The sequence below is a fragment of the Colwellia sp. MB3u-41 genome (assembly GCF_014076845.1).
Classification (GTDB): Bacteria; Pseudomonadota; Gammaproteobacteria; order Enterobacterales; family Alteromonadaceae; genus Colwellia_A.
Genome location: NZ_JACGUT010000084.1, coordinates 288,357 through 519,042 on the forward strand (window position 1 = coordinate 288,357; position 230,686 = coordinate 519,042).

Sequence of the window (230,686 nt, forward strand, 5' to 3'; positions counted from 1 at the left end):
TTGACCATCATCGCTCGGGAGATATCCCGCAATCAAAAAAATTAACTGCGCTGATCAATACTGATGCCAATACCTGCACCAGCTTATTAATGAACGACTACCTCAAAGGTCAATTTGCTAATTGGGCAATTACCGCGGCCTATGGTGACAACATGAATGAGTCTGCGACGAAACTAGCCGCGCAGCAAGGTTTGTCAGTACAGCAACAAAAACAACTCAAAGCGCTCGGTATTTACATTAATTATAATGGCTACGGGCGTACCGTTGACGATTTACATATTGCACCCGCTGATCTATTCAATGCTTGTCTGGCATTTGAAGACCCTTTAGCGCTAATTAATGCGCCTGATTCTATTTTTACTCAATTAGCGGCTGCCTATAAAGCTGATATGGCGCAAGCACAATCAGCTGAAATATTAGCCGACAACGATGTTTGTAAAGTTGTACTGCTAGCCGATGAGGCTTGGTCACGCCGGGTGAGTGGTGTTTTTGGCAATGAACTAGCGAACTTATCACCTAATAAAGCTCATGCTGTACTTACCTTGAATGAAACGGATACCTTAAATATGCAAGCCACTTATACGGTAAGTTTACGTGCACCTTTGCACAATAAACAAGGTGCTGACAGTGTTTGTGTACAATTTCCTACGGGGGGAGGACGAGCTGGCGCCGCAGGGATTAACCAATTACCTAAAGAAATACTTGGTAAGTTTATCGCGACAGTGTCAGAATATTACGCATAGTATTGTTATGACAAATATTGTCATTCCCATCACGCTGAACTTATTTGAGCATGATGTTATCAAGATCTAGCATCTATTTATAAAAGGACTAAAAATGAGTTTATTGATCACTGGCGGTACAGGGTATATTGGCAGTCATACTGTTGTTGAGTTACTTAAATTAGATAAAGATATTGTCATCGTTGATAACTTATCAAATTCATCTACCTTAGTCCTTGATCGCGTTAAAGCGATTACGGGGAAAACAGTAACCTTCATTAAAGCAGATATTTGCGATGAAGCTGCGCTTGATGCTGTTTTTAAAGCGCATAACATTGAAGCCGTTGTACATTTTGCCGGTTTAAAGGCGGTTGGCGAGTCCAACGAAATACCACTGAGTTATTATCAGAATAATGTTTCAGGCTCTGTAACGTTATTTCAAGTAATGGCAAAACATGGCGTAAAAAACTTGGTTTTCAGCTCATCAGCAACCGTTTACGGTGAAAACAACCCTTCACCGTTAGATGAAACCATGCCCACATCTGCGACCAACCCTTATGGCCAAACTAAGTTAATGGTCGAACATATTCTTTTCGATCTCGCTAAAAGTGATAGCGAATGGTCAATTGCTTGTTTACGTTACTTTAATCCGATTGGCGCACATGAATCAGGGACTATTGGTGAAAACCCTAACGGTATTCCTAACAACTTATTACCCTATGTAGCACAAGTGGCAGTAGGGCGTTTACCTCAACTACAAGTGTTTGGTGATGATTACGACACGCCAGACGGCACGGGTGTTCGCGATTATATTCATGTGGTAGATTTAGCGATTGGTCATGTTAAAGCGTTAGAGAGTTTAACGAAAATACAAGGTTGTAAAGCGATTAATATCGGTACGGGGAATGGGACTTCGGTATTAGAAATAGTGAATACGTTTAAAGAAATTAGTGGCCAAGATATTGCGTATAAAGTTGTACCGCGCCGCGCGGGTGATATTGGCACTGTTTACGCTGATGCCTCAATAGCAAATAATTTATTAGGTTGGCAAGCAACACGTAATTTACATACGATGATCACTGATACTTGGCGCTGGCAGTCACAAAATCCGAATGGATTTGAGTAAGTTAACTTATTCAGTAAACCGCAGTTTTAAGCATTGCACATCAAACTAAATATCACTAAAGTAGCGGCCTTAATTGCCGCTATTTTTTTTGTTGGAATTGGTCTTCATTACACTTATGCACGCTGTACATAAACTTCATCATTATCGTATGAGTCTGAGCACGACGACATATAAATCTCGTGGACAACGTGTTATTCGTTGTGACTTATGTCGCCTAGCAAAACCTCATTGTATCTGTCCGTACTCGCCAAAATCCACCAGTAATGCAGGTTTCTTATTATTGATGTACGACACAGAAGTATTGAAACCGAGTAATACAGGTAAGTTGATTGCTGATGTTGTGCCAGATACTTTTGCATTTCTTTGGTCACGTACGAAAGAAAATAAAGAAATGCTAGCCATATTAAATGACGAAAAATGGCAACCTTATGTGGTTTTTCCTCAACAATATGCACAACCAGAGCGTGAAGTATTTTGTAATGAAATGGCCGTTCCTTCAGGAAAACGTCCGTTATTTATCATGTTAGACGGTTGCTGGCGTGAAGCAAAAAAGATGTTTCGGAAAAGCCCTTATTTGAATAAGTTTCCTATCGCGGCTTTTGATCCTCACTTAATTGACGAAGCGGCTAATACTTCTCGTTATCAGATAAGAGTTGCAGAAGAGAATTATCAGTTTGCCACCGCAGAGGTTGCGGCAAGAATGTTAGCAATGGCAGAAGAACCAGTAAACGCAAAACTATTAGATCAATGGTTTGATATGTTCAGTTTTCAGTATCAAAAAAGTGTTTGCCAGAAAAATAGAGGTAACCCCAAAGCCTTAGAAGACTATTTAGACTTTACTGAGCAAAAGGGGATTAAATTAAAAGCAACACCGTAGGGTAATACAACTAATATCATTAATTCGTTTCGGTATTCACTGTTTCGGTATATAATGCGTCCGCGAATTTAATTAGGGTGATTTATGAGAATATGTGGTGTTGAATTAAAAGGTAATGATGCAATTATTTGTATTATGTCACGTGAAAACGGTTTGTATGATATTCCGCAAACGCGTGTGCAAAAACTATCTTTAGTAGATGCAGGTGATTCCGAAGCAGTGCAACACTTTCAATTTACCTTTGCTAAATTGATGGAAGACTATCACGTTGATAAAGTAGTTATCCGTGGTCGTGCTTTAAAAGGTAAATTTTCAGGTGGACCGATCGGCTTTAAATTAGAAGCGTGTATTCAACTTATAAAAGAACTACAAGTAGAAATTATTGCGGGTAGTTTTGTTAAAAAAACCCTGGTAAGAAGTCAAATAGATATTGATTTTCGTGATACCGGCTTGAAGCAATACCAAGAGCCCGCCTTTGATACTGTTTTTGCTTTTTTTGAAAGTGACCCTTACATGAAATAAGCGTTACTTTTAGCTTAAGATAATAAAAACCCCAGTAAGTTTGCACTTACTGGGGTTTTTACGTTTACGGCGAACAATATGATGTGGTGCTAAGAGCCTAATAAATATGCTTCAAATGTGCTAACAAATAAAATGAAGAGAAACGTTATCAGTCACTTTTGTTAATAACCGTTAATAACGCCGCAATAAGTTCATGGGTGCTAGATTTAATATCGGCAGAATTTTTTTTCTTAATATGGGACTCTAAGCTCATTGCGACTCGTGTTATGTTGTTATAACCAAACATTTGTGCGGCTCCAGCTAGTTTATGTGCTTGTTTAGCAAGTGCATCATTATCATTCGTTTGGTTCAACAATATGAAGTTTTTATGTTCTGCAATTAAACCCACTTCAAATTTAGCAACCAAATCAGATATATAAATACTGCTATGAGTTAGCGAGCTATTGTCTTCGTGGCTGGTATTGACAGGCGGTTCAAAATACTTGGCTATAGTATTGATAAAGTTTTGTCGCTCAAAAGGCTTAGCTTGAAATCCATTAAATCCTAGCGCTAAGTATTGTTCTAGCTCTTTGGCTAAGGTATTTGCTGTTAATGCTATAATCGGTACCTCACAAGATCTAGCTCTTAGAATTTTTATCGCTTGTATACCATCCATTTTTGGCATCTGAATATCAAGTAAGATTAAATCAGGTTTATTTTTAAAGTAAGACTCTATTACTTCGTAGCCATTTGTCGCTGTATAAACCTCAAAACCTAGTCCGGTCAGTAGTCTACTCATTAAATGCCTATTATCATCATGGTCTTCGGCCAATAAAATAGCGCCACTGAAGGTCTTCTTTGTTACTTCGAATTCTTTTACAATCTCAGTTGAACTGGTGGGAGTGAACGGTAATATCAACGTAAAAATACTGCCCTGACCTATCTCACTTTCAACATCGATTATTCCCCCCATGAAGTCTGCTAATTTTTCAGATAAATTTAACCCTAAACCTGAGCCACCAAAGCGCCGACTAATGCTGGTATCTGCTTGCGTAAAGGCGTCAAACACTTTTCTTAATTGTTCATTACTGATACCTATACCTGTATCACGTATTTTGAAGGTTAATTCGTTGATATGATTATAATGCTGCGCGTATATTTCAATAGCAATATCCCCTTTTTCAGTAAACTTAATGGCATTTGAACAAAGGTTAATAAGGATTTGCTTTAAACGAAAACCATCAATATTGATCATAAAAGGGGAGGGTAAAGTATGGTATATAGTAAAATTTAAACCCTTAGATTTAGCTTGTTCTGAGAAAATATTTTTAATGTCGACAAGTATTTGTATGAGATCTAAGGCCGTTATTTCTAATTCAAATTTATTTGCCTCTATTTTGCTTAAATCTAGGGTGTCATTCAATAAGCTCAATAAATGCAAGCTATTATTATAAATGACTTTTATGCCATCAGCACTGTTATCAATATCACCATGTAATATCGCTTCAGTTTGGCCAATAATAGAGGTTAAAGGTGTTCTTATCTCGTGGCTCATATTCGCTAAGAATTGAGATTTAACTTCATTCGCTTTAATAACCTTTTTCGATTCTTGTTTGATTGAAGCCGTTTGTGTGGAAACTTGGTGCTCTAATTGCCGAATAAGGTCACGTTCAAAAATAGCTTTTTTGTGATGAGCCCTAACAAAAAAGACTAATATGATCAAAGATGAGATGAAATATAAGATATATGCCCACCAAGAGTTCCAGAACGGTGGTAGGACGGTTATTTTAAGTGAAACACCTTCTTCATTCCAAATACCATCAGGGTTGCTTGCTTTTACTCTTAGTAAGTATTCACCATCAGATAGATTGGTGTACGTTGCTCGGCGATTTTTATAATCAGTCATTATCCAATGGTCATCAAAACCTTCAAGCTTGTATGCATATTGATTTTTTTTGGGGGCTGAAAAATGTAAAGCACTAAACTCAAACGCTACTAAATTTTCTTTGTGGGTTAAAGTGATTGCTGATGTTGCATGGATCCCTTTCTCCAAAAAAAATGTACCATCTTCAGGTTTCGCCTTATTCTTATTGTGTTCTTTATTGACATCGATAGCGACTGATTGATTCAACAATAGCATTTCGGTGAAAACGACCACAGGTTTATTGTTATCCTGAATTAGCTTATCAGGAAAAAATCGATTAAAACCATTAATGCCGCCAAAAAACAATTCGCCACTGTCACTCTTATAAGAAGCGCGAGCATTAAATTCATTACTTTGTAAGCCATCGCCAACATCATAATTTTTAAACGTTTTAGACTTGGGGTTAAAGTGAGATAAGCCTTGATTAGTACTTATCCATAAATAACCTTGCTCATCAATCTCTATTGCATAAATGGTGCTATCAGGTAATCCGTCCTCTTCAGTAAAACGTACAAACTTCCCCGACTTCATATCCATAAGGTTGAGGCCATTCATGGTGCCTACCCAAAGGTTACCCTCATCATCTAAAGCTATTGAGCTAATATAATTATGACTTAAACTGCTTGGTTGAGTCATATCATGACGATAATGAGTAAATACTTCAGTCTTAGGATTGAAATAATTAAGGCCTTCAGCAGTAGCCACCCAAAGATTTTTTTGGCTATCTTCAGTTATTGCTAAAACATGGTTATGGCTCAAACTGTTTAAATTAACTTCACTATGCTGATAGGTCCTGAATTTTGCAGTTTTAGGGAGAAAATAATCTAGGCCATTAGCTGTTCCTACCCAAAGATTATTTTGGCTGTCTTCCGTTATTGCTTTGATACCTCTGCTACCTAAACTGTCTGAATTATCCAAATTATGCCGATACGTACTGAATACTTCAGTGTTGAGGGTGAATTTATTTAATGCACTTCGAGTGCTAAACCAAATATTGCCTTGGTGATCTTTAGTTATCGCGTTAACCCAGTTATTACTTACATTGTCTGGACTAGTTTCATTGATACTATAATGCTCAAACTGCTGAGTTTTTTTATTAAAGCGATTAATGCCTTCTGAATCAACCCCCACCCAAAGATTACCTTGCTGGTCTTCAACGATAGCAGCAACCCAATTATTACTTAAGCTTGCGGGGGTAAGGATATCTCGACGGTAATGACCAAACTGTTCTATTTTTGGATTGAAGCGGCTAAGACCCGCTTTATTAGTGCCTGACCATATATTACCTTCTCTGTCCTCTAAAATAGCCATAACATTGCCAGAGCCTAAGCTATTTATATTGGCCTCTTCATGACGGTAATAGGTGAAAACTTCAGTTTCAAGGTTCATTCTATTTAATGCTATACTTGTCCCAATCCAAAGGTTGCCATTTTTATCAGCCGCTAACGTTAAAACTACGCCATCGCTTAAACTATTAGCATTATTAGCCTTATGGCGGTAATGAGTAAATCGCTCAGTTTGCAGATTAAATCGATTTAAGCCGTTTTCAGTAATCATCCAAAGATCATTTTGCCTATCGGTAATTATTGACCAAACTGTTCCTTGAGTTATGCTATTGGGGTCGTTAGCGTTGTGAAAGTAATGAGTAAATTGCTCAGTTTTTGTATTAAAGCGACTAAGACCAGCATGAGTGCCAACCCAAATTTCGCCATTATTATCCTCTAATATTGCCCAGACATTATTATGGCTTAAACTCTTTGGATTATTTATATTATATCTATAATGAGTAAACTGCTCTGTTTTTGGATCAAAACGATTAAGTCCGCCCCGAGTACCAATCCAGATATTACCTGAGCGGTCTTGCGTTATTGCATTGACAACATCATGGCTTAAGCTCTTTGGATTGTTAGCATTGTGACGAAAGCGATTAAACTGTTCCGTTCTCGGATTAAAGTGATTAAGTCCAAGTTCTGTACCTATCCAGAGGTTAGCACTTCTATCTTCAAATATAGTGCGAATTACATTGCCTGTTAGTGAGTTCTGATTTTTACCACTATGTTTAAATACTTTAAACGTATAGCCGTCAAAACGTGCTAACCCGTTGGAAGTCCCTGCCCATATGAAGCCTTGTCTGTCTTGTAGTATTTGATTTACATCACTTTGTGGCAGTCCATCTTCAATAGATAGACGCTCAAACCGAGTCGATTGCACCGCAGCGAATGAAACGCAGGAAGGGAAAAGTATCAGCAAAAATAAAAACAGCGAGGGCTTTATTTTACGGTTATTGAAAATAATACTCATTTTTACAACACCTTTCAATATGAGTAATACAGCAGATTTTAACTTCATAATTGGGGGGTAACTTTAGTGAGCTATATGGCGTTGAAAGAATATTATTATTACATTATTAGGTTATAAACAATATAAATAAACTTTTATTAAAAATTTAAAACTGGACGTTATCCCACAAAAGAAAATAGTAGTGAGTATGATATCAGCATGTAAATATAAGCACATAGCGTTTTTTAGCGACTATAAAACGCTATGTCAGTTAATCTCTTTTTTAGTTGTAAATCGTCATGCTGGTACTCATATAAATGTAGTATCAGCATGACGGAGTCTTAAATAACGGATATTAATAATACTGCTGTTAACGTTATTTAGTTGTCGTTAAACCACGACGGTCAAGCAAAGGTTGAACTTTAGGGTCTTGACCTCTAAAACGACGGTACATTATTGCTGGGTCTTCACTACCACCGGGCTCTAAGATATGCTTACGGTATAAATCTGCAGTTTTCTCATCGAATATGCCATTTTCTTTAAACGCTAACCAAGTATCTGCATCATAGATATTCGACCAAATGTAGCCGTAATAACCTGATGAATAACCGCCAGAGAATATATGAGAAAAGTAACCGGTTCTATAACGAGGTGATATCTCTTTGATTAAGCCAATTTCTGATAAGACCTTTTTCTCGAATACCGCTGCATCTTGTAATTCAGCCGTTTCTAAAGAATGCCAGCTCATATCAAGCAAAGCGGCACCAAGGTATTCTGTGGTACCAAAACCTTGATTAAACTTTCCTGAAGCTTGAATTTTCTCAACCAGCTCCATTGGGATCACTTCGCCTGTTTTGTAGTGTTTAGCAAAGTTTGCTAATACTTCTGGCTCTGTCATCCAATTTTCCATCACTTGTGATGGGTACTCAACATAGTCACGCGGTAAAGCAGTACCTGTTTGAGAGCGATAATAACCATTAGACAATAACCCTTGAATAGCATGGCCAAATTCATGGAATAAGGTTGAGGCTTGGTCAAAGGTTAATAATGTCGGTGTATCACCAACAGGACGAGGGTAGTTCAATACATTGTAAATAATAGGAGTAACTTCTTCACCATACATACGGTGTTGCTTACGGAAACTGCTCATCCAAGCACCACCACGTTTACTTTCGCGCACGTAATGATCAGTCATATAAATACCAACATAGCTGCCGTCTTTATCAAAGACTTCAAAGGTACGTACATCTTCATGGTATTTAGGTAAGTCGTTACGTTCTTTAAACGTTACGCCCCACAGTTTTTCAGCAGTGAAGAAAATACCTTGTAAAGTCCCTTCAAGTGAAAAATAAGGCTTAGTTTCAGCGGCGTCGATGTCGTAACGAGCTTTGCGAATTTTTTCGGAGTAAAACCACCAATCCCATGCTTCTACTTCGATTTTTGCGCCTTGTTGATTCGCCAGTTTTTGTATATCGGCTGACTCTTCTTTTGCTCTTGCTAAAGCGGCTGGCCAAACCTGATTTAATAAACCAAAAACGTTTTCTGGTGTTTTGGCTGTTGCATTTTCAAGAACAAAATGAGCATGCGTTTTATAACCGAGTAACTGCGCTTTTTTGTAACGTAAGCTTGCTGTTTCTGCAGCAATTTTTTTGTTATCAAACGCGTCGTCATTATTGCCGCGCATGGTGTAACCTTTATATAAAGTTTCACGTAATTTGCGGTTAGTTGCATAGGTTAAGAACGGGTTTTTGCTGGGACGATGTGTAGTAAACACCCATTTACCATCATAGCCTCGCTCTGTTGCGGTAACAGCAGCAGCCGCAATAATATCGCTGGGCAAACCGTCTAAGTCAGCTTTGTTATCAATAACCATTTCAAAGCTGTTAGTTTCGTGTAATAAATTTTCACCAAACTTTAAGCTTAATTCACTTAATTGTGTATTAAGCTGGCGTAACTTTACTTTATCAGCATCTGACAAGTTAGCACCACCACGGACAAAACCTTTGTAGGTCTTTTCAAGTAAGGTTAATTCGTTTACTTTTAAGTTCAGCTGATCTTTTTTGTCATAAACCACTTTTACACGTGCAAATAATTTAGCATTAAGATTAATATCGTCGTTTAACGCTGATAATTGTGGTGATACAGCTTTGGCAATACTACGCATTTCTTCGTCAGACATTGATCCCGTTAAGCCATAAAACACATTGCTTACTCGGTTGAGAAAGTCACCTGACTTTTCCATGGCTTCAATAGTATTTGTGAATGTTGCTTCACTTGTCGCATTCGCAATGACAGCAATTTCTTTTTTATTATCGATGATGCTTTGTTCGAAAGCAGGTAAGTAATCACTTTTTTGAATTTGATCAAAAGGAGGAATGCCGTGTGGTGTCGTAAACTCACTAAACAATAGATTTACATGTTCAGCTTGCTGAGTTGTTTGTTTACTTTTTTGAGCTTTACTGGTGTTGCTGTCGTTTGATTGACAACCCGCTAATGCAATAGCAATGGCAAGAGGGGCTAATAAGCGCTTCTTCATAAATGACCTTTTATTAAATGTTGGTAAATAAAATGACTTTGTTAATCCATCATCAACAAAGTTAATAGACTGATTCTATGTTGCACTTCGCCAAGCTACAAGACGCAGCACATTTAAAAACGGTGAGTAACTGATTAATAAAGCTGAATTGTTAAGTTGTCAGCTTTTACCTTGATTATTTTTGTAAAATACAGAATAAGATAAATAAGTAGGCTTTAGTGGAAATAAAAATCCCGTGCGAGCACAGGATTACATAAGTGCAATATATAGCTGAGTTTAATCAGGAATATAATCAAGTACTAAGCTATTTTCAGTCGAATTGTAGTGAATTATTCGCTGGTAGTTTGGCGATATATAACTGTCAACAGAACCGGCAGTATATCCGACAGTAAATAAAGCTTGTTGGTTTTCATCATATTTACTGAGAATAAAAAAGCCACTACTATCGAAACGATAGAAATAACTATTATTAGCCGAGTCAATGGCTACGTTAACCGTTCGAATACTCGCTCGCAAAACGCCTTGGTCAGTAAAACTTGTACCATCAAAAGTTGTCCACTCTGAAGTGGTACTCGCTGTATAAAGATCTGTACCACGACTACTGGTGACTATATTTGATAAAACGCCACTATAAGCGCTGTTAATATTTTCATTACTGGCGATTTGTTGAACACTTTCAGCAGTAAAGGCATTGTACGCTAAAGTATATTGTAGCAATGCTGAAGTGTTAGCGTTATAAGCAATAACATGATTACTTGCTGGTATGTCATAGATAATGGGTGAATTGAAAGTATTTTCTCTATCCCAAAACTGCACCGCTAAGGCTAAGTTTGCATATTCTAACGCTTGGCTGATAACAATGGCTTTACCGGCGACCATCGCGATAGTTTTAGGCCTAAATTGTAGATCTATGCTAGCTGCTGGCAGTAAGTTAATACTGAAATCGTTAAGGTTTATTTGATAATGATTAATACGCTTTTGTGGCTGTCCATTTTCATCGTTGTAATTTTCACTATTTGAAGCTAACAACAGTGTGCCATTTGGGTGAATAACCAAGTCGGTTAAGTCAACACCGCCAAGCGGTGAATTAATCGTTGTTATTGCAGCGCCAGTAATAATATTAAACACTTTTACCACATCACCTTGGCCGATATAAATATTAGGACGAAGCGGGTCTAATACGACAGCTGAGGTATTAGGTGTAATATCAGTGATAACAATTTCACTGATGCTTGTTGTGTCAAAATCGCCTTTTTCAAAGCTGACTTTTATTGTACCCTTGAGGCTTTCAGAACTATTGACGGGTGCTAAGGTGATTTCGCCATAGTACAAACCATTAGTCGTTATTTTACTTGGATTAGCGTCGATCGCTAGGGTATTATTAACGGTATCAGCCGTTAACGTTAACCAATTAACATTACTTTGTGCTTGCCAAGCTACCGTACTGGATTTATTGGTGACAATATCTACCGTATGACTGAGCGTTGACTTGTCCGCTTGTGAAGTAAAAGTTAATGCTGAAGCGTTACTGAATAACCTTATTTCATCAACCGCTAACTCAACCACTACTTGTACATTGATACCCGTCTCTGGGTCGGTAATAGTAATGATACCGGTAAATAACCCCCAACCGGTGATCTCCTTTGAGTCAATGGAAATGACAAGCGTTTTGCTCTCTTCCGTTGTTGTTTGGGTAAAGGATAACCATGAAACATCTGTCGTTGCTTGCCATGAATCACTCACGCCTGAAATAGTCAATTCCTGGCTAGCAACGCTGGCATTGCCTAAGGTAGTATTAAAGGACAACTGAGATGCAGACACATCAAACTGCGCTAAAGTTACCATTTCTATTTGAGTACTATTTACCGCGTTCACTAACAAGCGTTTATTATCAGATGAAATATCAATGCTGGTGGGCTGTTGTCCCTGAGTTTCAATGGTAGCAGTCAGTGCTGATGCTTGGTTGTAAACATTCACAACGAAGCCGCTAGCGGGAACAAAACGAAGATAATGGGCAAAATTGTTATTCGACTTTTCAACAAATAACGTCGTTGCACCGTCTGCTTGGTTGAGTAATCCCATATCGGTAAAAGCGGTGCCATCAAAGCTAATGTGTTCACTTGTTGGGCTAATAAGATAAAGCGCCGTTTCGTTATTATTAACGACAAAGCTTGAAATACTATCGGCTTCAGCTAACCGTTCTGGTTTATATTCATGGGTTGAGGTAGTAATGATTTTATCTTGACTAAAGTCATTAATTTTTGCGTTATAGCGCTTTAAGGTTGCTGTTTGAAAGTCTAGTGCATATAAAGCTTCTGTTTCACTGGCTTGGTCAATGGTTGCCGTGAAAGAGATATTCTCACGATCCCAAAATAAGCGTTGCAACTCTTCATCTGCATATTCAAGTGTTTGCGTGACAATAAAGTATCGGCCAGAAAATTGTACGTAACGGCTAGGTTCAAACTCTATGGTTGGTGATGCAATTTCAGTAAAACTATAATCGCTTAAATTGATATTATAACGATGAACAACTTCAGTGGTGGTTTCGTCTTCATTGATAACAACTTCAAGCGCTTTTGCGAGTAATTTACTACCGTCAGGATGAACAATAAATTGCTCAAGTAGGGTGTTATCAGGAGCGATAGCGATGGTTGCAATTAATTCACCACTATATTGTTGATAAACAAGTAAGTTGTTTTCTGAGCCAACATAAAAGTAGGGCATGTTAGGTGCTGCTATCACGGTATCGATATTTGCGGCTATGTCCGTGATAACTTTAGTTTCTGTTTGCTCAGCACTTTGAAATAATGATACCGGTAGAACATGCCCAATAACAACTTCATTTTCAATGGCATTGAGGGTTATTTCAGTTTGACTTATTGCCGCTACCGGCATGGCATTAACATCAACAGCAACCTTGAGAAAGTCATTGTCGAGTTTTGTTAAGGTTAACCAGGTTGAGGCGGAACTTGCTTGCCAATTTATTTCAGCGCTGCTGTTGGTACTGACTTTGATGGTTTGCTCAAGCACTGAAATATTCGCGGTTGACGTAAAAGCCAAGCTGGCTTGGTTGGCATACAAATACTGATTATCTAAACCAACTTCAACAGGGATTAGCTTAGTATCACCCGTTGTTGTTTCGGTGAGTATAATATTTCCGCTTGCTAACTGCGCGGCAGTAAAACTGCTAATATTCGGGGTAACGGTGACCGTTGCATCACCTGAGCCCAAAGATATGTCAAACGTTATCCAGTCAATATCACTGCTTAACTGCCAGTTATTACTCTCACTGGTGATAGCGATTGTTTGGCTAGGAATGCTGACATCACCAAAGGTGCCACGAAAACTGACCAGCTCAGTATCTATATTTGCTTGCCAAATAAGTAATGAAACGTTGATGTCATGATGCACTAAGGTTGCGCCATTATCAGAGAGTTCGCCAGTTGAAAAACGCAGCTTTGTGACGTATTCACCTAAATTAATTTGGTCTGCTTGGGTTAAATCAATATGAACAGTGGCAGAATTGCTGGTTAGGTTTTCAGTTCTAAAGGCTAGCCAGCCCACAGGTTGGGAGTCAGGGGCATAACCCACTAATAAACCGTCGCCAGCAAAAGTAACATTAACGGTTATTGAATCGTCAAACTCAGTAATTATCTCATTGCTAAAGCTAATCGTTGAAACATCAGCGTTAATGGCGTAATTTTTTGATTTATCATTAGAACCACCACAGGCAGAAAGCAATAATGTCATACAAAAAATGGTAAAAGTTTGACTGAGGTTCTTAAAATATACCTTCATACAGATCCCTGTTGATTTGCTGATTATCTATAAACGTAACGCTTACTTTATAACAACTTATTCTGCGTGATTATTCACTCAAAGTAAAAACTTAATTATTCATGCGAAAAGCAAATAGTGAACACTATGATTATGCGTTAATTTAGCGTTAAAATAAGAGAAAAAATGTCTTTAAAGGTAATTATTCATTGAATAAAGCAATTTTACATTGTTCGGTAGATATTCTCTCCCGTCGCGAGCATTCTGATCAAGAGTTAATGGAAAAACTCAAATTACGTGAACACAGTGAAGATGAAATTACGCCAGTTCTTGAATACTGAATTGAAAAAAACTATTTGAGTGGGCAACACTTTGCCTAATGCTTGTTTGGTAATCGTCTCAATAAAGGTTATGGTTGGCTTTATATCAGTAATGAATTGGCACAAAAAGGTGTTTGTGACAGTATTATAGTTGAACTGAACAAAAAGCCACAAATTGGTTGGTATCTTCAAGCCGAGCTTGCGTATAATAAACGTATTGGCAAAGTATGATTAAAGACCAAAAAGACCAAAAAGACCCAAAAGACCAAAAAGACAAAATAAAACGCATTCGATTTATGCAGTATCGAGGTTTCTCTCCTGATGAAATCATACCGCTGATTAAAGATACTCGTAACGATTAAACGAATAAAATTCAAGAATTAACTTTTCAGAGAGTGAACGTTCCCATGATTAAAACTAGTGCCCAATTACGTCAAACATTTTTAGACTTTTATGCGTCGAAGCAACATCAAATTGTTCCAAGTAGTTCATTAGTTCCAGGTAATGACGCGACGTTATTATTTACCAATGCGGGCATGGTTCCTTTTAAGGATGTTTTTCTGGGGGGGGAGAGCCGAAGTTATACCCGTGCGACTTCTTCGCAACGTTGTGTTCGTGCCGGTGGTAAACATAATGACCTAGAGAATGTTGGCTATACGGCCCGTCACCATACTTTCTTTGAAATGCTAGGAAACTTTAGTTTTGGTGACTATTTCAAAGAAGATGCTATACGTTTTGCATGGGAATTTTTGACCACTAAATTAGCGTTACCTAAAGAAAAATTATTAGTAACTGTTTATGACAGCGATGAAGAAGCTTTTGCTTTTTGGCGTGATGAAATTGGTATTCCGGTAGAAAAAATTATTCGTATTGGCGATAAGTCGCCAGATAAAAAATACGAGTCTGATAACTTTTGGTCAATGGGTGATACTGGGCCATGTGGCCCTTGCTCTGAAATATTTTATGATCACGGTGAAAATATTTTTGGTGGACCTCCTGGCTCACCCGATGAAGATGGCGACCGCTTCATTGAAATATGGAACTTAGTTTTTATGCAGTACAATCGCCATGCTGACGGTACCATGGAAAACTTACCAAAACCTTCTGTTGATACAGGCATGGGCTTAGAGCGCATTTCAGCGATAATGCAAGGCGTGCATAGCAATTATGAAATTGATATTTTTCAAGGATTAATTAAAGATACGGCTGAGTTACTGCAATGTAATGATTTAGAACATAAATCTTTGCGTGTTATTGCGGACCATATTCGTTCATGTAGCTTTCTAATCGCCGATGGTGTTATGCCTTCAAACGAAGGTCGCGGGTATGTATTACGTCGCATTATTCGACGTGCTGTCCGTCATGGTCATAAATTAGAAGCGAAATCACACTTTTTTCATAAACTAGTCGCCTCACTAGGCAAGCAAATGGGTGAAGCCTACCCTGAGCTGATTAGTCAACAAGCGGTTATTGAAAAAATATTACGTATTGAAGAAGAGCAATTTGGCCGTACCCTTGATCGCGGTATGCTCTTACTTGAAGATATTTTAGCTCGTCTTAAAGGCGATACTATTTCAGGCGAGGATACCTTTAAGCTTTATGACACCTATGGTTTTCCTGCTGACTTAACTGCAGATATTGCTCGCGAGCGTCAATTGAAAGTCGATCACAATGGCTTTGATATAGCCATGGGCCTGCAGCGTGAACGTGCTCAGCAAGCGAGTCAGTTCGGTTCTAATTATAATGATCAGCTTAAATCTGATCACAACACAGAGTTTAAAGGTTATACCCGTAATGAATTTTCTTCAACAATTGTCGAGTTATTCAATAGTGAAACGTCGGTTGTTGAATTAAAAGCAGGCGAGCAGGGCATTGTTATTTTAGACAAAACGCCTTTTTATGCAGAGTCGGGTGGTCAGGCAGGCGACCAAGGTGTTCTTCATATTGATGATGGGATTTTTGAAGTACATGATACGACTAAAATGGGTAATGCCTTTGCTCATAAAGGTATTGCACGTGCTGATTTAGGCGTAAATCGTCGTGTAAAAGCTGAAATAAATATTGAACGACGTGCCGCTATTGTTAAAAATCACACCGCTACCCATATTCTTCATGCGGCATTACGTAGCGTCTTGGGTGAACATGTTACGCAAAAAGGTTCGTTATGTGATGCTGAAAAGTTACGTTTTGATTTTTCTCATTTTGAGGGGGTAACACCAACAGAGCTACAAACTGTCGAACGTTTAGTCAATCAACAAATACGTAATAATTTAGCACGTGAAACTGAATTAATGCAGATAGATGACGCTAAAGAAAAAGGCGCGATGGCATTGTTTGGTGAAAAATATGATGATGAAGTACGTGTTGTTACTTTAGGCGGCTTCTCAACAGAACTTTGTGGCGGTGTTCATGTTGAGCGTACTGGCGATATAGGGTTTGTTAAAATAGTTTCTGAGTCAGGAATAGCTGCTGGCGTGCGCAGAATCGAAGCAGTTTCTGGTGAGTGTGCACTTGCTTTCACTGAGCAGCAAGGATCAAATATAGCTTTGATTGCTTCTATGGTGAAATCTGATATTGCTAATATGCCTGGGAAAGTTGAACAATTAATAAGTCGTGGTAAGCAACTCGAAAAAGAAATTCAAATCCTAAAACAGCAAGTGGCGGCTCAAGCCGGTTCTGATTTAATCAGTGAGGCTGTAGATGTTAATGGTGTAAAAGTACTTATTGCAGATTTAGCGGGCGTAGAGTCTAAAGCGCTTCGTGGCATGATGGATGAACTCAAAAATAAAATGGGTTCAGGTATTATTCTCTTAGGCACAGCATCAGAGGGGAAAGTGGGTTTAATCGCGGGTGTTACCAAAGATCTAACCGGACAAGTAAAAGCGGGTGATTTAGTTAACACAGCAGCTCAACACGTTGGGGGTAAAGGTGGCGGACGTCCAGATATGGCTCAAGCAGGGGGGACTCAGCCTGAGAATCTAACATTAGCACTAGACGCTGCGAAAGCATGGTTAACTGATAAACTATCGTAATATGATACTCAGCTAATATTTCATTAAGGAGCTCTTTAGCTCCTTTTTTGATGGGAAATCTTTTAAATAGCGAAGTAGGTTACAAAAATGTTAATGTAACCTTAGCTAACGTTACCTATAATATTAATAATAACAAATAGTTATAAAAATATTATAAAAATCTATTTATTGCTTGAATAAGCTTGCTAGAATGCCAATATTGGTTATAAGTACAAAGTTAATAACTCGTTATCACTTGTGGTAATAAAATCTTTGTAAATAGCAGTAAAACTGAGTATTAGTGAACTTAAGTAACTATTTTCTACAAAGTTTTTAATTTTTATTATGTACTTTTACCAAAATTAAACTAAATTTATTACTAGCTTATAATTTTTTAGTGGACTGGCTTTTAAACATAAAGGATATTTAGGATGTTAATTTTAACTCGTAGGGTTGGTGAAACGTTAATGATCGGTGATGAAGTTACCGTTACTGTTTTAGGCGTAAAAGGTAATCAGGTTCGCATTGGTGTAAATGCACCAAAAGAAATATCTGTTCACCGTGAAGAAATTTACATGCGCATACAAGCAGAGAAAACAGGAAGTGATAATAGCGAAGGGGAAACAGAAGCAGAAGCAGGTAACAAATTTTAGCTTTGTTAATTACTGTCGTTAAAAAAAGTCGGCAAAAGCCGACTTTTTTAATGGCTAAAAATTAATTTATTTTTACTTAATTTATTGAACAATACCATTTTAAGCATGAATAATAGCCTTGTTGGTTGAATTCCCAGCAAACAGTTCTAAAACTATAGAAAAATTGAAAAAAATGTTTGACTTATTTTCTCGATCCATTAGTATTCGCACCCACTGGAGATGTGACCGAGAGGTTGAAGACACTCACCCGTTAAGGGAGTATCTGGTTAATAGCCTGATAGAGCGTTTTATATAGTATGCATGTTAAATACATACCATAACTCTGTAGTAAGGAAGTAAAAATGGAGAGCTGTCCGAGTGGCCGAAGGAGCTCCCCTGCTAAGGGAGTAACGGCTTTAAATCCGTTCGAGAGTTCGAATCTCTCGCTCTCCGCCATTACTTTTATCATGGGTAACTTTGATAAGAATAGTAAACGCAAAGAAATTTGCTATCTTTAGACTAAGATATAAAAAATAGTTCATGTGAGGGCGCGTAGCTCAGCTGGATAGAGTACCTGGCTACGAACCAGGCGGTCGCAGGTTCGACTCCTGCCGCGCCCACCATTCTTCTTTATTGAATTGTGGAATAAGCAAATATCAAGGCTTATAAAATTAATGGATATTATCTTTGAACAAGATATTAAAAAAGGTTTACTGTGGGCGCGTAGCTCAGCTGGATAGAGTACCTGGCTACGAACCAGGCGGTCGCAGGTTCGACTCCTGCCGCGCCCACCACCTTTGCTGTAAAGCTGAAAAAACCAATCTTCGGATTGGTTTTTTTTCTCCTGTAAAATAGCACCATCAATAATTAAAATATAATCCTTTGTGATAGTGTTTAAATTGTTAAGCATATACCAAGCTTATAAAAATAATGGGTATTATCTTTTAACCAGATATTAAATAACGTTTACTGTGGGCGCGTAGCTCAGCTGGATAGAGTACCTGGCTACGAACCAGGCGGTCGCAGGTTCGACTCCTGCCGCGCCCACCACCTTTGCTGTAAAGCAGGAATAAACCAATCTTCGGATTGGTTTTTTTTCGGCTAAAATAAAGTAAAGGCTTTATAGGATTAAAATGATGCTTGATAGACCGAGCAGACAAAAATGGCTACGAAGCTAACCTCTTCCGGTCGCAGGTTCGACTCCTGCCGCGCCCACCACCTTTGCTGTAAAGCAGGATTGATACCAGGGCCACCAAGTTATTGCTCATTTGTGCTGGTTAAAATCAACCATTACTGCGTTACTCTCAATCCCAATAGCCAGCTATTGCTCAATCGGGTGCCTTGTCCTGATTAATTTCCCCTACGCACAAGCTGAACACAAACTTAATGGAAATGGTATGAACCAATCTTCGGATTGGTTTTTTTTCGGCTAAAATAAAGTGAAGGCTTTATAGGATTAAAATGATGCTTGATAGACCGAGCAGACAAAAATGGCTACGAAGCTAACCTCTTCCGGTCGCAAGTTGGACTCCTGCCGCGCCCACCACCTTTGCTGTAAAGCGCTTCCAAGTATTTCAGCTTACCTAAACCACAACAAATAATATGTTGAGGATTAATCAATACGCAAATGATTACGTAATAACATGTGGGTAAAAGAAGTTTTTAAATAAAAACCTCGAGGGAGAGTTTGAAACGGTTGACCGTGTTTATTAAAGGCTTGTGTTTTAGCTTGGCTATTGGCCGCTTTAGGGCGAAGTTGTAGCACTTGTCCGTGTTTTCCTGAAATATTTTCAACTTCCCCTAGAACAATCATATCAGTAAGTTCTTGCCAATCTAATGCAAGTAATTGTTCTTCTTCAGGAGACGGAGACCAAATAAAGGGAGTGCCAACTATGCGTTCACCTATTGGAATATGTCGCTCAGAAATAACTGGCACCCATAGCACCCGGGCCATTTTGTTACGAATATGACTAGTTTGCCAACTCGCACCTACTAAGCCTGTTAATGGTGCAACGCAAACAAAGGTGGTTTCTAAAGGCTTACCTTGTGTATTAATGGGCAATGACTTTAATTCAATACCTAAATGTGGAAAATCTGGTTCGGGCTTTGACCCTGCGCTAGCGCCAAGAACTTGCTCAAGTAAAAGGCCTATCCAACCTTTTTCGCGTGTTAAATTCTTAGGGACGATTACGCCTGCTTGCTCAGCTATTTCGGCTAAATTAACCCCCGCTAGTGCCTGTGCTCTTTTGCGTAATTCATTTTCATTAGTGGGAATATTAATGTTAATAACTAAAGCTCTTTAGTAGTGATCTTTCTTTGGTCAGTATAAAGATTCGAAACTTTTCGCGCTATAGTTAAATAAAATAAAAAATTAATTAATTGCCCGCAAGCCCATATTATGGAAGAATCAAACTATATTTTATGAAGTTATTGGGAATTCCTTTGATAGATGCCGAAGGCTATCGAGCTAATGTCGGCATAGTCATAATCAATGATAGAGGACAAGTGTTTTGGGCTAGGCGTTATGGTCAACACTCTTGGCAATATCCACAAGGGGGGGTTGATGAGGGAGAAACAGCAGAAGAAACCATGTACCGGGAATTACACGAAGAAGTGGGATTAAAACCGGAACATGTCAGTATTGTTGCTTCGACAAAACACTGGTTGAGATATAAATTACCAAAACGTTTAATTAGGCATGAAAGTAAACCTGTTTGTATTGGGCAAAAACAGAAATGGTTTTTACTTAAGCTAACTTCAGAAGAGTCTGCGGTTGACTTGCTTCACTCTGATCATCCAGAGTTTGATGATTGGCGTTGGGTAAGTTACTGGTACCCAGTGCGTCAGGTGGTGTCTTTTAAACGTGAAGTTTACCGTAAAGTGATGAAGGAATTTGCGCAGGCGTCTATGCCTTCTTATCGTCATCATAACCGTAAACGACGTAGTTGATTATTATTATGTAGCCGTTTTTACGATTAAAACAACAGATGTATAATATACCTATTACACTTTAAGATATAAGCTGTATCTTAAAGTGTAATAGGTTATAAATAGCTTGCTTGCAAGCTATTTTTATTTAAGGAGCAGTATGTTAACAACCCTACGTAGAATCGTTCTTGAATTTAGCCAAAATGCTGAACTCGACAGTGCTTTGCATCGTATGGTTGTACAAATAAAAGAAACGATGAATACTGATTGTTGCTCCATTTATCTTGCGGATCATCATAAACAACATTTTTTATTGGTGGCTTCTGACGGATTAGCAGAACGTTCATTAGGTCAAACAACGATTGGCTTCACCGAAGGGTTAGTCGGCTTAGTTGGTCAACGAGAAGAACCCCTCAATATTGCGAACGCGCAACATCATCCACAATTTGTTCATGCCCCAGAAGTTGAAGAAGATGAACTCAATGCTTTTTTAGGTACCCCCATTATTCATCGCCGTAAAGTATTGGGCATACTCTCTATTCAACAAAAAGAGGCTAGGTATTTTACCGAAAATGAAGAAGCCTTTTTAGTGACTTTATCAGCCCAATTAGCAACGTCATTAGCCAATGCCGAAGCTAATTTTTTAATCACCGAGCAAGATACCAATAGTCATTGGACTAAAGCATTGCAAGGTGTTGCTGGATCTTCAGGGGTCATGATAGGCGAAATGTTTGTTGTTTATCCTGTGGTAAGTTTAGCCACCGTATATTTGCAGCGAACTAAAACCCCTGTTCTAGAATTACAACTCTTTGAAGAAGCGGTTACGAAAACACGCATAGACTTCGATCTCATGACAAGTAAACTGCAAGGCATTATTGCTGACAGTTCTCTTGATATTTTCGATATGTACAAGCAACTATTAGACAATGCTAATATCGGGAAAGAGGTGTCTGATAAAATAAAACTAGGCTGGACTGCTGAAAGTGCTTTAAAGCAGATAATTGATGGTTATGTAATTCAATTTGAAGCATTAGATGATAGTTACTTTCGTGAAAGAGCCAGTGATATCCGTGATTTGGGTAATCGTTTACTACTAAATTTAAAAAATTTAAATATCAATGAAAAAGCGCCTCCTAACGAGTTTATACTCGTTGCTGAAGAAGTTACCGCTGCTATGCTCGCGCAGTATCAACACCAAGGTTTGAAAGGTGTTGTTTCGCTATTAGGCTCTAATAATTCCCATGCGGCTATTTTAGCAAGAGCTTTAGGTGTGCCCGCTGTAATGGGGATCGATAAAATTTCACTGAGTCGTTTACATCAAAAAAACTGCATTGTTGATGGTTACAGTGGTGAGCTTTTTGTTCAGCCTAACGAGGCGTTACAACGTGAATATCAGCACTTAATTAAACAAGAGACACGACTTGCTGATAAGGTTAAAAAAGTAGAGAAATTACCTGCTATTACAAAAGATGGTCATGCTATTGAACTGCAATTAAATGCAGGACTTTCTTCAGGGTTTGAACATTCAAAAAACTCAGGGGCAGCGGGGATCGGTTTATATCGTACTGAAATTCCTTTTATGAATCGTAGTTGTTTTCCTTCAGAGAGTGAGCAAACTCAACTTTATCGTCAAGTATTAAGCGCCTTCCCCAATCAGCCTGTTACTATGCGTACGCTTGATGTGGGTGGCGACAAGTCTTTGCCATACTTTCCTATAAATGAAGACAATCCATTTCTTGGTTGGCGTGGCATACGTATCACACTCGACCATCCTGAGATTTTCCTGTTACAAGTACGTGCGATGTTGCGCGCTAATGTTGGGCAAGAAAACTTAGAAATAATGTTACCGATGATTTCAAGTGTTGTAGAGGTAGATGAAGCTTCTCGTTTAATCAATCAAGCTTATTATGAACTGTCTGCTGAACTTAACTTTACCAGTGAAAAAAAGCTTACTCGTCCCAAAATTGGTATAATGATTGAAGTGCCGGGTATTATTTATCAACTGCCTGAATTAGCGGACAAGGTTGATTTTTTTTCGGTAGGTAGTAATGATTTAACCCAGTATTTATTAGCGGTTGATCGTAACAATGCACGTGTTTCAGGTTTATATAATTCATATCATCCCGCGGTTTTAAGAGCACTTAACCATATAGCTGAGCAATCAACTCGCTCATTAGTGCCATTGAGCTTATGTGGTGAGTTAGCGAGTGAACCAGCAGGTGCTTTATTATTATTAGCAATGGGGTATGACAAACTCAGTATGAACGCGCATAATATTGCAAAAATAAAATGGGTGATCCGTCATGTTGACTTTCATCAAGTTAAATTGATGTTGGCGCATGTGCTTACCCTATCAACGTCTAAAAAAGTACACAGCTATTTAAATGAACAACTTGAGCTATTTGGTTTAGGCGGCTTCGTACGTGCAGGCAGGTAGTTTTCTTTGTTACTTTAATTTAAGAAGCAGTTAATAATGTTATTGAGTATTTTTCTAACTTGCGTATTACTCGGCTCGGTTGTCGGCTTTTGTGCTGGCCTTTTAGGTATTGGTGGTGGGCTCATTATTGTCCCTGCTTTGGTTTATTTATTACCACAGTTAGGGATTGAGCCAAACTTAGTGATGCCGATGGCACTTGCCACCTCGTTAGCCACTATTGTTATTACTTCACTCTCTGCTGCTTTGGCACATCATCGTAATAGTAATATCCCTTGGCCCCTGGCAAAACTATTAATGCTAGCGATTGCATTAGGCTCATTATTGGGCGCTTTTATTGCTGATATACTTTCAGTGGAAGCCTTAAAAAATACGTTTGCTATTGCGGTGTTTCTTCTCTCATCATATATGTTTATTGCGATTAGTCGTGCCAAGAAACATAAATTGATTAATAATAGTGATGATGAAAAACTACCTAAAAATATCATCATTAAGCTTATTGGCTTTTTCACCGGTATCTTAGCAAGCCTTATGGGTATTGCGGGTGGCGCTATTTTGGTGCCCGTACTAAGTTACTTTAAAGTGCCTTTACGTCAATCTATTGGGGTGGCAACAGTCAGTGGTATGGTTGTCGCTATATTTGGTGTTAGTGGTTATGTTATTGCCGGTTTTGGAGAAGAACATTTACCCGAATACAGCTTAGGCTATGTATATCTACCAGCTTTGCTCGGTATTATCATAACGTCTTCTTTTTTTGCTCCTATAGGGGTTAAAGCGGCAAGCAAGTTACCCGTGAGTACTATCAAAAAAGCATTTGCGATATTTTTAATGTTAGTTGCGTTAAAAATGATACTAAGCTAATAACATTTTGTATAAAATACCGTTTGTTTAAGACTACGCATTTTTAGAGAAGGAAATAGAGTGAAAGCATATTTAGATTTAATGCGACATGTTCGTGATAACGGTGTTGAAAAATCAGACCGCACAGGTACGGGCACCAAAAGTATTTTTGGTTATCAAATGCGTTTTGATTTAGCTAAAGGTTTTCCGCTGGTTACCACTAAAAAATGCCACTTAAAATCAATTATTCATGAGTTATTATGGTTTATCAAGGGTGAATCTAATATTGCGTATTTGAGTGAAAACGGTGTGAAAATTTGGGATGCTTGGGCTACCGAAGAGGGGGAGCTGGGTCCAGTGTACGGGGTGCAATGGCGTAATTGGCCATCTGCAACCGGTGAAACGATTGACCAGCTTGCACAACTTATACACGACTTAAAAACTAACCCTGATTCTAGACGTCATATTATCACGGCTTGGAATCCGGCATTGTTACCTGATACATCTATTAGTCCATCAGAAAATGCGGCACAGGGCAAACAAGCCTTACCACCGTGTCATACACTTTTTCAATTTTATGTTTTAAATGGCAAACTTTCGTGTCAGCTTTATCAACGTAGTGCTGATATCTTTTTAGGGGTGCCATTTAATATTGCTAGCTATGCTTTATTTACGATGATGATCGCACAAGTTTGTGATTTAGAATTAGGTGATTTTGTACATACTTTTGGCGATGCACACTTATACTCAAATCATATGGAACAAGTTGACGAACAACTTTCGCGCACACCATTAGCTTTGCCAACCATGAAAATAAACCCTGACATAGACAGTATTTTTGATTTTACCTTTGAAGACTTTGAATTAGTTGATTATAAATCTCACGCTCATATAAAAGCGCCTATTTCTGTTTAGTACCCTCTATCTTAAATAAAAAAGGAGCTGGTTAGCTCCTTTTTTAGCTGAAAATACAGTTAACCATGCATACGCATAAATTTAGCTAAGAGCGTCGCTTCATTTTCAATATGCTTTAGATTTTTTTTGATACAATTAATAGGGCAAACGCTAATACAAGTAGGCTTGTCATAATGCCCGGTGCATTCGGTACATTTACTGGTATCAATTTCGTAAATATCTTCACCTAATGCGATCGCCTCGTTAGGGCATTCTGGATACACATATCACAGTCGATACATGTGCTTTGGATAATAAGTGCCATAAAGTGTCACTAGGTTAGTTGATTTTTTGCAAAGGGATGGCGTGTTGTACTTCCTTGGTCAAGGTAGCGCATAATAACTCCAAAGGTTAGATCATGCTCTGTTTCTAAAAGGATTGATACTTTATGGCCAGATCCTTTTGTATCAAGAATGGCTTATCCCTTAACGTTCTCCATGTGAGACAAGGTAAAAGATTTATTACCTGTAGGTGTTATTAGTTCTAAGTGGTCACCCACTAAAAACTTATTCTTTACGTCAATTTCAACTAAACCTGTTGGTTCGTTGTGAGCTAATACTTCGCCAACAAATTGTTGGGTGCCACCCTTTGAATAGCCTTGGTCATAATTTTGTGTGTCACCGTGGCGATGACGCTTTAAAAAACCTTCGGTATAACCACGGTGAGCAAGATGCTCTAAATCAATATTTAAGTTTTTATTAAAAGGTTTATTGTTTAAAGTATCGTTAATGGCTGGGCGATAAATTCGTGTAGTTCGAGCCCCGTAATAAAGTGACTTTGTTCTGCCTTCTGTTTTCAATGAATGTCCCCCTATTTTAACGAAACGCTCAACATGTTCAACAGCGCGTAAATCCTTTGAATTCATGATGTAAGTGCCGTACTCATCTTCAAACGCATACATATATTCACCGGGTCGGCCTTATTCTTGAAGTAAAACAAGTTCATCGACTGGTTTTTGCTCTTGAATGATGATGTCTTTTGGGCTAGGTGTAAATATTTGTGGTTTTACTAATATCTCTGGATTAATTGCAATTATATTGCGTGTTTCGTTTTCTTTTACTTGATGGCTATCGTACTTCCACCGACATGAATTCGTGCATGTTCCTTGGTTTGGGTCACGCTTATAGATATAGCCAGATAATAAGCAACGGCCAGAATATGCCACGCATAACGTACAAAAACTTCTTAATCCATTTTAGGGCAGTGAAAGTGTAACTCTTCAATTTCATCAATCGATAATTGACGTGACAAAATAACGCGTTCAACGCCTTATTGGTGCCAAAATTTCACTGTTGCCCAATTTACAGTATTTGCTTGAACACAGAGATGAATTGCCATATCGGGGAATACTTCTCGTATCGTCATGATGAGTACAGGATCAGACATGATTATCAGATCAGGTTTCATTGCTATAACGGGGGCAATATCTTTAATAAAGGTTTTCAATTTGCTATTGTGCGGGGCAATATTATTAACTAAATAAAACGTCTTATCTAACGCATGAGCTTCATTGATACCAATCTTCAAATTTTCTAGATTGAATTCATTATTAGATCCCCGTAAAAATAACGAGGTTGGCCTGCATAGACCGCATCAGCCTCGTAAGCAAAGGCATAACGCATATTTTTTAAGCTTCCAGCAGGAGAGAGTAATTGAGGTGCTAAGATAATTTATGAGGCAGGTTATTTTAAATTCTGCAAATTATAAGAATTTCGTTTACCTTAGGCAATCAGCTTATTAAGCTGTTCTTTGATGAAAATCATAATAAGTCATTAAATACATAAATTACAAATACAGGCGGTAAATCTGTAAAGGTACCGTATTGAAAAATTTACTAATATTTGACTTAAAATAATAATATAAGCATAAAAGTGTGCTATTTTTTATGTATTAGAAGTTATAAATCATAATAATAATTAAGGCGAGACTATGGGAGCTGAAAATGCCCTTTATACAATTTTAGTAGAAAAGATTAAACAAGATGCACTTGTACTGCCAACGTTACCAGAAATAGCACTCAAGGTACGTGAGGCTGCAGATAATCCAGATATTAATTTAAACCAAATGAGTGATATTATCGGTCATGACCCAGCATTGTCTATGGGTATGTTGAAAGTTGCTAATAGCGTTATTTTAGGCCGTTCTGTAAAAGTAGAAACAGTTAATCAAGCGGTTACTCGTATTGGGCTTCGCCAAATAAAAAGCATTGCTACAGCAATGGCATTAGAACAAGTATTTGTTTCTAAAAATAAGATTGTTTCAATGTATTTGAAACAATCATGGGAAAAAACTATCGATGTTGCCTCTGTCGCAATTAGCTTAATGACTTTTTATATACAAGGCCATAAACATACGTCATTAACATTAGATACATTAACCCTCGCCGCGCTCGTGCATAACATTGGTGTTTTACCGATTTTAACTGAAGCTGAAAAGCACCCAGATGTTTTCGCTAACCCTACATTCTTAAAGCAAGCTATCGCCAAGTTATCTGGAGATATAGGTGGGGAAGTGACTAAAGCTTGGGGATTCTCAAACGATTTTATCACTTTAGTGACGAGTTGGGGGGATTTAACGGTATTGCCAGCAGAAGCTCATTACTTAGATTTTATTCGCGTCGGTGCTATTTATCACGGTATTTTCAAAAATGAATCTACCTGTGAAGTGCTTTTAAAGAGTTATGTGAATAAAGGCATTTTATCTGACGTGAACTTTATGGAGAGCGAAGAATTTCAAAAAATGGTGACTGATGTAAAAGCTATGTTTAGTTAATAACAAAAAGCCCTGAATTTCAGGGCTTTTTTATGTTCAGGATGAACGGTATAGCGTGGTGCCATGGATGGCAATGAACGTATATGTTCAGGATGGCCTCTCTCAGACATCCTGTCTTTCTAGGCATTAGTCCATCCATGCACGTCAACGGTCAGTTTTTTTGTTCCAGACAATAACTAAGTAGCTTCATCCATGGAGGCAATAGCGTGGTGCCATGGATGGTAATGAACAATTCGTTTACTTAGCTTCTATTAACCCTTTGTTAATATTAACTAAGTCTTGCTCGCTAATGGTTCCAGCCGCACGTTTTAACGATAAAATTGATTGTACATAGTTATAACGCGTTGAAGACAAATTACGTTTTGCGTTGTATAAATTACGCGTGCTATCTAATACATCAACAATAGTACGAGTACCCACTTCAAAGCCAGCATCTGTCGCTTTTAATGCACTCTCAGAACTAACAAGCGCTTGCTCTAGGGCTTTAATTGCTGAAACAGCAGCAATCACTGTGTTATAAGCATTTCGTGTATTACGAACAACATTGCGGTGTGTTTGTTCTAAATCTTGGCTTGCGGCAACATAGTTACTTTGTGCTTGACGAACAGCACTTGTGATAGCACCACCTGAATAAATAGGCACGTTTAAAGTTATACCGATAGACTGACTATCTAGTGCAGGATTGTTAAAGGTAATATTGTTTACTTCATTGTCTTGATCCGAAGTTGTATAGCTACCGGTTAGGCTTAACGTTGGGTAATGACCTGATCTTGCAATATTGATATTTTCTTTTGCTACGTCAACCGCTATTTTTTGACTAATAAGATCTAAGTTCTTAGCTTCAGCTGTTTGTTGCCATTCGTTAGCGCTATCAGGTATAGGACGAGAAGTGCTAAAGCGTTCAGTATTTAATATATTTAAATCACGAGGATAAACATTAGTAATAACACGTAAGGCTTCTTCAGCAGTAAATACGCTATTTTCAGCACGAATTTCAGAAGTAACAGCATTATCGTACTGTGATTGTGCCTCATGAACATCCGTCACCGCTTTTAGGCCAACAGAATAACGTTGTTTTGTTTGCTCTAACTGACGCTCGATTGCGGCTTTTTCAGCTTTTGCAAAATCTAAATCATCTTTTGCACTGAGCACATCAAAGTAAGCTGTTGTTACCCGAACAATTAATTCTTGTTTTGCCGATTGGTAAGTTACATCACTACGATGGGCTGCTTTTTTCGCATTATCTAATCTTAACCAAGTGCTATGATTATATAGTTGCATGTTTAAGTTAAGGCCATAGCGTAGGCTATCACTTTTATTAGTCAGTGTTTGATCAGACGATTTCCCATCATCTGATGTAGGTATAAACTCACCCTCACTTTCTGTGTAGCTAGCAGCAGCACTAAGTTGTGGCAATAAAACAGATCTCGCTTGATCAATATCTTCTTTTGATGCATTAAATAAAGCTTGAAGTTTTAATACTGTAGGATCACTGGCTTGCGCTTGTTTGTATACGCTCAATAAATCTTCAGCGTTAACTAACGTAGAGTTAGTTGCACAAACCAAACCGATGATAAGTGCCGAAATTGTTTTTTTCATGAGTGAGCTATTCCTTTGAGTGTGCCACGTACGCTATATTATTATGTTACTATCGTATCCTTATTTTCTATTTAGCTAAATAAAATAAGTGTTTAGCAAAGCATTCTAGTGTAACAAAATGTTTTTTGCTAGTGCTACTTCAACTGTAATATTTTCTCTACTTAAAAATCTTTATTATGGATAAAAAAACAAGTTTATGTATAAAAAAAACACTCAATCTTTACGGTTTTCATCTGAAGATGTCACCATTTATCAACAAAAAACCTGTTATCAAGGTGTTTTTAAAATGGATGAATATCAACTTAGTCATCGCTTATTTGATGGTGGGGAAAGTAAGGTATTAACGCGAGAAGTCTTTGAACGCGGTCATGCGGTAGTTGTAATACCTTATGATGCCGCCAATGACCGTATTGTCTTAATCGAACAATTTCGTGTCGGTGCTATTGGTCAGGGTGAAACCCCCTGGTTATTAGAATTTGTTGCGGGTATGTTTGGCCAAGATGAAGCTCCTATTGACGTTGCTATTCGCGAAGCAAAAGAAGAAGCTGACTTAACGTTGAATAAAAATCAGTTAGATAAAGTACTGGAGTATTTTTCAAGCCCTGGTGGTATGAGTGAAGTCATTCACCTCTATGTCGCTAATGTTAATAGCGAAAATGTTTATGGTGTGCATGGTTTAGAAACTGAAAATGAAGATATTTTGTTACATGTCATGCCAAGAGAGCAGGCAATATCGCTTTTAGAAAACGGGAAAATCACCAATGCAGCAACAATAATTGGGTTACAATGGCTACAGAATAACTTTCATCAGCTGCAGCAAAAATGGTCTTCGTAAATGATAAAGCAAAGTAAGAAATATCAACCTAGATTATCAACCTTGATGAATCTTTGTGAAATAAACTATATGTTCTTAGTGCGTTTACTGGCAAGTAATAACGATGGAGAGGTTGTTGGTGATAAACGGGACTTTTTTATTTCTGATTTTTTATCTTACAACATAACGATACTTGAAATTACGCGTTACACCAGTCTTATTAGTATCTGTCAAGAACTGCCTCATGCAAAGCAAGATAAAAAGGTGAAGGGTAACGATAATCAAACGATATTTGATCGTATCTTACGCCCTAAAATGACAATTCGCTTATATCATGATGCCAGAATGGCAGAAGTGATTAGCAATCAAGATATTAAGCAAGTTAAACCCCGATACGATTATCCTAATAGTAAAATGCATTTACCCGATGAAAAAGAGCAGATTAACCAATTTCTAAAAGAATGGCTGCAACTTTGTTTAAAGTTAGGTCAAGTTAACTTATCACTTTTTGAGTAATCCTTTTGTCACCTTTTTATAAAATAGCCCAAATAAGTGATTGTCATCTTTTTTCCCAAACTGATGGTCTGCATTATGGTGCAAATGTTTATCAAAACTTAGTCTGTGTTTTACACGAGATTAAAAATCACCATGCAGTAAAAGCGATCGTATTCACTGGTGATATTACGCAAGACCACAGTGAGAAATCTTACCAACGTTTTGTGCAAGCGGTACTTGAAAGTGGTATAACGGTGCCCTTTTATTACCTAGCGGGCAACCATGATGAGCATGAATTACTTGATAAGTATTTATCAGTCCCGCCCTTTATCAATGAAAAAGTTATCAATGAACAATACTGGCAAATTGTTTTACTTAATAGTAAAAGTGATACGCCAAAAGGGTTAGTGACTACCCGAGATTTGTTCGCACTAGAATCAACTGTCGATATACAAAAACATCAATTACTGATGATGCACCACCATCCTATTGATGTGGGGTATTTTATTGACCAACATGGTTTAGAAAATAAAGAGCATTTTTGGCAAACGATTAATAAATTTTCGAGCATAAAAGCTATTGCTTGTGGTCATGTTCACCAAGCATTAACGTTACATGCAGAGCCGTTATCTTCCCTTTCGTTATTTACGTGTCCTGCAACATCTATTCAATTTGACACAACTAAGAGTAGTGGAACTTCTAATGGGCAAGGGGCTGGGTACCGTGTTTTTTCTTTATTTTCTGATGGAAGAATAAAGGCAGATCACTATTTTTTATCAAAGGAATAAAATGTCTAAGCACATTAATATTTTATATTTACATGGTTTTAATTCATCGCCACAGTCGATGAAAGCACAATTAACGAAAAATTACTTTGGTGAACATTTCCCTAATATCTCCTTTTTTAGCCCTCAACTCGCGTCGTCACCAGCTGCAGTTATTGAACAGTTAACGACATTAATTGATTCAAAAAGTAATAAAGAAAACATTTGGTATTTTATTGGTTCATCACTAGGAGGGTATTTTTCCACGTATCTCTCCGAAAAATATCAAAGTAAAGCCGCATTAATTAACCCTGCTGTTAAGCCTTTTGAGTTGTTAGCTGATTATTTAGGCGAGCAGACTAATCCTTATACTCATGAGGTGTTTTTAATCGAAAAACACTTTATAAAGTCACTAAAAAATATTGACCAAGTAATTATTTCTAAAAATAATTACTTGGTCATGGTACAAACAGGCGATGAAGTGTTAGATTATCAAGAAGCTGTAGATAAATATTGTGACTGCCAAATAATTGTTCAACAAGGTGGTGATCACAGCTTTATTCATTACTCAAAAGTATTACCCCAAATTGCGATGTTTTTTAATTTATACCAAACGGATTGATAAAATAGACCGATAGGTATTAAAACATTTTTTCATCATAAAAATTATTAGAATAGTTAAATGAGCGAACAATATAATTCAGACTCCATTGAAGTTCTCAGTGGTTTAGACCCAGTAAGACACCGTCCGGGCATGTACACAGATACAGCCCGTCCAAATCATTTAGGCCAAGAAGTTATTGATAACTCGGTCGATGAGGCATTAGCTGGGCATGCACAAAATATCACGGTAGTCCTCGATAAAGATCAATCGCTAGAGATTATCGATGATGGTCGAGGCATGCCAACAGATATACATCCGGAAGAAGGGGTTTCAGGTGTCGAACTTATTTTCTGTAAACTTCATGCCGGTGGTAAATTTTCCAATAAAAACTATCAATTTTCTGGTGGTTTACATGGTGTTGGCATCTCTGTCGTGAATGCCCTTTCGACTCGGGTTGACGTTTCAGTTCGCCGTGATGCTAAAGTCTATGAAATGGCTTTTGAGCACGGAGAAAAAGTTGAAGAATTGCGTGAAACCGGTACAGTAGGTCGAAGAAATACTGGCTCAAGAGTTAAGTTTTGGCCTGATCCTAAGTATTTTGACTCACCCAATTTCTCTGCTCGTCGTTTAATTCATTTATTAAAAGCTAAAGCTGTTTTATGCCCAGGCTTAACAATTAAGTTCCATGATAAAAATGAAGACAAAAAATATCAATGGTATTACGAAGACGGTCTAGTCGACTATCTTAAAGACTCTCTTAAAACCTGTATTTGTTTACCTGAAGAACCTTTTGTTGGCACTTTTACTTCTTCACATGAGGCCGCTGATTGGGCGGTAACGTGGCTATCTGAAGGTGGGGAAGGGGTTGGTGAAAGTTATGTTAATTTAATTCCAACGATTCAAGGGGGGACGCACGTAAATGGCTTACGACAAGGTTTATTAGAATCTATGCGAGAGTTTTGCGAATTTAGAAACCTGATCCCACGTGGCGTTAAATTAACCCCGGACGATATATGGGATAAATGTTCGTATATATTGTCGGTAAAAATGCAAGAACCTCAATTCGCGGGTCAAACTAAAGAGCGTTTATCTTCTCGACAATGCGCCGCTTTTGTTACAGGGGTAGTTAAAGACTCTTTTAGTTTATGGCTAAATGAACACACTGAAATAGCAGAAAACCTTGCTGAATTTTGTATCTCAAATGCTCAACGTCGCTTACGAGCGAGTAAAAAAATAATTCGTAAAAAAATTACTCAAGGACCTGCCTTACCTGGAAAATTAACGGATTGTGGTAGTCAAGATATTACCCGAACTGAATTGTTTTTAGTGGAAGGGGACTCTGCTGGAGGTAGTGCTAAACAAGCGAGAGATCGTGAGTTTCAGGCGATCATGCCGCTTAGAGGTAAAATTTTAAACACGTGGGAAGTCGACTCGGGACAAATACTGGCCTCACAAGAGGTACATGATATTTCTGTGGCATTGGGCATTGACCCTGACAGTGATGATTTGTCAGAATTACGCTACGGAAAAATTTGTATCCTTGCCGATGCCGACTCTGATGGATTACACATTGCTACCTTATTGTGTGCCCTGTTTATGCAGCATTTTTTGCCGCTGGTACAAAAAGGACATGTTTATGTGGCGATGCCACCACTTTATCGTATCGATGTAGGTAAAGAAGTTTTTTATGCGTTAGATGAAGCTGAAAAAGACGGTGTTTTAGACCGAATAGAAGCGGAAAAAAAACGGGGTAAAGTGAATGTGCAACGTTTTAAAGGATTGGGTGAGATGAACCCTTTGCAACTTCGTGAAACGACCATGGACCCTAATACCAGACGGTTAGTACAATTAACCGTTGATGAGCATTCTGAAACCATGGAGCTTATGGATATGTTACTTTCAAAAAAACGTAGCCCAGATAGAAAAACATGGTTACAAAGTAAAGGCGATATGATTGAAATTTAACTGTTCGTTTTGAAAAATAAAAGCATGAGTTAACTCATGCTTTTTTTTGCCTCACTTTTCCTCCTTCGATATTTATTTTTATTGTGTATTTGCAAATATTCTTTATATAAAATAACATATGTTTTTTCGTATGTGTTTTTTAAACATATATAATGCCTGTTAATTTATATTTTATAGACGTTTCTAAATAAACGTTCTGATAAATACTTTGCCAATTTATGAATAATTCTACAGCTGTTCAATTCTTTAAAAACTTAGCAGACGATACACGGCTAAAAATAATTTTACTTATACAGATGGAAAGAGAGCTTTGTGTCTGTGAACTAACGGTAGCTTTGGGTCTATCTCAACCCAAAATATCCCGTCATATTGCTCAACTTAAATTACATAAACTGCTGTCTGAACGAAAAGTAGGGCGCTGGGTTTTTTATCGTCTCGTTGATGTTATTCCGCAATGGCAAAAAGAAGTGATCGAATTATCAAATGTTAATAATCAAGAATACATAGCGCAATGTGTCGTTAACCTTATGGGTATGGGCAATCGGCCTACCAGGCAGGAAAAATGTTGCGAATAATAGTAATAAACATTAATAAACATTAATAAATAGGAATAAGTCATGACAATCAAAGTAGGTATTAATGGTTTTGGTCGAATAGGGCGTTTAGTTTTACGTGCAGCATGGCAGTGGCCTGAAGTAGAGTTTATTCAGATTAATGATCCCGCTGGCGATGCTAAAACATTAGCGCATTTACTCAATTTTGATTCGATTCATGGTCGCTGGACGCTCGATGCACAGGTCAAAGATAATCAAATAATTGTTTGTGATGATGTTGGCGAGCATAAAATCAATATGAGCCAAAATTCGACCATCGGTGAAACTGACTGGTCGCAGTGTGACGTTGTTGTTGAAGCCTCTGGGGTAATTAAAACCACTAAACTATTAACCGCTTATTTAGAACAAGGCGTTAAGCGTGTCATGGTAACAGCGCCGGTAAAAGAAGCGGGTATTTTAAATATTGTTATGGGTGTTAACCATCACCTTTATGATAAAGAACTGCATAAAATAGTTACCGCAGCTTCTTGTACAACTAATTGCTTAGCGCCGGTGGTTAAAGTGTTGCAAGACAGTGTCGGTATAAAACACGGCAGTATGACAACGATTCATGATATTACAAATACGCAAACTATCCTTGATGCGCCTCATAAAGATTTACGCAGAGCGAGAGCTTGTGGGCAAAGTTTAATCCCAACAACTACTGGGTCAGCAACAGCCATTACGCATATTTTTCCTGAGCTTAAAGGGAAGTTAAATGGCCATGCGGTGCGAGTTCCATTAGCTAATGCCTCGATTACTGATTGTGTCTTTGAGCTCAACCGTGCTGTAACGGTTGATGAAATTAATCAATTCATGGCCACTGCCGCGCATGGCGAATTAAAAGGTATTCTTGGCTATGAAGAGCGGCCACTGGTTTCTGTTGATTACAAAACTGATCCACGTTCATGTATTGTTGACGCGCTATCAACTATGGTCGTTAACGACACACAACTTAAAATGTATTTATGGTACGACAATGAATGGGGCTATGCGAATCGAGCTGCAGAGCTAATGCTTCTCGTTGGGCTTTCTGATATTAATCAGTAGTCATATAGAGTTCACCATTATTGGCTTTTTTAGTCGGCTAAAAATTATAATAGCTTGCTGCTATTTTTGAACGATTTGTATGATGAGTCATACAAAAAGCAGGCGTGCTGGTTGCAGAGCACAATACTGATACTTTTATGTTAAAAAAATTAACCGCACTGCCAAGTGCGGTAAAACAATATTTATTGATTACCGCTAACTATTGGTTTTTCACCTTAACTGATGGCGCTTTACGTATGCTGGTGTTATTGCATTTTCACCATTTAGGTTATGCCCCACTTGCCATCGCGATGTTATTTTTATTCTATGAAATCTTTGGGGTGGTAACTAACCTCGTCGGTGGATGGTTAGGCGCACGTATTGGCTTAAATAAAACCATGAATATTGGGTTGTTTACCCAAGTAATTGCCTTATTAATGCTTACGGTGCCTGAACAGTATTTAACCGTGGTCTGGGTAATGCTGGCGCAGGCATTGTCAGGTATTGCTAAAGATCTTAATAAAATGAGTGCTAAAAGCAGTATTAAAACGCTGGTTTCTTCAAGTAATGAGAATGAATATCAAAATGGACTCTTCCGCTGGGTTGCCTATCTTACCGGTTCAAAAAATGCCTTAAAGGGCATTGGTTTTTTTCTTGGGGCATTGTTGTTAAGCACGGTCGGTTTCTCTGGAGCGATGTTGATTATGGCAAGCGTTTTAGCGATAGTTTTTGTCTTAAGTCTTATTGTGTTGCAAGGTGATTTAGGCAAAGCTAAAGACAAAGTTAAATTTAAGCAGATATTTTCGAATCATGCTTCGCTGAATTATTTAGCCGGAGCGCGCTTATTTTTATTTGCTGCCCGAGATGTTTGGTTTGTTGTAGCACTGCCAATATATTTGGTAAGCCATTTAGGTTGGCAACACACCGATGTGGGTATATTTATGGCGCTATGGGTTATTGCTTACGGTATTGTTCAAGGGTTAACACCTAAGGTCTTTATTAAAAATAACCAACATCATATTAATGGCTATTTACTCTTCTGCTGGGGAGGAATTTTATCAGGTGTTACTTTATTATTAGCACTGTTGATGTTCTATGCTCCAACGCTCAATATTAACGCTGAAATTATTATCATCGTTGGCTTATTTGTTTTTGGTGTGGTTTTTGCCGTGAATTCAGCGCTACATAGTTATGTAATAATTGCTATGGCAAAAGAAGACGGTGTTTCAATGGATGTTGGGTTTTATTATATGGCTAATGCGCTTGGCCGGTTATTAGGTACCGTAATGTCAGGTGTTATCTACCAATTTACAGACCTAATAACGTGTTTAATCATTTCTGCATTATTTGCAGTACTTTCAGCGCTACTTATTAAAAGAATTTCTCTTACACATTCATAGCGCTAATAACATTAGTAACGCACCGCTAAATCATTTAACTGTATATTACCCAGTAATTGCTCATCAGTGGTCACAGCTTGCGCACTTTGCTGAGATACTTGCGTTACTTTAACGTTATAAGGGCTAACATTAAAACCGGCATAGGTTTTCCCTGCATCGGTAATAATATTATTTAAGTGTAATAAAGAAAATTCATCACCAATTTTTACGCCATGTCGTTTACCTAAATTAATTGTTAATGAATTACCTGAAACTTGTACTATCTTGCCACGAGTAGGCTGGCACATCATATTTTCGTCTATGTCGATGATCATATCAGATAATACTTTTTCGATAGACATACCATACTGGCTTTGCCAAAAAACTTCACTGTGAACATCAACTTGTTGACGTTTGCCGAATTCCCATGGGGCGGAGCTGCGGTATTTTTTATTGAAAACAGATTCGCCATTACTACCGTTGTAAATATATAGGCTGACACTAAACTGTCGGTTAAAAAAATCTTCTTGCCAAAATTGCCAGCCGTTAGTGGTTGCTTGTTCAAAGCTAATATCATTAATTTCAGAATACATCACATATTGAGTGTCACTAATATTCGCTAACGACATGGTTAAGTTTTTTATGGCTTCAATTTGCAAGCTATTGTTTAAGCGTGAAAATTGCGCTTTTTCTTTTAACAATAATTTTGTATCTAGGTAAATGCCTTGATTATTAATTTTATACGCAAGTTTTTCCATCAACTTACTATCAATAGGATAAATTTTGCCAATGCTTGCCTGTTCTCTATGCATTAAGTTACTGCGTGTGATTAATAATGATTTACGGTAATCTGAAGAAAAACACTGCTTGCTCTGTGGAAATATATCAGCGCGAATGGTCACAGTGACTAAATTTCCTTCATAGGTTTCATCGACAAGTTCAAAGGAGTTAACCGTACCACTTGCGCGAATATTAATTTCATTTTGTGTCAATAATCCGTTAACCGTTTTTTGAACACTTGAAACAGAAGCACCAGCAACCAACAGCGCTTTTTTTAACGCATTCTCCATGGCTAATGTTTTTGCTCGTTCACTGTTTCCCTGCATTATTACTGACTTGCCTTGTGCTTCATACCATTGAGCAATAGCTGAATTAGTCATGAAAAATAAAAGAAGAGCTAATATAAATAAGCGCATAAGATGTCCGTCAGTAAAAATGGGTTTATTATTAATAGGTGAATATGCAGTTTCTATGCCCACTTATTTTATACAGTAATAGTTACATACATTGGCGCGATTTGTGCTTTATATTTGCCATATACTCTTTAATGTCGATTATCGATATTACTATTAGACTTATTATTCGCTTAATGGCGATTAAGGGGAGCTCAATGAAAAAGTGGCTTATTCCATTATTTATTCCAACGTTGATGTCATGTTCATCAATGAATATGATGAATGAAGAGGATGACTTTTATAAATCAAAGCAAGAAGTACGAGGTGAAATTGACAGCTTTAATTTACCTCGACATGCAATAGCTGATGTTGTTAAAGGTCTTACTTATCAGATGCTTGAAAGTAGCTCTTTTGTTAATCCTAAAACACCTATTGCGGTTGCTTCTTTTGTTGAGTTAGCAGATCTTGAGTCAACCAATTGGCTAGGTAACCAAATATCAGAAAACTTTGTTCATGAATTACAACGTCATGGTTTAGTGGTTATTGATTTTAAAACCACAGGACATATTCGTGTAACTCCCCAAGGTGATTATGTGTTTAGTCGTGACTGGAAAGAATTACCCGAACGCCAGATTATTGACTACGTAGTGACGGGTACCATGATGGAACAAGAAAATGGTGTGATGATTAACGCCCGTATGATTGGTATGCAATCACGTGTCGTTGTTGCAACCGCGCAATCATTTATTCCAAGTTGGGTCATCGGCGAACAAATTAATCAAGATGAAAGTGTGCGCATAAAAGACGGATTAATCATTCGAAACAGCGTTATGTTGGCTGAAGATGAACGGTCAATTGAAATTGTTAATTAATTAATTTGTTTAAATAAATTTAGGGCTAACGTTTGGTATTTATGATGAAAAAAATAATTCTTAATTTATTGTTTTTTATGGGGGTCGGTTTTTTACTCGCGAGCTGTTCTAGTGTGTATGATAAACATGTACAGTGGCAAAGTGTGAAGCCTGAAACCTTCCCTGTCTTACGGGCTATTGGACAAGCACCGATCAGTTTGCAAAATTCAGAACATGAGACACAGCGGATGCTGATGGCTATTAATGCGTCAAAACTTGCCGCTTATGCGGAACTTGCTGAACAAGTCTACGGACAAAAAATAAATGGTGAAATGACCATGTCACAATTATTACTAGGAAAGCACGAGGTGTCGGCATCAGTTTATGGCATTATTCGCGCAGCTAAAGTGATAAAAAGCTACCCGGTAGGCGACAGTTACACCACAGAGCTAAGTTTAGATTTTGAAGATGTTTACAATATATATGTCGCTTCTGCACCCAAGCGTGAAATTAAAGACGTGACTTATTATTAAGAGGCAAAGCACAGCCTAAAAAGCATAGTGTAAATTCATATAATAATAGGCGCCGTTGAAACCGAAAGGAGCAGAGCGGCGCGAATATTTAAAAACCCCCGTACTTTCAACAATTATATCGCCCTGTTCATTTTCAATTGTGCCACCTCGAGAGTTTCCTATGCTATTTACATCAGGCATGACATTGAATAAATTATGACTGCCTAAAGTAACAGAAAGCTTTTTTGACACTTGATAATTAATCGAAACGTCAGTCAAAAGTTCTTCACTATACGTTTGTTTACCTCCATCTGTTATCGTGTATTTACCATAATGGTTGAGTAATAAATTTACTGTCCAATATGGGTTTTTATAACGAGTGTTTAAGCTTACTTTACTGCGAGGTTGCCATTCTTCAATAATAGAAATATCTTGCTCTGAAAAAATCTTTTCAACCGCAATTGTGTGTAACGTACTGTGGCTAGGTGTAAATAATTTTGTTACCTCTGTATTTGTAAAGTTTGCAGCCAGAGTGAAATTAATATTCCCTGCTAAAGCTTGAGTCTGCCAAGAGGCGACAATATCAGTACCTTGAGTTTTTGTACCCGCCCCATTCAAGAAGAATTGCCCTTTGGTGACACCTTCTTCGATAAAAGCTTGATCAAGTAAATGAGATATTCCCATGCCTAATTTACTGCTAATAACGATACGGTCGTCAATATTTATTTGATAAAAATCAACACTTAAATCAATATTATCAGTAGGGCTGTAAATCAAACCTATACTGAGGTTGTCAGACTCTTCTTCTTTAAGTGTAGGGACACCAAGGCGAGTTGTTAAGGTGCTATCATTTCTAAATGTTTCCACTTCCTCACTTAACAGTGAACCACTTTCGTCAACAATAAACTGTGTGCTAATGTTATTAAAGTACATTTGTTGCATCGAAGGTGCACGAAAACCAGTGCTATAAGCACCACGTAAAATAATGTTGTCGTTTACCTGCCAATGAGCCGCAATTTTAGAGTTACTACTGTTACCAAAGACATCATAATCATCATAGCGGACAGCCGCGCTAAGTTGTAAAAAATCATTGATTTGCGTAACAGATTCAGCAAAAAGTGAAACAACATTCCGGCTTTCATTAACGCCAAGTTCAGGTGAAACACCGGGAAAGCCTTGAATCCCCCCCGCCGCATCATGCTCAAACAACGGCTGATGGTTTTTTGTATCATAATCCTCAAAACTGTATGCTTCTCCGGGTATTATTTCGTATTTGTCTTGGCGAAACTCAGCGCCTAATACCAGAGAATAATTTTCATAATCTTTTTTAAATAATAAATTAACGGTCTCTAGTGATAATGACAAACCGTAGGCAAAGGCAGAACAAGGAAGTTGTGTACGAAGCTCATCTGTTGTTAAATCACTGGTATATAATAGATAGTTAGCATAAGAGGCATTCAGTGAATCACTCGTGGTGTAGTCTATTTGATTTTTCCCATAGGTATATGAAATATCAATAGTAGCGTCATTATCAAAAGAAACTTTATAGCCGAGGCTATATGAAATATCTTCTATATCTGAATTTATTTTAGGTAAATAACCTTGTGGGATAGCAGCACTGCTATCGCCTAAGATTGGGTTTTCGTGAGTATTTGCATTATGACGAAAAAAAGCAGCCGATTCATTTTCTCGGTGTGAATAGGTTAAGAAACCATAAAGTTGTCCTTTATTTAGCTCTAACTCACTATTTGCCGCAAAAGAAAGTTGCTGGTAAGAGGGATCACCTATTCGAAATGTTTCCCTGCTAGCGGATAATTCCCGAGGATCACTGGTTTGCCAATGACCATTTTCTACTTGAACACACTGGTCAAACTGGCAGGCACCATGTAATCCAGACCGATTAGTACTTTGGTGCTCAACTAAACTTAAGGTAGCATTGACAAAACCATCATGACTCAACGCTAAACCCTGCGTATAGGATAATGTAAAGTCTTCACCATCGCCTTGCTTATATGCACCAACAGATGTTTCTAAGGTTGATTGGTCGCTACTATCATTGAGTACAATGTTAATCACCCCCGCTATTGCATCAGAGCCATATTGAGCAGCGGCACCGTCTCGTAAAATTTCAATTCGTTTGATCGCTCTTACTGCAATAGCATTCATATCTGTTCCAGCAGTGCCTCGACCAACAGAGCTGTTTATATGAATTAAGCTCGCTTGATGACGACGTTTACCATTTAATAAAATAAGTGTTTGGTCCGGTCCTAATCCCCGTAAAGTTGCTGGCTGTAATACATCACTACCGTCACTTATGGCTGACCGAGAAAAGTTGAAAGAAGGCACAAGCGCTTGCAACATTTGGCCAAGGTTTGTGTGGCCACTATTGCGTAAAGTATCACCAGAAATAATATCAACAGGAACAGGCAAGTCTTTTACTGTTCTACCATTGATATGGCTACCCACAATCGCTATTCTTTCAATAGACTTTATCTTCTTTTTAGCTTTAATTATTGGCTTAGTATCTTTATAACCCTCAACCTTAACCTTTTGCTTAATAGACCATTGGCCTTTAGCATTTATTTGAGCGATAAGGTGAGTGTTTTTTAACAGCTTTCTTAAAGCTAAAGAAACTGAGTAATATCCATCTATCGCTTTACTGTTTAAAGCATTAGTTAAATCATAGGAAAATAAAATGCTCTGATCAGCTTGCTGAGCAAGTTTAATTAATGCTTGGTCAACAGGTTGCGCGTCAACACTAAAGTAAATAATTTTTGACGTAATCGTTGATATGTCAGCTCGACTCACTAAGCTAAAAGTCAATGAGGAGGTAATGAAGATTAATAAAGAGAAAGTGTTGAATTTTTTTGCTAAAGGATAGCTCATTCGCTTTTTTTTCTTTCTTTAAATGAAGAGGGTAGTAATATCTGAACAAGTGCTCTGATTGTTATCATGGAATACAAAAAGATCACCTGTTATTTATAATGTTTGTTCATCGCACTAATCTATAGCGTACTTGAGGTTGTTGGCCCTAAGGTTGCTGAATGAATCGCTTTAGTGATCAATACGTTGTTATTATTAGTCTTTGTATATGTTAAATCGAAGTTATAACTAATGGAATCTAACAAGGTCTCAACATCACCAGCCTTAAAGTAACCCGCAACTTTTATTTTGGCAAGCTCTTGATCTTGAATCGTAAACCTTATGTCTGTGTAGCGGCTAATTTCATCAAGGGCCGTTGCGAGTGTTTCACCATCAAAAATAAGCATGCCTTTTTGCCAGGCAAGCTCATGGGAGAGTGCTAGCGGCGAAATTTTATTTTTTGGTAATTGAATTTTGTTGGCTATAACTGTTTTTTCACCCGCAATGACAATGTTGTTTCTCTCAGGAAATTGAACCGTATTTGCTATCTGTTGCGTTAATTCAATGAGTGGCTCATTAGAATCAGCGATTAATACTCGCCCTTCAGTAACAATTAATTCTAGATGATTATTATCATTTTTCTGTACGTTAAAAATGGTGCCTAAAGCGGTAAATGATTGTTGACCAGAAGTGACACTAAATGGACGGGATTGATCTTTTGCTACGTCAAATAAAGCCTCGCCTTTTACCAAGTTTAATTGGCGATGATTATCACTGAAACTTAGGGTGAGTAAACTGTTGGTATTGAGGTGAACAAGTGAACCATCGGGTAAGCTAAAACTGGCTTGCTCACCTGTTTTAGTAGAAAACTGTTGGTAAACAATTGCGGATGAAGTTTGTTGAAAAAATGAGAATAAACTTTTATTTAAAAATATTTCACTGGTCAGCATACTAAAAAAAATAACGCTGGCAGCTAATGATAAGTGTTTAAATAGTTTTTGAGTATTGTTTGAATGTTTTTTTTCTAACGGGAATAAGCCATTGAACTCAGCAAATAATTTAGAGGTCTTTATTGAAGGCGAATATTTGTGCAATGCTAAATGATGCTTGTTATCTTGGTTTACCCAAGCAACAAAGGCTTGTCGCTCCTGCTGCGATAAACCTTGTTCAACGCGCCATAACCAATATTTTGCTTGCACTTCTATTTCACTATTACATTGTATTTTAGTCATCATAAATATCTTGTGTTAATTCAATTTACGCAAACATCGATATATTTATTCGACCATGCCGGCATCCTTGCTTAATAGCAAACGACTGTATTTATATCATTCAGGTCTTACTGTAGATATGTTAATAAGTCGAAATAATAAATAGGGGTACATACTCAATACCTCATCTACCTATTTTTATACTCTACCTTTATTTCTTTTTATTTGCACGTTTCGCTTGTTTTTTCGCCTTAGCTTTTTTCTGTGACTTACTTATTTTTATTTTTGGCTTTTTCAATGCGAGTTTAGACTCTTTATATTGTGGCTTTAAGCCTTCAATATTTCTGCGTGTTAATCGCTCGTCCATGTAACGTTCAATTTTAGCTATTACAGGCATGTCGTGCGCTTCTACTAAAGATATCGCGGTGCCTTTATTACCTGCTCTGCCGGTTCTGCCAATACGATGTAAATAAATGTCAGCTTTACGGGGCATGTCAAAATTAATAACATGGGTAATGTCGTCAATATCTAAACCACGCGCAGCAACATCGGTAGCAACGAGTACTTTCACCATACCAGAACGCAGGCGATTAATGGCATGATTACGCTTGTCTTGTGGCATTTTACCCTCAAGCCATGCACAAGGAATTTCTTCTGCGTATAGTTTTCCTGATAAATGCTGAACGGTTTCACGTTTATTGGCAAAAACTACCGTCCGTTCGAAGCCTTCTTGTTTTAACAAGTTAATTAACAATTTAAATTTATGTTCTTTGTCATCAGCTAAGTGAAGCCATTGATGAATTTTAGCTTTTTCTTTCCGTGAAGGGTGAGACTCTAAGAATACGGGCTCGTTAAGTACTTCTTTCGAAAAACGTAAAACACCAGCACCTTCGAGTGTTGCTGAAAAAAGCATTGTTTGTTTACGCCAGCGAGCTTCGCCCACAATACGGTTAATTGCATCAGAGAATCCCATATCAAGCATACGGTCTGCTTCATCAAGCACAAGAATTTCAATGTCACGTGCTTCAAATTGTTCTGATTCAAGATATTCGAGTAAACGACCGGGTGTTGCGACTAAAATATCGGTATTTTTTGTTAGTACGTCTTTGTGGCTATCGTAACTAACACCACCGGTAATTAAGCCTGTTTTAATGTCTGTTAATTCAGTTAATTGCGTACATTGTTCGCTGGTTTGAATAGCAAGCTCGCGCGTTGGAGATAAAATAAGTACACGAGGAAAACCTGGGCTTTTACGCGGGTAATCTAATAAATGTTGAGCGATAGGTAATATAAAAGCAGCTGTTTTACCTGTGCCGGTTGGCGCCGAAGCTAAAACATCTTTACCGGTCATGGCGACAGGTAAGACCAACTCTTGAATAGAGGTTGGTTTTTTATAACCGGCATTTTGAATGCCGCCTAGTAGTGCTGAATCTAGGTCAAATTGCTCAAACATAAAGTATAATTTCGGTCAGGGTAATATTGCGGTGAATTATAAAGTGAAAAAGGGTATTTAGCTAAAGCTATTTGAGATAGTCACCTTTTATTTTGATTTTTTATTCACTTTCAATAATTTCAGCGATTTCACCTTGAATTTGCTGACACCATAGCGATATGCGCTCATCACTTTGTTCGTATTGATTATCTTCATCTAATGATAAACCCACAAATTGGCTCTTATCCTCGGTGAGCGCTTTTGATGCTTCAAATTCATAGCCTTGGTTTGGCCAATAACCTATCACAAAACCGTCTTGGGCGATTACTTGCTCATGTAACATGCCCAATGCGTCTTGAAACCATTCGGTATAGCCTATTTGGTCGCCCATGCCGAAGAGTGCGATAATTTTCCCAGATAAATCTAATGTTGCAATGTCGTCCCAGTGGCCTTCCCAGTCTTCTTGGATTTGACCGTAATCCCAAGTCGAAATACCCATAATGACGATGTCAAAATCAGTGGTTTTATCTAGGGGAGTTTCTTTAATATTAAACAATTCGACTTGAAGTTGTGGTTTAATGGTCGAGTGTTCAATAAAATATTGTTGAATTTTTTCCGCTGCCATTTCGGTATAACAAGTGGTAGAACCGTAAAACAAACCAACTTTCATGAGGGAACCTTAAGAATATATTTGAGCTTAAAAATGTGAACGGGCTGACTTTAAAGCCGCTATTTTATAAGAGTTTACCAGATAGATCATATCAAACCAGTAAAAAAAATATACCCATAACAATCAGTGCGGAGATTTTTACAAATTAATGGTAACGAATAAAATACCTATTTACATTTATTAATACGGGGATATGGTCAGGTTTATTGCATTTACAGGCAATTCACTGTAATTTTAGTGCTAATAAAACGGTCATGTTATATAGCTAAATCGATCTGGTGTAATCTATTAGGTTGATTATTATTCTTTGGTTATAAGTTCTACTTTTAGGAAGTCATTAATGTTTAAGAAAATTTCCCTTGCCCTTACGGCAGTTTGTGTTGCTAGTTTAGTCTTTGCTGGAGAACAGCCAACAGTTGCTGTAAATAACGCATCAACTAATACCGCTACCATCAATAACACCACTCATTTTGATGCGGCTAAATTAAAAGCAAAGCTCACGTTAATGTTAGGTTTAGAAATTGATGTAATTAAACCTTCAGCGATGCCAGGCTTAGTTGAGCTGGTTACTAACCAAGGTTTGTTCTATGCAAGTGCGGACGGTAAATTTTTTATTCAAGGTAAACTTTATGGTTTAGGCGGTAAAGTTGTTAATTATTCAGAAGAAAGTTTAGCGCAAGTTAGACTCGACGGCATGGATAAATTTGCTGACTCAATGATCGTTTATCCTGCAAAAAATGAAAAGCATGTTGTTACTGTATTTACTGACATTACTTGCGGTTACTGTCGTAAAATGCACGAACAGATGGATGAATATAATGACAAAGGGATCACTGTACGTTATTTGGCTTATCCGCGTTCAGGCGTGAAAGACCGTACGGGGCAATACTCACAAGGCTTTAAAGATCTCCGCTCGATTTGGTGTCATGAAGACCCAGCCGACGCATTAACGAAAGCTAAAATGGGATCGAATGTTGCCCAGCGCATATGTGACAAGCCTATAGAAGATGAGTTTAACTTTGGCCGCCAAGTGGGGGTCAGCGGTACACCTGCTGTTATTCTAGAAAATGGGATGATGTTACCGGGCTATCAAGAGCCTGATGCACTTATTGGCATACTTGAACAGATGAAAGTCGCAGGATAACTTACCTACCACCATGAATCATTCTCACTTAGATGGCAGGCCTTGGCCTGCCATTTTTCTCTTACTTTCATTGAAATTAATTATTAGACTCCCTTCTTATGCAAAAGCAAATTGTTCGTCGCCCTTATCTTAATGATAATCACCTGCCAAATCATCTCCATCCACTTATAAAGCAAATATATGCGAGTCGAGGTATCAAAAATGAGCGTGAACTTGAACTGAAGGTTAGCCAGCTCTGTGCTATAGAAAGTTTAAAAGGGATAAACCAAGGCTGTCAGGTTTTACATCAAGCATTAATTGAAAATAAAAATATTGCTATTATCGGTGATTTTGATGCTGATGGAGCCACAAGTACGGCGTTAATGATGGAGGCATTACGTTTGTTTGGCAGCGATAATTATCAGTTTTTAGTGCCAAATCGATTTTTATATGGCTATGGATTAACCCCTGAAATTGTTGAAATTGCGGCTAAGCAGGGTGCTGAGCTATTAATTACGGTTGATAATGGCATTAGTTGTGTTGCAGGGGTTGCCAAAGCAAAGTCATTAGATTTAAGTGTTATTGTCACCGATCATCACCTACCAGGTATGACGCTACCAGATGCCGACGCTATTATTAATCCAAATCAAGTGGGTTGTAATTTCCCCAGTAAAGCGCTGGCGGGTGTGGGTGTCGCTTTTTATTTTATGATGGCAATGCGCAAATATTTACGAGAGAAGAATTGGTTTGTTGATAAAAAAATAGCTGAGCCTAATATTGCCCAATTACTCGATTTAGTGGCTCTTGGGACAGTGGCTGATGTTGTTTCCCTTGATAATAATAATCGTATTCTTGTCGAGCAAGGTTTAAAAAGAATACGTGCAGGTGTTACGCGACCCGGTATTCAAGCATTATTAGAGATAGCAGGGAAAGATCAAAAAAGAATAGTAGCCAGTGATTTTGGTTTTGCTTTGGGCCCTAGAATAAATGCGGCAGGGCGTTTAGACGATATGTCTTACGGAATTAATTGTTTGCTCGCAAAAGATCTTACTTCGGCGAGAGTGATGGCGGCAGATCTTGACGACTTAAATAAGTCGCGTAGAGAAATAGAGCAAGGTATGCAGCAAGAAGCAGAACAAGTATTAAAAAGCTTAAACTTTTCAGACGACAACTTACCACATGCTATTTCATTGTTCCAAAGGGATTGGCATCAAGGGGTTATTGGTATTGTTGCGGGGCGTTTAAAAGAAAAATTTCATCGCCCAAGTATCGTATTTGCTGGAACAAGTGACGACTTATCTCCAGATAAATCAGGAAAAGTCAGCGAAATTAAAGGCTCAGCACGTTCTATACCTGGATTGCATATTCGCGATTTACTCGAGCATCTTGATACGCAACACCCTAATATCATTATAAAGTTTGGTGGCCATGCGATGGCGGCTGGTTTATCAATAGCCGAAGATAACTTTGAAAAATTTCAGCAGTTGTTTAATCAATATGCTGAACTCTGGTTAAGCAGTGATGACCTCAAGGGCACACTATCTTCTGATGGTGAATTACCCGTAAATCAAATGACGTTATCTTTTGCCCAATTACTACGTGACTCAGGTCCTTGGGGACAAAATTTTATCGAACCGTTATTTGACGATAAATTTACCCTCGTACAGCAACGTATTGTTGGTCACAAGCATTTAAAACTCGTTGTTGAAAAAGAGGGGCAAGTTTTTGATGCGATTGCTTTTAATGTCGATTTAACCCGCTGGCCTGATCACAAAACTCAACAAGTACACCTTGCTTATCGTCTCGATATTAATGAATTTCGCGGTAAACAAAGTGTGCAATTTATAGTTGAGTACCTTGCATAAAAAGTGGGCAATTCTTCACTTTTTTTCGCCCAGTTTAGTCAGTTAAATCGTTTATTTAGCAATTAAATTACGCTACAATGCGCCACTATTTTATTTTATTCTTTAGGGCGTTCATTTTAGCGCCAAATTTGCGACGTAAAATTATAAACTATGATTGAAGCTAACCCGGTAATAAACAAAATTAAAGATATCCGCGAGCGTACAGATATGCTTCGGGGGTACCTTTGACTATGACCAAAGATCCGAACGTTTAGTTGAAGTTGTTCGAGAGCTCGAATCGCCCGAAGTTTGGAATGACCCCGAACGTGCACAAGCGCTCGGTAAAGAAAGGTCATCACTTGAAGCGATTGTTGAAACCATTGACGAAATGGACAGAGGCTGTGAAGATATTGAAGGCTTAGTTGAACTTGCTGTTGAAGAAGAAGATGAAGAAACCTTTAATGACGCAGAAGAAGAAATAAAGGCGTTAGAGAAAAGCCTAGAAAAACTAGAGTTTCGCCGCATGTTTTCTGGTGAACACGACGAAAACAGTTGTTATCTAGATATTCAGTCAGGCTCAGGTGGCACCGAAGCACAAGACTGGGCTGAAATGCTGATGCGTATGTATCTACGTTGGGGCGAAGCGCACGGTTATAAGACTGAAGCGATTGAAATTACTGACGGTGATGTGGCTGGTATTAAAGGCTGTACAATTAAATATACCGGCGAATATGCTTATGGTTGGCTACGCACGGAAACAGGTGTTCATCGTCTTGTGAGAAAGTCACCGTTTGACTCAAGCGGACGTCGTCATACTTCATTTGCTTCGGCCTTTATTTACCCTGAAATAGACGACAATATTCAAATAGATATTAATCCTGCAGATTTACGCATTGATACCTTTCGCGCTTCGGGTGCAGGTGGTCAGCATGTAAACAAAACGGATTCAGCTATCCGTATCACGCATGTTCCTACTGGGGCCGTTGTCGCTTGTCAGGCTGACCGTTCTCAGCATAAAAACAGAGCTACGGCAATGAAATTGCTAAAAGCCAAGCTTTTTGAAATGGAAATGCAAAAGAAAAATGAAGGTAAGCAAGAATTAGAAGACGGAAAATCAGACATCGGTTGGGGCAGTCAGATACGCTCATACGTTTTAGACGACAGCCGCATTAAAGATTTACGCACCGGCGTTGAAAACCGTAATACACAAGCGGTTTTAGATGGTGATTTAGACAAATTTTTAGAAGCTAGCCTTAAATCTGGTTTATAAAATAATATGTAGGTCGAACCACGTGAAACCTGGTTCGATAATCAAAACTTAAAAAGTTAACGAGAAACAACATGACCGACCAAGCACAAGTAAATCAGCAAGAAGAGAATAAATTAATCGCCGAACGTCGCGGTAAATTAGCGAAGATTCGTGAAAACTGTCCGGCTAATGGTCATCCAAACAAGTTTGACCGAAAACACTACGCTGCTGATTTACAAGCTGAGCATGGCGAAAAAGATAAAGAAACACTTGAAGCTGAAACAGCAACGTACAGTATTGCTGGTCGTGTTATGGCTAAACGTGGTCCATTTCTTGTTCTTCAAGATATGTCTGGTCGCATTCAAGCGTATGCACATAAAACGGTGCAAAAAGACATTAAAGAGCGTTGGGGTACTTTAGATATAGGCGATATTATTGGCGTTACGGGTACTATGCATATGTCTGGTAAAGGCGATTTATATGTCAATATGGATGAGTATCATTTATTGACTAAGTCTTTACGCCCGTTGCCAGAAAAGTTCCACGGTTTATCTGATGTTGAAACCAAGTATCGTCAACGTTATGTTGATTTGATCATCAATGAAGAAACACGTAATACGTTCAAAATACGTTCTAAAATCGTTGAAGGTATTCGTCAGTTTTTAACAGTGCGTGGCTTTATGGAAGTAGAAACGCCAATGCTTCAAACCATTCCTGGTGGCGCAACAGCTAAACCCTTTGAAACTTTTCATAATGCTTTAGATATAGACATGTATATGCGTATTGCACCTGAGCTTTACTTGAAGCGTTTAGTGGTTGGCGGTTTTGAAAAAGTATTCGAAATTAACCGTAACTTCCGTAATGAAGGTTTATCGTCACGTCATAATCCAGAATTCACCATGATTGAATTCTACCAAGCTTATGCTGACTATAAAGACTTAATGAACATTACCGAAGACATGTTACGTACGCTTGCTGAAAATGTAATGGGTAGCTCTGTTATTCGTAATACTGTTAAAAATAGTGATGGTGAAGTAACAGAAGAGAAATTCTATGACTTTGGCAAATCGTTTACACGTTTATCGATGGTTGATGCCATTTTATTATACGGTAACGATTTGGATGAAAATGTTTTACGTAACCCAGAAGAAAATTTTGACGCACTTAAAGCAATGGCTAAACAAGTGGGCGTTAAAGAAACTGAAGCTTCTAAAGTTTGGGGTGCGGGTAAATATGTTTGTGAAATATTTGAAGAAGTTGCCGAGCATATGCTTGATCAACCAACCTTTATTACCGAATACCCTTGGGAAGTTTCACCATTAGCACGTCGTAATGATGACAACCCATTTATTACTGACCGTTTTGAATTCTTTGTTGGTGGCCGTGAATTAGCCAATGGTTTTTCTGAGCTTAACGATGCAGAAGACCAAGCGGCACGTTTCAAAAACCAAGTGGCAGGTAAAGACGCTGGTGATGATGAAGCGATGCATTATGATGAAGACTATATACAAGCACTTGAGTATGGTTTGCCGCCAACAGCGGGTGAAGGTATTGGCATTGATCGTTTAGTGATGTTATTTACTGATTCACCAACGATTAAAGACGTTATTTTATTCCCACATATGCGTCCTTTAGCTGAGTAGCGTCTTTAACTACTCCTTTAAAAGAGGTAATTGAATATTAAAAAGCCGGATAAGTTATGACTTATCCGGCTTTTTTATGTCCAGGATGACCGGTATGTCGTGGTGGCATGGATGCCAGTGAACGTATGTGTTCAGAATTAAAGGTATGTGAGTGAACTTTTATATATCGGTTAATCCCCAAATAAAAGCAATGACACCCGTAAATCCAATCAGAAATATATAAGCACTGCCAATGAAAGCATATTTAATAAAAGTAAATAAATACCCTTGCTTATAGACACGTTTTTGCATGATGAATAAATATATAGGAATCCAAATGAGTAATGCTTTAATGGCAACTTCAATAGTCCCCGTAAGCGATGGTAAAGCTGTTTCACAATAGTCGTAAAAAATATCGAGTAATTCTACGAGTAATATAGTGATAAATATAAAACTATGACTATGCAGCGCCACAGTTAAATGTTCCATATATAAACGTTTTGAAAAAAGGAACATTATTTTGAGTAATAACGCAAAAATTGGAAGGAGTATAAACATTAATTGAGGTAATTTACCTATGGCCTCTTGAACTAATGGGGTCGGATCTGAATGAAAGGTTTTATCTGCTTTCTTGACCAAAGATTTTACAAAAACATTAAGCTTTTCATTACTCTGTTTACTTAAAAAGTCGAAAGATAATGTACCATCAGCATTATTTCCAAAAGTAACCGGTTTATCGACGTTAGTGATTTCCTCTCCATTTTTAACCTTGGTAATGTTTAACGTAAGTAACTCGTAGCGTTTTTTTAGTTCTTTTGATAGCGCTTGATCATTGTTTAATTGCTTTAACTCTATTTTTACTAACTTACTGGTAATATCTGCTAACGTTTTGTTTTTATCAATACTATAGTCTTTATTCATGTCATCTAAAAAATTTTGGAATTTTGATGTTTCACTGCTTATTTCTAATAATTCGTTCGTATTAAGAGGAGATTTTTTTATCGCTGAAAGCCTACTAGCTTCAAGTAAAGTAAGGTGTTTTTTGATTTCAGTTATTGTTGTTTGATTGTTATTAACAGTTAAGATTTTGTTGTTTTCTAAAGAAACTAAGAAATTCAATGTTATAAAGAAAACAATACTGATGAACAAATATAGCCTAAGTGGTGGCACAAAATGTACGCGCTTTCCGGCGATATATTCGTTGGTTAAAAAACCAGGACGAGAAAGTAATGGCAGTATAGTACGAGTAGCTCGTGAATCGAAACTAAAAATATCATCAAGTAAATGTAATATAACCACCCAAAAATACTTTAATGTCGACTCGGCTTGTTGACCACACTGTGCACAGAAAGGACCACGGAGTGGTTGATGGCAATTTTCACATTGATGACCATCTGATACTTTAAAGGATTCAGGCTTGTCAGGTAAGGTTGCATTGAGGGTAACATCACTGTTTTTTTCAACTAACTCGTTATTTCGCATAAAAGTATTTGCAGGTTGCTAGAAACAATATAACAAAATCATATCATTATGCTTATAAAAAGTGTGAATGAAAAATTATAAATTTTTACAAAAAATTTAAGTTAACTTAGTGCTGTCTGCGTAACTATCTGTTAAGTTTAATTAGATTTTAAAATAAATCTAAGAAAATATACTCTGTTTATAATTGCGCTAGTTAATAAGATTTAAGCAAAGTGTATAAATAGAAAAGCCAAATACAGGAGAATTATAATGGCGTTTGAAGTGAAATTTGAATTAACAGAATCAGACTTAGAGCACTTCCGTGATGTAATGCGTAAAGCACAATCAGGAGCTGAAAAACTTAGTGAAGCACTTATTTTAAGTAACGCTAAGAAAATTAGCCAAGATATAAAAGGAAGTGTTCCTGAATTTGTAAGCGAACGTATTAAAAAGCTTGAAACTTTAGTGGCGATGATAGAAGACTCTGAATGGAAAATTCCAGCAGAAGAGCGCACTGATGTGCTAAGTGCTTTGGCTTACTTTAGTGATCCAGAAGATTTAGTGCCTGATCATATTCCTGTATTAGGCTTTTTAGACGATGCAATTATGATTGAATTAGTTGCTGAAGAACTAAAAGACGATATTGAAGCCTTTGAAGAATTTTGCGCTTATCGCAGTCGAGAAGAAGGGCGCAGTGGCGATGCAAAAATTACACGTGAAGAGTGGTTAGATTCAAAGCGTCGAGAGCTTCACAGTCGTATGAGAAATCGCCGTTCTACACGTCGAAGTGGTCGCTCATCATTTAGATCTGTTTTTTAATTTAAAAGTCAAAAAATGTTAATTTAAAAGCTTACTCATTTTATTGAGTAAGCTTTTTTATGTTCAGGATGAACGGTATGTCATGATCATACGGATGTGAAAGAATGACGGTGTTCAGGATGAACGGTATGTCATGATCATACGGATGTGAAAGAATGACGGTGTTCAGGATGAACGGTATGTCATGATCACATGGATGTGAAAGAATGACGGTATTCAGGATGGCCTCTCTCAGACATCCTGTCTTTCAAAGCAATAGTGTATCCGTGCAGTTCAACGGTGATTTTTTTTTCTAACTAAACCTAAATACCTGCAGTCACGTAGGCAAGTTCAGGTTAACGAAATGAGTAGCAGGGAACGATGTCAATATTAAGATAATGGGTTGGGCTCAGATCAGGGTAACTAAAGTGGTCATCCGTGAGTTACGTATATCATCATCACAAGGAATCCGATTAGCACCATATTTAAGGCAATGATATAAGCAAAACCTTTTACACCTTCTTTTACACTAAAGCCCTTAGCATCTAAATATCGCCACCAAAAAAGGCACATAATAATGGGAAGGAGGAAGAACAGTTTGATCATAAGAGTCCGAATTTTAAAAATAAGCTTATCAACATCATAGGTAAAAAACGTTTGAATTGCTATTGGCTTGTAACATTTCCTTTTGATTCACGATCATTCTTTTCAATTAGCGCTGTTAATGGTTTTCTAATGCTATATAAGAAAATTAAACTTGGAATGACCATAAAAGCAGTTAAAACAAAAAACAGTGCCCAATTACCATCTAACCAGTCGACAATAATCCCTGAATATGATCCAAGCATAACGCGTCCAAAAGTACCTAATGAGACCATTAATGCGTATTGGCTGGCAGTAAACGTTTTATTACAAAGTACAGACAGCAGCGCAACAAATGCTACTGAGCCCCAAGCAGAAGTAAACCCGTCAACAAAAACAGTAAAAGCGAACAGTAACTTGTCAGGACCAACAACGGCCATTACAGCAAATAATAAATTACTAGATGCCATAGCAATACCGCCAATAAACAAGCCTTTCAATATACCGTAGCGAATAGTAAAAACACTGCCAATTAATGAAAATACGATGGTAGTTGCCCAATTGATCATTTTTGAGTAATAAGCAATATCACTATTTGAAAAACCTACTTCACGGTAGAAAACAATCGACATTCTGCCTAAATAAGCTTCACCTAGTTTGAATAAGAAAATAAATAATAAAATAGAAATCGCTAAATGCTTACCGTTTCGATCAAAAAACTCTTGAATAGGTGCAACAAGTGTTGCTAATAACCAAGCGGTTAATTTATGACTAAAACGTATTACTGATATATTATTACTGTTTTGATCATGACGAATCGATAGATTCAATCGACTTAATTGCTGACTAAAAATAAACAATAAGCTGATAATAAATAAAGTAATAAGAATAAGTTGATAATCGGTGGAAATAAAACTTACAGGCCAAGCGGGGTATCCAATGTTAGCGTAAATAATACTAACAAAAATTAGCGGAAGTATTAATAAAATGGCTAAAGGACGATGTCCTTGATTTGGCATTGCCAATAAATAATTATTCTGAATTGCATTGAGTATTTGCTCTCGGTCATTATTGGGTTCCTCTACTACGAATGCAGTGATCATTAATACTGCCATCATAGTGGCTAATACAAAATAAACTTCTGGCCATTGCCAGTTAGGTTGATCGACTAAAATAAAAGGAACGCTACCTAAGCCTGCAAAACCAGTCCACCAACCCGCAGTTGCCATTGCTGAACCGGCGGTCATATAATTACTATCATCATTGCTGAGTATATCAATACGGTAAGCATCGATAGCAATGTCTTGGCTTGAGCCTGCAAAGGCAATTAATAAACCAAATAATGCGACAATGCTAAGTTGATCAACGACATTCACTTGACTTAATTGAAAGGTAGCAATAACTATGACAAGTTGTGTCAGTAAAATCCAACTGCGACGTTGTCCAACTTTTACTGTCAGAAAAGGTATCTTCAATCGATCGACCAATGGGGACCATAAAAAATTAATACTATAGGTAACAAAGATAAGCCCAAATAAACCAATACTTGACCGACTGAGTCCTTCATCTTTTAACCAGCCACTCATTGCTGATCCAGTCATCACCCATGGAAAACCACTGGCTATACCAAAGAAAAAAACACTGAGTAAACGACGGTTTTTAAAGTAAGAAAGTGTATCCGAAAAAGAGTGAGTAGCAGACATTTATTGATGGTTATTTTAAGTTTTAAGAGCGCTTAGCCTAACAGAACGCAAGAAGATAGCGCAAGAAATTAGAACGTTTTGTTCATTATTTTTTAATTTGCTCAAGGCAGAGGCCGCCAACCAATACAGTCGATTGGATAACTGCCCGTACCGCTGAAGAAATCTAAACAGGTGGTTATCTCACTTTTGAAATATAAGTCGTGGTTAAGCGACTGAGCACCGTGCAAACTCATTTCATGAACTAAGTGCCAAAAAACGCGTTCTTTTGCACTTCCCGGTGTTTCATCATTTACTTTAAGTAATGTCCACTCTTCCATGGTATCAATAATGAATGTGTCTAGTTCAGTGTAATGTAGTGACTGATTAATAACTGCGTTAATATAATAAGCTATTTGCAGTGTTTTTTCGTTGATAAACGGCTCTATTATCATGACACCCTCAGTTTGCTCTTCTGTTTAAATAAACGGAAGTAAGAAAGTAGCTAGCGCTTTATTGAAATTTTATGAGTTGTTGAATGGCCAATTTATTACCTTATATATCGTAGATTAAAAAGAATTTGTCAAAGGTGTAGACAAATTAATTCTATTTAACAGTAATAATAGTCAAAAACGTTTGTTATTACCATTTGATAAAGAAATATATTGCCTTTACACTCTTTTGAAATTGAACGGTCAAAACTATTCTGCGGGCAGCAAGGTTGCTTTGTTCAAGGTTATTAGCTCTATTGGAACATCATCCCAGCCCATAGCATCGCTGTACTCTGTTTTGGCTAAGTTCATTGCATTTACAACTTCTTGGCCCTCGACAATGGTGCCAAATACCGTATATCCCCAACGACGGCCAGGATCTAGGCTTTTATTATCTGCCATATTAAAGAAAAATTGACGATTAGCCGTGTGTGGGCGATTTTCTTTTGCCATGGCAATTGTGCCTATTTCATTTTTTAAACCATTGCCTGATTCATTAGCAATATCGCCATCAACTTTTTTTAAATTGAAATTCTCATCGTAACCTCCGCCTTGTACGATAAAATTGACGACAATACGATGAAATATCGTGTTGTTATACTCACCTTTAACGACATACGTTAAAAAATTATCAACGGTTAACGGAGCGCGAATACGATCGAGTTCAACAATAATTATTCCTTTTGACGTTTCTAATTTTACTTTTGGAAATAAGTTATTGGGATCAATAGCAATATTCGTTGCTGATAAAGTTGTCGATAAAAATATGAATAAGAAAAGTAAATGTTTCATCATTGTTGCTTCTTTAAGAGTTGTTAATCATTATTTTATAAAGCGTTGAATTTCACTGTTAGTAATAACTTGTGATAAAAGTTGAGTAAGCTGCTGGCTAAAGTCTCGCTCTAATACTGCAATATCAGCTTTAAATGGGCCTTCGCTTGTACCACGTACTTTAAAAGTGTTACTCAAGGTTTGTGTACCATTATTGACGGTTACGCGGATCACTAATTCATTGTTAACTTTATATTTTATCAGTTCTTGTTGCACGCTTATTACGCCATTATCAATAATGATTTCAATTATATTACCCGCTTGGGCATTAATTTCTAGGCCTTGCTTTTTAAATTCAGCAGTTAACGTTTGCTCAATAATTTGGTTTAACGGTTGTTGGCTTGAATAAACTTCGGCAGCTTCATCTTTTCTTAAAATTTGTACAACGTGTTGAGCTGTGCGCATATCAGTAACCGTTAAACTTGCCTGCTTATTCTGATAATTACTTTGGTTTGATGCGTTATTGGTGATGCTTAAATCAGGTGCAATAACCACGTGAGTAGGTTTGTTGGCACAAGCGGTGAGTAAAACTAATAATGTGCTTACTGCTAGCGTTTTTACGTTATTGTGAACGAATATATTTTTCATGATTTGCTTAATCCTATTATTTTCTGGCTGAAAGAGTAACAAACTTATCGTTGCTGGCAATCAGTTTTTCATTACCAAAAAGTCGTTTTAGCTTAATATGGTAACCTAATTGTCGGTTACCTATAATACGTAATTCACCACCATTCTTTAATGCTCGATGACTATCACGGAACATTTGCCAGGCAATATGATCCGTTGTCGCGTTTTGCTGATGAAAAGGCGGATTACACAAAATTAAGTCAACACTGTTAGGTTCTACGTCAGCTAAACAGTCATTAATGACGAACTGACATTGCGCTAACTGTTCAGGTAAATTTTGACTGATATTAGTCATGGCCGAAGCGACAGCCATATAGGATTCATCAACAAAAGTGATTAAAGCTTCGGGTTGTTGTGCTAATACAGTTAAGCCTATAACGCCATTCCCACAGCCTAAATCAATAACCTTTGTACCTGCATTTACTTCAGGAAGATTTTTCATAAAGTGGCGAGCACCAATATCAAGCTTTTCACGGGCATACACGCCAGAGTGATTACTGATAGAAAATGGTGTGTTTTCTAAGGGCCAAAGGGTAGGAAAAGGCGAAGCAAATATTTGTGTATTATCAAGCTGAGAAAAGACTAAACGTGCTTTTTTTACTGCTAACGATGTTTTTGTTGTGCCTAAATACTTTTCAAATAATTTTAATGTTGAACTGTGAATATCTTTAGCTTTATCTGCAGCAACAAAAATAAGTTTATGATTATATTTAGTTTTAATAGCTAAAAGTTGATCAATCATGAGTGATTTACTTTTAGGTATTTTGTATAACACAACTGTTATATTCTCTGGGAGGTTATCTAAGCTACTTAATTGGCTAATATTTTCAAGCGATAAACCATTTTGTTCAATATTATATTGTAAGCCTTGATTACTGATCCAAGAGTCGGAAACGGTTGTCACGTTTGCCTGAGTAAAGTTAGCGGTAATCGCACCAAAACTATCATTGAAGATTAATAAGTTGTGATGACTGTCAGCCAAATTTTGCTCATGAACATAATTGATCAAATATTCGTCGGCTGCATCCCAAGCAACTAAAGCTCGGTTAACTTGGCCAACAGGGTAGCGGTCTAAAAAAAGGTTCTTGTCGTAAACGCCATCCGCGTTGACAATAAAAGGGCTGATCATAATGAAGAGGTTCGATTTTCACCTAGAAGAATGTCAGCTATTGTGACAAAATATAGGTAATTGAGCCAGTGATAGTTGCAATGAGTTGTTAAAAATCATTTTATAAATAAGATGAAAAATCTTTTACCAACAAAGCCAACTATTTATTCTCTATTTAGGCAAGTTAAACTTATATAGCCATCCAGACTGATGGTATATTCACAGTAATAAACTAAAATCATTCTACTATAGAAAAATATGTCAGGGATATAATAATGACCATTGAAGCTTTAATTGAACAAAAACTTCTGTCCGCATTTTCTCCAATACATCTCGATGTTATTAACGAAAGCCATCAGCATAATGTTGCGCCAGGCAGTGAGTCTCATTTTAAGGTGATTATTGTTACGGATGACTTTATTGGCGAGCGTTTAATAAAACGCCACCGTGCTATTAATTCGCTACTTTCAATAGAGCTTGCTGAAAAAATACATGCTTTAGCACTTCATACTTATACTAAAGATGAGTGGGATAAGTATTATGCAGACAATACTCCGCTCTCACCCAAATGTTTAGGAGGTGGGGGGAAGTCGGCATAATATATTGAATTAACTCACTGTAAAAACACTAATTAGCATCATTAGCGTTTTTACATGTTATCTTCCCTTACACCATCACTCTATTCACTTCTCGTTAATCAGCGGTTATTTATTCTTCTTTACTCAAAAGGTAAATAACAATTAAAATTGGTTTGAACATTTTAGTTAAAATCATCATGTGGAATGACCTGAACTTCCACTCGAAGTGATGATAACGTTAAATATTAGATTGTTGGCGTATTAACTGAGCAAATAGGAAATAACGGTGTCTGCGTTAACATCAGGCGTTTGTCTAGCGCGTTTTTAGAGAACAATGCAGTACAATGGCTAACATTAAAAGCATAATATCAAAATGAGAGATGCTTTTATTGTTGATTCATAGGTCAAAGAGCTACTGGTCATACCTCATATTTCTTATTAGCAGAGTAAACTATGCGGCAATTTTTGAATTTATGTCGTAATAAATATTGAATAATGACTAAATCGCCAAGTCGTTTGGTGATAATAATAGTATTAATTAAAAGGTCTTCTTATGGTTATCAAACCTAAAATTCGTGGTTTTATATGTACAAATGCACATCCAGCTGGTTGTGAAGCTCATGTTCACGAGCAAATATCTTATGTGAAATCTCATCAACAAGCAGATGCTAAACCTAAAAATGTTTTAGTTATCGGTGCTTCTACGGGTTATGGTTTAGCTTCTCGTATAACCGCTGCATTTGGTAATAATGCTAAAACTTTAGGTGTTTTCTTCGAGAAACCACCTACTGAAAAGAAAACTGCCAGTGCTGGTTGGTACAATACGTCAGCCTTTCAAAGTGCAGCTGATGTCGCTGGCCTTTGGTCTAAGAATATTAATGGTGATGCGTTTTCACATGAAATTAAAGCGAAGGCTATTGAAACGATCAAAGCTGAATTAGGTGAAATTGATCTAATCGTTTATTCACTTGCTTCACCTCGTCGTACTGATCCAGATACCGGTGAAGTTTATTCATCGACGCTTAAACCTATTGGTCAAAGTGTAACCACTAAAAACCTAAATACCTCAAAGCGTGTTATCGATAAAATTTCTGTTGAAGCAGCAAATGAAGCCGAGATACAAGGTACCATTGATGTAATGGGAGGCGCTGACTGGGAACTATGGATTAAGGCATTGAATGAGGCTGGCGTTCTTTCAGAAGGTTTTAAATCAGTAGCTTATACCTATATTGGTAAAGAATTAACGTGGCCAATTTACGGAAAAGCGACCATAGGTAAAGCGAAAGAAGATTTAGACCGTGCTGCATCGGCAATTAATAAAGCTACCGCTAACCTTAAGGGCGAAGCCCATGTTACTTCATTAAATGCGGTCGTTACGCAGGCGAGTTCAGCAATACCCATTATGCCGCTTTATATTTCAGCAATGTTTAAAGTGATGAAGGCAGATGGTACTTATGAGGGGTGTATCGAACAAATTCAGAACCTATTTGTTGAGAACATCTACAGTGAAACACCTCGCTTAGATGATGAAAATCGTTACCGTCAAAATCATAAAGAGCTTGAAGACAGTGTTCAAAAACGCGTGACAGACATTTGGAATAACGTTGATTCTGATAGTATTGATGAGTTAACTGACTATGTTGGCTATCATCAAGAGTTTTTAAAGTTATTTGGCTTTAGTGTTGCAGGTGTTGACTACGAAGCTGATGTCAATACAATGGCAGAAATTAAGCATCTATTATAACGATTAGTTTTCATTATTTACGATTAGCGTCAATAATAAAAAACCGACATAAAATGTCGGTTTTTTTAGGTCTGACAAAAATTTTGGCTGATAAATGAACGAAATCAATAATATTCAACTAATTTGTAATTTAAGTAACTGAGATCGTAGATAGCCTTAGAGTTTTTGTGTTAAAATCGCGCCAGAAATTTTAACTTAGAGCCAGTGGGTCTTTTTTATTTTCAACCAATTGTTGTTGTTGTTAAAAAAGAAGTACTTACTGAAATACACTAAAATCAATAATTTCCTTACCTATCAGACTTCAGTCACGAGTGATCGTAAAAGAGTTTAATGACGTAAGTAACTTTATGGTTTTGATACTCCCATCAAAAGTAGTGCATGTGTTTATGATTACAATAAAGAAAGGTCTGGATGTTCCTGTCGTTGGTTCTCCCCAGCAGGTAATCCATGATGGCAACGCCATCAAAACCGTTGCAACATTAGGTGAAGAGTTTGTGGGTATGCGACCAACCATGTTTGTAAAAGTGGATGATCGTGTTAAAAAAGGTCAGGTTCTTTTTGAAGATAAAAAGAACCCTGGCGTTAAATTCACAGCTCATGTTGCCGGTGTTGTTAAAGAAATCAACCGTGGTGAAAAACGTGTTTTGCAATCAGTCGTTATTGAAATTGACGGCGATGAGCAAGAAACTTTTACTTCATACACGGATAATGAACTTAGCTCAATAAAACGTGAAGACGTTGTTGCTAACCTTGTTAATTCAGGTTTGTGGACAGCATTACGTACACGTCCATTTAGTAAAGTTCCTGCTATTGATTCAACGCCCACCGCCATTTTTGTTAGTGCTATGGATACTAATCCGCTAGCTGCTAACCCTGAAATGATTATTAATGAACAAAGTGAAGCCTTTAAGAATGGTTTAACTGTACTTTCTCGTTTAACGAATGGTGAAGTGTTTGTTAGTAAAGCCCCTGGTGCAAATATCCCTGTAGAAGCTAATGTACAAGTTAACGAATTCGCAGGGAAACATCCTGCGGGTTTAGTGGGTACACACATGCACTTCTTAAAGCCAGTAAGTGCTGATAAGTCTTCATGGAGCTTAGGCTATCAAGATGTTATCGCCTTTGGTCAACTTTTTCTTTCTGGAGAGTTAAATAATACGCGTATTATTTCACTTGCTGGTCCTGCAGCTAAGAACCCTCGTTTAGTGCGCACTATTTTAGGTGCTAACACCGACGATTTAATTGCGGGTGAAATTACTGATGGTGAATTACGTGTGGTTTCTGGTTCTTTACTCTCAGGAGCAAAAGCAAAAGGTGTTCACGCTTATTTAGGTCGCTACCATGTGCAAATTTCGTTGATTTTAGAAGGTCGCGAAAAAGAGTTTATTGGTTATATGTACCCAGGTCCTAATAAGTTTTCGGTAACACGTGCATATATGTCTCATTTCTTCCCGAAGAAATTATTCAATATGACCACAACAACTAACGGTAGTCCTCGTGCCATGGTGCCAATTGGTAACTTTGAACGTATTATGCCATTAGATATTCTCCCAACAATGTTATTGCGTGATTTATGTGCCGGCGATACCGACAGCGCGCAGCAACTTGGTGCTTTAGAGCTTGATGAAGAAGATTTAGCCTTATGTACATTTGTTTGCCCAGGCAAAACAGATTATGGCGTTATTCTTCGTGAATGCCTAACCACAATAGAGAAGGAAGGTTAGACATGGGCTTGAAAAAGTATATTGAAGATATTGAACCGCAATTTGAAAAAGGCGGTAAACTAGAAACGTGGTACGCTTTATACGAAGCTGTAGCCACTGGTTTATTTACTCCAGGTCAAGTGAACAAAGGTGCTACCCATGTTCGTGACAGTATTGACTTAAAACGTATTATGATCACGGTATGGTTAGCTGTTTTCCCTGCTATGTTTTTTGGTATGTACAACATTGGTTTTCAAGCAGCTGATGCTTTAGCTGCTGGTTATGCTTTACCAGACACTTGGCAAGTAGGCTTATTCGAGTTCCTAGGGGGGAGCTTATCTGCTGACTCGAGTGTCTTCGGTAAGATGCTTTATGGAGCAGTGTTCTTCTTACCTATTTATGCAACTACCTTTATTGTTGGTGGCTTTTGGGAAGTTCTATTTGCTTCAGTGCGCAAGCATGAAGTTAACGAAGGTTTCTTTGTTAGTTCAATTTTGTTTGCCTTGATTTTGCCTGCAACAATTCCATTATGGCAAGTTGCTATCGGTATTACTTTCGGTATTGTTATTGCTAAAGAAATCTTTGGTGGTACAGGTAAAAATTTCTTGAATCCTGCGCTAGCGGGTCGTGCATTTCTGTTTTTTGCTTATCCAGGCGAATTATCAGGTGATGCTGTTTGGGTTGCTGTTGATGGTTACTCAGGTGCGACACCATTAAGTGCTGCAGCAGCAGCAATTCCAGGTTCAGTTGATTTTGCAATCAATACTAACTGGTGGAATGCATTCTTGGGCTTTATTCCAGGTTCTATGGGTGAAGTATCAACCGCTGCTATTTTCCTAGGTGGTGCATACATTCTCTATAAAGGTATTGCTTCGTGGCGTATTGTCTTAAGTGTTTTCGCCGGTATGGTGTTTACCTCCTTACTGTTTAACAGTATTGGAAGCGACACTAACGCAATGTTTGCTATGCCATGGTACTGGCACTTAGTCACCGGTGGTTTTGCTTTTGGTATGATGTTTATGGCTACTGACCCTGTCACTATGTCTTTTACTAATACGGGTAAATACTGGTTTGGTGCACTGGTTGGCGTAATGGTTGTGCTGATACGTGTAGTTAATCCGGCATACCCTGAAGGAATTATGTTAGCTATTTTATTCGCTAATTTATTCGCCCCTCTTTTCGACTATTTTGTTGTTCAAGGGAATATCAAACGGAGGCTCGCTCGTAATGTCTAGTAATAAAGAAACTCCAATTAAAACAATCGGCTTCGTGTTTTTAGTTTGTCTGGTTTGTGCTGCACTAGTCTCTGTTGCTGCGATTAGTTTAAAACCATTACAACAAGCTAATAAACTGCTTGATAAGCAAACTAAAATTCTTGAAGCTTCTGGCTTATTAACATTAGCTTTGAAAACAGAAAATATTAAAGCTTCAGGTAGTGAACCTAAAAGTATCGTTGCAACATTTGAAAAATATGTTGAGGCTAAGATGATTGACCTAGATTCAGGGAAAATTATTGAAGGTAATACTGATATATTTGACGAACGTGCAGACGCTCGTAATGCTGCTAAAAGCTCAAAACTTACCAATGATACCGCGGGTATTAATCGCCGTGCTAATAATGCTGTTGTCTACTTAGTTAATAATGAGCAAGGCCAGCTAAATACGTTGGTTTTACCTATTGTTGGTTCAGGGCTGTGGGACTTAATGTACGGTTATATTGGTTTAGCGCCAGATTTAAATACCGTTCGTAGTCTTATTTATTCTGACTTAAAGGAAACTCCTGGTTTAGGGGCTGAAGTGCTTAACCCTAAATGGAAAGCTTTATGGCCGGGTAAGAAAATTTACAATGATAGCGGTGAAGTGGCTATTAACGTGATTAAAGGTGGTGCTAAAGCCGGAGATGTTCATGGCGTTGACGCATTGTCAGGTGCCACATTAACCAGTAATGGCGTACAAAATACCTTACATTTTTGGTTAGGTGAGCAAGGTTATGGACCTTTTATTACTAAATACCGCAGTGTTGCTAGCGAAGGAGAGATGAACTAATGTCTTCAGATACTAAAAAAGTACTATTTGGACCTATTGTAGATAACAACCCTATCGCTTTACAGGTACTAGGTGTTTGTTCTGCTCTAGCGGTAACCAGTTCAATGGCAAACGCTTTGGTTATGACCATAGCGGTAATGCTAGTTACTGGCTTTTCTAACTTTTTTATCTCACTTGTGCGTAATCATATTCCATCAAGTGTGCGTATTATTGTGCAAATGGCGATTATAGCGTCATTAGTCATTGTGGTTGACCAAGTGTTAAAAGCCTTCTCTTATCAGTTGTCGAAAGAGTTGTCAGTTTTCATTGGTTTGATCATTACTAACTGTATTGTAATGGGCCGTGCAGAAGCCTTTGCTATGAAAGAAAAGCCGGGCGTTAGCTTTTTAGATGGTATTGGTAACGGTTTAGGCTACGGCGCAGTTTTAATGGTTGTTGCTTTTTTCCGTGAATTATTTGGTTTTGGTGAGATCTTTGGTATTGAAGTATTTAAATTAGTTCAAAACGATGGTTGGTACCAAGGTAATGGCTTATTAGTCTTACCATTTAGTTCATTCTTCATTATTGGTTTAATCATCTGGGCTGTACGCCAGTGGAAACCAGAACAAGTAGAGAAGGATTAGCCCCATGGAACATTATTTAAGTATTTTTATTAAAACCATATTCATTGAGAATATGGCGTTAAGCTTTTTCTTGGGTATGTGTACTTTCTTAGCGGTGTCTAAGAAAGTAAGTACAGCCATTGGTCTGGGTGTTGCGGTTGTGGTGGTATTAGGTTTAGCTGTTCCAGCTAACCAAATTATTTATCAAGCTATTTTAGCACCCGGTGCTTTAGACAGCATGATGGGTATTACTGCTCAGAAAGATTCAATTGATTTAAGCTTTTTATCATTTATTACCTTTATCGGTGTTATTGCTGCTTTAGTACAAATTTTGGAAATGATTTTAGATAAATATTTTCCTGCTTTGTATCAAGCCTTAGGTATATTTTTACCTTTAATCACTGTTAACTGTGCAATTTTTGGTGCGGTATCTTTCATGGTAGCGAAAAACTTAACCTTGGGTGAAAGTGTTGTTTACGGCATTGGCTCTGGTGTAGGTTGGATGTTAGCTATTGTGTTGTTGGCTGCTATACGTGAAAAGATGAAATATTCTGACGTACCAGACGGTTTGAAAGGTTTAGGTATCACGTTTATCTCCGCTGGATTGATGGCTTTTGGCTTTCTTTCTTTTGGTGGTATTTCACTTTAAAAAATATCGGCCTAAGTCACTTATTACCAAAAGTAATTTGAACTTAGGCCCTAGATAATTTAAGGAAAAGTCGATGGAAATCATTCTCGGCATATCGATGTTTACCGCGATAGTGCTAGCATTAGTTTTAGTGATTTTGTTTGCTAAATCTAAGTTAGTCTCTTCAGGTGACGTAACAATTAGTATAAATGGTGACCCAAATAAATCAGTAGTAACCGCTGCTGGTGGCAAGCTTCTTGGCGCTTTAGCAGACCAAGGGATTTTTATTCCTTCTGCTTGTGGTGGTGGTGGTACTTGTGGTCAATGTCGTGTTGACGTGCATTCAGGTGGTGGTGACATTTTACCAACTGAAACGGGTCATATCACTAAGCGTGAAGCTAAAACAGGTTGTCGTTTAGCCTGTCAGGTTGCTGTTAAGCAAGACATGGTTATTGAAGTAGAAGATGAAATCTTCGGTGTTCAACAATGGGAATGTGAAGTTATCTCTAATGATAACCAAGCAACTTTCATTAAAGAACTTAAACTTCAAATACCCAATGGGGAATCTGTTCCGTTTAAAGCCGGTGGTTATATTCAGATAGAAGCTCCAGCTCATCACGTTAAATATAGTGATTTTGATATTGATCAACAGTACAAAGGCGATTGGAATCACTTCGGTTTCTTTGATGTTGAATCAAAAGTTGACGAACCAACGTTACGTGCCTACTCAATGGCTAATTATCCTGAAGAAGAAGGCATTATTATGCTTAACGTGCGTATTGCTACGCCGCCTCCAGGACGTTTACATTTACCAGCAGGTAAAATGTCATCATATATCTTTAGCCTTAAGCCTGGCGATAAAGTCACTATTTCTGGTCCATTTGGCGAGTTCTTTGCTAAAGAATCAGATAATGAAATGGTCTTTATTGGTGGTGGTGCTGGTATGGCGCCAATGCGTTCACACATCTTTGATCAACTTAAACGTTTACAATCTAAGCGTAAAATGTCGTTCTGGTATGGTGCCCGCTCTAAGCGTGAAATGTTTTATGAAGATGATTACAACGGCTTAGCCGCTGAGAATGACAACTTCAAATGGCATGTCGCGTTATCAGATCCACAAGCCGAAGATAACTGGGAAGGCATGACAGGTTTTATTCATAATGTACTTTATGAAAACTACTTAAAAGATCATGAAGCACCAGAAGATTGTGAGTACTACATGTGTGGTCCTCCAATGATGAATGCTGCTGTTATTCATATGCTTAAAGACTTAGGCGTAGAAGACGAGAACATCATGTTAGATGACTTCGGCGGCTAATATTTGGTAACTTTTATCTCTTTGCTATTTCACTTAATAGCGGCATCGAAGGTGCTCATTGACTAACGTCAACTCCGCGCCATCTTTTTGCTCTAAAGTGAACGAGCTTTGAGCTAAAAATCACATCAAAATAGTGCATGTAAAAGACGGCTTTGGTCGTCTTTTATTATTTATATAAGACGTTTTTGGTAAACGATTTACATAAATAATAAATTTATGGGTATTGAAATGATTAAATCGAAAGTAGTAATTCTGATGTTTACGCTGATTTTTTTAGCCGGATGTTTTCCAAGCAGTGACTTGAGTAAGCAAGAAGTACTGCTGCAAGGTCGTACAATGGGCACCACTTATAATATTAAAATCGTGATTAAAAACAACGCGGTTGATACTCAACAATTACATACTGGCATTGATGCCTTATTGGTGCAATTAAACCAAGAAATGTCTACTTATATTGATGACTCTGAATTATCACTATTTAATAAATCGACATCACTGGCGCCGATTGAAATATCAATAGGTTTAACACGAGTTATCAAAGAAGCAATTCGTTTAGGGCAATTAAGTGAAGGCAAGTTAGATGTTACGGTAGGCCCATTAGTCAATTTGTGGGGGTTTGGTCCAGAGTATCGTCCCGATATCATTCCAAGTGATGAAGCTTTGCTTGCAGCACGTCAGAGAATAGGACTTGCAGAGTTGACGTTAATAGGTAATAAACTAGCTAAAAAAGTACCAAATTTATATGTTGATCTATCAACTATAGCTAAAGGTTATGGTGTTGATTTAGTCGCTGAATATTTAGAAGAAGAGGGTGTACATAACTATCTTATTGAAATTGGTGGCGAAATGCGAATTAAAGGCTTTAAGCATACCGGCGAGCTTTGGCATATTGCTATTGAAAAACCTATACAAGACCCGACAGGAGAACACCGATCTGTTCATCAAGTCATCATACCCAAAAATAATGCTGTAGCTACCTCAGGTGATTACCGTAATTATTATGAAGCCAGTGGACAGCGTTTTTCACATATTATTGACCCCAGCACAGGTAAACCTATCAATCATAAGTTAGTTTCAGTAACGGTTATTCATCCGTCTTCGATGACGGCTGACGGCTTGTCAACAGCCATGATGGTTATGGGTGAGGCAAAGGCGATAGCTTTTGCTGAGGAAAATGATATTGCCGCTTATTTTATTGCCAAAACCGATCATGGCTTTGTTGAGCAAAGCACGGTAAAATTCATGCAATATTTGAAGTAATGAGTAATCACGAATTACTGTTTATATATTTTATATTTTCAAGAAAATAGTAGGTTAATTTTATGATGATTTTTATGATCACTTTAGGTTTTTTTCTTGTCATTGTTATTGCAATGTCAGTGGGCTATATCTTTCAGCAGAAGTCTTTAGCAGGCAGTTGTGGAGGTTTAGCGTCGGTGGGAATTGATAAATCGTGTAATTGTGACAACCCTTGTGATAAACGTAAAGAAAGAGAACGTGTTGCTGCAGCGAAAGAGAATATGATTGATATAAAAAATATATAACGGATCAATATCTTAATTTCAGTTTCAGTAAAGAAATAAGTATTTGCCTCCATGCAGATACTTTCTACAATACCTTAAATACTTCTAAGCGTTTATCGTTTATATAACGTCCTTGTCCACTGCGTATTAGTCGACTGAACCTAATATGCTAACGACACTTAATATTATGTCCGCACCCGTCTTTAAAATTTGAGACAAGTGCAAAACGGCTTTATTACCATATAAGATTCTAAAGCGACAGCCAGCAATACCTTGTACCTTATCCAAGTAAGCCATAACAATAGTGTCAATAGTTTGAACTTTCAGTTTATTAATGTCTAATGCACATGTGAGTCACGAAAAACTAATTTTTGTGGTACTTAGACTTTAAAGCTAAAAATAGTATTGTATGCCTTATAGTGAGTACAGTTTTACTAACTAAGCCAAATACTCAGTTTGATCGTAATGCGAAACATTGTATGATTTTTTTGCCATTATCTTGATTACTGTGCATAATTATTGCATTAATTATTATTAGTATATGTTGTTAAGATGGCGAGTAACCAAATAACATATTATTTTCAATGATATTTATGATTGTCATTGTTGATGTATTCTATCGTGAATTAATTTATAGTAAATTCATTCTACGAAAATGAAAGTTTATTGCTTCCATTTTACTGCTTATAATAAGTGCTATAACAAAGAACTCAAAGTGTAAATGACTACAGATTTTTCGAAGTATCAAAAAATAGTTGAACAGTTTCGCGGTAATGTGTTGATAAATGATTTTGAAAAAAATTTTTCCGCGATGACTCAGCATATCCCTAAAACAGAGCGATTTTTGTTAAAAATGGAGCTTAAGCGTTTAGCTGTGCCATGTACGCGGCTAATTGACTTACGTGGGCATGTTGATGGCGAGTGTCGTTCATTTGAACATGAGGACAGGCTCCACTTCCTTGATGATATTGCAATTAAAGTTTATCAAGAAAATATCACTTTTTATAAAGGGTATACTTTTGGTGTTTATGAAGCGGTGATGAATACCGAAAATAACTTTCGTGTTATCTATCAAAAAGAAAAAAGTAACACTAGTAAACCTTTAAAAACTGAAGCAGCGAAGGTATTCGATAAAGCTCAGTACCCTGCGAATTTGTTTACTTTTGGCCCTTATTATAATCGCAGTGACGAGCGGATGAACTTCGCTATTACCTTAGATATAGTGCTAGAAAATGATAAAAAAGAATATGAATGTACAAGTTCAGATATTAGTGTAGAAGGGATTAAATTTCGCTTTAACTTTCCAAATAATATCACGGTGGGTCAGCCTATAAAAATTCGCTTTAGAGGTTTGGAAGATGAGTTTCAATTTGGTCACGAAAATAATTTTCACTTTGAAGTAAAGAACATTCAACAACTTGATAAAATGCAATTGATAGGTTGTAGAAGAGTTTCTTTAAAAGAGAAAGCACTGGATGGTTTTCAACATTTTTTACAGGGGTTTATTCAGGGGAATAAACGCCGTTATAAAATTAATTTAGATAACACGATAAATGCGATCCAATCGCGTAGCTTTGAGCAGTTTTCTTTACCTAAATTGAATGAATTACCTATATTTATAGAAGATAAAGACGGCAATTTTTTACCGCGCTATGCACTCACTTGTCATAATAATCAATCAACTTTCCAATATTGGCAAGACGAGAACCGCCACTCTACATTGTACTGCTTAATTAGCCCAGAACGTATATTACGGATGAAGAATTCGCATGCACTAGGTAAATCGTTATTGGTCTATAGCTTTATTCATAAAAGCCAGGGAAAGTTTTTCTTTTATACTGCTGACGAACAACAATTAAATGATGATAGAGACTTCAAAAAACAGTTTTTAGGTTTTGCTGCGTCAAAAGCAAGCTTTGCAATTACACAGTTAACGATTATAGATGTTGATATAGATAAAGCGCATTCACCCCTAACGTTATCAAATACATTATCTAAAAATAACGAATACCTAAACTTACCTATGCCAAACGATGCATTAGAAACGCTTAATAAGCTACCAAACATCGTTGTAGCTGTTGATGTGACCAATAAGGTTGCCATAGAGCAGTATCAGCAACTTTCATTTGAAAAAATTGATACAATTCGTTTAAAGAACTTTGGTCATAAACGCCTAATATTACCGTTGTTGATGGACGAAGTTGGCATTAACTATAAAAATCAGCGACAAGAACCAAGGTTTAAATATTCGACACCGGTTGAACTTGATATTGAAGGCGTTCGCTGTGACGGTAAATCCCATGATTTCTCTATTTTAGGTCTGAAACTAGAGCTTGATAAACCTTCGTTGTTAAATAAAGGAGATGTGGTTTACTTAACCTTCCCTGGGCTACAAAAAATCACCTCGGCTTTTGATTTAAAAGTGCTTCCTTATGAAGTTATGCGTATTAATAAAAAGAAAAACATTCTTAATCTACGTGTTTATGTTCAAAAGCATCAACATATGGGTAGAGCGTTTTTTAAAGCATTAATCTCCAAAAATCGTGATAAATTAACCCCTGATGAATATGCATTGATGATACCGGGTCTTGCTAAAGCATTACGAAACATCTATAGCCGGAGTTTAACTATTCCCTCATTAATGGTGCAAACCAGTGGGAGTCGATATAAATTAGAAGCTATTGTTTGTGGCACGATAAAAGATAAATTACTCCCTGTGATGCAGCAGCTAAGCGATAGAAGGTCAATCTACAATCTATACCCAATATTAAACAATTTAAAAGCTACCACGGCTATGACGTCATCGTTGAAAAGAATGCAATCTGATGATCAACCTGTATCTGAGATTTTATATATTGCGATTAATCTTGATAATAAAATCATTGATCAAGCAGTAACCACTAAAACATCCATCGAGTTAGAATCGCCGATGTTGCAGCGGATGTTTATTTCTAGAGCGCTTAATCGTGGTTTGTTCTTTTGTGTTCAGATTAAGCTATCAAGAACTGATGAACCTGATATGGATCATTTAAACCCCGAATTAAGCTATATCAGTTCTTATGCTATTCACCGTGGCAAACAGATAGAGCAAGATATTTGGAGTGTAGCAGGCATCATCCAATTACATGATATCACCCAAGAAACTTTAGTGAGACATGAGCTGTTATCTTAAATGTTAAAATCGCTTTACGCTAACCAATGCAAAAGGCAGTCAAGACCATCAGTATTAATGGCACTGTCTGCTTTTGCTAATACCAGCGGTTTAGCATGAAATGCAACACCCAAATGTGCCGCAGCCATCATTACTAAATCGTTTGCTCCATCACCCATGGCGACAGTTTGCTCTTTGGGTAAGTGGTATTGCTTTTGCAAAGCCAATAGGCAGTCAGCCTTGGCTTGTGCATCAACAACATCACCTAAAACTTTACCGGTCAACTTACCATCAATGATTTCTAAGGTATTCGCGTGGGCAGCATCAAGCGCTAGCAAGTCTTTTATATGGTTCGAAAAATAAGTAAAACCTCCTGAGGCAATGGCAATTTTCCAACCATGACTTTTTAATACCGTTACAAGCGTTTCTAATCCATTCATCAGCGGGATGTGCTTTGCTACCTCAGCTAAAATACTTTCTGGGGAATCTTTTAATGTTGCTACTCGTTGATGCAAACTTTGCGCAAAATCAAGCTCGCCTAACATGGCAAGTTCAGTGACTGCTGCTACTTGTTCGCCTACGCCAGCGAGAATTGCGATTTCATCAATACATTCAATTTCTATGGTGGTGGAGTCCATATCCATAACTAAAATACCTGGCTCTGATAATTTTGGCGCGTTTTCAATAAGTGCCGCTTCTATTTTATGTTCTAGTATAAAGTTGACTAAGTTTTCCCGCGCAGTTGTTAAGTGTTGGCACGTGACTATAAAGCGATAACTCGTCAGATTATTTCGTGTATTAATCGCATTTAGCGCACAAACGGATAGCTGGCATTGCATGAGTAATTGGCTAAGCACACCAAGATTAATATCACTAAAAATGATCAGTTCAAGTTTTTGTAGCGTTTGGTTACTTCTCTCACAGATCTCTTTACTGCCTGCTATTGCGGTATAACGTTCGTCAATTTGCCAACAATTATCTTCAAAAGCGGCAAAGCAAGGTAAGTACTTATCTTGTTTACCAAAAGAAATGAACTCAGCTAAGCTAAGTCGTTGAATATGCTCAAGAGGAAAATGTTGGATAGCAATTGACACAGTATAGCCTTTTTAGGTAAATTATTGTTTTAGCGATTATTTTCATTGAATAATGCTATAGTATAAAAATGAACGTAAAGATAAAATTAATACATTTGCAGTGCTTATGACACATACAGAACAGCCTTTATACCCTAAATTATCATCTATTTATAATAAAATAATGCAATTAGCTATAGCGATTGTGTTTATTGTTGTGCTGATGAATTTATGGATATATAGCCAAGCCAAAAATAAGCAAAGTATTGATCAACATTTTTATGATGTAGGTCAGCAGTATTTACAACAAGCTTCAGCGGGCTTATCAGTATTAACTTCAGAAGTTAAAACAAAGGAAAGTCGGCAATTATTACAAAATTATGTAGATGAACTTCAAAAATCTGAGGCTGTAAACGAAATTCACCTTTATGACTTATCGGGACAATTAATTATTAGTAGCCAAAATGCTAAAAGTATCAAAGCACTTTTTGGCTTATCTGAAAACAAACTAAATAAGAGTAAAATTTCAGTGCCTTTTGTGAGTGAAATTCGTAAAGATACATTAGTTGGTTATGTACGCGTAACTTTAGACAAAACCTATTTAACGACTAAATTATTAAAAAATAATGATCAACAGTTTACTTTATTACGGTTAATGATGATTATTGCTGGCGTGGTCGGTTTTTTACTTACTCGTGGGCTCAACCGCTTTAGTCGCCAAGGTTTTAGGTTAGATGATGCCGACAAAAGACTTAATTAATACGGTTTTTATCGTTAAGCTGAAACAGTGATGAAATATTATTCTCAATTTCATCGGCTATTTCCTCTGAGCTTTCTTGTCGTAGTTCGACCAATTTATTGAAAACGTTAACGATACGCAATGGCGAATTATTTTCCCCTTGAAAACCATTGAGTGGCATTGAGGGCGCATCGGTTTCTAGTACTAAACTACTCAAGGGTAAGCGCTTAATAGCCGCAATCGTCTTCTCTGCTCTGGGGTAGGTGATTGTGCCACCGATACCTAATTTAAATCCTAAATCTATATATTGGCAAGCTTGCTGGTAACTCCCCGAAAACGCATGAATAATACCGCCATGTGCAATTTTTACCTGCTTTAACAGCGTTATTATTTCGTTATGTGTTCTGCGGTGGTGAACAATAATTGGCAGTTGATGCCGTTGTGCAAGATAAAGCTGAAATTCAAAAAATAGATTTTGCTGATTAAAGTTATCTTGTTGTTTTGCTATTACACCATCAAGGCCAGCCTCGCCAATTGCAATAATACGTGTTTTATTTTCTAAAACTTTTTGCGCTAATTTATCAAGATGCTGTTGTTGTAAGCCACCTAAAAACCAGGGGTGAATACCTAAACAAGAAAAAACTTTGCAGCTATTAAGTCGTTGTTCTTGAATATTATTGGTTAAAGCTAAAACACTTTCCCAGTTGTCTGGTGCTACGCTAGGAACGATAATTTGATGGATGTTTTTTTTAGCACATAGCGCCAGTAATGAAACCGTTGAGGAAGCCCCCTTTGCGGTAAAGGCTTTAAAATCTAAGTGGCAGTGGCTATCTGTAAATCTCATAAGATAAACCGACCTATTATCTTAGCTTTGCAGCTCTTTTTTCTAATGCTTCAAGTACGTTTTCTAATTTGAAGTGCTCAATAAATTTTGGCTCTGGTTGCTGCTCTCTTAGTAAAATATCAGCTAAATAAACAGCTTGTGCGATACCAAATGATTTCTTTAATAACTTTTCTGGGCAGTGATGCATAACCACAGCCTCAATTAAATGATAAGAAAAGCTCCACATATGCAGCAGGTATCCGCCAACATGATTATGATCAGTACCAAATACTTTTTGTTCTAAGGTATTGTTATTTGCATTTTTAACACGGTATTGAAAATATGTTTTTGTTAACTTTGGATCCATTTCAAATAATACAATTTTACCAATGTCATGTAATAACCCAGCAAGTAAAGCGTCTCGTTTAAGTTCAACTTTTACCATCGAAGCGGCTAAACGTGCAGTCGATAAGCAGTGTAATTGTTCTTTAATTAATGAAAATTCAGGAATGTCAGGTTCATACGAAAAAAGCTCTGCGGTCATAACAATACAACACAGTGTTTCAAGTCCCATACGGGTTATGGCTTCAGTGATATCGTTAATTGGTTTACCTTGGTTCATAAATGAACTGTTGGAAAACTGTAACACTTTAGCGGATAATGCTGGGTCTTGAGAAATTATCTCAGATACTTTTTCAGAGTCGGTATTCTTCTCTTCTAAAATGGCATTGAGCTGTAGATATACTTTCGGTGGACTTGGTAATGTTTTAACTCTGGCAACAGCTTTAATAATGTGATCTTTAGTGATCGCTTTATTTTTGTCGCCAACTGCCGTAATCGTCTGATGAATATCCACGATATTAAGTGGCAGAGCAAAAGTGTAATGGCAATAATTTCCCGCTTGAGCGCTAAGATGAGCCTCTGCTTCTTTGTCATTAGTAATCGCTACTCGGATCATCGTCGGGTATTTTAGAGATATTGCTTTAAGTAGTTCTAAGCCACTTATTTTTCCTAGATTTAAGACACTGATAATAGCGTCAAATTTATGCTGTTTTAATGCTTTTAAGGCATGTTTAGCATTATCTACATAAGCTGTTTGGCAAGGGCCGTCATAAAATGCTTGTTTTAGTGCCAAGAGTGTTTGGTCTGTATTATCAACGATCAGCACTTTCATTTATTCATACTTCCTATTCTAATATTTACTCTGTACTCAACGTATTACTGCTATTTTGCAGAACCCCTGAATATTCAAGGGGAACTGTCTTCTTCAGTTTTAGCGAAAGTTACATGCGTTCCATGACTTCAATGCCAAGAATATCTAAACCTTGTTTTAACGTTTTCGAAATATTTAAACAAAGAGCTAATCGAGATTTTTTCACTGCTTCGTCAATACCTTCTTTAAGAATAGGGCATGCTTCGTAAAAGCTCATGTATAAACTCGCTAACTCATATAAATAATTACACAATAAGTTAGGGGTAGATTCGCTGATAACCGAGTCTATTACTTCTTCGAGTTGGAGTAATTTTAAAGCTAACGCTTTTTCTTGTGGTTCGATAATGGAGATATCAGCGTTAAAGTTTGTTTGTTCAATTTGTGCTTTATTAAAGATGCTTTGAATACGCGAGTAAGCATATTGTAAATAAGGTGCGGTAGCGCCTTCAAAACTTAGCATCGTTTTCCAGTTAAAAATATAGTCACTGGTTCTATTTTTAGATAAATCAGCAAACTTGACTGCTCCAATACCTACTTTTGTTGCAATTTCATTGAGTTGTTGATCAGAGTAATCAGGATTTTTTTCTTTGATGACTTCTTTTGCCCGAATAACGGCTTCGTCAAGTAATTCTGCTAATTTGATTGTACCACCGGTACGGGTTTTAAATGGCTTACCATCGTCACCCATCATCATGCCAAATGGGCAATGATCATAGCCGACATGTGCCGGTAATAGTCCTGATTTTCGCGCAACAATTTCAACTTGTTTAAAGTGTAAACTTTGACGAGCATCAGTAAAAATAATAATACGGTCAGCTTTTAGTTCCTTGGTACGGTAGCGACAAGCAGATAAATCGGTTGTCGCATATAAATAACCACCACCCGTTTTTTGAATAATAAATACCGGTGCATCACCGTCTTTATTTGCCATTTCATTAATGAAAACAACTTTGGCACCTTCACTAACTTCAGCAATACCTTTGGTCATTAACTCTTCAACAACCGTGGGTAAATCATTGTTATAAGCACTTTCACCCATGATATCGTCACGGGTTAATGTTACGTTAAGTTTCTGATAAATATCTTCACTGTGGACAATAGAAATATCAATGAATAACTTCCACAATACTAAACAATCTTTGTCGCCGCCTTGAAGCTTTACAACATAGTCACGCGCACGGTCAGCAAAGCCTTCTTCGTTATCAAAACGAATTTTTGCTTCACGGTAAAAGTTTTCTAAATCAGAAAGGGCAGTTTCAGCAACTTCGTTGGCATTAAGTTTGTCGCTTAAATGTGCTAATAACATACCAAACTGTGTGCCCCAGTCGCCCATGTGGTTTTGACGAATGACTTTGTCACCACGAAACTCTAAAGCACGCACAACTGCATCACCAATAATGGTTGAGCGTAAGTGACCGACATGCATTTCTTTGGCGAGGTTTGGGGCCGAATAGTCAACAACAACAGTTTTTGCTTGATCTTCTGGGCTTGTACCTCGTTGGGTTACGCCCAATTTTTCATCATTTACCATTTTGGCAAGTTGAGCGGCTAGCCAATGTTTGTCTAAATGAATATTAATAAAACCAGGACCTGCTAATTCAATATTGTCAGCAATACCTTCAAGATCTAAGTGTTCAACAACTTTAGTTGCTAACTCACGAGGGTTTGTTTTTAGCTTCTTCGCTGCACCCATAACACCATTGGCTTGATAGTCACCAAAGTTAGGGCGACTTGAGAGGCTAACCGCTGGGTTAGTGCCTTCAGGCAAACCCGCAAGCACCATAGCTGCAGATACTTTTTCACTTAATAGTTGTTTAATATTCATAAAATAAACTCTTTCTCATGGTTATTTGACTCAATATTGGCATCAATGATACTCACATGCGGTGCATGTTCCGTGTCATTTCTTTAATCTTGAGCCAACTAACTGCGAGAAAGGCGTTATTTCGCAGTTAGTCATATTATTTATAATTAATCTCATTTGATTAAGTAGAATGCTTTTTAACAAGGCGTTTATTCTTTTTTAATTGGGAGTTTAGTTTACTAAATGACCAAAAAAAAAGAATAAATAACGTAGTTAAAATGCTATATACGACATCAAATTTAGTGTTCTCGGGTTTGGTGGAACTGGATGTCTGGATGACGCTCTTGCGCCAAATTCAAATTCACCATAGTAGGGGCAATATACGTTAAGTTGTTACCACCATCTAGCGCTAAATTGTCATAGGCTTTTTTACTGAATTGCTCTAAGGTTCGTTCATTATCACACGTACACCAACGGGCTGTTGCCACACTTATAGGTTCGTAGATAGCGTCAACTTTATATTCAGTTTTTAAACGCTGTACCACCACTTCAAATTGCAATACACCTACCGCACCAACAATCATCTCGTTTGAGTTAAATGGTCTAAAGACTTGCACTGCACCTTCTTCTGAAAGTTGGATCAAGCCCTTTTGTAATTGCTTGGCTTTTAACGGATCGCGTAAACGAATACGGCGGAACATTTCAGGGGCAAAATTTGGAATACCACTAAACTTCATCATCTCACCTGACGTAAACGTATCGCCAATTTGAATACTGCCGTGATTATGTAAACCAATAATATCACCGGCGTAGGCTTCTTCTACATGTGCACGGTCACCCGCCATAAAGGTTACAGCATCAGCAATTTTTACATCTTTGTTAATGCGTACTTGGCGCATTCTCATGCCTTTTTCATATTTACCTGAGCAAATACGCATAAAGGCAATACGGTCACGATGTTTTGGATCCATATTCGCTTGAATTTTAAAAACAAAGCCGGTGAACTTTTCTTCTTGAGCGGTAACTTCTCTAACGTCTGTTAAACGCGGTAAAGGTTTTGGTGCCCACTTAGTTAAACCGTTTAGCATATGGTCAACACCAAAGTTACCCAAGGCAGTTCCAAAAAATACTGGTGTGAGTTCACCCTTTAAAAATTCTTCTAAGTTAAACTCATGTGAGGCACCAGAAACGAGCTCTAACTCTTCACGTAAATCGTCAGCATAGGTACCAATGACTTTGTCTAATTCTGGGTTGTCAAGCCCTTTAATAATTCTCTCTTCTTGGATCATATGACCAAGGCCCGACTGATATAAAAATATCTCGTCAGTTAAAATATTATAAACACCTTTAAATTCTTTACCCATACCAATGGGCCAAGTAATAGGCGCACATTTTATTTTAAGAACCTCTTCTACTTCATCCATCACTTCCATTGGATCTCGTACATCGCGATCCATTTTATTCATAAAAGTAATAATAGGTGTATCACGTAAGCGCGTAACTTCCATTAATTTAACCGTACGTGCTTCAACACCTTTAGCAACATCGATAACCATTAAACACGAATCGACCGCGGTGAGTGTTCGGTAGGTATCTTCGGAAAAGTCTTCATGACCCGGCGTGTCGAGTAAATTGACCAAGCAACCGTTATAAGGAAATTGCATGACAGAGGTTGTAATAGATATACCACGCTCTTTCTCCATTTCCATCCAATCAGATTTTGCATGCTGACCTGATTTCTTACCTTTAACAGTCCCGGCTCTTTGCAAAGCTTGACCAAAAAGTAATACTTTTTCAGTGATGGTGGTTTTACCCGCATCAGGATGGGAGATGATTGCGAAAGTACGTCTTAGATTAACTTCATTAGCCTGTAGCGTTGTCATGTTTTAAAAGTTCTCTTTGGTGTACATGCTAATGCACATAAACAATTTTCTTAAAGTCCTTGGGATCTTCTAATAATCCCATAATTGGCGCGCATTGTACCATAAATATGAAAAGCCGCATCAGGGGACTGTCTTTAAATAATGATTTTTATTAATAATATTTATAGTCATTTTAACTTTGAAATTTTTTTATCAGCCATAAACCATTTTTTCGTAAATAAAGGAGATTTGCGTATGCAGAAGGATAAATGAGTAGGTAAATAGACGTGTTATTTAAATACTTGATCAAAATCAAAATCAATATCCAATATGGGTAATGTTGTAAATTGAGTGTGTTCGCTGCATTAACAAAGCGACTATATAAAATTTCAAGGTGATAGTGTGGACTTAGCAAGAAGAAATTTTTTTAAAGCAAAAAAACTAACCACAACACCAGCAGTTCGGCTGCCATGGGTGATTAACGAAGTCACTTTTATTGATGGTTGCACACAATGCGGTGACTGCATAACATCTTGTCCTGAAAACATTATTAAAAAAGGTGATGGCGGTTTCCCTGAAGTTAATTTTCTATTGGGTGAATGTACCTTTTGTCAGCAGTGTGTCGAGAGTTGTCAGCAAAATATTTTTATTGAATCTGGCCTTATTGCTTCAAGTACTGCTTGGGATTTAGATATATCAATTAAGAGCGATTGTTTGGCCGCTAATGGAGTCTTTTGTCAAAGTTGCCAAGATAGCTGCGAAACTGAAGCTATCTCTTTTAAGTATATCAATTCATCTGTACCACAACCCCATATTACGCTAAACGACTGCACAAGTTGTGGCGCCTGTGTGGCTATTTGCCCGCAATCATCCATTCAATTAAAACCCAAAAATTCAGCAGAAGAACAATCTGCAAATACCAATAGGAGAGTTATATGAGTGCTCTTGAACAAATGATTTGGAATATTTTAGGTTATTCATCGATGCCCGTTATTTTTTTAGCCGGTTTTGCCGGTACCGCACTAGTGGCTGTCGCACTTTTAAAAATGTTAGGTGTTAAATCTGTAGGGGAAAAGTAGTGATAAATCTATTAGAAGAACCCATCAATATTGCAGGTGTGCTTTTTGTTGCTCAGCTAAGTAACACTGAAAAAGTGGCTAAAGAATTAGGAAAGTTCCCTGGGGCTGAAGTGCATGAAATTGCCGATAATGGCTCTATGGTAGTAACCATAGAAGAGAACGATTTAAACAGAGATGAAAAAGGCAAAGGCCTTATTAACACCATAACAGATATGAGTAATTTACCGGGCGTGGTCTCATCATCATTGATTTTTCATCATAATGATTATGGATTACCACAACATCAGGGGATAAAGGTATGACATTAACAAGACGCGATTTTATAAAAGCAAATGCAATTGCAGCAACCGCTGTAGCGGCTGGAATTGCTGTACCTACTTCAGCTTCAAACCTGATCACTAAATTGTCAGATACAACCATAAAATGGGATAAAGCCCCTTGTCGTTTTTGTGGCACAGGTTGTAGTGTGCTTGTCGGTACACAAGAAGGAAAAGTTGTTGCTACTCAAGGCGACCCTCAGGCACAAGTGAACAAAGGCTTGAATTGTATCAAAGGCTACTTTTTATCTAAAATCATGTACGGTAAAGACAGATTAACTCAGCCTTTACTGCGGATGGAAGACGGTGTTTATGCTAAAGACGGTGAGTTCACGCCGGTAAGTTGGGATACTGCCTTTGATGTCATGGCTGAAAAGTTTAAAGCGGCTTTAAAGAAAAAAGGACCAACTTCTGTCGGTATGTTTGGCTCGGGTCAATGGACCGTTTGGGAAGGTTATGCCGCTTCAAAATTAATGAAAGCAGGCTTTCTAACTAACAATCTTGATCCTAATGCGCGTCATTGTATGGCATCTGCTGTTGGTGGTTTTATGCGTACCTTTGGTATCGACGAACCTATGGGCTGTTACGATGATTTAGAAGCTGCGGATGCGTTTGTACTTTGGGGCTCTAACATGGCAGAAATGCACCCTATTCTATGGTCGCGTTTAGCTGACCGCCGTTTAAGTCACCCTCATGTAAAAGTTAACGTATTATCAACCTATAAGCATCGTAGTTTTGAACTTGCTGATAACGGTATGATTTTCACACCGCAAACAGATTTAGCGATATTAAATTTTATTGCAAATTACATTATTCAAAATAATGGCGTAAATGAAGACTTCATGAAGAAGCATGTGAATATTCGTGAAGGCGTTACGGATATTGGTTATGGTTTACGTCCTTCTCATCCATTACAAAAAGCGGCTAAAAATCCTGATAGTGGTGCTTCAACACCGATGAGTTTTGACGACTTTGCTAAGTTTGTAAGCACTTATACGATTGAGTACACCTCTAAGCTTTCAGGCGTATCAGAAGCTAAGTTATTAACGCTAGCCAAGCTTTATGCTGATCCTAAAGTGAAAGTGACTTCATTCTGGACCATGGGCTTTAACCAACATACGCGTGGTGTTTGGGCAAATAATTTAATGTACAACGTACATTTGTTAACTGGCAAGATATCAGAGCCGGGTAATAGCCCGTTTTCATTAACGGGTCAACCGTCAGCGTGTGGTACAGCACGCGAAGTAGGTACTTTTTCACATAGATTACCCGCTGATTTAGTGGTGAAAAATCCTAAACATAGAGCAATAGCTGAAAAAATTTGGAAATTACCCGAAGGTACCATTCCACCTAAACCAGGCTTTCATGCGGTTTTGCAAAATCGTAAGCTTAAAGACGGCGAATTAAATGCTTATTGGGTGATGTGTAATAACAATATGCAAGCAGGGCCCAACATTAATGAAGAAGGGATCCCAGGTTACCGTAACCCTGAAAACTTCATCGTTGTTTCAGACCCATATCCAACGGTAACAGCCCAAGCCGCTGATTTAATTTTACCTACGGCTATGTGGGTAGAAAAAGAAGGCGCTTATGGTAATGCAGAGCGTCGTACGCAATTTTGGCATCAACAGGTGAATGCACCAGGTGAAGCACGCTCAGATTTATGGCAAATCGTTGAATTTTCTAAACGCTTTAACATTGAAGAAGTATGGCCTGAAGAACTACTTGCTAAGAACCCAGAATACCGTGGTAAAACAATGTACGACGTGCTTTACGCTAACGGTAACGTAGACAAGTTCCCGATGAGTGAATCTAAAGGGGATACTAACTTTGAAGGGGATTACTTTGGTTTTTATATTCAAAAAGGTTTGTTTGAAGAATATGCGACCTTTGGCCGAGGACATGGTCATGATTTAGCCCCCTTTGATCGTTATCACGAAGAGCGTGGTCTTCGCTGGCCAGTCGTTGATGGTAAAGAAACCAAGTGGCGCTTTCGTGAAGGGCATGACCCTTATGTTGAAAAAGGCAGTGGAGTTCAGTTTTATGGTCACAAAGACAAAAAAGCGATTATCTTTGCTTTACCCTATGAATCCGCTGCAGAATCACCCGATGAAGATTACGACTTATGGCTAAGTACCGGTCGTGTACTTGAGCATTGGCATTCTGGCTCTATGACCGCGCGAGTTCCTGAACTTCATAAGGCCTTCCCTGATGCGGTGTTATTTATTCATCCAGATGATGCTAAATCACGAGGCTTACGCCGTGGTGATGAAGTGCTCATTGAATCTCGCCGTGGTGAAGTAAAATCAAGGGTTGAAACCAGAGGGCGTAATAGACCACCCAAAGGTTTGGTGTTTATGCCTTGGTTTGATGCAAAACAATTGGTTAATAAGTTAACCCTAGATGCTACCGATCCTTTGTCTAAACAAACTGACTTCAAAAAATGTGCGGTAAAAGTGAAAAAAGTCACTGTTTAGAACGGATTAAATTTATGTAACCTATTGGGTCGAGGTAAAAAATGAAAATATTACCATTAATAATGATAACTGCTAGTTTAGCTATGTCGATGAATGTACAAGCTTATCAAGAAGTAACATCGGGTGGCTTAGAAACTATCCGCGGTATGGCTAAAGTGAATGAAACAAAAAGTGCTGAAGCGCTTAAGCGGGTAATTAAAGATAAAAATCCGATTAAGCGTAACTATGTCCACCAACCACCTGTTGTACCACATCAAATTCGAGGGTATCAGGTTAATAAAGACAGCAATAAATGTTTAACTTGTCATAGCTGGAAATATGCCAGAGAAACAGGGGCAACCAAAATTAGCTTAACGCATTATGAAGCCCGTGACGGTAAAACATTGTCAGATGTTTCACCGCGCCGCTATTTTTGTTCTCAATGTCATGTCACTCAGGCTGATGCACCTGAGTTGATTGACAATACGTTTAAACCCGTTGAATTGTTAGGTAGTAACTAATGACTTTTCTTTGGGTAGCTAAAGGGGATTAAGATGACAAAAGAATCAAAAATTAAAAGCTTACTCAGGTATTTAAAATCACCCAGTAGTGCAGCTCTGTGGTTTATTTTAGCGATTGGTTTTGCGGGGGGAGTTATTTTCTGGGGGGGCTTTAACACCGCCCTAGAGGTTACCAACACGGAGGCGTTTTGTATTAGCTGTCATGAAATGGAAGATAATGTCTATGAAGAGTACAAAGAAACCATTCATTATGCTAATCGTTCCGGCGTTCGAGCCACCTGTCCTGATTGTCATGTGCCAAAAAAATGGACACATAAGATCGTTCGAAAAATAGCGGCAAGTAAAGAAGTTTGGGGCATGCTGACCGGTTTAATTGATACCAGAGAGAAGTTTCAGGATCACCGCCGTGAATTGGCTGAACGTGAATGGAAACGTATGAAAGAGAATGATTCACTGGAATGTCGTAACTGCCACAACTTTGAGTACATGGATTTTTCAGAGCAAGGCAATCGCAGTGTTAAAATGCATTCAAGTGCCTTAGCCTCAGGTGAAAAAACCTGTATAGACTGTCATAAGGGCATTGCCCATGAATTACCAGACATGAAAGGTGTAGCTAACTGGTAATTAAATATCAGCAGGTATTTGTAAAGCTTAATATTGCTATAGAAAAACTAAAGCCTCTTTAATTTTATGATTAAAGAGGCTTTATCTTGTTGATGCTATTATTATTATTTTGGATTACACATGATGCTTGATGCGAAATTACTATATTCATGTGTAACTTAAGCAAGGTTAGAAAACTTTTTTCATTACAATGGCATCTTCATAGCCAAAGCCTGATGCACTTGGGTAATACCCTGTTCTTCGACCTGTTTCGGTAAAACCACTATTGATATACATCATTTGTGCGCTGATATTTTTTGCACGAACTTCTAACCAAATAAGCGTGTTGTTGAGTCGTTTTGACTGGTCAAAGAAGTGTTCAAGTAATACTTTGCCATAACCCTTGCCTTGCAGTGTTGGTGATACACATATATCCATTAAGGTAGCTTCACCCGCAACATGTTCACCAATGTAAAACCCCACTAACTCATTATTTACCTTTAAATAATAACCAAAATAACGTGCGCCAATACAGCTGTTAAAAGTTTTTTCACTCCATGGGTGAGAATGACACGCGTTTTCTATCGGCATTAATGAATCTACATCGTTGGGAGAAATTTTATGGTAGCTAAAAGTCATATTATTGAGTTTTCTTGTAGTTTTTGCCAAAGTGCTTTTTTTAATAGCGGAGAATTTTTTAAAATGTTAATAGAGGGGGTGACCAAGTGATACTTTGTAAGCGAAATATTAGTTTGCTCGCTGAATTGCCACGTTAATAAACCCATCGATAAGGTCTTGTTATCGCAGCTTACTTCGCCCAAAGACAAGCCTAAACAGTTTAGAATATCAGTAAACATTGTAGTCTCAACCAATGCAGAAAGTTCGATGCTTATATAGTCAAGGGTATCAGTACTGTTCTTTTTTTCACTGTTTTTTAACTGCCAAAGTTCGATGCCCATAGCTTGTAAATGCGAAAACTGTCTTTTAGTCATGGTCATAAATAGGGCGATAAAACCTAGTGTAAGTCAGGTCGACATAATGACAGAATTTTTAGTTAATACCAAATAAATAGCAATAGATTATGCTTCTAGTTACCTTATTTTTGCGCCATGACCAGCTGTTCTATTTCGATTAAAGAGATGGCTTTACTGAAATAGTGGCCTTAATATTCCTGGCAATTTAATTGTTGAAGAAACTCTAAATGTTTGATAACTCTTCGCCTTTAGCGACAACACTTAACTTTAGATTATTAGCTACGTTGATAATAGAGCGAACAATACTTTGATCGACAGTAGATTCATGCATCCCCATGATAAATGATCTATCTATTTTCAGAATATCGATAGGAAATTGTTTTAAATAATTTAAAGAGGAGAAACCTGTACCAAAATCATCTAAAGAAAGCTTGAAGCCAAGTATTTTAAGCTGTTTCATTGTGGAAATGGCTCAGTCTATTCTTTCAAGCAACATGCCTTCAGTGCTTTTAATTTTTATTCGCGACGGTATTACATTCTATTGCTTTAACTTACCGGTTAACAAGGAAATAAAACGCTGTGGATCAGAAACATTTTGGCAGAAACATTGATTGAAATAGGTCCAGAATTTATTGCTTTTTTTGCCATAAGGCACTTGCATGAAACCTTTATCAATCGCAATTTTATCTATTTGGTCTATCAAACCCAGCTTTTAAAAAATGGAATGAAGCTGTCGGGGTAAATAATATTCCCATCGGGTTTAACCCATTTTATCAAGGCTTCGGTACCTGAAATTATGCCCGTCTTAGTATCGAAAAAAGGTTGATAATAAAACTCAAACACCTTTTTTTATAGTGGTTATCAGCCTTTGTTCTTGGGCTAACTGCTCGGCGACTTCACTATTCATACGTTGTTCGAAAAACTGATACTCATTCTTTTTTTGTGCTTTAATATCAAAAATTGCTGGCGCGGCTTTTCGTAATAGCTCTTGAGGGGCATCTGCACCTTCAGGGTATCGTGTTTACCAATACTTGCCGTAACCATTAGTTGTTGTTTATCAGGGGTATATGCAGCTTCAAAACAAGAGAGTATTTTACGTGCTACTGCTATTGCTCCATATTTAGGATCTGAAAGCTCTACTAAAATACAAAATTCAGCACCATTGATGCGCGCTATCACATCTTTTGGATATAATGTCTTGCTTAAACGTTTAGCTATTTCACAAATCACTTCATCTTCGGCATTACGACCATAAGTGTCGTTAATTCTTTTAAAGCTATTTACATCAAGTAGTAAGATGGTTGGCGATCTTTGAGAACGTTGGGAGTTCAATGATGACTGGATAATTAATTCATGTAGTAAGGTTCTGTTTGGTAGTTTGGTTAGATCATCGTGTGTAGCAAGTTTACTTAATTGTTGTTGTATTTTTACTTTTTCAGTAATGTCTCTAAAACGCCTAGGTAATGAATAATTTCATTATTATCATTTTTAATGGCCTCAACCTCAACCTCAACCTCTAACTCTATATAATACACTTCACCGGTAGATTTTTGATCAGAAAGTTCTCCTAACTAACTAACTGCCGTTTATCATCGCTAGAGTACGTGATTTTTCAGGTAAATTAGCTGGTTGAACATACGTTTCTGCAAAAACAACTTTTTGGCCGATTACTTCAGACTTTTGTTTGTGTATATGAGTGACGTAGCATTATTGACCACTGCAATTTCAAAGTCTTTATTGGATATCCATACTGCATTAGCGGTATTTTTAAACGCAATAGATAACAATATTAGTTGCTTTTTATTGGCTCTAATTGTCTTGTTATGGCGTGTTAAACGCATTTTTTCCTTACGGATGTGGTGGTTTACCGTCAGTAGTAAAATTACTAAAGCGAATATACTAATCACAATAGTCACCAAGCCTTGATTTTTAACGGCCATAAGTTCTACTGTTTTTAACTGATTTTCCGCTTGTAATAAGTTTATTCTTCTTTGTCTTACTTCTGCTTTATATTGATTTTGTAGCACATCAACAGACTTTTGCCGTGCATCATCATTAAGTTTATTTATTAATAAGGTCTGTTTCTCGTAGAAGTCGAAGGCTTGCTGCCACTTTTGCTGCGCTTGATAGGCTTTGCTGATACGTTTGTAGGTTTCTGCTTCAAGTTGTTGAAGCTTTGTCTCTTGATAATAAAATAATGCGCGATTAAAAATAGTTAACGCTTGTGGGGTTTTTCCTTGCAGTAAATAAATATCACCCATAAGACTTTCAGCGCTTATCTGTGACTTTTTATTTTCAGTCGCGGTGCTTGAGTGTAAAGCTTGTTTTAACTGTTGTTCTGCTATTGTGAGTTCATTAACCATAATATAGGTTTCAGCTAAACCAATAATGGCGCCTAAAGTCTCTTTTGGACATTTTTTGTTGTCAGAGTTAAAGTACTGTTGGTCATTTTTAAATTCAACCAACTGACTTTCTTAAGTAAGATATTGAGTGCGAGTATAGATTGTTCTGAATTGATGTTATTTAGGGTTACTTTATATCGCTCTAACCATTGTTAAGCTTTTATTTTATCTATTTTTAATATTGAACTGTAATGTCATTGGTTAATGATCAATGCTTGAAATATATCGTTATCAAGTATCACTGCTTTTTGGAGTAATTGAGCATAACACGGGGCTTTTTCTTGAGGTGATATCGAACTATTATTGCGGATTGATTGATCATGCAGATATAAAACTTCTTCGCTATTACCTTCTGCTGCTATAGAGACAAATATTATAAAATATAAAGTGAAAAATAATAGCGAAGACCCTTTTATTTGAGGTACATTATTAACAATTTTAAAACTTTTCCAGTCAGATAATATGAGAAATAATGAATATACTATAGGTTATATATTGATGACTTCACTCAAAGATAAAAATATTATGAAGGTATGTACAAAATAATTTTTAATTACTTTGTCATAGAATATATTTATTTTGGTTTTAATTGTAATAGCGAGGAAAAGCTATGATAAGAATTGGCAGGGGTGGAGAGATTCGAACTCCCAACCGTCGGTTTTGGAGACCGCTGTTCTACCAATTGGAACTACACCCCTGCAACGGATTCGAATTATACCCAAGCAATTGCAAAGGTAAAGCGCTAACGTAAAAATAAATGAAATAAATGCTCTTTTGCTTAAAATATCAACATTGCGTTGGTTTTAAGGGCAGTTTATTCACTTTAGGTGTTAACTCCCCCTTATTGATAAATTTATGTTTAATTAGTTATTACAAAATCGAAGCGCTTCTGGGTAAGGGAATACATCCTCAAATTTCCCTGCCGCCACATTTTTTTGGCACTGTTGCCAAAAGCTAGCTTGTAATAAATCAGCATGATGAAGTAAAAATGCATTGCGATACTTAGTGTTTGCTAATGCGAAAGTCGCAATTTCTTCAGGAAACATATCGCCAGGGGCCACAGAATACCAAGGTTCTGCTGCATAAATTTGTTCCTCCGTGATTGCTTCTGGCTTGACCCGAAAATTGACTTCGTCCATATAGGTAATTTCATCATAATCATAGAATATAACTCGTCCGTGGCGTGTTACACCGAAGTTTTTTAATAACATGTCTCCAGGGAAAATATCAGCAGCAATTAACTGTTTTATGGCACTACCGTAACCGTACATCGCCTCTTCAATTTCACTATCGCTCGCTTTCGCTAAAAATAAATTAAGTGGGGTCATGCGGCGTTCAATATATAAATGTTTGATGATCACTAATTCGTCTTCAAAACGAATTATAGATTGAGCAACACTGAGCAGTTCATTTAACAGTGCTTCACTGAAGCGGTCTTTTGGAAAAGCAACTTCAGAATATTCCATGGTATCGGCCATTCGTCCGACTCTGTCATGTAATTTTACTAACCTATATTTTCCCTTTACATCTTGTTTTGTCATGTTCTTGCTGGGAGCAAATTTATCTTTTATGATTTTGAAAACATATGGATAAGAAGGGAGGGTAAATACTGACATCACCATTCCTTTAATGCCTGCCGCTAATTCAAACTTATCGTTACTGGCCTCAAGGTGATTGAGAAAATCACGATAAAATTGGGTTTTACCTTGTTTATGAAAGCCAATGGCTGAATACAAGTCAGCTAAGGTTTTATGAGGAATTAATCGTTTGAGAAACTGTACTAATGCAAAAGGGTGCTGACAGTCGACAAAAAAGTAAGCGCGTGCAAAACCAAATACCACCGCCATTTTGGCACCTTCAGTTAATAACGCGTCAATATATAGGCCAGCTTGGTCGCCAGTTTTTTCATTATTAATAATAGGGACAATAAAAGGTGTTTCTCCAGCAGGAGATATAACTCGCCCAATTATATAAGCGCCTTTATTTCGATAGAATATAAAGTCGAGAATATCGAATTTTAATTCGCTGAGTTTATATCGTGTTTTGTGCGCGTGTTTACGAAAAGATTTTATCAGACTCTTGATATCTCTATCTAAATCAACAAACGGCAAGTTGAAGTTTGCGTTAGTCATAATGGTGACAATGGTCTGCTCAAGGCCTAATTCACTGGGAGAATAACGGGTGTAAATCACTGGACTTGAAATGTTTTCTATTTGCTCAACCGTACTTTTGACAAAAATAAAAGCATTATGGTAATACTTACGCTCGAACAAATGACAAAAAATGGAATTATAAAAACTTTCCGCAAGCTCTGGCTGATGGTGTTCTTTTAATAACGCCATGTAGCTTACCTTTACGTTTTGCCATAAAAGTTCATCGAGCTCAGAGATAAAAAAATCTTTTTTTATCGTCTCTAACGTTTCTTCAACACGTTTATCATAAAAGTCGGTTCGACTTCTTGCCGCGTCTTGCACTGCTTGCCACTGGCAAAGTTCAAAGCGTTTTTTTGCTGATTGGGTAATTTCACTAAAAAGATAAATATGACGTTCAAAACCGTTAAGAATAGTTTTGGCGATAGCAAAAGCAATGTTTTTCATGATGATTATTCAACTTAAAATATTCTGATAATTTCAGCATACGATAAATTGCTAAAAAGGGGAGATAAAGTTTCCAATATGATGATTATAAACAAGGTAAATATAGAGCTATTTTATATTTACCATCTATTCATCCTTTATTCCCACCGTATCAGCGTTATTACTTGCTATTGTTGGCGCTGAGCACTAAAATTACGCGTTTTTTATTCTCTTAAAATAGTAGTTTGAATTGGTATTAACATGCGCGTAGCTGACTTTTCTTTTGATTTACCCGAAGAACTTATTGCCCGATATCCGAAAGCGGATCGTACTTCAAGTCGTTTAATGTCTGTTGATGGCAATAATGGCGATATTATGGATCTCGGATTTACCGATATTATTGAACAACTTAATGCTGGTGACTTACTTATTTTCAATAATACCCGCGTTATACCCGCGCGTATGTTTGGACAAAAAGAAAGTGGTGGGAAACTTGAGGTCTTGGTTGAAAGGATCCTCGACGATAAACGTTTTCTTGCACATGTTCGCGCGAGTAAACCACTTAAAGTGGGTAATAAATTAAGGTTAGAAGATAAAGTTTCGGCGACGATGTTGGGTCGACAAGGTGCTTTATTTGAGCTTGAAATACACGGTGAACAATCTGTTTTATCGGTCCTTGAAGCAATAGGGCATATGCCTTTACCGCCTTACATTGATCGCCCTGATGAAGACAGCGACCGCGAAAGATATCAAACTGTTTATAATGAAAAACCAGGAGCAGTTGCTGCCCCTACCGCAGGTTTGCACTTCGACGAAAACTTATTAGAAAAAATAAAAGCGAAGGGTGTTGATCTCGCTTTTATCACTTTACATGTTGGTGCGGGTACTTTTCAGCCAGTAAAAGTTGATGAAATAGCCGACCACATTATGCATGCTGAATATGTTGAGGTTTCTGATGAAGTGGTTCAACAAATAGCGAAAACCAAAGCGAAAGGCGGGCGAGTTATTGCTGTGGGTACTACCTCGGTTCGTTCAATAGAAAGCGCTGCCAAAGCGGCCAAAGAAAACGGTTCAGCCCTTGCTGCTTTTTATGGTGATACTGATATTTTTATTACCCCAGGTTATGAATTTCAAATTATTGATGCATTAATCACTAATTTTCACTTGTCGGAGTCAACATTGTTGATGCTAGTGAGTGCTTTCTCTGGTTATGAACATATGATGGCCGCGTATCAGCATGGTGTTACAGAAAAGTATCGATTTTTCAGTTATGGCGATGCGATGTTCTTAACAAAGAAAACTGAAAAGTAAAAATAGAAATATAAAAATATAAAGCGTATAAGGCGCTTTAATAAGATAAACGTTTAATTATTTACCATAAATAACCGCTAGCCTGTTTCGCTAGAAGGTTTGGAGACAGTCTTAAATGACCGATAAAATAGTAGAAGAAGTGAATAAACCAGTAAAAAGCAAAATGAAATATGAGCTAATCAATACTGACGGTAAAGCGCGTCGTGGGCGTTTAACGTTTGACCGTGGTACGGTTGAAACCCCCGCTTTTATGCCTGTTGGAACATACGGTACGGTTAAAGGTATGAAAATGGAAGATGTTGAAGCAACGGGTGCTGAAATTATTCTAGGTAATACTTTTCACCTAATGCTTCGTCCAGGTACTGAAATTGTTGAACAGTTTGGTGGCTTGCATAATTTCATTAATTGGCAAAAACCTATTCTTACAGACTCTGGTGGTTTTCAGGTGTTCAGTTTAGGTAAAATGCGTAAAATCACCGAAGAAGGGGTAAAGTTTAGCTCACCCATTAACGGTGACAAAATTATGCTTACGCCTGAACGTTCAATGGAGGTACAGCGCAGTTTAGATGCTGATGTTGTTATGATTTTTGATGAATGTACGCCATATCCTGCATCACATGAAGAATCACAAAGCTCAATGGAATTATCATTACGGTGGGCACAGCGTTCTAAAAATGCCCATGGCGATAATCAATCAGCTTTGTTTGGTATTGTTCAAGGCGGCATGTATGAAGACTTACGAGAAGTTTCAGTTAAAGGCTTAAAAGCGATTGAGTTTGATGGTTATGCGATTGGTGGTTTGTCAGTTGGCGAGCCTAAAGAAGATATGATCCGCATTCTTGATCACACGACGCCCTTGATCCCTGAAAATAAACCCCGATATCTTATGGGGGTTGGAAAACCAGAAGACTTGGTTGAAGGTGTTCGTCGCGGCATTGATATGTTTGATTGTGTTATGCCAACACGTAATGCTCGAAATGGTCACCTATTCGTGACTAACGGCGTTATTAAAATTCGTAATGCCAGCCATAAAACAGATACAGGGCCACTAGACAGTGAATGTGACTGTTATACCTGTAAAAACTATTCACGTGCTTATTTACATCATTTAGATAAGTGTAATGAAATTCTAGGCTCACAATTAAATACTTTACATAACTTGCATTTTTATCAGCGTGTTATGAAAGGATTGCGTGCAGCTATAGAGCAAGGTAAGTTAGATGCCTTCGTGAGCGAGTTTTATGCGCTACGCGGGTTACCCGTTCCAGAACTAAAATAGCTATTTATAGAATTAAAAGAATCATCCATTTATTAACAATAAAAATCAGAGGAAATTATGAGTTTATTTATCAGTGAAGCACACGCAGCATCAGGTTCAGTCGCAGGTGCTGATGGCACATCAATGTTGATCATGTTAGCCGTTTTTGGCTTGGTTTTTTACTTTATGATCTATCGCCCACAAGCTAAACGTGTAAAAGAGCATAAAGGCTTAATGTCAGCATTATCAAAAGGTGATGAAGTCTTAACGCAAGGTGGCATTGTTGGTAAAATCGTCAAAGTTTCAGATGAAAAAGATTTTATCGTAGTAAGTGTTGCAGAAGGAACTGAAGTTGTTCTACAAAAAGCAGCAATAAACGCGGTATTACCTAAAGGCACAATGAAGTCATTGTAATTGTAAGTTGTCGTAGGTTAGTTATTTGCTTGACGCATAGCTAAACATGTTTGGCATGACGGTTGACCTACAACGACTTAAAAGAATGTTAATAAAAAGGATGAACTTGTGTTAAACAAATACCCCTTATGGAAAACACTGATGGTGCTATTTATAGTGGCCTTTGGTGCTTTATATGCTTTACCTAATTTATACCCTGAAGACCCTGCTGTGCAGGTTTCAGGTTTGCGTGGCGTTGAAGCCAATGCTGCAACGCTTGAGAGCGTAAAGAATGGATTGACTGCAGATAACATTTCATTCTCAAGTATTGTGCTTGAAAGTGGTCAATTACTTGTCCGTTTTAGTGATACAGAGCAACAACTTCGTGCCCGTGATTTACTTGAAGAAAGTCTAGGTGATAAGTTTTCGGTGGCCTTAAACCTTACACCGGCAACCCCTGCATGGTTAGCAAGTGTTGGCGGTACACCGATGAAGTTAGGTTTAGATTTAAGTGGTGGTGTTAGTTTCCTAATGGAAGTGAACATGAGCGAAGCCATAGTTAAAGCGCAAGAAGCGTTAGTTGACGACTTTCGTACCGATTTACGTGGTGAAAAAATTCGCTACCGTAGTGTTAAAAAAGCGAATGATTCAATTAATGTTCAGTTTCGTAATGTTGAAGATTTAACTGCCGCTCATGACTTTTTGAAAAAACGCTACCGTGATTTTTTAATGACAGAAAATACTGATAATTTAACGTTATCAGCAAAAATGACGGATCAAAAGCTTAAAGAAGTTCGCGAATATGCCCTACAACAAAATATTACTATTATTCGTAATCGTGTTAATGAATTGGGTGTCTCTGAGCCGCTTGTGCAACGCCAAGGCCAAAAACACATCATCATTGAATTACCCGGCGTTCAAGATACAGCTAAAGCAAAAGAAATTTTAAACGCGACTGCTACTATTGAATTCAGACTGGTTGATACCGATGGCGACTTAAGTGCTGCACTCAACGGAAGAATACCGGCGAGTTCAAAGTTATTGTATGAACGTGACGGCACCCCTGTTTTATTGAAAAAACGCGTGATGCTAACCGGTGATCATATTGTTGATGCGGGCTCGAGTTTTGACGAATACAGTCGTCCACAAGTTAATATTTCACTTGATTCTGCCGGTGGCGGAAAAATGTCAAACGGTACTAAAAGTAACATTGGCAAACCAATGGCGACCGTATTTATTGAATATAAGCCGACTGACCGTAAAGATGCTGAAGGTAATACTATTTTTGAAAAAATAGAAGAAGTTATCTCTGTAGCAACCATTCAAGCGCGTTTAGGTAAAACCTTCCGTATTACTGGGGCGGGCAGCCAAAGCGAAGCACATAATTTAGCGTTATTATTACGTGCTGGAGCGTTAGTTGCGCCTATTCAAATTGTAGAAGAGCGAACCGTTGGCCCAACATTAGGTGCTGAAAATGTTCAACTCGGCTTTCAAGCTATTTTAATGGGTTTTGGTTTAGTCTTTATTTTTATGATTATTTATTACCGTGCTTTTGGTGTGGTCGCAAATTTAGCGTTGGGCGCTAACTTAGTCTTAATTATTGGTGTGATGTCTTTAATTCCAGGGGCAACGTTAACGTTACCGGGTATGGCAGGTATTGTATTAACGGTTGGTATGGCCGTCGATGCTAACGTACTTATTTTTGAGCGTATCCGAGAAGAAATGCGTGATGGTAAATCGGTTCAACAATCTATTCATCAAGGGTATGATGCGGCATTTTCAACTATTATTGATGCCAATATCACTACGCTGATTGCGGCGCTTATTTTGTATGCTATTGGTACAGGTCCGATTAAAGGCTTCGCGATAACCTTATCTATCGGTATTCTTACCTCAATGTTTACTGCGGTTGTTGGTACACGAACCATAGTTAATATTGTTTGGGGCGGAAAACGTCTCGACAAACTTTCAATATAGGGCGCAGATATTTATGCAAATTTTACAAGTAAAAGAAACTATCGCCTTTATGAGCTACCGCAAGGGAGCATTGATATTTAGTATTTTATTGATGCTTGCTTCAGTATTTTCATTAGCGACCAATAAATTAAACTTCGGCCTAGATTTTACGGGTGGTACGTTAATTGAGGTGGGTTTTGAGAAAGCCGCTGATTTAAATAAAATTCGTGCAGTCATGGACAATAGTGGCTATCCCGATGCTGTTGTGCAGTTATATGGCAGTAGTCGTGATGTGGTTATTCGTTTAGCTGAGCGTGAAGGTTTAAACGTTGAGATGCTTGGCAATGAAGTACTCAGTGCTTTACAAAAAGGCACAGGGCAAAAAATGGAAATGCGCCGTATAGAATTTGTTGGCGGCAGTGTTGGCGATGAATTAGCAGAGCAAGGCGGTTTAGCGATGCTAACCGCACTGATCTGTATTCTTGTTTACGTAGCATTTCGCTTTGAATGGCGTTTTGCTTTAGGCTCGGTGTTTGCGTTGTTTCATGATGTATTGTTAACGCTTGGTTTGTTTTCGGTGTTAAAACTTGAGTTTGACCTGACAGTACTCGCGGCAATTCTCGCGGTTATCGGTTATTCACTCAATGATACCATCGTAGTTTCTGACCGTATTCGAGAAAATTTTCGGAAGTTACGTGAAGGTGGTCCGGCAGATGTTATCAATATTTCATTAACGCAAACGTTAAGTCGTACGTTTATCACGTCAATAACGACGTTATTAGTACTCGCTGCGCTATTCTTTAGAGGTGGTGAGCTTATTCATGGTTTCGCAACCGCGTTATTATTTGGTGTGTTTGTCGGTACTTACTCGTCTATCTATGTAGCAAGTTCTGTTGCGCTTGCTTTTGGTATTTCTAAAGAAGATTTGATACCAGAAGTTATTGACAAAGAAGGTGCAGATCAAGAAGAGATGACACCTTAACTCAGATTAAGACTATGAGTGTTTAACCAAAAGCCGAGTATGATACTCGGCTTTTTATTGCCTAATGAAAGCTGATGGGAACAGCCAAAGGATAAAACGATGAATGGATACTTAGGCGTAATAGCTTATCCACTCTATATTGATACTCACGTTAAGTTATAAGATGAACCGTTAATGGTATCTTAGCTCTCTTACCTTGCCCCAAAATACTCGATAAGAAAACGCGGTATAACTAAATATTACCGGGACCACAATGATAGTGCCCCACAAAACAAAGTTTAAAGATTCAGGTGCTGAGGCTGTTTCCCAGATAGTCAGCTTATTTGGCACAATATAAGGGAAAAAGCTAAAAGCTAAACCAAAGAAACATAAAGTAAATATTACAACCGCAGCTACAAACGGGCGCCAACAACCTTTATCATTGACCTTAGGTAACTGCTTCAATTGAATAAAGCTAAAAATAAACAGCGCAAAGCAAATAAAAGGTAAAGGTAATATTATGAATGCATTAGGTAAAGAAAACCACTTGTCATAGACATTAGGATTTATTAATGGGTTAACGAGCGATACCGAAATAACACCGATAAAACAAACCAAAGCTGTTTTTTGAGCCCAAGCAACGGCTTGTATTTGTAACTCGCCTTCAGTTTTCATAATTAACCAACACGCCCCTATATAACTATAAGCGGCAGCAACACCAAAGGCACTTAATAAGCTAAAGCTGTAAGCGGCTAAAGTGCTTTCAAAGCCCATAACATACATGCCTAACATATAGCCTTGGCTTAGAGAGGCAACCAGTGAGCCTCCTTTAAAGACTCTGTTCCAAGTAGGTTTATGGCTAAAGGCGGCTTTAGCACGAAAATCAAAAGCCACACCGCGCAAGACTAAGCTAATTAACAAAATTGCGGTTGGTAAGTATAATTCTTTAAATATATAACTGTGTGCTGCTGGAAATGCGATAAGCAATAAGCCAATTGCGAGTACCAGCCAAGTTTCGTTCGCATCCCAGAATGGGCCAATTGACGCTATCATTGTATCGGCGTTGTCTGTTTGATCAAGAGGGAGCAATATGCCAACCCCCAAATCAAAGCCATCTAATACCGCATAAAGTAAAATTGAAAAGCCCATCAATGAGACAAAAATGATTGCTAATGTATATTCTTCAAACATAATCTAGCCCTCAACCGTGTTTTTTGAAGTATTAATTACCGGCTTAACCTGTTCATCAATACTGATTTCTTCTATTTCAATGGCACGTCCAGCCATAGTGAAAATGGTGTGTAAATAAGCAACCATAATCACAACGTATAAAACCAAATAAAGCGTTAGCGTAATGCCTACGTTTTCTGGTGCTATATCAGTCGCAGCATCTTTCACCGTTAAAATTCCTGTTACTAACCAAGGTTGGCGGCCAATTTCAGTGACATACCAACCCGCTAATGTCGCTATCCAGCCAGAAAAACTCATCACAACAAGGGTTTTTAACAACCAAGGAGATAATTGATTTTTGCGCCATAATATAAAGCGGCTAAGCCAAGCGATAGCAAGCATCAGCATACCTAAGCCCACCATAATTCTAAAAGCAAAAAACACAGGCGCAACGGGGGGGTGATTACCTTCAAATTCGTTTAAGCCTTTTATTTCGCCATCTAAATCGTGCGTTAATATAAAGCTTGCCATCTTAGGGATTGCGATTTCAAAATGATTGGTCTTCTGCTCTTCATCAGGTAGGGCAAATAATAATAAAGGCGCTCCTTTTTCGGTATGCCAAATGCCTTCCATTGCTGCAATTTTTTGTGGTTGATGTTCTAACGTATTTAAACCATGCATATCGCCTAGAAATATTTGGGTAGGCGCAAGTATAGCCGCTACGGTTAATGCTATTTTGAGAGTTAATTTAGGCGCTTTTTTATCGTCACCTTTTAGTAAGCGATAAGCACTAATGCCTGCTACCAAGAAGGCGGCGGTTAAACCTGATGCAACAAGCATGTGAGATAATTTGTAAGGGAACGATGGGTTAAAAATAATAGCGAACCAATCAACTGGATAGGCTACACCATCTCGCATTTCATGGCCTTGAGGGGTTTGCATCCAAGAATTGAGCGCTAAAATCCAAAAGGACGACAAACTGGTGCCAAAAGCAACAATTAACGTTGATAGCGTATGTATTCGAGCGGACACTCGATTCATACCAAATAACATAATCCCCAGAAAGCCAGCTTCTAAAAAGAATGCGGTTAGCACTTCATAGCCTAATAATGGACCAGCAATATTACCGACAGTTTCCATAAACTTTGGCCAGTTGGTCCCAAATTGAAACGACATGGTAATACCGGTAACTACCCCTATTGCAAAGGTGAGGGCAAAAATTTTAACCCAAAAACGGTATGCGCGCATCCACACGGGATCACCTGTTTGATCAAAACGTAATTTGAAGTAAAACAAAAACCAGCTAAGAGCGATGGTTATTGTGGGGAAGAGAATATGAAAACTAATATTAGCGGCAAACTGTATGCGTGAGAGCATTAAGGTTTCTAACATGATTTACTCCATAAATCCGTTTGAACACTGTTATGTGTTAATAGGATTAACGTATTAACGTGATAATTTTTACCACTTTGGATGCTTTTAAATGGTTAAAAATAGTAAAGTGTTTTTTAGCTTTTTTTCATAAACTTATCCTTCATATCTATAACTTTGCTTACACCAGCCCCAAGCTTCATCAGGGTGTTGAGTTTATCAGGGCTCATACTTTGTAGCTCTGAAGCCCAATGAGTCATAGTTTCCAGCAGATCATGCATTTCATGCATTCTTTCTTGTGCATATTGCTCTTGAGAGTTGGCGGGTTCGTCTAATAAATTATCGCGTAGCAATGATAGTGTTGGGTCAACTTCACGTTTGCGACGCTCTTCAAATATGCGTATTGCCATTTCCCAGATAGACCCAGCAGGCGAGTAATATTCTTTGCGGTCTTTAGGTTTATGCTGAACTTGTACTAACCGCCAAGACTGTAATTCTTTAATACCCATGCTGACATTGCCACGAGAGATATTGAGTGCTTCAGATATTTGTAGCGCGGTAAGTGGTTCGTCATGAATGGTTAGTAGGCCATACATTTGACCAACAGTACGGTTAAAGCCCCAGCGACTGCCCATTTCACCACAGTGCATAACAAACGATTCAATTTTAGTTGTCATTATCATAATTGTGTTTTCTGAACTTTCAGTAATTTCTGAAAGTTTAAACTGTTCTTGATTTAGATCAAGCTTTATTTATGTCTTTGGGTGCTTTATATGGTTCTATTTATGAGGAATGCACCTTAAAATAAGGTGGGGATAAAGGCGTTATGAAAGTTGATTTTCTTAGTGAGTGCTTTAATTCTTTTAACGTTAAGATCAACGCATTTAAACCCTTATTATATCAATGACACCTCATTAAAATTAACACGTTACTATTCGCTTTGGCGAAGGGAGTACTTAAAGATTAACCGGTAATTAATATCTCGCATGCATAACATTATTACGATAAAGATGAAATTTTATAATACTAATTGAAGAATCATGGGGTTTATATGAGTTTTTATGATTACAGAAAAGCTTTACATGATAGTATTTTTTAGGGGCAAAGCTCTTAAACCAAACGTTTGTTACTCTCTTGCAAATGTTTTTTACGCCGCGTAACTTACGCGGCTGTGTTTGCCTAACAGATAATCCTAAAGTCCTTTTTATCATAAATTGTTATGTTAGAAGCGAGTACGGTGTGAGATAATTAATGCCTGCTCATCACTTAATTGATATAAATAATTATGAATACAACAATTTTAAGCACCTTTTTAGCCGACGTTAAAACCGCACAATCGTTTTGGGCACTGCAAGAAAAGTCAGGAGAAGATTGGGTGGTACTTGACTCAATTAACTTTGAAAACACTGACGTTATGCCATTATGGTCAAGCGAAGCACTTGCTCAAACACATTGTATTGATGAGTGGCAAGCATATGTACCGACTAAAATAACGTTAAGCGACTGGTTAGAGTTTTGGCTTGAAGACCTTGGTGAAGACGGCGTTATTGTGGGTATTAATTGGCTAGAAGAATCAAATCAAGCTGAGGATAATGAGTACGTTGAATTAGACCTAGCTGAATTTAGCCAAGCACTTGCTGAAATTGAAGCCTTGTAAAATTCATAAAAAGCGCATGTTGATTTTATGTTTATAAAACTCAATGTGCTGTTGTTATTCTGCTGACAATTCTAAATAGTCTAATAAACTCATGCGGCCATTTTTGGTTGACTCTATTTTTCGCTCATGTTTTAAATCCTTCCATGCGGTAACTTTTCCACCACTATTGAGCTTTTCAAAAATCCCTGTATTACTCCCTTGCGCTATTGATAAAAAACTGATCAATTGTTGGTAACTCGCTGGCTGGCTAACATCTATTGTGAGTAAGTCTTGCGTGCGCTCAGAGAAATATTGCAGCACTTCATGGTTGTGTTGCAAGTAACAACGGGCTAAAAACATGTCATTGTTGATATTTTCTAATGTAAAAGGTGAAAATGTACTTACGTAGCAACGTTTAATAATAGTATTAAAACCACCGTCAGCACGCGTCACATTAATATACATACGTTGTAGCAACTGTTTAATTGAGGGTAACCACTGGTCAGATTTTCGCGCTAAGTAAATAAATTTACTGTTAGGATAAAATTTATCTAAACGTTTAAAGTCAGCAAAGATGGGGGTGTCGGCAATGACTTGTGCTTGATCAAACGTTTTTTGTGTATAAGCGGTATGCGCAACGGTATAGCCTAGCTCAAGCATTGCTGCACAAATACTGGTGGTGCCAGAACGAGGTAAGCCGATAATAAATATTTTAGTATTATTCATTAAGGCCTACATCCAAGACTTTTGACTGCTTTCTACTTGGTAAAGCACATCGTCGAGTAATTGATAAGCAAGCTTTTGCTTGATAAAAGGAATGTCCTGAGCGCCTGCAGCGAGTACGATTCTTATTGAACTGAGCTGGTGACGCTCTTGGAACCAACTTTGTTTACATTGAACTTGTTGAGTTTTAAAAATAGGAAAACAGGTATAGTCGACACCAAAATAGCCTTTACGAATATAAATTAAATCATCATCTTTAGCATAGCCCCATCGTAGCCAGCGCATAAAAACTAATACACTCATAAATAAATAACTGGGCGTTAACACCATTAAAAAATTAGCTTTATCAAGGGTGATAAAAAGAACGGAAAGTAGAATAAACATGGGTGAAAGAATATAACCAATATTGCGCAGTAAAAAGCGTTTGCTAATACGGTGGTAATCGATACTCATCATCTTATTATTAGGGTAAACATCGTTTATTAAGGTCAAACACTCATTTGGGTTGATTGACGGCACAATAATACGACTATTTTGCGCACTCGCTTGATATTGATTTAATGCACTATTGCTTTGCTCAAATTTAAGGTTAATACGTTTTAGTATCACATCAAGCCAATCTTGTTGGCGAACCACCATTTGTAAACGTGATAAACGCATGATCACTTCATATTTGGTTAATAGCCCACTGCGACGAATATAACGGTCATCTACCTTACTTAAGGTGAAGTTGTAAAAGGTAATAATAGAACCTGCAATAGAGAATAGCGTAAAAGGTAATAAAATAATAAAAGTTAAGGTCAGTGCGTATAAACCAATTTGCCACATCGGCTTATCTGAAAAGGTAAGGAATTTTTCGAGGTCAATACCTAAACCGTTAAAAAACTCAACAATATATCGTCCAAAGTCATCAAGAAATGGTGCTAAACCGCCCATAAAAATCCAAATTCGGTTGTTGGTTATGCCATGAATAACAAGATCAGTGATACCACGAGTATTTAAAATCACTTCATTGTTTTTATTATTTGAAGTTGAATCTTTTACTGTATTGGTACTTTCACCCGCGATAGTCGAATGGGCAACTTGGTGTTGAGCTAAAATTTCTTTTTTAAGTTGTTCTGCAAAATCTATTTTTAAGGCGACGACCTTTGCTTCTTGTTTCGCAGAGCCTGCTGTATCAAGTTGTAAGCAAGTAAAGCCAAAAGGTCGATAATATATAGGTTGCTCAAGTTTTACGTTTTGAATTTTAGCAAAAGGCAAGTTAACGTATTTCTTTGAAATTACCCCCGAACGTATTTCAATATGATCTTGATATAACCGGTATTGAAAGAAATAAAAACTTAAAAAGGTAGAGGTAATGATAACCGCGAGCACGCCTAAACCTATAGGCAGCCATAGATGGGGATGCGCGATAAAATTATCATAGCCAATATATAATGCGGGTAAGAACACAAGGATATTACTTAAAAATCCAGCAACAAATTTAGCTAAAAAATAAATAATAGCGATAGGTGATATACGTTGCCAATCTTTAGTGTTTTTTATCGTTTTATTCGGTTGCGTTGTCGCATCTGAGTTGTTATTTAGGGTTTCTGTTGATTTATCCATGATGATTAACATCTTTGTGGTCAAGAATAAATTGGCGAATGCTCTCCGCTTTCTCTAGTGGTAACCCCGGAATTTCAAATGTGTGCATTGCGCCACCTGCACTGAAAACCTGTAGTGTAGCTAAACCTATTTTACGGTCAATAGGGCCACGTTTTAATTCTACATGTTGAATACGTAACATTGGTTGGCTAACCGTTTTACGAAAAACAACACCGCTTTTATAGCTAAGATCTTGTTCACGAAGTGCATAAAACTTTTGTTTGTCAGCAACAATAGTGTAGAAAGTACTGATAAAACCCACTAGGGCTGTAGCCCCAATAAAAAAACTAACAACGTTGTTTGCCGTCGTCGATAGCGGAATAAAACGTTGTAGTAGAGCTATAAATAATACTGAAATAATAAAAAGTGTAGAAAATAAACTGATATAACGATTACTTTTCGCATAAAGGGGGGATAAATGTTCAAAGCTCAGCTTAGTTAAGTGTGGTAAATCTTCACTTGGTAATACGGAGTTTGAGAAATTGGCGGTTCCCTGCATAGTATTTATTCCTGTCATTTAAAGTGATTACGATTTTTATCAGGGGAATGTTAAGCCCAAGGTAAAATATCATCAATAGTGGTGAAGCACTGAGCGTGAAGTTTACTGCCCATTTATTATTTTGGTGATAAATAACCTAAATTTATTAAGTGTTTTTCATCAAAAGTGTTAACAACATCACCAATAATCACCAGCGTTGGTGGTTTTATGTTATGCAACTCAACCAGATGATTTAACCCTGCTAAAGTGCCTCGGTAAACATGTTGTTCAGGATTTGTGCCTTTATAGATAAGGGCTGCTGGCGTCGAAGCTATACGACCGGCTTTAATGAGTTGCTCACTAATTATCGGTAAACTTTTAATGCCCATGTAAAAAACGACAGTTTGTTTATTATCAGTGAGGGTGTGCCAAGGTAGTGATAATTCCCCGTTGTTTTGTACATTGCCGGTAATGAAAGTACAACTTTGAGCAACTTGTCGATGAGTTAAAGGTATGCCAACATAACTTGTACATGCAGAAGCCGCTGTCATTCCAGGCACAATATGACAGGCAATATCATGTTTTAATGCAAATTGTGCCTCTTCGCCACCCCGACCAAAAACAAATGGATCGCCACCTTTTAAACGTAATACTTTTTTATTTTGCTTCGCATGATCAACTAATAACTGATTAATATCATCTTGAGGTACTCGATGCTCAGCTTGTTTTTTCCCCACATAAATACGCTCACAATTTTCAGGTAATAACGCTAAAATTTCTGCGCTTACTAGGCGGTCATAAATAACAACTTCCGCTTGTTTGATAAAGCGAAAAGCTTGTAAGGTCAGTAATTCAGGATCACCCGGACCTGCGCCAACTAAGGCAACCTCACCACAAGAGAAAGGTTGTTTTTTTATCGGTGCATCGGGTATCGTTAAGGTCATTAATTATTTTCCATCGCAAGAGACATTTAAATTTTTCAAAATACCGTCGTGTAAATTATACACAAAGCCATGAACAGTTACGTCTTGGTTTTTTTTCCAAGCATTGACTAATGTCGTGGTATGGCAAACGTTTGCCACTTGTTCAACCACATTGAGATCGCAGAGTAAATTGACCTTTTTTTGGTGATCTTCAACGGCATCGAGACGGTCTTTGTGAAAACGATAGACATCTTTAATATGCCCTAGCCAATTATCTATTAATCCATGACGCTTATTATCAATTGAAGCTATAATTCCACCGCAGCCGTAGTGACCACACACTATTATGTGTTTAACTTTAAGATTTTCTACAGCAAATTGTATAACAGAAAGGCAATTTAAATCGGTATGAATAACTTGGTTAGCAATATTACGATGAACAAAAACTTCACCTGGAGACATACCGAGTAATTCATTGGCTGGTACTCTTGAATCAGAACATCCTATCCATAAATATTCTGGCTTTTGTTGTTCTGACAAACGTTTAAAAAAATGTGGGTCTTCTTTTTTTATGTTGTCAGCCCATTGCTGATTATTATCGAACAAATGTTGAATAGAAGTCACGGAATACCTTGATAAATAATCGATAGATTGATTTTATGAGAATACCGAGTGAAGTGAAAGAAAAATGTCAGATCAATTATTTATGACGTATATCTCTTTCGTTAATAACGTAGGTGTAATCGTCACAATTGAAATTCAATGTAAGCAGGCTAATGACAACGGTAGCTGTTCGACACAGTCGAGTAAAAACAGAAAAAAGTGCTTAAGGTAAAGAATAAAATAGTTAAAAATCTGGTTTTATTCTTCTGACTCAGTAAAATTAAATGCAACCGTAAACTAAAAAAGGCGGCGATTTAGATGGAGTCAATAAAAGTTCAATAGTCAGGCTTTTGATGATGTGGTTTTTATGTATAAAGTTTTAGAAGTCGATATCCCATAAAAATTGCGATGATAGACATATATTGATTTCCTATTTATATTTTATCTGAGTGATGAACCATTAATTCGTTTAAGGATAGCTAAAATAAAATGGTTTTTTTGATCAATAATTAAAATTAACAAATATTGTTAGCTAAAACAGCAAATAATAGGTAATTTATAACGTAATAAAGCCAAGTAGCTTAAATTTAGGCTGTTTTTTAAACTAACACGATGGATACTCTATGTTTACTCGCTTAAGCGTGAAATTACTTATACCAACTGCGGCTGTTGGATTATTAGCCCTGCTATTTGTACTGCTATTTACTGATGAGCTAAGCCAGTCAACAGTTATCGGTATACTCTCTTTTTTAGTGATTGCCCAATTAATATCAGGGTATATATTTATTGAAAAGCAGCTGTCATCTCGATTAACAAGACTACAACACTATCTTACACTTGTCGTTAGTACCAAACAGGCACCTCCTGGGCCGCTAATTGACAAAGGTAATGATGAACTGGCCACTGTGACGAATGAACTCAGTTCATTTATTGGTAACTTGTCAGACGTGCTTGCGGAGTTACGTACGGAATCTGAATCATTAAAAGAAGGTTCCTTTTTACTGGCCACACAAATGACCGACTCCGTTAAAGCCGTTGACGATTCTGCTCGTCAAATAGCGTTAATGGCACACTCTATTGATGAGGTCGCTTCAACCTCTAGCATACTTTCAGACAGCGCTTCACAGGTGAGCGAAACAACAAATCAAGTCATTGCTATTTTATCGCAAGGCATGACCTCCTCAAATACCAGCCAGCAAACAATTGAGGCTTTTTCTGAAGAAGTTACTGAAATGGCTACCGATTTAGCTTTATTACAAACTGAATGTTCTAATATTGGTTCTGTACTTGACGTTATTCGTGGTATCGCAGATCAAACAAACTTATTGGCCTTAAATGCTGCGATTGAAGCGGCAAGAGCCGGTGAACAAGGTCGAGGCTTTGCGGTTGTTGCAGATGAAGTAAGAGCGCTCGCTCATCGAACACAAGAAGCAACCGTTGAAATCCATTCTATGGTGGAAGGTTTACAAGAAAAATCAACGAATGCAGTGACGGCAATCTCTCGTGGTCAAATTTTGACACAAGACAGCTTAACGCATTCTGCTGAAGTTGTTGAAGCGCTAGAACAAATAGGGCGTGTGTTTAATGAAGTTAATGCGCTAACGTCCCAAATTGCGAGTGGCACTGAACAGCAGCAGCAATCTACAGCGTCGGTTAATACGAATATGGCTGAAGTTGCTTCATTGAGCCAAGATATAACGAATGGCTTAAGTTCTGTTGCGCAACATGCTGAGCAACAGCAAAAAGTATCTATAGATGTTGCGACAAGCTTAAATAGAATTTGTGTTTAGTGAACGCTAACAGGTAGCATTGAACATTTAAAAAAGCCCATATTACATGGGCTTTTTTATGTTTAGTCTGTTCTTCGATATCCTGTTTTATAAAACGTTCTTGCTTGCTATATGTCATTTTTTGCAGGAATATTAGGCTTTATAAGTAATGATTTTCTCTTACCAATCAATGCCTTTTTGCGCTTTTATATTGTTATCAAAAGCATGTTTTATTGATTGTACTTCACTGACTGTATCTGCGAGTTCGAGTAATGAACGATGCGCACCACGACCGGTGGCTATCACATGTTGCATCGGGGGACGATTCGCTATGGCATCAAGCACTTCATCAAGATCAAGGTATTTAAATGACAGCATGTAGGTTAGTTCGTCAAGTAACACAACATCAACACTTTCATCAGCTAATAGTTTCTTAGCTTCTTCCCACACAATTTTCGCTGCGGTAATGTCAGCGGTTTTATCTTGTGTATTCCAAGTGAAACCGGTTGCCATAACATGAAAAGGAACGCCAAGTTTCTCAAGAACATTTCTTTCTCCACAAGCCCAAGTGCCTTTTATAAATTGGATTGCGGCAGCATTCAAACCATGTCCAACTGCACGAGTTAGTGTGCCAAACCCTGATGTTGATTTACCTTTACCATTGCCTGTGATAACAATTAATATACCGCGTTCATCTGTTGCCGCATCAACTCTAGCATCAACTTTGTCTTTCACTTTTTGCATGCGCGCTTGATGTTTTTCGCTTTTTTGTGTTTCGTCAACCATGAGTATTCCTGTTGTGATTATAGTGATTTTAAAGAGGAAAAAAGGCAAGGCTAGCGTTAAGGATAGTCCTTAACGAGTAGCAAGTTACCGCGTGTTCCCGCACGATTTTATTGATCTTAAAAGTTCTGCTATTAAAGTCATTAGGTATGCTGACTCATTGAATCCTTATAAAAAAGTAGACAATTTACAGTTGCGGGTACAGTTAAGGTTTACACCTTATTCCCTAAATACTTTACGTGTAGCTAGTTTACGATATTTATATTTATTTACAATATGTAGAGGTGTTAAAGGCTGTTGATTTACTATTTATGCGGTTAACTTTGTGCCGCTATATTTTATTTTTAGTCAGTGTAAAGTCATAAAAAATGCCAACAATATTTGTTGGCATCTTAGTCTTCGTTTATTGTTCTTTAGCTCAATATTTTGCTTACCAAATTTTTACACGTTTTTCAGGAGCAATATACATAGCGTCACCTTCTTTAATGTTAAACGCTTTGTAGAATTCAGGCATGTTAGATAAAGAGCCTAATGCGCGGAATTCGCCCGGCGAATGAGGGTCTGTCGCTACCTGGTTACGTAACGATTTTTCTACCTTCTTTCCACGCCATACTTGAGCAAAACCCATGAAGAAACGTTGGTCTCCAGTAAGTCCATCAATTACAGGAGCTTCTTTACCATTTAATGAGGCAATGTAAGCTTTATAAGCGATAGTTACACCAGATAAATCACCGATGTTCTCGCCTAAGGTTAAAGAACCGTTTACATTTAAGTCTTCAAATACAGAGTAGCCATTGTATTGTGTTACTAAGTCGTCAGTGCGAACTTTAAATGCAGCTAAATCTGCTTCAGTCCACCAGTTACGTAAGTTACCGTCGCCGTCGTATTTACTCCCTTGATCGTCAAATCCGTGGCCCATTTCATGACCAATAACAGCGCCAATACCGCCATAGTTAACAGCGTCGTCAGCCGCTAAATTGAAAAATGGTGGTTGTAAAATAGCTGCCGGAAATACAATTTCATTTTTAGTTGGATTGTAATAAGCATTTACCGTTTGAGGTGTCATTCCCCATTCTTGCTTGTCTATTGGTCCACCCAATTTAGCCACTTCCTTTTGATGAGAAACGTCACCTGAACGCATGCTATTTCCTACTAAATCATCACCTTTAATAACAAGGGCAGAGTAATCTATCCATTTATTAGGGTAACCAATTTTAGGGTCAAAACTTGCTAATTTTACGTGAGCAGATTTTTTCGTTTCATCAGACATCCACTCTAATTCATCAATACTTGCGCCGTAAGCCCCACGTAGGTTTTCAACAAGTTGTGTCATACGCGTTTTAGCTTCTGGTTTAAAGTGACGGCCTACATAAACTTTACCAATAACTTCACCTAAGTTACTGTTCACAACCGCAACACCACGTTTCCACATTGGACGTTGTTCTTTTTGACCACGTAATTGTTTTGAATAAAAATCAAAATTTTCATTATCTAAATCAGCGGTTAAAGAACCTGCAAAATTACTTAATGTGTGGAAGGTTAGATAGGTTTGCCAATCAGCTAACGAAGTTGCAGCGAATGTTTCGCCAAAACCTTTAACAAATGAAGGTTGGTTAATTATTATATCTTTTTGTGCTGTTACGCCCTGAGCTGCAAGATAAGCGTTCCAGTTAAATGCATCAGTCACTGTGTTTAAGTCAGTAACGTCAAATTTATTGTAACGCTTATCGCTGTCACGAGTCTCAATTTTTGTCCAATGAAACTCCGCTAATTTAGTTTCAATTGCCATAATAGTTTGAGCGGCAGCTTTACCATTTTTCAAACCCGCTAAATTGAACATGTTTTCAATGTGAGCTACATAACCTTCACGTAATGCGGCAAAGCGCTCTGTTTCATCAAAGTAATAATCTTTGTCTGGTAAACCTAGACCGCTTTGCCAGATATGTGTGGCATAGCGAGTTGAATCTTTTGCGTCAACGCTGATATAAAAGGCTAATGGGCTGCCTACGCCATTTTTTTGATTTTCACCAAAAAATGTAGCTAATTCATCTTTATCTTTTAAGCTATTGATGCTGTCAAATAAAGGTTGTACAGGAGTGATACCAGCAGCGTTACGTGCATCGGTGTTCATGTACGAACGGAATAAGTCAGCAACTTTTTGTTCATCGCTACCCATTTTTAAGTTTTCTGTCGCGGCTAATTCTTCGATGATTACTTTTACATTGTCATCGGCTTCATCACGTAAGTCATAAAAAGCACCAATAGATGTTTTGTCGCCAGGAATTTCATTACTGTTCAACCATGCGCCGTTAACATAACGGTAGAAGTTGTCTTGTGGACGAACAGATAAATCCATGTTCGCTTTGTCGATACCTGAAGCCAACGCTGTTTTTTGCATGGCTGGCATTTCTTGTTTCGTTGTATCAGTGCTTTCTGTATTGTTGTTGCAAGCGGCAAGCAACAATAACGAAGAACATAACGCACTTGTTATTATTGTTTTCATTGAAGTCTCATCTTTAAGTTAAAAATATTTGTTATAAAATATTTGTTATAAAATATTGAACGCATTGATATTAAAGGGTTACAGCGTTATTTACTAGATTCAGACATGAATTTTTACATAATGCTTGAGCAACCCCGTATTTTATTTTGTACATTACATGGATAGATAACGCTGAGCTTATTGTAATTCCCTGAAAATTATATAATTATTACTACTTGAATTTTTTTTTACGTTTACTTACGGGATTTTTCCTGCCAAATAAAACATCGGCTGTGATATGCTTAACCCCTTATATAAGTGAGTATTTCCTTCTTAAATGCCATTTAAATTAAGGTGACAGAACTAATGAGCCTAAACTATCAACGACAACCAGTTAGATTGAGTTATAGCCGACTATTACGGTAAAAACGGAAAAACCAAAAAACCATAGGGTATTAGGCCCTTTGAAAATGAGCACGTAACAAGTGCAATTGGTATAACACAAAAGATGAAGTTTATTTAATGTTTCAGCCCGTCAGTTTTTTCATTGGGCTTCGCTATAGTCGAAGTCGCAAAAGTTCAGGATTTATTTCCTTTATCACTTTTTTTTCAATTGTAGGCATTGTACTTGGAGTTGCCTCCTTGATTACGGTTGTTTCCGTAATGGATGGCTTAGAAGGGGAACAAAAACGTAGGATACTCGGGTTGGTCCCTCATATTGTGCTGGCAGACGAATCAGAGCAGAACAAACAAGTTTCCTTACCACAATGGCAAACACTTCGGGAGCAGCTATTACTGCACCCTAACGTTACACACGTTACGCCTTTTCTGGAAAGTGAAGCATTAATACAAGCTAATTCTGGCGCGTTACGTGGCGTTCTCATTCAAGGGGTAATGCCTGAATTTGAACAACATAATATTGTTAATACCTCGATGCTATCAGGAAGTTTAAACCATTTGTCAGAACAGCCGTTCTCAGTGGTTATTGGGCGAGCTTTAGCAAGACAACTTGATGTAGACCTGGGTGGTTTCGTTCGATTAACACTCCCTAATAAAACGGTCTTTACCCCTATGGGAAGAATTCCAGTACAGCGGACATTTACTGTTGCTGGTGTTTTTAGTGTAGGCTCGCAAGTTGATGAAACCCTTGTCTATATTCACAGTAAAGATGGCGCGAAACTGCATCGACAAAAAGGTGATGGCGTTGAAAAACTTCGTTTATATCTTGATGATGCTTTTGCCGCTGAGCAAGTTGTAAGTACTTTAAAAACTCAATATCCGCAATATGCTTTTACTACTTGGAGCGATAGCCAAGGTGCATTGTTCTCTGCTGTTCGCATGGAAAAAAATATGATGTGGCTAATGTTGAGTTTAATTATTGCGGTTGCTGCGTTTAACATTGTTTCTGCCCTAGTCATGGTTGTTATTGAAAAAAGAGGGGAAATTAGTATTTTACAAACACTCGGACTTGACCGAATAGGGGTGGTTAAAATATTCATTACCCAAGGTTTAATTAATGGTTTTTGGGGTGTCACTATTGGCACTGTGGTCGGTTCAATACTGACCTTAAATTTAAACAGTATTTTTAACCTACTAGGGTTGAGTTTACTTGGGGCAGGGCAGTCTTTACCTGTCGAGTTATCAATCAATAATGTAATTAGTATTATTTTATCAGCAATAGCGATGAGTTTTGTTGCTACTTTATATCCCGCTTATCAAGCGTCTTTAACACAGCCCGCCGAGGTTTTACGAAATGAGTAAAGGTTTACTTTGTCAGCAATTATCTAAATCATACTTTCAAGGTAGCATTGAAACTAAAGTATTAGATGGACTTGATTTGTCAGTGGAAGCCGGCGAGCTTGTCGCTATAGTGGGGAGTTCTGGTTGTGGCAAAAGTACTTTTTTGCATATCGCGGGAGCATTAGACTCTCCGTCTTCTGGGCAAGTGATCATCAGTGGTGTTGACATTCACACATTATCTGAAAAAAAACGGGCTAAATTTCGTAATAAACATATAGGTTTTATTTATCAGTTTCATCATTTAATGATGGAGTTTTCTGCAGAAGAAAACGTAGCTATGCCATTACTTATTCGCGGAGACTCTCCTAAAGAGGCCTTAGCGTCAGCTCGAGAAATGTTAACACAGGTAGGTTTGAGTCATCGTTTTGAGCATCGACCTTCAGCGCTTTCGGGGGGTGAACGCCAACGTGTTGCCATTGCTCGTGCTTTAGTAACTAAACCCTCATTAATATTAGCTGATGAGCCCACAGGTAACTTAGATTTTGATACGGCTGAGCAGATTTATCAGTTATTGCGAGATCTAAATAAAACGGTGAATACCAGTTTTGTTATTGTGACCCATGACTTAATACTTGCCGCTAGAATGGATCGTCAATTGCGTTTAGCGCACGGGCGTTTAGCGCCCCTTGAACGTTAAGGCTTTTCGATGACAAAATCATTAAGTATATTCTTAGGTTTACGTTATGTTCGTAGCCGAAACGGTAACGGCTTTTCTTCTTTTATATCAGCGTCTTCTACTATTGGTATAGCGCTTGGTGTCATGGTGCTGATTATTGTGTTGTCAGCAATGAATGGATTTGAACGTGCATTAGCGCAACATCTATTGTCTGTTATTCCTCACGGTGAGCTAATTGCCATTAATACGCCGATTGATAATTGGCAAAAACATGTCGCTAAAGTTCAGCAACATCCGCAAGTGGTATCAGCAGCGCCAGTTATTAAATTAACAGGGATGATGCAACATGGCAGTGAACTCAAAGCGGTTGAAGTACGCGGTGTTGACGTTAAGTTAGAGCAGCAAGTCTCTACTATTGCTGATTATATGGTTGCAGGAAGTTGGCAAGCGATTGCCGAGAGTGAAAACACTGAGAACCCAGTAGTAGGGGTTGTTGTTGGCTCAGGTGTTGCAAAAAAATTACAGCTTGAATTAGGCGATTCTCTGCAACTTTTATTGTCTAATGTTATTGCCCAAAAAAATGACAATCAAGCAAGTGCTAAATTTCCTATACCGGTAAAACACCAAGTAAAGGTGGTTGGTATTTTTAAATTTGGCGGTACGATTGTAGACAACTCAGTTTATCTTTCACTAGCTCATGCTGAAAAAATGGTCAATCTAGAAAAGGGGCAAGTTCAGGGAATACGAATAAAAGTCGCTAATGTTTTCCAAGCGCCAGAGGTGATTCGTGATGTTGCCTATCGTTTTGATAATTATGTCGCTATTCACGACTGGACAAGAACACAAGGACATATTTTCAATGATATACAACTGGTGCGTTTGGTGATGTTTATTGTCTTGGTCTTAGTGATAGCAGTCGCAAGCTTTAATATTGTATCGACACTTATCATGGCAGTGAATGAGAAAAAAGGTGATATTGCTATTCTAAAAACTATGGGCGCAGAGACCCCAGTTATAATGGCGACCTTTATGTTTCAAGGCCTCGTAAATGGGGTTGTTGGCTGTTTAGTTGGCGCGATGCTAGGTATTGTTATATCGCTAAATTTAACTGAGATTGTGGTTGCAATTGAAACACTTTTTAACGTAAAAGTATTATCAGGTGATATCTATTTTATTGATTTTTTACCTACCCACTTAAGACAAGCTGATGTAATTACCACTGTAGTTACTGCTTTACTGATGAGTTTGCTGGCGACTATTTACCCTGCTTGGCAAGCGACTAAGGTTGAGCCAGCACAGGTGTTAGGACAAATGTAGTCAGGTTTTTACACTTTTTAGCTATGCTTTTTCATGTTCAGGATGAACGTATTATTTTCTTTTTATTATTATTTTAATGATCTTTTTTTGCGTTTATTCCATTGTTTTATTACTGAATATCGCCATAAGCCATGGATAGAAAAGTAACCCAAAATTGAAAAAAACACCGCTAGTACGCCACAACCGAGTAAAAATGCTGGCCCTATAGTCGACAAACTGTCTAGTAGCCATTGCCAGTTAGCTTCAAATACAAATTCCTTTTCTGGGCGGTCTAACAGCCAAATCCCTACCATGTAACAACCATAAAAAATGGCTGGAATCGTTAATGGATTAGTGATCCAAACGAGTGCAACAGAAAGAGGTAAATTTGAATGTACTATAATAGCGAAACCCGCAGCTAAAACCATTTGAAAAGGTACCGGGATAAAAGCAAAGAACAAACCTACGGCAAAGGCTTTTGCGACTGAATTGCGGTTTAAATGCCATAAGTTGGGGTTATGCAATAAGACACCGAAAATTTGTAAGTGTTTATTATTTTTTATGGTGTTGTGATCCGGCATATAACGCTTGAAGATTTTTTTAGGCATATACTTTTCTTATATCATCTCGGCTTTATTTATCTATTAGACAGATACGGAAACTAATCACTATGGAACGGTGGCTATTAACATTTTTTATAGGTGCTATTTTGTCACTATTCTTACCGATAGTACCAGATATTTCTCAAATTTATATTTGTTTTTGTTTTGCTGTCATTTTTTGTCTCATCAAAAGGTTACGTATTTATAGTGGTCTTTTTTTGGGCTGTGCATGGGTACTTAGTGCCGGTTTCGCCTATCAAAATATATGGCAGGTTAATGATATTGATCCCACCGCTTTTTTTGGTAAAACAATTACAGTAAAAGGTGTTATTGCCAACATACCAAAAACGTTAAGTCAGAATACAAAAAATGAAAAAATCAAAAAGAACGTCTCACGCTTTAATTTTATTGTTGAAGAAGTTAATCAACAAAAACTTAAAAAAAATATAAAAATTCGTCTTCGCTGGGATCATAAGTCACTTGAACTCAGTAGTTTAACGAAAACAAAAGCGATTAAACAAGGTCAGCAATGGCAGCTTAACGTGCGTATTAAACCTGCCCATGGTTTTGCAAACGTTGGTGGTTTTAGTTATCAAACATGGCTGAGACAAAAGGAACTGCATGCTACGGGATATGTGAAAAACACATTAACAAATAAATTAATTCAAGCACAGCCGAGTTACCGGCAACAACTTTACTTACAACTTAATGAATTAATAAATTCGCTGGCATTCAAAAGTGAGATGGATCATTTTATTTTTGCACTGACTTTTGGCGAGCGTGGAAAAATAACTCCTGAGCAATGGCAAGTTCTCCAAGCAACGGGAACACAGCATTTAATGGCTATTTCTGGATTACACTTAGGCTTAATTGCCAGTGGGGCTTATGCCTTAATGGTGATGTGCTTTCGGTACCTTCCCTTTCATTTACTGTTAACTCAAAAAGCTACTTTTTGGCTGGTACAAAAAAATAGTCATCTCGTCGTTTTTGCCTTTAGTAGCCTAATTGCATTATTTTATGCTTATCTTGCTGGTTTTTCTTTGCCAACACTTCGTGCATTAGTCATGATGCAAATCTTTATCGGTGCTAAGTTATTGGCGGTTAAACTAACAATAACACGTTGGTTATTACTGAGTATCGTTTGTATTATTTTGTTGTCACCGTTTAGTTTATTTAGCGTTAGTTTTTGGTTAAGTGTTTATGCCGTAACCTTGATACTGTTGATCATTTGGCGATGTCGAAAATTGATATCGTCATCGGGGCACAGTAAGTTAGCTAAAACAAAAGCTTGGCTCTCTTCATTATTTATTGTGCAGCTCGGGTTAACTTTATTTATGTTACCTGTCGCTGCTTTACTTAATTATCAATTACCGCTTTCAGCACTACTTGCCAATATTGTTGCAGTACCTTGGATGAGCTTTACCGCGATCCCTCTATGCCTATTGTCTGTCGTTGCTATGCCTTTTAGTGAAACGCTGGCATTGTTTTTTCTTGCACTTTCACTCTCATCTTTAGACTTTATTTGGCAATGGCTGAGTTATTTATCGAGTCAACCATGGCTACTTATTGAGGTTAGCCATCAAACATTAGTTATAATTTTAGCGCTGAGTGGTTTAACCTTTGTGAGTTATTTCTTAGCGTTACCCAAAAAAACATTAGGTACATCTATTTTACTTATTTCTTCATTTAGCTTTGTCTATTTTATGTATCATCAAGAAAGTCATGATTGGCAAGTCAGTGTGCTAGATGTAGGGCAGGGACTATCGATTGTTATCGAACGAAATGGGCACGCTATTTTATATGATACGGGGGCAAGTTATCCGAGTGGGTTTAATTTGGCAGAAAGTGTTGTTTTTCCTTATTTACAGTATCGAGGTATCACGACTATCGATTATTTACTCTTAAGTCATGCCGATAATGACCATGCCGGCGGTTTAGCTTTTATCGATAAACAAATGGCTATAAATAAAATAAGTGTGAATGAAATAAAATATAATCAGCCGTTAGAAGACCTTGGTAAATATAACTTCCCTGAAATACAAAGTTGTAAGCAAGGCGATGACTTTGCTTGGCAAGGTTTAACTTTTTCTGTGTTGTGGCCTGCTGTTATTCAAGACAAAGAAAATGACAATTCTTGTGTGATCAACATTTCTGATGGTAAATATAATGTGCTACTAACGGGGGATATTTCTCGTAAAGTGGAAAGGTTATTGGTCACCAACAACGAGCTGGGTATAAAATTAAAGGCAGATGTTATTGTGGCGCCACACCATGGTTCAAAAACGTCATCAAGTACTCGCTTTATTAAAGGCGTTTCACCCGACGCTGTTATATTTAGCGCCGGATTTATGAACCGTTGGAAGATGCCGAATAAAACGGTGCTTAGACGTTATCAGCAATTGAAGGTTAATCAATATTCAACGGCTGAGCAGGGCATGATCCAAATACAAGTTACAGAGCAAAGCCTTAAAATTGTAAGCTATCGTGAAGATATTAATCCTTATTGGTTTGCTAATTAAGGTTTACTATAATATTAGTTGGTTAGCGCGTAAAATAGCGTTAAAATAGTAGCAATTTTAATACCTTGTCATTAATCGCTAAGCCATAGAGAGATTGAATGTTAGAAAGTAAAAATACAGTAGTAGCAGCCACCACTTGGCAAAACTTTAAACGTTTAATGGGCTATGCTAAGCCTTATAAAGCAGGGTTTGTCATCGCTATTCTAGGTATGCTTGGTTATGCTGGTATCGACACTTTATTTTTCTCACAGTTAAAGCCATTAATTGATGAGGGTTTAGCAGATACTAATCCAAATTTTATGAAGTGGGCACCACTTTTTGTTATTGTTTGTTTTATTATCCGTGGTATCTGCCATTTTTTTGGTAATTATTGCTTAGCTTGGGTGGGTAATAACGTTGTTACCGATTTAAGACAAAATTTATTCGAACACATTATGGCGCTTCCGGTGACCTTTCATGATAAAGAATCTACGGGCACCTTAATTTCTAAACTGACCTTCGATACTGAGCAGGTTTTACAAGCGACCAGTAAAGCGTTACTTACCTTAGTGCAGCAAGGCGCAATGGTTATTGGTTTTCTGGCGGTTATGTTTTACTACAGCTGGCAGTTATCAGCAATATTCCTCCTTATTACGCCTATTATTGCTGTTATTGTTACTGTGGTTTCTAAACGTTTTCGCCAAGTTAGCAAGAAAATTCAAAGTGCGATGGGTGAGGTTACTTCTGCCGCAGAGCAAACCTTTAATGCCCATAAAGTGGTGTTAACCTTTGATGGCCAACAGCGTGAATCAGAGCGTTTCGGTAAAATTAATAAAAATAATCGCCAACAACGTATGAAAATGGTGGCAACTAAATCATTTAGTGTTCCGCTAATTCAAATTATTGCCTCTTTTGCCTTAGCCTTTGTTTTGTATGTCGCTAATTTAGATTTTATGAAAGACACCCTTACTCCCGGTGTTTTTATCACAGTACTTACCCTTATGACTATGCTATTGAGACCGCTTAAATTATTGACGACTGTAAACAGTGATTTTCAAAACGGTATGGCAGCATGTGTGAGTATATTTGCGGTACTAGACCAAGAAAAAGAAAAAGATACCGGACAACATACTCTCGATAAAGCTAAGGGAACACTGGCGTTTGAGCAGGTTGACTTCTCTTATCATAATGATGAAATATTAGCGCTGACTCAACTAAGCTTTACCGCGAATGCTGGCGAAACAGTCGCACTGGTTGGACGTTCTGGTAGCGGTAAATCAACGGCAAGTGCGATTTTGCTGCGCTTCTATGATGCAACAGCGGGTAAAGTATTAATTGATGGGAAAGATATTACCTCATACAAACTGAAAGACTTGCGCGCTCAGTTTGCTTATGTTTCTCAGCAAGTGGTGTTATTCAATGACTCTATCGCTAATAATATTGCTTATGGAAAACCGAGTGCCAGTAGAGAAGAAATTCTTGCCGCTGCTAAAAATGCCCATGTTATTGAATTTGCAGAAAATATGGTTAATGGAATTGATACTAATATCGGCGATAATGGCGCTTTGCTTTCTGGCGGACAACGTCAACGTGTTGCCATTGCTCGAGCATTGTTGTGTGATGCACCCTTTTTAATTCTTGATGAAGCAACCAGTGCATTAGATACCGAGTCTGAACGTCATATTCAAGATGCGCTACAAGTATTGCAAAAAAATCGCACCTGTATTGTTATTGCTCATCGTTTATCTACCATTGAAAATGCGGATAAAATCATTGTAATGGAACAAGGTAAAATTCTTGAACAGGGTGATCATCAAACTTTATTAGCAAAAGACGGTGCATATGCCAAATTACACAACTTTCAATTTAGCGAATAAAGTGAGTATTGAGATTTCATTATGCGCTTAATTGAAAAAGTATGGTTTTTTCAACATCCTGCCAAATGGTTGCTCGTTCCGATACTGTTGCCGTTAACGGTTATCTTTTGGTTGTTATCTGCTGTACGACGCAAATGTTATCTATTGGATTTTTTTAAATCATTCGCTATTGATATACCCGTGGTGGTGGTAGGTAATATTGGTATTGGTGGCAATGGTAAAACGCCGGTGGTTTTATACTTAATTGAACAATGCTTGGCACAAGGAATAAAAGTCGGTGTGATCAGCAGAGGTTATGGCGGAAAAGCTCCGCATTACCCATACCTGCTAAGTGAAAGTAGTACAGCTGCTGAAGCAGGTGACGAGCCATTACTGATTTATCAACGCCATGGAATTCCGGTTGTTGTGGGCGGCGATCGTGTTTTGAATGCTCAGTTATTAGTAAAGCATGGATGTGAAGTTATTATTGCTGATGATGGCTTGCAACATTATCGTTTAAAGCGAGATTTCGAACTTATTGTTATTGATAGTAAACGAGAGTTTGGTAATAGTTTCTTGTTACCTTCAGGGCCTTTACGTGAAGGTTTATGGCGATTAAAAACGGTGGATGCACTTATTTTTAATGGCGCAACACCCCGAGAAGAGAATAGTATCTATCCCAAAAATACACCGCAGATAATAATGACATTAATGGCTAAAACGGTGGTAAATGTTAAAACTAAGCAACGGCTACTATTAACGGAATTTCAGCAGACTTTTACTGAAAGAGACAATCAATGTATCAATGCAATAGCCGGTATTGGTGACCCTGCACGTTTTTTTAAAACCTTAGTCGATGTTGGTTTTAGCATCGATAAATCGGTAGGTTTCGTCGACCATCAACACTATAATAAGATGCAATTTACCCGCTTTTCTGACGACATACCACTGTTGATGACGGAAAAAGATGCCGTAAAATGTACTGATTTTGCTCAAGACAACTGGTGGTATTTACCGGTTGATGCACAAATTGAAAAAAAACAAATAACGCCATTTTTAGATGGGCTATTTGACCAAGTAAAAGCTAATAAACTTAGCCGTATTAAAGCTAGACTAAAGCTAAATTAAAGCATAAATAAACTTATAAATAAGAGAATGACCATGGCATTTGATGTGAAATTGATGGAAATATTGGCTTGTCCGGTATGTAAAGGCAAACTTGATTATAATAAAACACAGCAAGAATTAATCTGTAAATTTGACCGCTTAGCTTACGCTATTGAAAAAGGCATTCCAGTATTGTTAGAAAGCGAAGCACGCCGTATTAGTGAAAATGACTAATTAAATCTATTAGGAGAATTAAATGTCTTTTGTTGTTGTGATTCCTGCTCGGTTTGAGTCGTCTCGTTTACCGGGGAAAGTATTAGCGGACATTAATGGTAAACCTATGATCCAATGGGTTGTAGAGAAGGCTTTGCAAAGTGGTGCCAGCCAAGTGATTGTTGCTACGGATAATGAACAGGTTGAAGAAACGGTATTAGCATTTGGTGGTGAAGTTTGTAAGACTCGCGCTGATCATCAATCTGGCACCGAACGTTTAGCTGAAGTGATGAATATTTATAATTTTGATGATGATCAGGTTATTGTTAATGTTCAAGGAGATGAGCCTTTTATTCCAGCAGAAAATATTGCTCAAGTTGCTCGAAACTTAGCGGTTCAACAAAGAACAAATCAACAACAAGCTAGAATGGCAACACTCGCTGTTCATATTCATGATGTTGAGGAAGCGTTCAACCCAAACGCCGTTAAAGTATTAACGGATAAGCACGGATATGCGATGTATTTTAGCCGTTCGACGATCCCTTATGACAGAACTCGTTTTCTTGATGAAGAAAGTGTCGCGACTATTGGTGACTTTTACTTACGCCATATTGGTATTTATGCCTATCGCGCTGGGTTTATCAAAGACTACGTTCAGTGGCCAGCGAGCCAATTAGAACAAATTGAATCTTTAGAACAACTGAGAGTACTATGGCAAGGCGAAAAAATTCATGTTGCCGTTGCTGAAACACGTTTAGCGGTTGAAGGTGTTGATACCCCAGAAGACCTTGAAAAAGCGAGAGCTTACGCTTTAACGCTATAATTGAATTCATTCAGCTTCAATAGCATTAATAAGTGATGAAAGTTCGTAGTGTTAATCTACCTTTTAAAGGGTCTGAAGATAAATGCTCGGGATTAATCATACTTGAGTGTAATAATTTGCTTGGGTAGATAATCAGTCGATTAAACTTCACGTCAACATTGGCAATTTTCTCATATTCATTATTGCCATTGTTAGCGTATTTATCACCGTAGTGACTGCTTTTAAGTTTTGGCTCTGCAAACGACCAGTAATGCTCTTTTCGATGCCGAGTGATTGTTTCATAACCGGTTTCTTTGTGTCTATAAAAAGCCGTTCCTTCAAAGGGGGGTTCGCATAGATAATGTAAAACAGCTAATTGACCGGTACTTATGGAGTCATAATGAGGGATTCTTTGATCTTGGTTTAATTCAGAAGGATCAAAGGTAACCATCGCATATGTTGATTCAAGTCTTGTTGGGTATGCTACGGGTAATTTATAAACTTCTTTAATGATAGGCTTTAGTACTTTATAAAGAGTGTCGGTGTAACTCGCTTCTGAAGGGCATGTTACGCCAGGATAAAAGTTATTGTCCCGTTTATTACAAGCTAAATTACCTTGCGTAATAACATAGTCAATTAAATCGTTTGGTGAGCGACTAAAGCCATCAATAATAATGATTTTGGTTTCTTCATTACCTATTTTGCGAACTTCAACTTCAACTTCAACTTCTATATTATTATTAATATAAAGTTTATTTTTATTACAATTCATACTCTTCCCAAACTTTAAAGTGATGATATGCAAGGAGTCATTGCCCTCTAATAAGTAATCACTTATATTATTATTTCACTGATTATTGATTTTATGATATCGCGCATTTATAAAAATTATGGGCTACCCATCATATACAATAAATAATACACTATCTGATAATATTTAAAATAATAAAGAGAACTAGATGAATAATGATTACCACCCTATAAGTTTTAAACGACATGGGGAATTTAGCATTGATAGTAAAGTGACTTTTGAGCATGTTAACGATGTGAATAACTTAGAAGTTGTGATGCACGAATTCGCGAAGGCTGCCAATGAATTCCCGATAGTATTTATTAAAAATGGTGATTCGGGTCAGTTTCAATCTGTTATTTTGACGGGTATTGATTTAGGTGAAAACTTTTTTGTTGATGATAATAAATGGCGAGCTATTTTTACGCCTAAAAGTGCGAGTTTATATCCTTTTAAGTTAAGCTTAACCAAAGAAGAAAATAATGAAAAGCAGTATGGCTTTTTTATTGATGAGTCTTGCCCCCGTTTAAATGCAGGCGCAGGCGAGCGCTTTTTTGATGCTCAAGGTAAAGAGTCTAAATACCTAGAAAGTTATAGATTAACAATGAGTGATTATTTTAAGCAAAATTTGATGACCAAAGAGTTTATTCATTATTTAGTTGATAATGAATTACTTACAGAAGGTAAGATATCGCTAAATATCCCTAATAGAAAAATTCTACTTGATGGGATTTATACGGTTAACCAAGCAACACTTGATAAATTAAGTGATGAACAGTTTTTAGAGTTGAGAAAGAAAGGTTACTTATCCGTGATTTATGCGCATATGAACTCAATGCATCAAATTGATAAATTAGCAAAATTAAAAGTACATAGTACAACTTAATAATAACGTGTTCGATAAAAAAGGCCTTATGTTTTCACATAAGGCCTTTTTATATTTAGGATGAACATTATGTCACGGTCATACGTGGCCGTTTTTTGACATCCATGTCATCACGGCCTTAGCACTTCCATGTAAATCGATATAAAGGCGTGACGACTGCTCTTAAAAATATTATTTTAATAGTTTAAGGGCTTTAACACAGCGGCCAATTTGTTGATGGCTTGCTTTTACTGTTTTCAATACCTGTGGCTTCATACCACTATAGTCTTTAATCAGTTGTGCTAATTCTGCTTCACTTGCTGGCGTACATTCTGTTGGCAGCATGCTACCAGCAAAAGACTCAAGTAAACCTAGGTCACTGCCTTCATTTAAATTAGGAATATGAGCGAGGATCTTAGCTTTGTAAGGCGCTTCTAAAGCTTGTTGCTCACCTGGAAATAAACCCCACATAATGTAACGAAGCGTTGAAAGTTTTAGTTTGTCAGGGTTGTTAATAACCACGTTAAACCATTTCTCTTTACCTTTAGCTTCTGGTTGAATAACCTCTGCATAAATGGCACTTTTAACACCTGAGTCAGTAATATCTTTTGTTGCTTCAGCCGTTAATAATGCTTGGTAATTACCATGTTGGTAACGATTCATTTTAGCGATTAATGTCCAGCGCTTGTCTTGATCGATTGTTACACCTTCAAAGCTCTTCTCACCGTTTAACATGTTTTGTAAATGTGCTAAATGTTTTGTTGTTTTAGCGACACTAACATAACGACCATACCAAAGTTTTTGGAAGTCTGAACCTGCTTCAGCGTTTTCTAATAAACGTAAGTATAAGTTTTCAACGTCCATATAAAGTGCTGAATAATCTTTTTGTTCTAAACGTGTTGCTACCGTTAAGTAACCAAGGGCTGACGTTAATGTGCTAGCGATTTTACGCGATACGTTATAATCAGTTTCACCTTCAATGTTTTCCATTGCAAAATTGACAAGCTGGTCAGCAGCTAGATTTGCATCATTGACACTGTCAGACAAACTCTGCCATAACATTAAACGCATAGTGGCATTATCAATCTCGTTGATATGTTTTTGCGCTGAAGCGAGTGACTTTTCATCAAGATCTACTTTTACGTAACCCCAATCTGCTTCGTTTGGATAAACTAAATCAGGACATGTTTGACCAATCACTTCTTTAATTTCAGTGGTTGCCCCTTTATACATAATAGGTGTCGCTGATGTTAAGTTCATTGCATTACCATCGGCATTTACATTGTATAAACCGATTTGAACACGTTGTTCGCGTAACGTTGGGTAGCCTTCAGGTGCGGTTTGATTTATAGCAAAATCGCTAATTTTACCATCACTACACTGATAGCTAACTTTAATGGTGTTTAAGCCTGCGTTAAATAACCAGTCTTGAGTCCATTGGGTCATATCTTTACCGGCTGCTTTGCCTAATTCACCGATAAAATCTTCAAGATCAGTATTTTGGTAAGAGAACTTTTTCAAGTAGTTACTTACACCAACGCGGAAGTTTTCTTCACCTAAATAATAAGGTAATTGTTTTAAAACTGAAGCACCTTTACCGTAGGTAATACCATCAAAGTTTGATAATGCATCACCTGTGGAAGCTACAGGTAGTTCTATCGCATGCGTGTTTACAGAGTCATCTGTGCGGTAAGCCCACTGCTTAGTGCCAGAGTAAAATACATCCCAGTTGTTTTCAAAGTCACTGGCTTCAGCAATTGCCAAGTTAGCCATGTATGTAGCAAAGCTTTCGTTTAACCATAAGCCATTCCACCAGCGCATTGTGACTAAGTCACCAAACCACATGTGCGCCATTTCGTGTGCAATAACATTTGCTAAGCTCATACGAGCACTCGTCGACTTTTCACCACGAGCGATATAGCCTTCATTGAATGTAACCGCAGCAACGTTTTCCATCGCACCTGCATTAAAATCAGGTGCTACAATTTGGTCATATTTACCAAACGGATATTTAACTTCAAAATATTCATTAAAGAAAGCAAAACTTTGTTTGGTAGGAATAAACCATTCGTCAGTCTTTACGTATTCGGCTAAGCTTTGGCGAGCAAATAAACGTAACTTCATTCCTTCAAAATCATCTTCCCAAACCGCGTAATTACCGGCATGAAGAGAGAAAACATAAGAGGAGAATTTTGCAGAAGCAGGGAAAGACCATACCTTAGTATCGCCATTCTCACTGATGCTGGTTTCGCGAGTCGCGCTAATAATTTGCCAATGGGCAGGTGCAGTTACTTCAATTTCATAACTGGCTTTCAAATCGGGTTGGTCAAAATGAGGAAATAAGCGGTTTGCATCATACGGTTCAAAATCAGTGTATAGGTAAACTTCGCCGTTTTTAGGGTCTACGAAACGGTGAAAACCAGAACCATCTGTTGAATAAGGACGTTCGTAATCAATAGTGATACTTTGTTTACCTGCGGTTAATTCGGTAGCAGGAATCGTAATAAACCATTTTTCATAGCTAAACTTAACGTCTTTACCGTTTACTTTTAATGATTTAATGTCGCCTTCATCAAAATCTATTGTTAAATCGTTTTTATTATCTTTAGCTAAGTCAAATATTAGCTCGGTAGAGCCAGTAAAACTTTCACTTTTATTATCAATAGTTACACTTAATTTATAGCTAACATTGCTCACTTGCTTCGCGCGCATTTCTGCATAAACGGCTTCAAGCGATTCACTTTTAGTACGGATTAAGCTTGTTTGTTTTTGAGGCATTTCAACTACGGTTGAGTTACTTGGCGTATCAGCTTTTTCACAGCCCATAAGCGCAACGCTTGAGCCAATAATAGCCACAGACAATGCTTTAGCTATTTGAGATTTTTTTAATGTCATTTACCCAGATCCTACTTTATTATTTTTAAGGTTTCCTAATGGAAACGTTTTTAAATGAAAATATCAATGATGTTATATCATATAACCTTAATGAATTATTTTTAGTCATCGCGTAAATAGGGTGGTTAAACGATTTTTAGATTGATTTTAACAATTTGTATTTTGATACTAATATATTTTTTATTTTTTCTTTCATAAAATCATAGCTATAGAGATTTTAAATGACATTACTTTATTAAGGTTTTGTTTTATTGTAAATAATTTGTTACATTTTTTTGTTGTTTTAAATGAGTGATTAGCCATGTTAAACAACTTTACTTAGCTTTAATAACGTTAACGCTATAAAGGTCATTAAAATGCCGACGTTCACCTTGTTTTCTATCTGTTCAAACGAATAAAACTTGTCAGGCGGTGTTCTTTCTCTTTATTATGATCAGGAGCCATTAATTAAAAGAAATAATAATGAATATAAAAAGAACGCTAACAAGTATCGCCATCATTAGTACTATTGCCCTTTCTGGTAATACCTATGCTGAAACAGATAAAGAAGACAAAGATAAGAAAAAATCACTATCGAGCTGGTTAAACCTTTCTGAAACAGAGTTAGTTGCCGTTGAAAAATATGCTACGGATTACAAGGAATTTATCTATAAAACACCAACAGAATTAACCTTTGTTACTGAAACGATTAAGCGTGCAGAAAAACAAGGTTTTAAGCGTTTGTCTGAAAAAAGTAACTTGAAACCCGGCGCCCGTTTTTATGATGTGAATCGTGACCGTACCATTTCATTAATTGTGATGGGTAAAAAGGATCTTGAGCAAGGCACTCGTATTGTTGGCGCGCATATTGATTCACCAAGACTTGAGCTTAAAGGTCGCCCGCTTTATGAAAAGCAAAAATTTGCGATGTTACAAACTTATATTCATGGCGGCATTAAAACCTACCAGTGGGTTAATATTCCTTTAGCCCTTGTTGGGCGCGTTGATAAAAAAGACGGCACGGTTATTAATATCTCTGTTGGATTTGATGAAAACGATCCTATTTTCATGGTTCCTGATTTAGCCCCACACGTTGATCACCCAAACAGAAGTCGTAAAAGTCGTGACGTGATCAAAAAAGAAGAGCTAGACGTGATCATCGCAGCTAAGCCTGATTTAGATAAATCTGTAAAGGAATTAATCGTTGATTTCTTAAAAACAGAATATGATATTTCTGTTGAAGACTTAGTTTCGGCGGAATTAGCATTAGTGCCAGCAACTAAACCTCGCGATGTTGGCTTTGATCGCAGTATGATCGCCGCATATGGACAAGATGATAAAGCGAGCTCTATTGCCGCTGTTAATGCCATATTTGAACAGACGATTCCAGAATTTACCTCAATTGCTTTTTTAGTTGATAACGAAGAAGTGGGTAATATTAATAATACCGGGGCAAGTTCATCGTACCTTGTTGATATGATGAGTAGCTTGTTATACAACCAAAAGGGTGCTGAGTATAATGACTATCAATTGCGTAAGGTTTTACGTAATACCAAAGTGATTTCAGCCGATGTAAACCCTGGTGTAAACCCTAACTGGGCAGGTGTTTGGGAATTAGGTAATGCGCCACGTTTAGGTAATGGTATTAACTTAAAGCTTTACGGTGGTGGTTTTAATGCGAACTCTGAATACATGGCCTGGACACGTAATTACTTAGATAACAATAAAATCAAATGGCAAACCTCTACTTATAAAGGTAAAGCTTCAGGAGGGACTATTGGTAGTGATTTATCAAATGACAATATGGAAGTTATTGACTTTGGTGTTCCAATATTATCAATTCATTCACCTTATGCCGTAGGTTCAAAAGTTGATTTGTATTCATTGTACAAAGCAATGTCAGCTTTTTATCAGGAAAAATAAATTAAGTTAAGTTAATATTTAATTTATTCCATTAAAACTAAAAAAGTACAAGTATCTATTTAGCTTGTACTTTTTAGTGTGATACTAGAATATTGAATGAAAGTCACCATTAGGAAATAAAATACCAGGCAGACCTCTTATCGTTATTACCTCCCCAATAATTTTATTGCCAAAATATAATTGACCTGTGTAATCTTTTTTCTGTTGTAAAAGTGATAACCAGCGGCCATCAAGTCCTTTAATGATCAGTTTTCTCGTGTCATTATTTTGCGCTAACGTTAACGCTAGAACTTTACCCTGCATTCTTAATGCTAAATTTACATTATCTAATCGTTCAAAATCTGTCGATAATCCTGATATTGATAACCTAAAATCAGCACTTCCAGAGGAAGGAATATCTAATAAAACATCATAGATAAAGTCATTTTCATTTTGGGTTAAAGATTGCGAGTTTTTTACCGCTATGATGGAAATATTCGTTGTTTGGTTTTTGGTTGTTAATAGTCCCGAAAATGAAAACTGTTTCAAAATAGAAGCTAACACTTCACTTTCATTTTTAACCCTTTCACCTGTCATATTGATACGACCAGTGATTTCACCATTCGCTGTCAAAATTGAAAGATTTGTTATTAAATTCAATGTTGCAGTTTTAGCTTTCTCATCATTAAAAACGTCTGTTACACCATCAAATTTAAGTAACAAGTTATCAGTATTAAGCGTCAAGGATGTATATTTACTTCTTACATTGCCTAATATGCTTGCTTCAAATAAGTCTCCGCGGGCTGCACTTATTCGCCATTGAGGAATCCTTAATTCCAGATTGATTTCTGTTTCTTTATATATCCCTGATATTATCCAAGTATACGGTGACCCTCGGTAGTTTATGTCTAAACCTTGGTATTGATAAAACCCCGCAGCCGTGTCATTTGTTGGAGAATATAGCTGTAGTATTTCAGTTAATATTTCACTGAATATTGCTAAAGTATGTGTTGAGTCATCAGTTAAAATACTCGATAATTCAGTGATTTTATCACTCGCCTCATTATTATATTTAAGTTCTTGTATATTAATAAAGGCTAATACGTTTCTGAACTGTTCAAGTAGTATTTTGTCATTTACATCAGGCGAGTGACTAGGTGTGAAGTGCTTGCTTGAGTTTGCAAGTAATCTGTTCAGTGAGAACTTCTCTTTGACTAAATCATCGTTAATAAGTGCATCATCATTACTTTTTTGTTGCTCAGATAAATAGTCATCTAGGTTAGTGAAATAATCAGTCGCTATATCTGATATCTCATTATTTTGCACAAATAAGGTAAGGGACTCTTTTATAAGTCGAATACTTTGCGGACTTTTTATCGATTTAAATAAGGCATAATAGCTGCCATCTGCTAAAAATTTATAACGCCTTGTGTTCTCTTTATCGACATAGGTTTGATGATAATTAGGGGTAATAGATAAACTTTTTAAATGGCTGTTCACTTCAGTTGATGATTCAATTTGAGATAATAATGAAAAATAAACTTTATTAGCACCAGGGCTTAAAAATACTTTAGTTGAAAAAAAAATGTCAACGGTAAAAGCTTCATTATAATCAATTTTGCCGTTGGCATTAATGTCTTGGTGTTCATCATTATATGAGTCACCACAGCCTATTGTAACAGGGCAAAGAATGCTTTTAGAGGTTGGAGTATATTCAATAGTAATGATTTGATTGCTTTCTATCGTAATCTTCTCATTATTTAAAGATAACGTATTAGCTGACGTGATGGTTTCACCACTTTGTGAACGTATTATTATTTCCCCAACAGGGGCAAACCAACTCGGCAAGTAAAATGTTATCTGGCTTTTTGCTAGAGATATTTCGGACTGTTTTTCCTCAGCTTTAGGTTCAGAATTTCCACCACACCCGTTGAGTAAAGTGAGCATTAAAAATAGGTTAATGAGATCATTTTTTTTCACATTGTCCTCCTTAAAATAAAATAGATAGGTAAGTATTAAAATGAAGGTAATATGCTTTTTCGAAATCTAACGAGTCAGTTTGGAAATTAATGCCGATAGATTTTGACCCAATACCTATTTTCCATGCCTCACTTTTATTTTCATATCCAGCCATAAGTGCCCAGTTATCACTGAAGTGCCAACGACCTAAAAGAGAAGTGAATTGGTCATTCTTTATTGAACGAAAAGCTAACTGCGTGGAAAAGAGTGATGATATTCTATAATCAAGGGTGCCATAATATCTTGCTGGCATTGTTAAGGAATGATCTTTAGTTTGATTGTTTCCTGATGTCTTTAAGCTAATTGCTGGCTCAGAATAAACGTTACCTTCATTATCTTCTTGAAAAGGAATATCTTGAATACTCCCCAAAGCATAACCGGCATCAGCGTAATTACTTTTATAATATAAATCTTTGATAGCTAAGCCCAGTATTAATTGCTCTGATATTTGCCAATCAAACGCAATATCTAAACTGAATCCTAGACCTTTAGGTCTATCTTGCGGTGAAAAAGATTTAAATAATCTATCTTTTGAAAAAGCATAATCAATATTAAAATTTCCTTGTGGTTTATCAGCTAAAACTTGTCCGTTAATATTACCGTCTTGAAAGTGTTTACTGCTAAATATTGATAGTTTAGGTGTTAATGTTATTTCGGGGGTGTTGAAGTCAATTTTGTACGAAAAAAACACACCATGGCTTGTTGCATTCTTTGCTTTTAGATTATAGGTATAAAATCGATTTTCAAATGCTAAATCATTTTTTTCAATATGAGTATAAAGTGCTGTGTCGGGATCGAACTCCATTACATAATCATAGCGACTTTGCAGTCCAAAAGAAAAAGCAGAATAGGTTACACCTACCTCAAACTGATTATAAGTAAAGGCACTATTGCCCTTAGTTAAAGGTTGATTAAACTCATCTATAAAAGAGTTAATGGGCTGAGACTCCGCATAAACTTCAGCGTTAAATGTAGAAAATAGGGTAAGAGAAGAGGTACTTGCAAAAGTATTAAAATGCAGAAAAATACATAAGTATAAAGTAAGCTTTATTTTCAATTTACATCCTTGAATAATTAAAGGTTAAAAATTGCGGGAGCATAATATCTCCCGCAAACAGAGCTAATTAATCACCAATAGTAAAAGTTAAATCAAAATATTCAACTTCATCATCATCAATATACGTCACAACAACGCCATTTGACATCTCAACAAAGTCACCATATTTATAGTCGTATAACCAAATAGTACCCATAAGGTATGCGCCATTATCAGCACTACCCATCATTTTGTAACCATCATCACCAATCATTAGTTTTACATTTAAGGTTTCATTATCATCCATTTCATCAAGGTTGAATGTTAAGTTGAAAGCAACGTCTGCCGACATTCCAGCCATAATAACTTCTGTTTTAAAAGTGTTAGGCTGCTCATTAGTTGATAAATCATGGTTACTTAAGATTAATGTTCCCGTGAAGTTGGCATCATTGTCTATGATTGCTAGTGTACTTGATGACATAGTTTTAACCGGGTCTTTAGTATCTAGGTCACTTAATGAGGTAAACACACCACTGAACGTTAATGCTGAACACGAACCTTGAGAATTACCAGTGGCACAACCATTTAGGTCACCAGCGGAGAATTCAAAAGTAGCACCATTATCGCCACTCTCCATTAGGGTCGCTGCCCATGCAAGCAGTAATGTTGTATCACTGTCATCATTACTTAACTCGGCAACACCTTGAAATGAACCTTTAGTTTCATGGCTCGCTTCTATTGTCATGTTTGTTTTATTAAAACTATAAATCCAACCAATATGAAGCAGTGACGCTTTATCGATAACATTACCTGTTTCTTGATTCGCCTCTTCAAGTACATCAAACATGATTTCGCCGATATCAGTTAACGCATCACGACCCAAAATGGTAACTACATTAATATCAGCAAAAGATTGAGTTGTCTTTTTCACCATCGGTAACTTACTTAAAATTATTTGCTTAGCTTTTGCATCAGCCACCATATGAGAAAATAGATTCACATCTTTATTTGCTGATATTATTAGCGCCTTTGATTGACTTATTAATGCCGCTGCTGAATCCATTAAAGTTGCGGCTGCAGTTTTATCCGTATCATTTTCAGCGATATCTGCGTATTTTTGAGCATCATTCAGCGCTACTTCTGAATACTCTAGGAAAGTATTTGCCATTGAAATAAAGTCTAATTTATCTGTTAGTGCTTGTTGAGCGGCCATAAGAAAAGCGGTAGCAGCGGCAATACTTTGAGGACTATTCATAGCCATTGCAGCTTCATAGCTATTTAATGACGTTGTTTGTGCCGTTGTTGCTAGGCCTTGTTTAGTGAGTGCCATGTCATTTGATGATTCTGCTCTAGCTTTCGCGGCTGGCACTACTGCATCAAATTCAACAAGTTTTGCTTGTGCGTTAGCTAATAAAGCTTGAACATCGATATGTAATCCTGTGTCGCCATTTATTTGTATTGTTTCTGTGTGTGCTAGCTTGGCTATTTCTTCAGCAGTATCAAGTAAACTTTGATATTCCGAACTTGAAGCAACTAAAAATTTAGCGGTATCTGCCCAAGCATTCGCTTCAATGTCATAACGATTAGCTTTGTTACCTAACACGTTCACATCATTGCTGTTAAAAATCATAAAATAAGCCGCGATTGCTGATTCATAATAGATAATTGCCGTATCGGCATCTGTAACTTTTGTCTCTAATGCTTCAGCTGTAGTAATAGCTGCTGCTGTAGTATCGATATTGCTGGCGATACTCATTATTTTAGTATTGAGCATTGCAAGCTCGGTGGTAACTTTAGCTGCTATATCAGCATATAATTCATCTCCTATAGTACATGCATCGCCAATGCAGCCTATTTCTTCTACTAAAGCGACGACTTCTATCGCACTATTAATAAGATCTTGCTGTGATATAGCTCCACGTTTAACAGCATTTTCCATCGCTTTAGTGATTGAGTTTCTAATGCCAGCATTAACACCTAACGCGTCTAATGCCGCAGTGTCACCCGTAACAATAGCAACATAAATAGCAGCTATTTTCTTCACTCTTTGTTGTATTGCATTAAATAGAGCGGATGGTTTCGAATTGTTGTTAACTGAAGATACTTTAGAAATAATTGATTGTATTGGAGCAGCAGAAGGTGAAACCTCAGCAACAGCATTTAAACTACCATCTGATACTGATGTTGCCAATTCTGTAATCATTTCTGATAGGGTACCATTGTCACCTGCCGCGGCGACTGTTTGTAAACTTGCCGACAATTGGGCTAGTGCAAGGTTACCAGCATTTAAGCTGACATTTTCGCCAATATCACTAAGGTCGAAGCCAACACCTTTAGATATATCCGAAAGTAAGTTTGCGTTTTTAATGACACCATTTGGCCCAAGCAATTGCATAATAGTATGGACTGAAGCGTCTGATATAGCTTGCTGGCTAATCGGCACCATAGGATCGGCACTTAAATTATCTTGTAATATTGTGGCCACAACTTCAGTAAATACCGTGACATTTGAGGAATAATGCCTAGATTGCTCGGGATTAGTTGACTCAGGAATGTATTTTATTGTCGTTAAGGTTAAATCTTCTTTATACCACTCTCCAAATTCGATAGCTAAGTCACCATTATTAGGTATAACAGTTGATGCAATATTTTCATAAACGCCACAATCAGTATAAGAGTCGCATCTTAGCCAACTAGCATCTACTGATGAACTACTGGTAATATTTATGATCACAGCACCAGAAAAGGTACTTTCAAGATAAATACTCATTTTTCCATTTTTATCAGTTGTTGGCTCTAATGGGTTTTCAGCTAATACTTTAGACGCGAGCATTTCATCTAATGTTTCATCTGAAGTTCCTGCTGGAGCTGATACTGTATAGCTTTCTGCTTCAACTGAGTTCGCTATCCGAAAGCTAATGGGTGATTTTTCACCTGTGGTAGTGTCAATCTGGTGAATAGATATACTTGCATTAGCCATCGTACCTTTAACAGCCACCCCCGTTAAAGCAACATTAAATGTTGCGGTTGCTGTTTTATCAATAGGAGGTATGGGAGAGGGTGGGTTAACTGTGGTCTCTTTAGTGTCAGAACAGCCAGTAGCCATTAGTGTTAGTGTGACAAACGATGATATGAGTAAGTTATTTTTCATTATATATCCCTTTAAAATTAATGATTTTTATAAATACTTCATAAGCATAGAACAAATACATGCTCTTGGATAAAAATTATGACTTTATTTTTTACGCTTTAAAATCAGCGTTAACTTTGTATACGCTGAAAAGGGTCTACCGAGATGAACTGTCAAAAATTAATTTTTTACTCTCTCAATTAAATAGATGTATATATTAAAAATCCCTGATAATTACTCCCACTATTTGAATTAAATTAAGCTCAGCTTTAATGCGTTAAATTAGATGTTACTAGGGATACTTATTTCACTTATTATATTCGTTATGCTTTCAGTACATGTATAAATTACCCTATAATTGGGTTAATGAACCGTAATCACAGATAAATTAATTTCTATGCTGAAAAAGTTATTAAAAACAAATGAAACATCAACTCCATTTTTTCTTATTAAATATAAAAAAACATTCTTATTACTCTCAATATTTACTTGTTTGGCCGCATGTGGCGGCGGAGCTAGTAACAAAGATACTACACCAGAGGTTCCAAAATTTTACCCTTTCTCATTAACCTCAACACTGACTAATAAATGCGGTGAAAAGCTTCCCTTTGTTGATGTCGAGTTATTTATTCAAAACCGGGATTGGAGTGTTGTAGATAAGTTACAACCTGATGAAAATGGAGTTTTTAGTTTTTCATCAGCAAGTGAATTCATAAATTATACGCTTGTTGCTAAAAATCAGCAGGCAGGAGAGGTTGAAGGTTTAGATTTTGTTAGCTTTCATCAAGTAAAGGCAACCACACCGGCTATTTATCAAGCTCAGCATGCTGTAATAATTGATAATTCAAATTGTGAATGTGTTACTCGAAATGTTGAAATATCTCATACCCCTATTTCTGATATTACTAAGATAACCAGCTCTGCAACATTTACTACCACTGAAGTTGTGGATTCCCAACGTACTAATTTTATGAATGTTGAAGCTTGTCGGATAATGGGGGGGACTTGGCCATTACATTCTTTTTCTCTTGTTGGTACCGGTAATAATAACAATGTACAAGGTGCGGCTGGCTTTATAGATGACTTTAATCAAATGGCCTTTAATGATGATGGTGAACTCATCTGGCAACTATCAGCTTTTGATGCAGTTGAGCGAATTGGCTTAAATAAAAATCACCAGCCTTTTACTACACGTCAATTATTTTCAGGGCAGCAACACTTTGCGATTAGTGTTCTAGAAGAAGATAATATCGCCGATTTATTTAATAGTCATCTTTATGTGTCAGAAACCGTCTACCAATCGAATGCAGAAGTAATTTTTTCTGAAACAGATTCTGCTTTTGGGAAAATAAAAATATCTAGCCAGCATCAACTTATCTCTTCTACATATACTACGAGTTTTTCAGTTGCTGCCTCTGATAGAAAACCAGATATTGATGATAGATATTTTTCAGAAATCAAATCAGATTGGAGCTATGATTATAGTAATGTTGCTAATTACCCAATGGCTATTATTGCTATAAGCTATCAAGCTTACCATCCTGAAAAAAACACACCTATGCCAGCTAAATGGACAAGTTATGGTGAAATTACCGGACAATTACCCGTTGTTACTGCTTTATCTGGTTATGAGGGCATTATTAACAATAACACGATTGTATTAGTTACAAAAACAGACTTGGTTCAAAGTGAATATACTGATAAATATGTGAATTACTTGTCATATTATCAAAATAAAAAAAATAGTTCTTTTGCTCATAATGTAAAAAATTATCATATATCGATAAAGAAATAATTTTATTGTATAACAACAAAACGGCGCTATACAGCGCCGTTTTAATGGAAATAAATATTTAAGTAATCATGAATCTAATGCTTGTTTAGCTCTTACCGGATTAGCATACATGGTTAATAACCAATATTGTTGCTCTTGGGTTAATTCGAACATACGGCTATTAAGTTGATTCATGACACTTTGCTTAATTTCTGCTTGCTGATTGAGTTTTGCATAGGCAGTTAAGTTACTGTCATATAGTTTATAGTTACTGATAATTTCTTGATCAATCGCTTTTGCTATGGCTTTACTATCGGCAAGGTCGCCCTTGATAGCATGGCAAAATTCGACATGTACACGGCCTTTTTTACCCACTAATCCTTGCGTAATACTATTTAAGTCTTCATTTTCTTTCTTTTGATAACTACCCGTTGCTTCTCGCTCGGCGAGCTCAATCGCTTTGTCACGATCACAGGGATCAAATTCATATGAAATAGAAACAGGAACAATATTAATTTCAGCTAAATAATTGGTAATTGGAGTTTGTTTGTCTTTGTTAAGTAATAGCATTGAAATTAATGCTGAATTGGTTTTATCAATACCGTCTTTCGCGCGACCTTCACGTTGTGCTATCCAAATATTTTGCTGGCGCTCATGAACGGTATGATGAATATACGCAGACAATTGCTTTGAAGCTGTCAGCATTGCTCGCTTTGTTTCTTCACTGCGTTTAACAATGAAGCTTTTATTAATACGCATTAAATCAGCAACCCATGGCTGATGAAGTAAGTTGTCACCCACCGCAGCCTCAACAGTATTGATGCCACTGTTGTACAATGCCCAATTAATTAATGCGACATCAAGCACTATGTCTCTATGATTACTAATAAAAAGCATAGGCTTGCTTGTATCAATCTTCTCCAAACCATTAAAGGTAAAGCCGTCAGTACTTTTGTTTACTAAGTGATGTAAATATTTAGCCACCTCTGTTTGAATTTGTTCAATATTATTAAACTTACTGGAACGCAACTTTAGCGTCCATTTTACTATTGAACGACAAATTATTGGCAGAGTTTTGTACAATCGAGGCATTTTGAAACTAGCAATAGAAGAAAGTAGCCCTTGATCATTAATCAGTTTTTGGATCACAGCTGCAACCTCATCATCTCGATAAGGGCGAATATCATCAAACATGTAGCATCTCTTTGCTGTTTAACAGCGATTCGTTAACTCAAAAATCAATCAATATTATAACCGTTTTTTGACTTAAAATGCTTGTATTGTTTATGCTTTACTCTTTTAAACAAAATAATTTCATTAACTTAGGGGAATTAAATAAAAATAAAACAAAAAAATGAGCTAAATCAGAAAATAATCAATAAATTTTGCTACAGTTAGTTATATGAGCTCTTTATGGAATTAATGCTAATTATTTTCATGTTAAGGGCTTGTGTTTTTCGACTTTACCCACAAGTCTTAAATAGAGTTATTAATAAAAGGAATACCTATGAAAATAAATCTTTCAGGTCACCATGTAGATATTACTGATGGTGTAAAAGAACATATCGATGAAAAATTCTTAAAAATTTCTAACCATTTTCCTACGCTGATCTCATTAGACATTATTATTTCAAAAGAACATGGAAAATATGGTGCTGAAATAACGACAAATTATGAAGGTGGTCGTATTTCGGTTTCAGCACAAGAAGATGTCATGTTTCCCTCAATCGCTAGTGTAGCCAAAAAACTTGACGCTGCACTTAAGCATAGAAAAGGTCAATTAAAAGCAAATTTACACAATAAACCTGTTTCTGTTACTCCTGAAATCGCTCATGAGAAAGTTCAAGAAATGAACTTAAACTAATTTTAAAACAGTTAATCGTTAGATTTTTCACGGGAGCTTATTGCTCCCGTTTTGTTTTATCGCGTATTACCATCGATATGAATGGTATACTTAACGCGTTGATCAATATGTTATAGATGTAAATATGTTAGTACTTTCAAATAATGTCTCATTAGGTGACAATGAATTAGAATTAACGGCTATTCGCTCGCAAGGAGCGGGTGGGCAAAATGTAAATAAAGTATCTTCAGCGATTCACTTGCGCTTTGATATTAAGGCATCCTCTTTACCTGATTTTTATAAAGAGCGTTTACTTGCCTTAAAAGATAAACGCATCACTAAAGAAGGGATCTTCGTTCTTAAGGCACAACAATTTAGAACGCAAGAGAAGAACCGCGAATCTGCACTTGAGCGATTAGTTGAATTAATTAAATCAGCAATGGTCATTCAAAAAGTCCGAAGAGAAACTAAACCTACAAAAAACTCTAAAAAAAGACGTTTAGCGGGCAAATCTCACCGCAGCAATGTTAAAGCATTGCGCGGTAAGGTCTCTGATTAGTTACTTTTACAAGCTATTTGATTTTACGTCTAAAACCCAGCAGGGTGAGTGCACATAATACAAAATAGGATAAGCTACCGCCACTATCACTAGTAATGCTCTCTTCTTTATTAATAAGTGTATTCTTTACAGAAGCCAGACTTGTGTCTGTTGTCGCAGAACTATCAATAATAGTTACGCTATGAATGGTGACAAAGTTATCTACACCAGGTACAAAATTGCTATTGGCGCATTGTTCGCTGGTATATCCAGGCATAGGTCTTTCTTCGCAAAGCTGGATCAAGGCTATTTTATCAATATTATCCATACCTTCAATAACTTCCCCAAAGACGGTAAAACCACTATTTTGTAAATCTAAATTTGCACTGTTATTTTTATAATTAATAAACCACTGGCTTGTCGCACTATTAGGATTGTTTCCTCGTTTTGCCATTGCAATGGTACCTCTAACGTTTGAATAAATCGGCTCATTTTGAACGGTGTCATCAACGTCAATAGGTGTTAATGGTAAGTCACCATCAAATTTAAAACCACCCGCTTGCATAATAAAATCCGGGACTAAACGATGCACAACCGTATTATTATAATCACCATCATTGGTATACTTTAAAAAATTTACTACCGTTTTAGGAGTCGTTTGATCATGTAGATTAACTTTGAAATTACCCTGAGAGGTTTCAACCTCAACAATTGTTGCATTGCTTAGCGTAGAAAATAATGTAGCAATAGATAATGCACTTACTAGGGTAAGCGACTTAGGAACAAATTTATTCATAGTAACCTTAATTTTTTCATAGATATTAATATTTAAAGCAATGCTAGCGATATTACAAGCATTAGCTCAAATCAAGAAGTTCTTTTTTGACGGTAAATTTAAATTGATGTCAGCTAAGCTTTTTGACATCAAAGCTGTTTGTAAACAGTATTATCAAATTCTATTACCAAAACTTTTGAAATATGGTGGGAAGGCCTGAAATTATTGATGAACACATAAACAACACTCGTTAGTAATCCTTGCAAACCCATAACCATAAAAGCTGATTTTAAATTTACTATTGGTGATTTACTGTGATGATATTGAGTACTATTTGCTCGTTTTATCATATCGGCTGCCATACTGAACTCTTTGGCTATAATATTGATAATATCATCGACGTTGAAGTTTTACTGTTTAGTGCGATTAGAGCACAGTTAACAGAAAATGATGTCATGGGAGTTTTCTGTTAACTGAATGAAAAATAACTTTAAGCCTCTGCAGAAAGCTCCTAGTTATTGAGTTTTAATAGGTCAAATACAAAGTGAAATTACAATATACATTTTACCTTTTTAAAGGCATTAATACTTAAAGTGAGTGCAAAAAGCGATCGCTACGGGGTAAGTAGTAATTATCATAATTTAAAGAAAAAGCGACTTTATTTGACCGTCCAACAATTTCGCTACGAGGTACAAAGCCTATCACCCGAGAATCGGCACTATGATCACGGTTGTCTCCCAGTACTAAATAATGCCCATTGGGGACTATCACTTCACTGAAGTTTGCTAATGGCGACCCCATGTTATTAATACGAATAACATGGGGTTGACTGTTAATGGTTTCAGTTTTATCGTATTGGTTCTTAGTTAAGTCGTGTTTTGCTGATTTTTTTTGATAGTCAATGACCTGGCTATTTATTATTAATTTATTATTTTTCATCGAGATATTATCACCTGGTAGTCCGATTACGCGTTTTACTAGACGTTTATCTGAGGCTGCAGAGTCAAATATAATGATGTCGTTAGTTTGTGGGTCGGAAAGTTTAAAAAGTGAAAAGTGTGTAAAGGGCAAGCGAATATCATATGCCATTTTATTAATGAAAATTCTGTCACCTTCAACAATAGTCGGCTTCATAGAGCCGGTAGGTACGTCACTCCAGTCCGCAACTGCGCTACGAAAAACTAACATTAAGCAGATAAAAATAAATAATGATTTATTTTCTTTCCATAGTTTTACTAAACTCTTTTTCATGTTGTTTCCTTTAGGTTCACCGATGACAGGATAATTCTTTATTTATGAAGTTGTCGCTATTATGACGATGATCACCGTTATTTGTTGCGTATGAAATGTAACGGGTTATGACAAGCTCTTGGGTTGAGGATCAAATGACTTATTTAATGGATGGCAAGATCACAAAAATTGAAATTTCATACTAGATATAAATTATATTTTAATATTTACTTGAGTTTTATATAAAAGCTAAGGAGAATTCCTTTAAGATTTACATGCCTGTGTAAAGTAACCAACTAAAACGACTAGATTAATGACCAAAAAGATAAAAGTACCATTAAAACAAAAGAGTGTTGACTCAGCAGAGATAACTTTAGGCTTAACTGACCCTAAAAGTCCAAGTAATGTAGGTGCTGTAATGCGTGCTGCAGGCTGTTATCAAGTGGATACCGTTCTTTATAGCGGTGTTAGGTATGCAAAAGCAGCTAAGTTTTATACCGATACACAAAGTGCAAGTAAAAAAATCCCTTTAACGGGGGTGGAATCTTTAGTAGATAGTGTGCCTAAGGGCAGTCAATTGATTTGTGTTGATTTAATTGAAGGAGCGATACCATTACCTGTATTTGAGCACCCAAAGAATGCCATGTATGTTTTTGGCCCTGAAGACGGGACCATTAGTCAGGAAGTCATCGATAAGGCAGATGCCGTGGTTTATATTCCAACGAATGGCTGTATGAACCTAGCGGCGACAGTCAATGTTCTACTTTATGACCGATTAGCAAAGTCTACAATAGCGGTTGGCGATGATGCACTTATTCGTAAAAGTAGAGACACTAATAATACAGTGAAAGTTAAAAATTAAATCAGTGATAGGTGTTTAAATTTGACTTTTGGATATAAAATCAGAAAAACGATTAATAAAATAGATAAAAACCTTGACTCTTTCTGTGAAAGATATATGATGCACGCAGCTAGAAAGTACTACCTATATTTATGTACCAAGTTTCGAAGTTATGTTAGTAGCTCGTCCTGTTTAATAAGTCATAGCAACACTCTCAGCAATATCGTTTTTTGTCATTAAATTTATTTAATGGCTGGAACAAAATTAAAATTATATTAAACAAATAGGATACTATTATGTCTACAACTACTGGTACAGTAAAATGGTTCAACGAGTCTAAAGGTTTTGGTTTCATCGAGCAAGAATCTGGTCCTGACGTTTTCGCACATTTCTCTGCAATCTCTGGCGACGGTTTTAAAACTCTAGCTGAAGGCCAAAAAGTACAGTTTACTGTTACTCAAGGTCAGAAAGGTCCTCAAGCTGAGAACATTCAAGCTCTTTAATTTTGTATGTTGAGTTAACCTAGGTTACCTCATACAAATAAATTGCTAAAAAGGGTAAGACTTATGTCTCACCCTTTTTTTGTGGAAAAAATTTAGTTTATGCTCTCAGCTTATCAGTCGTTATCTGCTTTAAATCATTTTCAATATGATTACGCACAAGTTAATGCAGTTGCAAAACTCGATGAGCTCTCCCAGAACATTTATCAGCAAGAACAGCAGTCTTGGCTGGCTAAACGACTTAATAAACCCATTGTTATTCCCGGAATTTATTTCTATGGCAGAGTTGGGCGTGGTAAAACCATGCTTATGGATCTGTTTTTCCAACATTTAGCGATCACAGCAAAAAAACGTATTCACTTCCACCGATTTATGGAAGAAGTTCATCAGCAATTAAATTTATGTTCAGGGGAAAGTGATCCTTTAACATTTATTGCAAAGCGCTGGGCAAAAAAAATTAAGGTGCTATGTTTTGATGAATTTTTTGTTTCAGACATTGGTGACGCCATGTTGCTTTCGGGTTTGTTTCAAGCACTTTTTCAGCAAGGTATTATTTTAATTGCTACATCTAACAGTCAACCCGAGCAACTCTACAGAAACGGTTTACAGCGTGAACGCTTTCTACCAACTATCGGTCTAATTAATAAGCATTGCCAAGTGTTATCAGTTGATGGTGACATTGACCATCGTTTAGGCCACGATGAAGTTGCAATCGAGTATCGTGATTATAGCTTTCCCTTGGCTAAAAATAATACTCTGGTTAATCGATTCTTTGAAGTTACAGGGAGTAAAGTAAGTTCAGGTTATATAACAGTTAACCACCGTAAAATAGCTTACCAAGCGAAAACTGATAAAACGATACTCTTTGATTTTTATGCGCTTTGTTCAGGCCCAAGAAGTCAGCGAGACTATATGCGTTTGGCTGATAGTTTTAAAACAGTATTACTTGATCAAGTCCCACAGTTCAATGGAGAAAGAATTATTTCAGTTGCCTCTGGCGTGGAAGATGGCTATCAACGTGAGGGTAAAATATTGGGTGAGCTTCGTCATTTAGATGACGAAGCTCGACGTTTTATTGCGTTGGTTGATGAGTTCTATGATAGAAAGATAAGACTTATTATTAACGCTGAAGTTGATGTTTTTGACCTTTATCAGGGGCAACAATTAATTTTTGAATTTGCCCGTTGTCAATCAAGACTGATTGAAATGCAAAACATATCATATTAACTAAAACTTTGTTTTCTTAACCAAATAATAGCTTTTTATTCTCTTTCTTATTGTTTGTTTTTATATACCCTATTGAATTTTATTACTTTTATTTTATGGCACCTATTTTGTAATAACGAGCTTAGTTATGCGTTATTTAGTTAAAGACAACATTTTATAAGAGAAGGGATAATATGAAAACACTAATCGCTACGGCACTAATATTGGCAAGCAGCAGTTCATTTGCTTCTAAAGCATCATTTACCAATGACTCATGCAATGCAGACATATCAGGAGGCGTTAAAATTACCGCCACAGCCATTGAATTCTCAAGAGATAAAAAAGCGCTCTACAAAATTGTTGATAATGAAATGCTATACGTTAATGACAATAAAATCGCTTTATCTGATAGTCAGCAATCTTTAGTTACCGATTATGCTATGCGTATTAGATCTGCTGTTCCGCAAGTAAAAGGGATTGCATTAGATGCTATTGATCTTGCGAGTGATGGCGTAAATTTAGCCTTTAATGAATTGCTAGGTGAGGGGAATGATATTAGTGCTGAAATTGGTGCCCAACTCTCAGAAATACGTAAAGAAATCGATGAAGGTTTTACTCACCATAAAGACATTTATTTTGATGAAAACGGCTTTTCAGGAGACGATTTTTTCAATGAAGATTTCGAACAGCGTATTGAGAGTGCTGTAGAGCAAACAGTGCAAAATTCGATAGGCAGTTTGATGATTGCTGTTGGTCAACAGATGCTTTTTTCTGGGGGCGATATGGATGCCTTTGAAACACGTATGGAAGATTTTGGTGAAAAGATGGAATACGAAATGAAATCTCGTGGTAACGAAATAGAAACGCGAAGCGAGGAGCTTTGTCAGTCAGTTATCGCAATTGATGCTCTTGAAGATCAATTAACGGATGAGATAATTGAGCTAAAAGATTTTAATTTGCTAACCACCAAAGTTATGGCTAAAGACCGCAAAGATCTGATGTAGTATTTCTATATAACTGTGTAACGTCATTAGCGTTTATATAGTCTTTGAGCTGTTATTCTACTGTTACTGTCACCATAAAACGAGCGAAGACTATAAATCTTACTCGTTTTTATGTTCAGGAAGAACGGTATGTCACGGTCACATGGATGTGAAAGAGTAACGATGTTCAGGAAGAACGGTATGTCACGGTCACATGGATGTGAAAGAGTAACGATGTTCAGGAAGAACGGTATGTCACGGTCACATGGATGTGAAAGAGTAACGGTGTTCAGGAAGAACGGTATGTCACGGTCACATGGATGTGAAAGAGTGACGATGTTTAGGAAGAACGGTATGTCACGGTCACATGGATGTGAAAGAGTGACGATCTTCAGGAAAAACGATATGAACTGTATTATTACAAATCACAAGTACCTCTGTTCATAGAGGTAATATCACAGGAAAATAGATGTAAAATTTGGCCTTTTAGCTTTTGAAACGAAGTTAACTATTGGTCATTTGGGATTGTTCATCAGCCCAATTTAGTGCTTTATTATAATCTTTAATGACTTTCTCTTTTTCAATACCTAATTTTTTCATGACAATAGTGGTTTTTTCCCATTGTGCATGTTCAATAAACTCTAACAATTGTATTAATTCAGCCAAGACCCCTTTTTTAGTGAGTAAAGGATCTTTTATTTCTTGAGCAAGGGGAAGTTTTTCTAAAACAGTTTCAAGTTTTTCATCTAAAATGGCATCAATTAACGACAAGAGTCCCGTTAAAAATGCAATTGAGGTATTTACCGGAACACTAATATCTTTTGCGACAAGCTCACAAAACTTTGCTCGAGCCATTGCGGAATTGATTAACTCAGAAGGCTTGTCAGGGTTAACATTTGTAGCAAACATTAGACCTAAAAAACGCTTTAACTCTTCAGAACCTAAGGTTACAAGTGCTTGTTTTATTGTAGATATCTCTTTGCTTCTTCGGAAAATTGCTGAGTTGACATATCTTAATAATTTATATGAAAGTGTCACATCACGCTCAAATACTGATGTAATACTGATTAAATCTAATTCGGGCTTTGATGTTTCATAAAGTAACTCAGCCATTGCTATTTGTGACGGAGATAGACTTTTAGTTTTTATCATTTCAGGTTTTGCAAAGAAAAAACCTTGGAACAGTTCAAAACCTAATTCTAAAGCTTGATTGTACTCTTCGTATGTTTCAACTTTTTCTGCAAGTAACTTGATATCAGGAAAATTTATAATCGCCTGCTTAACTTCTTTTATCTCTTCAATAGTGGAAATTTTCCAATCTATTTTTATTATTTTGATATATGGGAAGAAGTGGATCCACACTTTTTGATGTTCGTAGTCATCAAGCGCTAATGTGTACCCTTGCTCGTAAAGATCTTTACAAATAGCTAGCAGTTTTTTACCCGGCTTAACCGTCTCTAGAATCTCAACAACTACTTCATTAGTCGCTAGCATGTTTGCGTAACCAAGGCTTAACGTTTCGAGTGTAAAATTAATAAAGGCAGGTTTATTAGCGGTAAATTCACCGATACCTAAGTTAAATTTACTTGCTTCGATCATTTTGGTTGTGGCTTCGTCGCCATCAATGTCAGGAAAAACGTTATCAATACTGTCTCTGAATAACAATTCATAGGCAAAAAGATTTTTGTCTTTATCTAGAATGGGTTGCCTTGCGGCATAAAAATACATAATAATTCCTGAACACATCATAACTACAGTGAATATATTGGAAATATGACCAATTAGCATTAACTATTTTTATATATTAGTCACTGTCATAAAAACATTACATTTATAATACATTTTATAGACACGAAAACAATAAAAGTATAGTAATAGAAAAATATCTAGTCATACTAGGCTTACTCTATTTTTTGTTCTGTAACAGAAATTTACTTTTACACAGCAAAGATATAATAATATTTTTCGGAGGTTAGTTTGGCTTTTGGTACGTTATTTTCTTTAGGTTTATATTTTATTGTCATGATCGGTATAGGCTTATATGCCTATAAAAAATCAACCAGTGATGCTGCGGGTTATATGTTGGGAGGTCGTAATTTAAGTCCTTCAGTTACTGCACTCTCTGCTGGTGCTTCTGACATGAGTGGTTGGATGTTAATGGGGATACCTGGAGCTATGTATGTTTCAGGTTTAAGCAGTATTTGGATTGCTGTCGGACTTGTGATTGGCGCTTATTTTAACTATTTAATTGTTGCACCTCGCTTGAGAACATATACCGAAGTAGCTAATGACTCTATAACATTACCAGACTTTTTTGAAAATCGTTTTAACGATAAACGCCATATACTTCGTGTAGTTTCATCGATTGTAATTATTATCTTTTTTACACTCTATACGTCCTCAGGGATTGTTGCGGGTGGTAAATTGTTTGAAAGTTCTTTTGGTTTAAATTATGAGGCAGGCCTCTATGTTACAGCAGGTGTTGTGGTACTTTACACGATGTTTGGTGGGTTTTTAGCTGTTAGTCTAACCGATTTTGTGCAGGGGTGTATTATGTTTGTTGCGCTTGTACTGGTTCCATTTGTGGTGATAAGCGATATTGGAGGCTTACAAGCTATGAATGAAACTATTCATTCGCTTGATGCTGAAAAATTTAATATGTTCAGTGGTGTGAGTGCTTTGGCTATTATCTCAGCGATGGCTTGGGGCCTAGGTTATTTTGGTCAACCGCATATCATCGTGCGTTTTATGGCAATTCGCTCAGTTAAAGATTTACCTGCCGCCCGTCGTATTGGTATGACTTGGATGATTGTTTCTATTTGTGGTGCTATGGCAACAGGTTTTGCCGGTATTGCTTATGTAGCGAAAACAGGGACGACATTAACTGACCCAGAAACTATTTTTGTCTTATTTTCTCAAGTTTTATTTCATCCTCTTATTTCTGGTTTTTTACTTGCCGCAATTTTAGCTGCAATAATGAGTACAATATCTTCTCAGTTATTAGTGACATCCAGCTCATTAACCGGTGATTTTTATCAAGCTTTTCTCAACAAAGACGCTACTGATAAGCAACTTGTTTTTGTTGGTCGTATATCTGTGTTGTTAGTTGCTCTTGTTGCGATATCTTTAGCTTATGACCGAAATAGCTCTATTTTAAGTTTGGTAAGCAATGCTTGGGCGGGTTTTGGCGCTGCATTTGGGCCTTTAGTTATTTTAAGTCTTTACTGGAAAAAAATGAACAAACAAGGTGCGTTAGCAGGTATGTTAACAGGTGCATTAACTGTTCTCTTTTGGATCTACGTGCCTATCACTGTAGGTGGTGAATTATTAAGTTCAGTGATGTATGAAATTGTTCCCGGCTTTATTCTTTCAACAATCGCTATTATTGTGGTCAGTAACATGACCGCGACACCTGATGAATCTGTTGAAAAAATGTTTGATGAGATGATAGAGCAGCATAACCACAACATCGATTAACTCTATTTCTTATTGCTTAATTTTTCGAGATTATCTTGAAATTAAATTAATAAAAAGCCCGTTATTGAAATTCAATAACGGGCTTTTATGTTCTGCGTCTCCCAGATATCCTGTCTTACTAGGTCTTAGCTATCCTGCACGTTAACGGTTATAGCACCCCCAAGTCTCGTATGTCTGGGGCTTATAAATAGATTGGTGCAAGTTGATACCAAGAAATGCTCTATTATTTTAGTACTTGTTGATAATGCTGTTAGTAGTAGATACTGAAATAAGTTCAGCATGACAATTTCTGTATTAATATGGCGGTTTCAGTATCAGAACAATGGAGTTTTAAATAGAGAGGATTAAAAGTTTCGTCCCATGGTTTTGTACGCGACGAAATTATAAGTCGAATAATAGTGTTTGTTATTGCTTAAATAGACCAGTTAATATTTTTATCAATCGCTGTTTGCCATTGCGCAAGTGATTCACTTTTGTCAGCAACTACAATAATATTACTGTCTTTAAAATGTTGGGATTTTCCTATGAATTTATCTGTTGAAAAATCAGCAATAAATTCAAGGCCCTCATTATCGGGAACAACAAAAACGGTGACGATACTTGTTGCCCCTTGAAAAACTAAGTGCAGGCTTTTCATGCCATCAAACCGGCAATAATCAGCAAACATTAATTTACCTATGCTATCGGTAAAACTGCCATTAAACGTCGCCATTTTATCGTTAAGAGAGGCTAAGCTAACATTTGCAGCTGAAGTATTAGAGAAATGGCCTTCTTCATGGACAATATGAGCGATCGCATAATCCCCTAAGTTACTATATGCACTAGAAAACTGCATAAAGTTAATGGTTAACCCCATCACTAAGGCAACGGATGCAGCCAATGTTAGGCGTACACGGCTTTTGCGTTTTTGCTGCTGATGACTAGCCATTGTTTGACGTAAAATAAGTTTATCACTTAAGCCATTAGGTACTTCAATATTTAACGCCTGAAAGAGCTTACTGTCTAAACTTTCAAGTTCTTGTGTAAAGCTTTGTTTGGCAGGATCACTATTCATCGCAGCAATCATATCTTCATCACGTGTATTTGGATCTGCATAAATACGACGTCTAAATTGCAACTCATCCATTGTAATGGCCTCTAACGTTGGGAGTATTTTCTAAAGCATCTTTCAATTGGTTACGCGCTCGAAACAACCTTGTCATTACGGTATTCTTATTTAAATTAAGCTGTTTAGCTATTTCTTCACCTGAAAAACCACCAATAATTTGTAGTACTAATGGCTCTCGGTATTCTTCTGGCATTTGTGCTATTTTTTCACGTAGCCAGTAGTTTTCTATTTCTTGCTCACTACTTGTCGATTTAGTATCGGTTATCGTGGCTTCTTCATACTCGCTCATATCGAAGCGTTTACGCTCAAAACGACGGGCATTTTCTCTGCGTAGAATTGTGATCAACCATGACTTAGCCGCTTTTTCATCTTTCAATGAATCTAAAGCTCGCCATGCCCGTAAAAAGGTCTCTTGCACTAAATCTTCTGCAACATGTTTGTCGTGACAGAGCCAGTATGCATAACGGAATAAGTCGCCATGCAATGCTTTAACTAGTGCTTCATATCTAACTTGTTTTGTTGCCATGTTGTAAGAGACCTGAGCAGACATTATTTTATTTCGCATTTAAAAAATCATTTCATTTTTTACGTTGGATTCAGGGATAACACGGTTACTTTACTCTCTTTTAAGCCTTGCTTATTAAACGCTTGAATCAATTTTATTAGGCTGGTTCCTTGCCAATCTTTCTGATCTTTTGCGTAATAACATTGTTGTAAATAATTTATCTCTTGTTGAAATTCATCACTATTAATCTCGAGTAATGCTTCATCAAGCGTCGCAGTAATTGCTTTACCTGCTTTAGCTTGTAAAATATTTATCCAAGGTGAAATTAAAGTGAGAACAGCCAAACCTTGATTCTTTTTGCAGGCAGCCAACAAAGATAAATAAGCGTTATTATTTGGGGTTTTATTTTTAGATGTCTTGGCTTGCGAAGGTTTGGCCAGTTTTGCACTGATAAACCACGCTAAAGACGTCAGTAACCATAACGCTAAAAATAACCACTGCAACCAATATGTCTGCGTAATTATTACTGTTTTAGCGGGCGCGAGATCTTTATTTTGATTGACATTAACTACAGTGGTGGCAGTTTCAAGTTCGCTATTAGGCAATACCGTGATTTTTTGCGCGGCAATAGTTGCGACTTGATAACGATTGGTCACAGTATTCCACCATGGAATACTTACTTCTGGTAACTGATATTCACCTGGCTTACTCGCAACAATAGCAAAATTTCGTACTTTCTGACTGACTAAATGGCCACTACTCATACCCGTATGTAACTGCGCTTGATCTGGATAGACTTTTAAACCTTTTGGAACTGTTATTTCAAGGATAGGCAGTTGCTCTTGTGATAAACCTGCTGCGGTCAAAGTGATGGTGCGAGTAATAGGTTCGCCCACCTTAAACGTAGCTATATCAGGCTGCCAATTTTGGTGAATAGCAAGTAAATCACTGGGTAACCAAGTTCCTTGAAATGTCTCAGGGATAGGACGCACAAGTAATGGGATTTCATCTCCAATAACACTCACCGGCTTAGTTTCTGAAAAACTAAACATATTATTTCTTCTGGTTGACGGCACTAAAATTTCGCCAGAAAAAACAGGTGATTTTAAAATAAATTCACCACTGTTTTTAGGGCTTATTGCATACGTTCTTTCAATAACACGATAGCGTTGACCGTTAATAACGGTATCTTCTTCTTTATCCTTTCCTATTTGAGTAATACTTGCACCTTCTAAGGTCGGCTCAGTTAGACTTCCACGCTTTAGCTCAGCAGCAAAGTGAAGCTTTACTACTAATGTAAGCTGCTGCTGAACATAGACTTCTTTAGCTGAGACTTCAGTCGTAATAAATATGTCTTGCTGCTTGTCAGCAAGGGGATCATTTTCAGCTAATACTTGAACATTTATGGCTTGAGATTTTATACCTGCGACTGTCAAGGCGGGAATGATGAAATTTCCAGCTTTCTTCCCTATAAGTAAGGTGCTCCAAGTTGTTGTACGGGTGGTTTTAAAGTTCACCATACTTGTTTGAGAACTCACTGAAGTTCGGCCAACGATAAAGTCTTGTAACAAAGCAGAGGTATTTAAAGCGTTAGTATCGACATCATCATCAATGGTGATTTTTAAAATAAAAGATTCATTAACCACTACAGGATTCTTATCGATAGTTGCACTTATTTGACTTGCAGCTAACGCATTACTTGTAAAAAGCGCATTACTAAGAATAATGGCTAATAAGGTTATAAATGTTTTCATCACTATTTTTACCACTTTTTTGTTCCTTTTGCGCTACTTCGGTTATTACGACGCTTTTGATATTCGAGCTGCATTTTATTTCTCAATAACATATACGGATCATCAGTTACTTTATTGAGTAATTGTTGATGTTTTTGCTCAGTTTCTTCTGCTAATTGCTCTTCGGCACGAATCTGAGCAGGTGTTTGCGTTGGCTTGTTTTTATCATCATCTTTCGCTTCACCTTCTTGGGCTTGCTGTTCTTGTTCCGCTTTGCTTTTATCTTCTTGTTCAGAATTTTCCTCTTTAGAGGGCTTGTTGTCTGAATCTTCTTTTTTCTCACCTTCTTGTTCAGCATCACTTTGTTGTGATGGGTCGTCACTGTTTTTTTGTTCTTGATCTTTATTTTGATTCTCTTGGTTTTGCTGCTGCTGATTTTCGTCGTTGTTTTTTTCTTTATTTTTATCTTTATCCTGGTTGTCTTGTTGCTGTTCCTCTTCCTCTTGCTGTTTTTTTAACGCTTCAAGATAAGTTTTATTGGCCTTTGCATCCTCATGTTTAGGATCTTTTTTCAGCGCTTGCGTGTAAGCTTCAATCGCTTCATCAATGCGCTTTAATTGTGCTAAAGCATTACCTTGGTTATATAGAGCTTCCGCGGTATCTTGTTGCTGAAATGCTGTTAATGCTTGTTCGTATTCTCCAGAGCGATAATAAGAGCTCCCCTGCCATGATGAATTTTCAAAACTGTTTGCTGCTTGTTGAAAAGCTTCAGCATTGAATTGCTTTTGTCCTTGCTGGTCTTTAGTTTGCCATAAATTATCCCAATAGCTTTTGGCAAAATTTTCATTTGGTACTTGCTCTGATGTTGCTATCGTACTCGGTTGAACCGTATTGGCTAGGGTTGAACCGTCCGCATAGCTCTTATCAACGGGTGTTATTAATAACATTATTGGCAATATGGCCAGTAAGCGTCCTCGGCGAAAGTAGGGCAGTAATAAGGGTAAAACTAATAATAATAAATAAGGGCCAGCTTCTTGCCATTGATCACCCGTATTTGAAGACTCTTTTTGTTGTTGCTCGTCAATATCAAGTGGTTTATATAATAACTGTTCAATATCTTTATTATTATTAGCAAGGGTTGCGTAATAACCACGGCCTCTTTTCGCGGCTCCTTTTAATGCTGATACTGATAATTTAGGAACGATAATTGAACCACTATTATCTTTCATCAACTCGCCATTATTGAGTTTTATTGGTGCGCCAGACCTTGTACCTATGCCTAACACATTCAAACGATGGTTGTTGCTTCGACTCCAATTAGTGATGTCTTGAATATCATAGTTGTCAATGCCATCAGTAAACCAATATATATCACCTTTGCTATGACCTGCATTAACGAGCATGTCGTGAGCAAGTGTCAGTGCTGCTAAAGGATTACTGCCGAGTTCTGGCATTAACTCAGGCGATAAAGAAGGTAATAACAACTTAATGTTATTAATGTCATCTGTTAGAGGGCTAATAGTAAAAGCATCTCCTGCATAGGCGACAAGCCCAATTTCGCCTTCATTTAATTGTTCAAGTAAATCAATGGCCTTGTAACGTGATCGTGTTAATCGATTGGGTGAAATATCAGTCGAATACATAGAGTAAGACATATCCATGATCAACACTGAGCCCCGTGCGGTTTGATAAACAGGTTGAGGCAGCTTTTTCCAGGTAGGTCCGGCTAAGGCAACAATCGCAAGTAAACCAATAATAAAAGGTAAAGTCAGTGACAATTTCTGTTGGCTGTGTTGTTTATCAACTAAAACATTCGCTAAATGTTGCGGCAATAGCTGTTGCCAGCCTGATTGGCTTAAGCGGTATTTATTAAGTAGTTTTAATGCCAAAGCCAAAGCGATAATAGCGAATAGCCACCAAGGGCGAATAAAGTGAAAGTCAGCCATGTTATTTACTCGCTCCTTTTAACTTATATACGGGCAGGTTTACCCAGATTAAATAGAAAAATGATAGCAGTAACGCTATTGTTAGTGGCCAATAAAATAATGCAGTCAAAGGTCGCATTTGTTGTTGGTCTTGTTCTATGGGTTCTAGAGCATCAAGTAATTCGTATATTTCACTCATGTCTTTACTGTCGCGAGCTCGAAAGTAATAACCACCCGTTTCGCTGGCTAATTGTTGCAATGATTCCTCGTCTAATTCACTGGAAGGATTAATTTGGCGTTTGCCAAAAATTGAATTTTGGATCATAACATCTGCGCCAATACCAACTGAGTAAATGGTAATATCTTTTGCTACAGCAAGTTCTAATGCTTGTTCGGGTGTTATTTTACCGGCAGTATTTTGGCCGTCAGTTAACAGTAACAATACGCGGTTTGAATCTTTTTTTGTATCGAAGCGCTTTACTGCCAAGGCAATAGCGTCACCAATGGCTGTTTGTTTACCGACTAAGCCTAATACGGCTTCATCAAGCATCTGTTGTACTGTCTTTCTATCAAAGGTCATCGGCGTTTGCATATAGGCGTCGTCACCAAAGAGAATAAGTCCTAGACGATCACCTGTTCGACGTTCGATAAAGTCACCTAATAATACTTTTAACATATCTAAGCGATTAACCGTGCGACCATTTATTTGCATATCTTCTACTTGCATACTGCCCGACAGATCAACGGCGATCATCATCTCACGCCCTTCGGTGGGCACATTAACTGACTCACCTAGCCACTGTGGTTGACTGGCAGAAATAACGACTAATACCCAAATAAGTAAGAACAAAACTCGAGGAGACTTTTTGTTTTTAGCCGTATAAGTTTGACTTGAGGCATTTTGAATTAACAGAGGCATTTTTAATGCCGCTGTTTGGTTTTGATTTTTTACGGGTAATAGATACATGAACAAAGGTATTGGCAGCGCTAATAATACCCAAGGTAGTAGTAGATTAATCATGACTGTCTCTCATGTGCTGTTACCGAATTTTTCTTTAGCAACTTCGGCGGTAGTGCTTGACTGAGCCAAAGATGAGCGGCTTCCTTCAACGTTTCATTTTCTGGGTTGTCAGTGAGCTGATATTTGTTGTTAAATTGCTGTTCAGACAACAGTTGAAACTTTTCTTGTTGTTTAACGGGTAATTTTTTGAGGAAATAGTTTTTTAATGACTCACCATGTAATGAGGCGACTTCATTACGTGGAAAGTATTGAAAAGCAGCCCACTTAAGCAATGCGATGACGTCGTCATTGTTGTCGGTGTTTTTAAGTTTTGTTAGTGCAACCTTTTTGGCAAGATTGAGTTTTCGTCGTTTCTGCCATTTAACAATCATGAAAATTAAGGTAACCAATAAACCAGCAAGTAATATCCACCAGCCATATGCGATAGGATAATTATGGATCTGCTCCGGTAAATGAATATCTTTTAGTTGAGCTAATTGTTCAGACGGTTGTTTTAACGCTTCCATGAGGCGACTCCGTCGGTTAACTGCTGCTCTAAAGTTTGACCTGATGAAAAGTGTAAAACTCTCGCGCCGGCCTTAAGTAATAAATCTTGTTTTTGTTGAGCGAGTTGACTGGCTTGTTGGTGATAATTTTTAGCCGATGCAGGGTCGCCAATTAATAATTGCTGTTTCGATTTTCCATCGGTTACGGCAACATTCATTTTATATTTACTGCTGGGTAAATCGTGTTCTAGAGGATCACTTATTAAACACACTACCAATTCGCAATGACGACTGATATGAGATAAGTGACGGATAGTTTCTTGGCTAATATGGTTACCGTCAGTGATCAAATGAACTAAACTTCCCGGTCGTGCAAGTTGCCTTAATCGTGCGCAATTTTCTTCAAAAGCGGCATTGGCAGAATCATTTAATTGCTCGCTAGATAGAGGGGCTCTAGGGTGTGATTCGCTTTGACCTTGTTGTTGAAGTAACAGGGTGTGCTGATGCGTTTCAACTAAACTATGTAAGTAATGGAGCACGCCTTGCTTACGGCTGCGCGGTTTTAATTCGCTATGCTTATGTTCATTAAAAACAATACCGCCCACTCGATCGCCTCGACCTTTAGCATGCCAAGTCACCAATGCTGCTAAATGTGCCGCTTGCACTGACTTAAAAAGGAGTTGGCTACCAAATAGCATTGAACTGCTTAGGTCGGTAACCACCAGTACAGGACGTTCAACTTCTTCGCGAAAAATCTTGGTATGGGTTTTACCTGTTCTTGCGGTTACTCGCCAGTCAATAGCACGAATGTCGTCGCCATTTTGGTAATGACGCACTTCGTCAAACTCCATCCCTCGGCCTTTACTGCGAGAGAGGTAATTGCCCGACATTTGACCATGCTGACTTTTACGTGCAGCAAGATCAATGAGTCTAACTTTGTTTTGATATTGAATTAATTCATCGATAGATAATTCAATCCCATTACTGGCAATACTATTGAGCAGACTTACAATGTCTTGCTGATTTTGTTCTTTTTTTTGTTTAAGCCACATAAATTTACTTACAAAATTGATCGTTCATTTTATTGATGTTGTTAAGCGACTTAAGCAACAGCGACTAAGCTTAATAAGTGATCAAGAAGTTGATTACTGCTAATACCTTCAGCTTCAGCTTGATAAGTTAATAAAATACGATGACGTAACACATTATGGAATACGGCTTGAACATCTTCAGGGCTAACAAAATCACGATTATGTAACCAGGCTCTAGCACGTGAACATCGGTCAAGTGCTATTGTTGCTCGTGGGCTAGCGCCATATGCTAGCCACTTTTTTAATTGGTCGTCATATTTTTCTGGCGTACGTGTTGCCATGATTAAATCAACAATATAATTTTCAATCGCTGGTGCCATATGAATTTCCATCACTTGGTCACGAGCAGCAAAAATATCACTTTGTGATATCTCTTTTACCGGTTTTTTACTTTCTTTTTTATGTTGAAGTGCTTCACCACGGTTGAGTTTTAAAATAGCTAATTCACTTACAGCATCAGGATAATCAATTTCAATGTGCATTAAAAAGCGATCCAATTGCGCTTCAGGTAGTGGATACGTTCCTTCTTGCTCAATCGGATTTTGTGTTGCCATCACTAAAAACAAATCGGGGAGTGGGTAGGTATTACGACCAACCGTAATTTGTCCTTCTGCCATCGCTTCTAATAAAGCCGATTGTACTTTTGCTGGTGCACGGTTTATTTCATCGGCGAGAACTAGATTTCTAAAAAGAGGACCTGGTTGGAAAACAAAGGTACCGTCTTCAGGGCGGTAAATATCTGTGCCCGTTAAATCAGCAGGTAACAAGTCAGGTGTAAATTGTACACGATGAAAGTCTGCTTCAATTCCTTCAGCTAATGCATTTACCGCACGAGTCTTTGCTAAGCCGGGAGGACCTTCTACAATTAAGTGACCATTGGCAAGGAGTGCGATTAGTAAGTTTTCAACAAGGGCGTGTTGACCGATAATTTGTTGAGATAAGTATTCTTTTAAAGATGAAAAATGTTCAATTGCCATGCTAACTACCACTTACTTGTTTTTATTGTTAAACCTGTGGGTATATATATAAGGTTCAAGTAGTATAAAACAAGCAATTTTTGCAGTTTGACATGATTTTTAACAATTTATATTGGAATGAATACTTCACGTTTTAGCAGGGAGTTGTATTTATTTCATTTGAGGTTAGAATAAAGCAACAAATAAGTGGTCAGACCTCTTGGTCTAAAGACGATAAAACTAGATATTACGATAGAAGGGTAACACATGACAAAAATGAATTTAACGACTCGAAACGGAGAACGCATTGCTGTAGTGGCTGGTTTGCGTACACCATTTGCAAAACAAGCGACTGCTTTTCATGGTGTTCCAGCAGTAGATTTAGGAAAAATTGTCGTTAATGAATTGCTAAAAAAGCATGATATTGACCCTACTATTATCGATCAGTTGGTTTTTGGTCAAGTGGTTCAAATGCCAGAAGCGCCAAACATTGCACGAGAAATTGTTTTAGGTACGGGTATGAATGTTAATACTGATGCTTATAGTGTTTCAAGAGCTTGTGCAACAAGCTTTCAATCAACGGTTAATGTAACTGAAGCTATAATGGCTGGTTATGTTGATGTGGGTATTGCCGGCGGTGCTGACTCTTCATCTGTTGCACCTATTGGTGTTTCTAAAAAGTTTGCGCGTATCTTACTTGATTTAAGTAAAGCGAGAAATTTAGGGCAAAAAATATCACTTATTCGCCAGTTAGGTTTAAAAGATATTATGCCTGTTCCACCAGCTGTTGCTGAGTACTCAACGGGTATATCAATGGGGCAAACCGCTGAACAAATGGCGAAAACTCATCATATCTCTCGTGAAGCACAAGATGAGTTAGCACACCGTTCACATACTTTAGCGACCCAAAGTTGGCAAGAAGGTAAGTTAACGGGTGAAGTGATGACCGCCTACAGTGAACCTTATAAAAGCTATATTGAAAAAGATAATTGTATTCGTGAAAACTCAGAACTAGCGGGTTATAAAAAGTTACGCCCTTGCTTTGATAGAAAACACGGCACAGTGACTGCTGCAACCAGTACACCATTAACCGATGGTGCCTCTGCTATTATTTTAATGCGCGAAGGCCGAGCCAAAGAATTAGGTTATAAACCGCTTGGCTATATTAAGAGTTATGCTTTTGCTGCCATAGATGTTTGGCAAGATATGTTAATGGGTCCAAGTTATGCGACGCCATTAGCTCTTAAACGTGCGGGTATGGAATTAAAAGATTTAGATTTAATTGAAATGCATGAAGCTTTTGCAGCGCAAGCACTGGCTAACATGAAAATGTTTGCCAGTACTAAGTTTGCCCGTGAGCAATTAGGTCAAGATAAAGCGATCGGCGAAATAGACATGGCTAAGTTCAATGTTATGGGCGGTTCTCTAGCCTATGGTCACCCGTTTGCGGCAACTGGCACACGTTTAATTGTACAAACCCTTAATGAATTAAATCGTCGAGGTGGAGGTACCGGTTTAACAACAGCATGTGCAGCTGGTGGCTTAGGCGCGGCAATGATTGTGGAGACAGACTAATGACTGCACAAAACGATAGCAACCAAGCAAACGATAAAGAGATTAACCAAGAGAGTAATAATATGAGTACGTTTACCTTAATTCGCCAAGATAATGGCATTGCTCATTTAGTCATGGATGTGATTGGCGAATCCATGAATACTTTGAAAGCTGAGTTTTCAGAGGAAATTGATACGGTATTAAAAGAAATACGTAATGATAGTACGATTAAAGGTATTGTTTTACTTAGTGGCAAAAAAGATTCTTTTGTGGCGGGTGCTGATATTAATATGCTGGCAAGCTGTCAAAGTGCGAGCGAAGCAACGGCTCTTTCTCGCAATGGGCAAATGATTTTTGATCAAATTGAAAGCCTTTCAATTCCTGTGGTTGCGGCTATTAATGGTGCTTGCCTAGGCGGCGGACTTGAACTTGCTATGGCGTGTCATGCACGTATTTGTAGTGATAATATTAAAACAGCATTAGGTTTACCTGAAGTACAGTTAGGGTTATTACCCGGTAGCGGTGGCACACAACGTTTACCAAAATTGGTGGGTATTCAAAAAGCATTAGACATGATGTTAACGGGAAAACAGCTTCGAGCAAAACAAGCGTTAAAGGCGGGTTTAATTGTCGATGTTGTACCTAATAGTATTTTAGTTTCTGCTGCAGAAAACTTAGTGCTAGCGGCACAAGGCAAAGCCAGTAAAATTAAGAAGAGCCAACGAAAAATCAGTGTGCTAGACAAAGCACTTGAAGGTAATGCGGTTGGCCGTAAGATAATATTTAATCAAGCGACTAAATCTGTATTAGCGAAAACAAAAGGAAACTATCCTTCGCCACTTAAAATTATTGATTGTGTGCGTAGCGGTATTGAAAAGTCATCAGTGCGTGGTTACCAAACAGAAGCCGATCATTTTGGTGAATTAGTGATGTCACCAGAGTCAGCACAATTAAGACAGATTTTCTTCGCCACTACCGACATGAAAAAAGAGCAGGGCATCGAAGGTGTTAATGCTAAGCCGATTAGCCAAATTGGCGTTTTAGGTGGCGGCTTAATGGGCGGTGGTATTGCTTTTGTTAGTGCAACTAAAGCGAATGTTGATGTACGTATTAAAGATATTGCGCCGCAAGGTATCAGCCATGCGATGAAATATGGTTATGACATACTTAACAAAAAAGTTAAACGTCGCTTTATGTTGAAAAGTGAAATGCAAAAGCAATTGGCTAAAATTACGGGTTGTGTTGATTATAGCGGTTTTAAAAATGTTGATATGGTTATAGAAGCTGTTTTTGAAAACTTGTCATTAAAGCAAAAAATGGTTGATGACATGGAAAGTATTTGTGCTGAAGACACTATTTTTGCGAGTAATACCTCAAGTTTACCTATTGGAAAAATAGCAGCAAAAGCTTTGCGCCCTGAAAACGTAATTGGTTTACATTACTTTTCTCCAGTAGATAAAATGCCGTTAGCCGAAATTATTGCTCATTCAAAAACCTCTGATCAAACTATTTCAACGACAGTTGCTTTTGCTAAAAAACAAGGCAAAACGCCGATAGTTGTTAAAGACAAAGCGGGTTTCTATGTTAATCGTATATTAGCGCCTTATATGAATGAAGCTGCTTTGTTATTGTTAGAAGGTGAGTCGATTGGAAAGTTAGATAAAGCACTGGTTAAGTTTGGCTTCCCTGTTGGTCCCATACAATTACTCGATGAAGTCGGTATTGATATAGGCGCTAAAATTGGTCCTATTTTACAAGCTGAATTAGGCGAACGCTTTGCGGCACCAGAAGCATTTAATAAACTTATTTCTGATAAGCGCTTGGGTAAAAAAGTGCAGAAAGGCTTTTACCTCTATAAAGATAAAAACGGCAAAAAAGTCACCAAAAAACTTGTTGATGAATCTGTCTATCCATTATTAAATATTATCATTAAAGATCAAAAAACGAATGATGAGCTTGTGCAACGTTGTGTCTTTATGATGTTAAACGAAGCCGCAAGATGTTTAGACGAAGGTATTATTCGTAATGCTAGAGACGGTGATATCGGCGCTATTTTTGGTATTGGTTTTCCTCCATTCTTAGGTGGACCATTCCATTATATCGATACGTTAGGTGCAGAGGTAATTGTTAATAAGTTGAACTTGTGGAGTAGTGAACTAGGCGAACGCTTCAAGCCTTGTCAGGCATTAATTACCATGGCTGAAACCGGTAATAAATATTATTAGCAACAGGCAATGTTATGCCACCTTGGTGGCAATTTAACGAAAAAGAGGCAATTTAAAGCCTCTTTTTTTATGCTTTTTAACCTGTAAAAATAAGTTGAATAAATACTCTAAATTAGTTATATTATTACTAATAAAGTTTTAGCCATTCTTTAAGTCGGTTTAGCGGTAAATATTATGTTGTTATTTTTAGCGGTTGTCAGTGTTGTTTGTTCGATGTTCTTTTACTGCCAGGCATTACGTAGTGGTTTAGGTTTGAAGCGTTGGGCATGTGCAGGATTAGTGTTTGGGCCTTTTATTTGGCCAATGTTCTGTATGAATAAACGTATGAAGGTGAATAAGATGTTTGGCTTTAATACATTAATTTTAAAAGCTTAGACGCTTTTAAAATTAATTTTTCTTTACCACTCTAGGTAAAATAAGACAGCTACATTCCTTGTAGCAAACAGTGTCTTTCTTCAAACTAACCATTGAAAATAGTGGTTCAATGATTATTACTTCCACCACTTACTTGCAGGCATTTCTTTAATTTCAATGCTAGCAGCAATAGGGTTTGCTGTGGTCTTTGGTAAAAATAAAGCTTTAAATAAGTTAATCATTATGAACTCCTAGATACGAACTTTACCTTCTCTAATACCAATACGTACTTTACCTTCTCTAATTCCAATACGTACTTTACCTTCTCTAATTCCAATACGTACTTTACCCTCTCTAATTCCAATACGTACTTTACCTTCTCTAATTCCAATTTCATTCATCATTAATGAATCAGACTCTATTACTGGAACAGGTGAAGTTGACATCGCTAGAGATAAAATAAGTGAGCTAAGCATTCATATTTCCTTAATTGTTATTATTAATTTCATGAATGTCAAAGCATATAGTGTGCCAAAAATTAAAAGCCTTATTTAATAAGGCTTTTAGGGAGAGGGGGGGGGAAATCGTATTATTGTCAAAACTTTGTTAAAGGCAGTGCCGTCGTTTAGTTACTTTATTTACAAAGTGACATTAACGTGACGTTTTGCCAAAATTAGTCGATTTGTTCGTTATTTGGTGTGAGAGTAGATATTTCTGAAAGTCATTTTCTGGCAAGGGTTTGCTATAGAGATAACCCTGTAATTGCTCACAGCGTAAACCAGAAAGAAAACTCAGCTGTTGATTAGTTTCAACCCCTTCAGCGACTACTTGCATGCCTAAGTTATGTGCAATCGTTACTATGGTGGCAACCATGTTACGCCCTTGTTCAGACTCTTCGATGTCATCCACAAAAGCTTTATCAATTTTTAAGGTATTAAGCGGAAACTTCTTTAAATAAGCGAGCGATGAATAACCCGTACCAAAATCATCAAGTGATAAGTGAATACCCATCGCACGAATTTGTAACATAATATCAATGGCTTTTTGTGGAGAGTCCATTACCGTACCTTCCGTTATTTCTAATTCTAGGTACTTAGCCGGTAATTGACTTTCTTTGAGAATGTCAGCAATCATGCCAACCAAATTAGGCTGGGTAAATTGCACTGCTGATAAATTGACCGCAACACGACCTATAAATAATCCGGCATCAACCCACTTTTTTGTGGCAAAACATGACTTTCTTAAAACCACTTCGCCAATGTCAATTATTTGGCCTGTTTCTTCAGAGATAGGGATAAAAGTTATCGGACTGATAATGCCTTTTTTAGGTGTCTCAAAACGCACTAACGCTTCCATACCGGCAACTTTACCAGTAGAAATTTCAATTTTAGGTTGATAGAAAACTGAAAAAGAGTCTTCTTTTAAGCCATGGCGTATTAAGCTTTCTACTTGTAAGCGTTTTACGGCGGCTTTGTTCATTGAGTCACTGAAGAATTGGTATTTATTACCGCCATTATTTTTTGCGTGGTACATGGCCGTATCGGCATTTTTCAGTAGCTCTTGCGGGGATATGCCATCTTCAGGATAAAGTACAATACCTAAGCTACTAAAAAGCACCACTTCTTGGTTTTTTAGTTTCAGTGGCTGGGCAATGGTCATTAGCACATCTTTAGCAATACTGGTGATCGTATGGATATCGTTGGTGTTTTCAATAATAATACTAAATTCGTCACCACCTAAGCGGTAAACCGTATCTTGCTTTCTGCCAACAGCTTGCATTCTTTTTGCTACTTGGCATAAAAGTACGTCTCCTACTTCGTGTCCCATAGAGTCATTAATCTTTTTAAAATTATCTAAATCAAAAACCAATAGAGCATGAGGGGCTTTTTTATTAACTAGCAGAGTTTGATTAGCTTGAAAATATGAACGATTAGGCAGGCCTGTTAATGTATCGCTATTGGCTAGTTTTCGCAGTTCGGCTTCTGTTTCTTTGCGTTTAGTTATATCAGAAAACACACCAACAAAATGAGAAATACTTTTATTCTCATCAAGTATCACATCGATATTAAGGTCGGTTAAATATACTTCGCCATTATCACGTTTACTTTCGATTTCGTCGTGCCAACTGCCTTTGGTTATTAAGTGCTTTTTTACATCTTTGGTGAAACTTTTTGGGTATTGGGCAAATTCTAACGTTATACCAAGCATTTCTTTACGCGTTTTTTGGGTAATGCGCTGGTAAGATTTATTGACATCAACAATATTAAAAGCACGATCGTATATAACAACCGCATCTGAAATATTCTCAATACACTTGGCAAATAATTTTAAACGTTCATCTGCTTTTTTTATGCGGCTTATATCTTTTAAAGTACCTGTCATGCGGGTTGGGGTACCTTTTTCATCACGTTCAACTATTTTTCCGCGGTCAAGTACCCATATCCATTTATCATCTTTATTCTTTACACGGTATGTTGCTTCAAAATGGTCAGTATCGTTATCGAAATGGTCATTTATCGCGTCACGAACACGCGTAATATCGTGCTCATTAATGTTGGTCTTATCGGAGCCAACGTTGCGTTTTCCATCTTGTGGGAACTCTAAAATACCCCAAATATTTGAGCGATATATCTTGCCAGTTACTATATTCCAATCCCACATTTCATCGCCACTGCCCCATAAAGAAAGCTTCAAACGCTCTTCGCTTTTTTGAATTTGTAAGTGAAATAAACGCTTATGGCGTATTTGCTGAACAAAATAAGCAATAACTAATAAAATAAATAGGGCATAAACACTAATGGCGCTTTTTGATAACCACCAAGGAGCCAGTATATGAATGTTTAAGGTAGCCTTTTGACTTGGAACAGTACCGAGTAAATCATAGGCTTCAACTTCAAAGCTGTAGTCACCCTGACTCAGGTTGGTATAGGTCGCTCGGTAGTTATTTTTACCCGCCTCGATCCAATTCTCTTCTAAGTTTAATAAACGATATCGGTAGCCTATTTGGTCAGGATATTTTGCATTGGGCGAAATAAACTCAATGGTAAAGGGGGATTGTTTGTGTTTTAAGGTTAAATTATTTAACTGACTTAGCTGTTTACTTAAAGAGAACACGCTATTACTTGAAGGGCCTTCTTCATCATTTACATTAATTTTTTTATTCGCTATCAATAAATTTGTTAATTTTGGCGAATTCAATCGTTGGGTAATCTTTATTACTTTTTGTGGGTTAAATTTATATACACCATCACGACTACCGAAATAAAGTTCATTGTTAATTGTTTTTAAAGCGGAATTGTCGATAAACTCATTATCAGCAAGGTGTAGATCCTTACCAAAGTTTTTAACTTGTTGAGTTGTGGGATTAATAAAAGAAATCGCTCCATTCGTTGTAAACCAAGCATTTTCTTTATTATCTAACAAAACAGATTGAATTGAATTGTTTAATAACTTGTTGCTTTGATTAAAGTAAGTAGTTTTCTTATTTTTCTTATCATAAAGTAAAATACCTTGCTTAGATGTTAGCCAAACCCATAAGTCTGAAACTTTTATTGAAGTTATCTTGATTGTTGATAAATATTTAATACCTTTAATATTATGAACATCAAACTTTCTTTGGTTATCTGAAGGTATCGATAAGTCAAAAGAGAGCAATTTGTTATTTTTCGAGGTTACCCAAATGGTATTATTTTTATTATCGATATCAAAGGTTGTTAAACGTTTATTATCTTGTGGCTGGTATCGTTCAAAGTCATTTGTGGATATCAGATAGGAAGTAAGGTGGCCATTGGTATCTATAAACCAAACTTTATTATTAAAAATTTTAAAAGGATAGCTTTGGTCATAAAGTGAATTTTCTTTCCAACTTTCAACTTTTACTGTTTTTTTAGAAGTAACGTTATAAATAAATAATTCACCGGAGTCGTTATCTGAAGAGGTGTTTATCCATAAATTATTCTTATTATCTGCTTTTATATGATCAATATATTTATTTTTAATTGCATTAATATAATTACCTGAGGTCGTACTTTTTATATAATTCAATCCGGAATTTCGTTCATTAAACCAAACTTTTCCGTCCGTTGTTTCAGCTAATAACTCAATGTAACCACTAGTGTTACCATTTGAATAATGCTTAAAATGAAGCGAGTCATTAAAAAAAATATTTACGCCTTTTCCGTATGTCGCAAGCCATAAATTACCCGTTATATCTTTAATGATTTTAAAGGTTCTATTTTCTGAAAGACTGCTAGGTATTTGATTTTTTTGATAGGTTCTTATACTTTTTAAACTTGGATCTATAATATTTAAACCATTTTCAGTGCCAACCCAAATTGTTGAGTCATTACTTAGCACTATACTTCTGACTTTATTGGAAATAAGTCTATTGGTTGGATGAGTAGTGTTATAGGTATCAATTGGGTTATAATTTTCATCTAAGACAAAGATGCCATTATCTGTAGCTAACCAGTAGTTACCCTTAATTTCTTTTATGTCAAATAATGAATTAGCTGGTATGGTTATGTGAAATTTATTATTTTTCTTTTGTAATGACGCAGAGTAATTTAAGTTTTCATTAACTAAGAAAATACCATTATCGTAGCTGCCAAACCAAAAGTTTCCTTTCAAATCTTGGTAAATCGTTTTTATTTCTTTTAATTCATTTTCGAGTCCGTGAATTTTTATTTGTTTAAAATTATTATTTGCTTCGTTAAATTTATGAATACCATTTGTGGTAGATATCCAAATAGTTCCCTTTTTATCTTGATAGATATCCCAAATCACATCGTCTTTTAATGATTCATTATTACTTTCTTGATGATAAAAATTTTCAAAGTTATCAAGTAGTACGTTATATTTACTTAGGCCTTTTTCAGTTCCCACCCAAAGAACACCGGTATTATCAATAAATACTTTACGAATAAAGTTATGCGCAATCGAATTAGGATCGGCTAAATCTTTTCGATAATGTACGAAGTTTTTTCCATCGTATCTATTGAGACCATCTTCTGTCGCTATCCATATAAAACCATCGAGATCTTGGGTAATATCAAAGACGTTATTTTGGCTTAAACCATCAGAAGTTAATAAATGCTTGAATTTTAAAGCTGCTTGGCTGGATAGTGAGCTGTTTTTTGCAATGAGATTTTCTGTTGTTGTTTGTTCAGCCAAAGCACTTTGGATACCAAATATTAACGTGAGAGTGAGTAAACATAAAATGCAGAAGAACTGTTGTGATTTTATCAGATGAGTCTTGGGAAAAAAATTAAGCACAAATACAACCTTGGATAGAAGCTTCAATTAGGCTTATTTACACGATTAATATTAAAAACAACCAGAAAGAATATTTAAATAAAGAGTAGACTGGTGTTAACTGAGTAAACTAAGCAAGCAATTTTATTATTTTTGTTATTCGTATTGCATACATCACATTAAAAATGATGCCTAGGGCTAAGTCAACTCATTTACTCTAATATATAAAAGAGACTTTACTAAGTTCATTTGGTTAACCTTGATATTATATCGGCAGGTTTAATATTTTCTTTGACATTTTTTTAATCTTTTTCTAATCTTTTCATTGTGCTGGAGTGATATTTTGATTTTTTCTTCCGTACTGTCTGGGTAACTTGTTAAAGTTATTCTATCCGTATTGTTATTCACTAAAAGTTGTTCAGTAAAAAAATGACTAATATCATTTACAGTTAATGACAAGATGACTTGAATCAATTGCTGCTTTTCATCAAAGTTCGTTTCTTTATTACAAATAGCGGCCCAGAATCTTTGGCTTTTTATTCGTAAACTAGAGTCTTTTTCTTGTAATTGACTCGCCAGGCCTTGTTGAATATGCAGCCAATCATCGTCAGAAAAAAGCGTTAACTTCTCTAAAGACTGATTAATAAACCCGTTTATTTCTGTGACTAAAACATCAGCATTTATGTGTGGCGACTGAATATAAAAGGCGATACCAGGATAACGATTAATAGGAATAAACCCAACACCGACTAAATAGCCAAATTGCTTATCAGTTCGCATTTCTTGAAAAAAGAGTGGAGATAACACTTGGCTAGTGATCATGGTTATCGCTATTGTTTTTAAGTCTTTCTTTGAAAACGGATAATAAATAACAACAGCATGATCATGTTCTGGTAAATGCAAAGGAAGGTGAATGTCACCTTGGTCTTCAATATCAAGAACAGGTACATTAACGGCATACTTATCTGAATAATGATGACTAAATGCTGCTTTTAATTGTTCACTAAATTTCAATGCATGTTCAGGTACCCAGTTGCCATGCATTAACGCCTCAATAGTTATCCCATCAAATAAGTGCTTTCTAAAGGCTGTAAACTCTTTAAATGATGTGTTTTCCAGAGCATTGGCTAACTCATTACTTGTTGGGTTTTTAGGTTGCATTGTTGAGCTAAGAATCGAAAATAATTGTGAAATAGATTTACTGGTTTGCGCGTTATGCCAATGGTTAATTAATTGTTTTTTAAATAGCTCAAACTTTTCTTCTATAAAACTCGCGGTTACTAAACTTAATAATAATTGTTCAAGGAGCTTGTCTTGTTTAGTGCTAACGCCAGAGAGTTGTAGTGTCATTCCACCTTGATGCGAAAATAAATGATAATGAATACCCGCTAGTTCAGCGTCATAATGCTGTTCAATAACGGCATCACTATATAAGTCGACAAATAGCCGTGTCATCGCAATATGCTTACTGTCTTTTATGGTGAGTGGTGCATCAATACCGATATAAATATAACCTTTGGGTACTCTAAAGGTATTATCTTGTTTAAACCAAATAGATAAACCATCAATTTTTTCAATTAAATCAGGGGTGCTTTTATGTTGTTTACTAACCGGAGTAGAAGCGTATATTTTAGGCGATTTTACGATATAAGGATTACTTAGCGGTAAAGAAAGGTCGTGAGTTATTGCTTCATTTTCCCAGTTTGTAATTTGCATAGGACTGATTTTTTCAATACTAAAGGGGACTTGATACCAAAAACTTTTTTTATCAAACGTATTCTGCGCACTAATATGAATAACACGCATGTTATTTGCTGATAGATAGCCTAACAGCAAGCTAAATGTTTGTTGTTGCATACCATTCATTATGTAGTCACCGTAAATATAATCATCGGGTGAGTAATGCTGCATATTTATGACCAACTGGCAAACAGAGTCTAATGGTTTTAGTTTTTCTTGGTAATTAAATGATAAATTCGCAATCGCTTGTTTTTCTTGATAATAAAAGTCGTCAATAGGAGTACTTTTCATCACGTTTATATAAGAGAAAATACAACTAATAATCTCGTTAATATGTTGTTCGCCTAATTCAGTTAACGAAATACTTAAATTGAAGTCTTTGAAGTTTGCGCCGTTTACGCCCGAGCCTGCGGTTAAGCTAAGTGCCCAACGCTGTTTTTTAAGGTAAGACAAAATACTGCCACCACCTTCGTGGCCTAATAAATAAGCTAAAATAGATTCAGGTTTGTGGCGGTAGTAGCGATCAATGCTTGGCATTGCAAAGCTAACAATGAGTTGTCGATCGTTTTTTACAGGTTTTACATTAATTTTTATTTGTTGATGCTCAGCGAGATAGAGCGGAGTGTTAATCACTGGTGGTATTGAAGTTGCCGCTTTTATATCGGTAAACTTACTCGTTGCTAATTGGACTAATTCATCAAGTGACTGTGGACCTTCTAAAACAAGTGTCATTATATTCGCGCGATAATATTGATGAAAAAAATCACGTATTTCAGTGGTTAAATCACTGTCTTTTCGATCAGCAAGCGTATCAATCGAGCCTACAGAAAATTTTGAGAAAGGGTGTGCTTGATTGATCGTTTCTTTATGCACGTCGTACAAGCGTCGAATATCATCTTTGAGTTTTAGTTTAAATTCAGCATCTACATTCTGACGCTCTTTCTCAACAAACTCTCTTGAAAGTAATGGGCTAATAAAAAACTGACTAAAGCGATCGAGTGCAAAGGTAAAATGTTGGTGATGAATGTCAAAGAAAAAGCAAGTGTGCTCTGTTGCGGTCCAAGCATTATTACTACCACCGTGTTGACTAATATATTTTTGATATTCACTACCGTCAGGGTAAGACTCAGTACCTAAAAACAACATGTGTTCTAGAAAGTGAGCTAAACCTTCTCGGTCTTTGGGGTCACTAAAATGTCCAATATTTACCGCTAATGCAGCAGCTGATTTATTCGTTTGCTCATTATGAATTAATAAAACACGCAAGCCGTTTGATAGTGTTAACGTTTTATATTGCTTGCTGTCATTTGGGCTTTGTTTCAATATCTGCTCCGGCAAACACTGCAACAACCTTATTGGTGACGGACACTGGCAAGGTAAGCGTTTGTTTCTAAAATTATTTTAATTATCCAGTTAAATTACCTGATGGATTAACTAGAGTCTAATATATTCTTAATTTTTCTATTAATTATCTATACTATAGACCGAAATAAACGCTAAAATGCGGGCGATTTGAAAAAACGAAGTTATTTGGAAAATTTATGCGAATATTTGTTATGCGACACGGTCAAGCTCAATCAATGGCTCCTTCTGATCAAAGTCGTGAATTAACCTTTCTAGGTAAGGGTGAAGCTGAAAATATGGCAAGTAGGTTAGTCGATAAAAAAGTGCACTTTGACGCCATTTTTGTTAGCCCTTATATTCGTGCTCAACAAACCGCAAAAATTGTAAAAAACACCTTAGCGACTGCAACGAGTTTAACCACACTTGAATTTATCACACCAGAAGATTCCGCAGATAAAATGCGTAATTACCTTGAGTTAACTTTTATTGATAATGTACAGGCAAATATACTGATTGTATCGCATATGCCTCTGGTCAGTTATTTGGTGGCGGAGTTTACTTGTGGTCAACATGCGCCACTATTTGAAACCGCTTCTATCGCTGAGATTAGTTATGATATCAGTACAATGCGAGGGCAGTTAATAGCACATACCTCACCTGCTAGCCTTTAGATTTATCGCTAGATAAGATCTGCGAAGCGATCATTGAGTTCAACGAGTACTAATAAAGCACCATTACCACCCCATTCAAGTGGTGCTTGATGAAAAGCCATTACATCAGGGTGTTGCACCAGCCAATGGGGAACTTTATTTTTCAGTACATTTGAACCTAAGCCATGCACAATACAAACACACTTTGCATGTTCTTTTTTACACGCGTACATCAATGCAGCAATTTCTAACTTTGCTGTTTTCTGATCTAAACCATGCAGGTCTAAAATTAAATCGGGTGCATACTGACCACGTCTTAGATTTTTAGCCTCAAAGCTGTCAACATCCTCACGAACATATTTCATCGGACCTTGTTGATTCAAGTTTGGTTCAAATTCATCAGAAAAATAAAACTCAGCATGCTGTTTCTTCTTTGCATTAACTTTTGTTTTAGCCATTTGTAATGATTGACTTTGTACGTGCTTTTTAATCGGGGCAATTTTATCTTGCACGATTGGTTTTACTTTACCGATCGCTTGCTTGAATAAGTCTATCTCATGGGAAGTTAAGGCTTCTTTAAATTTCATGTTTGAAACTACATTCTTAATGATAATAGGGAAAACAATTTAAATTCTAAAAACATCTGTGGGCAATAACAAGCAAAAGGTTATAATATGCCTCATAAATTGCTAGATAATAGAGAATAGATGTGAACGAAGTTGATTTTTCACCAATTAAAGATGAACTACATACCATTGGTGATTATTTACGTTTTGCCACCAGTGAATTTAATCAAGCTGAACTTTTTTTTGGTCACGGTACTAATAATGCGTGGCACGAAGCAATAACCTTAGTGATGTTTGCTTTAAATTTACCGGAAGAATTAAGTGAACAAGTCTTTAATTGTCGATTAACTTCACACGAAAAATTAACCGTGTTGGCCTTAGTTGAACGACGTATTGTTGAACAACTGCCAGCCGCCTATTTAACGAATCAGGCTCAGTTTGTTGGTTTACCTTTTTATGTTGATGAGCGCGTTTTAGTGCCTCGTTCGCCCATTGGTGAATTAATTGAACAACACTTTTCACCCACTTTCTCTCAAGATAACCCTCCAAAACGTATTCTTGATTTATGCACCGGCAGTGGCTGTATTGCTATTGCTTGTGCTGTCGCTTTTCCTGAAGCAGAGGTTGATGCAGTCGATTTATCGATTGATGCACTTAACGTTGCACAAATTAATATTGAAAATCATGGATTAACAGAACAAGTTATTCCAATTCAATCTGACGTTTTCTCTGGGGTTGAAGGGCTAACTTATGATTTAATCGTTACTAATCCACCTTATGTTGATCAAGAAGACGTTGACGCATTACCGCAAGAATACTTGCATGAACCCGAAATGGGTTTAGGGTCGGGTGTCGATGGCTTAGATATCGTTCGTGAAATCCTTGCACAAGCGGCTAACCACCTAAATGAAAAAGGCGTTTTAATTTGCGAAGTAGGGAACTCTCAAATTCATGTTGAGCATGTCTACTCGCAAGTACCTTTTACTTGGTTAACGTTTGAAAACGGTGGTCATGGTGTGTTTATGTTGACTAAGAAACAGTTAATAAATCATGCGAATAGTTTTACACAAGCATTTGAAAAAAAGTAATTCAGTTCAATTTCCGTAATTGTATATTCAAATAATAGAGAGAAGATATATTCATGTCAGGCAATACTTTTGGAAAATTATTTACCGTAACATCATTTGGTGAAAGCCATGGATTAGGTTTAGGTGCAATTATTGATGGTTGTCCGCCAGGTTTAGCGTTATCAGAAGCTGATTTACAAGATGACCTTGACCGTCGTCGTCCTGGGACTTCTCGTTATACTACTGCTCGTCGTGAACCTGATCAAGTTAAAATAATGTCTGGTGTTTTTGAAGGAAAAACAACGGGAACACCTATTGGTTTACTCATTGAAAATACCGATCAACGTTCAAAAGATTACGGCAATATCGCGCAAAGTTTCCGTCCGGGTCATGCCGACTATACTTATTGGCAAAAATACGGTATTCGTGATTATCGCGGTGGCGGAAGATCATCAGCACGTGAAACCGCAATGCGAGTTGCGGCAGGTGCTGTAGCTAAAAAATACTTAAAAGAAAAGTTTAATGTCGACATTCAAGGATGTGTTACTCAGATAGGCGACGTTTGCGCAACTAACATTGACTGGAACATTGTAGAAAATAACCCTTTCTTCTTTCCCGATGAAACTAAGCTTGATGCGTTAGATGAATTACTGCGCGGCATTATCCGTGAGAAAGACTCCATTGGCGCTAAAATAATGGTGCGAGCCACTAACGTGCCCGTTGGTTTAGGTGAACCTATTTTTGATCGTATGGACGCTGATATTGCTCATGCGCTTATGGGAATAAACGCGGTTAAAGGTGTTGAGATTGGCGATGGTTTTGCGGTGGTAAACCAAAGAGGTTCAGAGCACCGTGACGAATTAACTCCAGAGGGTTTTGCCAGTAATCACAGTGGGGGTATTTTAGGTGGAATTTCATCAGGACAAAGTATTGTTGCTAACATTGCAATGAAACCCACTTCAAGTATTGGAGTCAGTGGAAAAACGATTGATTTAGCTGGAAAAGCAACAGACTTAGTCACCAAAGGTCGTCATGATCCTTGTGTTGGCATTCGTGCGGTTCCTATTGCCGAAGCTATGTTAGCACTAACGCTGATGGACCATTTTTTACGTCATCGTGGACAAAACGCTGATGTTGTTTGTGTTACACCAGATATTGAATCCTAGTCAGTGATTTTTATTGAAAACCAAAAGTAATGACATCGGATAAATTTGTAAGACTTTCTTCGAGTTACTTTTGGTATTTTGCTATTTTAGGTTTGATTATTCCCTTCTTACCTATTTTTCTTGATGCAAAAAGCTTTAGTTCAATTGAAATAGGTGAAATTCTTGCGATTATTACTGCTACTAAAATCATCGGTCCTACCTTCTGGGCTTTCGCAGCTGATAAATCAGGTAAACAATTATCAATTATTCGCAGTGGTTCGCTGTTAGCACTACTGAGTTTTTCACTGCTTTTCTGGTTAAACGGTTATTGGCCAATTGTTTTTTGTTTAGCGGTTTTTAGTTTGTTTTGGACCGCTGTTTTACCCCAACTTGAAGTGCTTACCCTTAACTCAATTCGACGTAGTGCAAAAATTTATGCACGTATTCGCTTGTGGGGAAGTATTGGTTTTATTTTTTTAGCGGTTCTCGCCGGAGACTTAATAGAGCGATATTCTGCAGATGCATTTACTTATTTAGGTGTATTTGTGCTGGCAGGATTATTTCTTTCAAGCATGAAATTAACCCCTGCGAAAATTACAAGAAATAGTGTTAAGCCGTTAGAAAAAATCATTGATAAAATTCTTTGTCGCTCGTTTATATGCTTTTTTCTTGCGGGCTTGATGTTACAAATGAGTTTTGGTCCTTATTATGGTTTCTTTGCACTTTATCTTCGAGAGCTCGCTTACCCAGGTTTTGCGGTTGGTATATTCATCACCATATCAGTAATGGCCGAGATCCTTATTTTTATTTATGCGAGCTTATTCTTCCGATATTTTCCTTTGAAAACGCTGTTAGCCATGAGTATATTGTTAACATCTGTTCGTTGGCTTATGACCGGTAATTTTGCGGATGTTATCTGGGTTCTAGTACTCGTTCAGTGCATACATGCACTTAGTTTTGGTTTGTACCACAGTGTTTCTATTCAATTTATTCATCGACATTTCAATGATGACCAACAGAACCGTGGTCAAGCAATCTATATTGGCGGCGTCTATGGGTTAGGTGGTGCAATTGGTGCTTATATAGCAGGCAATGTTTGGCAGGGAGGGCAAGGCAGCGAACTTGCCTATAATCTCGCCGCGTTTGCTGCATTAGTTGGATTTTTGTTTGTTTTACTTATGCCTGATAATCGAATAAATGACAAAAAATAACAATAATGACACTGAACAGTGCATTGTGTTATTGATAAAGAGTATCTATTATTGAATTAATTACCCCCGCTTCACCTTTATTATTAAGTGTATTGGAGAATCATGAAGTTTATTTTCTGGTTCGGGATCTTAATAAATGGATTTAGTTTTTCCTGTTTAGCCGAAAGAATTAACGTTGCCATGGAACCTTTCCCCCCGTTTGTTAATGCGCAGGGAACAGGGTTAACTATTGATATGCTTCACGCTATTGAAAAAATTTCTGACCTCGAATTTAATATTGAGATCATGACCTATGCACGCGCTAAACATCAGTTGAAGCATCAACGTATTGAAATAGCGGGTCACACGCCTAAAAATTTAGAAACCGCTGAATTTTATCTTTATGCACAAGAGCTAAATTGGAAAATAGACACCTCTTCTGATATTTTTACTTTTGAACGTAAATTTTTGGATTTATCAATACTTCAAAAAGGACGAATTGGTACAACTATTGGTAATGCTGACTTTTTAGCAAGTCAAATGAAAATCCCGAGAGATATGTTCATCCAAACCGCAACCCTTCGACAACTCGTTGATATGTTGGTTAAGCGACGTATTGATGTTTTAGTATTTGAAAGAGTCTCGGTGATGACATTGTTACAAGAGAAGAAAGTACAGGGGGTTTATTATCAAACCATTGGTAAAGTACCAGCCAGTATTGCTGTTTATAGAGATTCACAAGGGGTAAAGTTAAAAGAAAATCTCGATGAGCTTATCAAGCAACTTCCTTTAGAAACTATCTTTTCCGGTTACTTTCAATACAGCAATTTGCCAGAAAGCGGTAAAGTACCTATTGTTAATTAACTCTGATGGCACGAGTAATTATAATGAATTTCAGCCTTACCATTAATAATAAGACTGAAGTTTATTCAACTCAACTAGTTTGCATTTATAAGAATTGGCTCTCCTAAACCTAATGCTTTCAAACGCTCCATCTGCGTTTTAGCATCTCCAACGACGAGATAAATCATTTTTTCATGATGTAAATGTTCACTCGCTAACGATTTAATATTCTCTAATGTTAAGCTTTCAACTAATGTTGCTCGTTCTAGTATGTAGTTTGCAGGCAAATTGTATTGGCTCATACTTTGCAATATCGCTAGTTTTGCGTTGTATGTTTCAAACTTTCTCGCATTACTTTTTAAATAATAGCTTTTAGTTGTGGCTAAATCTTTGTCATTAAAGTCATTTTGATATTTTTCAACAAGATCTTTAATTAATGCAATTGCTTCTAGTGTTACATTCGTGCGAACACCACTACTAATAAGAAACTCTCCACTTGTTTTGCTTCCGCTATAGCTCGAACGTACACCGTAGGTGTAGCCTTTGCCTTCGCGCAACTCTTGTGTAAGTTTTGAAGCAAAGCTGCCGCCACCTAAAATATAATTCATTACTTGAGCACTATAGAAATCTTTATGCATAGCATTCATGGCAGGAAAGCCAATTCTAAGTTGAGATTGCTTAGCATTGGGTACGTCATAAAAATAGATTTTTGATTCTTTAGGTAGTTCTGGCGCTAAAACCTCAGGTAAGACGGCATTTTTTTTCAACCAATTATTTTCTAATACTTGAAAAGCAGCTAACACTGCTGTTTCGTTTATATCTCCAACAATATGAATGTTAGTTAAATTTGGTGACAGTTTTGTTTTATAAAAGGCTTTTAAATCAGTTAACGTTATTTTTTCAAGTGAAGCTAATGTGCCCAATAGATTGTTCGATAAAATACTCGACTTACCATAGAGCAATCTATTCATTTGATTATCTGCTAATTGATTAGGATTCGTTTGTTGCTGTTTTATTTGGCTGATTATGTCTTGTTTAGTTAGCGTAAATTCTTTTTCATCCCAACGAGGTGCTAAGATCATTTCTGTTATTAAATCGACAGTTGCTTGATGATTTCTTGCTAAAGTACTTGCTGATATTTTTATTGACTCTGGCGTCGCATAAACACTAATTGTAGCGCCAAGCTTATTAATCGCTTCTTCAAGTTGTTGTGGTGTTTTATTTTTAGTGCCTTTATTCATAAGTTCAGCGACTAAATTCGCGACACCGATTCGGTCAATATCATCAAATAGCATCCCTCCAGCGATATCTATATTGAACTGCACCAGTGGAACTTCATTGTTCTTGATACCATAAATATGTAACCCGTTGGTTAACGTGTCTTGCCAAACTTTAGGTACCGATAGTGTCGGCGATTTACCATAGGCAGGTTCATTTGAACGGTCGAAACTTGAAGGTGTTTTGATATACGTTGATTGCTGTGAAGCATCAAAACTTTGTTCTGCGTTAGCGACAATTTTTTCTTCAGTTATTTGTGCCTTTACTGAATTTTCTAACGCTAGATTTTGCTGCCCCTTTGGTACAAAACTTGTGGCAACAACATATTTATTTTTAATATATTTATTATAAACACGTAAAACATCTTCTTTACTCACCGCCAAAATGTTTTTAGCTTCTTGGTTAATAAAACCAGGATCTTTCGTAAAAATATTATATTGTGCTAATTGGAAGCCTTTACCTAAAACGCTTGAAAGCCCCCGATAAAAAGCAGTTTCTTGTCCTGCTTTTATGGTGGCGAGGTCTTCATCACTAAAGCCTTTTTTTTCAAATTTGAGAAATGCTTCGCTGATCGCTTTGTTAATATTATTTAAATTAGTATTTTCAAAGCCTCTTACTTTCAACATGAGTTGACCGGCTAACTCTGATTGATAGTGGTACATAGTAACGCGAGACGTTAGCGTTAATTCATCAATTAATTTTTGATTTAATAGCGCTTTTTTACCATCACTGAGTAATTCAACTAATACTTGTAAGGCATAACTGTCTGGATGATATTGAGGGATAGTTGGCCAAGTTAAGCTGAGCTCTGGTAATTTAGCGAAGTTATCTTCATGATATATTTTCTTGGTTTTTGTTAAGTTTGCTGACTGTTTGGCGAGAGGTTCGATTTTTTCACCCGCATCAATTTCATCAAAATATTTATGAACCCAAGCTTTCGCTTCAGCTTCATCAAAATCACCTGCAATCACCAAGGTCACATTATTGGGCACATACCAACTCTTAAAGAAGTCCTTAACATCTTGAAGTGTTGAATTTTGTAAATCGATTAAAGACCCAATAACTTGCCAGTTGTATGGATGATTTTCAGGATAAAGGTTTTTATCGATAACATACTGAGTATGGCCATAAGGTCGGTTGTCATTACTTTGTCGTTTTTCATTTTTTACAACTTGTTTTTCTTTTGCAAGTACTTGCTCGGTGACGGTATTTATAAAAAAACCAAGTTTGTCAGCTTCTGCCCAAATCATTTTTTCTAAAGCATCACTGGGTACGGTTTGAAAGTAATTTGTTCTATCACGACTAGTTGACCCATTTGCGCCTGAGCCACCAATTTGTGCACTCATTTTGTCTAAACCTCCTTTTCCAAGGTTTTCAGACTCGAGAAATAACAAGTGTTCGAACAAATGAGCAAAGCCAGTTCTTCCTTGAATTTCACGAGCAGACCCAACATGTGCAGTTAACGCTACAGCAACAACAGGGTCTGAACGGTCGATATGAAAAACGACTTCTAAGCCATTATCTAAAACAAACTTATGGTATTTAATATCTATAGCGCTATTTGCTGAAGAAGATTTATTAATGCTTTGTTTGTTTAATGCGTTTTTTGATGGTGCTTCTATCGTATTACAGCCAGCTACTGATAAGGCGGTAATTATCGAAAAGCTTAGTGCAGTCCATTTCATTGGGAAACCTATTTTAATTATTATTTATTATTGCTGATATTGTGCCTGTTATTCGATAAAACACCAATAAAACCACTGTAAAAACGTAAAATCAATGTTAATTAATATTACCAAGGTATAAAAAAAGCGCTAAAAGCGCTTTTAAAAAAAATAATAAATAATTTTTAATTATTTATTTAATGCTTCACCTAAATGTGGGCGTATATCTTTTAAAATAGTTTTTAATAAACGCGGGCACGCTGCAACGGTATTACCTGAAACAGTATGATTATGATCGCCTACAAAATCAGTGACTAAACCACCGGCTTCTATAATTAATAATTCACCTGCAGCAGATTCCCAAGGTTTTAACCCTATTTGAAAATAACCATCTACACGGCCAGCAGCGACATAAGCTAAGTCTAGAGCAGGAGAACCTGAACTACGTAAATCTGAAGATTTAGTAAATAATGTTTTAAACATTTCTAAATAAGCGTTGCTGTGTTGTTTATGCTTATATGGGAAGCCTGTGGCAACAATGGCACCAGAAAGTTCTTTATGTTGTTTTACACGGATTCGAAAACCATTAAGTTGTGCGCCTTTGCCACGGCTAGCTGTAAATAGCTCACCACGAGAAGGATCAAAAATAATCGCTTGATCTAGTTTGCCTTTTACTTTTAAAGCAATAGATACAGAAAAATGTGGAATGCCTTTAATAAAGTTTGTTGTACCGTTTATTGGATCAATAATCCATTGGAAGTTGTCATCTTTGCCTTTGATCACCCCACATTCTTCACCAACAATGGTGTGATCAGGGTATGATTTTTTTAATGTTTCAATAATGGCTTCTTCAGCGCTTAGGTCAGCACTCGTCACAAAATCATTTGTTCCTTTTGCTTGAACTTCAACTTTATCTAATTGTTCAATGGCACGAACAATAACTTTACCTGCGTTACGCGCAGCACGAATACCAATATTAAGCATAGGATGCATATAGAGACTACCTTTTACATATTTGTAAATAGAATTAAACAGTATAACAACTTTTATAAAGAACGAGGCTTGCCGCCGAGCGGATTTTCAAGCGCGAAAATTATAGCAAAGTTATCTGTAATTAGCGACACTGTTTTTTATAAAGAAGAATAAAGAAAAAATTTCATAGATGTTTAATAACTAACACATAATTTTTCGCACTAACTAATTTCAATAAACTTGATGATTTTTTCTGAGCACAAGGTTAATGTTCTGTGATAATATCATCGTCAATTTTAGCCATCTAGATAGTTAATACCAGTAGGTATAATTTATTTTATAAATTAACTATAAATTAACTATAAATTGAGTAATTGAAGATAATGTCAGAACAATCATCACTTTTAGGTAATGTTCGGATTGTATTAGTAAATACTTCCGATTGTCGTAATATTGGTTCGGCCGCACGTGCTATGAAAACGATGGGGTTAAGTGAACTTATATTAGTTGACCCTATAGAAATGCCAAATGGCCAAGCACAAGCTTTAGCCGCTGGGGCTACCGATGTATTAAAAAATGCAAAAGTAGTGAGCACTTTAGCTGAAGCGATCAGTGAATGCGGTTTGGTTGTCGGTACAAGTGCACGTTCTCGCACCTTACCTTGGCCTATGTTAGAGCCAAGAGGCTGTGGAGAAAAACTGGTAGAAGAGGCGCATAATTTTCCAGTGGCCTTAGTTTTTGGTCGTGAAAGTAGTGGTTTGACTAATGATGAGTTACAACTTTGTCATTTTCATGTTCAAATTCCTGCGAACCCGGATTACAGTTCATTAAACTTAGCGATGGCCGTGCAGACTTTAAGTTATGAAGTGCGGACCAGTTATTTAATTAATCAGCAAAAAGCATTTAAAGCGAAAGGTGAAAACCTCAGTAAAAATTTGCCAAAAAAAGAGCTTGATGAAGACGAGTATCCGATTATTGCTGAAACGGAGCGATTTTATCAACACTTTGAAGATGCGTTAAAAGCAACCGGTTTTATTGTGCCTACACATCCAGGTTTAGTGATGACTAAACTGCGTCGTTTATTTAACCGAGCGCGACCGGATGTAAAAGAAGTCAAGATGTTACGTGGAATATTAGCTTCCGTACAAAGAGCGGCTAAAGTAAACGAGAAAGAAAAAAATAAAGAATAATAAAAGTAAGTACTCATTATATTGGTGCTTATTTTCACCGATATATAGAAGGATATAATTATGTTCAGCCGTATCAGAGAAGACATTAAAAGTGTCTTTGACCGAGATCCCGCCGCTCGAAATACGTTAGAAGTGTTAACTAACTACCCAGGTATGCATGCTATTTGGATTCATCGTTTGAGTCATAAACTGTGGAAAAACAACTGGTATCTTCTTGCGCGCAGTTTATCAACCTTTTCTCGATGGATGACGGGGGTTGAAATTCATCCAGGGGCAACATTAGGTCGTCGGTTCTTTATTGATCACGGTATGGGAATTGTCATCGGTGAAACGGCTGAAATTGGTAACGATGTTACTTTATATCATGGCGTTACTTTAGGTGGGACAAGCTGGACTACGGGTAAACGTCACCCAACGTTAGAAGATAATGTTGTTATAGGGGCTGGAGCACAAGTGCTTGGACCTATTACTATCGGTAAAGGTGGCAAGGTAGGTTCTAACTCTGTTGTGGTAAAAGATGTACCTGCAAATGGAACCGCTGTTGGTATTCCTGCACGTATTGTCAATGAAAAAAGTCAATCAGAAAAAGAGCAGCGTGACCAAGTTGCAAGAAAGTTTGGATTCGATGCTTATGCCGTTTCCGCTGATAACCCTGATCCGGTTGCTAAAGCTATTGGCCGTGTACTAGATCATATGCACTTGATGGATAAAAAGGTTGCTGACTTATGCAAAGAAGTAAATCAGCTCGGTGGTGAAGTTTGCCAAGAAGCATTACCCGAATTGAGTGTGGGTGAATTCGTTGATGATGAAAAGGCCGCCGCTCAACGTCGTGAAAAACGCGTAGCGTCATTTGATCCTGAAATATAATATAAACACCTTACCTGTTACGGATACTTCCTTCTATTAAACTGAGGGAATTCGCGACTAACTGACTCTTTTTCGAACAAACATATAATACTTGAGTAAAACACTCAGGTATTTAGTTGACTATTTTGTAGGGTTATGTAAAATTGTTGGTAATTCGATAGGGGTACACAATGAAACTGACTTCAAAAGGGCGTTACGCGGTAACTGCTATGTTAGATGTAGCAATTCACGCCGTAACTGGACCCGTACCTTTGGCTGATATTTCAGAGCGGCAGGGCATATCGTTGTCTTATTTAGAACAACTTTTCTCCCGCTTAAGAAAATATGGCTTGGTAAATAGTATTAGAGGCCCAGGTGGAGGTTATCGCCTTGGAATGTGCTCTGCAAAAATTTCTGTTGCTGATGTCATCAATGCTGTTGATGAATCCATTAAGGCGACGAGATGTGACGGTAAAGGTAATTGCCAAAATGGTGACGAATGCCTAACACACATGTTGTGGGAAGGCTTAAGTGACCGTATCGAAGATTTTTTAAAGAACATAACGTTGGCAGAGCTTGTTGAGCAAAGCAACGTGAAATTAGTGTCTAGACGACAAGATAAAGCGCATGCACAAGCCAATAAAACTATGCCGTCATTAGAAACATTAATTGAAACCAAAAACATTATGCACGACATGCACTAAATGCATGTTGTTAAACTGGAGAACGTTAGCGAATGAAGCTTCCTATTTATTTTGATTACTCAGCTACAACACCTGTAGATAAACGTGTTGCAGAAAAAATGATGCAGTATATGACTACTGACGGTTTTTACGGTAACCCTGCATCTCGTTCACACAAATTTGGCTGGCAAGCTGAAGAAGCGGTAGATATTGCGCGTAACCAAGTCGCTGACCTTCTTAATGCTGATCCGCGTGAAATTGTTTTCACCTCCGGAGCAACAGAGTCAAATAACTTAGCTATTAAAGGTGCTGCTAACTTTTATCGTAAAAAAGGTAAGCATGTTATTACCTGTAAAACAGAGCATAAAGCTGTTTTAGATACGTGCCGCGAATTAGAGCGTCAAGGCTTTGAAGTTACTTATTTAGATCCTGAAAGCAATGGCTTGATTGATCTTAATAAATTAGCAGATGCAATGCGTGATGACACAGTATTAGTAAGCATTATGCATGTAAATAATGAAATTGGCGTAATTCAAGATGTTGCTGCAATCGGTGAAATGTGTCGTGCACGTAAGATTGTTTTTCATGTCGATGGCGCACAAAGCGTTGGTAAAATTGAAGTAGATATGGAAAAGTTGAAAATTGATTTAATGTCAATTTCTGCACATAAATTCTACGGTCCAAAAGGTATGGGCGCAATGTATGTTCGTCGTAAGCCTCGTATTCGTCTTGAAGCGCAAATGCATGGTGGTGGACACGAACGTGGCATGCGTAGTGGCACATTACCTACGCATCAAATCGTTGGTTTAGGTGAAGCTTGTCGTATTGCTAAAGAAGAAATTACCCAAGACATCGCTCATGTAACTAAAATGCGCGACCGCTTATGGGCTGGCTTGAACACGATGGAACAAGTTTTTGTTAACGGAGATTTTGATAATCGCTACCCAGGTAACTTAAACGTAAGTTTTAATTTTGTTGAAGGTGAATCTTTGATTATGGCGCTTAAAGATTTAGCGGTATCTTCTGGTTCAGCCTGTACTTCTGCCAGTTTAGAGCCTTCGTACGTCTTACGTGCATTAGGTTTGAACGACGAAATGGCGCATAGCTCAATTCGTTTTAGCTTCGGTCGTTTTACGACTACTGAAGAAGTAGATTACGCGATTACACTTATTCAAAAATCAATTGGGCATTTACGTGATATGTCACCACTTTGGGAAATGTTCCAAGACGGTATTGATTTAGATTCAATTGAATGGGCTGCTCACTAAGCATCCCTAATGAAAATTTTACTGATGAACATACATTTTTGTATGGTTCATCGCTAATCAGGAGAGAAATAATGGCTTATTCAGAAAAAGTAATTGATCACTATGAAAACCCACGTAATGTTGGCTCAATGGATAAAAATGATCCACAAGTAGCAACAGGCATGGTTGGCGCACCCGCATGTGGTGACGTAATGAAGCTACAATTGAAAATTAACGCTGACGGTATTATCGAAGACGCTAAATTTAAAACTTATGGTTGTGGTTCTGCTATTGCGTCAAGTTCATTAGTAACGGAATGGGTGAAAGGTAAATCTATTGACGAAGCTGCGACGATTAAAAATACGGCAATTGCTGAAGAACTTGCTTTACCGCCAGTAAAAATTCATTGCTCTATTCTAGCGGAAGATGCTATCAAAGCAGCGATTGAAGATTATCGCACTAAAACTGCTTAGACCTCGGAGTTATTTATGAGTGTTACAATGACGAAAGACGCAGCAGACCGTGTTCAGTCATTTATTACCAATCGAGGCAAGGGTCTCGGTTTGCGTCTTGGTATTAAAACTACAGGATGTTCTGGTCTAGCTTATGTGATGGAATTTGTTGATGAGTTGAATGAAGACGATACATTGTTTTCTATCTCTGATGTGAATATTATTATCGACGGAAAAAGTTTAGTTTACCTTGATGGTATTGAAGTAGATTTTGTTAAGGAAGGTCTAAACGAAGGTTTTAAATTCACAAACCCAAATGCCAAAGGCGAATGTGGTTGTGGTGAAAGCTTTAACGTTTAAGTGATTTGTGAACGGCTTATGAATAAGCCGTTTACTGGAGTTTTTGTGAATTATTTTCAGATATTTGGTTTTGCATCGCAGTTTGAACTTGATGTTCATAAATTAGCTGATATTTACCAAACACTACAAAAAAAAGTACATCCAGACAAGTTCGCTCATGCATCAAGCCAAGAGCAATTAGTTGCCGTTAAAAAATCAACCTTAATTAACGATGCTTATCAAACGCTGAAAAACCCCTTAATGCGTGCCCAATATTTATTAGAATTACGAGAAAGCGATCAGCCTAACGAACAAGCTTCGTTTAGTGATAACAGCTTTTTAATGCGCCAAATGGAATTACATGAAATGCTTGATGATGTTAAACATGCTAATGACCATGAAGCCGCAATTCTAGCGTATGCTGAAGTATTAAATATAGGCTTTCAAGGGCTTGCTGTAGAAATGCATGCACACCTTGACGAAAACACAATACAGTCAAATCTATTAGCGGGTAATAATTTACGCAAATTAAAGTTTTATCAAAAATTACGTGTTGATCTTGATAAATTAGAAGATCAGCTTTTTAATGATGAATGATCGCTAATTCAAATGAATTTTTAGTGTAATAAACTAACAGCAAAAATGTGTTTTTTTATTTACAATGGAATATCATACCGCCCGTTAATCGTAATCGAATATAAAAGAGTCTAAAAATGGCGTTATTGCAAATAGCCGAGCCCGGCCAAAGTACGGTTCCTCACGAACATCGTCTCGCCGCAGGCATTGATCTAGGTACAACTAATTCTCTTATCGCTAGTGTTAAAAGTGGTTTATCTGAAACCATAGTAGACAGCGAAGGACGAGACATATTACCTTCAATCGTAAGTTATCAAGCGAATGAAATATTAGTGGGAAATGCCGCTAAAGCACATTCGGTTAGTGACCCAGAAAATACTGTCGTTTCAGCCAAACGCCTGATTGGTCGCTCATTAGCTGATATTCGTAACAAATATCCTTCATTGCCTTATTCTTTCTCAGGTGACGAAAGTCACCCAAGCATCACTACACGTACCGGTGAAGTAAACCCAGTACAAGTGTCAGCTGAAATCTTAAAAAGTTTAAAAAAACGAGCTGAACACGCGTTAGGTGGTGAGCTAAGCGGTGTTGTTATAACTGTTCCTGCTTACTTTGATGATGCTCAGCGACACAGTACAAAAGATGCAGCAAAACTTGCTGACCTAAATGTTTTACGTTTACTCAATGAGCCTACAGCAGCGGCTGTTGCTTACGGTTTAGATAGCGGAAAAGAAGGCATTATTGCTGTTTATGATTTAGGTGGTGGTACTTTTGATATTTCAGTATTACGTTTAAATAAAGGCGTTTTCGAAGTGTTAGCTACCGGTGGTGACTCTGCATTAGGTGGTGATGACTTTGACAATATTCTTGTTGATCACATCATCGAACAGACTGATCTACAACGACCATTATCAACGACATTAGAACGTCAATTGCTGCAACAAGCTTGTCATGTTAAAGAGCAACTCACTGAAAATTTGGTGATTAGTTTTTCATTAACATTAGATAATGGAGATGAAAAACATGGCGAAATTAATCGTGATACGTTTGAATCTTTGATCAATGTGTTAGTGACCAAAACATTGCGTGCCTGTCGCCGCGCATTAAAAGATGCAGAAATTACTATTGATGATGTGATTGAAGTCGTTATGGTCGGTGGTTCAACGCGTGTTCCACTGGTGCGCCAGGAAGTTGAAAAATATTTTAATCGTCTGCCATTAACCTCTATCGATCCCGATAAAGTTGTAGCCATTGGCGCCGCGATTCAAGCTGATATTTTGGCGGGTAATAAGCCCGATAGCGATATTTTGTTGCTTGATGTTATTCCATTATCGCTTGGTTTAGAAACAATGGGCGGATTGGTTGAAAAAGTTATCCCTAGAAATACAACAATTCCTGTTGCTAAAGCTCAAGAATTTACTACTTTTAAAGACGGTCAAACTGCAATGGCCGTACATGTGCTCCAAGGTGAACGTGAGCTTGTTGAAGATTGCCGATCGTTAGCACGTTTTGAATTACGTGGTATTCCTGCAATGACTGCTGGCGCTGCTCATATTCGCGTTACTTTCAAAGTTGATGCGGATGGATTATTAGAAGTTTCAGCCATGGAAAAGTCAACTGGGATAGAAACAGGCATAACAGTTAAGCCTTCATTTGGCCTCGAAGAGCAAGAAATCACTCAAATGCTGCGGGATTCAATGAGCAATGCTGAACAAGATATTCAAGCGCGCATGTTGAAAGAGCAACAAGTTGAAGCATCGCGAGTTATTGAGTCAGTGCAATCTGCATTGATTAATGACAGCGCGTTATTAAATCAAGATGAAATTACCACGATAAATAATGCAATAAACGCGTTAGCGAAGATTGCCCAAAGCACGGTTGCGGATGATATTGAAGCAGCTATTGAAATATTAAATGAAAGCACTGCTATTTTTGCTGAACGTCGTATGGATTCATCGATAAAAACAGCATTAGCAGGACATTCAGTAGACGAAGTTTAAAAACTTTTAGGAGCTAAGAAAATGGCGAAAATTATATTCCTTCCTAACGAAGACTTATGCCCAGACGGTGCAGTTGTTGAAGCAGAAAAGGGAGAAAGTGTACTTAACGTTGCGCTACGTAGTGATATTGGTGTAGAGCACGCCTGTGAAAAAGTATGTGCTTGTACCACTTGTCATATGATCATCCGTGAAGGTTTTGATTCAATTGCACAATCAGATGAACTTGAAGATGACATGCTTGACAGAGCTTGGGGATTAGAGCCAGAATCTCGTTTAGGTTGTCAAGCGTTGGTTGGAGATGAAGACTTAGTTGTTGAAATTCCAAAGTACACGGTGAATATGGTGTCTGAAAACCACTAGTTTATTATTATAGGTATTTATTTTAAAGGGCAATAACATGTTAATGTTATTGCCCTTTTTGATCGCAGCTAAGATATGATTGGATATTTATATCTTGATAGTTTCTTTAACTTTCAACAAGAATGATTAAGCGTTATTTTGTTTAGGTCAATAGACAGCAGATTAAAAATTTGTTTTACTTGAAACCGATATTTGCGCAATAAAATGTTTAATAACCGTAGATATATATTTTATAAATAATTTTAGGCCTCATAAATTTGTCTGAACTATCTAAATCACAAACGATAAAAAGTTTAACCATTACTAACCAGTTTGCTACGGATATCTTGTTATTAAATACCCCAAGTGAAATTTGGCAATATTTAGCACAAAATATTGTTGAAAAGCTCGGTTTTGACGATGCCGTTATTTATACTTTAGATGCTGGTGGGCAGACCTTAAGTCGAATGTCAGGATTTGAAAAGAAAACGTCTATCAATAATGATAAAAGTAGTGATATTCAAATAAGAGATACAACATCTAACTCGATAGTCATCCCATTCAATCAAGGTGTTATTGGCAAGGTTGCCGCTACTAAAAAACCAATATTAGTTAAAGATACGCGAGAATTTGAAAGTTATATTGTTGATGACGAAACTACGCTATCAGAGTTAGCCGTACCTATTTTATTTAAACAGCAATTATTAGGCGTCATTGATTCTGAACATGAAAGTATTAATTTTTATACTGAATATCACCTAAGAACACTGACCGCGTTAGCGACAATAACCGCGATGAAAATATCTCAAATCATCAGGGTTGATGGTTTGGAAGAAGTTATTGAAAATTTAGAATATGCCAATAAAATTCAAGACGCACTCTTTGAAATAGCGGAACTTATTTTTAAAACTAAAAGTATTGATGAATTTTATCAATACTTACATCAATGTATTGGTCGCCTTACCCTAGCAAAAAACTTTTTTGTTGCATTGTTAAAAGACAATGGCAAAAGGATCGACTTTCCTTATGCTATTGACGAGTTTGACAGTGCTTCAAATTTCACAAGTTTAAACATCGATCCTAATGTCTTAAGTATTACTGGTTATGCGCTAGCTAAAGACCAACCTTTTCTTTTTTACGAAAAAGACATTCAAAAGATGCTTAATGAAAAAGCAATCTATATACGCGGTAGTATCCCCAAAGCTTGGTTGGGTGTACCATTTGGGAGCAGTATAAATAAAGGGATTGTGGTTGTACAAAGTTACAGTACCGAGTTCTTATTTCAAGAAAAAGACAAACAATTACTCATGTTTGTTGCCAAGCATATTAATAATGCTATTGAAAGAATGGAGGCTAAGCAAAAGTTACAATTTTTAGCCTTACATGATCCATTAACGAACTTACCGAACCGTTCGTTATTCAAAGATAGGCTCCAACATGCGTTCTTGCATTGCCAAAATAATCGTCACGACAATATAGCAATACTCTTTATTGACGTGGACAGGTTTAAAAAAATTAACGACACTTATGGTCACCATGTTGGCGATAAGTTACTGGTTGCTATTGTGAAGTCAATAACAACAACGTTAAGAAACACTGATACACTCGCTCGTTTAGGTGGTGATGAATTCGCCATATTACTTGATGGTAATATTGATCATGAGACCATTTGTCGGATAACTGAAAGTATTCTTGCGGTTATGGCCGCGGCTTTTAATATTGATGGCTTGAATATTTCCAGTAGTGTAAGTATTGGTATAGCAACCTATAGCGATACGAGTGAAAGTGCTGAACAGTTATTAATTGATGCAGACCATGCTATGTACCAAGCAAAGTTGAAAGGTCGCAACCAATATGTATTTTTTGAAGCACTTGAAGAACAAAGTAAATCAATTAATGTGAAAGTTGAGTATGATTTTGATAAAGCATTAAAAAATCAAGAGTTTATTGGCAATTATCAACCGTTGATTGATTTTGATACGGGAGATATTATTGGAGCTGAAATTTTAGTTCGTTGGCAACACCCTAAATTAGGGCTTTTGTATCCAGATTTTTTTATTCCTATTTTAGAAAAATCAGGACAAATAGTTCAACTTGATCTCTATATGCTAAAGCTCGCTATGAGTAAACTCAACCTTTGGGCTCATTGGCTTCCCCAAATATTTAAGCTGAGTGTTAATGTTTCAACATCAGGCTTTGCGTCACAAGATTTTATTAACTATTTGCAATCGCAACATCATCTATCTGCAGTGACCACCGAACGGTTATGTGTCGAAATTACTGAAGAAAGTTTAATTCTAAATGTTGATGCGGTGAAAAGACATTTAGATATTTTAAAAAATCTTCACATACCAGTTGCTTTAGATGACTTTGGTACAGGCTTTTCATCGCTAAGTTACTTACATCAATTTTCCTTAGATTATTTAAAAATAGACAAAAGCTTTGTTGATGACTTAAATGAAGTGAGCAATAAAATCTTAATATTGGATGCTGTGGTTAATTTAGCCAAATCATTGAAAATAAAAACGACAGCAGAAGGTATTGAAACCGAAGAACAATACCAAAAGCTTAAAGAAATTGGCTGTGATGTTGCCCAAGGGTACCATATTGCAAAACCGATGCTTGATACGGACTTTAAACTTTTCTTCTTAAATTGGGAGGGAATGTTAAAGAGGATGGCATCAACAGCTCGTTAACTTTTTTGGTATCGACCATATAATCTCGAAGTAACACCGTATCTGCATCTCAAGTCGCGCTTTGAGGTTTACTCATTGCACAAGGCTGTTTCACTCTTTATGGCGTAGCTTAGTCTTTGAAGGATGATAATACCTATTGCCAACTTTGAAAAAAAGCAGATAGACAGACCACGGCGCAATGAGGGCTTTTTATTTCAGCCTCTAAAGAAGAACCTTTGATTTTGGTGGGTACTCTTCCTATAAAACTAAAATCATTGATCTTGCTTCGTCTTATTAACGTGATCAATTTGGTGATTGTACTACTATCTCTTACCCTGCATTAGTCTTAAGTTACGCTGTTATGTTTACTGCTGGCTTTTATACTCTACCGAATTGGCAAAAAAGTGTTTGGTAAGTCAATATTATTAAAGTGGCTTTGGCTTTGTTTATTGCCAGCTCAATTACTTTCTTTATTTCAAATGGTGGTTATTACGCGTTTTCAGGTAAATTCCCTGTGTTGTCATGGACGGAATATGCAACACGTGTCGATAAGTATTATGTTGAGTCTATTTCAAATCCTATTTTTTAGGTTATTTCAGCTATGATCCTCGATTTTACTTTGAGTCATTTTTTCAAGGCAAAATCAATAAATGTTAATACACACGTAAATGGTCGATTGTAGTTTCGCCTTGAAATGAAAAGCAATAATGACAAATATAATCGACAATCAACACGATAAAAATAATTAAAGAGAAGAGACCAATTAATGGCGTTATCTAATAAAAAGACACTCCCATTTCAAGATAAATCCGAGTATAAAAAAGGGAGTGGTGTTATGTTTCAGCACACATTATTGCTGCACCGCATTCTGGCTCTGTAAAAACAAAAATTAGAGCTGCGCTTGCCCGTTACCACCGTAATCAAGGCCTTAAAGTAATAGTATTTAAAGCTGGGCCAGATTTTATTGACCCGATGATATTACGTAAAGCCAGTGGTGAATTAGTTTATCAATTAGATTGATGGTTAGTCGGTGAGCAGGGTTGCCAAGCGCTACTTTATCGCGCGGCGTAAGACTCAGATCTGATTCTAATCGAAGGTGTGATGGGATTGTTTGATGGTACCTCAAGTAGGGCAGATTTAGCTCAGCATTTTAATATCCCTGTTCTGGCTGTTATTGATGCTAAGGCAATGGCTCAAACCTTTGCCGCAGTGGCTTTTGGTTTAGCTAAATTTAGAGAAAACTTATAATTTTCTGGTGTTATTGGTAATCGAGTCAATTCAGATCGTTATGCTGAAATGCTCAGTAGTAACGTGCCATGTGAATTACGCTTCTATGGCCGTATCCCAAAAGATGAATCGATAACTTTGCCAGAGCGGCATCTAGGTTTAGTAAAGGCGCAAGAGCTCGTAGATATTGATGAATAACTCGATCAAGCTGCTAGTCATATTGAGAATACAGCCCTAACCTCAATACCTGAAGCATTGAAAAATAAGCTAAAAAGGCAAGAAGGTTATCAGTCAATGGGCCAAGTTTATCGCGATCCTGAAACAGGTAAGTTAATATTGAGCAGTAATGAATAACGCAATTAATAGCGTAATGATTAAATAGAATGAGAATATTATGAGTGATGTGAATAAAGAGGCTGAAAAAGCAGCTGCGAAAGAACAAAAACATATTGAACGCCAAAAGAAAATTAAAGCCAATGTTGATGAACGAATTGCTCAAGCGACAGAAGAGCGCGGTGTTTTTGTTGTTATAACCGGTAATGGCAAAGGCAAAAGTACTTCTGGTTTTGGTACCGTATTACGCGCTATTGGTCATGGGCAAAAAGCGGGTGTTGTACAATTCATTAAAGGCAGTAAGTGGGAATGCGGCGAAATGAATATTTTAAAGCAATTCTCGGTTCAGCATCATGTGATGGGCACGGGGTTTACCTGGGAAACGCAAAGTACTGAAACTGATTTAGCCGCAGCAAAAGTTGCATGGCAAAGAAGTAAAGAAATGCTCAGTGACGAAACACTTGATATTGTTTTACTCGATGAAATGACTTACATGGTGAAATATGGCTATATTGAGTTAAACGAAATTATCGAGGCGTTAAATAATCGCCCTAAAATGCAGCACGTATTAATTACCGGCCGTGCCTGTCATCGTCGGTTAATTGAATTGGCAGATACGGTATCAGAAGTACAACCAATCAAACATGCTTTTAAAGCGGGAGTTAAAGCACAAAAAGGACTTGATTGGTGATCGTTAGCAGATTGATTAAGTCAGTAAAGTTATATTATTGGTGTTACAACGTGGCTTGACTCATATTTACCTTGAGGGGGAAAACTAGCTGTCATATATTTAGAATTTTCAATCTCATATTGACGCCATTAGTGACTAAATGGAAACATTGAGTCACTATTTACGTACTTAATACATTATTAATATTCATATACTATTATTAACAATAAAATCACCGCACAGTATTGATGAATATCGGAATTAAAATGAGAAATACGATAAACCACTATGGTTGGGGCACTATTACTTTACACTGGCTAGTTGCCGTGACCGTTGTCGGACTCTTTACATTAGGCTACTGGATGGTAGATCTGGGGTATTATGATCCTTGGTATAAGCAAGGCCCCGATCTTCATAAAAGCATAGGGATCCTTTTGTTTTTAGTCATGGTTGTCCGTATTCTTTTACGTCTTGTTCAAGTAAAGCCACAGGCTATTGAAACTCATACTGACACAGAAAAAAAATTAGGCCATTTAGTACATGTTTTTTTGTATAGCGCGCTATTTATTCTAATGATCAGTGGCTATTTAATTTCAACAGCTGATGGACGTGCCATAGAGGTGTTTGAATTAATATCGGTAATAAGTTTTGGTGAGCTATTTACTGACCAAGAAGATCTTTCTGGCATGGTACATAAATATCTTGCTTACGTACTCATATCCGTAGTTGTTTTGCATGCATTGGCTGCACTGAAACATCACTTTATCGATAAAGATATAACGCTAAAAAGAATGCTTGGATATCGAGCAGATAAACAATAAATAGACTTAACTAAAACATTCAACTCAACTATTTTAAAAGGGATCACATGAAAAAATTATTACTTGCGTCAACACTTTCAGCATTACTTTTTGCACCCGCTTTTACGTCAACTGCCAATGCAGCAGATTATGTCGTTGACTATAAAGGCGCTCATGCCTCAGTAAACTTTAAGATTCAACATTTAGGTTATAGCTGGTTAACGGGGCGTTTTGATAAATTTAGCGGCAGTTTTAGTTATGATGCTGCGGATCTATCTTCAGCTAAAATTGAAATGTTCGTCGATACAAACAGTTTAAACACCAATCATGCTGAACGTGATAAGCATGTACGTAGCGATGATTTTCTTAATGTCGACAAGTTTGGAAGTGCAAAGTTTATTAGCACTAGCATTACTGATAAAGGTCAAAATAAATTAGCCATTAACGGGACTTTAACCTTACACGGTGTTAGTAAAGACATTATTATTGACGCGATAAAAATTGGCGAGGGTAAAGATCCTTGGGGTGGTTACCGTGTTGGCTTTAGCGGTACAACAAAAATTGGTTTAGCTGATTTTGGTATTCCAGACACGTTAGGGCCTGCTTCATCACATGTTGAATTAGAATTACATATAGAAGGCATCAGAAAATAGTGATTGGTTAAACGTCTGACCGATGTTTTTATTTCTAAATTTTATTAGATAATCATATTAATTGACTTTATATGTATAAAGCCAGCATCAATGCTGGCTTTATTTTTATAAAATCACAGTGACTTCATCGGTGAACTTTACAAACAGTGATGGTTTTATTGTGCTTATTCATATTTTATTGAAAAATAATAAAAGAAGATTTTATGGAAAGTCTTATGATTAATAAGTTAACTTACCTTTTTAAATTGTTTTTGGTAAAAAAAACCTTGAACAAAATCAACATTCAACTGTTTTGCGAAGCGTAAATCTTCTGCGGTTTCTACGCCTTCTAAGATAACCTTTTTACCGGTATTTCGTGCATAGTTGATCATCGACTCAACGAGTAACATAAAGTTACGGTTAGACCTATTAGTGACGACATATCTGTCAAGTTTGATATATTCAACAAGTTGAATCACAGCCATCGACACCATTGATTGTGGATTACAGAGGTCGTCGATAGCGGTATGAATGTTATTTTTTGATAGATTATCAATCATCGCTAAGCTCATAATAGCATCGTTTATTTCTGAATTTTCGATGAGTTCAACAATGATTTTAGATTTTTGAAAACCTTTAAATAATTTTAAAAATGGATTGTCATCTTTTAAAGTCCCCGTTGAAAAATATGAGTCTTGGTCTAAATTAACAAAAATGTCTATCTTATTGGGAGCATAGGCGAGTTGTAATTTTTTTTGTTGGTATTCTACTTGAAATAAACTAAGTGGACTGTCATGTAAAGAAGAATAAACAAGATCAGGTCGTATCGCTGAGTTATCTTTAGTAAAAAACCGTGATAAACATTCATAGGCATATATTTCTTGGCTATTAATGCAAACAATAGGCTGATATTCAACACCATAGCGCTGACTTTCCATCAGATCTATCAAAGTGGAGGGTGAAAGATGAGTTTTAGTTTTCATAAATAATCAGGTTGCCATAGGACTAACCTGTCCTACAGCTTAAATATAACTGTATTGTAAATGATAATCATTATCATGTGAAGTTATTGGTTATATTGTTAAGATGATTATAAAATTAGCAATATAGGCGTATATAAATTTAGCAAAAATGGCTTTTAGCTGTTAGAATTCGCGCGATTTTTTAATGGCTGAGCATTCGGCACTCACATTTAATAAAGGTGCATATTATGTCTAAATTTTTCTATCGAGGAACTCCTGATGTTATGGGAACTCACGGAACTGCAGGTTACAAACCTAATCGTGATATTAAGCTTGGTAGCGCAGCAAAGCCGTTAACGCTTGTTGTTACATCAAAAGAAAGACAAGAAGAAATTTTAGTTATTGTTGCAGAGCATAATTTTATTGCCAATATTGAAATTAATGCTGACGAAAAGGAAAACATAGTTGAGCTTGAAGCGGTGCTAAATACGCCTAAAACGCAACGTTTTGATAAAACACCAAGCAGAAACGATCCTTGTTCTTGTGGAAGTACAAAAAAATATAAAAAGTGCTGTGGATAAATAGCTCACTCCCATAAATAAACGAAGGCTAAGGAGATATTCCTTAGCCTTTTTTATTGATACAATTATGGTAAAAATAGTTAAATTGACAGATACTTAACTATCAATCGGAGTAAGCAGGAGAGGATAATTAAGTGAAAAAAATCAGTTTAACGCAAGATGAAAATTTATCATTTAAAGTTAACCAGCAATTATCACAACAAGAATCACAACGTTTTGACCTCTATTTTTCAATCCCCGAAGAAATGGGGATTAATGCCATCACTCTCAGTGAAGAAAATTACTTCCATAGCAGTATCAGAAGTCATAGTGCTTACTTTTCTCGTCAAGTGCATCTTCCCTTAGTCAGAAGCCGATTTATTAGCCAAAAAAAAGGTGAAAAGGGCGATTACCGCAGTAACTTAAATTTATTCTCATACCAATTCAGAATAGCACTCGAAACAGATATTAAGCAGGCATTACAAGAAGACGATATTGAAATATTTTATCAATCTGCCCTCGAACTTGTTGACCAAACACAAAATCTGTTAAAGAAACTACGCCGATATACCCCATTAGATCCAAAATTAAGCTCTTACTTTGAAAATGTTGACAACTATTTAAGTTGGCATACCGAGCAGTCATTTCTTAATTTATTGGCTAATGGACCAAAAAGCTCTGATTATTCTGAGTCACGAGAGTCCTTATTCGAGTTATGTCGCCAAGAAAATAACTATCGAAAGCAGCAGCAATATAATTCAAAAATCACCCTCGCAGATCCTAACCGCATCACTAATAAAATGCGGTTATTACAACGTTTAAGTGAGTTTGGTGTTGTATTTAAAAGAACGACACATGATTTAGATGACAATTTAAAACGTTTAGTTCGTGGCAGTATTACCACCGTTGTTATGGCATTTGTTATGTCTATTGTGCTAAATGCTCGGTCAGCTTTCACAGAAGTAACCTTAGTATTGATCACCTTCTTAGGGGTGATTTATGGTATCCGTGAAATTTTTAAAGATGATCTAACACGTTATATTTGGCGAAAAATTCAACGTGGCCGCCCAAAATGGCAGCACGTGTTTACCGATAGCTTATCAAAAAATAAAATGTCTATGCAAACGTTATGGCTTGATTATATAGATAAAAAAGATTTACCCAATATTGTCGACAAGCACTTTCAAAAGCGCCGCCAACAAAATAAGCAAGCGGCGCAGTTATTACATTTTCGCTGTGACTCAAAAGTTTTGGCAAAAGAGTTTATGCCTGGCTTTAAAGAAATACAGCACCAAGTTTTTTTCAACTTAACACCGTTTGTACGTTTTTTGAAAAAAGGTGAAGGCCGCTTGTATGCCCTTGATGGTAGTAAAATATCGAATCAAAGTGTTGAGCGGCGCTATCAAATAAATTTAGCCGTAGTGCAAGAACAAAAAGTAGTGGGCAGCCAAACTCAACAATATGTTCAACGCTTTAAAATAACATTAAACCGCTCTAAAATTATTAACATTGAAGGGATGAAGTCAGAACAAAATTATGAAGGGGCTTAATAGTAGTGCAGATAATAAGGGCTCACCTACAAAAGAGTTACCTTGTAGATGAGCCATCAGAGTTTAACATTATTGACTGATCATTAACTAGACGACCGATTTATCCGCCTTATATACATCAAAATTAATGTTATCTAACCTAATCGTTTTTAACATGCCACCTATACCCAAAAAAGCGATAACTTGGAAATAGATACTGTTAATAATAATTTCTAAATACCCTAATTGATAAAAATCGACAGCAGAGTTTGCTATTAAAAATAGACTTAAAAACATACTTACTGAAACCATAGATTGTAAAGAGAATTCAGTTTGTTGGCTTCGGTCTTTTACTGCTTGGTATGGGTCTAAACGCTTCCCCGTTAAATGCCAAATGGTTAAACCTATAAATAAGGCGTGTACTAAGCTAAGCGCCAATATTTTAATCATTATGTCATGAGTGAATATGAAGTCATTCACGTATAAGTCAAATAATATATAAGCAAGTACTAAGACTATTGATGATATCACGGCTATTGGGGATACATAATCAAATAGCTTCCGCGGTGCTAAACCGGCTGAACGACTGGTATTTCTATTCGCTTTCCTCATCAATTTGAACTGACGGCAGCCTGAAATTTCTAACAGCATAAACGGAATGAACTGTACCATACCAAACATTAAGGGTAAGCCTTCGGCAAACTTTTGGTTGCTATCATATTCGGTCGACATAAGCGCATAAACTCCCATCAGCGCTAGACCCGCAAAGAATATTATTTGATTGAGTAATTTATAGCGAGCTTTAGCCGCAATGACTTTTTCGGTAGATTCAGGATAAAGCTTTGGGTAGTCCTCAGGCGGGAATTTTTTTAAAACGCCCTCAATTCGGTTGATAATTTGTTTAGGGTAGTAATATGAAATGAGTATAATCTGGCTTAAAAATAAAGCGTAAAATAAAATGTTAATTGACATTTTCTTCTCCTTAATTGTTTTTGCTGTTCATTGCACAGCTAAATGCAATACGTATTTCTGAGTCGGTAACGCCAGCTTTTTTACATGCTGAAATTGCGAAGTTCAACTGGGCTATAACGTCAGCATTTAAATCCATTTTGCTATTTATTAGCGCTTCAGGATGAACAAATGTCCCCCGATAACCTCTGCTTTGAATGACTAAGTCGCGCTCCAATAACTTATACGCTTTAGCAACCGTCTTACTATTGAGCTCTAAATCATTCGCTAGCTGCCTAATAGAAGGCAGCGAGTCACCTGGTTTAATTTTACTCTCGATGATTGCTGCCTTTATTTGCTCAACGAGTTGAGTAAATAAAGGTATTGGATCTTCTATATCAATGGTAATTTCCATCTTTTCTTTATGTTCCAGTTGTTCCGTGTGTGGTAATGGTACATCTATTTTATTGATCAGTACAAGAATAATTCGAGTGTTTTTTGATTATTAAAATTGAAAGGGAGACTTTAAATTTTTTTTTACAAATATAATCAAGGAATTATAAATAAATTGAGGGTTTAATTATTTAATGATGAGGGGAGATATTAGCGTTAAAGCCTGAATTTACCAATAAATTCAGGCTTTAGTTTATTCTTAAACAGTATTACTTAACTTCTTCACCTGCCGCTTGTTTATCGGCATGATAACTTGAGCGTACAAGAGGTCCACAGGCGGCGTGTTCAAAGCCCATCTTAATCGCTTCAGCTTGATACATATCAAAAACATCTGGATGTACGTAGCGCTCTACAGGTAAATGATGTTTACTGGGTTGCAAGTATTGACCAATAGTTAACATCGTTACACCATGACTACGTAAGTCACGCATTACTTGTAAAATCTCTTCATCAGTTTCACCTAAACCAACCATTAAGCCTGATTTTGTTGGTACTTTTGGATTAGCCTCTCCAAATTTTTTCAGCAAGTCTAATGACCACTGATAGTTTGCACCCGGACGTGCTTTTGTATATAAGCGTGGCGCAGTTTCTAAGTTATGATTAAATACATGTGGTGGTTTGGCATTCAAAATTTCTAATGCACGGTCCATGCGACCACGAAAATCAGGGACTAAAATTTCCACTTTAGTATTTGGAGCATGTATGGCTATTTCACTAATACAATCAGCAAACTGTTGAGCGCCACCATCACGTAAATCATCACGGTCAACCGAGGTGATCACGACATATTTTAGCTTCATGTCTTTAAGTGTTAATGCTAGCTTTTGAGCTTCATCAACTTTAGGTTTTAAAGGTCGACCGTGGCCAACATCACAAAATGGACAGCGACGTGTACAGATGTCGCCTAAAATCATAAAGGTTGCGGTACCGTGATTAAAACATTCCGATAAGTTTGGGCAAGAGGCTTCTTCACATACCGAATGTAAATCATGCTTGCGTAGTGCAGCTTTTATACTGTCGATTCGGTCTGTTGTACGAGGCAGCTTAATACGTAACCATTTTGGCTTTCTCAGCATGGTTTCACGCTCTGAAGGCACAATTTGAATGGGGATATGCGCCATTTTTTCAGCATCGCGCATTTTTGTGCCAGGGATAACTCGAGTTGTTTTAGTGGTCATTGATTTCGTCCCAACCAGTTTTATAACTGATGTTATTGGTATTTAATAATTTAGCGAGGTGTCCCACTAAGGATTCACCTGCTTGAGCTGTATCTGTTAATTGACTGATATCGGCTGTTTGCACCATTTCAAGCCCTTGGTAACCGCAAGGGTTTATTCGAAGAAATGGCGATAAGTCCATATTTACATTCAGTGCTAGGCCGTGAAAAGAGCAGCCCTTGCGAACTCTTAAACCCAAGGACGCTATTTTCTTTTCATCGACGTAAACGCCGGGCGCATCAGGTTTGGCTTTTGCGATAATATTAAAATCGGCTAATGCGGTAATTAACCCATCTTCAAGTAAGGTGACAAGATCACGGACACCCATTTTTCTGCGACGTAAATTAATCATAAAATAGATAACTTGTTGACCAGGACCGTGATAAGTCACTTGTCCACCACGATCCACTTTGACAACTTCAATATCGCCAGGCATGAGTAGGTGCTCTTCTTTACCTGCTTGGCCTTGTGTAAAAACAGCAGGGTGCTCTACTAACCAAAGTTCGTCTTGAGTGGTGTCGTTGCGATCATCAGTGAATTTTTGCATCGCTTGCCAAACGGTTGTGTAGTCCATAGTGGCAAGTTGTCGAATGATTAACGAATTTTTCAAGTTTATACTTCACTTAATTCTATTGATATGGATTATATCCAAATAATAATAGGAATACACCGGATAAATACTAAGGTTATTATCGTTACACTATAAGTGGTAAATGTTGTTATAAAACGTAGCGGACTATTTCAATAGCCGTTAGTTTTGTGTAAATAGTTTCGATGTGCTCTTTACTTGTTACCGTAACAGCGATAGAAAGAGATTGGTAAGTTCCTTTTGAACTGGCTTTTATTTTAGGGGAATAATCACCAGGTGCATGCTTTTGTAGCTCATTAATCACTAAATCAGGCAATTCGTCGCAAGCAACGCCCATCACTTTAAAGTTAAGTACGGTTGGAAATTCTAATAATTCATCAAACTTGGTTTTCATGTTTACTCTCTAAAATAATACTGTGATACTCATTTCATTAAACTATTGACCAATTGCGCGGGTAAATAACTATAAAACTTTATTCTTTTCAATGCTAATAACAGGCTATTAGTCAATGAAGCGCCTTGTGCAAATTTATTTTTATTACACATAATAAGTACATCAATTTAATGAGACCTTTATCATTGGGTTAATAGTCTATATTGGGGTATTTTATCATTATTTAAATAGAATGTGATCATTGTATTGATGGCTTTTATTAAGGTCATGATATTGATAATAAAAAACTCGGCAGCAGCCGAGTTTCATAAGAAAGGAGTTTATGTTTCTTAATTAGTTAACGAATTGTAGTTTTATATAATCCATTAGTTTACTAAACAGGCCACCTTCATTGACTTCTTGCAAAGTGACTAAGGGGTATTCTGCAATGTCCTCACCTTCTAGTCGTAGAAATAACTTTCCAACAACAGTACCTTTAGCTAAAGGAGCTTCTAATTGCTGATCTAGCTCAAAACTTGCGGCTAGATTTTTTCGCTGTCCACGAGGTATAGTGATGGGTGTATCAAGTGATATACCTAAATCAACTTCTTTTACATCGCCCATCCATATGCGGTTGGTAGTAAATTTTTCGCCGGCTTTATAAGGAGTGTAGGTTTCAAAGAAACGGAAACCATAATTGAGTAGCTTCTTACTTTCAACTTTTCTCGCACGCTCACTATCGGTACCCATTACCACACTCACTAAGCGCATTCCGCCTTTAGTAGCTGAAGAAACTAAGCTGTAACCCGCCTGTGAAGTATGACCTGTTTTTAAACCGTCAACATTCATGCTTTTATCCCATAATAAATTATTACGGTTGTATTGTTTAATATTGTTATAGCTAAAGGTTTTTTGGCTATAAATTTTATATTCTTCTGGAACATCGCGAATAAGTGCTATGGCAAGTGTTGCCATATCGCGAGGTGTTGTTTTATGTTCTTGGCTATCAAGCCCGTGGCTATTTTCAAAGTAGCTACTGTTCATCCCTAGTTGTTCAGCATGGCCATTCATTAATTGAGCAAATTGACCTTCGCTACCGGCTATATGTTCTGCCATAGCAACACAAGCATCATTACCTGAAGCAACAATAATACCTTGATTGAGTAATTCTACTGAAACTTCTGTACCTACCTCAATAAACATAAGTGATGAACCAGGGAAATTTTTAGCCCAAGCTTTTTCACTAATTTTTACTAAGTCACTGTTATTGATATTGCCACTGTCTAATTCTTTACCTATGATATAACTGGTCATCATCTTTGTTAAGCTAGCTGGGGCTAACAGAGCATCGGCATTACCTTGAGCAAGAACTTTACCTGTGGTGAAGTCAATCAATATATGACCTTTTGCTTTTACTTCTGGTGGTGATGGGGTGATAGTTAATGCTTGAGAGAAAGAAGAAACTGTTAAAGCAAAGGCACCGAAAAGGCAGAGAAGTTTTTTTGAAGTTTTAGCTGTTTTTTTAGCTAATGGGTAAGTCATAATATTCCTACGAAACTGAATGATAAAAGGAGGATTTTTCAGCAGTATACCATCTTTATTACTGATTACTATCTTGGTATCGTGGCAAATGGTTACGAATAATTATTTCAAGCTAAATGCACTGGGATAGGCTGTTTTTTGTAAGCTTATTAGGATGGTATTTAATGCTTCCACATCAGTAAATGGGCCCATTTGTACACGGAAAATATCATTGTTCTTTGGGGTAATCGTATTGACTTGATACAAGTTTTGCAGTGTTTGTGCTGTTTCATTGGCAAGTTGCTCATTTTTAGTGGCAAAAACTTGAATATATTTACGCTCTTCACTAATTTCGGAGGTTGTTAGAACAGCAGGAATTACTTGTTTCTCTTCAGGTAATGAAAAATCGGTAATAGCGGTAACCGTCACATTCGCTACGCCTGTTTTCATCATATCGAGTTTATAGGCCGCACTATACGATAAATCAATAATACGGTTTTGATGAAACGGCCCCCTGTCATTGACCCTAACAATAACGGAACGATTATTTGCGTTATTCGTTACTTTTAAATATGTGGGCAACGGTAAATTTTTATGTGCCGCACTCATCGCGTACATATTATAAATTTCACCATTTGACGTTAAGTGACCATGAAATTTTTCGCCATACCAAGAGGCAATACCTGTTTGGCTAAAATTTTCAGCACTTTTTAATACCGAATAAGTTTTGCCACGCACTTGATACTGGCTTCTATTGCCACCTCTACTATGGGCTTCTGCTCTTGGTGTTATATCAACAAGCTCACTTACCGAGGGCGAACGTGTTGGCTTGCTATCACTTTTTTGTTGATAGCGGCCTGTATTCATACTACAAGCAGAGAGTAGGGTTAATATTATGATGAGTAGAATTATTTTTTGCACTGTCGATTTATCTTATGATGTTATCAATGAATTTAAGCGATAAAACGCTTATGAGTACTAACAGCCATTAGAATGCCAAAACCTGCGAGTAATGTCACCATTGATGTTCCGCCATAACTAATTAAAGGTAAAGGGACACCTACAACGGGCAATAAACCAGAAACCATGCCTATGTTCACAAAGACATAAACGAAAAAAGTTAAGGTAATGCTACCAGCTAATAATTTTGTGAATGCGTGATCGGCATGTACAGCAATCCATAAACCTCGCATTACTATCATTAGATACACACTGAGTAAGACTGATACACCAACAAAGCCAAACTCTTCACTGAATACGGCAAAAATAAAGTCAGTGTGTCGCTCAGGTAAAAACTCTAACTGCGACTGTGTGCCTTGTAGCCAGCCTTTACCGTCAAAGCCACCAGAGCCTATTGCTATTTTCGATTGAATAATTTGATACCCTGAGCCTAAAGGATCTTGTTCAGGATTCAAAAAGGTTGTTACTCTCTGTTTTTGATAAGGTTTCATTAGGAAGAACCATAAAACAGGAATAAATGCTGAGACTAAACCTGCGCAAACACTGATGAGTTTCCAGCTGGCCCCCGCAAGAAATATGACAAAAATACCTGAACTTGCGATCAATAAAGAGGTACCTAAATCAGGTTGCTTAGCAATTAATAATGTTGGGATTAAAACCAATATAAATGCCATTATTATTTTTGATGTTTTGGCAGGTAAGTCGAACTGACTAACATACCAAGCGATCATTATAGGGACAATAAGCTTCATTATTTCTGAAGGTTGAAACTTCATAAAACCCACATCTAACCAGCGCTGTGCACCTTTACCAACATGACCAATTAGTAATACGGCAACTAAAAGAAGTAAACCTAAAACAAATACAGGCACTGCCCACTTTTGATAAGCAAGAGGGGGAATTTGAGCAATAGTAAACATCACTAACAAGGCAATGCCTAGGCGAGTTATTTGACGATAAACAATCGCCATTTCTTGGCCACCTGCGCTATAAACAACAAATAAACCTAAAATCATTAACGCAATTATGCCCAGCAACAATGGTACATCAATGTGAATTCTTTGCCAAAAACTTCGTAGTTTTTGTTGATCATGCCCAATATTACGCACTAGTTAGGCCCTATTTTTTTGTCTATACCATAAACATTGGTGTGTTGAGGGTGCTTGTTTTTATCTGTACTGATGATGTTTCTGTCACCAAAATATTGATCCATTACTTGGCGTGCTACTGGCCCTGCGTTAGTGCCACCACCGCCTTCTAAAACATTTTCTACAACAACAGAAACTACTATTTCTGGGTTTTCATAGGGAGCAAAGGCAACGAACATTGCATTGTTTCGTTGTTTTTCTTTCGTTGATTCTGCATCATATTTTTCATCTTGTTTCTTTGAAATTAGCTGAGCCGTACCTGATTTCCCTGCCGCATCATAATGAGTCCCTCGAAAGGCGGGATAAGCTCTTTGTGCGGTATTATGCATAGCATCAAGCACTAAATTCCAGTGTTTATTGTCTTTTAAAATAATCGGTGGTTTATCGTCATATTCTGTCATCTTAGTGATCATTTTAGTAACGATATTGACATCACTTCCAGTTTTAATAATCTCATCGGTGTTTGACCTTTCTTCTTGGATATTTTCGCTGACTAGCTCCGCTGTTGAACGTAAAAAATGTGGAATTTTTATTTCACCTTTGTTTGCTAAAATAGAGATAGCTTGTGCTAATTGTAAAGGTGTTACTGTCCAGTACCCCTGTCCTATACCAATAGAAATGGTATCGCCGGTATACCAAGGTTTATTGTAACGATTACGTTTAGTTTCCCTGCCAGGTAAAATAGCGCGGCTATCCTCCAATATGTCAACACCGGTATAATCACCAAAACCAAATTTTTCCATCATGTCGGTAATGCTGTCTATACCTAATTTATAGGCTAAATTATAAAAGTACACGTTACAAGAATGTTCAATGGCTTTATTTAAATCAACCCAACCATGTCCTGGTGCCCACCAATCACGATATTTGTGCTCAAGACCTTTAAGTTGGAACCAGCCAGGATCGTAAAAACGTGACGTTTGCGTGATAACATTTTCTTCTAGACCAGTTAAGGCTAGTAAAGGCTTAACGGTTGAAGCTGGAGGGTAACCTTGTACACTGCGATTAAGCAAAGGGCGATTGTTTTTGGGGTTAAGTAATTTACGATAATTTCTACTACTGATACCATGAACAAATAAATTACCATCGTAACTGGGGTTTGAATACATAGCGAGTATTTCACCACTGCGCGGATCCATCGCTACAACCGCACCGCGCTTACCTGCTAAGGCGCGTTTCGCGATCATTTGTAGTTCAATATCTATACTCAGGGTTAAATTTTGTCCTGAAATTGGCGGCGTGTAGTCAAGTGTTCTTATTACGCGACCTTGATTATTTATTTCAACTTCTTGATGTCCAATAGTGCCATGCAGTAATTTTTCATAATACCTCTCTAAACCTAGCTTACCTATATTACGCGTTGCTGCGTAATCTTCTGCTAAATTTTGCTCGTCTAAGCGAATTGAGTCTTTACGGTTGATACGTGCAACATAGCCCAGTGAATGCGTCGTTAAATCACCAAAAGGATAGTAGCGCTTAAGGCGAGCATCAATAAAAAAGCCAGGGAATCGGTGTTGGTTAACAGAAAAAAGAGCGACTTGTTGTGCGCTTAATCTCGAGTGAAGCTCTATGGGTTTAAAGCGTCGTTTACTTTTAAGGGCTTTAAAGAGCTTTTGCTGTTTTTCTTCGCTGATATCAAGTAATTCACTGATTTCGGCAATATGTTTTTTTAAGTCAGTCGTTTGTTCAGCAATAATCTCTAATGAATATACGGGTTTGTTATCGGCAAGTAGAACGCCATTTCGGTCGTAGATAATTCCGCGGTTTGGTGCTACGGGCAGGAGTTTTATACGGTTTGAATTAGACCGTGTTTGGTATTTTTCATAAGAATTAATTTCTAAATCATAAATATTACTAAATAAAATCAATAATAAAACGAGGATACCAACAAATGCGATGAATGTTCTGCGAGCAAATAAATTAGCTTCAGCCGAGTGATTTCGAATAGCAACACGTTTGTTCGAAGCCATTACTATTCTCGGTGATATGGGTGGTTATTATTAATGCTCCACGCACGATATAAACTTTCAGCAACAACAATACGAACCATAGGATGGGGTAAAGTCAGTGTAGATAAAGACCATTTTTGCTCCGAAGCTTTAATACACGCTGGCGCCAAACCTTCAGGACCCCCTATCAGTAAAGCAACATCGCGACTGTCTAATTGCCAACGCTTAAGTTGTTGGGCAAGTTGTGGTGTTGTCCACGGTTTACCTTCCACTTCAAGCGTAACAATTCGATTACCTCTGGGAATTGCGCTTAATAACAGTTCGCCTTCTTTTTCTAGAATACGAGCAATATCAGCATTTTTACCGCGTTTACCCGGCGGGATTTCTACTAAATGAAACGACATATCTCGAGGAAATCGACGACAATATTCGTTAAAGCCTTGAGTAACCCATGCTGGCATTTTATTGCCAACAGCATATAAGGTAAGCCGCATAATAGTTTAGTTTACCTTCACTACTCGTTTAGTTCCACAATTCTTCTAGCTGGTAACGGTCACGAATTTCGTCTGTCATTACGTGAACAATTACATTGCCTAAATCAACTAACGCCCATTCTCCAATGTCATTACCTTCAATGCCCAATGGTTCCAGGCCTTTAGCGCGACATTCGACAGCAACCGAGTGTGCAATAGATTTTACATGGCGATTTGAGTTACCCGAACAGACAACCATGTAATCAGCAAAACCTGATTTTTTGGCGATGTCTAAAGTCGTGATGTCACGACCTTTCATTTCTTCAATTTTTTCAATAACAAATGCCTTTAACGCTTCAACTTGCAAGGGGAATACTCTTAGTGTAAATAATAATGCGTTATAATATCATCATTTATTCTGCAGGTTAACTATCAAATTATTTTTGATAGAGTTTTTTTTCAATAATATAATCATGCACACATTCTGCTAGCTGATTATTGTGACTTTTTTTGTCCAAAAGTTGTTGTCTTATTTCGCTCGAAGATATATTAAGCGACTGGTTTTGATGGAAAATAATGCCACCGGAAGTTTGTTGTTTTATTTCGTTCAGATCATTTACTTGGTGGTTTTGTAATAATTGCTGAGTAGCGATATTAATTTGATTTAATTGATAACCAGGACGAATATTTACCACAATATGGCACAAAGAAAGAATAGTTTGCCATTGATACCACTGCGTAAAATTAAGGAGTGAATCCATGCCGATTATAAAAAAGACTCTGCTATTAGGTCGCTCTTCTTTAATTTCTTGTAAGCTCGTGACCGTATAAGAGGCGGTATGGCGTTTGAGTTCACGATTATCCAGTTGAAATAATGTCTGTTGCTGGCAAATAAGCTCTACCATGGCGGCTCGGTGACGCGCACTGGTCGTGGTGGTGTTTTTATGAGGTGGTATATGAGCAGGGAGGAAAAAAAGCTGTTCGACATTAAGCCATTTTGCTGTTTCTTTTGCTGTTTCTACATGCCCATTGTGAATAGGGTCAAATGTTCCCCCCATAATAGCGATGTTTTTCTTATCTGCTGGCAGATGCTTATCCAAATTCATAATCAAGATTGAATTTTTTTGTGGTTTGCCCATGATATAGGCTTATACAAACATCAGCCAATAATATAAAAGGGTTAAAATCACTACTGGTTTTACTGATTAAATCTGTTTGAGCTAAACGCGCTTGGGCTTGGTTAATATTGTCGCGGGTGATATGAGTCAGTGCGTACTGGTAAAGGGGCTTCTTTTTATCCCATACACGGTATTTTTTATAGATGCTATCAATGCTTTCACCCTGTTCAATTTGTTCCAACATCGCTGATAACTGGGTGATTTCTTTGTGAAGAAACCAAACAAGCTGGCCAACCGCTACTCCTTCATGTTGAAGTTGATCTAGCATGGTAACGCATTTGGTAAGGTTACCACTGAGTAAAGTGTCAACCACTTGAAAAGGGTTAAACTTTGCTTGTTTAATTAATAATTTTTCTGCATCCTCAGCGGTGATCAGTTGAGAGCCAAAGAGTAATGAAAACTTTTGTAATTCTTGTTCTAAAGCGGGTAAATTACCTTCAAATAACTCTATCATCAGTGGTATAACATCGTGATGAATAGTTAACTTGTGCTGTTTTATTTGTTGGTTTAGCCATTGTTGAAGTTGGCGACCTTCGATATCGTAAAGGGGTAAAAAGCAACCTAATTGTTCTAGCGTTTTAAACCACTTCCGCTTTTGACCTGCAGCATCGATTTTAGGACCATGAAAGATAAGTTGTACATCACGATGGAATTTTTCACTCAGCTTGAGTAATATTTTACTGCCCGCTTCGGCTATTTTTCCCGTGACTAACTCTATTTCAATGATACGTTGTGCAGCAAACAAGCTCATTGCTTGATATTCTTCAACCAATATATTCCAGTCAAACTTGTCGTCTGCAGTTAGGCGAATCACTTCACTAAAGCCTTGTTGCTGACAATGTAGTTTTATGGTGTTTAAGCTATCGTTTTTTTGCCAAGGTTCATCACCAAAAACTAACCACACAGGCTTAAAGCCTTGATTGAGTGTGTTAGCTAATTGGTTATGATAAATACGCATTAGATCTTAATCGTAGAGAGATCGCGTAAAATTTTATTAGCGGCTTGTTTACGCATTTCACTGACCATTAAGTCGAGTTCACGACTTTTAGCCAGGGCAACATTGGGGTCGTCTTGATAATCACGGTTAAGCTCAAACACGTAAGACCGAATATCACTTTGTGAAAGCGCCAGTTGATAACGAACCGTATAAATTAATTCGTATTCAGCTACTTGCCCATTCGGAAAAACTGAGAGTGTACGACGATTTAAAGTGTCTTTTAACAGTTTAAGTTGTGGGACATTTTCGGCAGCGCTTGAAACTAACGTTATCTTATTTAAGCTCAGATGTTGTTTAACTTGGCGAGTAAGCTCGCCAAATTTATCTTCTGAAGTTAAATGTAAGGTTTGTAGTTGCGGTGACAATAAATAGTCACCGCGTAAAGCAAAGCCACAACTTGACAAAAACAAGGTTGATAAAGCAAAAAAAGCCATCACTAAATGTGCTTTGTACTTTGTAATTGATCTGTGAGTGTAGCTCATGTTTTTGACCTTTAGGCTATTAGTTAGCAACAATGTTTAAAAGTTTACCGGGTATGTAAATGACTTTACGTATCGTTTTGTCATCAATAAAACGGGTTACTGTTTCGTCGCCTAGGCCTAAAGCTTCAACTTCTTCTTTGCTTGCTGTTGCTGAAACGGTAATTTTTGCACGTACTTTACCGTTGACTTGAACAATGATTAATTTTTCATCTTCAACTAAAGCACTTTCATCAACGATTGGCCAAGACGCTTCTTCAATTGAGGCGTTATTGCTTTTATCATCACCTAATGTTTTCCAAACCTCGTGACACATGTGAGGCGTAATTGGCGTTAGCATAACAATCACGGCACGAACTGCTTCTTGCATGACAGCTCTGTCTTCAACCGTGTTTAATTTAGCTTTCGACAAATGGTTCATTAATTCCATAATTGAAGCGATAGCGGTATTAAAGGTATTTCTGCGGCCAATGTCATCACTCACTTTCGCTATTGTTTTATGTAACTCACGGCGTAATTTTTTCTGCGCGCCATTCAAGGTTAATTGGCTTAACGCAGGAATTTTGCCGTGTTCTTTGGCTTGTTCGCTAAAATCAAAGGCAAGTTTCCAAACACGTTTTAAGAAGCGGTGTGCGCCTTCAACACCTGAGTCAGACCATTCTAACGTTTGCTCTGGCGGAGACGTAAACATAATGAATAAACGCACGGTATCTGCGCCATATTTACCGATAACCTCTTGTGGGTCGATGCCGTTGTTTTTAGACTTTGACATTTTGCTCATGCCTGCAGAAATAACAGGTTGGCCATCAAGCTTGCTAATCGCTGCAGTTACTGCGCCTTTTTCGTCACGCTCAACGTCTACATCAGTAGGTGAAATCCAATCTTGTCCGCCATTTTCCGCTTCACGATAATAAGTGTCAGCCAATACCATGCCTTGGCATAATAACTTTTTAAACGGTTCGTCACAGTTTACTAAACCTGCGTCACGTAATAATTTATGGAAAAAGCGTGCATACAATAAATGTAAAATAGCATGTTCAATACCACCAATGTATTGGTCAACAGGTAACCAATAATTTGCTTTAGCAGGATCGAGCATCTGCGTGTCGTCATTTGGTGAACAGTAACGCGCATAATACCAAGACGATTCCATAAAGGTATCAAAAGTATCAGTTTCACGAAATGCCTCTTCGCCATTATAAGTGGTTTTTGCCCACTCAGGGTTGTCTTTAATCGGTGACGTTACACCATTCATGATGACATCTTCAGGTAACTCAACCGGGAGTTGGTCAACAGGCACAGCTACAGATTCTCCATTAGCTAAGTGCATCATTGGAATAGGTGTACCCCAATAGCGTTGTCGAGAAACGCCCCAATCACGTAAACGATAATTAACTTTTACACTGCCTTTGTTTTCGCTGATCAGTTTTTCTGAAATCGCTTTAAAAGCCGCTTCATATTCTAAACCGTCAAATTCACCAGAATTAATTAACGTGCCTTTTTCGGTGATCGCCGCTTGACTAAAATCGTCACTTTCTGTGCCGGCAATAACTTGGGTTATGGCTAAGTTGTATTTAGTGGCAAATTCAAAGTCACGTTGGTCGTGTCCAGGTACAGACATCACAGCGCCTGATCCGTAATCCATTAAAACAAAATTTGCGGCCCAAATTGGCACAATTTCACCGGTTAAAGGGTGAATGGCTTTAAGGCCAGTGTCAGCACCTTTTTTCTCCATCGTCGCCATGTCAGCTTCGGTAGATTTATTTGTTTTACATTCAGCAATAAAATCGCTTAATGCGCTGTTATTTTTAGCAGCAGCTAATGCCAACGGGTGTTGCGCGGCAAGTGCGACGTAAGTGACACCCATTAATGTATCGGGGCGTGTCGTGTAGATATCAAAACTTTCGTCTGAACCTTCAACTTGGAAGGTCATCTCAATGCCTTCGCTGCGACCAATCCAGTTACGTTGCATGGTTTTAACTTGTTCAGGCCATTCCGTCAGTTGGTCTAAATCTGTTAATAACTCTTCAGCATAATCAGTGATTTTTATAAACCACTGCGGAATCTCTTTTCGTTCAACCAGGGCACCTGAACGCCAACCACGGCCGTCAATAACTTGTTCATTGGCAAGCACTGTTTGGTCAACAGGGTCCCAATTTACCGTAGCATTCTTTTTGTAAACTAAACCTTTTTCATAAAGCTGCGTAAAGAACCATTGTTCCCACTTATAATAATCTTTTTTACAGGTTGCTAATTCACGACTCCAGTCGTATGCAAAGCCTAATGACTTTAATTGGTTACGCATGTAATCAATATTTTCATAGGTCCATTTTGCTGGCGCTGTTTTGTTTTTAATTGCGGCATTTTCTGCAGGTAAACCAAATGCATCCCAACCCATAGGTTGCATAACGTTTTTACCTTGCAAGCGTTGATAGCGAGAAATAACATCGCCTAAACTATAATTACGCACGTGCCCCATATGTAAACGTCCACTAGGATAAGGGAACATAGCAAGACAGTAGAATTTTTCTTGGCCGGGCTTTTCTTCGGCTTTAAAGGTATTGTTTTCAGTCCAAAATTGCTGAACTTGCGCTTCGATAGCTTGGGGGTTGTAAATGGATTCCATTAAAGATTTCTCAAACACTTTAGAATGTGGTGTTCATTAGCTTGTCGATATAAATTGACCGCGATCATGAACGCATAAAAATAATGGCGATAGAATACCTTATATACCTGTGTCACATCAAGATACTGTTTTCAGGATATTAGTGTGTTACCGCTATATGTCTTAGTTTTAACAAGTTTATGTGATTAATTTTTTCTATAAATTATGTTACGACTATACTTAATATAAATCATCAAGGAGTCTATTATGAAATCAAAAAATAGTGTTTTTCAAGATCTGTACCAAGCGTTAGTTACCTGGGCTGAGGACGTTAATCAGCATGAAATTACTGATATTGTTGAGGGCGTTGAACACAGTAAGTTATACCTTAAAGCGGCAGAGGAATTACCTGAAGAGAAGGTTAAGCAGTTCGTTAATAACTTACGCCTTGATTTAAAAGAATTTATTACGCAAAACGAAGCACAAGCTAAACATTCACTCTATTTAGGCTTATTAAATGAATCTTTCTGGCAAAATATGCAATCGATCACTGATAAGTCACAAGTTGAATGGTCAGAGCTTGATGATGACTTTAAGCATCATGGTGAATATAAAAGTGGTGACTTTATTGGTTTTGGTTTATTAGAATGTCAAAACTGTAAAGAAAAAATAACTTATAATCATGCCTCTGATGTAGCTGATTGTTTTGTTTGTGGTAGTGGAACCTTCATTCGGCTACCTTTTTCTCCTTAATATCAAGGATGAAATACGACTAAAATTTACTAATTATTTAAAATCAGCGTACACTGTCAATATTAAATTTATTAACCAGCACACGCTTTTTTTTTAAGCGTTATCAGTGAGATATTGTATGCCTTCTTCCGTTAAGTTAACGTCTTCAGTCACGCGTTTACCCATTGAAAAACTCACTGCTCAGTTATCTGCTGAGCAGTTCTCTTATGCTGAAGTTACACCTGATGTTGAACAAATTATTATTGGTCATGCTCGTGCTAAAGAAGCGCTTGAATTTGGTTTGTCAATGGAGGCTCTTGGTTTTAATGTTTTTGCAATGGGGGAGCATGGCACTGGCCGACAAACCTTAATCAAGCAAATGTTAGCGACAACGGCTGGAAATAAAGAAACCCCGTATGAATGGTGTTACATCAATAACTTTGATGACGTTCATGCTCCTCATAAACTTTATGTAAGCCCCGGTGATGGCAAACAACTGCTGGCTCGTATCAATACTTTTATTGATGAGTTATTAGACTTATTTCCAGAGATTTTTGACAATCCAAGCTATCAGCGACAAAAATCAGCTGTAGATAGAGCGTTTAATAAAAAATACGATCAAGCTATTACTGAAGTAGAAGAGAGTGCTTTAAAAGATAATGTTTTACTTTATGAAGAAAGTGGCGAAATTGGTTTTTCACCTTTAGTTGACGGTAAACCTTTAAATGACAAAGAGTTCGCGGGATTAGACGAAGGAAAACGAGCTGATTTTTATTTATTGTTAGAAAAGTTAGAGAACCTTCTGTCTGAGAAGCTTATTGAATTACCACAATGGAAACGGATTTCTTCTGATAAGTTACGCAAGTTAAAAAATGAAACAGCTGAACAAGCCATCCGTCCATTCTTAAAAGAATTAGAGCTTGAATTTGCCAGTAATATTGGTGTGCTGAAGTACCTATCAAAAGTTAAAAGTCATGTGGTTGATACAGTTTTAGAAATTCTTGTTGATGAAAGTGTTGAAAATAGAAACGACAACGATGCTCGAAAATTAATGGTTGAGCAATTTTTGCCTAATTTATTAGTTTCGCGAGAACCCGATGCTGGTGCTCCGGTTATTTATGAGCAAAATCCGACTTTTCAAAATTTATTTGGTCACGTCGACTTTGCAAGTTTTCAAGGAAGTACCTATACCAGCTATCGATTAATAAGAGCAGGGGCGCTGCATAAAGCTAACGGCGGTTATTTAATTTTAGAGGCAGATAAACTCCTCAACCAACCGCTTGTGTGGGCTCGGTTAAAGTTAGCGCTTAAGTCTCAAGAAATTACCATTGAAAATCCTTATTCCGAATATAGTCAACCGGGTTCGTTTAGTTTACAACCTGAAAAAATACCATTAAACGTTAAGGTGATATTACTCGGTGATCCTGAAATTTATTATATGCTGCAAGACTACGATCAAGAGTTTACCGAATTATTTCGTGTCTTAGCTGATTTTGATCAATATCTTGAAAGCAATGAAGATAATCTCAATGATTATGCTCATTTAATACGCCAGCGTGCTTACAAATATAATTACCCACATGTGAGTAATGAAGCCGTATTAGAGTTAGTGCGTTATGCACTAAGACGCGCAGAGCATCAACAAAAAATTTCAGCCAATATTGTCCAAGTAAACGATTTGCTTGATGAAGCTTTCTACTTATGGAAGCAAGCAGGGAGTCAAGGCGAGCTAACGGCAAATCATGTCGCCTTAGCACTCGCGGCCAAACAACGCAGAACAGGCCGAATGAGCGAGGCATGGTTAGGTGAAATAAAAGAAAAGCAAGTCCTCATTGATACTGAAGGTCATCATATCGGCAAGGTTAATGGTTTAACGGTGCTAGAAATAGGGGACAGTGTTTTTGGTACGCCAGCACGAATTACGGCAACGGTTTATGCCGGTAGCGAAGGGGTTACCGATATCGAGCGAGAAGTTGATTTAGGTAAGTCTATTCATTCCAAAGGAGTGCTATTACTCACCGGATATTTAGGGCATAAATATGGCCAAGGATTCCCCGTGTCAATTTCAGCTAATTTGGCTATTGAACAGTCTTATGGACATATTGATGGCGACAGTGCCTCAATGGCTGAGCTTTGTGCACTCATTTCTGCTATCTCGTTACTGCCTATTCAACAAGGTCTTGCTATTACTGGGTCGATTAATCAGCACGGAGGTGTGCAATCTATTGGCGGCGTTAATGAAAAAATTGAAGGTTTCTATCGTTTATGTCAAGACGAAGGTTTAACTGGGAAGCAAGGGGTTATTATTCCTCGTACTAATGTCAACAACCTTATGCTAGCTGATGATGTAATAGAAGCGGTTAAAAATAATCAATTTGCCATTTATGCCGTTGAAGATATTGACCAAGCGCTAGAATTACTCATGAACGAACCTGCTGGAGAAATTAGTAGAACAGGGCGTTATCCTCGAAAATCGATTCATGGCTTGGTCTTAAATAAACTGTCTCTTTTTTCTGATTTGTTAAATGGCACTGACGAATAATTAAAATATCATCTGCCTTTGAACGACGCTAATACAGGCCACACATATAAACTACTGGCCTGTTCTTATATAAAGGTATGTTAATACTTACATAGTCCCACCAATATATTACAGGCTATGGAGGAAATTTATCTGTATTTATCCTTTAAGCATTGGGTTCCATTTTAAAGAATCAACTCGCCAACCCTATTATTTATTGTATTTGGAGTAAATACACTTTTTCGAGTGTTTTTTGAACGAATTGATATATATTACTTGAACAATGAATAAATGTCAGTATAATGCGCGCCTCGTTAACGGTGATTCTGACTTGAATTATATCTTTCACACCGGTTATACGAAATGAGTGGGGTTTTCCGCCCAATAGACTTCTTAGCTAATATTCATTATTAGCCCTATGTTCTTTAGTGAACGTGCCTTAAGTCTTCCTGGTGGTTTCCTCGTATATAACGCGGAATGTTTTGGTTATTTTTAATCTATTCCGCCACAAGAGAAGACAAAATTTATGACTACTTCTAACGATGCTCCTGTGAGCTTTGATTCTTTAGGCTTGCCTGAAACTTTATTATCTGCTGTAAAATCTATTGGTTTTGAAAATTCAACGGATATCCAAGCAAAAACTATTCCCCCATTATTAGCCGGGAAAGATGTATTAGGTGAAGCACAAACAGGTACAGGTAAAACTGCTGCTTTTGGTTTACCTGCTCTTGCCAAAATTGATGTGTCATTGAAAAAACCACAATTAATGGTTTTAGCGCCAACACGTGAATTAGCAATGCAAGTTGCTGAAGCGATCGAAAGCTTTGGTAAAAATATGAAAGGTTTATTGGTTGCTACTTTATATGGTGGTCAATCATACCAACCACAATTTCAACAATTAGAGCGTGGCGCTCAAGTCGTTGTTGGAACACCTGGTCGTTTAATGGATCACTTACGTCGTAAAAGTCTAAAACTAGGTAACTTATCTTTTTGTGTACTTGATGAAGCTGACGAGATGCTTAACATGGGTTTCCTTGAAGACATCCAGTGGATACTTGACCATTTACCAGAAACGACGCAAATGGCTTTGTTCTCTGCAACTATGCCACCAGCAATTCGTAAAATTGCTAACCGTTTCTTAAAAGATCCAGAACATATTAAAATTGCTGCCGTTAAACAGTCAAAAGCAAATATTTCTCAATTTGCTTGGAAAGTGAGTGGCATTCGTAAAATTACTGCTTTAGAACGTATAGCTGAAATCGTTGATTACGATGCGATGATAGTCTTCGTACGTACTCGTAGCGATACGGTAGAAGTTGCTGAACAATTAGAGCGTGCTGGTTACCCTGCATTAGCGTTGAACGGCGACATGAACCAAGCACAACGTGAACGTTGTATCGAACAAATGAAGTCTGGTAAGTCTTCTATATTGGTAGCAACAGACGTTGTTGCTCGTGGCTTAGATATTCCACGTATCTCTTTAGTGGTTAACTATGATTTACCAGGTGACAATGAAGCTTATGTTCACCGTATCGGTCGTACAGGTCGTGCCGGTCGTGAAGGTATGTCAATTGCATTTGTTCGCCCTCGCGAAATGCACTCTTTACGTCATTATGAACGTTTAACATCAGGTGTTATTAACACTTATGAATTACCAAACATAGAAGAAATTGGTAAGAAACGTATTGAACGTACACGTGTTGAAATGGCACAAATTGTTGCAGATAAAGATTTAGCAAACATGCGTGAAATTGTTGAAGCTATGGCGAATGAATCAGAGCTTTCTATGACTGACTTAGCTGCAGCTTTATTGTTCCAAAAACAATTAAATCAGCCATTACAACCAAAAGAAGATCCTAAGCCTCGTCGCGAAACTCGTGAACGTAGTGATAGTCGAAGTGACCGTGGTGATCGCGGTGGTCGTAACGAAAGTCGTGGTGGCAGAAATGAACGTGGCGCTGAGCGTGGTGGTGAACGTGCTCCTCGTAAAGTTAAAGTTAACCGTACTGATGTTGATTGGCAGACATACCGCTTAGAAGTAGGTAAAGAGCATGGCGCTCGTCCTGGTGATATTGTTGGCGCAATCGCGAATGAAATCTCATTAGACAGCAGCTACATTGGTGCTATTAACTTACATGACAAGCATACTTATGTTCAGTTACCAAAAGGCATGCCTGAGAAGTCATTTGACCAATTAAAGCGTGTTAAAATTCGTCGTCAATCGTTAGAAATTACGGTTTCAGATGTTAAGACGGTTGAATCTACACCAACAACTGACCGTCCTCGTAAACGTCAAGAGCGTTCTAATCGTCCTAGCTAGTCGATAAATAAATAATAAAAAGGTACGTATATCGTACCTTTTTTTATGCCTGTAATTTGCCAAAGCTGGTGAATGTTTTACGGTGAAATACAGTTGTACACATAAGTGAACACCTGTTCTGTAAGTACTATATGGTCTGTCCTCACGTCGAATAAATTCCGAGCATATTACTCGTACATTTTTTGTTACGCGCCAGTGCCTTGTTAGATTTGTTAATCGCTTTCTCTTCGACGCAAAGCTAGTGATAATGCCTACAATGGTTCTTTAAGAGAGATAAACATGACAGATGTAAAAAACCCACTTAACCTTCGTGGTATAGAATTCACTGAATATGCAACACCTGACTCAGATTTTATGGAAAACGCATTTTATGGTTTTGGTTTTTCAAAAACGAAAACGTTTAAAGGTCGTGATATTGATTACTTTAATCAAAATGATATTCATTTTTTATTAAATAATGAAAAAGCAGGTTTTTCAAAAGAGTTTGCTAAAAGTCATGGTCCTGCTATTTGTTCTATGGGCTGGCGTGTTGATAATGCTGATTTTGCTTTTGAAGAAGCGATTAAGCGTGGCGCTAAATCTGCGGCCAATGAAGAAAATAAATTACCATACCCCGCTATTTTTGGTATTGGCGACAGCTTAATTTACTTTATTGAAAAATTTGCAGCCTCAACGACAAATCCAGGTTCTATCTACGAAGATGATTTTGAACCGATTGACGCTCCAGTGATTAACGAAGATAAAGGTTTTTTACGTGTTGATCATTTAACGAACAATGTTCATCAAGGTACTATGGAGCATTGGGCTAATTTCTATAAAGACATTTTTGGCTTTACTGATGTGCGTTACTTTGATATTAAAGGTGAGAAAACGGCCCTAGTTTCTTATGCGTTAGCATCACCTTGTGGCACTTTTTGTTTACCGATTAATGAAGGTAAAGGCAAGAAAAACAATCAAATCGATGAGTACTTAGATGAGTACAATGGTCCAGGTGTTCAACATCTAGCGTTTATCAGTGACGATTTAGTTGGCTCTTTAGATAAGCTTGATAAGAATATTATTGATACGCTTGATATTGTCCCTGAATACTACGATGATGTTTTCAAACGTATCCCTTGGGTTAAAGAAGACCACAAACGTATTCAAGATCATCAGATTCTTGTTGATAGCCAGAAAGAAAATTCGTACTTATTACAAATATTCACTAAAAACATCTTTGGCCCTATTTTTATCGAGATGATCCAACGCGTTGATGATCAAGGTTTTGGTGAAGGTAACTTTACTGCTTTATTTAAATCTATCGAGCTAAACCAAATGGAAAAGGGCACTGTTTAGTTTATAACAGTTGCTAGCGCTATTATTGAAGGTCTGCTTATGCAGACCTTTTTTATATCACTTTTTTGAGTTTTTTATTTTGTTGCGGGCAAGGAAAATAAATTAAAGTGTTTAATTGATATCTACAAGGATGGGGGTATTTAGGCAAGGTCAGTTGTATGTATTTCAACCTGCTCAAGTGAGCAAGTTAGAATATTGTTTAATAATATGTTTAATTTTTATCTGCTCATCACTTTTTTTCGCTAGTAACATGCGTTGATAATGGTTGATAGTTTTCGCTAAATATTGCTGATGAGATTTCATCGACAAGTCCCACATTATATCACCTGTTGGCGATATTTTATTTAAGGGTCTATGGATATCGGCAGATATGCCAAATTCTTTTTTTACATGAATAACTTCATAGAAACGCTTGTTATCAGTTACGATATATTCATCAATTAAGGTACAGTGATCGGCGATCAGCGTTTGTCTTACTTGATAATTGTAATGCACCGGACAAAGCATAAACTCGATGTCACTGATTGAATTCACAGGTGCTATCTGCTGAAAGTGACTTATGATCTCTTTAATAAAGTGAATGAGTAACTGACCACCCACTCCGGCAATGATCACTAATTGTTTGTCTTGGTTTGTTAGTGGTAGTTTTGCGACGTCAAGGCAATGTACCTGCCAGCGATGAAGGTAGTCGTCGCTACTAAAGTGCTGTTGTAATACAGATTCAAGGTGTGTTGTTAGTGAGGGGACAATATCAACAAAATGAATGGTGTCTGCCGCTTGGCGTTTTAATAACGTTAATCCCAAAAAACCGTGATCACAGCAACAATCCCAAATACTTTGGTAGTGAGTGCTGACCATACGGTCTATTTTTTGCAAACGATGACTGATTTTTTTCATTGATAAACTTAAACCAAATCAAACCAGTTTTTTTGTTGAGTCTCATCCAAAAAACTCCAAGCTATAAAACGACTGATTTTTTGCCCTTGCGCCATATCAACAACCTTTACTTGCTTAGCATTTGCTTTTTTTAGTGACAGCTTTAGTTGGCTTAGATGCTCTTTTTTTGAGACTAAACAAGTAAACCAGAGTACTTGATTTTTTATATTCTTACTCTCTTTTATCATGTTATTAATAAAGGAAAGCTCTCCGCCTTGGCACCACAATTCAGCATTTTGACCGCCAAAATTTAACGGTACAGTTTTATTCGCACTTGAGGCGATTTTCTCACCTTTTTTATTAGCCGCTAAATTTTTAACTTTGCGCGTAGAACCTTTGGTTGCTTCAGCCAGAGAGCGATGAAAAGGTGGGTTACACAGTGTTAATTCAAAGCGATCATTTTCTTGAACAACGCCCTTAAAGATTTGTGCTGCATTGGGCTGTGAGCGAAAAACAATTGATTTTTTTAGTTGTGTATCTGCTGAAATATTATGTTGGGCAGCAATAATTGAAGTTGGGTCTATATCGCTAGCTGTAAACTGCCATTGATATTCACGCTGCCCTAAAATAGGATAAATGCAACTTGCACCGGTGCCTATATCAAGCACAGAGACTTTCGTTTTATCCATGGTTAAAGTTGTTGGAAGTGTTGCTGATAATAAGTCAGCTAGGTAGTGAATATAGTCAACACGACCTGGGATCGGAGGGCATAAATATCCTGTTGGAATATCCCATTGCTTAATATGATAATGGTGCTTTAATAATGCTTGGTTAAGTGCTTTTACCGCGTTAGCATCAGCAAAGTCTATCGACAAGTTTTGATATTTATTGGTATGGACAAACGGCTTTAATGCCGGGGATGCTTGGCAGAGTGCTAAAAAGTCATAACCGTTATTATGACGGTTGTTTGGGTGTAAATTTTTTTTTAATGTCACGAATTTTCTCTGCTCATAAATAACAAAGAGAATTTTATCACTTCCTTTATAGCCATACCACATCAAATTTAGGCATTTTGTAAAGGGATCTGCCGCTTATAAATATAATGCGGCAAACGTTATATTATGATCTTTTTCTAAATCCCTTAAAGGTCATAATCAAGGTATTGATGCAGACGAATAACCGACTCTTCTTTAGTCGTTACATAATTAAGTTTTTCAGCCGTCGCACGAAAGGCTTGTTCTACCAAGTTAAGGAATTTACCGTATCCTTGGCTCATTTTATAATCTTTTGTAGCGATGATCATAAATTGTACTGAATCATCTAAGCAATCGCCATCGAAGTGCAGGGTAAAGATATTATTGGGTTCAAATGGGTTGACGCTTAATTTTTGTAACTCACCTGCCGCTTTGTGATCTTCTTCTAAACGACTTCTAACGATAGGTGTTAAACCATTTGCTAAAATAGCACGTTCAAATAAGTGCTGTTTATTAGCGGACTCAATAAAAGTACGGCTGATTAAATCATACAAGGGTTGATAAGGTTTAGCTTTTAATTTTTCGACATTAAGCCGTTCTTTGATACACGGTTAATGGGTAAGTCAGCTACCATATAGGTAAATAAATCTCTTTTGTCAGGAAGACTAATTGTGAGTAGAATTTTTGTTAGGGTTGTTCACTGGTCTTATCAATTAATTACTTGTTTAGGTTGATCAGTTCGTCAGTGACTGGAAAGTTAACGAATAAATATTGGTTAGTGCGCAGAGGATGGAATATAAACTTTGTGCTGATTATTGCGAGAACGAGAAATAGAGATTTGATGTCCTTATTGAATGGGTAATAAATCTGAAGACATTGTAGCAAGTAAGACTTTTATTCATATGATCTAAAAAAAGGTTAGGGTGATGGTCTTTTCTTTATGCTAAAAACTTTAAAATTAATAATATCTATTGTTTTTCATTATGTTATCTATTTTTCGGTAATAAGCGTTTTTTATTAGCTAAATCGTATTAAGTCACATGGCATCAAAAAGATATGCACCCTTAATGAAGAAAAACACGATTTGATGTTTTCACTCTCTTTATAGATAAACGTGTGTAAATTCTTTACTATCTGATTTGTCATCAATAGAAAAATAATAAAATTAAGCGCAGCTGCGTTAAATGAATAATAAAAACTATAGGAGCATTATGAAAAAGCTATTTAAAGGATTACTGGTCATTGTCATTATTATTGTTGGTGTTATGGGGTATAACCAATACAGTAATTGGAAAAATGAAAATGATTTAGCAGAGCAAGCTGTTTCACCACAAGGACAGTTACCTGACAATATTATACCGACACATTACGATTTATCATTGCGTATTAATCCAGAAGAAGGACGTTTTTCAGGTAGCGTGGCAATAAGTGTTACGCTAACTGAAGATCTCAAACAGCTTTGGTTACATGGCAAAGACTTTGACGTTAGCCTTGCAAGCTTTACGTCAGAGCAAGGAGAAACGTTACCTCTCGTTTATGAGGAAATGGGACACTCTGGTGTTGTTAGCCTAGTGTCGTCGCAATTGCTAGCGGCTCAAAACGGTATTATTTCTATCGAATTTTCAGGGCAATTAGCGGATGACTTAGCAGGTTTGTATAAAGTTGAAGAAGCTGGACTTGCTTATGTATTTAGTCAATTTGAAGCAACGGATGCACGTCGTGCTTTTCCAAGTTTTGATGAACCACGATTTAAAACCCCCTTTGATATTCAACTAGAGGTAAAGTCACATCATCAAGGTGTTACGAATACTCCGCAAATAAATGAAAAATCATTAAGTGATGGTTTTAAAAAACTGACGTTTAGCACCACTAAACCACTGCCTACTTACTTAATTGCTTTTGTCGTTGGCGAAGTCGATATCGTTAACTACACCAATATTCCAGTTTCTAAGATACGTGATCGGGAAATCCCTTTTCGTGGTATTGCCACAAAAGGAAAAGGCAAGGAAATGGAATATGCTTTAGCAAATACCGCAAGTATTTTAGCCGCATTAGAAGCTTATTTTGATATGCCATATCCTTACGAAAAGCTTGATATAGTCGCGGTGCCTGATTTCAGCGCTGGAGCTATGGAAAATGCAGGATTGATCACCTACCGAGAACAATTATTATTATTAGGTGACAATCCTTCGCTAAGCCAACAACAAAGTTATGTTGGTACACATGCACATGAATTAGCTCATCAATGGTTTGGAAATTTAGTCACGATGCGTTGGTGGGATGATCTATGGTTAAACGAATCGTTTGCTACTTGGATGGCAAATATGACAATGCAAAAATGGAATCCTGAGTTTGGTTTTGAGCGCGCTATGGTACGTGGCGGCCACGGCGTTATGAATCAAGATATCTATGCCGATACCAGGCAGATTAGAGAACCGATCAGGCACAATGGTGATATTGACAATGCTTTTGATGGTATTACTTATCAAAAAGGTGGTGCGGTATTACAAATGTTTGAAGCTTACGTTGGGCCAGAAAGTTTTCAAAAAGGTGTGCGTGCTTATATGAAAAAATATGCTTTTGGTCATGCGTCTGCTCAAGATTTTATTGGTGAAATCGAAGCTTTTTCAAAGCAAGAAAATATTAAAGAAGCGTTTAACAGTTTTTTAAATCAACAAGGTGTGCCTTTAGTTAATGTTGATTATGAATGTAATAACAATCGAGTGCACTTTAGCTTGACGCAAGAGCGTTACCTACCTGTTGGGGCGCGTTCATCTAAGCAAAAGTCTTGGACGTTACCCGTGTGTTTGAATGTTATAGGAAAAAGTGAGAACAGTAAAAGTTGTATGTTGATGACGGATACTCAGTCGACATTAACGCTTGAAAATTCGGAATGTCCGGTTGCGGTCATGCCCAATTTATCAGGTAAAGGCTATTATCGTTGGTCATTACCCGACGATAAGTTGTCATCGCTATTAGCAAATATGTCACGAGTTAATGCTTCAGAGAAATACAGTATTGCCAGTATGCTTACTGCTGAATTTGAAGCGGGGCGTATTGATGTGAAAACCTATATCAATGCTATAGCGCCTTTTGCTGGCGCAGATGATTGGGATTTAGTTACCCAGCCAGTTGGCATGATAAAGTTTATAGCAGAGCGAATTGCTAAGGGAGAACAACAACAAATATTACTCGATTATCTCAGCGAGCTATATCAGCCGGTATTGGATCGCGTCGGTCTAAAACCTGACACTGAATTAGATAGAACTCACCCTAATGACGCAAAAATGTTGCGTATGCAAATAGTCAGTTTAATGTCTATGGGCTTAAAGCAACCAGCGTTGCTTAAAAAACTGGCAGCAATGGGTGTAGCTTATAGTGGCTATTCGGGTGAATTGATGGGTAAGGGAGAAGGTGATGGGAAACTTCATCCAACAGGTATTGACCCTGATACTATTGGTATCGCACTTGCTAGCGCTGTAGAAGTGCATGGTATGCCATTTGTTGATTATTTATTGACCTTACTCGATGAGAGTGATGACGGTACATTTAGGCAGCGAATTTTAGTGGCTATCGCTATGTCTGAAGATGAGGCTATTAGTGAGAAGGTACTTGATTTAGTCACCTCTTTTTCATTGCGGGTGAATGAACGTATTACTCTATTAATCACACATTTGCAGCGTAAGAAAAATACTAAAAAAGTGTACTTGTGGGTAAAAAGCAATTTTGAACTGGTTGGTCTGTTGATACCTAAGCAATATTTGTCACAATCACCTTTAATTGCGAATGGTTTTTGTAGTAAAGCAATGCAGCAAGATGTAAAAGCATTTTTTACACCGAAAACTGATGAAATACCCGGTTTAGAAAGAAACTTATCGAAAACCTTAGAGCGAATTGAAATATGTAGTGCTATCGTATTAAGGCAGGCAGACAATCAATTTTAGCCAAATTTATTTATATTGAAATTAAAATAGCGTGATAACAATCACGCTATTTTTTGATCACAATAAATGTAATTACATGATGTTACTGAACTAAAAAAGAAAAAACATTCAAACTTCAGCTTTATCAAAGAGATTGTACCTATTGAAATTTATTAATGAGTTGAAAATAAACCACTCGCCCAGTATGCTACGCGACCCGTTTTAGACTCAGTGGTATAAATAAACAATGATTGGTTTTGATTACGGCACTTCAAATTGTGCTGTCGCAGTAATGGAAAATGGCCAGCCAAAGATATTATCTTTAGGCGAACATGGTAAGTATATTCCTTCAACGCTTTATGCTCCGAGTCGAGATATTATTGCTCATTGGTTATGTCAGCAATTAAATGAAGAACAACAGCCTCTTTTTAAAGAGCAACGGGCTTTACCGTTAAGAAAAGGCCAAAATGTATTACGAGAGCTAAAGCTTGATGGTATACCAAGTGATTTGTCGTTTGGGCAAGCGGCTTTAAATTTGTACTTGGAAGATCCTGAAGAAGGTTATTACATCAAATCACCTAAATCTTTTTTAGGCGCAAGTGGCTTAGTTGAAAGCCAAGTGAATTTGTTTGAAGACATTGTTGCGGCAATGATGAGTAATATAAAAACACTTGCAGAAGAAAATCAGCAAAAAGAAATAACGCAAGCTGTTATTGGTCGGCCAATAAATTTTCAAGGCTTAAAAGGTGAAGAGAGTAATCGTCAAGCATTAACTATTTTATCGAATGCTGCTAAGAGAGTCGGCTATAAGAGCGTTGAATTTCAATACGAGCCAGTGGCTGCTGGTTTTGAATACGAAGCGAGTTTACAAGAAGAAACTAAGGTATTGGTTGTTGATATTGGCGGTGGTACCACCGATTGCTCAATGCTGTTGATGGGACCAAAATTCAAAGACAGCGCTTCAAGAGAACAGCATTTGCTCGCACATACGGGGGTTCGTATTGGCGGCAATGATTTTGATATCCAATTAGCGTTAAAAGGCATAATGCCTAGCTTAGGTATGAATGATACGTTGAAAACTGGTAAACCTATGCCTGTTAATAGTTTTAATCAAGCCGTGGCGATTAATAATATTAATGAACAAACTAATTTTTATAGCCAAGCAAATTATCGTTATTTGCAAACGTTGCAACGTGACGCTCAACAGCCTGATGTATTTTCGCGTTTATTAAAGGTACACCAGCAAAAATTAAGTCATCGAATCGTTAATGGGGCAGAGCAAGCAAAAATAGGGTTAACGGAACATGATTCTCAGCAAATATACCTTGATGATTTAGCTGGAAATTTAAAAGTAGAGGTAAGTCGTGCCTTAATGTTAACAGCAAGTTCGGCTCAATTGAAGCAAATTGCTCTTTTGATGAATGAATGTGTTGTGCAAGCAAATTGCCAACCTGATGTTATTTTTGTGACAGGAGGCTCAGCAAAATCACCGGTATTAAATCAGTTCTTACGTGATCAAATGCCAAATACTCCACTGATTGTTGGCGATCATTTTGGTAGTGTAACGGTTGGTTTAGCGCGTTGGGCTGAAAAAGTATTTCAATAAAATTGAGATTTTAGTGCAATTACCTTGTAATTGTACGCGCAACAATGTTAAAAATAATATAAGGAGTAGTCACTGGTTTACATTTAAAAAGGAATTGATATGTATGCAAAAACGTTAAATTTTATTTGTTTTTTTTACTGCTTCTTTGCTTTCAGTGGCTTGGCCAATAATTATCAGTCAATCGCTGTTAAAACCAATGAAATTGTTGCGGGCAAGGCGCTTCATCAATATGCAAATATTTGGTGGCAGTGGACCCGCACTATGGGGGATGAAAATTCGCCGGTGCGTGATAAAACAGGGCAGTATTGTGATGTTAAGCAAAGTGGTGATGTTTGGTTTTTAGCGGGGGGTTATGGCACCTCAAAAATCAAACGTCATTGCATTATTCCTTATGGTAAATATATATTTTTTCCTATTATTAATATGGGCTATTGGCCAGAAAGGGATGTCAGTAGAACCTGTGAAGAAGTAAAGCAAGAGTCAGCATTAAACAATAGTGAATTATATTTTGTTTATGCTGAACTTAACGGTTACTCAATTCCTAATATGCGCAATAATCGAATAAAATCAAATAATTGTTTTGATTTACATGAACTCCTTGCAGAAATAGAACCAACAAAAAAAGTTTATCCTGCCGCTACAGATGGTTATTGGCTCATGCTAAGACCCTTGTCTAAGGGAATACATTCGCTAAAGTTTAATGCGCAATACCATCATCAAACCGCTATTCATGGCAACATGATGCAAGATATTGAATATACAATTGAAGTGAAATAATCCGCAATCTTTTAAAAATGCTCATCAACAGCTCACTTTCATTAGAATATGGTGATACAAGATATTGAATATACAATTGAAGTGAAATAATCCGCAATCTTTTAAAAATGCTCATCAACAGCTCACTTTCATTAGAATATGGTGATAGAAGATATTGAATATACAATTGAAGTGAAATAACCCGCAATCTTTTAAAAAGTCTTATCTAGAGCTCACCTTTATTGGAATATAGTGATGCAAGATATTAGATATACAATTGAAGTGAAATAGGCATTGAACATGTTTAAGCATAATTTTACAATAGCTTATCATTAATACCATATCAGTCAATTATGTCCTCAGATACCTTAGGCGCAAGCCTTAATTATAAGTCAAAAGAAAAAGGCTACCGTGACCGCGCCTTAAAATTATTCCCTTGGGTGTGTGGTCGCTGTGCTCGTGAGTTTGTTTATTCAAACCTGATGGAGCTAACCGTACATCATGTTGATCATGATCATACAAATAACCCAAACGATGGCAGTAATTGGGAACTGTTATGCATTTATTGTCATGATAACGAGCACGCTAAATACACCGACCATGCGCAATATAAAACTGAAGTTATTGCAGGTGATACTAACCAAGATACCGCAACTTATAATCCGTTTGCTGACTTAAAATCAATGCTTAAAAAATAATTTATTATATTTCAATACGGTTACAAATTTTTTTTCATTTTTTTAGTAAATTACTATTGTTTTTTCTTGGTATAACCCCGAGTATATTAAGTGTAGACAATTTCTTTCTTAGTAAAAGGTAACATTATGAAAATAAATATTTCCGGTCACCATGTTGAAATTACTGAAGGCATCAAGCAGTCAATTGAGGCCAAGTTCCAAAAAATTGCCAAACATTATCCAAGCCTTATGAGTATTAGCTCAATTATTACCGTTGAGCCTCATCAACAACGATTAGAAGTTTCTACTCACTACGAAGGTAGTGAAATCTCCGTACAAGCATCAGGAAAAGAGTTGTATGCTGCTATTGCAAGTGCCGCAAAGAAGTTACAAGCAGCCCTTGCGCATCGTAAAGGTGTATTAGCCGCAAAGTTACATAAAAAGTATCAAGTTGAACAGTCAGATGCATTTTTACTTGTGGAGTAAATGCAATTATACTCGCTTGCAGTGTTAATGATAAAGGTTGCTATAAGCAGCCTTTTTTATGTTCAGGAAGAACGGTATGTCGTGATGCCATGGATGGCAAGGAATGACCATGTTCAGGAAGAACGGTATGTCGTGATGCCATGGATGGCAAGGAATGACCATGTTCAGGAAGAACGGTATGTCGTGATGCCATGGATGGCAAAGAATGATGATGTTTATAATTAACGTTGTTTTCAGTGAGGAAACCATTGGCGGGGTCAAGTTTATTAACCTTACTTGACGATGTTGCCATATTATCAAAAGTAGCAGCAAAGAAAACTGTCAGCGTACTTGGAGACAATTTAGCACTCAATGCTGAACAGGTTTCAGGTGTAAAAGCTGACCGAGAGTTGCCCGTTGTGTGGGCTGTAACTAAAGGCTCGCTGTTAAATAAACTGATTATTGTCCCAACGGCTTTAGCTATTCGTGCTTTTGCGCCACCCTTGATTACTTTTTTGTTAGTTATTGGCGGACTCTTTTTATGTTTTGAAGGTTTTGAAAAGGTTTTTCATCAAAATGAACGTTCCCAGCAAGGTAAAAAAGAGGCGCATAACACAAAATTATTGGCGCTAGTTGATGAAAGTGTCGATTTAGTGGCTTTTGAGCAGGAAAAAATTAAAGGTGCGATTCGCACCGATTTTATTTTGTCAGCCGAAATTGTTGTTATTGCCTTAGGTACGGTGCAAGGAGCAACTTTTGGCATTCAAGTGGCGGTAGTTTTTGGGCTCGCACTTACTATTACGTTTGGTGTTTATGGTCTTGTTGTCGGTATTGTAAAGCTTGATGATTTAGGTCTTTATTTATTAAGAAAGTCAGTGTCGGGTCGATTTAATACCATGCAACGTGCTTTAGGGCGTGGTTTACTTATTTTCGCTCCAGTGTTAATGAAGACGTTAGCTGTGGTTGGTACCATTGCGATGTTCCTTGTGGGTTGTGAAATTTTAGTCTATAGCTTTGCATGGTTACACAAAAAGCTGCACCATTTTGTTGAATTCCTCGCTAATTTTTTAGGGACTATGGCTGAGGTTGTTGTACCTACTTTAATCGAAGGGATCTTAGGTGTTATGGCTGGAGGGAGCGTTTTATTAGCGGTAACATTGGCGAAGTCACTTAAAAAGACATCTTGATTTTTTATTATCTTCACTATAATGTTTAACGCAATGTAGCTGGCGTATATTCATATGCCCAGCTACATGTTTACTTTACTTAGTTACCTATTAAGCCTTTAATATGTTCAACAACACTCCTTCCTAAAGCACTTAAGGCATAGCCTCCCTCAAGTATTGATATGATTCGACCTTCGCTGTGCTTATCAGCAATAACCTTGAGTGCATCGGTGATCCACCGATAATCGCTTTCAGTTAGACTGATTTGCGACATCTCATCTTCAATGTGAGCATCAAAACCTGCTGAAATGAAAATAATTTGCGGTTTGAATTTTTCTAAAGCAGGCAACCAATGCTTACTAATCGCTTCTCTAAACTCAGGCCCTTTGCACGTTGCAGGTAATGGCGTATTAATAATAGGAGGCGTATCACTTTCTTGCATTTCAAAGGGATAAAAAGGGTACTGATAGCTTGAACAGAATAAGTAACCGGCCTCTTTGTTATTTGCTGTTGCTCGTTTAATGATATCTTCTGTGCCATTACCGTGATGCACGTCAAAATCAACGATAGCAACGCGCTCTAATTGATATTTATCTTTTGCGTAGGCGGCGGCAATAGCAATATTATTGAAAAAACAAAAACCCATGCCTTTATCATATTCTGCATGATGTCCTGGTGGGCGGGTAGCACAAAAAGCAGCATTTAAGGTTTTATCCATCACTAAATCAACGGCATTAATTGCCGCGCCTGCCGATAAAAGTGCTGCGGATAATGTGTCAGCATTCATACTTGTGTCGTCATCAATACGAAAAATAGCTGCTTTGTTGTCTATATCTGGAGCATTATCAAAAATATGTTGGATATATTTTGTATCATGGGCGAGTGAAATTAAATCTCGGTCAATAGGGGTGGCGTCGTATTGTCGAATAACACATTCAAGACCACTACGTATGAGCTGATCTTGAATTGCCCCCATTCTTTTCGGACTTTCTGGGTGATAATCTCCCATGTTGTGACCATTACATTTATGATGACCAATTATACCAACTGTCATTTTGCTTCCTCTGTGTCTGCTGCTTTCGTATGTTCTAGTTGTAACTCTAAGTTAAGTTCGTCCATTTCTTCAGAATACTTTCGAATAAAGCCTGCTTTTTCAAATACCTTTAACATAGGTGCATTATCTCGGCGAACACACGCAATAAGCTTATCTAATTGTCGTATAGTGGCAATTTTTATTATTTCGTCTAATAACGTTTTTGCCATTCCTTTGCCTCGTTTATCTTCGCTGATAACAAAAGCAACCTCACCACAATTATGACTCTCAATATAGTAATAGCGGCCAACCGCATGAATAACATCAGCTAAATTAGTGCGCTGGGTAAAACACAAAGCTAAGTCTTTATGTTGGTCAACACTCACGAGCTTGCAAGCGTTCTCACGAGTCATTTGCGTAGCATGGTGGTTATAACGCATGATCAATGTTTGTTTGGTATGCGAATAGAAAAATTCTTGCAAGCGGCGTTCATCAGCAGGAGCTAATGGTCGCAAATAATAATTAATCTCGCCAAAGGTGAACTTCTTTAGTTCTATTTCGCCTAATTCAGGTACGGAAGTGGGTGAACCCTCTTGATATTCAGGCACCCAATAGTTTTTGCGGACATCTTTTAAGAGTTGTTCGCGAAATTTAGGGTGAGCAATACGAATGAGCTCTAAAGCCCTTTCACGGATACTTTTACCTAATAATGAGGCAATACCATATTCGGTAACAACATAAGCAACATGGCCTCGAGAAGTCACCACACCGCCACCTTCAGTAATATGAGCGACAATACGAGAAATTTGACCGTCTTTAGTTGTAGAAGGTAGCGCAATAATAGGTCTACCACCCTTGCTTAATGAAGCACCACGCACGAAATCAACTTGACCACCAATGCCACTGTAAAAATGATAGCCAATTGAGTCGGAAACAACCTGTCCGGTTAAATCTACTTCAATGGCGCTATTGATAGAAATCATATTGTCATTTTTTGCTATGTTTACAGGTGAATTTACATGTTCTGATGGATAAAACTCAACATGAGGGTTGCCGTCAACAAAGTCATATAAGCGTTGCGTACCCATACAAAAGGTCAGTACTGCTTTACCTTTATGGAAGGTTTTTTTACGGTTGTTAATAACACCTGAGAGCATTAAGTCAATCACGCCATCAGAAATCATCTCACTATGAATACCTAAATCTTTGTGGTTCGCCAAATACCGTAAAACGGCTTCAGGAATTTTTCCTATGCCTATTTGTAAAGTTGAGCCGTCATCAATGAGCATTGAAACATATTGTCCTACTTGTTCTGCGACACGGTCAATGGTGGGTTGTGGGAAAACAGGAAGTGTTTGCTCGGCTTCTAGCCATGCATGTATCTGATTAACATGAACAAAGCTATGGCCATTAGTGCGTGGCATCTTTGAGTTAATTTGTGCAATAACATAGGTTGCTGATTTCACTGCCGATGAGACGATATCGACACTAACACCCAGTGAGCAATAACCATATTCATCTGGAGGACTCACCATGATTAAAGCGGCATCAAGTGGTAAAACATTTTCACGAAATAAGCGGGGAATATCAGAAATAAAGCTGGGAGTGTAATCAGCCCGGCCTTCAGCAATGGCTTCACGAATATTTTTCCCACCAATAAATAACGCATTTACTTTGAATAGATCTTTGTGTTCAGGCGTCGCCCACTTATTATCAGAGAGCGTTAAAATATGTACCGTTTCTATGTCGTGTAATTTAGCGCTATTAGCAATTAAGTCGTCGATTAAGGCGTTGGGAACAGCGGCATTAGAGCCAATAAAAATTCGATTACCGGACTTTAGAAACTGATCCCATTTTACTTTTTTCTTGTCTTGGTCGAATAATGACATAGTAAGTCGCTCTTATTAATGATGATAAATAAAGTATGCCGTAACTGAGAAATACTTTATTGATTATAATCAAGGCAACTGAGTATAACGTAACGTGCTTGTAAATCGACTTATACCTTAGTCTTAACCCTTGATTATCTATTTAGGGGGTATTAATTTAGTGCGATATTTAAGTAAAGATAAAAAAATCGAGCTACATTATAAAGTCATTTGCTAGCATCATTACTTTTTATTCGCTTTTATGAGAGGTTAATATAAAGGATAAAGCTGACCCAACTTAATGTTAAAAGCGACCAAGGTAAGTTGAGTGATGTTCTTGTTTGTGGTCTTTCATCGATATTATTTGTGGCGAGTTTTTCTTGGTTGTTCTTTTCTCTTAATAGTGATTTTTTAGCTTTATCTCGCTCTCGTGATTTCTTCCCCTGTTGCTTTTTATATTCGGCAATACCTTTTTCAATGCCTTGAGCAATAAGCTTGGTTTGTTCTTTGGTTTGCTTGGGTTTTTGTATACTTTTGGCAACTTTTTGTGCTTCTACTTGACGTTCTTGCGATTGTTTATGCATCATTTATTTTATTATCGTCTAATATTCATATCATAAGGATGAATTTATAAGAACCTCACCGGTTGATCAAGGCTTATCTTAACTTTTTAAAGTGATAAATCATGCGTATGTCAACCTAGGTAGTTGTTAAACTTTGACTGAATATTGCCTTGTTTTATGACCTTATTATTTAAAAATAATTTACTTATTTTACTTATTTTACTTATTTTTATTAGTATGGATAGTTATGCATATAATGAAAATGAAGCGAAAACTTCAGAAAAAGAACGACCTGTCATTCAGGTGGTATCTGAAATTTATCCGCCTTACCAAGTGATTAATGAAATCGGTGAGCTTGGGGGACTGTCTGTTGATAAAGTAAAATTACTCTTTCATCGCTGTCTATAAATTATCAGGTAAAGATATTTCCGTGGGCACGAGGTTATCAATTAGCGTTAACGCAACCTAATCTCTTT

General features: G+C 37.3%; 196 protein-coding genes, 5 tRNA genes, 2 pseudogenes and 1 riboswitch (1 of these 204 running past the window's edge). Of the genes and pseudogenes, 115 read left to right on the plus strand and 88 right to left on the minus strand.

Features of this window, described 5'->3' with window-relative positions:
* The 4 genes from H4J73_RS17950 to H4J73_RS17965 form a co-directional block, all read left to right on the plus strand.
* On the plus strand, positions 1 to 743 hold the 3' portion of the coding sequence (locus tag H4J73_RS17950) for a DHH family phosphoesterase (RefSeq protein ID WP_182181857.1). The gene continues 232 nt to the left of window position 1, outside the view; 743 of the gene's 975 nt are visible here — the last part of the coding sequence; its start codon lies off the left edge, out of view; it ends in the stop codon at positions 741 to 743.
* Between the two features lie 94 nt (positions 744 to 837).
* Entirely contained in the window at positions 838 to 1,848 is a 1,011-nt protein-coding gene (gene galE / locus H4J73_RS17955; RefSeq protein ID WP_182223325.1) for a UDP-glucose 4-epimerase GalE, read from the plus strand.
* A 115-nt stretch (positions 1,849 to 1,963) separates the two neighbouring features.
* Positions 1,964 to 2,725: a tRNA-uridine aminocarboxypropyltransferase gene (locus tag H4J73_RS17960; RefSeq protein WP_182181859.1), complete on the plus strand. Its 762-nt coding sequence runs from the start codon at positions 1,964 to 1,966 to the stop codon at positions 2,723 to 2,725.
* 84 nt (positions 2,726 to 2,809) lie between these two features.
* A complete protein-coding gene (locus H4J73_RS17965; protein ID WP_182181860.1) occupies positions 2,810 to 3,247 on the plus strand; it encodes a DUF3010 family protein in 438 nt (145 codons plus the stop codon).
* A gap of 148 nt (positions 3,248 to 3,395) precedes the next feature.
* On the opposite strand, the gene H4J73_RS17970 is transcribed toward H4J73_RS17965, so the two are convergent.
* From H4J73_RS17970 to H4J73_RS17980, 3 genes are all read right to left on the minus strand, one after another.
* The gene (locus H4J73_RS17970) at positions 3,396 to 7,451 is read right to left on the minus strand and encodes a hybrid sensor histidine kinase/response regulator (RefSeq protein WP_182223326.1); all 4,056 of its coding nucleotides are present in this window, start codon (positions 7,449 to 7,451) and stop codon (positions 3,396 to 3,398) included.
* Positions 7,452 to 7,806: 355 nt separating this feature from the next.
* The gene (locus H4J73_RS17975) at positions 7,807 to 9,966 is read right to left on the minus strand and encodes a M3 family metallopeptidase (protein ID WP_182181862.1); all 2,160 of its coding nucleotides are present in this window, start codon (positions 9,964 to 9,966) and stop codon (positions 7,807 to 7,809) included.
* 276 nt (positions 9,967 to 10,242) lie between these two features.
* Positions 10,243 to 13,764 (minus strand): BACON domain-containing protein, encoded by a 3,522-nt coding sequence (locus H4J73_RS17980; RefSeq protein ID WP_182181863.1) that lies wholly within the window; start codon positions 13,762 to 13,764, stop codon positions 10,243 to 10,245.
* A gap of 188 nt (positions 13,765 to 13,952) precedes the next feature.
* On the opposite strand from H4J73_RS17980, the gene H4J73_RS21090 reads away from it, so the two are divergent.
* From H4J73_RS21090 to H4J73_RS18020, 9 genes are all read left to right on the plus strand, one after another.
* Complete coding sequence (locus tag H4J73_RS21090) at positions 13,953 to 14,084, plus strand: hypothetical protein (RefSeq protein WP_259367884.1); 132 nt, start codon at positions 13,953 to 13,955, stop codon at positions 14,082 to 14,084.
* 42 nt (positions 14,085 to 14,126) lie between these two features.
* Positions 14,127 to 14,294: a hypothetical protein gene (locus H4J73_RS17985; protein ID WP_182250275.1), complete on the plus strand. Its 168-nt coding sequence runs from the start codon at positions 14,127 to 14,129 to the stop codon at positions 14,292 to 14,294.
* On the plus strand, positions 14,291 to 14,425 hold the full coding sequence (locus H4J73_RS17990; RefSeq protein ID WP_182188775.1) for a RecX family transcriptional regulator: 135 nt from the start codon (positions 14,291 to 14,293) through the stop codon (positions 14,423 to 14,425). Before H4J73_RS17985 ends, H4J73_RS17990 begins: the two co-directional genes overlap by 4 nt.
* A gap of 45 nt (positions 14,426 to 14,470) precedes the next feature.
* Entirely contained in the window at positions 14,471 to 17,095 is a 2,625-nt protein-coding gene (alaS, locus tag H4J73_RS17995; RefSeq protein WP_182223328.1) for an alanine--tRNA ligase, read from the plus strand.
* 410 nt (positions 17,096 to 17,505) lie between these two features.
* Positions 17,506 to 17,727, plus strand: coding sequence for a carbon storage regulator CsrA (gene csrA / locus H4J73_RS18000; protein ID WP_182181867.1), 222 nt, complete (start codon positions 17,506 to 17,508; stop codon positions 17,725 to 17,727).
* Positions 17,728 to 18,070: 343 nt separating this feature from the next.
* Positions 18,071 to 18,162 (plus strand) — tRNA-Ser (locus H4J73_RS18005).
* Between the two features lie 90 nt (positions 18,163 to 18,252).
* Positions 18,253 to 18,329: transfer RNA gene (locus H4J73_RS18010), tRNA-Arg, on the plus strand.
* A gap of 94 nt (positions 18,330 to 18,423) precedes the next feature.
* Positions 18,424 to 18,500 (plus strand) — tRNA-Arg (locus tag H4J73_RS18015).
* A 179-nt stretch (positions 18,501 to 18,679) separates the two neighbouring features.
* A tRNA-Arg gene (locus H4J73_RS18020) sits at positions 18,680 to 18,756 on the plus strand.
* A 562-nt stretch (positions 18,757 to 19,318) separates the two neighbouring features.
* Here H4J73_RS18020 and mutH read toward each other — a convergent pair.
* On the minus strand, positions 19,319 to 19,987 hold the full coding sequence (gene mutH / locus H4J73_RS18025; protein WP_310649602.1) for a DNA mismatch repair endonuclease MutH: 669 nt from the start codon (positions 19,985 to 19,987) through the stop codon (positions 19,319 to 19,321).
* Positions 19,988 to 20,148: 161 nt separating this feature from the next.
* On the opposite strand from mutH, the gene rppH reads away from it, so the two are divergent.
* The 4 genes from rppH to H4J73_RS18045 all read left to right on the plus strand — a co-directional run bounded on the left by rppH (position 20,149) and on the right by H4J73_RS18045 (position 24,823).
* Positions 20,149 to 20,655 carry an RNA pyrophosphohydrolase gene (gene rppH, locus H4J73_RS18030; protein WP_146799994.1) on the plus strand — a complete coding sequence of 169 codons (507 nt, stop codon included), beginning with the start codon at positions 20,149 to 20,151 and terminating at the stop codon, positions 20,653 to 20,655.
* A gap of 139 nt (positions 20,656 to 20,794) precedes the next feature.
* A complete protein-coding gene (ptsP, locus tag H4J73_RS18035; RefSeq protein ID WP_182181868.1) occupies positions 20,795 to 23,071 on the plus strand; it encodes a phosphoenolpyruvate--protein phosphotransferase in 2,277 nt (758 codons plus the stop codon).
* A gap of 36 nt (positions 23,072 to 23,107) precedes the next feature.
* On the plus strand, positions 23,108 to 23,929 hold the full coding sequence (locus H4J73_RS18040; protein ID WP_182181869.1) for a sulfite exporter TauE/SafE family protein: 822 nt from the start codon (positions 23,108 to 23,110) through the stop codon (positions 23,927 to 23,929).
* 60 nt (positions 23,930 to 23,989) lie between these two features.
* A complete protein-coding gene (locus H4J73_RS18045; RefSeq protein ID WP_182181870.1) occupies positions 23,990 to 24,823 on the plus strand; it encodes a thymidylate synthase in 834 nt (277 codons plus the stop codon).
* A 59-nt stretch (positions 24,824 to 24,882) separates the two neighbouring features.
* Here the strand turns inward: H4J73_RS18045 and H4J73_RS18050 are convergent.
* Positions 24,883 to 25,127, minus strand: a pseudogene (locus H4J73_RS18050) (YfhL family 4Fe-4S dicluster ferredoxin).
* Positions 25,128 to 25,136: 9 nt separating this feature from the next.
* Positions 25,137 to 26,529, minus strand: a pseudogene (gene yegQ, locus H4J73_RS18055) (tRNA 5-hydroxyuridine modification protein YegQ).
* Positions 26,530 to 26,791: 262 nt separating this feature from the next.
* On the opposite strand from yegQ, the gene H4J73_RS18060 reads away from it, so the two are divergent.
* Entirely contained in the window at positions 26,792 to 27,634 is an 843-nt protein-coding gene (locus tag H4J73_RS18060; RefSeq protein WP_182223329.1) for an HDOD domain-containing protein, read from the plus strand.
* A 237-nt stretch (positions 27,635 to 27,871) separates the two neighbouring features.
* Here the strand turns inward: H4J73_RS18060 and tolC are convergent, their stop codons facing one another.
* Positions 27,872 to 29,233, minus strand: coding sequence for an outer membrane channel protein TolC (tolC, locus tag H4J73_RS18065; protein WP_182223330.1), 1,362 nt, complete (start codon positions 29,231 to 29,233; stop codon positions 27,872 to 27,874).
* A gap of 196 nt (positions 29,234 to 29,429) precedes the next feature.
* Between tolC and H4J73_RS18070 the strand changes: the two genes are divergently transcribed.
* From H4J73_RS18070 to arsJ, 8 genes are all read left to right on the plus strand, one after another.
* On the plus strand, positions 29,430 to 30,068 hold the full coding sequence (locus tag H4J73_RS18070; protein WP_182223331.1) for an NUDIX domain-containing protein: 639 nt from the start codon (positions 29,430 to 29,432) through the stop codon (positions 30,066 to 30,068).
* Positions 30,069 to 30,563, plus strand: a complete 495-nt coding sequence (locus H4J73_RS18075) for a DUF1249 domain-containing protein (RefSeq protein ID WP_182223332.1) — start codon at positions 30,069 to 30,071, stop codon at positions 30,561 to 30,563. It begins immediately after the preceding gene.
* Between the two features lie 5 nt (positions 30,564 to 30,568).
* Complete coding sequence (locus H4J73_RS18080; RefSeq protein ID WP_220460687.1) at positions 30,569 to 31,330, plus strand: metallophosphoesterase; 762 nt, start codon at positions 30,569 to 30,571, stop codon at positions 31,328 to 31,330.
* Position 31,331: 1 nt separating this feature from the next.
* Entirely contained in the window at positions 31,332 to 31,928 is a 597-nt protein-coding gene (locus H4J73_RS18085) for a YqiA/YcfP family alpha/beta fold hydrolase (RefSeq protein ID WP_182223333.1), read from the plus strand.
* Positions 31,929 to 31,988: 60 nt separating this feature from the next.
* Positions 31,989 to 33,875 carry a DNA topoisomerase IV subunit B gene (gene parE, locus H4J73_RS18090; protein ID WP_182181876.1) on the plus strand — a complete coding sequence of 629 codons (1,887 nt, stop codon included), beginning with the start codon at positions 31,989 to 31,991 and terminating at the stop codon, positions 33,873 to 33,875.
* Between the two features lie 218 nt (positions 33,876 to 34,093).
* On the plus strand, positions 34,094 to 34,450 hold the full coding sequence (locus H4J73_RS18095) for a metalloregulator ArsR/SmtB family transcription factor (RefSeq protein ID WP_182223334.1): 357 nt from the start codon (positions 34,094 to 34,096) through the stop codon (positions 34,448 to 34,450).
* Positions 34,451 to 34,492: 42 nt separating this feature from the next.
* Positions 34,493 to 35,518 (plus strand): ArsJ-associated glyceraldehyde-3-phosphate dehydrogenase, encoded by a 1,026-nt coding sequence (locus H4J73_RS18100; protein ID WP_182223335.1) that lies wholly within the window; start codon positions 34,493 to 34,495, stop codon positions 35,516 to 35,518.
* Positions 35,519 to 35,655: 137 nt separating this feature from the next.
* Entirely contained in the window at positions 35,656 to 36,897 is a 1,242-nt protein-coding gene (gene arsJ / locus H4J73_RS18105) for an organoarsenical effux MFS transporter ArsJ (RefSeq protein ID WP_182223336.1), read from the plus strand.
* A gap of 11 nt (positions 36,898 to 36,908) precedes the next feature.
* On the opposite strand, the gene H4J73_RS18110 is transcribed toward arsJ, so the two are convergent.
* The gene (locus tag H4J73_RS18110; protein WP_182223337.1) at positions 36,909 to 38,072 is read right to left on the minus strand and encodes a flagella assembly protein FlgT; all 1,164 of its coding nucleotides are present in this window, start codon (positions 38,070 to 38,072) and stop codon (positions 36,909 to 36,911) included.
* A 194-nt stretch (positions 38,073 to 38,266) separates the two neighbouring features.
* Here H4J73_RS18110 and H4J73_RS18115 point away from each other — a divergent pair, with 194 nt between their 5' ends.
* Positions 38,267 to 38,923: a FlgO family outer membrane protein gene (locus H4J73_RS18115; protein ID WP_182223338.1), complete on the plus strand. Its 657-nt coding sequence runs from the start codon at positions 38,267 to 38,269 to the stop codon at positions 38,921 to 38,923.
* 44 nt (positions 38,924 to 38,967) lie between these two features.
* Entirely contained in the window at positions 38,968 to 39,435 is a 468-nt protein-coding gene (locus H4J73_RS18120) for an LPP20 family lipoprotein (RefSeq protein ID WP_182223406.1), read from the plus strand.
* 15 nt (positions 39,436 to 39,450) lie between these two features.
* On the opposite strand, the gene H4J73_RS18125 is transcribed toward H4J73_RS18120, so the two are convergent.
* The 4 genes from H4J73_RS18125 to fldB all read right to left on the minus strand — a co-directional run bounded on the left by H4J73_RS18125 (position 39,451) and on the right by fldB (position 45,589).
* Positions 39,451 to 42,300 carry a TonB-dependent siderophore receptor gene (locus H4J73_RS18125; protein ID WP_182223339.1) on the minus strand — a complete coding sequence of 950 codons (2,850 nt, stop codon included), beginning with the start codon at positions 42,298 to 42,300 and terminating at the stop codon, positions 39,451 to 39,453.
* Between the two features lie 119 nt (positions 42,301 to 42,419).
* Entirely contained in the window at positions 42,420 to 43,511 is a 1,092-nt protein-coding gene (locus tag H4J73_RS18130; RefSeq protein WP_182181882.1) for a FecR family protein, read from the minus strand.
* A 187-nt stretch (positions 43,512 to 43,698) separates the two neighbouring features.
* Complete coding sequence (gene srmB / locus H4J73_RS18135; RefSeq protein WP_182181883.1) at positions 43,699 to 44,940, minus strand: ATP-dependent RNA helicase SrmB; 1,242 nt, start codon at positions 44,938 to 44,940, stop codon at positions 43,699 to 43,701.
* A gap of 100 nt (positions 44,941 to 45,040) precedes the next feature.
* Entirely contained in the window at positions 45,041 to 45,589 is a 549-nt protein-coding gene (gene fldB, locus H4J73_RS18140; RefSeq protein ID WP_182181884.1) for a flavodoxin FldB, read from the minus strand.
* A 340-nt stretch (positions 45,590 to 45,929) separates the two neighbouring features.
* On the opposite strand from fldB, the gene dsbC reads away from it, so the two are divergent.
* From dsbC to lysS, 4 genes are all read left to right on the plus strand, one after another.
* Complete coding sequence (gene dsbC / locus H4J73_RS18145; protein ID WP_182181885.1) at positions 45,930 to 46,733, plus strand: bifunctional protein-disulfide isomerase/oxidoreductase DsbC; 804 nt, start codon at positions 45,930 to 45,932, stop codon at positions 46,731 to 46,733.
* Between the two features lie 98 nt (positions 46,734 to 46,831).
* Positions 46,832 to 48,577, plus strand: coding sequence for a single-stranded-DNA-specific exonuclease RecJ (recJ, locus tag H4J73_RS18150; protein ID WP_182181886.1), 1,746 nt, complete (start codon positions 46,832 to 46,834; stop codon positions 48,575 to 48,577).
* A 150-nt stretch (positions 48,578 to 48,727) separates the two neighbouring features.
* Positions 48,728 to 49,826 (plus strand): peptide chain release factor 2 gene (gene prfB, locus H4J73_RS18155; protein ID WP_182181887.1). Its coding sequence is split into 2 segments (ribosomal slippage): positions 48,728 to 48,802 and positions 48,804 to 49,826, totalling 1,098 coding nucleotides; the frame shifts between segments, so codons are not numbered across the junction.
* 71 nt (positions 49,827 to 49,897) lie between these two features.
* On the plus strand, positions 49,898 to 51,448 hold the full coding sequence (gene lysS, locus H4J73_RS18160; RefSeq protein WP_182181888.1) for a lysine--tRNA ligase: 1,551 nt from the start codon (positions 49,898 to 49,900) through the stop codon (positions 51,446 to 51,448).
* 159 nt (positions 51,449 to 51,607) lie between these two features.
* On the opposite strand, the gene H4J73_RS18165 is transcribed toward lysS, so the two are convergent.
* A complete protein-coding gene (locus tag H4J73_RS18165) occupies positions 51,608 to 52,909 on the minus strand; it encodes a DUF3667 domain-containing protein (RefSeq protein WP_182181889.1) in 1,302 nt (433 codons plus the stop codon).
* Between the two features lie 249 nt (positions 52,910 to 53,158).
* On the opposite strand from H4J73_RS18165, the gene H4J73_RS18170 reads away from it, so the two are divergent.
* Positions 53,159 to 53,707: a YkvA family protein gene (locus tag H4J73_RS18170; protein WP_182181890.1), complete on the plus strand. Its 549-nt coding sequence runs from the start codon at positions 53,159 to 53,161 to the stop codon at positions 53,705 to 53,707.
* 644 nt (positions 53,708 to 54,351) lie between these two features.
* Here H4J73_RS18170 and H4J73_RS18175 read toward each other — a convergent pair.
* From H4J73_RS18175 to H4J73_RS18195, 5 genes are all read right to left on the minus strand, one after another.
* On the minus strand, positions 54,352 to 55,971 hold the full coding sequence (locus H4J73_RS18175; protein WP_182181891.1) for an AmpG family muropeptide MFS transporter: 1,620 nt from the start codon (positions 55,969 to 55,971) through the stop codon (positions 54,352 to 54,354).
* A gap of 101 nt (positions 55,972 to 56,072) precedes the next feature.
* Positions 56,073 to 56,402, minus strand: a complete 330-nt coding sequence (locus H4J73_RS18180; protein ID WP_182181892.1) for a hypothetical protein — start codon at positions 56,400 to 56,402, stop codon at positions 56,073 to 56,075.
* A 246-nt stretch (positions 56,403 to 56,648) separates the two neighbouring features.
* The gene (locus tag H4J73_RS18185; protein ID WP_310649595.1) at positions 56,649 to 57,233 is read right to left on the minus strand and encodes a peptidylprolyl isomerase; all 585 of its coding nucleotides are present in this window, start codon (positions 57,231 to 57,233) and stop codon (positions 56,649 to 56,651) included.
* A 27-nt stretch (positions 57,234 to 57,260) separates the two neighbouring features.
* Positions 57,261 to 57,857: a YajG family lipoprotein gene (locus tag H4J73_RS18190; RefSeq protein WP_182181893.1), complete on the minus strand. Its 597-nt coding sequence runs from the start codon at positions 57,855 to 57,857 to the stop codon at positions 57,261 to 57,263.
* Positions 57,858 to 57,873: 16 nt separating this feature from the next.
* Positions 57,874 to 59,025: a methyltransferase gene (locus H4J73_RS18195; protein ID WP_182181894.1), complete on the minus strand. Its 1,152-nt coding sequence runs from the start codon at positions 59,023 to 59,025 to the stop codon at positions 57,874 to 57,876.
* Positions 59,026 to 59,279: 254 nt separating this feature from the next.
* Here H4J73_RS18195 and H4J73_RS18200 point away from each other — a divergent pair, with 254 nt between their 5' ends.
* The 11 genes from H4J73_RS18200 to H4J73_RS18250 all read left to right on the plus strand — a co-directional run bounded on the left by H4J73_RS18200 (position 59,280) and on the right by H4J73_RS18250 (position 72,318).
* On the plus strand, positions 59,280 to 59,603 hold the full coding sequence (locus tag H4J73_RS18200) for a BolA/IbaG family iron-sulfur metabolism protein (RefSeq protein WP_182181895.1): 324 nt from the start codon (positions 59,280 to 59,282) through the stop codon (positions 59,601 to 59,603).
* Positions 59,604 to 60,135: 532 nt separating this feature from the next.
* A complete protein-coding gene (gene fabV, locus H4J73_RS18205) occupies positions 60,136 to 61,326 on the plus strand; it encodes an enoyl-ACP reductase FabV (protein WP_182181896.1) in 1,191 nt (396 codons plus the stop codon).
* A gap of 386 nt (positions 61,327 to 61,712) precedes the next feature.
* Positions 61,713 to 63,050 (plus strand): Na(+)-translocating NADH-quinone reductase subunit A, encoded by a 1,338-nt coding sequence (locus H4J73_RS18210; RefSeq protein ID WP_182181897.1) that lies wholly within the window; start codon positions 61,713 to 61,715, stop codon positions 63,048 to 63,050.
* Between the two features lie 2 nt (positions 63,051 to 63,052).
* Positions 63,053 to 64,264, plus strand: a complete 1,212-nt coding sequence (locus tag H4J73_RS18215; RefSeq protein ID WP_182181898.1) for an NADH:ubiquinone reductase (Na(+)-transporting) subunit B — start codon at positions 63,053 to 63,055, stop codon at positions 64,262 to 64,264.
* A complete protein-coding gene (locus H4J73_RS18220; RefSeq protein ID WP_182181899.1) occupies positions 64,257 to 65,075 on the plus strand; it encodes a Na(+)-translocating NADH-quinone reductase subunit C in 819 nt (272 codons plus the stop codon). The genes H4J73_RS18215 and H4J73_RS18220 overlap by 8 nt, the downstream gene beginning before the upstream one ends.
* Positions 65,075 to 65,698, plus strand: coding sequence for an NADH:ubiquinone reductase (Na(+)-transporting) subunit D (locus H4J73_RS18225; RefSeq protein ID WP_070376016.1), 624 nt, complete (start codon positions 65,075 to 65,077; stop codon positions 65,696 to 65,698). Before H4J73_RS18220 ends, H4J73_RS18225 begins: the two co-directional genes overlap by 1 nt.
* A gap of 4 nt (positions 65,699 to 65,702) precedes the next feature.
* Complete coding sequence (gene nqrE / locus H4J73_RS18230) at positions 65,703 to 66,326, plus strand: NADH:ubiquinone reductase (Na(+)-transporting) subunit E (RefSeq protein WP_070376017.1); 624 nt, start codon at positions 65,703 to 65,705, stop codon at positions 66,324 to 66,326.
* A gap of 73 nt (positions 66,327 to 66,399) precedes the next feature.
* Positions 66,400 to 67,623, plus strand: a complete 1,224-nt coding sequence (gene nqrF / locus H4J73_RS18235; RefSeq protein WP_182181900.1) for an NADH:ubiquinone reductase (Na(+)-transporting) subunit F — start codon at positions 66,400 to 66,402, stop codon at positions 67,621 to 67,623.
* Positions 67,624 to 67,878: 255 nt separating this feature from the next.
* Positions 67,879 to 68,883, plus strand: coding sequence for an FAD:protein FMN transferase (locus H4J73_RS18240; protein WP_259366511.1), 1,005 nt, complete (start codon positions 67,879 to 67,881; stop codon positions 68,881 to 68,883).
* A gap of 62 nt (positions 68,884 to 68,945) precedes the next feature.
* Positions 68,946 to 69,167, plus strand: a complete 222-nt coding sequence (gene nqrM / locus H4J73_RS18245) for a (Na+)-NQR maturation NqrM (protein ID WP_182181902.1) — start codon at positions 68,946 to 68,948, stop codon at positions 69,165 to 69,167.
* Positions 69,168 to 69,867: 700 nt separating this feature from the next.
* The gene (locus H4J73_RS18250; protein ID WP_182223340.1) at positions 69,868 to 72,318 is read left to right on the plus strand and encodes a PilZ domain-containing protein; all 2,451 of its coding nucleotides are present in this window, start codon (positions 69,868 to 69,870) and stop codon (positions 72,316 to 72,318) included.
* A 14-nt stretch (positions 72,319 to 72,332) separates the two neighbouring features.
* Here H4J73_RS18250 and serB read toward each other — a convergent pair whose 3' ends face one another.
* On the minus strand, positions 72,333 to 73,391 hold the full coding sequence (gene serB, locus H4J73_RS20850) for a phosphoserine phosphatase SerB (protein WP_310649679.1): 1,059 nt from the start codon (positions 73,389 to 73,391) through the stop codon (positions 72,333 to 72,335).
* A 106-nt stretch (positions 73,392 to 73,497) separates the two neighbouring features.
* Between serB and H4J73_RS18260 the strand changes: the two genes are divergently transcribed.
* On the plus strand, positions 73,498 to 74,130 hold the full coding sequence (locus H4J73_RS18260) for an AhpA/YtjB family protein (RefSeq protein WP_182181904.1): 633 nt from the start codon (positions 73,498 to 73,500) through the stop codon (positions 74,128 to 74,130).
* Here H4J73_RS18260 and H4J73_RS18265 read toward each other — a convergent pair.
* From H4J73_RS18265 to prfC, 4 genes are all read right to left on the minus strand, one after another.
* Positions 74,123 to 74,953 (minus strand): TatD family hydrolase, encoded by an 831-nt coding sequence (locus H4J73_RS18265; protein WP_182181905.1) that lies wholly within the window; start codon positions 74,951 to 74,953, stop codon positions 74,123 to 74,125. The two genes, H4J73_RS18260 and H4J73_RS18265, sit on opposite strands and share 8 nt — an antisense overlap.
* A 16-nt stretch (positions 74,954 to 74,969) precedes the next feature.
* Positions 74,970 to 76,106 carry an HDOD domain-containing protein gene (locus H4J73_RS18270; RefSeq protein ID WP_182181906.1) on the minus strand — a complete coding sequence of 379 codons (1,137 nt, stop codon included), beginning with the start codon at positions 76,104 to 76,106 and terminating at the stop codon, positions 74,970 to 74,972.
* A 109-nt stretch (positions 76,107 to 76,215) separates the two neighbouring features.
* The gene (gene argS, locus H4J73_RS18275) at positions 76,216 to 77,970 is read right to left on the minus strand and encodes an arginine--tRNA ligase (protein WP_182181907.1); all 1,755 of its coding nucleotides are present in this window, start codon (positions 77,968 to 77,970) and stop codon (positions 76,216 to 76,218) included.
* Between the two features lie 278 nt (positions 77,971 to 78,248).
* The gene (gene prfC, locus H4J73_RS18280; protein WP_182181908.1) at positions 78,249 to 79,832 is read right to left on the minus strand and encodes a peptide chain release factor 3; all 1,584 of its coding nucleotides are present in this window, start codon (positions 79,830 to 79,832) and stop codon (positions 78,249 to 78,251) included.
* A gap of 381 nt (positions 79,833 to 80,213) precedes the next feature.
* Between prfC and napF the strand changes: the two genes are divergently transcribed.
* The 6 genes from napF to H4J73_RS18310 are packed head-to-tail and all read left to right on the plus strand — an operon-like array spanning position 80,214 to position 84,808.
* A complete protein-coding gene (gene napF, locus H4J73_RS18285; RefSeq protein ID WP_182181909.1) occupies positions 80,214 to 80,750 on the plus strand; it encodes a ferredoxin-type protein NapF in 537 nt (178 codons plus the stop codon).
* The gene (locus tag H4J73_RS18290) at positions 80,747 to 80,890 is read left to right on the plus strand and encodes a TIGR02808 family protein (protein WP_182181910.1); all 144 of its coding nucleotides are present in this window, start codon (positions 80,747 to 80,749) and stop codon (positions 80,888 to 80,890) included. Before napF ends, H4J73_RS18290 begins: the two co-directional genes overlap by 4 nt.
* Positions 80,890 to 81,192 carry a chaperone NapD gene (locus H4J73_RS18295; protein ID WP_182181911.1) on the plus strand — a complete coding sequence of 101 codons (303 nt, stop codon included), beginning with the start codon at positions 80,890 to 80,892 and terminating at the stop codon, positions 81,190 to 81,192. Before H4J73_RS18290 ends, H4J73_RS18295 begins: the two co-directional genes overlap by 1 nt.
* Complete coding sequence (napA, locus tag H4J73_RS18300; protein WP_182181912.1) at positions 81,189 to 83,684, plus strand: nitrate reductase catalytic subunit NapA; 2,496 nt, start codon at positions 81,189 to 81,191, stop codon at positions 83,682 to 83,684. The genes H4J73_RS18295 and napA overlap by 4 nt, the downstream gene beginning before the upstream one ends.
* A 41-nt stretch (positions 83,685 to 83,725) precedes the next feature.
* A complete protein-coding gene (locus tag H4J73_RS18305) occupies positions 83,726 to 84,184 on the plus strand; it encodes a nitrate reductase cytochrome c-type subunit (RefSeq protein ID WP_182181913.1) in 459 nt (152 codons plus the stop codon).
* A 33-nt stretch (positions 84,185 to 84,217) separates the two neighbouring features.
* Positions 84,218 to 84,808 (plus strand): NapC/NirT family cytochrome c, encoded by a 591-nt coding sequence (locus tag H4J73_RS18310; RefSeq protein ID WP_182181914.1) that lies wholly within the window; start codon positions 84,218 to 84,220, stop codon positions 84,806 to 84,808.
* Positions 84,809 to 84,976: 168 nt separating this feature from the next.
* On the opposite strand, the gene rimI is transcribed toward H4J73_RS18310, so the two are convergent.
* From rimI to aceK, 8 genes are all read right to left on the minus strand, one after another.
* Complete coding sequence (gene rimI / locus H4J73_RS18315) at positions 84,977 to 85,426, minus strand: ribosomal protein S18-alanine N-acetyltransferase (RefSeq protein WP_182181915.1); 450 nt, start codon at positions 85,424 to 85,426, stop codon at positions 84,977 to 84,979.
* Positions 85,423 to 85,785 carry a DNA polymerase III subunit psi gene (locus tag H4J73_RS18320; RefSeq protein ID WP_182181916.1) on the minus strand — a complete coding sequence of 121 codons (363 nt, stop codon included), beginning with the start codon at positions 85,783 to 85,785 and terminating at the stop codon, positions 85,423 to 85,425. Before H4J73_RS18320 ends, rimI begins: the two co-directional genes overlap by 4 nt.
* 199 nt (positions 85,786 to 85,984) lie before the next feature.
* Positions 85,985 to 86,221, minus strand: a complete 237-nt coding sequence (locus tag H4J73_RS18325) for an EAL domain-containing protein (protein ID WP_182181917.1) — start codon at positions 86,219 to 86,221, stop codon at positions 85,985 to 85,987.
* Positions 86,222 to 86,460: 239 nt separating this feature from the next.
* Positions 86,461 to 86,604 (minus strand): EAL domain-containing protein, encoded by a 144-nt coding sequence (locus H4J73_RS21095; protein WP_182181918.1) that lies wholly within the window; start codon positions 86,602 to 86,604, stop codon positions 86,461 to 86,463.
* A gap of 60 nt (positions 86,605 to 86,664) precedes the next feature.
* Positions 86,665 to 87,204, minus strand: coding sequence for a GGDEF domain-containing protein (locus tag H4J73_RS18335; RefSeq protein ID WP_182182122.1), 540 nt, complete (start codon positions 87,202 to 87,204; stop codon positions 86,665 to 86,667).
* 224 nt (positions 87,205 to 87,428) lie between these two features.
* Positions 87,429 to 88,226 carry a M48 family metallopeptidase gene (locus H4J73_RS18340; protein WP_182223341.1) on the minus strand — a complete coding sequence of 266 codons (798 nt, stop codon included), beginning with the start codon at positions 88,224 to 88,226 and terminating at the stop codon, positions 87,429 to 87,431.
* A gap of 558 nt (positions 88,227 to 88,784) precedes the next feature.
* A tRNA-Trp gene (locus H4J73_RS18345) sits at positions 88,785 to 88,861 on the minus strand.
* A gap of 165 nt (positions 88,862 to 89,026) precedes the next feature.
* Complete coding sequence (aceK, locus tag H4J73_RS18350) at positions 89,027 to 90,760, minus strand: bifunctional isocitrate dehydrogenase kinase/phosphatase (RefSeq protein ID WP_182181920.1); 1,734 nt, start codon at positions 90,758 to 90,760, stop codon at positions 89,027 to 89,029.
* Positions 90,761 to 91,000: 240 nt separating this feature from the next.
* On the opposite strand from aceK, the gene queA reads away from it, so the two are divergent.
* From queA to secF, 5 genes are all read left to right on the plus strand, one after another.
* A complete protein-coding gene (gene queA, locus H4J73_RS18355) occupies positions 91,001 to 92,050 on the plus strand; it encodes a tRNA preQ1(34) S-adenosylmethionine ribosyltransferase-isomerase QueA (RefSeq protein WP_182181921.1) in 1,050 nt (349 codons plus the stop codon).
* 163 nt (positions 92,051 to 92,213) lie between these two features.
* Positions 92,214 to 93,329, plus strand: coding sequence for a tRNA guanosine(34) transglycosylase Tgt (gene tgt / locus H4J73_RS18360; RefSeq protein WP_182223407.1), 1,116 nt, complete (start codon positions 92,214 to 92,216; stop codon positions 93,327 to 93,329).
* 57 nt (positions 93,330 to 93,386) lie between these two features.
* Positions 93,387 to 93,722 (plus strand): preprotein translocase subunit YajC, encoded by a 336-nt coding sequence (gene yajC, locus H4J73_RS18365; protein ID WP_182181922.1) that lies wholly within the window; start codon positions 93,387 to 93,389, stop codon positions 93,720 to 93,722.
* A gap of 108 nt (positions 93,723 to 93,830) precedes the next feature.
* On the plus strand, positions 93,831 to 95,678 hold the full coding sequence (secD, locus tag H4J73_RS18370; protein WP_182181923.1) for a protein translocase subunit SecD: 1,848 nt from the start codon (positions 93,831 to 93,833) through the stop codon (positions 95,676 to 95,678).
* Positions 95,679 to 95,691: 13 nt separating this feature from the next.
* Complete coding sequence (gene secF / locus H4J73_RS18375) at positions 95,692 to 96,639, plus strand: protein translocase subunit SecF (protein ID WP_182181924.1); 948 nt, start codon at positions 95,692 to 95,694, stop codon at positions 96,637 to 96,639.
* Between the two features lie 171 nt (positions 96,640 to 96,810).
* Here the strand turns inward: secF and cydB are convergent, their stop codons facing one another.
* The 3 genes from cydB to H4J73_RS18390 form a co-directional block, all read right to left on the minus strand.
* Complete coding sequence (gene cydB / locus H4J73_RS18380; protein WP_182181925.1) at positions 96,811 to 97,809, minus strand: cytochrome d ubiquinol oxidase subunit II; 999 nt, start codon at positions 97,807 to 97,809, stop codon at positions 96,811 to 96,813.
* 3 nt (positions 97,810 to 97,812) lie between these two features.
* Positions 97,813 to 99,180 carry a cytochrome ubiquinol oxidase subunit I gene (locus H4J73_RS18385; protein ID WP_182223342.1) on the minus strand — a complete coding sequence of 456 codons (1,368 nt, stop codon included), beginning with the start codon at positions 99,178 to 99,180 and terminating at the stop codon, positions 97,813 to 97,815.
* A 116-nt stretch (positions 99,181 to 99,296) separates the two neighbouring features.
* Entirely contained in the window at positions 99,297 to 99,842 is a 546-nt protein-coding gene (locus tag H4J73_RS18390) for a GbsR/MarR family transcriptional regulator (RefSeq protein ID WP_182181927.1), read from the minus strand.
* A 602-nt stretch (positions 99,843 to 100,444) separates the two neighbouring features.
* Here H4J73_RS18390 and H4J73_RS18395 point away from each other — a divergent pair.
* On the plus strand, positions 100,445 to 100,816 hold the full coding sequence (locus H4J73_RS18395; protein ID WP_182181928.1) for a DUF2750 domain-containing protein: 372 nt from the start codon (positions 100,445 to 100,447) through the stop codon (positions 100,814 to 100,816).
* Between the two features lie 54 nt (positions 100,817 to 100,870).
* On the opposite strand, the gene H4J73_RS18400 is transcribed toward H4J73_RS18395, so the two are convergent.
* The 5 genes from H4J73_RS18400 to can all read right to left on the minus strand — a co-directional run bounded on the left by H4J73_RS18400 (position 100,871) and on the right by can (position 105,190).
* Entirely contained in the window at positions 100,871 to 101,521 is a 651-nt protein-coding gene (locus tag H4J73_RS18400) for a sulfotransferase (RefSeq protein WP_182181929.1), read from the minus strand.
* Positions 101,522 to 101,527: 6 nt separating this feature from the next.
* A complete protein-coding gene (locus H4J73_RS18405) occupies positions 101,528 to 103,126 on the minus strand; it encodes a PH domain-containing protein (protein WP_259366512.1) in 1,599 nt (532 codons plus the stop codon).
* Positions 103,119 to 103,664, minus strand: a complete 546-nt coding sequence (locus H4J73_RS18410; RefSeq protein ID WP_182223343.1) for a PH domain-containing protein — start codon at positions 103,662 to 103,664, stop codon at positions 103,119 to 103,121. Before H4J73_RS18410 ends, H4J73_RS18405 begins: the two co-directional genes overlap by 8 nt.
* Before the next feature lie 116 nt (positions 103,665 to 103,780).
* Positions 103,781 to 104,587 carry a uroporphyrinogen-III C-methyltransferase gene (gene cobA / locus H4J73_RS18415; protein ID WP_182223344.1) on the minus strand — a complete coding sequence of 269 codons (807 nt, stop codon included), beginning with the start codon at positions 104,585 to 104,587 and terminating at the stop codon, positions 103,781 to 103,783.
* Between the two features lie 3 nt (positions 104,588 to 104,590).
* Positions 104,591 to 105,190, minus strand: a complete 600-nt coding sequence (gene can, locus H4J73_RS18420; RefSeq protein ID WP_182181933.1) for a carbonate dehydratase — start codon at positions 105,188 to 105,190, stop codon at positions 104,591 to 104,593.
* Positions 105,191 to 105,792: 602 nt separating this feature from the next.
* Here can and H4J73_RS18425 point away from each other — a divergent pair.
* Positions 105,793 to 106,959 carry a methyl-accepting chemotaxis protein gene (locus H4J73_RS18425; protein WP_182181934.1) on the plus strand — a complete coding sequence of 389 codons (1,167 nt, stop codon included), beginning with the start codon at positions 105,793 to 105,795 and terminating at the stop codon, positions 106,957 to 106,959.
* Between the two features lie 159 nt (positions 106,960 to 107,118).
* Here the strand turns inward: H4J73_RS18425 and cobO (H4J73_RS18430) are convergent, their stop codons facing one another.
* Positions 107,119 to 107,724: a cob(I)yrinic acid a,c-diamide adenosyltransferase gene (cobO, locus tag H4J73_RS18430; protein WP_182181935.1), complete on the minus strand. Its 606-nt coding sequence runs from the start codon at positions 107,722 to 107,724 to the stop codon at positions 107,119 to 107,121.
* A 121-nt stretch (positions 107,725 to 107,845) separates the two neighbouring features.
* Positions 107,846 to 107,990, minus strand: a riboswitch (cobalamin riboswitch).
* 161 nt (positions 107,991 to 108,151) lie between these two features.
* The gene (locus H4J73_RS18435; protein ID WP_182181936.1) at positions 108,152 to 110,224 is read right to left on the minus strand and encodes a M13 family metallopeptidase; all 2,073 of its coding nucleotides are present in this window, start codon (positions 110,222 to 110,224) and stop codon (positions 108,152 to 108,154) included.
* Positions 110,225 to 110,725: 501 nt separating this feature from the next.
* On the opposite strand from H4J73_RS18435, the gene H4J73_RS18440 reads away from it, so the two are divergent.
* From H4J73_RS18440 to lolE, 3 genes are read left to right on the plus strand one after another with little or no spacing between them, the layout of a single operon-like run.
* The gene (locus H4J73_RS18440) at positions 110,726 to 111,964 is read left to right on the plus strand and encodes a lipoprotein-releasing ABC transporter permease subunit (protein WP_182181937.1); all 1,239 of its coding nucleotides are present in this window, start codon (positions 110,726 to 110,728) and stop codon (positions 111,962 to 111,964) included.
* The gene (lolD, locus tag H4J73_RS18445) at positions 111,957 to 112,640 is read left to right on the plus strand and encodes a lipoprotein-releasing ABC transporter ATP-binding protein LolD (RefSeq protein WP_182181938.1); all 684 of its coding nucleotides are present in this window, start codon (positions 111,957 to 111,959) and stop codon (positions 112,638 to 112,640) included. The genes H4J73_RS18440 and lolD overlap by 8 nt, the downstream gene beginning before the upstream one ends.
* A 9-nt stretch (positions 112,641 to 112,649) precedes the next feature.
* Complete coding sequence (gene lolE / locus H4J73_RS18450; RefSeq protein WP_182181939.1) at positions 112,650 to 113,936, plus strand: lipoprotein-releasing ABC transporter permease subunit LolE; 1,287 nt, start codon at positions 112,650 to 112,652, stop codon at positions 113,934 to 113,936.
* 68 nt (positions 113,937 to 114,004) lie between these two features.
* On the opposite strand, the gene H4J73_RS18455 is transcribed toward lolE, so the two are convergent.
* The gene (locus tag H4J73_RS18455) at positions 114,005 to 114,523 is read right to left on the minus strand and encodes a DUF2062 domain-containing protein (protein WP_182181940.1); all 519 of its coding nucleotides are present in this window, start codon (positions 114,521 to 114,523) and stop codon (positions 114,005 to 114,007) included.
* A gap of 62 nt (positions 114,524 to 114,585) precedes the next feature.
* Between H4J73_RS18455 and H4J73_RS18460 the strand changes: the two genes are divergently transcribed.
* From H4J73_RS18460 to kdsB, 5 genes are all read left to right on the plus strand, one after another.
* Positions 114,586 to 117,036 (plus strand): DNA internalization-related competence protein ComEC/Rec2, encoded by a 2,451-nt coding sequence (locus H4J73_RS18460; RefSeq protein ID WP_182181941.1) that lies wholly within the window; start codon positions 114,586 to 114,588, stop codon positions 117,034 to 117,036.
* 98 nt (positions 117,037 to 117,134) lie between these two features.
* A complete protein-coding gene (gene msbA, locus H4J73_RS18465) occupies positions 117,135 to 118,892 on the plus strand; it encodes a lipid A export permease/ATP-binding protein MsbA (RefSeq protein WP_182181942.1) in 1,758 nt (585 codons plus the stop codon).
* Between the two features lie 21 nt (positions 118,893 to 118,913).
* Positions 118,914 to 119,999: a tetraacyldisaccharide 4'-kinase gene (lpxK, locus tag H4J73_RS18470; protein WP_182181943.1), complete on the plus strand. Its 1,086-nt coding sequence runs from the start codon at positions 118,914 to 118,916 to the stop codon at positions 119,997 to 119,999.
* A gap of 33 nt (positions 120,000 to 120,032) precedes the next feature.
* On the plus strand, positions 120,033 to 120,212 hold the full coding sequence (locus tag H4J73_RS18475; RefSeq protein WP_182181944.1) for a Trm112 family protein: 180 nt from the start codon (positions 120,033 to 120,035) through the stop codon (positions 120,210 to 120,212).
* A 22-nt stretch (positions 120,213 to 120,234) separates the two neighbouring features.
* On the plus strand, positions 120,235 to 121,014 hold the full coding sequence (gene kdsB / locus H4J73_RS18480; protein ID WP_182181945.1) for a 3-deoxy-manno-octulosonate cytidylyltransferase: 780 nt from the start codon (positions 120,235 to 120,237) through the stop codon (positions 121,012 to 121,014).
* 25 nt (positions 121,015 to 121,039) lie between these two features.
* Here kdsB and H4J73_RS18485 read toward each other — a convergent pair whose 3' ends face one another.
* Positions 121,040 to 121,765, minus strand: coding sequence for a DUF6445 family protein (locus H4J73_RS18485; protein ID WP_182181946.1), 726 nt, complete (start codon positions 121,763 to 121,765; stop codon positions 121,040 to 121,042).
* Positions 121,766 to 121,952: 187 nt separating this feature from the next.
* Here H4J73_RS18485 and H4J73_RS18490 point away from each other — a divergent pair, with 187 nt between their 5' ends.
* Complete coding sequence (locus tag H4J73_RS18490) at positions 121,953 to 122,669, plus strand: SapC family protein (protein WP_182181947.1); 717 nt, start codon at positions 121,953 to 121,955, stop codon at positions 122,667 to 122,669.
* A gap of 171 nt (positions 122,670 to 122,840) precedes the next feature.
* On the opposite strand, the gene pepN is transcribed toward H4J73_RS18490, so the two are convergent.
* Entirely contained in the window at positions 122,841 to 125,543 is a 2,703-nt protein-coding gene (gene pepN / locus H4J73_RS18495; protein ID WP_182181948.1) for an aminopeptidase N, read from the minus strand.
* Between the two features lie 462 nt (positions 125,544 to 126,005).
* Between pepN and H4J73_RS18500 the strand changes: the two genes are divergently transcribed.
* A complete protein-coding gene (locus tag H4J73_RS18500; protein ID WP_182181949.1) occupies positions 126,006 to 127,445 on the plus strand; it encodes an aminopeptidase 1 in 1,440 nt (479 codons plus the stop codon).
* Positions 127,446 to 127,529: 84 nt separating this feature from the next.
* Here the strand turns inward: H4J73_RS18500 and H4J73_RS18505 are convergent, their stop codons facing one another.
* The 3 genes from H4J73_RS18505 to H4J73_RS18515 all read right to left on the minus strand — a co-directional run bounded on the left by H4J73_RS18505 (position 127,530) and on the right by H4J73_RS18515 (position 133,630).
* Positions 127,530 to 129,404 carry a hypothetical protein gene (locus H4J73_RS18505; RefSeq protein WP_182181950.1) on the minus strand — a complete coding sequence of 625 codons (1,875 nt, stop codon included), beginning with the start codon at positions 129,402 to 129,404 and terminating at the stop codon, positions 127,530 to 127,532.
* A gap of 10 nt (positions 129,405 to 129,414) precedes the next feature.
* Positions 129,415 to 130,500 carry a hypothetical protein gene (locus H4J73_RS18510; protein ID WP_259366513.1) on the minus strand — a complete coding sequence of 362 codons (1,086 nt, stop codon included), beginning with the start codon at positions 130,498 to 130,500 and terminating at the stop codon, positions 129,415 to 129,417.
* A 67-nt stretch (positions 130,501 to 130,567) separates the two neighbouring features.
* On the minus strand, positions 130,568 to 133,630 hold the full coding sequence (locus H4J73_RS18515; RefSeq protein WP_182181951.1) for a hypothetical protein: 3,063 nt from the start codon (positions 133,628 to 133,630) through the stop codon (positions 130,568 to 130,570).
* Between the two features lie 376 nt (positions 133,631 to 134,006).
* Between H4J73_RS18515 and H4J73_RS18520 the strand changes: the two genes are divergently transcribed.
* A complete protein-coding gene (locus H4J73_RS18520) occupies positions 134,007 to 135,404 on the plus strand; it encodes a hypothetical protein (RefSeq protein WP_182223345.1) in 1,398 nt (465 codons plus the stop codon).
* Between the two features lie 66 nt (positions 135,405 to 135,470).
* On the opposite strand, the gene H4J73_RS18525 is transcribed toward H4J73_RS18520, so the two are convergent.
* Entirely contained in the window at positions 135,471 to 136,577 is a 1,107-nt protein-coding gene (locus H4J73_RS18525) for a 1-acyl-sn-glycerol-3-phosphate acyltransferase (RefSeq protein WP_182181953.1), read from the minus strand.
* 313 nt (positions 136,578 to 136,890) lie between these two features.
* Between H4J73_RS18525 and hpf (H4J73_RS18530) the strand changes: the two genes are divergently transcribed.
* Entirely contained in the window at positions 136,891 to 137,247 is a 357-nt protein-coding gene (gene hpf, locus H4J73_RS18530) for a ribosome hibernation-promoting factor, HPF/YfiA family (RefSeq protein WP_182181954.1), read from the plus strand.
* A gap of 124 nt (positions 137,248 to 137,371) precedes the next feature.
* Positions 137,372 to 137,785 carry an alternative ribosome rescue aminoacyl-tRNA hydrolase ArfB gene (gene arfB, locus H4J73_RS18535; protein ID WP_182181955.1) on the plus strand — a complete coding sequence of 138 codons (414 nt, stop codon included), beginning with the start codon at positions 137,372 to 137,374 and terminating at the stop codon, positions 137,783 to 137,785.
* Positions 137,786 to 137,798: 13 nt separating this feature from the next.
* Here arfB and H4J73_RS18540 read toward each other — a convergent pair whose 3' ends face one another.
* Both H4J73_RS18540 and H4J73_RS21100 read right to left on the minus strand, forming a co-directional pair.
* Complete coding sequence (locus H4J73_RS18540; RefSeq protein ID WP_182181956.1) at positions 137,799 to 138,560, minus strand: peptidylprolyl isomerase; 762 nt, start codon at positions 138,558 to 138,560, stop codon at positions 137,799 to 137,801.
* Positions 138,561 to 138,688: 128 nt separating this feature from the next.
* A complete protein-coding gene (locus H4J73_RS21100; RefSeq protein ID WP_182182125.1) occupies positions 138,689 to 138,901 on the minus strand; it encodes a hypothetical protein in 213 nt (70 codons plus the stop codon).
* Here H4J73_RS21100 and H4J73_RS18550 point away from each other — a divergent pair.
* Positions 138,854 to 139,012 (plus strand): hypothetical protein, encoded by a 159-nt coding sequence (locus H4J73_RS18550; protein ID WP_182181957.1) that lies wholly within the window; start codon positions 138,854 to 138,856, stop codon positions 139,010 to 139,012. The genes H4J73_RS21100 and H4J73_RS18550 overlap by 48 nt on opposite strands.
* A 115-nt stretch (positions 139,013 to 139,127) precedes the next feature.
* Here the strand turns inward: H4J73_RS18550 and lepB are convergent, their stop codons facing one another.
* Positions 139,128 to 139,790 (minus strand): signal peptidase I, encoded by a 663-nt coding sequence (gene lepB / locus H4J73_RS18555; protein WP_182181958.1) that lies wholly within the window; start codon positions 139,788 to 139,790, stop codon positions 139,128 to 139,130.
* Positions 139,791 to 140,082: 292 nt separating this feature from the next.
* Between lepB and H4J73_RS18560 the strand changes: the two genes are divergently transcribed.
* The 4 genes from H4J73_RS18560 to H4J73_RS18575 all read left to right on the plus strand — a co-directional run bounded on the left by H4J73_RS18560 (position 140,083) and on the right by H4J73_RS18575 (position 143,320).
* On the plus strand, positions 140,083 to 140,631 hold the full coding sequence (locus tag H4J73_RS18560; RefSeq protein WP_182181959.1) for an RNA methyltransferase: 549 nt from the start codon (positions 140,083 to 140,085) through the stop codon (positions 140,629 to 140,631).
* A gap of 275 nt (positions 140,632 to 140,906) precedes the next feature.
* The gene (locus H4J73_RS18565; protein ID WP_070376065.1) at positions 140,907 to 141,113 is read left to right on the plus strand and encodes a cold-shock protein; all 207 of its coding nucleotides are present in this window, start codon (positions 140,907 to 140,909) and stop codon (positions 141,111 to 141,113) included.
* A 99-nt stretch (positions 141,114 to 141,212) separates the two neighbouring features.
* Entirely contained in the window at positions 141,213 to 142,337 is a 1,125-nt protein-coding gene (gene zapE, locus H4J73_RS18570) for a cell division protein ZapE (protein WP_182181960.1), read from the plus strand.
* Positions 142,338 to 142,510: 173 nt separating this feature from the next.
* Positions 142,511 to 143,320 carry a DUF2884 family protein gene (locus H4J73_RS18575; protein ID WP_182181961.1) on the plus strand — a complete coding sequence of 270 codons (810 nt, stop codon included), beginning with the start codon at positions 142,511 to 142,513 and terminating at the stop codon, positions 143,318 to 143,320.
* A gap of 483 nt (positions 143,321 to 143,803) precedes the next feature.
* Here the strand turns inward: H4J73_RS18575 and H4J73_RS18580 are convergent, their stop codons facing one another.
* Positions 143,804 to 145,027, minus strand: a complete 1,224-nt coding sequence (locus H4J73_RS18580; protein WP_182181962.1) for an EAL and HDOD domain-containing protein — start codon at positions 145,025 to 145,027, stop codon at positions 143,804 to 143,806.
* A 249-nt stretch (positions 145,028 to 145,276) separates the two neighbouring features.
* Between H4J73_RS18580 and putP the strand changes: the two genes are divergently transcribed.
* Positions 145,277 to 146,776, plus strand: a complete 1,500-nt coding sequence (gene putP, locus H4J73_RS18585; protein ID WP_182223346.1) for a sodium/proline symporter PutP — start codon at positions 145,277 to 145,279, stop codon at positions 146,774 to 146,776.
* Between the two features lie 412 nt (positions 146,777 to 147,188).
* On the opposite strand, the gene H4J73_RS18590 is transcribed toward putP, so the two are convergent.
* Genes H4J73_RS18590 through H4J73_RS18625 form a run of 8 tightly spaced genes read right to left on the minus strand, consistent with a single transcriptional unit; the run spans position 147,189 to position 155,621 of the window.
* Positions 147,189 to 147,902, minus strand: a complete 714-nt coding sequence (locus H4J73_RS18590; RefSeq protein WP_182223347.1) for a DUF3379 family protein — start codon at positions 147,900 to 147,902, stop codon at positions 147,189 to 147,191.
* Positions 147,895 to 148,449 (minus strand): sigma-70 family RNA polymerase sigma factor, encoded by a 555-nt coding sequence (locus tag H4J73_RS18595; RefSeq protein ID WP_182223348.1) that lies wholly within the window; start codon positions 148,447 to 148,449, stop codon positions 147,895 to 147,897. The genes H4J73_RS18590 and H4J73_RS18595 overlap by 8 nt, the downstream gene beginning before the upstream one ends.
* A gap of 20 nt (positions 148,450 to 148,469) precedes the next feature.
* A complete protein-coding gene (locus H4J73_RS18600; RefSeq protein WP_182223349.1) occupies positions 148,470 to 150,143 on the minus strand; it encodes a BatD family protein in 1,674 nt (557 codons plus the stop codon).
* An 8-nt stretch (positions 150,144 to 150,151) separates the two neighbouring features.
* A complete protein-coding gene (locus H4J73_RS18605) occupies positions 150,152 to 152,068 on the minus strand; it encodes a VWA domain-containing protein (protein ID WP_182223350.1) in 1,917 nt (638 codons plus the stop codon).
* A 1-nt stretch (position 152,069) separates the two neighbouring features.
* Positions 152,070 to 153,068, minus strand: coding sequence for a VWA domain-containing protein (locus tag H4J73_RS18610; protein ID WP_182223351.1), 999 nt, complete (start codon positions 153,066 to 153,068; stop codon positions 152,070 to 152,072).
* Positions 153,065 to 153,574 carry a DUF4381 domain-containing protein gene (locus H4J73_RS18615; RefSeq protein WP_182223352.1) on the minus strand — a complete coding sequence of 170 codons (510 nt, stop codon included), beginning with the start codon at positions 153,572 to 153,574 and terminating at the stop codon, positions 153,065 to 153,067. The genes H4J73_RS18610 and H4J73_RS18615 overlap by 4 nt, the downstream gene beginning before the upstream one ends.
* Positions 153,562 to 154,605 (minus strand): DUF58 domain-containing protein, encoded by a 1,044-nt coding sequence (locus tag H4J73_RS18620; protein WP_182181970.1) that lies wholly within the window; start codon positions 154,603 to 154,605, stop codon positions 153,562 to 153,564. Before H4J73_RS18620 ends, H4J73_RS18615 begins: the two co-directional genes overlap by 13 nt.
* 50 nt (positions 154,606 to 154,655) lie before the next feature.
* A complete protein-coding gene (locus tag H4J73_RS18625) occupies positions 154,656 to 155,621 on the minus strand; it encodes a MoxR family ATPase (RefSeq protein WP_182223353.1) in 966 nt (321 codons plus the stop codon).
* A gap of 246 nt (positions 155,622 to 155,867) precedes the next feature.
* Here H4J73_RS18625 and fadI point away from each other — a divergent pair, with 246 nt between their 5' ends.
* The 3 genes from fadI to H4J73_RS18640 all read left to right on the plus strand — a co-directional run bounded on the left by fadI (position 155,868) and on the right by H4J73_RS18640 (position 159,754).
* On the plus strand, positions 155,868 to 157,175 hold the full coding sequence (fadI, locus tag H4J73_RS18630; RefSeq protein WP_182223354.1) for an acetyl-CoA C-acyltransferase FadI: 1,308 nt from the start codon (positions 155,868 to 155,870) through the stop codon (positions 157,173 to 157,175).
* The gene (gene fadJ, locus H4J73_RS18635) at positions 157,175 to 159,379 is read left to right on the plus strand and encodes a fatty acid oxidation complex subunit alpha FadJ (protein WP_182223355.1); all 2,205 of its coding nucleotides are present in this window, start codon (positions 157,175 to 157,177) and stop codon (positions 159,377 to 159,379) included. The genes fadI and fadJ overlap by 1 nt, the downstream gene beginning before the upstream one ends.
* Before the next feature lie 174 nt (positions 159,380 to 159,553).
* Positions 159,554 to 159,754 carry a hypothetical protein gene (locus tag H4J73_RS18640; protein ID WP_182223356.1) on the plus strand — a complete coding sequence of 67 codons (201 nt, stop codon included), beginning with the start codon at positions 159,554 to 159,556 and terminating at the stop codon, positions 159,752 to 159,754.
* Positions 159,755 to 159,984: 230 nt separating this feature from the next.
* Here the strand turns inward: H4J73_RS18640 and H4J73_RS18645 are convergent, their stop codons facing one another.
* The 3 genes from H4J73_RS18645 to H4J73_RS18655 all read right to left on the minus strand — a co-directional run bounded on the left by H4J73_RS18645 (position 159,985) and on the right by H4J73_RS18655 (position 168,049).
* Positions 159,985 to 160,209 carry a hypothetical protein gene (locus tag H4J73_RS18645; protein ID WP_182223357.1) on the minus strand — a complete coding sequence of 75 codons (225 nt, stop codon included), beginning with the start codon at positions 160,207 to 160,209 and terminating at the stop codon, positions 159,985 to 159,987.
* A 175-nt stretch (positions 160,210 to 160,384) separates the two neighbouring features.
* Positions 160,385 to 165,007: an EAL domain-containing protein gene (locus tag H4J73_RS18650; RefSeq protein WP_182223358.1), complete on the minus strand. Its 4,623-nt coding sequence runs from the start codon at positions 165,005 to 165,007 to the stop codon at positions 160,385 to 160,387.
* Positions 165,008 to 165,265: 258 nt separating this feature from the next.
* Positions 165,266 to 168,049 (minus strand): insulinase family protein, encoded by a 2,784-nt coding sequence (locus H4J73_RS18655; RefSeq protein ID WP_182223359.1) that lies wholly within the window; start codon positions 168,047 to 168,049, stop codon positions 165,266 to 165,268.
* 218 nt (positions 168,050 to 168,267) lie between these two features.
* On the opposite strand from H4J73_RS18655, the gene sixA reads away from it, so the two are divergent.
* On the plus strand, positions 168,268 to 168,741 hold the full coding sequence (sixA, locus tag H4J73_RS18660; protein WP_182223360.1) for a phosphohistidine phosphatase SixA: 474 nt from the start codon (positions 168,268 to 168,270) through the stop codon (positions 168,739 to 168,741).
* Positions 168,742 to 168,749: 8 nt separating this feature from the next.
* Here sixA and smrB read toward each other — a convergent pair whose 3' ends face one another.
* The gene (gene smrB / locus H4J73_RS18665) at positions 168,750 to 169,307 is read right to left on the minus strand and encodes an endonuclease SmrB (protein ID WP_182223361.1); all 558 of its coding nucleotides are present in this window, start codon (positions 169,305 to 169,307) and stop codon (positions 168,750 to 168,752) included.
* 122 nt (positions 169,308 to 169,429) lie between these two features.
* Here smrB and prmB point away from each other — a divergent pair, with 122 nt between their 5' ends.
* The 4 genes from prmB to H4J73_RS18685 all read left to right on the plus strand — a co-directional run bounded on the left by prmB (position 169,430) and on the right by H4J73_RS18685 (position 173,552).
* Entirely contained in the window at positions 169,430 to 170,374 is a 945-nt protein-coding gene (gene prmB / locus H4J73_RS18670) for a 50S ribosomal protein L3 N(5)-glutamine methyltransferase (protein WP_182223362.1), read from the plus strand.
* 53 nt (positions 170,375 to 170,427) lie between these two features.
* Entirely contained in the window at positions 170,428 to 171,519 is a 1,092-nt protein-coding gene (aroC, locus tag H4J73_RS18675) for a chorismate synthase (protein WP_182181981.1), read from the plus strand.
* A 29-nt stretch (positions 171,520 to 171,548) separates the two neighbouring features.
* On the plus strand, positions 171,549 to 172,709 hold the full coding sequence (locus H4J73_RS18680) for an MFS transporter (protein ID WP_182223363.1): 1,161 nt from the start codon (positions 171,549 to 171,551) through the stop codon (positions 172,707 to 172,709).
* A 102-nt stretch (positions 172,710 to 172,811) separates the two neighbouring features.
* A complete protein-coding gene (locus tag H4J73_RS18685; protein ID WP_182223364.1) occupies positions 172,812 to 173,552 on the plus strand; it encodes an ABC transporter substrate-binding protein in 741 nt (246 codons plus the stop codon).
* A gap of 74 nt (positions 173,553 to 173,626) precedes the next feature.
* Here the strand turns inward: H4J73_RS18685 and H4J73_RS18690 are convergent, their stop codons facing one another.
* Together H4J73_RS18690 and suhB are read right to left on the minus strand one after the other, a co-directional pair.
* Positions 173,627 to 176,494 carry a pitrilysin family protein gene (locus H4J73_RS18690; RefSeq protein ID WP_182223365.1) on the minus strand — a complete coding sequence of 956 codons (2,868 nt, stop codon included), beginning with the start codon at positions 176,492 to 176,494 and terminating at the stop codon, positions 173,627 to 173,629.
* Between the two features lie 168 nt (positions 176,495 to 176,662).
* Positions 176,663 to 177,466: an inositol-1-monophosphatase gene (suhB, locus tag H4J73_RS18695; protein ID WP_182181985.1), complete on the minus strand. Its 804-nt coding sequence runs from the start codon at positions 177,464 to 177,466 to the stop codon at positions 176,663 to 176,665.
* Between the two features lie 362 nt (positions 177,467 to 177,828).
* Between suhB and trmJ the strand changes: the two genes are divergently transcribed.
* The 17 genes from trmJ (at position 177,829) to H4J73_RS18770 (ending at position 191,475) form a co-directional block, all read left to right on the plus strand.
* Complete coding sequence (trmJ, locus tag H4J73_RS18700) at positions 177,829 to 178,635, plus strand: tRNA (cytosine(32)/uridine(32)-2'-O)-methyltransferase TrmJ (protein WP_182181986.1); 807 nt, start codon at positions 177,829 to 177,831, stop codon at positions 178,633 to 178,635.
* A 60-nt stretch (positions 178,636 to 178,695) separates the two neighbouring features.
* On the plus strand, positions 178,696 to 179,502 hold the full coding sequence (cysE, locus tag H4J73_RS18705) for a serine O-acetyltransferase (RefSeq protein ID WP_182223366.1): 807 nt from the start codon (positions 178,696 to 178,698) through the stop codon (positions 179,500 to 179,502).
* 170 nt (positions 179,503 to 179,672) lie between these two features.
* A complete protein-coding gene (gene iscR / locus H4J73_RS18710) occupies positions 179,673 to 180,185 on the plus strand; it encodes a Fe-S cluster assembly transcriptional regulator IscR (protein ID WP_182181988.1) in 513 nt (170 codons plus the stop codon).
* Positions 180,186 to 180,217: 32 nt separating this feature from the next.
* A complete protein-coding gene (locus H4J73_RS18715; protein ID WP_182181989.1) occupies positions 180,218 to 181,432 on the plus strand; it encodes an IscS subfamily cysteine desulfurase in 1,215 nt (404 codons plus the stop codon).
* Positions 181,433 to 181,503: 71 nt separating this feature from the next.
* Positions 181,504 to 181,884 (plus strand): Fe-S cluster assembly scaffold IscU, encoded by a 381-nt coding sequence (gene iscU, locus H4J73_RS18720; protein ID WP_182181990.1) that lies wholly within the window; start codon positions 181,504 to 181,506, stop codon positions 181,882 to 181,884.
* 15 nt (positions 181,885 to 181,899) lie between these two features.
* Positions 181,900 to 182,223, plus strand: coding sequence for an iron-sulfur cluster assembly protein IscA (gene iscA / locus H4J73_RS18725; RefSeq protein ID WP_070376089.1), 324 nt, complete (start codon positions 181,900 to 181,902; stop codon positions 182,221 to 182,223).
* Between the two features lie 45 nt (positions 182,224 to 182,268).
* Complete coding sequence (hscB, locus tag H4J73_RS18730) at positions 182,269 to 182,799, plus strand: Fe-S protein assembly co-chaperone HscB (RefSeq protein WP_182181991.1); 531 nt, start codon at positions 182,269 to 182,271, stop codon at positions 182,797 to 182,799.
* A 116-nt stretch (positions 182,800 to 182,915) separates the two neighbouring features.
* Entirely contained in the window at positions 182,916 to 184,778 is a 1,863-nt protein-coding gene (gene hscA, locus H4J73_RS18735) for a Fe-S protein assembly chaperone HscA (RefSeq protein ID WP_182181992.1), read from the plus strand.
* Between the two features lie 21 nt (positions 184,779 to 184,799).
* Positions 184,800 to 185,138 carry an ISC system 2Fe-2S type ferredoxin gene (gene fdx, locus H4J73_RS18740; RefSeq protein ID WP_182181993.1) on the plus strand — a complete coding sequence of 113 codons (339 nt, stop codon included), beginning with the start codon at positions 184,800 to 184,802 and terminating at the stop codon, positions 185,136 to 185,138.
* Between the two features lie 257 nt (positions 185,139 to 185,395).
* Positions 185,396 to 187,813: an EAL domain-containing protein gene (locus tag H4J73_RS18745; protein WP_182181994.1), complete on the plus strand. Its 2,418-nt coding sequence runs from the start codon at positions 185,396 to 185,398 to the stop codon at positions 187,811 to 187,813.
* A 421-nt stretch (positions 187,814 to 188,234) separates the two neighbouring features.
* A complete protein-coding gene (locus H4J73_RS18750; protein ID WP_182223367.1) occupies positions 188,235 to 188,381 on the plus strand; it encodes a hypothetical protein in 147 nt (48 codons plus the stop codon).
* Positions 188,382 to 188,644: 263 nt separating this feature from the next.
* Positions 188,645 to 188,812 (plus strand): hypothetical protein, encoded by a 168-nt coding sequence (locus H4J73_RS21105; protein WP_404851867.1) that lies wholly within the window; start codon positions 188,645 to 188,647, stop codon positions 188,810 to 188,812.
* Between the two features lie 87 nt (positions 188,813 to 188,899).
* Positions 188,900 to 189,040, plus strand: a complete 141-nt coding sequence (locus H4J73_RS20255) for a hypothetical protein (protein WP_220460124.1) — start codon at positions 188,900 to 188,902, stop codon at positions 189,038 to 189,040.
* Between the two features lie 48 nt (positions 189,041 to 189,088).
* Positions 189,089 to 189,217: a hypothetical protein gene (locus H4J73_RS20695; RefSeq protein WP_259367954.1), complete on the plus strand. Its 129-nt coding sequence runs from the start codon at positions 189,089 to 189,091 to the stop codon at positions 189,215 to 189,217.
* A 196-nt stretch (positions 189,218 to 189,413) separates the two neighbouring features.
* Positions 189,414 to 190,043 (plus strand): cob(I)yrinic acid a,c-diamide adenosyltransferase, encoded by a 630-nt coding sequence (cobO, locus tag H4J73_RS18760; RefSeq protein WP_182223368.1) that lies wholly within the window; start codon positions 189,414 to 189,416, stop codon positions 190,041 to 190,043.
* Between the two features lie 239 nt (positions 190,044 to 190,282).
* Entirely contained in the window at positions 190,283 to 190,843 is a 561-nt protein-coding gene (locus H4J73_RS18765; protein ID WP_182223408.1) for a cytochrome b, read from the plus strand.
* 47 nt (positions 190,844 to 190,890) lie between these two features.
* Positions 190,891 to 191,475, plus strand: coding sequence for a YceI family protein (locus H4J73_RS18770; RefSeq protein ID WP_182181996.1), 585 nt, complete (start codon positions 190,891 to 190,893; stop codon positions 191,473 to 191,475).
* Positions 191,476 to 191,702: 227 nt separating this feature from the next.
* Here the strand turns inward: H4J73_RS18770 and H4J73_RS18775 are convergent, their stop codons facing one another.
* Positions 191,703 to 192,437 (minus strand): EAL domain-containing protein, encoded by a 735-nt coding sequence (locus H4J73_RS18775; RefSeq protein ID WP_182181997.1) that lies wholly within the window; start codon positions 192,435 to 192,437, stop codon positions 191,703 to 191,705.
* A 227-nt stretch (positions 192,438 to 192,664) separates the two neighbouring features.
* On the opposite strand from H4J73_RS18775, the gene H4J73_RS18780 reads away from it, so the two are divergent.
* The gene (locus H4J73_RS18780) at positions 192,665 to 192,997 is read left to right on the plus strand and encodes a PBPRA1643 family SWIM/SEC-C metal-binding motif protein (RefSeq protein ID WP_182181998.1); all 333 of its coding nucleotides are present in this window, start codon (positions 192,665 to 192,667) and stop codon (positions 192,995 to 192,997) included.
* 134 nt (positions 192,998 to 193,131) lie between these two features.
* Positions 193,132 to 194,526, plus strand: a complete 1,395-nt coding sequence (locus H4J73_RS18785) for a hypothetical protein (protein ID WP_182181999.1) — start codon at positions 193,132 to 193,134, stop codon at positions 194,524 to 194,526.
* A gap of 87 nt (positions 194,527 to 194,613) precedes the next feature.
* Here H4J73_RS18785 and H4J73_RS18790 read toward each other — a convergent pair whose 3' ends face one another.
* The 15 genes from H4J73_RS18790 to leuS all read right to left on the minus strand — a co-directional run bounded on the left by H4J73_RS18790 (position 194,614) and on the right by leuS (position 209,416).
* A complete protein-coding gene (locus H4J73_RS18790) occupies positions 194,614 to 195,477 on the minus strand; it encodes a hypothetical protein (RefSeq protein ID WP_182182000.1) in 864 nt (287 codons plus the stop codon).
* 10 nt (positions 195,478 to 195,487) lie between these two features.
* A complete protein-coding gene (locus H4J73_RS18795) occupies positions 195,488 to 195,868 on the minus strand; it encodes a GntR family transcriptional regulator (RefSeq protein ID WP_182182001.1) in 381 nt (126 codons plus the stop codon).
* A gap of 247 nt (positions 195,869 to 196,115) precedes the next feature.
* On the minus strand, positions 196,116 to 197,084 hold the full coding sequence (lipA, locus tag H4J73_RS18800) for a lipoyl synthase (protein WP_182182002.1): 969 nt from the start codon (positions 197,082 to 197,084) through the stop codon (positions 196,116 to 196,118).
* Positions 197,074 to 197,739 (minus strand): lipoyl(octanoyl) transferase LipB, encoded by a 666-nt coding sequence (gene lipB / locus H4J73_RS18805; RefSeq protein ID WP_182182127.1) that lies wholly within the window; start codon positions 197,737 to 197,739, stop codon positions 197,074 to 197,076. The genes lipA and lipB overlap by 11 nt, the downstream gene beginning before the upstream one ends.
* A 103-nt stretch (positions 197,740 to 197,842) precedes the next feature.
* On the minus strand, positions 197,843 to 198,106 hold the full coding sequence (gene ybeD / locus H4J73_RS18810) for a DUF493 family protein YbeD (protein WP_182182003.1): 264 nt from the start codon (positions 198,104 to 198,106) through the stop codon (positions 197,843 to 197,845).
* A 333-nt stretch (positions 198,107 to 198,439) separates the two neighbouring features.
* Positions 198,440 to 199,627 carry a serine hydrolase gene (locus tag H4J73_RS18815; protein ID WP_182182004.1) on the minus strand — a complete coding sequence of 396 codons (1,188 nt, stop codon included), beginning with the start codon at positions 199,625 to 199,627 and terminating at the stop codon, positions 198,440 to 198,442.
* A gap of 102 nt (positions 199,628 to 199,729) precedes the next feature.
* On the minus strand, positions 199,730 to 200,527 hold the full coding sequence (locus tag H4J73_RS18820) for a septal ring lytic transglycosylase RlpA family protein (protein ID WP_310649597.1): 798 nt from the start codon (positions 200,525 to 200,527) through the stop codon (positions 199,730 to 199,732).
* Positions 200,528 to 200,559: 32 nt separating this feature from the next.
* Positions 200,560 to 201,675: a rod shape-determining protein RodA gene (gene rodA, locus H4J73_RS18825; protein ID WP_182182005.1), complete on the minus strand. Its 1,116-nt coding sequence runs from the start codon at positions 201,673 to 201,675 to the stop codon at positions 200,560 to 200,562.
* Positions 201,675 to 203,684, minus strand: coding sequence for a penicillin-binding protein 2 (gene mrdA / locus H4J73_RS18830; protein WP_182182006.1), 2,010 nt, complete (start codon positions 203,682 to 203,684; stop codon positions 201,675 to 201,677). Before mrdA ends, rodA begins: the two co-directional genes overlap by 1 nt.
* Positions 203,685 to 203,686: 2 nt before the next feature.
* Entirely contained in the window at positions 203,687 to 204,157 is a 471-nt protein-coding gene (rlmH, locus tag H4J73_RS18835; protein ID WP_182223369.1) for a 23S rRNA (pseudouridine(1915)-N(3))-methyltransferase RlmH, read from the minus strand.
* A 28-nt stretch (positions 204,158 to 204,185) separates the two neighbouring features.
* A complete protein-coding gene (gene rsfS, locus H4J73_RS18840; RefSeq protein WP_182182008.1) occupies positions 204,186 to 204,503 on the minus strand; it encodes a ribosome silencing factor in 318 nt (105 codons plus the stop codon).
* Positions 204,504 to 204,573: 70 nt separating this feature from the next.
* On the minus strand, positions 204,574 to 205,236 hold the full coding sequence (gene nadD, locus H4J73_RS18845; RefSeq protein WP_182182009.1) for a nicotinate-nucleotide adenylyltransferase: 663 nt from the start codon (positions 205,234 to 205,236) through the stop codon (positions 204,574 to 204,576).
* Positions 205,229 to 206,272 (minus strand): DNA polymerase III subunit delta, encoded by a 1,044-nt coding sequence (holA, locus tag H4J73_RS18850; protein WP_182223370.1) that lies wholly within the window; start codon positions 206,270 to 206,272, stop codon positions 205,229 to 205,231. Before holA ends, nadD begins: the two co-directional genes overlap by 8 nt.
* Positions 206,272 to 206,793, minus strand: a complete 522-nt coding sequence (lptE, locus tag H4J73_RS18855; RefSeq protein WP_182182011.1) for an LPS assembly lipoprotein LptE — start codon at positions 206,791 to 206,793, stop codon at positions 206,272 to 206,274. Before lptE ends, holA begins: the two co-directional genes overlap by 1 nt.
* 19 nt (positions 206,794 to 206,812) lie before the next feature.
* Positions 206,813 to 209,416 carry a leucine--tRNA ligase gene (gene leuS, locus H4J73_RS18860; RefSeq protein ID WP_182182012.1) on the minus strand — a complete coding sequence of 868 codons (2,604 nt, stop codon included), beginning with the start codon at positions 209,414 to 209,416 and terminating at the stop codon, positions 206,813 to 206,815.
* Positions 209,417 to 209,662: 246 nt separating this feature from the next.
* Between leuS and H4J73_RS18865 the strand changes: the two genes are divergently transcribed.
* The 4 genes from H4J73_RS18865 to hppD all read left to right on the plus strand — a co-directional run bounded on the left by H4J73_RS18865 (position 209,663) and on the right by hppD (position 216,303).
* Complete coding sequence (locus H4J73_RS18865; protein WP_182182013.1) at positions 209,663 to 210,148, plus strand: zinc ribbon-containing protein; 486 nt, start codon at positions 209,663 to 209,665, stop codon at positions 210,146 to 210,148.
* A gap of 118 nt (positions 210,149 to 210,266) precedes the next feature.
* Positions 210,267 to 212,669 (plus strand): Lon protease family protein, encoded by a 2,403-nt coding sequence (locus H4J73_RS18870; protein WP_182182014.1) that lies wholly within the window; start codon positions 210,267 to 210,269, stop codon positions 212,667 to 212,669.
* Positions 212,670 to 213,174: 505 nt separating this feature from the next.
* Positions 213,175 to 214,968, plus strand: a complete 1,794-nt coding sequence (locus H4J73_RS18875) for a DEAD/DEAH box helicase (protein WP_182223371.1) — start codon at positions 213,175 to 213,177, stop codon at positions 214,966 to 214,968.
* Positions 214,969 to 215,247: 279 nt separating this feature from the next.
* A complete protein-coding gene (gene hppD / locus H4J73_RS18880; RefSeq protein WP_182182016.1) occupies positions 215,248 to 216,303 on the plus strand; it encodes a 4-hydroxyphenylpyruvate dioxygenase in 1,056 nt (351 codons plus the stop codon).
* A gap of 174 nt (positions 216,304 to 216,477) precedes the next feature.
* Here the strand turns inward: hppD and H4J73_RS18885 are convergent, their stop codons facing one another.
* The 3 genes from H4J73_RS18885 to H4J73_RS18895 form a co-directional block, all read right to left on the minus strand.
* Positions 216,478 to 217,200 carry a tRNA (adenine(22)-N(1))-methyltransferase TrmK gene (locus tag H4J73_RS18885; RefSeq protein ID WP_182223372.1) on the minus strand — a complete coding sequence of 241 codons (723 nt, stop codon included), beginning with the start codon at positions 217,198 to 217,200 and terminating at the stop codon, positions 216,478 to 216,480.
* An 8-nt stretch (positions 217,201 to 217,208) separates the two neighbouring features.
* Positions 217,209 to 218,174 carry a 23S rRNA (adenine(1618)-N(6))-methyltransferase RlmF gene (rlmF, locus tag H4J73_RS18890; RefSeq protein ID WP_310649598.1) on the minus strand — a complete coding sequence of 322 codons (966 nt, stop codon included), beginning with the start codon at positions 218,172 to 218,174 and terminating at the stop codon, positions 217,209 to 217,211.
* A 146-nt stretch (positions 218,175 to 218,320) separates the two neighbouring features.
* Positions 218,321 to 218,758 (minus strand): DUF3083 family protein, encoded by a 438-nt coding sequence (locus H4J73_RS18895; RefSeq protein WP_182182130.1) that lies wholly within the window; start codon positions 218,756 to 218,758, stop codon positions 218,321 to 218,323.
* A 606-nt stretch (positions 218,759 to 219,364) separates the two neighbouring features.
* Between H4J73_RS18895 and H4J73_RS18900 the strand changes: the two genes are divergently transcribed.
* From H4J73_RS18900 to H4J73_RS18925, 6 genes are all read left to right on the plus strand, one after another.
* Complete coding sequence (locus H4J73_RS18900) at positions 219,365 to 222,097, plus strand: M1 family metallopeptidase (protein ID WP_182182018.1); 2,733 nt, start codon at positions 219,365 to 219,367, stop codon at positions 222,095 to 222,097.
* A gap of 226 nt (positions 222,098 to 222,323) precedes the next feature.
* Complete coding sequence (gene yegD, locus H4J73_RS18905) at positions 222,324 to 223,682, plus strand: molecular chaperone (RefSeq protein WP_182182019.1); 1,359 nt, start codon at positions 222,324 to 222,326, stop codon at positions 223,680 to 223,682.
* A 99-nt stretch (positions 223,683 to 223,781) separates the two neighbouring features.
* Positions 223,782 to 224,459, plus strand: coding sequence for a hypothetical protein (locus H4J73_RS18910; RefSeq protein ID WP_182182020.1), 678 nt, complete (start codon positions 223,782 to 223,784; stop codon positions 224,457 to 224,459).
* 332 nt (positions 224,460 to 224,791) lie between these two features.
* A complete protein-coding gene (locus H4J73_RS18915; RefSeq protein WP_182182021.1) occupies positions 224,792 to 225,136 on the plus strand; it encodes a YajD family HNH nuclease in 345 nt (114 codons plus the stop codon).
* Between the two features lie 126 nt (positions 225,137 to 225,262).
* Positions 225,263 to 225,601, plus strand: a complete 339-nt coding sequence (gene hpf / locus H4J73_RS18920; RefSeq protein WP_182182022.1) for a ribosome hibernation-promoting factor, HPF/YfiA family — start codon at positions 225,263 to 225,265, stop codon at positions 225,599 to 225,601.
* 248 nt (positions 225,602 to 225,849) lie between these two features.
* Positions 225,850 to 226,767 carry a DUF808 domain-containing protein gene (locus H4J73_RS18925; protein WP_259366515.1) on the plus strand — a complete coding sequence of 306 codons (918 nt, stop codon included), beginning with the start codon at positions 225,850 to 225,852 and terminating at the stop codon, positions 226,765 to 226,767.
* Between the two features lie 79 nt (positions 226,768 to 226,846).
* Here H4J73_RS18925 and H4J73_RS18930 read toward each other — a convergent pair whose 3' ends face one another.
* From H4J73_RS18930 to H4J73_RS18940, 3 genes are all read right to left on the minus strand, one after another.
* Entirely contained in the window at positions 226,847 to 227,800 is a 954-nt protein-coding gene (locus tag H4J73_RS18930) for a histone deacetylase family protein (protein WP_182182024.1), read from the minus strand.
* Positions 227,797 to 229,668 carry a GNAT family N-acetyltransferase gene (locus H4J73_RS18935; protein ID WP_182182025.1) on the minus strand — a complete coding sequence of 624 codons (1,872 nt, stop codon included), beginning with the start codon at positions 229,666 to 229,668 and terminating at the stop codon, positions 227,797 to 227,799. The genes H4J73_RS18930 and H4J73_RS18935 overlap by 4 nt, the downstream gene beginning before the upstream one ends.
* A 239-nt stretch (positions 229,669 to 229,907) precedes the next feature.
* Positions 229,908 to 230,234 carry a DUF2956 domain-containing protein gene (locus H4J73_RS18940; RefSeq protein ID WP_182223373.1) on the minus strand — a complete coding sequence of 109 codons (327 nt, stop codon included), beginning with the start codon at positions 230,232 to 230,234 and terminating at the stop codon, positions 229,908 to 229,910.
* 153 nt (positions 230,235 to 230,387) lie between these two features.
* Here H4J73_RS18940 and H4J73_RS18945 point away from each other — a divergent pair, with 153 nt between their 5' ends.
* The gene (locus H4J73_RS18945; RefSeq protein WP_182182027.1) at positions 230,388 to 230,618 is read left to right on the plus strand and encodes a hypothetical protein; all 231 of its coding nucleotides are present in this window, start codon (positions 230,388 to 230,390) and stop codon (positions 230,616 to 230,618) included.
* Positions 230,619 to 230,686 lie beyond the last annotated feature (68 nt).

Coding starts and splice junctions, on each gene's coding strand:
- galE (WP_182223325.1), top strand. CDS start 838: ATGAGTTTATTGATCACTGGCGGTACAGGGTATATTGGCAGTCATACT.
- H4J73_RS17960 (WP_182181859.1), top strand. CDS start 1,964: ATGCACGCTGTACATAAACTTCATCATTATCGTATGAGTCTGAGCACG.
- H4J73_RS17965 (WP_182181860.1), top strand. CDS start 2,810: ATGAGAATATGTGGTGTTGAATTAAAAGGTAATGATGCAATTATTTGT.
- H4J73_RS17970 (WP_182223326.1), bottom strand. CDS start 7,451: ATGAGTATTATTTTCAATAACCGTAAAATAAAGCCCTCGCTGTTTTTA.
- H4J73_RS17975 (WP_182181862.1), bottom strand. CDS start 9,966: ATGAAGAAGCGCTTATTAGCCCCTCTTGCCATTGCTATTGCATTAGCG.
- H4J73_RS17980 (WP_182181863.1), bottom strand. CDS start 13,764: ATGAAGGTATATTTTAAGAACCTCAGTCAAACTTTTACCATTTTTTGT.
- H4J73_RS17990 (WP_182188775.1), top strand. CDS start 14,291: ATGATTAAAGACCAAAAAGACCAAAAAGACCCAAAAGACCAAAAAGAC.
- alaS (WP_182223328.1), top strand. CDS start 14,471: ATGATTAAAACTAGTGCCCAATTACGTCAAACATTTTTAGACTTTTAT.
- csrA (WP_182181867.1), top strand. CDS start 17,506: ATGTTAATTTTAACTCGTAGGGTTGGTGAAACGTTAATGATCGGTGAT.
- ptsP (WP_182181868.1), top strand. CDS start 20,795: ATGTTAACAACCCTACGTAGAATCGTTCTTGAATTTAGCCAAAATGCT.
- H4J73_RS18040 (WP_182181869.1), top strand. CDS start 23,108: ATGTTATTGAGTATTTTTCTAACTTGCGTATTACTCGGCTCGGTTGTC.
- H4J73_RS18060 (WP_182223329.1), top strand. CDS start 26,792: ATGGGAGCTGAAAATGCCCTTTATACAATTTTAGTAGAAAAGATTAAA.
- tolC (WP_182223330.1), bottom strand. CDS start 29,233: ATGAAAAAAACAATTTCGGCACTTATCATCGGTTTGGTTTGTGCAACT.
- H4J73_RS18070 (WP_182223331.1), top strand. CDS start 29,430: ATGTATAAAAAAAACACTCAATCTTTACGGTTTTCATCTGAAGATGTC.
- H4J73_RS18075 (WP_182223332.1), top strand. CDS start 30,069: ATGATAAAGCAAAGTAAGAAATATCAACCTAGATTATCAACCTTGATG.
- H4J73_RS18085 (WP_182223333.1), top strand. CDS start 31,332: ATGTCTAAGCACATTAATATTTTATATTTACATGGTTTTAATTCATCG.
- parE (WP_182181876.1), top strand. CDS start 31,989: ATGAGCGAACAATATAATTCAGACTCCATTGAAGTTCTCAGTGGTTTA.
- H4J73_RS18095 (WP_182223334.1), top strand. CDS start 34,094: ATGAATAATTCTACAGCTGTTCAATTCTTTAAAAACTTAGCAGACGAT.
- H4J73_RS18100 (WP_182223335.1), top strand. CDS start 34,493: ATGACAATCAAAGTAGGTATTAATGGTTTTGGTCGAATAGGGCGTTTA.
- arsJ (WP_182223336.1), top strand. CDS start 35,656: ATGTTAAAAAAATTAACCGCACTGCCAAGTGCGGTAAAACAATATTTA.
- H4J73_RS18110 (WP_182223337.1), bottom strand. CDS start 38,072: ATGCGCTTATTTATATTAGCTCTTCTTTTATTTTTCATGACTAATTCA.
- H4J73_RS18115 (WP_182223338.1), top strand. CDS start 38,267: ATGAAAAAGTGGCTTATTCCATTATTTATTCCAACGTTGATGTCATGT.
- H4J73_RS18120 (WP_182223406.1), top strand. CDS start 38,968: ATGAAAAAAATAATTCTTAATTTATTGTTTTTTATGGGGGTCGGTTTT.
- H4J73_RS18125 (WP_182223339.1), bottom strand. CDS start 42,300: ATGAGCTATCCTTTAGCAAAAAAATTCAACACTTTCTCTTTATTAATC.
- H4J73_RS18130 (WP_182181882.1), bottom strand. CDS start 43,511: ATGATGACTAAAATACAATGTAATAGTGAAATAGAAGTGCAAGCAAAA.
- srmB (WP_182181883.1), bottom strand. CDS start 44,940: ATGTTTGAGCAATTTGACCTAGATTCAGCACTACTAGGCGGCATTCAA.
- fldB (WP_182181884.1), bottom strand. CDS start 45,589: ATGAAAGTTGGTTTGTTTTACGGTTCTACCACTTGTTATACCGAAATG.
- dsbC (WP_182181885.1), top strand. CDS start 45,930: ATGTTTAAGAAAATTTCCCTTGCCCTTACGGCAGTTTGTGTTGCTAGT.
- recJ (WP_182181886.1), top strand. CDS start 46,832: ATGCAAAAGCAAATTGTTCGTCGCCCTTATCTTAATGATAATCACCTG.
- lysS (WP_182181888.1), top strand. CDS start 49,898: ATGACCGACCAAGCACAAGTAAATCAGCAAGAAGAGAATAAATTAATC.
- H4J73_RS18165 (WP_182181889.1), bottom strand. CDS start 52,909: ATGCGAAATAACGAGTTAGTTGAAAAAAACAGTGATGTTACCCTCAAT.
- H4J73_RS18170 (WP_182181890.1), top strand. CDS start 53,159: ATGGCGTTTGAAGTGAAATTTGAATTAACAGAATCAGACTTAGAGCAC.
- H4J73_RS18175 (WP_182181891.1), bottom strand. CDS start 55,971: ATGTCTGCTACTCACTCTTTTTCGGATACACTTTCTTACTTTAAAAAC.
- H4J73_RS18180 (WP_182181892.1), bottom strand. CDS start 56,402: ATGATAATAGAGCCGTTTATCAACGAAAAAACACTGCAAATAGCTTAT.
- H4J73_RS18185 (WP_310649595.1), bottom strand. CDS start 57,233: ATGATGAAACATTTACTTTTCTTATTCATATTTTTATCGACAACTTTA.
- H4J73_RS18190 (WP_182181893.1), bottom strand. CDS start 57,857: ATGAAAAATATATTCGTTCACAATAACGTAAAAACGCTAGCAGTAAGC.
- H4J73_RS18195 (WP_182181894.1), bottom strand. CDS start 59,025: ATGATCAGCCCTTTTATTGTCAACGCGGATGGCGTTTACGACAAGAAC.
- H4J73_RS18200 (WP_182181895.1), top strand. CDS start 59,280: ATGACCATTGAAGCTTTAATTGAACAAAAACTTCTGTCCGCATTTTCT.
- fabV (WP_182181896.1), top strand. CDS start 60,136: ATGGTTATCAAACCTAAAATTCGTGGTTTTATATGTACAAATGCACAT.
- H4J73_RS18210 (WP_182181897.1), top strand. CDS start 61,713: ATGATTACAATAAAGAAAGGTCTGGATGTTCCTGTCGTTGGTTCTCCC.
- H4J73_RS18215 (WP_182181898.1), top strand. CDS start 63,053: ATGGGCTTGAAAAAGTATATTGAAGATATTGAACCGCAATTTGAAAAA.
- H4J73_RS18220 (WP_182181899.1), top strand. CDS start 64,257: ATGTCTAGTAATAAAGAAACTCCAATTAAAACAATCGGCTTCGTGTTT.
- H4J73_RS18225 (WP_070376016.1), top strand. CDS start 65,075: ATGTCTTCAGATACTAAAAAAGTACTATTTGGACCTATTGTAGATAAC.
- nqrE (WP_070376017.1), top strand. CDS start 65,703: ATGGAACATTATTTAAGTATTTTTATTAAAACCATATTCATTGAGAAT.
- nqrF (WP_182181900.1), top strand. CDS start 66,400: ATGGAAATCATTCTCGGCATATCGATGTTTACCGCGATAGTGCTAGCA.
- H4J73_RS18240 (WP_259366511.1), top strand. CDS start 67,879: ATGTTTACGCTGATTTTTTTAGCCGGATGTTTTCCAAGCAGTGACTTG.
- nqrM (WP_182181902.1), top strand. CDS start 68,946: ATGATGATTTTTATGATCACTTTAGGTTTTTTTCTTGTCATTGTTATT.
- H4J73_RS18250 (WP_182223340.1), top strand. CDS start 69,868: ATGACTACAGATTTTTCGAAGTATCAAAAAATAGTTGAACAGTTTCGC.
- H4J73_RS18260 (WP_182181904.1), top strand. CDS start 73,498: ATGACACATACAGAACAGCCTTTATACCCTAAATTATCATCTATTTAT.
- H4J73_RS18265 (WP_182181905.1), bottom strand. CDS start 74,953: ATGAGATTTACAGATAGCCACTGCCACTTAGATTTTAAAGCCTTTACC.
- H4J73_RS18270 (WP_182181906.1), bottom strand. CDS start 76,106: ATGAAAGTGCTGATCGTTGATAATACAGACCAAACACTCTTGGCACTA.
- argS (WP_182181907.1), bottom strand. CDS start 77,970: ATGAATATTAAACAACTATTAAGTGAAAAAGTATCTGCAGCTATGGTG.
- prfC (WP_182181908.1), bottom strand. CDS start 79,832: ATGACAACGCTACAGGCTAATGAAGTTAATCTAAGACGTACTTTCGCA.
- H4J73_RS18290 (WP_182181910.1), top strand. CDS start 80,747: ATGAGTGCTCTTGAACAAATGATTTGGAATATTTTAGGTTATTCATCG.
- napA (WP_182181912.1), top strand. CDS start 81,189: ATGACATTAACAAGACGCGATTTTATAAAAGCAAATGCAATTGCAGCA.
- H4J73_RS18305 (WP_182181913.1), top strand. CDS start 83,726: ATGAAAATATTACCATTAATAATGATAACTGCTAGTTTAGCTATGTCG.
- H4J73_RS18310 (WP_182181914.1), top strand. CDS start 84,218: ATGACAAAAGAATCAAAAATTAAAAGCTTACTCAGGTATTTAAAATCA.
- rimI (WP_182181915.1), bottom strand. CDS start 85,426: ATGACTTTTAGCTACCATAAAATTTCTCCCAACGATGTAGATTCATTA.
- H4J73_RS18320 (WP_182181916.1), bottom strand. CDS start 85,785: ATGACCATGACTAAAAGACAGTTTTCGCATTTACAAGCTATGGGCATC.
- H4J73_RS18325 (WP_182181917.1), bottom strand. CDS start 86,221: ATGAAACAGCTTAAAATACTTGGCTTCAAGCTTTCTTTAGATGATTTT.
- aceK (WP_182181920.1), bottom strand. CDS start 90,760: ATGAAAAACATTGCTTTTGCTATCGCCAAAACTATTCTTAACGGTTTT.
- queA (WP_182181921.1), top strand. CDS start 91,001: ATGCGCGTAGCTGACTTTTCTTTTGATTTACCCGAAGAACTTATTGCC.
- tgt (WP_182223407.1), top strand. CDS start 92,214: ATGAAATATGAGCTAATCAATACTGACGGTAAAGCGCGTCGTGGGCGT.
- yajC (WP_182181922.1), top strand. CDS start 93,387: ATGAGTTTATTTATCAGTGAAGCACACGCAGCATCAGGTTCAGTCGCA.
- secF (WP_182181924.1), top strand. CDS start 95,692: ATGCAAATTTTACAAGTAAAAGAAACTATCGCCTTTATGAGCTACCGC.
- cydB (WP_182181925.1), bottom strand. CDS start 97,809: ATGTTTGAAGAATATACATTAGCAATCATTTTTGTCTCATTGATGGGC.
- H4J73_RS18385 (WP_182223342.1), bottom strand. CDS start 99,180: ATGTTAGAAACCTTAATGCTCTCACGCATACAGTTTGCCGCTAATATT.
- H4J73_RS18390 (WP_182181927.1), bottom strand. CDS start 99,842: ATGATAATGACAACTAAAATTGAATCGTTTGTTATGCACTGTGGTGAA.
- H4J73_RS18395 (WP_182181928.1), top strand. CDS start 100,445: ATGAATACAACAATTTTAAGCACCTTTTTAGCCGACGTTAAAACCGCA.
- H4J73_RS18400 (WP_182181929.1), bottom strand. CDS start 101,521: ATGAATAATACTAAAATATTTATTATCGGCTTACCTCGTTCTGGCACC.
- H4J73_RS18405 (WP_259366512.1), bottom strand. CDS start 103,126: ATGGATAAATCAACAGAAACCCTAAATAACAACTCAGATGCGACAACG.
- H4J73_RS18410 (WP_182223343.1), bottom strand. CDS start 103,664: ATGCAGGGAACCGCCAATTTCTCAAACTCCGTATTACCAAGTGAAGAT.
- cobA (WP_182223344.1), bottom strand. CDS start 104,587: ATGACCTTAACGATACCCGATGCACCGATAAAAAAACAACCTTTCTCT.
- H4J73_RS18425 (WP_182181934.1), top strand. CDS start 105,793: ATGTTTACTCGCTTAAGCGTGAAATTACTTATACCAACTGCGGCTGTT.
- cobO (WP_182181935.1), bottom strand. CDS start 107,724: ATGGTTGACGAAACACAAAAAAGCGAAAAACATCAAGCGCGCATGCAA.
- H4J73_RS18435 (WP_182181936.1), bottom strand. CDS start 110,224: ATGAAAACAATAATAACAAGTGCGTTATGTTCTTCGTTATTGTTGCTT.
- H4J73_RS18440 (WP_182181937.1), top strand. CDS start 110,726: ATGTTTCAGCCCGTCAGTTTTTTCATTGGGCTTCGCTATAGTCGAAGT.
- lolD (WP_182181938.1), top strand. CDS start 111,957: ATGAGTAAAGGTTTACTTTGTCAGCAATTATCTAAATCATACTTTCAA.
- lolE (WP_182181939.1), top strand. CDS start 112,650: ATGACAAAATCATTAAGTATATTCTTAGGTTTACGTTATGTTCGTAGC.
- H4J73_RS18455 (WP_182181940.1), bottom strand. CDS start 114,523: ATGCCTAAAAAAATCTTCAAGCGTTATATGCCGGATCACAACACCATA.
- H4J73_RS18460 (WP_182181941.1), top strand. CDS start 114,586: ATGGAACGGTGGCTATTAACATTTTTTATAGGTGCTATTTTGTCACTA.
- msbA (WP_182181942.1), top strand. CDS start 117,135: ATGTTAGAAAGTAAAAATACAGTAGTAGCAGCCACCACTTGGCAAAAC.
- lpxK (WP_182181943.1), top strand. CDS start 118,914: ATGCGCTTAATTGAAAAAGTATGGTTTTTTCAACATCCTGCCAAATGG.
- H4J73_RS18475 (WP_182181944.1), top strand. CDS start 120,033: ATGGCATTTGATGTGAAATTGATGGAAATATTGGCTTGTCCGGTATGT.
- kdsB (WP_182181945.1), top strand. CDS start 120,235: ATGTCTTTTGTTGTTGTGATTCCTGCTCGGTTTGAGTCGTCTCGTTTA.
- H4J73_RS18485 (WP_182181946.1), bottom strand. CDS start 121,765: ATGAATTGTAATAAAAATAAACTTTATATTAATAATAATATAGAAGTT.
- H4J73_RS18490 (WP_182181947.1), top strand. CDS start 121,953: ATGAATAATGATTACCACCCTATAAGTTTTAAACGACATGGGGAATTT.
- pepN (WP_182181948.1), bottom strand. CDS start 125,543: ATGACATTAAAAAAATCTCAAATAGCTAAAGCATTGTCTGTGGCTATT.
- H4J73_RS18500 (WP_182181949.1), top strand. CDS start 126,006: ATGAATATAAAAAGAACGCTAACAAGTATCGCCATCATTAGTACTATT.
- H4J73_RS18515 (WP_182181951.1), bottom strand. CDS start 133,630: ATGAAAAATAACTTACTCATATCATCGTTTGTCACACTAACACTAATG.
- H4J73_RS18520 (WP_182223345.1), top strand. CDS start 134,007: ATGCTGAAAAAGTTATTAAAAACAAATGAAACATCAACTCCATTTTTT.
- H4J73_RS18525 (WP_182181953.1), bottom strand. CDS start 136,577: ATGTTTGATGATATTCGCCCTTATCGAGATGATGAGGTTGCAGCTGTG.
- hpf (WP_182181954.1), top strand. CDS start 136,891: ATGAAAATAAATCTTTCAGGTCACCATGTAGATATTACTGATGGTGTA.
- arfB (WP_182181955.1), top strand. CDS start 137,372: ATGTTAGTACTTTCAAATAATGTCTCATTAGGTGACAATGAATTAGAA.
- H4J73_RS18540 (WP_182181956.1), bottom strand. CDS start 138,560: ATGAATAAATTTGTTCCTAAGTCGCTTACCCTAGTAAGTGCATTATCT.
- H4J73_RS21100 (WP_182182125.1), bottom strand. CDS start 138,901: ATGGCAGCCGATATGATAAAACGAGCAAATAGTACTCAATATCATCAC.
- lepB (WP_182181958.1), bottom strand. CDS start 139,790: ATGAAAAAGAGTTTAGTAAAACTATGGAAAGAAAATAAATCATTATTT.
- H4J73_RS18560 (WP_182181959.1), top strand. CDS start 140,083: ATGACCAAAAAGATAAAAGTACCATTAAAACAAAAGAGTGTTGACTCA.
- H4J73_RS18565 (WP_070376065.1), top strand. CDS start 140,907: ATGTCTACAACTACTGGTACAGTAAAATGGTTCAACGAGTCTAAAGGT.
- zapE (WP_182181960.1), top strand. CDS start 141,213: ATGCTCTCAGCTTATCAGTCGTTATCTGCTTTAAATCATTTTCAATAT.
- H4J73_RS18575 (WP_182181961.1), top strand. CDS start 142,511: ATGAAAACACTAATCGCTACGGCACTAATATTGGCAAGCAGCAGTTCA.
- H4J73_RS18580 (WP_182181962.1), bottom strand. CDS start 145,027: ATGTATTTTTATGCCGCAAGGCAACCCATTCTAGATAAAGACAAAAAT.
- H4J73_RS18590 (WP_182223347.1), bottom strand. CDS start 147,902: ATGGATGAGTTGCAATTTAGACGTCGTATTTATGCAGATCCAAATACA.
- H4J73_RS18595 (WP_182223348.1), bottom strand. CDS start 148,449: ATGCGAAATAAAATAATGTCTGCTCAGGTCTCTTACAACATGGCAACA.
- H4J73_RS18600 (WP_182223349.1), bottom strand. CDS start 150,143: ATGAAAACATTTATAACCTTATTAGCCATTATTCTTAGTAATGCGCTT.
- H4J73_RS18605 (WP_182223350.1), bottom strand. CDS start 152,068: ATGGCTGACTTTCACTTTATTCGCCCTTGGTGGCTATTCGCTATTATC.
- H4J73_RS18610 (WP_182223351.1), bottom strand. CDS start 153,068: ATGATTAATCTACTACTACCTTGGGTATTATTAGCGCTGCCAATACCT.
- H4J73_RS18615 (WP_182223352.1), bottom strand. CDS start 153,574: ATGGAAGCGTTAAAACAACCGTCTGAACAATTAGCTCAACTAAAAGAT.
- H4J73_RS18620 (WP_182181970.1), bottom strand. CDS start 154,605: ATGTGGCTTAAACAAAAAAAAGAACAAAATCAGCAAGACATTGTAAGT.
- H4J73_RS18625 (WP_182223353.1), bottom strand. CDS start 155,621: ATGGCAATTGAACATTTTTCATCTTTAAAAGAATACTTATCTCAACAA.
- fadI (WP_182223354.1), top strand. CDS start 155,868: ATGACAAAAATGAATTTAACGACTCGAAACGGAGAACGCATTGCTGTA.
- fadJ (WP_182223355.1), top strand. CDS start 157,175: ATGACTGCACAAAACGATAGCAACCAAGCAAACGATAAAGAGATTAAC.
- H4J73_RS18640 (WP_182223356.1), top strand. CDS start 159,554: ATGTTGTTATTTTTAGCGGTTGTCAGTGTTGTTTGTTCGATGTTCTTT.
- H4J73_RS18645 (WP_182223357.1), bottom strand. CDS start 160,209: ATGCTTAGCTCACTTATTTTATCTCTAGCGATGTCAACTTCACCTGTT.
- sixA (WP_182223360.1), top strand. CDS start 168,268: ATGCGAATATTTGTTATGCGACACGGTCAAGCTCAATCAATGGCTCCT.
- smrB (WP_182223361.1), bottom strand. CDS start 169,307: ATGAAATTTAAAGAAGCCTTAACTTCCCATGAGATAGACTTATTCAAG.
- aroC (WP_182181981.1), top strand. CDS start 170,428: ATGTCAGGCAATACTTTTGGAAAATTATTTACCGTAACATCATTTGGT.
- H4J73_RS18680 (WP_182223363.1), top strand. CDS start 171,549: ATGACATCGGATAAATTTGTAAGACTTTCTTCGAGTTACTTTTGGTAT.
- H4J73_RS18685 (WP_182223364.1), top strand. CDS start 172,812: ATGAAGTTTATTTTCTGGTTCGGGATCTTAATAAATGGATTTAGTTTT.
- H4J73_RS18690 (WP_182223365.1), bottom strand. CDS start 176,494: ATGAAATGGACTGCACTAAGCTTTTCGATAATTACCGCCTTATCAGTA.
- suhB (WP_182181985.1), bottom strand. CDS start 177,466: ATGCATCCTATGCTTAATATTGGTATTCGTGCTGCGCGTAACGCAGGT.
- trmJ (WP_182181986.1), top strand. CDS start 177,829: ATGTCAGAACAATCATCACTTTTAGGTAATGTTCGGATTGTATTAGTA.
- cysE (WP_182223366.1), top strand. CDS start 178,696: ATGTTCAGCCGTATCAGAGAAGACATTAAAAGTGTCTTTGACCGAGAT.
- iscR (WP_182181988.1), top strand. CDS start 179,673: ATGAAACTGACTTCAAAAGGGCGTTACGCGGTAACTGCTATGTTAGAT.
- H4J73_RS18715 (WP_182181989.1), top strand. CDS start 180,218: ATGAAGCTTCCTATTTATTTTGATTACTCAGCTACAACACCTGTAGAT.
- iscU (WP_182181990.1), top strand. CDS start 181,504: ATGGCTTATTCAGAAAAAGTAATTGATCACTATGAAAACCCACGTAAT.
- iscA (WP_070376089.1), top strand. CDS start 181,900: ATGAGTGTTACAATGACGAAAGACGCAGCAGACCGTGTTCAGTCATTT.
- hscA (WP_182181992.1), top strand. CDS start 182,916: ATGGCGTTATTGCAAATAGCCGAGCCCGGCCAAAGTACGGTTCCTCAC.
- fdx (WP_182181993.1), top strand. CDS start 184,800: ATGGCGAAAATTATATTCCTTCCTAACGAAGACTTATGCCCAGACGGT.
- H4J73_RS20695 (WP_259367954.1), top strand. CDS start 189,089: ATGCTCAGTAGTAACGTGCCATGTGAATTACGCTTCTATGGCCGTATC.
- cobO (WP_182223368.1), top strand. CDS start 189,414: ATGAGTGATGTGAATAAAGAGGCTGAAAAAGCAGCTGCGAAAGAACAA.
- H4J73_RS18770 (WP_182181996.1), top strand. CDS start 190,891: ATGAAAAAATTATTACTTGCGTCAACACTTTCAGCATTACTTTTTGCA.
- H4J73_RS18775 (WP_182181997.1), bottom strand. CDS start 192,437: ATGAAAACTAAAACTCATCTTTCACCCTCCACTTTGATAGATCTGATG.
- H4J73_RS18780 (WP_182181998.1), top strand. CDS start 192,665: ATGTCTAAATTTTTCTATCGAGGAACTCCTGATGTTATGGGAACTCAC.
- H4J73_RS18790 (WP_182182000.1), bottom strand. CDS start 195,477: ATGTCAATTAACATTTTATTTTACGCTTTATTTTTAAGCCAGATTATA.
- H4J73_RS18795 (WP_182182001.1), bottom strand. CDS start 195,868: ATGGAAATTACCATTGATATAGAAGATCCAATACCTTTATTTACTCAA.
- lipA (WP_182182002.1), bottom strand. CDS start 197,084: ATGACCACTAAAACAACTCGAGTTATCCCTGGCACAAAAATGCGCGAT.
- ybeD (WP_182182003.1), bottom strand. CDS start 198,106: ATGAAAACCAAGTTTGATGAATTATTAGAATTTCCAACCGTACTTAAC.
- H4J73_RS18815 (WP_182182004.1), bottom strand. CDS start 199,627: ATGACTTACCCATTAGCTAAAAAAACAGCTAAAACTTCAAAAAAACTT.
- mrdA (WP_182182006.1), bottom strand. CDS start 203,684: ATGGCTTCGAACAAACGTGTTGCTATTCGAAATCACTCGGCTGAAGCT.
- rlmH (WP_182223369.1), bottom strand. CDS start 204,157: ATGCGGCTTACCTTATATGCTGTTGGCAATAAAATGCCAGCATGGGTT.
- holA (WP_182223370.1), bottom strand. CDS start 206,272: ATGCGTATTTATCATAACCAATTAGCTAACACACTCAATCAAGGCTTT.
- lptE (WP_182182011.1), bottom strand. CDS start 206,793: ATGAGCTACACTCACAGATCAATTACAAAGTACAAAGCACATTTAGTG.
- leuS (WP_182182012.1), bottom strand. CDS start 209,416: ATGGAATCCATTTACAACCCCCAAGCTATCGAAGCGCAAGTTCAGCAA.
- H4J73_RS18865 (WP_182182013.1), top strand. CDS start 209,663: ATGAAATCAAAAAATAGTGTTTTTCAAGATCTGTACCAAGCGTTAGTT.
- H4J73_RS18870 (WP_182182014.1), top strand. CDS start 210,267: ATGCCTTCTTCCGTTAAGTTAACGTCTTCAGTCACGCGTTTACCCATT.
- H4J73_RS18875 (WP_182223371.1), top strand. CDS start 213,175: ATGACTACTTCTAACGATGCTCCTGTGAGCTTTGATTCTTTAGGCTTG.
- hppD (WP_182182016.1), top strand. CDS start 215,248: ATGACAGATGTAAAAAACCCACTTAACCTTCGTGGTATAGAATTCACT.
- H4J73_RS18885 (WP_182223372.1), bottom strand. CDS start 217,200: ATGAAAAAAATCAGTCATCGTTTGCAAAAAATAGACCGTATGGTCAGC.
- H4J73_RS18900 (WP_182182018.1), top strand. CDS start 219,365: ATGAAAAAGCTATTTAAAGGATTACTGGTCATTGTCATTATTATTGTT.
- yegD (WP_182182019.1), top strand. CDS start 222,324: ATGATTGGTTTTGATTACGGCACTTCAAATTGTGCTGTCGCAGTAATG.
- H4J73_RS18910 (WP_182182020.1), top strand. CDS start 223,782: ATGTATGCAAAAACGTTAAATTTTATTTGTTTTTTTTACTGCTTCTTT.
- H4J73_RS18915 (WP_182182021.1), top strand. CDS start 224,792: ATGTCCTCAGATACCTTAGGCGCAAGCCTTAATTATAAGTCAAAAGAA.
- hpf (WP_182182022.1), top strand. CDS start 225,263: ATGAAAATAAATATTTCCGGTCACCATGTTGAAATTACTGAAGGCATC.
- H4J73_RS18930 (WP_182182024.1), bottom strand. CDS start 227,800: ATGACAGTTGGTATAATTGGTCATCATAAATGTAATGGTCACAACATG.
- H4J73_RS18935 (WP_182182025.1), bottom strand. CDS start 229,668: ATGTCATTATTCGACCAAGACAAGAAAAAAGTAAAATGGGATCAGTTT.
- H4J73_RS18940 (WP_182223373.1), bottom strand. CDS start 230,234: ATGATGCATAAACAATCGCAAGAACGTCAAGTAGAAGCACAAAAAGTT.
- H4J73_RS18945 (WP_182182027.1), top strand. CDS start 230,388: ATGACCTTATTATTTAAAAATAATTTACTTATTTTACTTATTTTACTT.